We start from the raw sequence: 226,594 nt of genomic DNA, 5'->3' as shown, positions 1-226,594 counted from the left end.
GACGAACACGCGGGTGCCGTTGGAGCAGACCTGGCCTGTCGAATAGAAATTGCCGAGCATGGCACCGCCGATGGCGTTCTCGAGATCGGCATCGTCGAAAACGATCAGCGGCGACTTGCCGCCGAGTTCCATCGTGGCGTGCTTCATAAGGGAACCAGTCAGCGCCAGCACCTTCTTGCCGGTCGGCACCGAGCCGGTCAGCGAGACCTTGGCGACCACCTCGTGCGAAGCCAGCGCGCCGCCGACATCGCCGTAACCTTGCACGACGTTGAACAATCCGTCCGGCAAGCCGGCTTCCGTGTAGATTTCGGCAAGTGCCAGGGCGGAGAGCGGCGTGTTCTCCGACGGCTTGAATACCATGGCATTGCCCATGGCTAGCGCCGGGGCAGATTTCCAACCCGCACCCTGGATCGGATAGTTCCAGGCGCCGATGCCGACGCAGACGCCGAGCGCCTCGCGCCGCGTGTATGCGAAGGGACCGCCGAGATCGACATAGTCGCCGGTGTAGCTCGCTACCGCGCCGCCGAAATATTCCAGCGCGTCCGCGGCAGACGCCGGATCGGCCACCAACGTCTCCTGGATTGCCTTGCCGGTATCCAGCGTTTCGATGCGGGCAAGCTCGGCGTTGCGGGCGCGCAGGATGTCGGCAGCACGGCGCAGGATGCGACCGCGCTCCACCGGCTTCAGCCGTGCCCAGGCCGGTTGCGCGGCGCGTGCTGCCTCGATGGCCAGTTCGACGATGTTGGGCGTTGCCGAATGCAGCGTGGCGATGGTTTCGCCGGTCGCCGGATAGATCACCGGCAGCGGCGCGCCCTGTTCGTCGTCGACGAAGCGGCCGTTGATGTAGTGCGATGCCTTGGGCTGCGCGCGCATGGGATCTCCGAATTCTGTGGCCCGCCGAATGCGACGGCCAATGATGCTCTATCTGTCCGAGACCTGCCAGCGCGGATTGATCCAGGGTTCCTGGTTCGAGGGCGCGAGCGGTGTGCGGCCGAGAATATGGTCGGCGGCCTTCTCACCGGTCATGATCGACGGCGCGTTGAGATTGCCGTTGGTGACGCGCGGGAAAATCGAGGAATCGGCGACACGCAGACCGTCGACACCGATCACCCGGCATTCCGGATCGACCACGGCATGGAGATCATCGGTGCGGCCGATGCGGCAGGTGCCGCAGGGATGATACGCGCTCTCGGCATGCGCGCGAATGAACGCATCCAGTTCATCGTCGCTCTGCACATGGCTGCCCGGCGAGATTTCCTGGCCGCGGAACGGATCGAAGGCAGCCTGTCCGAAGATCTCGCGGGTAAGACGGATGCAGTGACGAAAATCCTGCCAGTCGTCGGCATGCGACATGTAGTTGAAGCGGATCATCGGCTTGGCATTGGGATCATGCGAGCGCAGCGTGATGGAGCCGCGCGACTTCGACCGCATCGGTCCGACATGCGCCTGGAAGCCGTGCGACTTCGCGACCGCCTTGCCGTCATAACGCACAGCCGCCGGGATGAAGTGATACTGGATGTCGGGATAGTCGACACCCGGCGCCGAGCGTACGAAGGCCGCGGCTTCGAAGTGGTTGGTGGCACCCAGCCCGCTTTTGAAGAACAGCCATCGCGCCCCGATCAGTGCCTTGGAGAAAGGGTTGAGGATCGAGTTCAGAGTGATCGGCTGGGTCGCTTCCTGCTGGATATAGAGCTCCATGTGGTCCTGCAGATTCTGGCCGACGCCGGGTCGATCGGCGACGACCGGAATGCCGTGTTCGGCCAGGTGTCGGGCAGGGCCGATGCCGGACAGCATCAGGATCTTGGGCGAATTGATGGAGGATGCTGCGACGATCACCTCACGCCGCGCTTTAACGACCTGAATCTGTTTGCGAGCTTCGATCTCGACGCCGACGGCACGTTGATTCTCGATGAGCACACGCCGAGCGAAGCCTTTGACGAGACTCACATTTTGCCGTTTCAGCGCTGGCTTCAGATAGGCATTCGCTGCCGACCAGCGCTGGCCGTTGCGGATGGTCTGCTCCATCGGCCCAAAGCCTTCCTGCTTGGCGCCGTTGTAGTCGTCGGTCAGTTCGAAGCCGGCCTGGCGGCCCGCTTCGATGAAGGCGGCATAGAGCGGGTTCGTGCGGGCGCCGCGCTGCACATGCAGCGGTCCACCCTTGCCGCGCCAGCCATCTTCCCCGCCATGGCTGTCCTCCATGCGTTTGAAGTAAGGCAGCACGTCGGCGTAGCTCCAGCCCGTCGCGCCTTGCTCAGACCAGTGGTCGAAGTCGCGCGCATGGCCACGCACATAGACCATGCCGTTGATCGAGGACGAGCCGCCGATCACCTTGCCGCGCGGCGTGGCGAGGATACGCCCGCCGAGATGTGGCTCCGGCTCGGAGGTGAAACCCCAGTCGTAGAGCGGCATGTTGAGGGGGATCGACAGCGCCGATGGCATCTGGATGAGCGGGCCGGCATCAGAGCCGCCATACTCGATGACGATCACCGAATGCTTGCCGTCCTCCGACAGGCGGTAGGCCATGGCCGAACCGGCCGAGCCGGAGCCGATGATGACGAAATCCGCTTCAAGCATTTTCCATATGCGCCATGAAATCGGCGAGCGAGATGTTGCCGCCAGTTGCGATTACGAGCACGGTCTTGCCTGCGACATCTATGCCGCTATCGACCAGAGCTGCCAGCGATGCCGCGCCTGAAGGCTCAAGCACCAGTTTCAACCGCTCGAAAGCGGTCTTCATTGCCCGCCGCACGGCAGCGTCGTTCACCGTGATGCCTTCAGCACCCGCCGTCTTCAGCGCAGCAAAGGGGGCGATGCCGGGTGCCCGCGCCATCAGCCCGTCGCAGATCGAGCTTGGGCCGAGCGGCATTGTTTCGATCGCGCCATGCGCGAGCGACGAGCCCATGCCGTTGAAGCCCTCTGGCTCCACGGCAAGTATCCGGGTTCGGGGCGAGAGATAATGGAAGGCCAGAGAGATGCCTCCGATCAGGCCACCGCCTCCGACCTGGCAAAAAAGAAGATCAGCTGCAGCGCCGCGGGCAGCCAACTGATCGAGCGCCTCCAGTCCTGCGCCAGCCTGCCCGGCGACGATCTCCGGATCATCGAAGGGGTGCAGCAGCGCCAGGCCCTCCGTCGCGGCGATCTCGCGGGCCTTTGCCGCCGCCACTTCCTCTCGGGCTCGGTTGCCATGATCGGTCAGGACTACACGCGCACCATAGCCTGCAGTCGCTTCGCGTTTGGCCGCCGGTGCATCGATCGGCATGACGATGGTCACGGGAATGCCGAGTGCCTGACCCGCCGCTGCCAGCCCTTGCGCAAAATTGCCGGAGGAATAGGCGACGACGCCCTCCCTGGCTTCTTCGGGCGACAGCTGCTTCAACCGCCAATAAGCACCACGCACCTTGAAGGAGCCTGCCCATTGCAGCGATTCCGGTTTGACGAAGACGCGCGCGGCGCCGGTCTGGCGGGCAAGTGCCGCCGATTCCAGCAGCGGCGTCCTCTGTGTCGCCTTTGCCGTTTCGGCATAGGCGCGCTGGATGTGGTCGAGAGACGGAACAGGGGGCTCAATCATCACTCACCCCTTGGAAAGCGTTTGTCGGCCTCAAGCGTGTCGAGGTTCATGTGGTTGCGCATATAGCGCTCGGAGGCTTTCTGCAGCGGCTGGAATTCCCATGGATAGTAGGCGCCGTTGCGCAGTGCCGGGTAGATCACCCAGCGCCTTGCCTGGCTTTCGCGCACGGCAGCGTCGAATGCGCCCATGTCCCAGCGCAACCGTACCTTTTCCATGAGTGCTGCCGCGATCGCTGCGTGATCGGGGTCGCTGGCCAGATTGACGCGTTCGCGCGGATCCTGTTCCAGGTCGAACAATTGCGGCGGGTCGATCTCGCAATGCACGAATTTGTAGCGGCCTTCGCGGATCGCCACCATCGGTGCATAGGAGCCCTCCGCGGCGTATTCCATCAGCACCGGCTCGCTGCGCCCGCCGCCCTGCAGCAGCGGCACCAGCGATTGTCCGTCGGTCCAAGGCTGGATGGCGCCGATGTCGATGCCGGCAAGGTCGCACAGCGTCGGGCAAAGGTCGAGGTTCGAAACCGGCACGTCGATGCGGGCAGGGCGAATGTCCTTGCCCGCGATCATCAAAGGCACACGCGCCGAGCCTTCGTAGAAGCACATCTTGAACCACAGGCCGCGTTCGCCAAGCATGTCGCCGTGGTCGGATGCGAAAACGACAAGGGTGTCGTCGGCCATGCGGGTGCGATCGAGCACGGAGAGCAGCTCGCCGACCTTGTCGTCGAGATAGGAGATGTTGGCGAAGTAGCCTTGCCGGGCGCGGCGGATATGCTCGGGGGTGATCGAAAAGCTGTCGTAGTCGCTGGCCTTGTAGAGCCGCTGCGAATGTGGGTCCTGCTTGTCGTATGGGATGAAGCCGGTTTCCGGCTCGAGCGCCGGGCAGTCCTCATAGAGGTCCCAATATTGGCGCCGTGCGACATAAGGATCGTGTGGGTGCGTGAAGGAGACGGTCAGGCACCAGGGGCGGCGCTGTGCGTCGTCTGATATCCGGGCGAAGTCGTAGAGTTTCTGCTGGGCGTGGAAGGCGACTTCGTCGTCATACTCCATCTGGTTGGTGATCTCGGCGACGCCTGCACCGGTCACGGAGCCCAGATTGTGGTACCACCAGTCGATGCGCTCGCCGGGCTTGCGGTAATCCGGCGTCCAGCCGAAATCGGCCGGGTAGATGTCGGTGGTCAGGCGCTCCTCGAAGCCGTGCAATTGGTCTGGTCCGACGAAATGCATCTTGCCCGACAGCACGGTGTGATAGCCGGCTGCACGCAAATGGTGCGCGAATGTCGGGATGGAGGAGGGGAATTCGGCGGCATTGTCGTAGACGCCGTTGCGCGAGGGCAGTTGCCCGCTCATGAAGGCCGCACGTCCCGGCGCGCACAGAGGTGAGGCGGTGTAGTTGTTGCGGAACCGCGCCGAGCGTGCGGCAAACGCCTTCAGGTTCGGCGCGTGCAGGAAGTCCGCCGGCCCGTCCGGAAACAATGTTCCGGTGAGCTGGTCGACCATGACGATCAGGATGTTGGGCGTTTTTGTCATCGAACCTGTGCCAGCTTGGCGTCGATATAGTCCTCCACCAGCGCACCGGCACTGAGGGGGTTGGGTAGTCCATCGCGCAGCGCGCGGCGGATGTAGAGCCCGTCTATCATGGCGGCGATCGCTTCGGCCATGCGCGCGGCCTCCTCGCGTGGCACCAGCGGCGAAAGCCCGCTCATCAGGTTGGAATGCAGCCGGCGCGCATAGATGCGCAGCAGCCGTCTCAGCGAGAGCGAGTTTTGCGCCTCGACATAGAAGGCAAGCCAGGCATGCACGGTCTCCTCGCGGAACTGGCCGGCGTTGAAGTTCACGCCGACAATTGCTGACAGCCGTTCGCGTGGCGTGCCGGCCTTGTTGAGCGCCGCGATCGTGTCGGCGCCGAGATCGGTCAAAAGATGTCGCATCGTGGCCAGCAGCAGCTCTTCCTTCGGCCCGAAATAGTGATGGGCGAGTGCGGAGGAGACGCCCGCACGGTCAGCGATTTCCGACATGGTGACGTTGAGGGACCCACGCTCGCCGATCGCGGAGATCGTGGCGTCGATCAGCGCCTTGCGGCGCAGCGGTTCCATTCCGATTTTCGGCATTTCAGCTTCTCCCGTCAGGCAAGTTATTTTTTATTGACTCGTCAATCAATAAAAATCCCGCCATGTATTTTGGTCATTGCGACGCGAGGCGAGGGGACTGCTGTTCCGCAAGGCGACCCTCGCAACTCTTCGTGACTGGCCCATATGTTCAGGATTGAACAGTTACCGTGCCGGGCCTAATGTGCTAGGAAAGGCAAGGCCAATTTGGAGAAACTCCCATGACGGCAAGCATTGTCGGTTGGGCGCATTCGCGCTTCGGCAAGCTGGAGGGCGAGACGCTCGAAGGCATGATCACCAAGGTTGCTTCGGAGGCACTCGAGCATGCTGGCATCGGACCAGACGATGTCGACGAAATCGTGCTTGGCCATTTCAATGCCGGTTTCTCGGCGCAGGACTTTACCGCCAGCCTCGTTCTCCAGGCCGATGACCGGTTGCGCTTCAAGCCTGCCACCCGTGTTGAGAATGCCTGCGCCACCGGCTCGGCTGCGGTTCGCCAGGGCATCCGCGCCATCGACGCCAATGCCGCCCGTATCGTTCTGGTGGTTGGTGCGGAACAGATGACGACGACGCCTGGCCCCGAGATCGGCAAGAACCTGCTCAAGGCCTCCTATCTGCCGGAAGATGGCGATACGCCGGCCGGCTTCGCCGGCGTTTTCGGCAAGATCGCCCAGGCCTACTTCCAGCGCTATGGCGATCAGTCCGATGCATTGGCGATGATCGCTGCCAAAAACCACAAGAACGGCGTCGACAATCCGTATGCGCAGATGCGCAAGGATTTCGGCTTCGATTTCTGCCGCCAGGAAAGCGAGAAGAATCCGTTCGTCGCCGGCCCGCTGAAGCGCACCGACTGCTCGCTAGTTTCGGACGGCGCCGCTGCCCTGGTGCTCGCCGATACCGACACCGCGCTCAGGATGCGCCGTGCCATCACCTTCCGCGCCAATGAGCATGTGCAGGATTTCCTGCCGATGTCGAAGCGCGACATCCTCGCCTTCGAAGGCTGCGAGCAAGCCTGGGAACGCGCGTTGAAGAAGGCTGGGGTTACACTCGGCGATCTCTCCTTCGTCGAGACGCATGACTGCTTCACCATCGCCGAACTGATCGAATACGAGGCAATGGGCTTGGCCAAGCCGGGCGAGGGCGCAAAGCTGGCCCTCGAGGGCTACACTGCCAAGGACGGCAAACTGCCGATCAACCCTTCAGGTGGTCTCAAGGCCAAGGGCCATCCGATCGGCGCCACCGGCGTGTCAATGCATGTGCTGACCGCCATGCAGCTTGCTGGAGAGGCTGGCGGCATCCAGGTGAAGGACGCCAAACTCGGCGGCATCTTCAATATGGGCGGCGCCGCCGTCGCCAATTACGTCTCGATCCTCGACCGTATCCGCTGAGCAATTCCCGGAAAGCGCGTGGCGCTTTTCCATTGGCGGGGTGTCAGACAAACAGAGAAGCCGCCGTTTCACTGAAACGGCGGCTTCTCTGTTTGTCTCGATATTCGAATGCCGGATCATGCCCGGGCAGGCGCGTCCTCGGGTAGGATCATGGTCTGGGGCACGCTGGCATTGCCGCGTGCCAGGAAATAGTAGACCACCGAAGTCGCCACCAGGGCGACGATCCAGGAGATGTCGGCACCACCGAGCATCACCGCGATCGGCCCTTCATAGAGCGCCTGGTTCAGAAACGGGATCTGCACCACCACGCCAAAGAGATAGCAGCCGAGTGCGACCCAGTTGTAGGCACCGTAACGACCCGACGCATCGTAGAGCGCGGGAATATCGACCTTCTCCTTCGAGATCAGGTAGTAGTCGACTAGGTTGATGGCGCTCCAGGGCACGAAGACGGCGAGCAGCAGCAGCACGAAATTCTTGAACGATGACAGGAAGTTCGAACTGGCGAAGATGGCGATCGCCACCGACACCGCCACGAAGGCAATGATGTAGGCAATGCGCGTCGCCTGCGAAATGCGATCCTGCCGGGTGAAGGCACTGACCGTGGTCAGCATCGTCATCGAGCCGCCATAGGCATTCAGACAGTTGACTGTGAGTTTGTTGGTGACGATGACGATATAGGTCAGCAGTGCCGCTAACCCGGCGCCGGCGAGGTCGCCCATGAAACCGACCTGATTCTGCAGGAACTTTCCGCCGAGAGCTGCCACGATGACGCCAAAACTCATGGCGATCTGTGCGCCGATCGCAGAGCCGAGAAGCGTCGACCAGAAGGTCGTTCTCGCCGGCGTTGCTGTCGGCAGATAGCGCGAATAATCAGCGACATAGGGTGCGAAGGTCATCTGCCAGCCGGCGGCGAGCGCGATGGTGAGCAGGAAGGTCGCAACGCTGAAAGGCTTCTGCCCGAAGGCCTCGGCCACATTGTATTGCGAGAAGAGCTGTACAGCGAGATAGCCGAAGCCAAGGATGCCGACCACCGTCGCTATGCGGCCGATGATATGGATAAGCTTGTAGCCAATCACCGCGACGATGACGGTGATGAGACCGAAGACCAGCATGCCGAAGGCTGGCGCCTCTACACCGAACATCAGGTTGATCGCCTGGCCGGACAGAACCGTGCCTGTGGCCGCAAAGCCGAGATACATCAACACAGTAAGGATCAGCGGAAGTGCCGCGCCCTTTACGCCGAACTGCGCCCGGCTGGAGATCATCTGCGGCAGGCCCAGGCGCGGACCTTGCGCCGAATGCAGCGCCATCACTGCGCCGCCGAGCAGATTGCCGATGGCGAGGCCGATAATCGCGGTCAGTGCCTCCGCGCCGAAAACGATGGACAAAGCACCGTCGACCACGGCCGTGATCTGCAGGTTCGCGCCGAACCATAGAGTGAACTGGTTGAAGGACGAACCGTGCCGCTCTCCTTCCGGAATCCGGTCGATCGTGCGCCGCTCGGCCACGCCGGTTGATGCCGCTGCCATGCTTTCCTCCTCCCGAGAGTCGGTCTGAAATCCACTTGAAGTGGGGATATGTATATACATAGCGGGGCGGGTGGTGAGTCAAGAGTGAGCGCTCTGGTTGTGTTTTCCCCGCCATTTATCAGGAGCGGACCGCTCCATCCGGCTCGCTGAACTGAAATATCCGTTTCAATCGAAAGGCTTGCGCGGTTTTCGCCTTGCAGTCTCTGGTATCGGCCTGTCGGCTTGGGCATAGCCGAGGGTAGGCCTCAGAGAGCTTGCCATGAGGCCAAAAGCTTGCCAGTTGCGCGAGACGCGTCAAGCCGCTACCCGTTCGATGCGAAATCGAAGCGAGGATCCCATGGCCAATCCGGTTCTGGTCGAGGTGCTGCGCGGTGCCGTGGTGGAAAGCGCCCATCGAGGCGCGGTCGCTGTGGTGGACGGGGACGGCAAGACGGTACTGAACATCGGCAACACTGCCCATCCGGTCTTTCCGCGTTCGGCAGTCAAGGCGATCCAGGCGCTGCCACTGGTCGAGAGCGGCGCGGCCGACGCCTATGGTTTCGGTAACCGTGAACTTGCGCTGGCTTGTTCGTCCCATTCCGGCGAACCCGAGCATGTCGAGCTCACTGCCGCCATGCTCGCAAAGGTTGGCCTCGATGCCAGCGCTTTGGAATGCGGCTCGCACTGGCCTTCCAATCACCATGCCACTGTCCAACTCGCCCGTGCCGGCGGCGAACCCAATCCTCTCCACAACAATTGCTCAGGCAAGCACGCCGGCTTCATCTGCACATGTTGCCATTCCAGCATCGACCACCGCGGCTATGTGGCGGCAAACCACCGCATGCAGGAGATGATCAGGGAGGCAATGGAGGCGGTGACTGGCGCTGCCCACAGCACCTCCCATTGTGGCACCGATGGCTGTTCGATCCCGACCTATGCGGTGCCGCTGCGCAGCTTCGCGGCAGGTTTCGCCAAAATGGCGACTGGCAACAGCCTTGGGCCAGAGCGCGCCAAGGCTGCGAAGCAGTTGATCGAGGCCTGTATGGCCGAGCCGTTCCTGGTTGCCGGTACCGATCGCCTCGATACACGGTTGATGCGGGCGGCACCTGGACGCATCTTCGTCAAGGTCGGCGCAGAAGGCGTATTCTGTGCGGCCTTGCCGGAACTTGGGCTTGGCATTGCCCTGAAATGTGATGATGGCGCCGAACGCGCCGCCGGCGTGATGATTGCTGCCGTGCTGGCGAAACTCCTGCAGGCCGATGCCGAACTGGCGGTGAAGCTGGTCGAATTCGCCAACCCGCCGGTGGAAAGCCGCCTGGGTGCCCGGGTCGGCCTCCTGCGCCCGACCGCCGCGCTGGTTTGACGCTTGAGGGTTTCCGTTTTTCGCGGAAACGCTCTAACTTTCTGTTTTTACGCAATTCCGGACGGAAAACCGTTACACACTTTTCCTGGAATTGCTCTAGCTCACCCGGTTCCGTTCCACGGTGAGATGCTCGTAGCCGGCATTGCCGATTTCAGCGAGGTCGGCCGTTACCGGCTCCGCCCAGCGCTTGCCGATGATGGCGCCATGGAGCAGGTCCTGCAGCACATTGTCGGCGATGATCGTCGGCCCTGCGCCGTCGACGACGCTTACCGCAATGCCAATGCCGGCCTTGCGCACGACATTGCTGGTCGCAATCACATTGCGCAGGTACGGCCCCCAGCCGAGTTGCATTCCGCATTGCGGCGCGTTTTCCACCACATTGCCGGTCACCGTGGTGTCAGCCTCCACGCCGATGCCGATACCGAAACCACCGACTTCCGCGGGATACGGGCCGGTGGTGGAAAGATTGCGCACGATATTGCCGCTGCAGGTCGCCATGCGCCCGCCCTCGTTGAAATTGACGATCGCAATGCCGTTGGCCGCGCCATCGATGACATTGTTGGCGATCGCAGCCCCTTCGAAGGCGAATTCGGAATAGAGTGCCGTCTCACCGGAGCGCAGGCAACTGTTGCCGGTGATCTGCACGTTGGAACCTGAATTGGCGCGGATCGCCGAAAAGGCGCAGTCGCTGACGATGTTGTTGGAGATCAGGACACCACCGGCGCGGAATACATTGATGCCGTTACCGTTCTGGCCAGTACCGCCATTGCGGGCGCCAATACGGGTGATGCGATTTCCGCTGACCATGGTGCTGTCTTCACCGATCTGCCAGCGGTGCACCAGGATGCCGCCATTGCCGCAGTCGTCGATGGCATTGGCGCTGATTGAAAGACCGGCGGCATCGACCGACCAGATGCCGGCGTCCGCAGCGCCCGTGACGGTACAGCGTTCGATGCGGCCCGCCGCACGCTGCAGCGCAATGCCGTTCTTGGAGGCGGCGTTCACTTGGCAGTCGTCGATCACCAAGGCCTTCACGGAGCGAAGGTCGAGAAGGCCGGACACGCCCTCGCCGAGATATTGCTTGGCGCCATCGAACATCAGGCCGGAAAACGCGATGTGATCGGCATTCTCGCCCCGAATGAAAGCCCCGCCGCCGCCATGGATCAGGCGGGTAGCGCCAGCAATGCCGGCGAGCCGCACGCGTGGCGGCAAAACGAGCTCGGAAACGATGTAAGTGCCTGGCGGCAGCAAGATTGGCTGATTGCCATCGCTGGCTGTCTTCAGCATTTTGGCGAAGGCTTTGCTCTGATCATCGGTAGCGCCCGGCCGCACGCCAAAATCGGCTGGATCGATCCCGCCAGCCTTGGACGCGACCTGCTTGGCAGTAGCCTGCTTGGCCGCCCTCGCTGGATCAATTATCAGGCCAAGCCCTGCAGCTCCGGCGGCAAGGCCGAGGAGGTGGCGTCTGTTCAGCATTGGCACGATTCCCTGTTTTCCGGATCATCGAGCACGAACCGTGCCATGTCGAAATAGCACTTGCTAGCTGGGGCGTCTGTAACGGGGAGACGCGGCGCTCGCCTTGTCCGGCCACGTGATCAAGCTTGTTAAGCTGGCTAGCTGGCCCTAAATTCTCTTTATGAGCAGAGCTTTCACGCGCGAAGAAGACAGCGAAAACGCCATTGCCGGCATCGGTGAGCGGCCGGTCAGCCCGCATCGCAACCTGGTGACCGTCGAAGGCTTGGCGATGATCGACGCCGAAGTGGCGTCCCTGCGAGCGGCATTGGCCAATGCCGAAGCGGCAAGCGACCGCGAGCGCATCGCGCTGGTTTCGCGTGACCTGCGCTATTGGAACGCCCGGCGTGAAAGCGCGGAGCTATCCGTTCCCGGGCCGGATGGCGGCGTCGTGCGTTTCGGCATGAGCGTGACGTTGGAAGACGAGGCGGGCAAACAGGTGACATGGAAGATCGTTGGCGAGGACGAGGCCGACCCCGCCAAGGGCTCGATCTCGCATGTCTCGCCCATGGCGCTGGCCCTGTTCGGCAAGAGCATTGGCGATACGGCAGCGGTCAATGGCCGCGAGTGGGAAGTGGTCGGGCTGCAATAACCGATCGTTGAAACCCTGGACCGAGTACGCGGCGGGGTTTTAATCGAGCAGCCTATCCACCAGCCGTTCCGCCGCTTCCGGGATTACTGTTCCCGGCGGGAAGATTTCGGCGGCACCGGCTTTCAGAACGGCTTCGAAATCCTGCGGCGGGATGACGCCGCCGGCGACGATCAGCATGTCTTCGCGGCCGAGCTTCTTCAGTACCGCCTTGAGCTCTGGGACCAGCGTGAGGTGACCGGCGGCGAGCGAGGAGACGCCGACGATGTGGACGTCGTTCTCCACCGCAAGCTTGCCGATCTCCTCCGGCGTCTGGAACATGGCGCCGACAGTCACGTCGAAGCCCAGGTCTGCAAACGCCGTGCCGATCACCTTCTGGCCGCGATCGTGGCCGTCCTGGCCGAGCTTGGCGACCAGGATGCGCGGCTTGGCGCCGTGCTTCTTCTCGAAGGCGGCGATCTTTTCCTGCAGCCGATCGACTTCAGGATTTTCGCCGAGCGCGGCGCGATAGACGCCGGAAATCATCTGCACGGAAGCAACATGGCGCCCGAAGGCCTTTTCCAGTGCCAGCGAGATTTCGCCGACGGTCGCTTTGGCGCGAGCCGCGCGAATGGCGAATTCTAGAAGGTTTCCGTCGCCCTGCGCAGCCTTCGCCAGCTCATCCAGCGCTGTCTCGACAGCGGCGACCTCGCGCGTGCCTTTCAATTGCTGCAGTTTCGACAATTGCCTTGCCCGCACTTCGGCATTGTCGATCTTCAGCACGTCCACCTCGATGTCGCGCTCGGGGCGGAAGGCGTTGACGCCGACCAGCACCTGCTCGCCGGAGTCGATACGGGCCTGCGTGCGTGCCGCTGCTTCTTCGATGCGCAGCTTCGGAATGCCCTTTTCGAGCGCTGCCGCCATGCCGCCCAGCTTTTCGACTTCCTCGATATGGGCGCGGGCGCGGGCCGCAAGCTCATGCGTCAGCCGCTCGACATAGGCCGAGCCACCCCAAGGGTCGATGATGCGGGTGGTGCCGCTTTCCTTCTGCAGGATGATCTGGGTGTTGCGGGCGATGCGCGCCGAATGGTCTGTCGGCAGGGCCAGCGCCTCGTCGAAGGAATTGGTGTGCAGGGACTGGGTATGGCCTTGGGTGGCCGCCATCGCCTCGATCATCGTGCGCACGATGTTGTTGTAGGGATCCTGCGCTGTCAGGGACCAGCCGGATGTCTGGCTGTGAGTGCGCAGCGACAGCGAGCGCGGGTCCCTCGGCGCGAAGTTCTTTTCAATGAGTTCGGCCCACAGCAGGCGCGCGGCACGCAGCTTGGCGACTTCCATGAAGAAATTCATGCCGATCGCCCAGAAGAAGGAGAGCCGCGGTGCGAATTTGTCGATGTCGAGACCGGCGGCGACACCGGCACGCACATATTCGATGCCGTCGGCGATCGTATAGGCGAGTTCCAGGTCGGCGGTCGCGCCGGCTTCCTGCATGTGGTAGCCGGAGATCGAGATCGAGTTGAACTTCGGCATGTTGCGAGACGTGTAGGAGAAGATGTCCGACACGATCCGCATGGAGGGTTTCGGCGGGTAGATATAGGTGTTGCGCACCATGAACTCTTTCAGAATGTCGTTCTGAATGGTTCCGGCGAGGTCTTTCTGCGCAACGCCCTGTTCTTCGGCGGCGACGATGTAAAGCGCCAGGATCGGCAGCACTGCGCCGTTCATGGTCATCGAGACGGTCATCTCGCCAAGCGGGATGCCGTCGAAGAGCTGGCGCATGTCGAGAATGGAATCGATCGCGACGCCCGCCATGCCGACATCGCCGGCGACGCGCGGATGGTCGCTGTCGTAGCCGCGATGGGTGGCGAGGTCGAAGGCGATGGAAAGGCCTTTCTGGCCGGCGGCAAGGTTGCGGCGGTAGAAGGCGTTGGATTCTTCCGCCGTCGAGAAACCGGCATACTGCCGGATCGTCCAGGGTTGCTGGACATACATGGTCGGGTAGGGGCCGCGCAGGAACGGCGCCAGGCCCGGATAGGTATCGAGATCGTCGAGCTCGTTGAGGTCGGCCTGTCCGTATTGACGTTTGACCGCGATGCCTTCGGGCGTTTCCCAGATACCATCGGGCGCGCCGGATGGCGTACGCGGCGCCATCCAGGCCATCTTGCTGAAATCTGGGATCAAGCCGTGCCTCCGGCCACCAGGTCGTCACGAACCGGCGGCAGCGCTTCGCAGAATACGGTTCCGTCGGTCGGCGCGATACGCGGCGTGGCGTCGAGCGTCTCCACCGGCCGTTCGGTCTTCGACGGGTGCAACGTCGTGCCGACGATGGCGCGTTCGCCGCGGTGATAGGCTTCGGCGCGGGCTTTGCGAGCGGCGACGATGCGGCCCTGGATATGGCCGTCCTTCAGGCTGGAAAGCACACCGCCTTCTTTTTCGATCTGCTGGAATTCCTTCCAGGCCGCCTCACACAGGCTGTCGGTGAGTGCTTCGATGCCACCTGAGCCAAAGGCCGGATCACCGACATGGTCGAGATGGCTCTCGCGTGCGACGACGAGCTGCGTGTTGCGGGCAACGCGGCGCGCGAAGGCGGCCGGCAGGCCGTGCGCAATGGTATGCGGCAAGATCGAGATCGAATCGGCACCACCGACGGCGGCCGCGAAACAGGCGATGGTCGAACGCAGGATGTTGGTTTCCGGGTCGAGCGCCGTCACCATCCGGTAAGAGGTTTCGGCGTGTACGCTTGCCGGCGCCGGCTGGATGGAGCTTGCTTCCAGCACACGCGTCCACAACCGCCTGAGTGCCCTGATCTTGGCGATCGACAGGAACTGGTCCTGGTCGACGGAAAGCGCGAAGCCGATATGCGGTGCGGCGTAGATCAGCGCCTGCCGCGCCTCCTCGAACAGCCGCAGGTAAGACACTGCCGAAGCCAGCATGATGCCGAGTTCCTGCGCTTCGGTGGCACCGGAATTGTGGAACACGCGGCCATCGGCCTCGAGCAGCACGCCAGGCACATCCATGGCGAAGAAATGTGCAAGCGACTGCGGCATCGAGGCCTGCAGCGCCTCGATCGACATGCGCAGTCGTCCGGTGCCGGCGAAAATCGCAGCAGGGTCGATGCCGAAGGAGAGGTTGAGTCTGGCGGGGTCGACACGACGCTTGGCCAGAAACGCGGTCAGCCAGTCGGCCATCGCCCGGCTCGCCGGGTGCACATCGACGCGCAGATAGGTCTGGTCGAGCGGCACGCCTTCCAGCACGCGCTCGATCGTGTCGGGTGCATAAGGCAAGCCATATCCGAATGAGTTTGGAGCGCCCTCGAATACCAGTGACAGGCCCGTTGCGCCTTGTGCGATGTCCTCGGCGACCTGCAGGCGGGCTCGCTCGACATCGGGATCGTCGACGCGCTGCGAGATGATCCAGGGCTTCAGCGGATTGGTGCGCAGGCTGTGCTCGCGGCCGGCCGCTCGCCCGTAAAGCGGGTCGATGCGGATTCCGTCATCGGTTTGCGAAACCAGCTTCTCCTCGAAGGAGGCACCGGCCAGGGCCTTTTCGGCCAGCGCCAGCCAGCGCTGCCGCTGCGGATTGTCGGGTTCGCTCGGTTCATCGACGGCTTTGCTGCCCATTACCTGTCCTCGTCTGCCGGCCGCATCAGCCACTTTCAAATCACTCTAAAGTCCATTGTCGCGCATCGCAATGTCGCAACGAGGTCACTAACGTCTTTGAATTTGATGGTCGCGTTACTATACCTGCGATGGGACGGGTTTGTGACGATTTGCACAGCGGCTTTGCGGAGACGAGACATGGCTGACGAGACGAGTATCTTCCTGGGCGCCAGCCGCAAGCCGGACGATAGTTACCAGGAGCCGGAAAGCTTGCTGTTGCGCTACGGCAACCGCCATGGGCTGGTCACCGGAGCCACCGGCACCGGCAAGACGGTGACACTGCAGATCATGGCTGAAGGTTTCTCCAATGCTGGCGTGCCGGTGTTCTGCGCCGACATCAAGGGCGACCTTTCCGGCATTGCGGCTGTGGGCGAGGCCAAGGACTTCCTGGTCAAGCGTGCCAAGGACGTGAAACTCGACCCATACGAATTCCAGGAATTCCCGGTCATCTTCTGGGATCTTTTCGGCGAGCAGGGTCACCCCATACGCGCTACGGTGTCCGAAATGGGCCCGTTGCTCCTGTCGCGGCTGATGAATCTCTCCGAAGCGCAGGAGGGCGTGATGAACATCGCCTTCCGTATCGCGGACGAAGAGGGCTTGCTGCTTCTCGACATGAAGGACCTGCAGGCACTGCTCGCCAACATCGCCGAGCGTGCCAGCGAGATCGCCGCGCGCTTCGGCAACGTCACCAAGCTGTCGGTCGGCGCCATCCAGCGCTCGCTGCTCATCCTGGAGCAGCAGGGCGGTGCCAATTTCTTCGGCGAGCCGGCGCTGCGCATCGCCGACATCATGCGCACCACGCGCGACGGCCGCGGCGCTGTCAACGTGCTTGCCGCTGACAAGCTGATGGGCAATCCGCGCCTCTACGCAACCTTCCTGCTCTGGCTGATGTCGGAACTGTTCGAGCAGCTTCCCGAAATCGGCGATCCCGACAAACCTAAGCTCGTCTTCTTCTTCGACGAAGCGCATCTCCTGTTCGACGATGCGCCGAAGGCGCTGATCGACCGCGTCGAGCAGGTGGTGCGGTTGATCCGCTCCAAGGGCGTCGGTGTCTACTTCGTCACCCAGAACCCGCTGGATGTGCCGGAGACGGTACTTGCCCAGCTTGGCAACCGCGTACAGCATGCGCTGCGCGCCTATACGCCGCGCGAGCAGAAAGCAGTGAAGACGGCGGCCGAGACCTTCCGCCCCAATCCCGATTTCGACTGCGCCAAGGCGATCACCCAGCTCGGTACCGGCGAGGCGTTGGTCTCGACGCTTGAGGAAAAGGGTGCGCCGTCGATGGTTCAGCGCACGCTGATCCGCCCGCCGTCCTCCAGACTTGGCCCGATCACCGCAGACGAGCGCCGCAGGCTGATCGCCGAAAGCCCTGTCGCCGGTCAATATGACGAAACGGTCGACCGGGAATCCGCCTTCGAAATGCTGCAGAAGAAGGCAGCCGAGGCACAGGCCCCGCAAAGCGAGGGCTCCGGCTGGACATTGCCGGATTTCGGTGGCGGTAGCCGTCAACCCTCCGGCAGACAGCGTGCCCCACGGCCGTCGAACCGCCAGACCGTCACGGAAGCCGCGATCAAGTCGGTGGTGCGTTCGGTCGGCTCTTCGCTCGGCCGCGCCATCGTGCGCGGGATTCTCGGCAGTTTCTCGCGGCGGTGATCCGTCTGAACCATGAGACGAAAAAGCCGCCGTCCCGTCAGGATGGCGGCTTTTTCAAAGACTATTCCAAATCGCGTTGAATAGAGCGTCCTGGAATTGCTCTAGAACCACGAACGCCCGGCAGGGCCGATCAGGCGCGCTTCTGGCACGCCTTCATCGATCGGAATGCCCTGTTCGTCGGGGGCCGTCGGCGCAACCGGCCGGCCAGCCACGTCGGTGACGATCACCGTGGCCCCATTCTTGACGCGGTCGTAGAGGTCGATGACATCCTGGTTCATCAGGCGCACGCAACCCGAGGAAACAGACTTGCCGATGGAACTCCATTCCGGCGAGCCGTGCAGACGGTAAAGCGTGTCTTCGCCATTCTGGAACAGATAGAGCGCGCGCGCGCCAAGCGGGTTCTTCAGGCCGGGCGGCATGCCGCCATTGTCGGCACTGAATTTCCTCAGTTCCGGCTGGCGCTTGATCATTTCTTCAGGCGGCGTCCATTTCGGCCATTTGCGCTTCCACTGCATGACCGCGGCGCCCGACCAAGCAAAGCCGGCGCGGCCGAGACCGACGCCGTAGCGCAGCGCGCGACCGCCCGGCAACACGAAGTAGAGGAAGTGGGTGGAGGTTTCGACCACGACGGTGCCCGGCTTCTCCCCGGTCGGGTCGGGGACCACCTGACGCAGGAATTGCTGGTCGATCTTGCGGTAGGGGATGGCCGGGATCTCGTAATTCTCGTCCACCACCGGACCGTACATGATCGCATAGTCCGGCAGTATCGGATCCGGCGGGGGAGGAGGCGCGACCGGCGTGACGGGCGGCGGTTCCTGGGAAACGGTGGTGCAGGCTGCAAGCGCCATCGACGCGGCGCCGACCAGGGCGGTGTTCAAAAAACCGCGACGAGTCATCGAGAGAGCGGGTGGCGTCTTGATCATGATGGCCTTGGAATAGTTCGATATGTCGAAGAAAGCGTGAACGGGCGAAAGCCCGCATGGTTGCTTCCTTTTGAGTTGGCGCGATAGGCGTTTCTGAATCGGGCGGCAAGGTGGACAAAAAGAGGCGAGGCGATGACGGGTGCGCAACTGTTGCCGATCGGCAACGCCATTTTAGGGCGTTTCGGGGGGCTGCAAGTGGATTCGCAACAGTTCCGAACGCGCCATGGCGTGCATGGCCTGAAATCCGCCCTTCTCCCGGTCCTTCCGATCACATCTGCGTGACGATGCAGGTAACCGCTTGGCAGCCACTCCTGTGCTGGCCTTACCAAATCCGACCGATGCCGGTTGACTGGGCCGTTGCCATGCGCCCAATCTCCGCAGCCTTATTGCGGCAAGAAATGGAACATGACGATGACTTTGGCGGCAGCAGCGCTTTCAACCACATGGACCTTCGTCGATGGTGACTGGCATGAGGGCAATGTGGCGCTTGTCGGTCCACGCAGTCATGTGTTCTGGCTGGCATCCAGCGTGTTCGACGGTGCGCGCTGGTTCGAAGGGGTTGCGCCCGATCTCGATCGTCATGCTGCCCGGGTCAACGCATCGGCCATTTCGCTCGGCCTGAAGCCAATGAAAACGCCGGAAGAAATCATCGGGCTCACCTGGGACGGTTTGAAGAAGTTCGACGGCAAGACCGCCGTCTACATCCGGCCGATGTATTGGGCCGAACATGGCGGTTACATGGGCGTGCCTGCAGATCCGGAATCGACGCGGTTCTGCCTGTGTCTTTATGAAGCACCGATGCTGCCGCCTGCCGGGTTTTCGATAGGCGTGTCGTCTTTCAGGCGTCCGTCGCTGGAAACCATGCCGACGGATGCCAAGGCGGGCTGCCTCTACCCCAACAATGGCCGCTCCATCCTGGAGGCCAAGGCGCGCGGCTTCGACAATGCGTTGGTTCTGGATATGCTTGGCAATGTCGCCGAGACTGGCTCGTCCAATGTTTTCATGGTCAAGGATGGCCATATCTACACGCCTGCCGCCAACGGCACTTTCCTTTCGGGCATCACGCGGGCACGCACCATCAGGCTGCTGGCCGACTATGGCTTCCGCACCACCGAAAAGACGCTGACGGTGAAGGATTTCCGCGAGGCGGACGAGATTTTCTCGACGGGGAACCACTCGAAAGTGGTGCCGATCACTCGCATCGAGGATCGTGACCTGCAGCCGGGTCCGGTCGCCAAGAAGGCGCGCGAGCTTTATTGGGACTGGGCCCATTCGACACCGGTGAATTGAGAGCCCATGCGCGTCGCGATCTTGCAGATCCGCTCCTTGCGCATCAGGGCTTCGATTTTGCGCATGTCGTTATCGCAAAACCGCTACACAGTTTGGCGCGACATGCTTTAGAAGATGGCCGGCGCTCCGTTTTTCGGAGTTGTCGCTGCCCGATCCAACCCTATCTTACTTCGGTATCGACACTGATTTTTTGCCACAAGGGAGTTTATCCATGGCCTTCGAATTGCCCGCCCTGCCTTACGATTATGAGGCACTTCAGCCCTTCATGTCGAAGGAGACGCTGGAATATCATCACGACAAGCACCACAAGGCCTATGTCGACAACGGCAACAAGCTGGCCGCAGAGGCCGGTCTCGACAATCTGTCGCTCGAAGAAGTGGTAAAGCAGTCGTTCGGCAAGAATGCCGGTCTCTTCAACAATGCGGCCCAGCATTACAACCACGTCCACTTCTGGAAGTGGATGAAGAAGGGCGGTGGCGGTAACAAGCTGCCCGGCGCGCTGCAGAAGGCTGTCGACAGCGATCTCGGCGGCTACGACAAGTTCAAGGCAGACTTCATTGCCGCCGGCACCACGCAGTTCGGCTCCGGCTGGGCCTGGGTTTCGGTCAAGAACGGCAAGCTCGAGATTTCCAAGACCCCGAACGGCGAAAACCCGCTGGTGCATGGCGCGACCCCGATCCTCGGCGTCGACGTGTGGGAGCACTCCTACTACATCGACTATCGCAACGCCCGCCCGAAATATCTCGAGGCGTTTGTCGACAGCCTGATCAACTGGGATTACGTGCTGGAACTCTACGAAAAGGCCTGAGACAGCCCTTTTTCTTCGGAAAAGCCCTGCTTCGGTGGGGCTTTTTCTTTTTGAAATCAGTGTATTTGAGCTGTTCCTTGCAGAGGCGCGAGCCCGTTCACCGGAAGTTCAGGACGCCGGTGGTGGATATTCGGGAATTTTTACGCCACCTTGGCCGTTGTCCGCAGGCATATGCCTCACTCTTCAATCACGGAGCCCACGGAATGAGAAAGCTAGTCCTCGCCATCTCAATGCTCGCCTTCGCTGGTTCGGCAGCATTTGCCGACCCGATCGCCGACCGCGAGGCCTCGATGAAGGAGCGCGGTAAGATCGTCGGCGGTCTTTCCAAGGTCATCAAGGGCGAGGCGGCTTTTGACGCCGCTGCGGTACTGGAGCAGTTGAAGGCGCTTGAAGCCAATGCCGACAAGTTCGACGTGGCCGCGCTGTTTCCAGCCGGCAGCGATCAGGGCAAGACCGAGGCTTCACCGAAGATCTGGGAAGACATGGCCGGCTTCAAGGCCGCCGAAGACAAGTATCTGGGCGACGTGAAGGCCGCTGTTGCGGCGGCGCCCGCCACTGTCGACGCGCTGAAGGAAAGCTTCGGCAAGGTGGCGGCCAATTGCGGCGCCTGCCACAAGGCCTATCGTCTGAAGAAGAGCTGAGGAAGCATCGGTGTTGGGAAAGATAGCCAGCGCTGTCGTGGCGCTGGCTGCCATCGTGGCAGGCACCGGCTGGTGGCTATCCGAACCGGTTCGATTGACGGCCGGCGATGTGTTGGAACTTGGCCCGGGCGACGCCACGCGCGGCCAGCGCATCTTCTATGCCGGCGGCTGCACCTCCTGCCATGCCCGGCCGAAGGCGGAAGGCGACGCCAGGCTGGAACTTGTCGGCGGGCTCGAACTGAAAACCGAATTCGGCACCTTCGTTGCGCCGAACATCTCGCAGGACAGGGCCGACGGCATCGGCGACTGGTCGATGGAAGACTTTGCCAACGCGATGATGCGCGGCGTCTCGCCGGCGGGTGAGCATCTGTATCCGGCCTTTCCTTATACGTCTTACGCTCGCATGAAGTTGTCGGACGTAGCCGATCTCTATGCCTTCCTGAAAACCTTGCCGGCGGTGCCGGGCAAAGCGGCTGCCCCGTCGCTCTCCTTCCCCTTCAATATCCGGCGCGGCATCGGATTGTGGAAGCAGCTTTATCTGGACAGCAGCCCGGTGGTTGCGCTTGCCACCGACGCGCCGGCTGACGTTCTCGCCGGACGCTATCTGGTCGAGGGACCCGGCCACTGCGGCGAATGTCACACCCCGCGCGACATGTTTGGGGGGGTGAAGAAGGGTGAATGGCTGGCCGGCGCAAAAGCGGCCGAAGGTGACGGCATCGTACCGAATATCACCGGTGGCGAAGGCGGCATCGGCGACTGGTCGGCAGCCGATATCGCCAACTATCTCGAAACCGGTTTCACGCCGGAATTCGATTCCGCCGGCGGCGCCATGGCCGACGTGCAACAGAATATGGCGCAGCTCACACCCGAAGACCGCGCGGCGATCGCCGCCTATCTCAAGGCGATCCCGGCGCATAAGGACGGATACCGCGCGACGAAACCGCAGGGTTAGAAGCCTTCGACGGCGCTCCCGAGGAAGAAGTTCGCGCCAGCAGTTGCCCCGCCATTATGCGCCGGCGGGGCAAGGCAAGGTTTCATCCGCGCGGCTGCAGTAGCGCCAGGACCGCCGTTACCGCTGCGAGAATGGCGGTAAGGGTCAAAGGCGCCGATGCGCCGTAAGTGTCCACGATATAGCCGCCGACAACCGCGCCGGTGGTGATGGCGACCTGAAAGGAGACGACCATCAGGCTGCCGGAGGCCTCCAGCGCGTCGGGCGCCGCGCGCGACAGATTGGTTGGCAATACGACCGGCGCCATGCCGAAGGCGAAGCCCCAAAGCGTGACGAAACCGAAGGCGATGCCGATATGCGCGCCCCATAACACCAGCACGAGCGCGGCGAGCCCCATCAGGATCGAGGTGGTAACCAGAGCCATGCGGATATTGGCGTCCGCCATGCGCCCGCCGGCAACGTTGCCGACCACGGCGGCGATGCCAAATCCGAGCAGCGCCAGTGCGATCGGGCCCGTGCCGAGCAGTGTCACCTTTTCAAGAAACGGGCGCACATAGACCGAACCCGCGAAATGCCCGGTCATCAGCACGAGGATGGCCAGCATGCCGAACTGGATGCCGCGCCGGCGCGTCAGCCGAAGCACGTCGGCCAGGCTGTTGCTCGCGGCCGCCGGCAAGGTCGGCAGGCTGATGAACTGCAGCAGCATGGCAAGCGCGGCGAGCGCCGCCGTCATCGCCATGGCGACACGCCAACCCAGCCAGTCGCTGATCAGCGCGCCGAGCGACGGCGCTGCGATGGTGGCCAGCGAGACGCCGAGGGTGACGATGGCCATGCCCCGGCCAGTCGCGTTAGCGCCAACCAGCCGCGCCACGACCGCGACCGACAGCGCCCAGAAGGCGCTGATCGAGATGCCCAGCCCGGCGCGACCCAGCAGCAGCAGCCAGAAGTCCGTTGCCAGAGCCGAAAGAATGTTGGAGCCGATCGCCAGTGCGCTGAGGCCAATCAGCACCGTCTTGCGGTTCAATTTGCCGATGAGAACGTTGCTCAGCAGCGCCGCCACGGCGCCCACCGAGGCGGTGGCGGTGACGACCTGCCCGGCCGTTCCCTCGCTGATACCCAGATCGCGCGCCATTGGTGTCAAAAGGCCCGCCGGCAGGAATTCAGCCGATACCAGCGCGAAGCTGGTGGCGGCCATCGACAGAACTGCAAGCCAAGTCGTGGCGCTCCAGGACGTTTCGTCCGACGCGTCCGGTTCGTTATCTATCGCGGCGCGATCAAGCGATAGGGTAGTGTCCGTCATATGAAGGTCTCCAAGGTTTGGAGATCTTCATAAACACGCTTTATAGGATGATCTGTATCTTAAAATCCGAATTCCATGTCCATTCGTCCGGAAATTGTGCGTCGCACAACGCCAGGCGAGACGTTGGTAATGCGTTTGAACGCGCGCGCGAAGGAGGCTTCCGACTCATAGCCCAAGCGGGTAGCGACTTCGGCGACCGAAAGATCGCCCTGTCCTAGCAGTTCCTTCGCGAGCTGCATGCGCAGGCGAGCCAGATAGTGCGCCGCGCCTTCGCCGAGGATGGCGCTGAAGCGCTCCGCGAAAACCGAGCGCGATTGGCCAGCCAGGCCCGCGAGACTTTCCAGGGTCCAGTTATGGCCGGGGTCGCGGTGCATCGCCACAAGCACTCGTCCGATATGGGGGTCGCGAATGGCGGCGAGCCAACCGGTGGTCGAGCTGTCATGGCATTTGACCCAGCAGCGTATCAGCCGGGCGGTAAGCAGGTCGGCCATGCGCGACAATATGGTGGCGCCGCCCATCTTGGGGTGGCATGCCTCCTGTGCCATGGCCTCCAGCAAGGGACTGACGATCGGGTCGTTGGCGGCCACGTCGCAGCCTTTGATAATAACGGGCATCAGGCTGATCAGCGGGTGCAGGGCATAGGCTCCCAACGCCATCGAGCCACAAAACAACACGCTGGCGGCACCTTCGCCCTGCTGCACCACTTCACAGACATTGCCGCCATGTTTGGTTACCTCGCAACTCGTCATGCAGTCGCCAGTAACTTCCGGCGAACTGGCCAGGCGGTGCTCGACGCCTTGTGGCAGCAGCACGAGATCGCCCGCGCGTAATTCCTGCCAGCCCTTGGCCTCGGTGTGTACCCAGCACGGCCCGTCGCTGACAAAGTGAAATCGCAGCAAAGGTTGCTGGGGAAAGGTGATGCTCCATGGATGGCGGAGCTCGCAACGGCCGTAGCTGACGCCGCTCAGCCGAAAATCCTGGAGGATTTGGCTGAGCGCGTCTGTCGGGACAGGTGGCGGCGACGATTTGGACGAATAGTGAAGCATTTAGCTATTCTATGTGCCGGCCGTCCGAGTGGCAAGTCGGCTGCTACGCGATCTGCTTGCCCGTTACCTTCAGCGCGAACGCGTAGTTCAGCGCGACCTCCTCCAGCCGGGAGAAGCGGCCCGAGGCGCCCGCATGCCCCGACTCCATGTTGATCTTGAATAGAACCGGATGGTCGCCGCTTTTCAGTTCACGCAGCTTCGCCGCCCACTTCGCCGGCTCCCAATAGGTCACGCGTGGGTCGGTAAGGCCGGCGACGGCTAGGATCGGCGGATAGTCCAAACTGCCGACCTTGTCATAGGGTGAATAGGCCGCGATTGTCTTGTAGTCCGCTTCCGAAGCAATCGGATTGCCCCATTCCGGCCATTCAGGCGGCGTCAGCGGCAAGGTCTCGTCGAGCATGGTGGTCAAAACATCGACGAACGGCACTTCGGCGATGATGCCGCCGAAAGCCTCCGGTGCCATATTCGCGATCGCCCCCATCAACATGCCGCCGGCGGAACCGCCCTGCGCCACGATGCGATCGTGGCTGGTATAGCGTTCGGCTGCCAGATGCCGGGCGACGGCGATGAAGTCCTTGAAGGTGTTCATCTTGTTGGCGCGCTTGCCATCCTCGTACCAGGCGTAGCCCTTGTCTTTGCCGCCGCGGATATGGGCAATCGCATAGACGAAGCCGCGATCGACCAGCGACAGGCAGTTGGTGTTGAACGAAGCCGGGATGGTGATGCCGTAGGAGCCGTAGCCGTAAAGCAGGCAGGGCGCCGAGCCGTCGATTGCGGTGTCGCGATGGTGTATCAGCGACACCGGAACCAGTTCGCCGTCATGCGAAGGCGCCATCAGCCGACGTGTGACGTAGTGGCTGGCGTCATGCCCGGACGGTACTTCCTGGGTTTTCAGAAGCGTGCGCTGCCTTGTGCGCATGTCGTAGTCGAACACCTGTGCCGGCGTCGTCATCGACGAATAGGAAAACCGCATCACGTCGGTGTCATATTCATAGGAGCCCGACAGACCGAGTGAGAAGGCTTCTTCGGCGAAGGAAATCAGATGTTCCTCGCCGCTTGCCCGTTCGCGCACGACGATGCGCGGCAGCCCGTCCTTGCGTTCCAGCCGTACCAGATAATCTTTGAAGCCGACGACGGAGAGGATCAGCCGCCCCGGTTCGTGCGGGACGACTTCCTTCCAGTTCGTCCTGACGGGGTCATGCGCGGGGGCGGCCATGATCTTGAAATCCTTGGCGCCGTCGGCATTGGTCAGGATGAAGAAGACATCGCCGCCTTCCTCCAGATCGTATTGCAGCCCGATTTCACGAGCGGCCACCAGCTTCGGTTCCGCAGTCGGATCGTTGGCGGGCAGCAGCCTGTATTCCGATGTCTCGTGATCGTTGATGCCGATCATGATCCATTCATTGCTGCGCGTTCCGCCGACATTCATGAAGAAACCAGGATCCTGTTCTTCATAGACAAGCCGATCTTCTTGTCCGTCGCTGCCGATTGCATGGTAGAAAGTCTTGGAAGGGCGATGGTTGGCATCCAGCCTTGTATAGAAGAAGCCGCTATTGTCCTTTGACCAGACGCCGCCACCGCCGGTATCCGCGATACGATCGGCAAGGTCCTTGCCCGTGGCGATGTCGCGTACAAGCAGTGTGTGGAATTCCGAGCCCTTGTCGTCGAAGGACCAGAGCAACTTCTCGTGATCCGACGAGTGGTCGACGCCGCCGAGGCGGAAATAGGCCTTGCCCTCGGCTTCCAGATCGCCATCGAGCAGGATCTGCTGTTCGCCGCCGTCTCTCGGCATCCGGAAATAGCGCGGTTGCTCGCCGCCGAGCTTGAAGGAGGAGCCGTAGGCGAATGGCCCGTCCTTCATCGGCACGGAGGAATCGTCTTCCTTGATGCGCCCTTTCATCTCGGCAAACAGCACCTTCTGCAGCTGCGCCGTGTCCGCCATCAGCGTTGACTGATAGGTGTTCTCGGCCTCCAGATGGGTCCGGATCTCGGGCGCGAGTACCGACGGATCCTTGAAAACCTCCTGCCAGTTGTCCGCTCTCAACCAGGCGTAATCGTCTGTTCGGGTAATGCCGTGGTGGGTATCGGAACGGGGCTGTTTTTTCGCCCGCGGTGCCTCGGCCGATGGGAAGATCGCTTTTCGGGTCATCCGTGTCTCATGCTGTGGAATCCAAGTTTGACTGAACACGCTGGCTGCCTTCCGTTCAAGGGGGCGCGCGCTTTGATCCGCGATGGTGGCGTAGGGCGCTGTTGCGGCCAAGGGCGTCAGGCTGTCCAAGAACCTTTCGGGCAACACTTTGGAAATAGTTCAAGAAATTCTGCAGGAGTGTCGTTGATTAGGCCTAAGGGAGAATGGGAAATGTGTACGTAGTACGAAAAATATCCATTCGTCCAAGAATATTTGATTGATTAGTATTAATATAGTCAGCGGATGAATTGACTTACTTGCCCATGAAGTCCATTAAGGCTGCGTGACACGACTCATGGGCGCGCCCTGTGGAGAATCGTGCGACGCCCTCTGAAGAATGGGCAAGACTTAACTCTCGTTGGGACCAGAACGATATGGATATTGCCGAAACGCCCCCTAGAAATAGCGATATGCTGATCGAACTTACCGCGGACGTCGTTGCCGCCTATGTCAGCAACAATCCTGTTCCTGTTGGTGAACTGCCTAATCTGATCGCCGATGTTCACGCTGCCCTGGGCAGGGTGGGAGGAACGGTGGAACAGCCGCCTGCCGACAAGCAGAAGCCGGCCGTCAATCCAAAGCGTTCGGTCCATGACGAGTACATTGTTTGCCTCGAGGACGGCAAGAAGTTCAAGTCGCTCAAGCGCCATCTGATGACCCATTATGGGCTCACTCCGGACCAATACCGTGAGAAGTGGGGCCTGGATGCCAGCTATCCGATGGTGGCGCCGAACTATGCGGCCGCCCGTTCGCAGCTTGCCAAGAAGATGGGCTTGGGCCGCAAGCGCAAGGGTCGCTGAAGTACATCCGAAGTATCCTGGTATACTTCGAAGCGGTATTTTCGAACGGCGCCTTTGGGCGCCGTTTGTTTTTGTTTGTTCTCTCCTCGCGCAAGCGCTCAATTCGCCTGCAGTCCGCTTTCTGCAGGACTTTTAGACCGGGATTGCGCGATCCGAGGGAATGTTCAGGCAACCTGTGTCAGTGCCGCTTCGGCGTCATGCTTGATGCGCTTGACCATCGACCGCAGACCGTTGGCGCGCTGCGGCGAAAGGTGTTCGTCCAGCCCCAGCGCTTTCAGCGTGGCCTCAGCGTCGGTCCTGACGATTTCGCTGGAGGGGCGGCCCGAAAACAGCGCCAGCATGATTGCGACCAGTCCGCGCACGATGTGCGCGTCGGAATCACCCTGGAACGTCAGGACTGGGTCCGCACCGCCGCTGCGTTCGGTTGTCAGCCAGACCTGGCTGACACAGCCCGGCACCTTGTTGGCGGGCACGCGCGCACTTTCGGGGAATTCGGCCAGGGATTCGCCCAGTTCGATAACGTAACGATAGCGGTCCTCCCACTCGTCGAGCAGGGAGAAGTCGTCGCGGATGGCGTCGATCGTCGTGGTCATGTTGGCGATATAGTCACGACACCCAAAACAGTCACGGAAAAAAGAAAAACCGCAGGTGCCGAGAGGGAGGCGCCTGCGGTGATGCCGATGGTCGGCAAGGGAATTTTGGAGACCGGGCGTATCGTGATCAGCTGTTCGGATCGGGGCGGGCCGACGGCGTCGGGATCACGCTCCCCGTAATGGTGGTTCGGTCAGTGGCGGGAACGGTCTCGGCTGGTCGCGCTACCTGCTCGGCAGGCTGCTCATCGAGCATATCGGCGGCGATACGGGCGGTTTCCTTGGCGCGTACGCCGATGGTGTGCATGGCGGCTTTGCCGGTTTCGCAGACGTCGGGTTTGCGCTCGCACATGCCGGCAAGGTCGCCGACGGCGTCGCGCGCGGCCAGCAATGCCTGGATGGGATTGACGCTCTCGCGACCCTGTTCATCCGAACCGATGCTGAAAGGCAATACGAGCAGTACCAGTGAGAACCAGAAAGCGGCTCTGAGCAGGAAGAACATGATGTGACCCTCTCTCGTTGCGACCGGATCGTGCATCCCTGTGCCGCGATCTCGTTTGTTGAGATCGATCCTGACACAGCCACACAAAGGACGGCTTGCAGCCTAACCGAGAATTTTCTTCAAATTTTAGACGATCGGGTAAGGAATGATTTTTGATTTGGGCAGCACCAAATTGAGAGCGTTTCCGTTAGGGTGGTAGTAACCACCTAACTGTCTGTCTTTACTTGTCTTTTTTGGCGTCATTCCCAAGTGGTGCGAAAATAGCCATGCGACCGGCAAACTGACCCGGCTAACCGCGTGTTTACCATGACCGCAATCGGCTGGGCACGACGGCTGCTCGATGCCGATATTCGCCGTCGAGATGTCGTCGTCAGGCTCCGTTTTATTCATTCCTTAAACGCTGGATGCGAGTTTCGAACCAACCAAAAGTGATCTGCAAAGCAGACAGTCGAGAGTGCGTTGCGTTGAATTCGATTGCGACCCGATACGTTGACTTGCCCGACGCCGTGGCCACTGGCTGCGAGCGCCTCGTGCACACGTCCGTCATCGACCCCGTGGCGCGCCGTATGCAACGTCGCTTCATCGGTCTCATGCTTGCGGCACCTTTCCTGGCGGCGAGCATGGCGGTGGTTCTGGTCACGGCAAGGCTAGGCGCCGGCGTGACCGTGGCCACCATCTTTGCGATCTTCGGTTTTTCCTGGTTCATGGCGCTGTTGGTTGCCGCCACCGGACGGCTCATGCCGTCGGCGGGTGTTGCACTCGCCGCCGCATCCATTGGCTTGGCGGGTTTGATCGCAGCAGGCGGCGGGCTTGCCTCGCCGCTGGTCGTGCTGGCGCTGGCCCTTCCGGCGGAAGCCTTTTTCGTTGGCGGCAAGCGCCGCGCAGCCGGCTTCGGCATCATTGCGGCCCTTGCCGCAATCGCCCTTCAGTTTGCGCTGATGCCGTTGTTGCCGGCGGCAGCGCCGGCAGCCTGGCATTGGCTGTTTCCGATCGCCTGGGCGCTCACCTTGTTGCCGCTCGCCCGTGGGCTTGGTCAGGCTCTGGCCTCTCGTGAGACGGTGCAAGAGCAGGTGCGCCTCGAAGATATTATCGACGCCGTCGTGTTGCGCATGGGCCAGAACGGAGAGGTGCTGGAGGCGTCTTCCCAGTCGCGGGCCATGCTGAAGCTTGCACCGGAACTGCTTTCGGGCACCGGATTGTTCGATCGCGTTCATCTGGCCGATCGCGTTGTCTATCTGTCGGCGTTGGCGGATATGCGCGAAGGTGCGGTGTTGCGCCGAGTTGAACTGCGCATGCGTTTGCCGAAGGGCGACGCCGCTGATGTCGGCGCCAACCATAGGCCGTTCCTCCTGGAGCTGATGCGCGCAGGCGATGACATTGTCGCGCTGTTGCGTGTCAATGACGAGACCGTCGACCTGAAGGAAGCGCTCGATGCCGCGCGGGAATCCGCAGCCGGTGCCGATGTCGCCAAGGGCCGTTTCCTGGCTGCCGTCAGTCACGAGCTGCGCACGCCGCTCAATGCCATCATTGGCTTTTCCGATATGCTGCTCAATGAGATATTTGGCGGCTTCAAGGATCCGCGCCAGAAGGAATATGTCGAGCTGGTGCGCGATTCCGGCCAGCATCTTCTGGCAGTGGTCACCTCGATCCTGGATGTCTCGCGCATCGAATCGGGCGCCTATTCGGCGCAGCCGGAACCTTTCCGCTTCGTCGATGCCGTCGAGATGTGCCAGTCGATGATGCGCATCCAGGCCGAGACCAAGCATATCAAGTTGACCACGCAGATCCCGGTCGACGCCGGAGAGATCAATGCAGATCGCCGCGCCGTGCAGCAGATCCTGATCAACCTGACTTCGAACGCCATCAAGTTCACGCCGGATGGCGGTGCCGTGTCGATCGGTGCGCGCCGGCTTGGTTCGCGGCTGCATTTCTGGGTGAGCGATACCGGCATCGGCATCGCCGAAGCCGACCTCTGCAATCTCGGCAAGCCGTTCATGCAGATCCAGAACGACTATACTCGACGCTTCGAAGGCACAGGGCTTGGCCTGTCCTTGGTGAAGGGGCTGGTCAGTCTGCACGACGGCACGATGTCGATCGAGAGTGCGCCAGGTGAGGGCACCAAGGTGACGATCAGCCTGCCTGTGGATGGTCCGAAGGGCAGTGCGGCCAAGCCAACGGTTCTGCCGCTTTCGCAGCCCAGGAACGAAAAGGAGGCCGGCCTTGGCCCGCTCCGCAAGACAGCCTAAGAAGGGCGCGCGATCCAAGCAGCGCCCCGGGATGCTGCAGGCTGGAACCGCGGCGCTGGGTGAGGCTATCGCCAACAATCCCGTACTGGTCGGCGGCTCGACGGCCTTCCTGGTGACGCTGTTCTACGTCTCGGCCAATGCGCTCTGGTATCAGCCCGGCCTGCACGCCGGTGCCTTTTTCGCCACACGCAGCTACCAGCATTTTCCGGTGCCCACGCAGGTGGAGCCGGAAACGACGATCAACATCGAGCGCCCCGAACCACAGGCGTCCGCCGGGCAGGACACGACATCTCCGGCCGCGGTCGTAGCCAAGAGCGACCCGATCGTGCAGCGCGTACAGAGTGTTTTGAAAGACATCGGCTACTACGATGGCACGCTCGATGGACTGACCGGACCTGCGACGCGCAAGGCGATCGAGGCCTATCGACAGAAGATGGGGTTACCCGTTTCCGGCAACATCGACGAGGCACTGCTCGACCAACTCGGCATTGCATCCACCACCGCGTCCGTGGTGCCGCAGCCGGCGCCGCGCAGCGAGGTGAGCGGTGCCGTAGCCAGGCAGCCTGCTACGAACGCCGCGCAGGATCAGCAGAAACTCAACGCTCGCATCGTGAAGATCCAGGCCGGCCTGCGGGCCTTCGGCAACAACGACATCAAGACGGACGGCGTCATTGGTGGACGTACAAAATCCGCCATCCGCGAGTTCCAGGCGCTTTTCGGCCTACCCGAAACCGGCGAGCCGGACGAGGCGGTGTATGCCAAGATGCGCGAGATTGGCCTGACGAACTGACGTCTTCCCCGCTGGACAGCGGCGTGTGCCCTGCTACAGCAATCAATTCATGACCAGCTTCAAACAATATGGTCTCCGGTGCGGAGACCGAACATGCGCGTAACCACCGACCTTTGGGTATCGGCGCTTGTGCGCCGGGTTTTCTCCTCGACTGGCTTCGCTGCGGTCATCCAGCGCGGGGCGACGGAGGCCGGCGCTGTCTTTGTGCTGACCCGCGATCGGTTCGGCGAGGTGACGCTGTTCGGTCCGGCCCCACAAACCAGTTATGACGAAGCCAGGCCGGACGAGCGCTTGTTCGGCAGGCTCGAAACGACTCTCGATGAAGGGGTCGTCAACACCAGACTGGAACGGGAGCGAAAATTCGATCCCGACATCTGGGTGGTCGAGGTCGAGCCAGGATCGGTACCGATCGAAGACTTGATCGCAATCAGGACTTCTTGAGATTCTTGCCGAATTTCGGCTGCGCAACGACGGGCTTGTCGGAATTTGCCGTCGTCTGCCGCGCATCGCGCAGGCCGGGCGACATGGCGTCAAGTTGCCATTGGCTGAGCTGGTTGCGCGCTGCATCGATCGGCAACAGCCGGTATCGATCGAGAAAAAGGCGGATCGCCTGTGGGTGCGGGAACTGTTGCGGGAAGACGGCAACGGCGATCAGAAACGCATGGTCCTCGCCAAGCTCGAGCACCTTCAATGCCGAAAGCAGTCGCGCATAGTCACTGGTCACGACAATCGAATGAGCGGTGGCGAAGTCGATCCGCAGCGCATCGGCCAAGGCAGTTTGGAAAAAAACCAGATTTCCGCTTAGCGCGGTCTCGCGCAGTTTCGAATAAGGGGTCGTATCTCGCGCTGCGGCTGACGCCCCCATCATAGCGCGCAGCCGGTGGCGAACATCCTCGGCGGCCTCACCGGGCTTCGGCTTGGCGTGTTCCATTGTCTCGTCGACGGCAGTGCGTGTCACCGCCAGCTTCGGCCTCTCCAACGCGCGGATCAGATGGGCGATGGCCGGATTGAGGTCCTTGCGGCGACCGATCGCCCGGGCGTGCGGGAGACCGTGTCGGCTGATCAACGCGATGAGGTCGACATCACTGAGTACGGCCGAACGGATCAGAAGGGGTGCCGCAACGTCGACCGTGCTTTCGGCCAGACGCAGTACCAATTGCCGCGGTGCATATTCGGTTTCGGACAGCGCCGCAGCACCGAAGCGCAGCGCCTCGTCGGGGACATCGTCGAAAAGAGGCAGGGCGAGATCTTCCAGCTGTGCGATTTCGCGCCGTGAAGGACGCGGCAGCGAGCAGAACGCCGAAATCGCGGCGCGAAACAGCCGTTCGGCCTTTCGCGTTTCGGTCCGCATAGCGATTTGCCGGAAATCGGAAGAAGACACGGGTTACGCCTGTACAATTCACACGAGCCGCCTTCGTTTCTGCCGGAACCGCTCCGGGCGGAGAAACGCGCGAACAATCTTCAAATTAGCCGCGATCCGTTAGCGCTACGTTAACCCTCTGAGAGCCTAATCACAGAAGGAGGCGTTGCGTTTGTGCTCTGGGTAAACCTGAGAGGATACGCGAACCATGGGACAGGTCCTGTCTTTTACGCCGCGGAATGCGGCACCGAACAGACTTCCACGCAATGCTGATACGGCGGCTGCCGTGATCATCTTTCCGGGAGTCCGCTATGAGCGGCCGCAGGAAGCAATGCCGGTTGTCGCGAGCATCGAAGCCGGTTCGCAAGGCACGCCGTCACCCAAGCCGCGTCACTGAGCGGGGGAGTCTTTCGGATCAGAATTGCTGCAGATCGCAGGAGCTCTGGCTAAGGAATTTCGTCACGGCCGGCCGCCAGCTTTCGTCAGGTACGAATGCACGCAGTACGACGATGCCTTCCTCGATGGGGGCCTCGACGAAAATCGACCCTTCGAACCCATCCGGCAATGCCTTGCGCATTTCGATCATCTGCGCTGGCGTGAGCACAACCGCATCCATCTGCCCGTTGGTCGCGCTGCGGTCGTTGAAACTGTAGATGTTGTGGCCGTTGCGGTCATAGACCGAAACCGACCAGAACGGCAGCGCACCAGGCGCGGTCACCTGAACCATGCCGTCGGCAAGGTCGAAGCGACAGGCGGCAGCGGCAAACAGCGGATCGATCGACTTGATTGGGGCAGGGCTGCCGGGCTCGGCATCGAGCCGGGTCATGGTATAGAAATCCGCCTTCATCGACAGGTTCGACCATGCGTCGCGCTCGGAAAACTCCGGCACCAACAGAAGCACGACGATATGGACGATGGCGGCGCCGATCAGCCCGATGACGATGGCGTGGAGAAGCTTACCCATTGCAGCCAACCTTGACGATGACCGGCAACTTGATGTCGGAAAGCCCGGTCGAGGCAGCAATCGGCGTGTCGTAGAAATTCAGCACGAAACGCAGCGGTCCCGTGCCGTTGACCGGCAGCCAGTTGCCGGGGGCGGCGTTCGGAGCCACCGTGATGACGGCTGAATTGTCGGCCTGGCGCAGAATCTCGTACGAGTGCAAGGCTGCTTGATGCGGTCGGCCCGATGCAATTGGATCGAGTGCCTGGTCTGCAACATGCAATGTCCAGAAGCGTGCGGTCGGAGTGCCACCTTCGATCGTGTAGCTGCAGTTACGCCGCAGTCCCTCACCGCTGGAATCGGCTTCGGCGATGAACGACAGGCCTTCGGCGCGGCCAAGGGTCAGCGCGCCTTGGCGTGCGACACGCGCCTGCGAATAGGGATCGGCGTCCAGCGTGCCGATGTCAGGGAAGGCTGTCCATGGTCCAATACGGATGGCGCCGCCGCCGCTCTGGGCATCGAGCGTATACCAGACGCTGCCACCACCGAGTCCGATGGCGATGGCGAGTGCCAACAGCGTCAACGATGCGTTCTTCAGCATGAAGGCTCGTCAGGGCAAGGGTTCATGGCGGCGTAACGGCGGGGAGAGGGCCGGGCGGGTTGCGGAACAGGCGTCACAGCGCCGAGAGCTTTTCAGGCGTGGTGGATGGAACAAGCGCAGGGGCGCCCTCGAAGGTTTTGGAGAGCGTGCGCAGCGTCTGCGTGGTGCGGCTGGAGAGCACTGGCGGGCGTTCCGCTGCGATCCTTGCCTCGTCTTCCGCCGCCTGCTTCTTCTGTGCTTCCTCGGCTTTCGCCGCCACTGTCTTGTCGACGAAAGGTTGGTCGATTCCGGGGATCGGCTTCAGGTCGATGTTCTGGTGGGCGTACACCATCATCCGCTGCCAGATCATCGCCGGCAGTGTACCACCGGTCATGTCGTTGGTGGGGCGGAAGTCGTCATTGCCCAGCCATACGGCCGCCGTGTAGTTGCCGGTGAAACCGACATACCAGGCGTCCCGGTAGCTCTGCGTGGTGCCGGTCTTGCCTCCCGACACGATGTTGGGCAGCGCAGCACGGCGTGCCGTGCCAATGACGGGCACCTGGGTCAGCATCGCGTTCATCGAGCGAAGCGCCTGTTCCGACAGCACACGGCGAGGTGCCGGAGCATCCTTGGCCCAGTCGTATACGACTTCGCCGGTATGGGTGACGAGCTGGGTAATGCCGTGGCGGGTTCCGACATAGCCGTTCTGGGCAAAGACCGAATAGCCGGTCGCCTGATCCATCACCGTCATGCCCGAGGTGCCGAGCACCATGGTCTTGTGCGATTCCAGCGGCGATTCAACGCCCATCTCCTCGGCCATCTTCTTGATCGGAGGGATCGACAGCGAGTCCTTGGCAAGCCTGACCGGCACGGTGTTGATTGACCTCACGAAGGCGTTGAGCAACGTGATCTTGCCGCCGAAACTGCCGCTGTAGTTCTTTGGCGACCAGTTGCCCCAGCTGATCGGTCCGCTCGAGACGACTGACTCCGGCGTGAAGCCGTGTTCCATGGCAGTCGCGTAGACATAAGGTTTAAAGGACGACCCGGTCTGGCGCAGCGCCTTGGTGGCACGATTGAACTGGCTGGCGCCGTAGTCGCGTCCCCCGACGATGGCGCGCACCGAGCCGTTGGTCTCGATGATCACCACTGCGCCTTCGGTGACACGGTATTCCTTACCGTACTGGCGCAGATGGAACTCGACCGATTCTTCGGCTGCATCCTGGATGTTGGCGTCGAACGTGGTATGCGCAACCAGCGAATGCGTGCCTTTCGGCGCGATCTTCTTGACCTCGTCGAAGGCCCAGTCGAGGAAGTAATCCGGGCTCTTGCGCTCGCCGCGGTCGACGACATTGGCCGGGTGCAGCCTGGCCTGCAGAACCTGGCCTTCCGACATGAAGCCGCTGTCGACCATATTGTTGAGCACGACATTGGCGCGGGCGCGCGCCGCCGGCAGGTTGATGTGCGGCGCATATTTGGTCGGCGCCTTGAACAGGCCGGCGAGCATCGCTGCTTCCGCCAGCGTCAGATCCTTTACGCTCTTGCCGAAATAGAAGTCCGCCGCCGCCTCGATGCCGAAAGTGCCGCCGCCCATATAGGAGCGGTCGAGATAGAGCTGCAGGATCTCCTTCTTGGAAAGGTTGGCTTCGAGCCATAATGAAAGGAAGGCTTCCTTGACCTTGCGTTCCAGCGTGCGCTCGTTGGTCAGGAACAGGTTCTTGGCCAATTGCTGGGTGATGGAGGAACCGCCCTGCACGACCGAATTGGCTCGCACGTTTTCCGTCAGCGCGCGCGCCAGCCCGAGGAAATCGATGCCGTAGTGGTCGAAGAAGCGGCGGTCCTCCGTGGAGAGCACAGCCTTGATGACATGATCGGGCATCTGGTCGACCGGCACGGAGTCGCGCTGGATGATGCCGCGCTGGCCGATCTCGTTACCGTAACGGTCGAGGAAGGTCACAGCGAAATCGCCCTGTGCACGCCAGTTGCCCGATGTTTCCTGAAACGCGGGCAGGGCAAGCGCGAGCAGCGCGACGGAGGCGCCGGCACCAAGCGTAAAGCCCTCCGACAGAGCCTCGATCAGCCAGCGCCGCCAGCCCGTGACCTTGAAGTGACGAAAGAAGATGGTCGCCGCTTCCCAGAACTCGCCTGCGCGATAGCGCAGTTTGTAGAGGCTGGAGTCCAGCCAGGCATCGAGCGACAGGAACCAGGCTGCGATCGGTCCTCTTTTCTTACGCGGTTCCTGGGGGATGTTCATCGAGGCCGGTTACACGCTTGCGATGGGTTGCGCCGTAGCGCCAGTATACTCGTTTGCCGCGCAATCAGGAAACGCGGCCGGCTCCATTTCGGTTGCCGAGCCGACTATTCGTCGATTGCAGCGGCACTGGCAAGGGCCTCGCCATTGGATGCGCGAATGGTGAAGAGACGGTAAAGGGGCAGCATTGTCCATGACGCGGATAGGAGCGGTCACGCTGTATCGCGCCCGGGCGTCTCCTTGCCCAATAAGCCGCAACTGGCGATAAGGGCGGCATGACAGCATCTCCAGACAGCCAGCCGGATCATCCTCTGCCGCATTTCGAATGGCGTGGCGTTTTCGCGAATGGCGAGTTGAACGTGTTGCATGCCGAATGTTTCGAACATGCGGTGTTCCACGATGATTGGTGGGCGCAGGTCAGCCGCTTCAGTCTGGGCTGGGTGACGATGCGGGTCTCGGGGCGAGGCGCGGGCGAACTTGTCGGCTTCGTCAACGTCGCCTGGGATGGCGGGGTGCATGCCTTTCTGCTCGATACCATGGTGCGTCCGGCACATCGCCGCCGCGGCCACGCATCGGAACTGGTGCAGGTCGCTGTCGACAATGCCAGGGCCGCGCGCTGTGAATGGTTGCACGTCGATTTCGACCCGCATCTGCGCGACTTCTACTTCCATGCCTGCGGGTTCAAGCCGACCGACGCCGGGTTGATTCAGCTGCGGTAGCGACCTGCTTATCCGGCGCCGAGCCCATCGACATAGGTCATGCCGGAATTGGCGATCAGCGAGCCACCGTCCACCGCATAGACCGCGCCGTTGACGAAGGAGGCCGCCGGCGACAGCAGGAAGGCGATAACCTCCGCAGCTTCCATTGAGGAGCCGGCGCGCCGCTGCGGAACATGTTCGCTGACCTTGGCGTAGGCTGCTTCCAGATCGGTGCCGATTGGCAAGGCGCGCATTTCCTCATCGGCCATCTCGCTGCGGATCCAGCCGGGTGCCACGACATTGGCGCGTAGGCCATAGCGCGCATATTCATAGGCGAGGCATTTGATGAACTGGCTGATGCCAGCCTTGGCTGCCGAGTAGGCCGAGATGCCAGGGCCGGTCTGTACCGCGCCCACCGAACTCACTGCAACCACGGCACCGCGACTCGCCAGAAGATGCGGCAGCGCGACCTGGGTCATGACGAAAGGCGCCGTCAGATTGACCGCGATCTGCCGCTCCCAATCCGCGATGGGCAGCTCGTCAATCGATGCGGACAGGATGATGCCGGCATTGAGGACAAGGCCGTCCAGACGCCCATGACGGTCGACGGTTTGCGTCACCAAGTTGCGCACGGCGTCGTGGTCGGTGACATCCATGGCAATGGAGTCCGCTCCGGTACGCGCCGCGACCGCGTCGAGGGCATCCTTGCGACGTCCGCAGATGACGACGCGATGGGAGTTCGCAAGCCGTTCAGCGACGGCGGCGCCGATGCCGCTGCCACCACCGGTGACGATCACCACGGGCTTGCCATTGTCAGCCTGCATGGCCTCCTCCTTTTCGAATGCGGATCAGCCTAGCAGGCCGCCTGGCGCAATCCTGTCGTCCTCAAGGATGATCCGGATCCCGAGATCGTATCTTGGCCTTTGGTTCAGAGGGCGGTTTGCGTTGGTGCAGTTGTTTGGAAGGCGGCGTTCGAAATGCCGGCAGACCGATCGGGCGTCAGACCAGAAGTCGTAAGCGGTTGGGCAGGTCCTGTTGCCGTCTCCGGCGATGGGATCAAGGGCAAGGCCAGGAAAAAACCTGAAAATTGTGAGGGAACCAAAGCAGCCTGCGGCTGTTACTGCGCGGGTTCCAAGGGGGGAAGCAGATCAGGAGACAGTTATGAACACTCACGTCACCGACCGTTTGGCCGTCGATGGCGATACGATGTTTGAACTTTTCTCCGACAAATGGACCCTCATCGTCCTGAGGCAGATCTACCTCGACGGAGGTGCGGCGCGATTCAATGCGCTCAAGCGTCAGGTGAAAGGCATCAGCCAGAAAACCTTGACGCAGTCCTTGCGGCGGCTTGAGCGCAACGGGCTCGTCAATCGTCACCTCGTCGACACCACGCCGCCCGGCGTTGAATACAGCCTCACCGCACTGGGCAATTCTCTGAAATTGCCCCTCAGCGTGCTGCGCGATTGGTCCGAAAACAACGCGCACGCGATCCATCACGCGCAGCAGATTTTCGATCAGAAGCAGTCCAAAGCATCCAGATCCATGGTCGCCTGACCGATTGTGTCTTCATTGCAACATGAATGAGGCACTATTGGCGTGGATCGATGCCGTCGTTTCTGGTATGAAAATTGATACTATTCCATGAAAATTTCTCGACATTGCAAATTTTACAGCAGAATCAGTGGTTTGAGTTTTTGCAGTATCCATTTGTATACTTGCATATAATTTAGAATGTTACAGACCGGTAACATTTTTGTTATCGAAGTCGTCGCCACAAATTATGCATAGTCCGGCCCGTTCGGATCGGGAACTTCCGGCGGCGTTTTTGCTCGCGACTGGGGGAACTTGACGGTCCTAAGCACGAACAGGGGATATCAGTGAAAATCCACACCCTTCTTCTCGGCTCGGCAGCGGCTTTGATTGCCGTTTCCGGCGCTCGCGCCGCCGACGCCGTCGTCGTCGCAGAGCCGGAACCGGCAGAATACGTCAAGATCTGCGACGTCTACGGCGCCGGCTATTTCTACATTCCAGGCACCGAGACCTGTCTGCGTATCGGCGGCTACGTCCGTTACGATGCCGGCTTCGGTGATATTGGCTCCTTCGACGGCGCCAAGACCCGCGATCGTCTCGACGGCGATGAGCAGGACACCTGGCAGAAAAACGCTCGTCTGGCCCTGCGTACCTGGACCGGCCAGGAAACCGAGCTCGGTACATTGAAGACGTTTACCGAGACCCGCTTCAACTTCGGCAACCGCGATGGCAGCGGCGAAGCCGGCAACAAAGGCGACATCCAGCTGAAGTGGGCCTGGATCCAGCTCGGCGGCCTGCGCGTCGGTAAGGACGAGTCGGCCTATGACACCTTCTCGGGCTATGCCGCCAACGTCATCCAGGATACGCTGGTTCCTTACGGCGAGTTCGATACCAACCTGATCAGCTACACCTTCGACGGCGGCAACGGTTTCTCGGCACTCGTCTCGCTGGAGCAGGGTTCGGGCAGCTACGATACCTACGTCAAGGACGGTGATGGCAACTGGGTCTTTACCGACGACAATGACCAGACGATCGACAGCTACGTTCCGAACGTCGTGCTCGGCGCCAAGTATACCCAGGGCTGGGGCGGCATTTCCGGTGTCGTCGCTTACAACAGCTCTTGGGAAGAGTGGGCCGGCAAGATTCGCTTGGATGTGAACGCCACCGACCAGATCTCGCTGTTCATCATGGGCGGCTACGGTACCGACGACAATATCTACCGCAGCTTCTACAAGCCATGGGGCGGCAACTGGGCCGTCTGGGGCGGCGGCACCTACAAGTTCAGCGAGAAGACCTCTTTGAACGCCCAGGTGTCGTATGACGAAGGCGAGACCCTCGGCGTCGCCGTCAACGTCGCGCACCAGCTGGTTCCAGGCTTCACTGTCACGGCCGAAGTTGACTACGTCAACGAAGGCAAGTTCGGCGATGCCGACTATCGCGGCAGCTGGTCCGGTGCCGACAAGGACAGCAGCGTCGGCGGCATCCTTCGCTTCCAGCGCGACTTCTAGGATTTTTCTCCTTTAGCGGGTGCCGGCTTGACCTCCAGTCATTCGCTCTTTTTATCGAGGTGAAGGTTTCACCGAAGATTGGCCCGGCCTCTGGTCGGGCCAATCTTTTTTGGCGAGATTACGGTCCCGAATTGCGGATCTGCCGTGCTGGCTCCAGCCTTTGGTCCAGAATCTCCCTTTGCGTTGACGTTACGTCAATCGTGATTGCCGCTTCCATTCCTTGATGGCGATATGTGCCCGTCGCTCGGTTGATCGACAGATCAAAGGAGGACTGAGCGCGTTTTCATGAGAGTGGAGGAGACACTATGGAACGTGCAAACAGGAGTTTGGTCGGGGCGATGTGCGGCATCGCTCTGGCCATGAGCGCGGCTGCCGCGGCGGCGGCCGAGAAGCCCCGCGCCCGCGATCTCGGCATTCCGTTCGAGGGAACACCGGGGCCGAACAACGCCATCACCGACGTGCCGGGCGTCGCGGTCGGCTATTCGACGATCATCGAGGGCGAAGGCAAGATCGAGGTGGGAAAAGGGCCGGTGCGTACCGGTGTCACCGCGATTCTGCCGCGTGGCAAGGCGTTCGGGCCATCCTTCGCCGGCTGGTATTCGCTGAACGGCAATGGCGAGATGACCGGAACGACCTGGATCGAGGAAAGTGGTTTCCTCGAAGGCCCGGTGATGATCACCAACACGCATAGCGTTGGTGTCGTGCGCGACTCGGTGATTTCTTGGGAAGCCGAGAACAATCTCGTCGGTCCGCATTTCCGCGATCTCTACTGGCGGCTGCCCGTGGTGGCCGAGACCTGGGACGGCATCTTGAACGACATCAATGGCATGCATGTGAAGAAGGAGCATGTGTATGCCGCGTTGGACACGGCAAAATCCGGTCCGATTGCCGAAGGCAATGTCGGCGGCGGCACCGGCATGAACCTTTTCAACTTCAAGGGCGGCACGGGCACGGCCTCTCGCAAGTTGTCGGCCGAGGATGGCGGCTACAATGTCGGTGTGCTCGTCCAGGGTAATTTCGGTTCGCGCGCAGACCTCACCATTGCCGGTGTTCCGGTGGGCAAGGAGATCACCGACCTGATGCCGGACGTGTCATGGAAACGTGAGGAGGCGGGTTCGATCATCGTTGTGGTGGCCACCGACGCGCCGCTGCTGCCGCATCAATTGAAGCGTCTCGCCCGGCGCGTGCCACTCGGCATCGCCAAGACCGGCGGCTATGGCGGCAACGGCAGTGGCGACATCTTCATCACGTTCTCGACCGCCAATCCCGAGGCTTTCAACCAGGAGAAGAACACGACGGTCGAGATGGTCTCCAACGACAAGATGAATCCACTCTTCCATGCTACTGCCGACGCCACGGAAGAGGCGATCATCAATGCCATGGTGGCGGCCGAGACCATGAAGGGGCGCGACGATAACGTCTCCTTCGCCATCCCGCATGACCGTCTGCAGGACGCGCTGAAGAAGTACAATCGGCTGGAGAAATAAGGTTGTCTGAAGGGGCCGGCCCGTGCAGGGTCGGCCGGCTTCATCGGGGTCAATTCCCTCAGCGACTTACGTCTGCGACGCCGTGATGCGCTTGTGCACGCCGTCCAGGCTCGCGTTGAAAGTCTCGAACAGCCCGGCATTGGTCAGTTCGCGCAGGATCTGCTCGTTGATGCCACCACGTGTGGCATATTCCTGCGACAGACGGACGAAATCGGCTTCAGGCGCGGTGTCCGGTGCGTTCGCCAGCGCCTTGAAAAGGGCCCCGATGTAGTCGCGCCCCCTGGCTTCGCCGACGCCCTGGCCACGCAGCCAGGCATGGATCGTATCCAGATATTTGAAATAACTGGCATAGGTTGCCGTCACGACGCTGAGCGCATCGAATTCCCGTGCATCCTCGACCTCGACCGCCTTGCCCAGCTTGCCGAAGAAAGCCGCGACCTCGGGATCGGGTGGGCAGATGATGGTGGCGCCTTGCCTGAGCGCAATCATCGGCATGGGCAGCGCCTTGGTCAGCCTGTGTGCCGGCGCAACCAGTTTGCCAATCTCCTGCAGGGAAAGCGTCGCGATCAGGCTGACGATGTGATGGTCCGGTCTGAAGCGCAGCGACGCGATCACTTCATGCGCGATCTGCGGACGAACGGCCAGCATCACTGTGTCACTGCCGTCGAGCACTGCCTGATTGTCGGGCGCCACCCGCACATCCTCGAACCGAGAGGCGAGACCCGACGCGATCTCCTCGTTGCGAGGCGACAGAAGGACCGACACCGCATTGTCGGCGAACGATTTCAACCCGGTGACGATCGCTGCGGTAAGCGCGCCCGTGCCGATGAAGCCAAGTTTCATGTCATGCTCTGTACAGCTGGTTAGGATCGAGTCGTCGACGACCATAGTCGCGGCAGCCATGCGGGCAAGGGTTCAAAGCTTGGCTTTGTCGGCGCTGCTCACAGCGATGGACAGACAGCCCCTGACGCTCTGGCTGGAGCGCATCCGGTCTGGCAGAGGCCATCGAAGGCAGATACGCTGTCGTCGATGATGAAAAAAGGACAGCCTCGTCGGACGGTAGGAGAGCGGGGAGCGATGGGCACGAGCCTTGCCGCCGAGCTGCAGAAGGCACTATTCGACCTGCTGAAGGGCGATACCCAGCTGACGGCGGCGTTGGGTGGGGCGAACATTTTCGAGCAGGTGCCGGCCAATGTCATCTTTCCATATCTCACCTGCGGCCGCACCAGCATCTACGACTGGAGCACAGCCACCGAGAGCGCTTCGGAGCAGTTGCTCACGCTGCATGTCTGGTCGAAAGCCAAGAGCAAGCAGGAGACGCAGGCGATCCTGCGGCTGATCCGGCAACGGCTGGATGCCGGGTCGTTGGCGCTGGGAAGCCATCATCCGGTCAACCTCCGCTTTGAATTCTCCGAAATCCGCTACGACGACGATCTCTCCGTCCATCACGGCCTCGTCCGCTATCGCGCGATGATCGAGGATGCTGCCTGAATCCATTCGCAAGACCTTGAATCGTATTCTTAGCACCATCCGCAAGGACATGCGGATGGCCGTCTATCCTGTTGTTTTTCCGTGGATCTCGCCGGATGCATAGACCTGTCGGCATTTGCCGGTGCATCGCCACAATGAAGCGGGGCGTCGCCCTGCTTCATGCTTTTTTGGAGGGCGGTTGTCGGCTATGGATCGGATCGGTTAAGGTCGCGCGGTTCGGTGGAACACAAGACATTGCGGCCGGTGTTCATTTCGTGTTCAGCCCCGGTGCGCTAAGAAGGCGCCATGAACAGGTTCCGCTTCCTTCTCCGGTCTTTTGTGCTGGCGCTTGGCGTCGGCGGACTGCTGATTGTTCCGCCGGCAAGCGCGCTGCCGATCTCGTCTCCTGCCTATACCAAGCAGGTCGTGACAGTTGCCGCTGACTGCTATGCGATCGGCCAGGAAGTCGCCGCCCAGAACGGCGGCACGCTCGCCAAGGCTTCGTCCGCCACCCGCGGCGGGCAGGCGGTCTGTGTGATCGTCGTGCTCGTGCCGGGCAAGGATGGTGAACGCCCGCGACGGGCCGAGATGGTTGTTCCGGCAGGCTGAGCAGTCATTTTCTGCGACCCGGAATCGGCTTATATCCACACAATCGAACAGAACGACACGAGGCAGGATGCGCGTACTGGTGGTCGAGGATGACAAGGAACTGAATCGGCAACTTGCCGAATCGCTTGTCGATGCCGGTTACGTGGTCGATCGCGCCTATGATGGCGAGGAGGGGCACTATCTCGGCGACACGGAGCCCTATGACGCCGTCGTGCTCGACATCGGCCTGCCGCAGATGGATGGCATCAGCGTTGTCGAGCGCTGGCGCCGCGACGGCCGCAAGATGCCCGTGCTCATGCTGACGGCGCGCGATCGCTGGAGTGACAAGGTTTCCGGCATCGACGCCGGCGCCGATGATTATGTGACCAAGCCTTTCCACATCGAAGAAGTGCTGGCGCGTGTGCGCGCTCTTATCCGTCGCGCAGCCGGGCACGCCTCTTCCGAGTTGAGCTGCGGACCGTTGCGTCTGGACACCAAGGCCTCCAAGGCGGACGTCGACGGGGTGCCTCTGAAACTCACTTCGCATGAGTTCCGCCTGCTTGCTTATCTGATGCATCACATGGGCGAGGTGGTGTCGCGCACCGAACTGGTCGAGCATCTGTATGATCAGGATTTCGACCGCGATTCCAACACGATCGAAGTTTTTGTCGGCCGGCTGCGCAAGAAGATGGGCGTCGACATGATCGAAACCGTGCGCGGCATGGGCTACCGCATGCGTGAACCGGAGGCCTGAGGCGGAACCGCTTGCCACCACCAAACGGACGAGGAAAAGGGCGCCGTTGCGTTTTTGGCTGCGCTCGCTGACGTTTCGTGTCGTTGCCTTCTCCTCGATCTGGGCCGTATTGACGCTGGTGGTCATCTTCACGCTGATCACCACGCTCTACCGTCAGGCCAGCGAGCGTGGTTTCGACAGCCTGCTCTCGGCACATCTGTTCAACCTGATCGGCTCTGTCGGTATTTCCGACAAGGGCGTGCTGATAGGCGCGCCGGACCTCGGTGACCTGCGTTTCTCCGAGCCGTATTCGGGCTGGTACTGGTCGGTCGAACCGGCCTCGGAAGGCGTTAGCGGTCATCTGCGCTCATCGTCGATGATGGCGCAAACTCTGCCTTCGCCAAGCATCAGCGAAGTGCCGTTCAACTCCAGCTTCCAGCGCAGCTATTCGACACGAGGATTGAAGGACGAGAGACTGCAGGTCTTCGAGAGCGAATTCGTGCTCGATGCGAAGAACCACATTGCCCGCTTCAGGGTGATGGGCAACAAGAGCGAGCTGGAGGAAGAAATCCGTTCCTTCCAGGGGCGCCTGCTCACCTATCTGTCGTTGTTCGGCGCCGGCATGATCGCCATCAATGCCATTGCCATCCTGCTCGGCCTGCAGCCACTGCGGCGTGTTCGAGCTGCGCTCGCCATGGTGCGCGAGGGAACGGCGCAGCGGCTTGGGGGTAATTTCCCCTCCGAAATCGAGCCGCTCGCCAACGAGACGAATGCGCTGATCGAGAACAACAAGCGTATTGTCGAGCGTTCGCGCACCCAGGTCGGTAATCTCGCCCACTCGCTGAAGACGCCGCTTGCCGTGCTCCTGAACGAGGGACGGGCACTGGGTGGCTCAAAGGGCCAGCTGATCACCGACCAGGCAGCGTCAATGCAAAAGCAGGTCGAACATTATCTGCAGCGTGCGCGCATCGCTGCCCAGCGCGATAGCGTCGTCTATCGCACGCCGGTGGCGCCGTTGGCCGAGCGCATGGTGCGTGTGATGCAGAAGCTCAATCCCAAGGTTTCGCTTTCGCTTTCTTTGCCCTCGGAGCCCATCATCTTTGCCGGTGAGCGTGAGGATCTCGAGGAGATCATGGGCAATCTGCTCGAAAACGCGATGAAATGGGCGCGTAGTGGTGCCAAGGTCACCGTGAGACCATTTGTTGCGGCTGGCGACGGCGGAGATCATTTCGAGATCTTGATAGAAGACGATGGTCCGGGCATCCCGGAAGACAAGGCGCGCGAGGCCCTGCAGCGTGGCAAGCGCCTGGACGAAACCAAGCCTGGGACAGGGTTGGGGCTGGCCATCGTGGCCGACTTGATCAAGGAGTATGGAGGTACGCTGGCGTTGGAGCGCTCGTCACTTGGCGGACTGAAGGCGATCGTGCGCCTGCGCAGTGTGCAGTGAAGAACGTCTCATAAGGGTGGCACGTGGCCCAATTTCAGCCCAATATCGGAGCTATCGCCGCGGTTGTCGCCGATTGCGCGGCGAAGAGGGGAATTTTGACAGCATGACGATTCGCATGGGCCTCGTTGCCGGAATGCTGGCATTGGCCGGCTGTACCACGACCGGGTCAAATGGTGGACCTGATATCGCACCGAAGTCCGGCCAGGATAGTGCCTCGGTTGCCCCTACCGTGCTTTCGGAGATGGGGGGCGGTCTGATCAGCGGCAATATCGGGGCGAACTTGAGCTCGACTGAAAAGCGCAAGGCACTTGAGGCTGAATACAAGGCGCTGGAATATACGGCCAGTGGCCAGACCGTGACCTGGAAGGGTGAACAGTCCAGCCGTTATGGCGAGGTTGTCGCAGCGCAGCCTTATCGCGTCGGTTCGCAGGACTGCCGCCAGTATCGCCACACCGTCTATTCCGGCGGTGCCGGTCAGATCGCGCGTGGCACCGCCTGCCGCAACGCCGACGGAAGCTGGACACCGCTGACCTAACCGGCCGTCACCGGCAAACCTCCTGTTGCTGTCGTCGGGCATTTGCGCTCGATCAAAGTATCTTGGCCGCAATTCTGTCAAAGCGTCGCAGGACGCTTGTGTTGGCAGGATGAAGCGGGACCGCTATTGGAAGTTCCATGCTGTTTTGGGTCATAGCCGCGGTGCTGACGCTGGGTGCGAGCCTGGCTGTGCTGTTGCCCCTCGCCGGGGGCGCGCGCGAACGGGATTCACAAAACGCGCATGATCTCGAAGTCTATCGTGACCAGCTCGGCGAAATCGATCGTGATCTGGAGCGTGGGCTTATCCAGCCGGCCGAGGCCGAGCAGGCACGCGCTGAAATCGGTCGCCGCATTTTGCGCCTCGGCAGCAACGAAAACACGGCACAGGCTTCCGGCTCGGGGTCGAAAGTCGTTCGTGGCTTGTCTGTCATTGCTGTGCTGGCCGTGCCGCTTTTGAGCTGGGGTATCTATGCGCGTCTCGGTTCGCCCGACCTGCCGTCTCAGCCTTTGGCGGAGCGCCTTGCGAAAAACCCCGCAGACAGTTCGGTTGACGAACTGGTGGCGAGAGCGGAAGCGCATCTGGTCAAAAACCCCGCCGATGGCCGAGGCTGGGATGTTTTGGCCCCGATCTATCTGCGCATCGGCCGGTTCGGCGATGCCGTTACCGCCTACCGCAACGCCATCCGGCTCGAAGGAGCGAGCGCAGCCCGTCAGACGGGTTTGGGCGAGGCAATGGTCAATGGTGCCGGTGGCGTCGTTTCCGCCGAAGCACAGGCGGCATTCGAAGCGGCGTTAAAGCTCGAACCGAACGACCCGAAAGCAAGTTTCTATCTCGCGCTGGCGTTTTCGCAGGAAGGGCGCAAGCCGGAAGCGGTTGCAACGCTTCAGAAATTGCAGGCGACGTTGCCTGTGGATTCACCCTGGAGCAAGGCAGTGGAACAGGCGCTTGCAAGCGTGGGCGCCAATCCGGCTCCATCCGCGAGTGGTCCGTCGCAGGACGATGTCGCTGCGGCATCGTCGCTGTCCGATGAGCAGCGCGGCGCCATGATCGAGACGATGGTTGCCAGCCTCGATGAGAAGCTGAAACAGAACCCGCGCGACACGGAAGGATGGATGCGCCTCATTCGTTCTTATGCCGTGCTCGGCAAGACCGACGAAGCGCGTGCCGCGCTCCGGCGCGGCATCGCGGTTTTCGGCGCCGATAGCGCGGAGGCCAAGCAGTTCACGGCGTTTGCCGGCACACTCGGCCTCGCGGCAACGGAGTAGGTGATGACGCGCAAGCAGAAGCGGCTGTCGGTGATCGTGGCGGGGCTGGGCTTCCTGGCGCTGGCCGCGGGACTAACCTTCTACGCGCTCGGTCAGAAGGCCTCGTATTTCTATATGCCTGGCGATCTTGCCGCCGCCAATCTGGCGCCGGGCCAGCGCATCCGGCTCGGCGGGCTGGTGGAAAAAGGCACGATCGTGCGCGGCCAGGGCACGACGGTTTCTTTCGCCGTGACCGACACGCACGACGCGGTCAAGGTGACCTACACAGGCATCCTGCCGGATCTGTTTCGTGAGGAGCAGGGTGTCATCACCGAAGGTTCATTTGGCTCGGACGGGGTTTTCGTGGCCGATAGCGTGCTGGCCAAGCATGACGAACGCTACATGCCCAAGGAAGTCGCCGACGGGTTGAAGGCCAAGGGCGTGTGGCAGGAAACACAAGTTAAATAGCGAGCATCGCCATGGTTGAGATCGGTCATTTCGCCCTGGTTCTGGCTTTCGCGCTGGCACTGATCCAGACCATCGTGCCGCTGGTCGGCGCCCGCCTCGGCAACGACCGCATGATGGCCGTGGCAGCCCCGACAGCCATCACCGGCTTTGCGCTCACCGCGCTTTCCTTCGCGGCCCTGATGGCCGCCTATGCCGGCTCCGACTTCTCGGTCGTCAATGTCTGGGAGAATTCGCACTCGCTGCAGCCGATGATCTACAAGATCACCGGAACCTGGGGCAATCACGAAGGCTCCATGCTCTTGTGGGTGCTGATCCTGGCCTTCTTCGGCGCTCTGGTCGCAGCGTTCGGCGCCAATCTGCCGGCCAGCCTCAAGGCCAATGTGCTGGCGGTGCAGGGATCGATCGGCGTCGCGTTCTTCCTGTTCATCCTGTCGACGTCCAACCCCTTTACCCGGTTGATCCCCGCTCCGGTCGAAGGGCGCGACCTCAACCCGATCCTGCAGGATCTTGGGTTGGCGGTGCATCCGCCGCTGCTCTATCTCGGTTACGTCGGCTTCTCCATCTGCTTCTCCTTCTCGGTCGCCGCCCTGATCGACGGCCGTATCGATGCCGCCTGGGCACGCTGGGTTCGGCCCTGGACGCTGGTTGCCTGGATCTTCCTCACCGGTGGTATCGCAATGGGCTCCTACTGGGCCTATTACGAGCTCGGCTGGGGCGGCTTCTGGTTCTGGGACCCGGTCGAGAACGCCTCCTTCATGCCCTGGCTGGCCGGTACAGCGCTGCTGCACTCCGCCATCGTCATGGAAAAGCGCTCTGCGCTGAAGATTTGGACGCTGCTGCTCGCCATCCTCACCTTCTCGCTGTCGCTGCTGGGTACTTTCCTGGTGCGGTCCGGCGTGCTGACCTCTGTCCATGCCTTTGCCACCGACCCGTCGCGGGGTGTCTTCATTCTGTGCATCCTGCTCTTTTTCATCGGCGGCTCGCTGGCGCTGTTTGCGCTGCGCGCGTCCTCTCTGACGGCAGGCGGTCTGTTTCAGCCGATTTCGCGCGAAGGCGCGCTTGTGCTCAACAACCTCTTCCTGACCACCGCGACGGCAACCGTACTGGTCGGAACGCTCTATCCGCTCGCCCTGGAAGCATTGACGGGAGACAAGATTTCAGTTGGTGAGCCGTTCTTCAATCTGACGTTCGGCCCGCTGATGGTGCCGCTTTTGCTGCTGGTGCCGTTCGGACCGCTGCTGGCCTGGAAGCGTGGCGATCTGTTCGCTGCCGCCCAGCGCCTTATGGCGGCTTTCGGGGCCGCTTTGCTGGCGGCGATGGTCACGCTCTTCCTCGTCGACGGCGGTTCCGTCCTTGCTGCTTTCGGCACCGGCCTTGCCGTCTGGCTGATCATTGGTGCCGCCACCGACCTTGCCATGAAATCGGGTTTCAGCTCTGTGGCGTTCCCGGTCATGCTGCGCCGCTTCATCGGATTGCCTCGTTCCGTCTTTGGAACCGCGCTTGCCCATGCCGGCCTCGGCGTAACCCTGATCGGCATGGTCGGCACGCTGAACTTCGGTGAGGAACATATCCTGACCATGAAGCCGCAGCAGACGGTCGAGGTCGCCGGCCGGACTGTGCGGTTCGATGGAATTCAGCCGATGAAGGGGCCGAATTTCAACGAGGATCGCGCCCACTTCCAACTGATCAATGCTGGCGGCCAGGTGACGGGTACGATCAATTCGTCCAAGCGCTTTTATCCTGCTCGTCAGATGCCGACCACCGAGGCTGGCATCAAGACGATCGGTTTCAGCCAGCTTTACATCGCGCTGGGTGATGAATCTGCCGACGGCTCGGTCGTTGCGCGCATCTGGTGGAAGCCGCTGGTGACGCTGATCTGGCTGGGTGGCCTGGTCATGATGGTCGGCGGCACAATATCGCTTGCCGACCGGCGCCTGCGCGTCGGTGCGCCGGCCAAACGCAAGAGCAAACCCGCCGCAGTGGCTGGCGCCTCATGAAGACGCGCCGTTTTCTTGCTGGCTTGCTGCTGGGAATGGCCCTGCTGACGTCGGGCAGCGCGTTTGCCGTAAAGCCGGATGAGATGTTGTCCGATCCGGCGCTCGAGGCCCGGGCACGTTCGCTGTCGGCCGGCCTGCGCTGCATGGTCTGCCAGAACCAGTCGATCGACGAATCCGATGCCGACCTGGCACGCGACCTGCGTGTCCTGGTGCGCGATCGCTTGAAAGCCGGCGACAGCGACAAACAGGTCATCGACTATGTCGTCTCGCGCTATGGCGAGTTCGTGCTTTTGAAACCGCGTTTCGAATGGCGCACTGCTTTGCTCTGGGGCGCGCCAGTGCTGCTGCTCTTGGTCGGTGGGGTCTTCATGCTGCGGGCGACGCGTCGGCCGAAACCGTTGGAAACGGCCGGGTTGAGCGCGGACGAAAAGGCCAAACTCGACGCGATTTTGAAGCGCGACTGAGCGCATTTTCGCGCATCTGGCCAACATTACCAAAGTTTCATCTCCCGGAAATGAAGCGGTAATGTCGTCTTCTCTATCTGTTGTCTCGAAGGATGCCGCTTGAGCGTCCAATTCTAGAGGACAACGGATCGATGATCACTACCCCCACTTCCTCCCGCACCCGTTCACGCCTTGCCGCTGCCGCCGCTTCGCTGGCGATCGCCGGCGCCATCGGCTTCGGCGCGGTGACCACGAGCCCGGCCCCCGTTTTGGCCGAGGCCGTCAATGTGCAGGCCCCGCAGGTTCCGGGTTTCGCCGATCTCGTCGAGAAAGTCTCGCCGGCCGTTGTTTCGGTTCAGGTCAAGTCCAAGGTCCAGCCGGCTTCCGACGAAGGCGGCCTTCCGTTCGACGCTCCCGACTTCTTCCAGGACAACCCACAGCTCAAGCGCTTCTTCAAGGAGTTCCGTGGCGGCCCCAACGGTCAGCGCTTCCAGCATCGTGAAAACCGCAACCGGGAGCCGCGTCCGGTGGCGCAAGGTTCCGGCTTCTTCATCTCCGAGGACGGCTACATCGTCACCAACAACCATGTTGTCGACGGCGGTACCGCCTTCACCGTCGTCATGACGGACGGCAAGGAGTTCGACGCCAAGCTGGTCGGCACCGATCAGCGCACCGACCTGGCGGTGCTCAAGGTCGACGCCAAGGACCAGAAGTTCACCTATGTCGAGTTCGCTGACGATTCCAAGGTTCGGGTCGGTGATTGGGTCGTTGCCGTCGGCAATCCTTTCGGCCTGGGCGGCACCGTTACCTCCGGCATCGTCTCGGCCCGTGGCCGCGACATCGGTGCCGGCCCCTATGACGATTTCATCCAGATCGACGCTCCGGTGAACCGCGGCAATTCCGGCGGCCCGACCTTCAATCAGAGCGGTCAGGTGGTTGGCATCAACACTGCGATCTTCTCGCCTTCGGGCGGCAGCGTGGGCATCGCCTTCGACATTCCCGCCTCCACCGCCAAGCAGGTCGTGGAAGTGCTGATGAAGGGCGGCTCGATCGAGCGCGGCTGGCTCGGTGTCGAAATCCAGCCGGTTACGGCTGATATCGCTGAATCGCTTGGCCTGAAGGCTGAAAAGGGCGCGCTGGTTTCCGGTGCTCAGGACGACAGCCCTGCCAAGAAGGCCGGTATCGTTGCTGGCGACGTCATCACCCAGGTCGACGGCAAGGATGTCGCGACCACCAAGGAACTGGCTCGCCTGATCGGCGCCTACCAGCCGGGCAAGTCGGTTGATGTCACCGTCTGGCGTGGCGGCAAGGCAGAGACCGTCAAGGTCGATCTCGGCAAGCTTCCGAACGGCGACAAGGTAGCGTCAGCTGGCAAGCCGTCCGAACCGTCGGGCGCCAACTCGCTGGCTGATCTTGGCTTGACCGTCACCAAGTCCGAGGATGGCAAGGGGGTGGTCGTGACCGATGTCGATCCCGATAGCGATGCCGCCGACCGCGGTATCCAGCCGGGCGATATCATCACCGCTGTCAACGCCCAGGAAGTGGCCGGAGCTTCGGACATCTCCAGTGCGATGAAGGAAGCCCAGAAAGCTGGCCGCAAGCAGGTGCTGGTGCAGATCAGTCGCGAAGACACCAACCGCTTCGTGACGCTGCCGGTCGCCAAGGGCTGATCGATCCGGAAAATATTGCTTCCGAAACGGTGGTGTCGCACCCCCGGATCGCCGCGAAGGAAGCATGGTCGGCGTGTCAGTCAGTAGTGTCCGACCTCCGCGGCAGCGGGGCTCTTGTCCCGCTGCCGCAAAATTACAGGGTGTCCAGAGATGTCTGCCGCAACGGCTTCGGAAATTGCGTATAACGGCTCCATGAAGATTCTGCTCATCGAAGACGATCGGGAAGCCGCCGACTATCTGGAAAAGGCCTTCACCGAAGCTGGCCATACTGCCCATGTCGCCGGTGACGGCGAAACCGGTTTTGCCCTGGCCGACAGCGGCGACTACGACGTCATGGTCGTCGACCGCATGTTGCCGCGCCGCGACGGACTTTCAGTGATCGCATCCCTTCGCTCGCGCGGAAACACCACGCCGGTTCTCATACTTTCCGCACTCGGTGAAGTGGATGATCGCGTTACTGGCCTGCGCGCAGGGGGCGACGACTATCTGACCAAGCCTTACGCCTTCTCCGAACTCCTGGCACGTGTCGAGGTGCTGAACCGCCGCGCCGGCGTGAAGGAGAGCGAGACGGTTTACAGAAGTGGCGATCTTGAACTCGATCGGCTGTCCCATTCGGTCAAGCGGGCAGGCAGGGAAATCGTGCTTCAGCCGAGGGAATTTCGCCTGCTCGAATATCTGATGCGTCATGCCGGCCAGGTGGTGACGCGCACGATGCTGCTCGAGAACGTGTGGGATTATCATTTCGATCCGCAGACCAATGTCATCGACGTCCATGTGTCGCGGCTGCGCGGAAAGATCGAGAAGGGCTTCGACAAACCGATCCTGCATACCATCCGCGGCGCTGGCTATATGCTGAAGAGCGGTGGTTAGTCCTCAATGGCTCTAACCATGCCAGCCATCATGAAGACGACGGCGGCGCGCCTTTCCGCCCTGTATCTTCTGCTGTTCGCGATCTGCGCGGTCCTGCTGGTCTTCTACATGACCTCGCTGTCGGCGCGCATGCTGACGGCGCAGACGCAGGAGACAATCAACGAGGAGGTGGCCGATCTGGCCCGCTCGTACCAGCGCGGCGGCCTACCGTTCCTCGTGCGCACCATGGAGCGGCGTTCGCGTGCGCCTGGCGCCAATCTCTATATGATCGCTGACCCGAACGGCGAAGTTCTGGCTGGCAACGTCCAGAGCATCGAGCCCGGCGTGATCGCCCGCGAAGGCTGGACGGAAATCCCGTTCTCCTATGAGCGCTACGGCGAGAGCGGCGGCGAGCAGGCACGGGGCGCGACCGACAGCGGCAAGCCTTCCGCGCAGGGACAGACACCGGCCCAGATAAGACGCAACAAGGGCCATGACGCCATAGCGCTTGTCGTGCGGCTGCCGAACCAGATGATCCTGCTGGTCGGTCGCGATCTCGGCGAGCCGGAACGGTTCCGCAGCGTCGTGCGCAGGGCGCTCACCCTGACGCTCGGCATGATGGGTTTGGGTGCGCTGCTGATCTGGTTCCTGGTCGGCCGCACGGCGTTGAAGCGTATCGACAATGTGTCGGAGGCGAGCAGCCGCATCATGGGCGGCGATTTATCGGGCCGGCTCCCTGTCACCGGAGCAGGCGACGAATTCGACCGCCTCTCGGAAAACCTCAACGCCATGCTTGCGCGCATCGCCACCTTGAACGAGGGCTTGAAGCAGGTTTCCGACAACATCGCCCACGATCTCAAGACGCCGCTGACGAGACTGCGCAATCGCGCCGAGGCGGTACTGTCGGGCAAGCACAGTGCTGCCGACTACAAGGCGGCCCTCGAAGGCACGATCGCCGAATCCGACCAACTGATCAAAACCTTCAACGCCATCCTGATGATTTCGCGACTGGAGGCTGGATACTCATCCGAGAACACGACCCAGGTCGATCTCGCCGCGACGGTGCGTGATGTCGTCGAACTTTATGAACCGGTCGCCGAGGAAGCCGGCGTGGGCCTGGAGGCCGATGTCGCCGAGCCCTATCTGATCGAAGGCAATCGCGAACTGGTCGGGCAGGCGCTTTCCAACATCGTCGACAACGCCATCAAATACTCGACCGACGCGACCTCGAAGCCGGCGGTCAAGGTTTCGCTCGAGCGCGTTGCCGGCAAGATCAAGCTGACCGTTGCCGACAACGGCCAGGGTATTCCGGACGATGCCGACCGTGCGCGCGTCACGGAACGTTTCGTACGGCTGGAAAAGAGCCGCTCGCAGCCGGGTTCCGGGCTTGGACTCAGTCTCGCCAAGGCAATCATGAAATTCCACAAGGGCACCCTTGATCTGCAACCTGCCGATCCTGGACTATGCGTCGTCATGAGCTTTCCGGAGCGGGAAGCTTCGTAGGGGAGAAACGGATGACGGCAAGTGCTGCGGCAGAGCGGGACAAGGTGGATTGGCGGCTGGAGCTGAAAACCAGACTCGCGCCACTCGACGCTGGGCATGCGCGTGAGGAACTCGCCGACATCGCCGCAGCGGCCAAGGAGGATGAGTTACCGCGTCTGGCGAAATTCCTTGCCGGCAAGGGAGCAGCGCAGGATTTCCTGGCTGCCGTCTTCGATCTGTCTCCGTTCCTGCGTGATCTGGCTCGGCGCCGCCCGCAGATACTCGATGCGCTGTTCGGGAAAACGGTCGAACAACGGCTTGCCGCAATCACCGAAGCCATGGGGGCTGCGGCGCGCGCCGAAAACGTCTCCGAACAGAGTTTGATGATGGAGTTGCGCCGTCTGAAGGCAGAGGCGCATTTCCTGATCGCTGTGGACGATCTGGGCGGTGTGGCCGAGACGGTACTGACCGTGCGCCGGCTTTCCGATCTCGCCGATGCTTCGATCCGCGCAGCTGTCGATTTTCTGCTGCGCGATGCTCATGGACAAGGCAAGCTGAAGCTGGTCGATCCCGAGAACCCGACGCTGAAATCCGGCTGGGTCCTGCTTGGCATGGGCAAGCTCGGCGCCCATGAGCTCAACTTCTCGTCCGACATCGATCTGGTCGTCTTCTTCGATCCAGAAGCGCCGGCGGTGATCGATCCACTGGACGGCACCGAATTGTTCTCGCGGCTGACCCGCCGCTTGGTCCGTATCCTGCAGGATCGTACCGAGCACGGCTACGTCTTCCGCACCGACCTCAGGCTGCGGCCCGATCCGGGATCGACGCCGCTGGCTATCCCGGTGGAAGCCGCACTGACCTACTACGAGGGCAGGGGACAGAATTGGGAGCGTGCCGCGATGATCAAGGCCCGGCCCGTGGCCGGCGATATCGCGGCAGGCGAAGCGTTCCTGAAGGAACTCCAGCCCTATGTCTGGCGCAAATACATGGACTATGCGGCGATCGCCGACGTCCATTCGATCAAACGCCAGATCCATGCCCACAAAGGTCACGGCGAAGTGGCTGTCAAAGGCCACAACGTCAAGCTCGGCCGCGGCGGCATCCGCGAGATCGAGTTCTTCGTCCAGACCCAGCAACTGATCGCTGGTGGCCGGTTTCCGGAATTGCGCGGGCGCGAGACGGTGCCGATGCTGGGCGAACTCGCCGAACGCAGCTGGATCACCACCGAGGCACGCGACGTTCTCGCCAATCAATACTGGTTCCTGCGCCGCGTTGAGCACGCCATCCAAATGGTGGCGGACGAGCAGACCCACATGCTGCCGGAAGATGATGAGGGACTGGAGCGTATCGCCCATATGCTGGGCTATAAGGATGCCGGGACGTTCGCTGCGACCTTCCGCGCAGCCCTGCAGCAGGTGGAGGGCCATTATGCGGCCCTTTTCGAGGCGGCGCCCGAACTGTCGGCCGGCGTCGGCAACCTTGTCTTCACCGGCGACGTCGACGATCCCGATACATTGCAGACTTTGCATCAGCTGGGCTTCCAGCGGCCGAGCGATATATGCCGCGTCATCCGCACCTGGCATTTTGGCCGCTATCGCGTGACGCGGTCGGCCGAGGCGCGCGAACGTCTCACCGAACTTACGCCGGCATTGCTGGAGGCCTTCGGCAAGACGCGCCGCGCCGACGAGGCGTTGATGCGCTTCGATGAGTTCCTGTCCGGTCTGCCGGCGGGCATCCAGCTGTTTTCGCTGCTGCAATCCAACCCTGGGCTGCTTCGCCTAATGGCGACCATCATGGGTGCGGCGCCCCGGCTGGCGGCGATCATCACCCGCCGTCCGCATGTGTTCGACGGTTTGCTTGACCCGGCCTTGCTGACTGAATTGCCGAACCGCGCTTACCTCTCGGCGCGTCTGGCGGCCTTCATCGATGGCGATCGTCCCTATGAGGATGTGCTCGACCGGCTGCGCATCTTCGCGGCCGAGCAGAAGTTTCTCATCGGCGTGCGCCTGCTTGCTGGCTCCATCGATGCAACCCGCGCCGGCAGGGCTTTCTCCGATCTTGCCGACCTCACCATCGGTGCCGCATTGCAGGCAGTGATGGACGAGTTCGCTCAGCGTCATGGCCGCGTGCCTGGCGGCAGGGTGACGCTTCTGGGCATGGGCAAGCTCGGTAGCCGGGAGTTGACCGCTGGTTCCGATGTCGACCTGATCCTTCTCTACGACCATGACGAACAGGCGGAAGAGTCCGACGGCGAGAAGCCGCTGGCGCCGTCGCATTATTTCGCACGCCTCACGCAGCGCCTGATTGCCGCCGTTTCGGCGCCGACTGCCGAAGGCGTGCTCTACGAGCTTGATCTGCGGCTGCGCCCGTCCGGCAACAAGGGGCCGGTGGCGACCCATGTCGATGCCTTCCGCAAGTACCAGCGCCAGGAGGCCTGGACCTGGGAGCAGATGGCCCTGACACGGGCAAGGGCGGTTGCCGGTGACGAGGCGCTTTGCGCCGAGATCGAGGCGGAAGTGGGCACCATCCTCGCGCAGCCGCGCGATCGCGCCAAAGTGGCAGCCGAGGCCGTCGAAATGCGCAAGCTGATCGAGCAGGAAAAGCCGCCACATGACCTGTGGGATATCAAGCTCGTTCCTGGTGGCCTGATCGACCTGGAATTCGTCGCCCAGGTTGCGACCATCACCGGCCAGCTCGAAGGCGATGCGCGCACGCCCGGCACCGCCCAGACGCTGGCGCGGCTAGCGTCCAGCTTCGCCGATCCGGAAGTGAAACAGGAGCTTAACGACGCATATTCGCTCTATTTGGCGGTCACCCAGATGATCAGGCTATGCCTGACCAGCACGTTCGAACGCGATGACGTGCCGCCTGGGCTGGTCGATCTTCTTTTGGCAGCAACCGATCTGCCGGATTTCACGGTGCTGGAAGCGCACCTCAAAGAGACGTCGCGAAAGGTCAGGAAAGACTTCGACCTTTTGCTGCGTGGGAAACGTTCGTGAGGAACTGACGCCTCAGAGCCGTTTCCGAAGCATCGGGGGTGACGATGCAACAGGAGAAACCGATGAAAAAGTCGACGAAACTTGCCTTCGCATTTGCGACCCTTGCCGGCCTTGTTGGAACCACCGCCTATGCCGAACAGAACAAGGGCGGCGACATGCGTGACGGCACGCGCTGGCGTCTTCAGAAGGCCCTGAAGGATTCTGACGGCGGCATCACCTTCGATCAATTCTCGGAGGCGATGAATCCGGAGTTGAAAAAATCCTTGCCGACAATGGTGGCAAGGTCACCGTCGAACAGCTTGCCGCAGCGCTTGAAAAGGCGCGTTTTGAGCGCAGGGCCAAGCGCATGATCGAACGCTACGACAGCAAGGGCGAGGGTGTGCTCACCCAGGAGGACGTCACCGCGCACCAGAAGAAGATGTTCGCGCTGTTCGACAAGAACAATGACGGCAAGATCGAAAAAGCCGAATTGCCGAAGCGCGGCGGTCGCGACCATCGCCAGAGCGAGGTTGAGTGATCTTCGCTGAAGATTGCCCGGCGGCGGTTGCCGCCGGGTGTTCTCCGTTTTCTCGCATGATGCTTATCCGAAAAGCCTGCAGCTTTTGCTTTGCTGCCCTTTCGGGGGGCGGCTTAGGCCGCCGCCCGAACCGGTTGCGGAGCTTTCCGAAGGGGGATGCGCACCGACACGATGGTGCCAGCCCCTTCCGTGGAGCGAATTTTCAGCGCGCCGCCATGCAGTTCGGCCAGGGAGCGTGAAATGGCGAGCCCAAGGCCCGAGCCGGTGTGGTTCTTCGAGAACTGGTTCTGCACCTGTTCGAATGGGCGACCGAGCTTGCCCAGCGCTGTCTTTGGAATGCCGCAGCCGTTGTCCTCGATAGTCAGCGTCAACGCACCTGACGCATTGCGCGCCTTCACCACGATATGCCCACCCTGGCCGGTGAACTTGACCGCGTTGGAAAGCAGGTTGATGACGATCTGCTTGATGGCGCGCCGGTCGGCAACCAGCGACAGGCTGTCGGCGATGCGCGTTTCCACGGTGATCGCCTTCTGAGCGGCCTGGAGCGAGACCACTCGCACCGTCTCGGAGATCAGCGGACCGAGATCGATCTGCTCCCGTTCGATCGAGAACTGGCCGGCCTCGATCTTCGACATGTCGAGAATGTCGTTGATGACGCCAAGCAGGTACTTGCCCGATGAATTGATATCGGTGGCATATTCTTCATAGCGCCCCGAGCCCAGCGGCCCGAACAGCGCCTGTTCCATCAATTCCGAGAAGCCGATGATCGCGTTGAGCGGCGTGCGCAGTTCATGCGACATATTGGCCAGGAATTCCGATTTCGCCTGGTTGGCGGCCTCTGCGCGGTCCTTTTCGCGGATATATTTGCGGTTCAGCTCTACCAGTTCGCGCGTGCGCTCTTCTTCCGCACGCCGGGCGAGACTGAGATCGTGGATGGTCGCCATCAGGCGCCGCTCGCTGTCCATGAGCTTGTCCTGATGCTGCTTGATCTGTGTGATGTCGGAACCCACCGACACTGTGCCGCCGTCGCGTGTCTTCAGTTCGTTCACCTGCAGCCAGCGGCCGTCGCCCAGCTGGCGCTCGATGGTGATGCCGCCATTCGGGCCATTGGCGTTGGCCAGCCGCCGCTCGGATGCGAGGGCCAGCATGCGCTCTTCGATCTCGGTGCGCGGTGTTCCAGGCATGACGCTGCGGTCGGAGAGACCGTTGTCGTGCTGGAACTTGGAATTGCACATTACCAGCCGCTCCGACGTGTCCCACAGCACGAAGGATTCGTTGATGTTCTCGATTGCCGTGCGCAGCCTGAGATCCGCGGCTTCGGAACGCAAGACCAGGTGCCGTTGCTCGGTCACGTCGACGGCGATACCGATGAGCTGGATTTCCGGGGCGTCCGGATCCATCACCTGCGCTCTGGCGCGCATCCACACCCACTGTCCGTTGGCATGGCGCATGCGGAAGACCTGGTCGATCTGGTCGATCTCGCGCGCTACGATGCGCTCGGCCAGTTCGAACAGATTGCCGTCCTCGGGATGGATGATCTCGTCGACTTCGCCAAAGGAGAGCATGGTCTCGCAAGGCTCGTAGCCCAGCATGTCGTACATGGAACGCGACCAGTACATCTTGCCGCGGACCATGTCCCAGTCCCAGAGGCCGCAGCGGCCCCTGACCAGCGCCATATCGATGCGCTGCAGGGAATCCCCCAGGATGCGGTCGGCGCTTTTGGCGCGCGTCACCTGGCAGAAATAGGCGTAGAGCACGATCAGCAGCACGCCTGCCGTGAGCACGAAGAGCGTCACGTTCAGCGAAACGGCCTTGCGCCACTCCAGGAACACCGCCTCCTGCGGAACGAGAACGGCGGCAGCACCTTTGCCGTCAGGCCTGAGGTCGACGGCGGCATACCATTCGGCATCGCCGACCCGCACGTCGAGCACGCCGGCGCGTTCGCCGAACAGGAACAGCGGCTGACCACCGGAAATGACGCTGTCGAGCGCCTGGCCCTGCCAGCGTGTCGATTTCGGCGAAACCGCCAGAACCTTGAAGTCCCGGTCGGTCACGGCAAGGATATGATCCGCGTTGAGCGAACCTTGGCGCACCGCATCTTCGAGCAGTTCCTGCGGATCGGTGGCGGGCGCGGCAGCGCCTGCCTTGGCGAGTTCACCGGCGGAAAGGGTGAGAATTGTCTTGGCGTTGCGTTCGATATCGTCGTGCCAGCTCATCATCGACAGGAAGCGCAGGCAGGCCACGACGATCAGGAAAAGGATGATCAGGGAAGGGATCAGCCGGCGCAGCACCGGTTCGGCGGCCAGCAGCTTGCCGTAGGCGGGACCGGCGATCAGCCGAGCATTGCCGATCAAGGCACTGCTGCGGCGCGGTCTGCTGCGCCACTCAAAAGCTACCCGTCCGGGCGCGCGCAACGCGTCCGCCTTGGCCATGCAATGGCTCTCCCCGAAATTTTCCCCGATGATGATCCGGCAACACCGTACTTCCGAATCGCCATTAAAGAATCAAAGGTGATTCGCCTTGTCCAGTGGGGGAGCGAAAAAAGATTGAAGATTCAGTAAATCGGCCGACGTTTTGAGCGCCGGCCCCCGATTTCGACCTTCAGCTAGGCCAGCGTGCGCTCAACGATGTCTTTCAGGTCGGCTGAAAGCTTTTCCTGTTTGAGGATCGACACCAGCGCCTCTCGTGCCTTGCCCTGCCGTACGGGTTCCAGCGAGCGCCATGACCGCATCGCTGTGGCAAGCCTTGCGGCAACCTGCGGGTTGCGCTTTTCGACCTCGAGGACGATGTCGGCGAAGAAACGATAGCTTTCCCCATCGGCACGGTGGAAGCCGGTCTGGTTGGCGCCTGCAAAGGTTCCGATCAGCGCGCGTACGCGATTTGGATTGCCGATCGAAAAGGCCGGGTGTCTGGTCAGCGTTCGGACCGTCTCCAATGCGCGCGGTCCCGGCACGCCAGCCTGGATGATGAACCATTTATCCATCACCAATGCATCGTTCGAATACTGTTTCTCGAACTGTTTCAAGGCCTTGTCGGCCTGGGCGGAATCAGTATGACGGTGAGCGAGAACGGCAAGGGCCGCTGCCCTGTCCGTCATGTTGGTGGCGTGGTCGAAGTGATCGGCGGCAAGGTCGGCGCCGCCAGGCAGCAGCGCAAGGTAGTCAAGCAGAACGTTGCGCAACGCGCGCCGGCCGGCACCGTCCGCATCGGGCCGGAACGGCCCGCTGTCGCGCAACTCTTCGTAAAGATGCCTGAAGCCCTGTTCGTTGGCCGCGGCTATGGTGCGGGCGCATGCATGACGCGCCTCCAGGATGGCATCGGGGTCGATCCCCTTACCGATCTCGCGCGCGATATCGGCTTCGCCCGGCAAGGTCAGCGCCAGCGCCCGGAACGCCGGCTCCAGCGATGTATCCGCGGCTATGCGCCCGGCCACGGCACTGAGATGGTCGCCGAATTCCGGCTGCTTGCCACCAAGGATATTGCGAAAAGCGGCGACGAGAGCGTCGGTGAGCAGTGTGTTGAAGGCCTGCCAGCGCGAGAACGCATCGCTGTCGTTGCCTGCGAGGAAGATCAGGTCTTCCGCCTTCTGTTCCAGCGAAAGCGTGATCGGGGCGGAGAAGCCGCGGTTCAGCGAAAGCGCAGGCCGCTCGGCGATGCCGGTGAAACGCACCGACTGGTGCCGCTTGCGCAGGTGGATGACACCGTCCTCGACTGTTGCGCCTTCGGCGCTGCTGTACGGCAGATCCCTGCCGTCGGCTCCAACAAGGCCGAACGCCAGCGGGATGTGCATCAGCCGCTTGCGGCTCTCAGACGGCGTCGGAGCAAGCGACTGCTCGATCTCGAGGGTGAACGTGCGCGCGTTCTGATCGTAACTGGAACCCACCGTCACATGCGGTGTGCCGGCCTGATGATACCACAGCGCGAATTGGGAGAGGTCGCGGCCTGACACGTCCTCGAACACTTTCAGGAAATCATCGATGGTGGCAGCCTCGCCATCATGGCGCTCGAAATAGAGGTCCATCCCGGCACGAAAGGTGTCCGCGCCCAGAATGGTGCGGATCATGCGTACCACTTCCGAGCCCTTTTCGTAGACGGTCGCGGTGTAGAAGTTGTTGATCTCGCGATAGCGGCGCGGCCTCACCGGATGCGCCAGCGGCCCCTGGTCTTCAGGGAACTGGTGGGCGCGCAGCGTGCGCACCTCGGCGATGCGCTTGACAGGGCGTGAACGCTGATCGGCCGAGAACTCATGGTCGCGATAAACCGTCAGCCCTTCCTTCAGACAGAGCTGGAACCAGTCGCGGCAAGTGATTCTGTTTCCTGTCCAATTGTGAAAGTATTCATGCGCGATGATCGCTTCGATATTGGCGAAATCGGCATCGGTCGCAGTCTGCTCGTCGGCCAGAACATATTTGTCGTTGAAGATGTTGAGGCCCTTGTTCTCCATCGCGCCCATGTTGAAATCGGACACGGCAACGATGTTGAAGACTTCGAGATCGTATTCGCGGCCGAACTTCTCTTCGTCCCATTTCATCGAGCGCTTCAATGCGTCCATCGCATAGCCCGCAAGCGCTTCCTTGCCGTGCTCCACATAGATGCCGAGATCGACCTTGCGTCCCGACATGGTGGTGAATTCATCGGCCACCCTGCCGAGGCTGCCGGCGACAAGAGCGAACAGGTAACTCGGTTTCGGGAAGGGATCGTGCCAGACGGCGAAATGCTTGCCGCCGGCGAGATCACCATGTTCGATAGGGTTGCCGTTGGAAAGTAAAAGCGGCGCCTCGGCGCGGTCTGCCTCGATGCGCACGATATAGACCGACAGGATGTCGGGCCGGTCCAGGAAATAGGTGATGCGGCGAAAGCCCTCTGCCTCGCATTGCGTGCAGTAGACGCCGCTTGAGCGGTAGAGGCCCATCAGCGTGCTGTTCGTCGACGGGTTCACATCCGTTTCGATGGTCAGCCGGAAGGGCTTGGCGGGTGGCGCGAAGATGGTCAGTTGGTCCGGTGTCGCGGCATAATCATCCGTGCCAAGCACCTTGCCATCGATCGAAACGCCGACGAGCTTGAGTCCGTCGCCATCCAGCACAAGGGCCGCTCCCGCAGCCACGCCTTGCCTGCGTTCCATGGTAAGCGTGGCGGTAACTCGGGTCGCATCCGTGGAGAGCAAGAAGGTCAGCTCGGTCTTTGGGATCAGATAGTCGCTGGGACGATAATCTTCGAGCCTGAAGACCTGGCCGGTGTCTGTGCGCATCCGTCGATTTTTCCTGATGATTTCGGCGTAGCCAGCATCCGCTGGGGCAATATAAAAGAGGTTGCGGCTCTTTACACGAAACCGTCCCTCGACAAAACTACCGGCACGCTTATCTCCTGGCTCTTCCAGCCTTCTCCGATCCCCTATGAGGTTGCCATGACTGTCGTCACCCCCAGATTCGGGATGGGCGCTTCGGTTCGTCGGGTCGAGGACAATGCCTTCATCCTTCGCGATTTGCGATCGAGCGTTACACCGGCGCGCATCCGGTGGGCGATGCGGGACGCCGACATGCAGTGACGTCAAATACATCTTCCGTCCAGCCGCGCACGCTGTTCGGCATCACCCTGAAGATCCTGTCGGTTTCGGTGTTCGTGGCAATGTCATCGCTGATCAAGGCGGCTGGCGAACTGCCTGCCGGCCAGATCGTCTTCTACCGTTCCTTCTTCGCCATCTTCCCGATCCTGGTCTTCCTCGGTTTCCGGCGCGAATTGCGCACGGCCTTTTCCACCAAACGTCCACTTAATCACGTTGCGCGTGGCGTGGTGGGTGTCTGCGCCATGGGTTTCGGCTTTTTCGCCTTGACGCGCCTGCCCCTGCCGGAAGCGATCACGCTCAACTATGCGCAGCCCCTGCTGGTGGTGGTGTTCAGCGCCATCTTCCTGCGGGAGACCATCCGCATCTACCGCTGGGGCGCGGTCGTCGTCGGCCTCATCGGCGTTGTCATCATTTCCTGGCCTACGCTCACCTTGCTGCGTTCCGGTGCCGCGCTTGGCGACCAGGAAGTGCTGGGTGTGATTGCCGCTTTCATCGCGGCGGGGATCTCGGCGGTTGCCATGCTTCTGGTGCGAAGCCTTGTGCACAGCGAACGCACGGCAACCATCGTTTTGTGGTTCTCGCTGACAGCCAGTATTCTGGCGCTGCTGACCATTCCGTTCGGCTGGCAGGCGCTGGCGACCAGACAGATCGTGCTGCTTATCCTGGCCGGCTTCTGCGGTGGGCTGGGGCAGATCCTGATGACTTCGGCCTATCGCCATGCCGAAGCTTCGGTCGTGGCGCCGTTCGAATACACCTCGATGCTGCTCAGCATCGTCGTCGGTTATCTCGCCTTTGGCGATGTGCCGACACTGCATATGCTGGTGGGCGGTGCGATCGTGGTCGCCGCCGGCCTTTTCATCATCTGGCGCGAGCGGCAACTGGGTCTCGAGCGTGCGGCAGCGCAGAAGGCCTCGCAACCACCCGGCTGATCAGGCTTGCCCTGCCGCCTTCGCCCGCTCCAGCGCGAGACGGCTCAAGGCCTGCCGTGTTTCTTCGTCAGCGGGAAAGAAGGTTTCGATCGCCAGTTCCGAAAGCGTCACGTCGAGCGGCGTGCCGAACACCGTGGTCGTACTGATGAAAGACAGCACCGTGTCGCCAAGCCGCAGACGCAAGGGATGGACGATTGCATTGGTCTCCAGCCTGGCCGGCCGTGTACTCGAATGGACGGGGTAGGCGCGCAGTTCCTCCTCGAGCGCTTCGAGGACTGGGTCGGCCGAGGCCTCGATCTGCTGTTTCAGCCGTTCCAGAAGATGTGCGCGCCATTCGGCCAGATTGGCGATGTTTGGGGCGACGCCCTTGGGATGCAGGCTGAGCCGCAGCACATTCACCGGTGCTTGCAGCAGGGACGGGTCACTGACGCCCGCGAGCATCGGGGCAAGGGCGTCGTTGGCGGCGACGAGATTCCAGTGTCGGTCTACGGCCAGCGCAGGAAAGGGCTCATGTCCCTTCAGCACGAGTTTCACGGCGTCCATTGCCGGCGCGAGATCGGGATCGGTCAGCGAGCGTTCGCCAAAGGAAGGCGCGAAACCGGCGGCGAGCAGGATCTGGTTGCGCTGCCTCAGCGGCACCGACAGCTGTTCGGAGAGCCGCAGCACCATGTCGCGCGATGGCATGGCGCGGCCACTCTCGACAAAACTCAGGTGCCGCTGCGAGATTTCGGCTTCCATGGCGAGATCGAGCTGGCTCATGCGTCGGCGTGTGCGCCATTCGCGGATGAGAGAACCGGCGGAAGTCTGGGTCGTGTTCATGGAAATCCTGCTTGTCGAACGAGCGGCGGCTGCCTGTGCGCTTTCGCCTTGGAGGCGATGCGGTTCGGGATGGCTGCAAATCTATGACTTGCGAAAATTCATTTCCATTACCTGACGCGTAATCGCCGCTGCCGAACCAGCCTGTCAATCTCCACTCATCAGATGCCGGACGGTCCGCAGCATCGTGAGACAGGAGAAAGACCATGCAGATTTCCGTTTCCCCGTTCCTTCGCAATGTGCTGCTGCTCGACGCGCTGGCGAGCGGTGCGACTGCGATCATCCTGCTTGGCGGTGCCCATATGCTGAGCCCGCTGCTGGATATTCCCCAAGACCTGCTGTTCTGGGCAGGTGCTGTGCTTGTTCCTTTCGTCTTGATGGTGCTCGCGGTTTCGCGCCGGCCGACCGTGTCGCGCACCATGTTGGTCGAAATCATCGCCATCAATGCATTGTGGGTCGTCGCCAGTTTCGGCCTGTTGGTCTCCGGTGTTGTCTCGCCGAACCTGCTCGGTATTGCTTTCGTCAGCGCTCAAGCCATCGCCGTGGCCCTGTTCGCCGAACTGCAATATGTCGGCCTGCGTCGCCAGGTGGCTTGAGAAAAGGCGCATGCCTGAGCGATTTGAGCAGCTCATCTGCCCGGGATCGTGACAATCCCGGGCAGATCGTGGTTCACGAGAGCGAGCGCAGTTTCATCTTCACCTCGACGAAATCGCGCCAGGCCAGCCGCTTGTGCGCCGGGGTGCGCAGCAGATAGGCCGGGTGCAAGGTCGGCATCGCCGGAATTGCCGCGCCGCTTGCCGTCGTATGGGCTCGCCAGTTGCCACGCAGTCTGAGGATGCCTTCGGTGGTGTTGAGCAGTGTCTTTGCCGAAGGGCCGCCGAGATTGACCAGGACCTTCGGATTGACCAGCTCGATCTGCCGTTCAATGAACGGCCGGCAGATTTCCGTCTCGTGCGGGGTTGGTGTGCGGTTGCCCGGCGGACGCCAAGGGATGACGTTGGCAATGTAAGCAGAGGTTCGGTCGAGGCCGATCGCTGCCAGCATGCGGTCGAGCAATCGCCCCGAGCGGCCGACGAAAGGCAATCCCTCCAGATCCTCATCGCGGCCGGGAGCTTCGCCGACCAGCATCAGGGCTGCGTTCGGATTGCCATCGGCGAAGACGAGGCTCTTGGCTGTAAACTTCAGGTTGCAGCCGTCGAAGCCGGCCATGGCTTCACGCAACTCATCCAGGTTGGAAGCCCGGGTGGCGAGCTGGCGCGCGAGCTGCACCTGCGCTTCGTCAGGTACCGCGGCGGCGGCCGGAACACGCTGGGCGGGAGGCGGAGCGGCCGGGTTGTTTTCCGCAAAAGCCGGCGCACCCGCAGACTGATTGCGACGATCCGGGGAGGAGGACGGCTGTTCGGGAGCGGAAGCCGCCCGCGCGGGGCTGCGGATTTGCGCCGCCTCGGCGAAGCGGTCCACCGGCTCTTCGGTCAGGGCTTCGTCAACACCAGCTTCCATATAGAAGGCCAGCAGCTCATGCAGCTCCGGCGTGTTTTGAGGCGAGGGGGCATTCATGGCCGCACCATCTTCCGGCGGGCGCCGTTTTGCAAGCTCAGCTGGAAGGGATGCGCGGATCCTGCATCAGATAGAAGGTCCAGCGCGGGGTATAGTCGGTGATAAGAAATTCGAATTCTGCCGTTTCCCGTGCATCGACCTTGCCTTTGGTGAACAGCAGCCGATCGTAGGGTTCGAAATTGCGGTCGAAAGTCGCGAAATTCGAGGACGCTATATTTTCGGGCGTCTTGTTGCGCTGGTCGAAGGAGAGACCGTCGCCGAACACGCTCGGCTGGTCGAGGACTTCCTGCAGTTCGAACTGGAACTCCACCCAGGGATGGCCGCTGCTGTTGAGCGTGTTGATGCGCATGTAGATGATGCCGCTGGCATAGTCGCCCGTGCTGTCGAAGGGCTGGATCGGCTTGATCGTGCGGATTGTCAGGGTCACCGGCGTCGCTGAACTGAGTTCCTCGTCAATGACGATCGGATCCTTGCGCGTGCCCTTGCCGGAAACGCCCCTGATGCGGAAGCCGCCGAGTTCGTCGGAAAAGGAATAAGCTCCGCTTTCCCAAACCTTTTGTTTCTTTTGAGCCTGGCCTGGAGAGACTAACAGGAGAAAACCGAGGACAGCCGCCGGCCACAGCAGGCCTGAAGCGGAACAGAGGCGCGATGTTGCTAAGCCGGCTGGCCCATGAATGCGCATGAACAGGACTATGACCGATATCCGGTGTCTCGAAAAGCGTCAGTTTTCAGGCATATCGCGTAATTGACGTTTACGTGAACGTAAAATATTCTGGAAAACGTGACGGCTTCGCCTGTGGCGAATGCGGTGCCGTCGTTCTGTGCCGGTTTCGCGTCGCGGAATGATGCGCTATGGAGCGCATGAGCCAGCAATATGCCGGAACGGCAAGCCAGTGCGGAGGGACCTGATGAGCGAGATCGAACGCGAGAGCATGGAATTCGACGTGGTGATCGTCGGCGCCGGGCCGGCGGGGCTCGCCGCGGCGATCAGGCTCAAGCAGGTCAATCCGGATCTTTCCGTCGTGGTGCTGGAGAAAGGCGGCGAAGCAGGCGCCCACATCCTGTCCGGCGCGGTCGTCGATCCGATCGGCATAGACCGTCTTCTGCCCGGCTGGCGCGAGGACGGGGATCATCCCTTCAAGACAGAGGTCACGGCGGACCATTTCCTTGTGCTGGGACCCGCCGGTTCGTTCCGGTTGCCGAATATTCTCATGCCGCCGCTGATGAACAATCATGGCAACTACATCGTTTCACTGGGCAATGTCTGCCGCTGGCTGGCTGGCAAGGCAGAGGCCCTGGGCGTGGAAATCTATCCCGGCTTCGCTGCTGCCGGCCTTCTCTACAATGAGGCAGGCGCGGTCACCGGTGTCTACACCGGGGACATGGGGGTGGAGAAAGACGGGTCGCACGGGCCGAACTTCGCGGCAGGTATGGCCCTGATGGGCAAATATGTGCTGATCGGCGAGGGCGCACGCGGTTCGCTCGCCAAACAGCTCATTGCCAAATACCAGCTTGATGCTCGCCGCGAGCCGGCCAAGTTCGGCATCGGTCTCAAGGAACTGTGGCAAGTCAAACCGGAGAACCACAAGCTGGGCCTCGTCCAGCATTCCTTCGGCTGGCCACTCGACATGAAGACCGGCGGCGGTTCTTTCCTCTATCATCTCGAGGACAACCAGGTGGCGGTCGGTTTCGTCGTCCACCTCAACTACAAGAACCCGTATCTGTCGCCCTTTGAGGAATTCCAGCGCTTCAAGACGCATCCGGCCATCGCGCCGACCTTTGCCGGCGCCAAGCGTCTCGGCTACGGCGCCCGCGCCATTACCGAGGGCGGCTGGCAGTCGGTGCCGAAGATGTCCTTCCCGGGCGGTGTGTTGATGGGCTGTGCCGCCGGCCTCGTCAACGTGCCGCGCATCAAGGGTTCGCACAACGCCGTGCTGTCCGGCATGCTCGCCGCCGAGCATGCCGCGGAAGCCATTGCCGCCGGTCGCGCCAATGACGAACTCGCTTCCTATGAGGAAGCCTGGCGCGGCAGCGACATCGGCAAGGACCTCAAAAAGGTACGCAACGTCAAGCCGTTGTGGTCGCGTTTTGGCACCATCGTCGGCGTCGGCCTTGGTGGTCTCGACATGTGGCTGAACACGCTGTTCGGTTTTTCGCCCTTCGGCACGCTCAAGCACGGCAAGACCGATGCCGCTTCGCTCGAGCCGGCATCGAAACATCAGAAGATCGTTTATCCGAAGCCCGATGGCGTTCTGACCTTCGATCGCCTCTCTTCGGTCTTCCTGTCCGGCACCAACCACGAAGAGGACCAGCCGGTCCACCTTCAGGTCAAGGATGCGACATTGCAGGTGAGCTCGGAACATGACATCTTCGGCGGCCCGTCGACGCGTTACTGTCCGGCTGGTGTCTACGAATGGGTGGACGCCGAAGGCAACGCCGCGGCTGATCCATCAGCCAAGGATGTGCGCTTCGTCATCAACGCGCAGAACTGCGTGCACTGCAAGACCTGCGACATCAAGGACCCGAACCAGAATATCAATTGGGTACCGCCGCAGGGTGGCGAGGGCCCGGTCTACCAGAACATGTAGTTTCGAGAGTAAGGCGCTAAAAGGAACCTAAGCGCCTTAATTCGACCGCAAGGCAGCTTTTATCATCCTGTGCTCGCACCCCAAGAGTAATAAACTGGGCGAGCCGGGAGGGTATTGATGCGCCGGTCCATTTTCTGCAGTCTCGCCGTGCTGGCGGTAGTTGGCACGCTGCCAGGCATCGCAATGGCCGGTTCCAAGGTCGTCACCCACATCCGCACCTATGATATCGAAGGCGAGAGTGGCAAGGCGCTGATCGAAGCCATGGACAAGAGTGGTCCCAAGCACGGTTTTTTGACGCGCGCGATTGCGCAGACTTCCTACACTGTCGAGTGGGACTTCGACCTCAAGGCCAAGGCGGATGTCTGCCATCTCAGGGCCGCCAGCGCGACGCTGGACATGACCTATATGTATCCGCGCGTGACGACGCCCATGTCGCCGGCATTGCGCAAGCGTTGGCAGCGGTTCTTCGCTGGCGTACGGGCGCATGAGCAGACGCATGGCCGCATCGCCAGGCAGGGGATCGCCGCGGGTGAACGCGCCGTTGCAAGTCTTGCCGTTGCCAACGACCCACACTGCATCAAGACGCAGCGTGAAGCGCAGCGCCGGGTCGATGCGATCTACGATGAATACGAGGCCAAGCAGGTCGTCTTTGACCAGCGTGAACATCGCGAAGGCGGTCGTGTGGAAGCCCTGGTCGCCAAACTCGTCAAAGATCGCTGAGGCCGACGGCTTCCGCCTTCATTTCCACTTTGATCGTAGCCTTTCCGCCTTCTATGGTGCGCGCGCAAAACCGCATCATGGCCAGAGGACGGCATGACTTCAAAGACTGGGCTTGGCATACTGACGCTGACGGCATGTGCGGCAGCGCTTCTGGTGGTCGCGCCCGCTGCCGCCAAGACGATCGAGCAGGAGAAACCCTACGCCGTCACCGGCACAACCGGTGCCGAACTCTACGCGTCGATCGGCCAGAACGGGCCACAGGTGGGAAGGAGTGGTGGCCGTGTCATCGCGCACACCTTCTTCAAGCTCACATGGAGACGAAACTACGTGCCGGAAAATGGCGGCTGTACGCTGAAGTCGGCAACGCCAACGCTCATCATCACCTACACGCTGCCCAAACCGGCAAACCCATTGCCGCCAGTGGTGCAGAAACGCTGGGATATCTTCATCGAAGGTCTTCGTCGCCACGAGAAGGTACATGGCGAGCACATCAAGGCGATGCTGGCGCGTATCGAACAGACCACCATCGGCGTGTCCGTGTCCAACGATCCCGGTTGCCAGAAGATCCGCCGGGAAATCCAGAAACCGCTTTCCGACGCTTCAATCGCGCAGCGCCAGGAAAGCCGCGATTTCGACCGCATCGAGATGGGTTCAGGCGGAGCGATCCAGCGGCTCATCCTCGAATTGGTGAACGGTGACTGACGTTGCTTGCCGGCTGGTGCAATTCCAAGAAGAGCGTTTCCGCGTTTCCGTTAAAAACGGAAACGCTCTGGTGCAGGTTGTCTACTGAAACGCCGTTTCCGAGAAGGAGCGCAGCTTGCGCGAATGCAGCCGCTCCATCGGCATTTCAGCCAGCTTCTGCATGGCGCGGATACCGATGGTGAGATGCTGCGACACCTGCCGTTTGTAGAATTCGGTTGCCATACCTGGAAGTTTCAACTCGCCATGCAACGGCTTGTCCGAAACGCACAGCAGCGTGCCGTAAGGCACCCGGAAGCGGAAGCCGTTGGCCGCGATGGTCGCCGATTCCATATCGAGCGCGATCGCGCGCGATTGTGATAGCCGCTGCACAGGGCCGCGCTGGTCGCGCAGTTCCCAGTTGCGGTTGTCGATGGTGGCGACCGTGCCGGTACGCATCACCCGCTTGAGATCGTAACCGGCAAGTCCCGTCACCTCGGCCACTGCCTCCTCAAGCGCCACCTGCACCTCCGCAAGCGCCGGCACCGGCACCCATACAGGCAGGTCGTCGTCCAACACGTGGTCTTCGCGAACATAGGCATGCGCGAGCACATAATCGCCCAGCGCCTGCGTGTTGCGCAGGCCGGCGCAATGGCCAAGCATCAGCCATGCATGCGGACGCAGCACCGCGACATGGTCGGTGATCGTCTTGGCGTTGGAGGGGCCGACGCCGATATTGACCATGGTGATGCCGCCGTGGTCGCCGCGCTTCAGATGGTAGGCAGGCATCTGCGGCAGGCGCGGTGGCGCTACACCTTCGCTTGCCGTCGTTGCGCCGGGTTTCGTCACCACATTGCCCGGCTCGACGAATTCCGTGTAGCCCTCGCCGCCCTTCGCCATCAGATCGCGCGCCATCGCGCAGAACTCGTCGATGTAGAACTGGTAGTTGGTGAACAGCACGAAGTTCTGGAAATGCTGGGGGCTTGTCGCCGTGTAGTGCGTCAGCCGGTGCAGCGAATAGTCGATGCGTTGCGCGGTGAACGGCGCCAGCGGTCGCGGGTCACCCAGCGCTACCTCGAAGGTGCCGTTGGCGATCTGGTCATCGGTTCCGTCGAGATCCGGCACGTCGAACAGGTCGCGGATCGGGCGGCGGATGCGCTCGGCTGCCGCACTGTCGACATAGGTTCCTTCGAGAAAGGCGAAATGCACCGGGATCGGCGTCTCCGATTCCGAAACGATCACGGGTACGCCATGGTTGCGCATGATCAGCCGGAGCTGTTCTGTCAGATAGCTTTGGAAAAGATCCGGTCGGGTGATCGTGGTCGAGAACTGGCCGGGGGTGGGCATGTGCCCATAGGCCTGGCGCGAGTCCACCTGGGTGAAGGAATTGGTGACGACGCTCACCTCGGGATAGAAGGCGCGGTACCGTTTGTCGTTATCGCCGCCGGCGGCCAGCGCCGAGAAGGAATCGCGCAGGAACTTGGTGTTGCGTTCATACAGCCTATGCAGCGCCTCGACGGCCTTGCCCGCATCGTCGAAGGATTGCCGAGCATAGGGCTCCGGCATGACCACGGTTTCGATGGCTTGTGGGTAGATTCGGTTTTCCATGACCCATTATAGAGATGGAAAATGACAGTTGGGAGGGGCAGCCTCGCCAAGTCGGATTTGTATCTGCTTTTTTAGATGTGGTTGAAAGTTCTGCACTTCAACGCATGGCCCCGAAAATCGGCTTCGATTTTCGGAAAGGATCATACGCCAGATCAAACTGACGGAGCGTCCTTTATGCGTCCCGATGGACGCACGGCACTCTAACCGCGCTGCAGGCTCACCAGCAGCACCAGCCCGAGCCCCTTCTTCTGGAGTGCCGGTGCTTCGATGGTGGAGCCGGCATTGGTGCGCATCGTCGGCACAGCCAGGACTGGAGCCGCCAGAAGCATAAGGATCAGCGTCGCGCGCGGCAGAAGCTTCAAGGCGGCGAGGGCGTTTTGGGCAAACGAGGTCATGGCGGTTTTCGTGTTGTTGTCGGTCAATCGGCTGCAAATGAACTGGAGCAGGCGATGCCGCATCGCAGGCCTGCCAGGTCCCAATCGCCACCTGGACGCCTGTGTTCGGCGACCAGGATCGCGAAACCCATGCCGAACAGCGCCGTCAGCAGGCAGACGATGGTGAAGCGGCGCGCGAACATCTGGGTGTCTCTCCTTCAATGCTGGGGAGAATGCCCGAACGCGGCTGAACCCCTTCTGAGGTTGCCGTTCATCCACTGTTCAAAATGATTGACGGGAACTGGGACGTTGCGTCTCTTTCTTCCGCGGAAGGGGAGAGGCACCGCAATCGACAGCATTAAAAAAGGCGCTTCCGGATCCGGAAACGCCTTGCTGTCATCCGCTTACAGGCGGGCTACAGTTTGGTCCAGGTCTGGCTCTTGCAGATCAGGCCGCCCAACACGCAACCGCTCATCTTCAGAGAGCTGCCGGAGAGCGAAGCCTTGCCGTTGTAGGTCTTGTCGGTTTCCGGGTCGGTGATGGTGCCGGCATATTTGCCGTCGCCGGCTGCCTTGAAGGAACCGATCGTCTTGCCGGCATGCTTGCCGGTCTTCAGAGTGATCGAGAACGAGCCGCTGCCCGAGATCGCGGCGGTCGCGCCGGATGCGGTCTTCCAGTTACCTTCGATCGGATCGGCGAGCGCCACACCCGACATGATCAATGTGGCAGCGAGTGCCAGGCTCACTTTGCGAAACATCGAGTTCCTCCTCCCTTTGCGCTTCAACTGGACACAGGGTCCAGCCTCTCCATCCCTTACGCCTGGTGAAGCTAATCCAGTCCCTGACAAAACAAAAGCCGTGCCGCTGGGGAAGGAAAGGGGGTTTCTTTCATCTCCGGAAGGCCGTCTGAACCCACGATTTTGAATCCTTACCAAAATGGAAGCTTCGCCGTGGTTAGCGAAACCTTGTTTTCGCATCCGCGAATTTTCATCGAATTTGAGCGGAAACCCAGCAATTGCGCTCTTCCTATCCTTAACGGTTTCTCACGTTTACTTCTTGTTTTAGCTTTGTTTTCCTCAAATTAAGCAAGCCGTTTAACGACGGATTCAAGCGTCCCCGGCATCCTTCGAAGCATCGGAAGAGCGCACGTCCACACCAAGAAACGGACGGCGGCTTTCAGGAGCAAACAGGGTCAGACAAGGGGATTTCAAATGGCACGTTTCGAGATGCTTGAAGCAGGGATCGGCATGATGGGCGCAACCGCGCAGGCCGACATTCTCTTCGAACTGGGCATGATGTACGCGACCGGCCGCGATTGCGAGACCGACGTCATCGCTGCTCATAAATGGTTCAACATTGCGGCCATCAAAGGTTCGCTGCGCGCTGCGGAATGGCGCTCGGAACTCTCATCCGCCATGTCCAAGGGCGAGATCGCACAAGCGCTGCGCGATGCGCGTGATTGGATGACGACGCACTGATTTCCGTTCCCAAAAAGGACGGCAACACCGCTCCAACGGTGATCATAAGTGAGAGAAGGCGGCCGGCAAACCAGGTCGTCCGGACAACAGGGAAGATGACGTCTCCAGCGTTAAGCGGAGAGTGGTCAACGAGAAAAACCGCGACCGGTCGTGACAAGACCGGCGCGGTTTTCGCTTTCGAAGGACGATGCGCTGGACCGAATTGACCATACATTGCTGTATGGAGGTCTTGACGAAGAGGTGGTTTTTCTCTCATTCCAACCATGCGCCGCCAGACGGAGCGCGACAAATGGGAGAGTCGAATTGAAAACACCAAAATTACTGGGCGCAGCCCTGTTCGCCGCGGCGCTCAGCGCGTCGGCGGCTTATGCCGAAGATATCTCCATTGCGGTGGTCGGTCCCATGACGGGACAACTCGCCACGATCGGTGATCAGTTCAAGCAGGGCGCGCAAGCCGCCGTCGAGGCGATCAACGCCGCGGGTGGCGTGGAGGGGCGTCAGATCAAGCTGGATGTCGAAGATGACCAGTGTGACCCCAAGCAGGCGGTTTCGGTAGCCAACCGTATTGTCGGTAACGGCGTCAAGTTCATCGACGGGCACGCATGCTCAGGCTCGAGCATTCCGGCCTCCGCCGTCTATGCGGAAGCTGGTGCGCTGATGATGAGCCCTGCCTCCTCCAACCCGATCATGACCGACGACGCAGCCAAGAAGGGCTGGTCGACGATCATGCGTCTCTATACTCGTGACGATGCGCAGGGCGCTTTCGTCGGTCCCTGGATCGCGAAGAAATACGCGGGCAAGAATGTTGTCGTTCTGCATGACAAGAGCGCCTACGGCCAGGGTGTCGCCGATGCGGTGAAGCAGACCATGAACGAGGGCGGCTTGAAGGAAGTCCTCTATGAAGGCATCAACGCGGGTGAGAAGGACTATTCGGCGCTCGTCACCAAGCTGAAGGAACTGAAGGCCGACGTCGTTTATTTCGGCGGCTATCATCCGGAAGCCGGTCTGATCCTGCGACAAGCCTCTGAGCAGAGTTTCAAGTTCCAGCTCATCATGCCGGATTCGATCGCCAGTCCGGAATTTTGGCAGGTTGCCGGCCCGGCCGGCGAGGGCACGATGTTCGTGTTCCCGTCCGATCCACAGGCGCGGCCGGAAGCCAAGGACGCCATTGAGAAGATCAAGGCCAAGGGCTTCGTGCCGGAAGGCTTCACGCTGTTCTCCTACGCCACGATCCAGGCTTTCGCCGAGGGCATCAAGCGTGCGGGTAGCGATGATCCTGCCAAGGTTGCCGCTGCACTGAAGGACGGTAAGCCGATCAGCACCGTCGTGGGCGAGGTGATCTTCGACGAGAAGGGCGACCTGAAGAACGCCAAGTATGACATCAATCAGTGGCATGACGGCAAATACGCGCCGATCAAGCTGGACTGATCTCGGGCAAGTTCATAACCAGAAGAGATGGCCGGGCTCGCCCTGGCCATTTCCGACTTCAAACGGTTCGCAACTAGACCGGCGCGATTTTTCACGTTTCATCAGATGAATTGATCTTTGCATTAACCGGACGCATGCAATGCCGTCCGGATGGACTTGACGAACTGCAAATTTTTGCGCCCATTGCACGCAAGCGCAGCCGGGAGGGCTTGCGCAAAGCAATGGGAGGGTTCGAGTTGAAAACAACAAAATTCCTGGGCGCAGCCCTGTTCGCCACGGCGCTCGGCGCCTCGGCGGCCTACGCCGAAGACATTTCCATCGCGGTGGTTGGCCCGATGACCGGCCAGCTCGCTCCGATCGGTGATCAGTTCAAGCAGGGCGCCAATGCCGCTGCCGCAGCGATCAACGAAAAGGGCGGCATCGGCGGCAAGAAGATCAAGATCGTCGTCGAGGACGACGCTTGCGATCCCAAGCAGGCCGTTTCGGTCGCCAACCGTATCGCGGCTGCCGGCATCAAGTTCGTCGATGGCCACGCCTGTTCCGGCTCCACCATCCCGGCGTCCGCCGTCTATGCCGAGAATGGCATTGTCATGATCACGCCGGCTTCATCCAATCCGGAGCTGACGGAAGCCGCCTTCAAGAAGGGCTGGCCGACGATCCTGCGCCTCTACATCCGTGACGATGCGGGCGGCAACTTCGTCGGTCCGTGGATCGCCAAGAAATACGCCGGCAAGAATGTCGTGCTGCTGCACGACAAGAGCGCCTATGGCCAGGGCGCGGCGGATGCGGTGAAGAAGACCATGAATGAGGGCGGCCTCAAGGAAATCGCCTACGAAGGTATCAACGCCGGTGAGAAGGACTATTCGGCGCTGGTCACCAAGCTCAAGGAACTGAAAGCCGATGTCGTCTATTTCGGCGGCTATCACCCGGAAGGTGGTTTGATCAAGCGTCAGGCCAAGGAACAGAACTTCGATTTCCAGTTGATTATGCCGGACAGCCTTTCCAATCCGGAGTTCTGGCAGATCGCCGGTCCGGCCGGCGAGGGCACGATGTTCGTGTTCCCGTCCGACCCGCAGGCGAAACCTGAGGCCAAGGAAGCCGTGGAGAAGATCAAGGCCGGCGGCTTCTCGCCGGAGGGCTTCACCCTGTTCTCCTATGGCGTCATCCAGGCAGTTGCCCAAGGTATCGAGCGCGCCGGTTCCGATGACCCGGCCAAGGTGGCCGCGGCTCTGAAGGACGGCAAGCCGATCAGCACCGTGGTTGGCGAAATCACCCTGGATGAGAAGGGTGACATCAAGGATCCGAAGTTCGACATCAACCAATGGCACGACGGCAAATACGCGCCGATCAAGCTGGACTGATTGTCGGTAGGCAGAAAGCTGACAAAGGAATGGCCGGGTTCGTCCCGGCCATTCTGTTTTTCAAGAGCCCTTTCGCCTTAACCCGCCAACATACGTTTAGTTATTGCGACGTTCCCAATCGCTGCGCAGCAACGTCGTTACATGTTCGATTGTTTGCCTTCCGTCAGCCATGCAGCGGCTGGTAACCTCGGCTACGCGCCGATATCCCAATTTGCGCTGCATCGCCCAGGAATTTTCGTTGCCGTCGAAAAAACCATTTACCAGCTTCGTCAGGCCTAGTTCGCGAAAAGCAAAGCGGATTTTCGCCTCAAACGCTTCACGACCATAGCCGTGTCCTTGATGGTTGTCGGCGATCCAAATCCCTCCACCAGCCGTCCCGGCTTGCCAGTCGATTTTGTTGAGACTGACACCTCCGATCACCAGTCGGCTCGGTCTAAGTTCAATCGCAAACTCATACGCAGCCGGCCGATCGCTTGAGTTCGAAATCTCTCGACATCTCCTGACCCAATTTTCCGCGTGTGACGCCGTGTAGGGATGAGGGACGAATGCCAGCCACTTTGCGAGCTTGAGGTCGTTCAAGCCCTGAGTGAGTTGTTCGATGTCTTCCTCGGCCCAAGGTCTGAGAGTAAGGCGCGAAGTTTCGATTTTGGCGTCCCGCACGTTGTCGCTCGCTAGCTCGCTGCCGGCTTCCTGCCTGATCCAAATTGCCTCAAGGTGCCTATGGCTGCGCGCTTATGATACTATAACCTGGTCAGGTATCCGCCTCCACGAAACGGACGAGGATGGTGCCGTCAGTCACCTGCGCACCCTCCGCGGCGATCTCGGCGATCGTGCCATCGTGCGGCGCCGCGATGGTATGTTCCATCTTCATGGCTTCGAGGATCAGCAGCGGTTGTCCTTTGACCACGACTTCACCGGGGCCCGAACGCACCACCTTGACCAGTCCTGGCATGGGCGCGCGCAGACTTCCTGCACCCGCACCGGCATCGTCGGCCTTTGCGAGTGGGTCCGGCACGCCGAAACTGTAGCCGGTGGCGCCGGAGAAGACAGTTACATGGTCGGGCCAGCGGGCAAGCCGTTTGCCGCCGCCGGCGCGCAGCGAATGGACGCCGTGGTCGGTCGCGACATCGAAACCACCGTCGGCGCGGGCGGTAACCCGGGCCATGATGACGTGCTCGCCTGACTTGAGCGCGATGTTTCTGGCACCGGCATGGAAATGGGCGTAGCCGACCAGAGATGACCATGGATCGGACGGATCGCGATGTTCCGCGACATTGGCGGCCGCCAGTGCCGCCGTTGCGATCACCTCGTCGCCCGGGGCGGGGACTGCGGTCAGCGCATCCTGCTTGCGGCCGATCAGGCCGGTGTCGACATCGCCTGCGGCAAAGTCCGCATCTGCGGCGAGGGCGGCAAGAAAGGCGGTGTTGGTAACCGAACCGGCGATTTCCGTATCGGCCAGCGCCGCCTCCAGTGCCGAAAGTGCGGCAGCGCGGTTATTTCCATGCACGACGAGCTTGGCGATCATCGGATCGTAATAGGGTGAAATGGCATCACCCTCGCGGACGCCTGTTTCGATCCGCATGGCGGACCCAGCCGGTGCGGTTTCGGGGAAGCGCAGATGGTGCAACGTACCGATGGCTGGCAGGAAACCGTTCGTGGCATCCTCCGCGTAGAGTCTTGCCTCGAAGGCATGACCGGAAAGCGTGATCCCGTCCTGGGCCTTCGGCAGTTTTTCGCCGGAGGCGACACGCAGTTGCCACTCGACCAGATCGATGCCGGTGACCATTTCCGTCACCGGATGTTCCACCTGCAGGCGCGTGTTCATTTCCATGAACCAGAAGCGGTCGGCCTTGAGGCCCTGCGAAGCGTCGACGATGAACTCGATGGTGCCGGCGCCGGAATATTTGATTGCCTTCGCCGCTTTCACCGCCGCTTCGGTCATCGCCTTGCGCAAGGCGGGCGTCATGCCGGGGGCAGGGGCCTCCTCGATGACTTTCTGATGGCGTCGCTGTGCCGAGCAGTCACGCTCGAACAGATGCACGGCGTTGCCGAAATTGTCTCCGAACACCTGCACCTCGATGTGGCGCGGCTTGTCGACGTATTTTTCCACCAGCACGCGGTCGTCACCGAAGGCGGCCTTGGCCTCGCGGCGGGCGCCGGAAAGGGCCTCCGAGAAGTCATCAGGGTCGTCGACGCGGCGCATACCCTTGCCGCCGCCGCCGGCGCGCGCCTTGATCAACACCGGATAGCCGATCTCGCGCGCCTTGGTGGTGAGCAGCACGATGTCCTGCGCCTCGCCGTGATAGCCAGGCACCACGGGAACGCCGGCTTTCTCCATCAGCCGCTTGGCGGCGTCCTTGAGACCCATGGCCCGGATCGAGTCGGCCGACGGGCCGATGAAGACCAGGCCGGCGGCGGTCACCTGATCGACGAAATCCGGGTTTTCCGAAAGGAAGCCGTAGCCGGGGTGAATAGCTTCGGCACCCGTCTGTTTGGCCGCGGCAATGATGCGATCGCCCCTGAGATAGCTTTCGCCGACCGGAGAGGCACCGATATGCACCGCTTCGTCGGCCATGGCGACATGAAGCGAGGCTGCGTCCGCATCCGAATAGACGGCCACTGTGGTCACCCCCAGCCGGCGCGCCGTGCGGATGACACGGCATGCGATTTCACCGCGGTTGGCGATCAGAATCTTTGAGAACATCAGGGCCTCCAATGGCGAAAGGCGGCTCAAACGCCCTTCGCGAACTCCAACAGCAGCGAATTGAACTCCCGCGGCCTTTGCAGGAAAGGTGCATGCTGTGCACCCGCCATGCGCACGATCCTTCGCGACCACAGCGCGGCGTAAGAAAGACCGTCGAAATAGTCGGACTGGATGAAGACGTCATCGCGGCCGTTGACGATGGCGAGCGGCGTCTCGTTGGTTTTGACGATTTCGCGCTCGTCCAGCGCTTTGCCCGACATGATCGAGCCGAACATGATCTCGCGCGCACGGCCATCCGTGCGCTTGCACATGGCAAGCAGATGCGGATCGACATGTCCGTCCACCGCAGAGGTGTGGGTGGCGTAGGCCAGAGCGTCGGCGTCCGTGAAGTCGCGCTTGCCGGTCAGGTTCTCGGCATTCGGATCGATGTTGAACCCGGCCATCAGACTTTCGACGTCTGCCTTCACCGGCGGGGTGCCGCTGATCATGAGGCCCTTGGCGGCAAAGCCGCGTCCGAGCATTTCCAATGCGATATGGCCGCCCAGCGACCAGCCGAAGATGACGGGCTCGTGCAGCCCGAGCTTGTCAGCGACGACCTCAGCGACTTCGGCATAGCCGCCGAACGTATAGGTGCGGTTCGGGTCGCGCGCGTCTTCCGAGGCGCCGTGGCCGGGCAGATCGAAGGCGATCAGGCGGTGGCCGGTAAATTCAGGTGCCTCGAACTGCCTGGAAAACACTTCCTTGCAGCTCGAATTGCCATGAATGAATAGAATGGCCGAGCCCTCCGCGCGCGATTGTGCGAAGGCGATCTTCGCGAAATCCGTCTCGACGAAACCTGTTTCGGTCATAGCCATTCCTGCTTGTTCTTCTTCATTGCCGCATGTCCGCGTCTATTTCGGTGTGATCACCACCGACGAAGCCGAGCGTTCGAACGGGCCATGGAAAACGGCCTCGATATTGTTGCCGTCCGGGTCGAACAGGAAAGCGGCGTAGTAGCCTGGATGATAGCTGCGCTCGCCTGGCCCGCCATTGTCCTTGCCGCCGGCGGCAAGGCCGGCTTCGTAGAATTTCGCCACTGTCTCGCGATCGGGCACCTGGAAGGCGAGATGCACCCGTGACGTCTGCCCGCTGGCGGCGTCGATCCACAATTCGTCGGCCGAAAAGAACGTGTCGCCTTCATGGATGGAATCGGAACGGCCGATTGCGCCGAGCACGGCGCGATAGAAGCGCTTTGTCGCCTCCAGGTCGGCTGCTCGAAGGTGGATATGGTCGATCAGGCGGCCACGATGGAATTGCATGGTCTTCTCCGATGATTGGCTATTGGAGGGCACAAAGTGTCGGAAGAACCCAGCGCCGACCACCCCATTCGCGGCAGCGGCGGAACCGCAGGGCTGGCGTCATGTGCCAGCCCTGCGGGATCGAGGCATGGATTATTTGGAGGCTGCGATCTCGCAACGGCCACCGTTTCTGACCTTGTAATGTTCGCGTGTCCGCACGCAGGATTCCAAAGCCTTTGCTTCGGCTGCTTCCTGAGACTTCGCGTTGAGCGAGGTGCCGCAGATGATGTACAAATCCACGACCCGCGAATAAGGCGTGGTTGCATAGGCGGAATGACCGCCAGCTGCCACATAGCCCTTCCAGGCCTTTGTGCAAGGATCCTTCGCGTTGCCTGACATTGTCGGCGGGAAGCGTTTGTCGCCCTCGCTCCCGGTCAAGGAGCCTGCATTTGTTATATTTGGTGCCGCAGCAAGAAGCATGCAAGCAAGGACGGATATATTCAAAGTTCGAAGATGTCGCAATTTTATCCCCATGAGCCCAGTGTGGAACATGGGAAGCAGTAGATGAAATTTCTGACGTCGGCCAACTGAATTCTTGGAATCCTTCGCCGATGCCCGCGCGTTTCGGTGATGTACAAGATGAAAGCACGGGATCACATCCTGAACACGCCGAATTTCGTGTCGTCGATGGGTGCGTTGAGCGCTGCCGAGAGCGAAAGTGCCAGCACTTCGCGCGATCTTGCCGGATCGATGATGCCGTCGTCCCAGAGCCTCGCGGACGAGTAGAGCGGGTGACCCTCGCGCTCGTATTTCTCCAGCGTCGGACGCTTGAATTCGGCCTCTTCCTTGGCTGACCAGGTGCCGCCCTTGCGTTCGATGTTCTCGCGCCGCACCAGCGCCAGCACCATCGCCGCCTGCTCGCCGCCCATCACCGAAATGCGCGCGTTCGGCCACATCCACAGGAAGCGGGGCGAGTAGGCGCGGCCGCACATGCCGTAGTTGCCGGCGCCGAAAGAGCCGCCGATGATCATCGTCACCTTGGGCACCTGTGCGGTTGCCACCGCCGTCACCAGCTTGGCGCCGTCCTTGGCGATACCGCCCGCTTCGTATTTCTTGCCGACCATGAAGCCGGTGATGTTCTGCAGGAACACCAACGGGATTTTGCGCTGGCAGCACAGTTCGATGAAATGCGCGCCCTTCACGGCACTTTCGGAAAACAGCACGCCGTTGTTGGCGATGATGCCGACCGGCATGCCGTGGATGTGGGCAAAACCGGTCACCAGCGTGGTGCCGTAATTCTGCTTGAATTCATCCAGCTCCGAACCGTCGACGATGCGCGCGATCACTTCGCGTACGTCATAGGGCTGGCGCAGATCCGCCGGCACGATGCCATGGATCTCGCGCGGATCGTGGAGCGGTGCCACAGAGGCACGAAGATCGAGCCCGATCTCTTTCTTGCGGTTGAGATTGCGCACGATGCGGCGACAGATCGCCAGCGCATGCTCGTCGTCCAGGGCGTAGTGGTCGGCCACGCCGCTTTCGCGTGTGTGCAGGTCGGCGCCGCCGAGCTCTTCTGCGCTGACGTCCTCGCCGGTTGCCGCCTTTACCAGCGGCGGGCCGCCAAGGAAGATGGTCGCCTGCTTGCGCACCATGATCGATTCATCAGCCATTGCCGGTACATAGGCGCCGCCCGCAGTGCACGAGCCCATGACGCAGGCGATCTGGGGAATGCCGGCCGCGCTCATATTGGCCTGGTTGTAGAAGATGCGGCCGAAATGCTCGCGGTCGGGAAAGACTTCGTCCTGGTTGGGCAGGTTGGCGCCGCCGGAATCGACCAGATAGACGCAGGGCAGTTTGTTCTGCAGCGCGATTTCCTGCGCCCGCAGATGCTTCTTCACGGTCAGCGGATAGTAGGTGCCGCCTTTGACTGTGGCGTCATTGACCACCACCATCACCTCACGGCCCTCGACGCGGCCGATGCCGGCGATCATGCCGGCAGCCGAAATCGCATCGTCATACATGTCCCAGGCCGCGAATTGGCCGATCTCAAGGAAGGGCGAGCCCGTATCCAGCAACTGGGCCAGCCGGCCGCGCGGTAGCAGCTTGCCGCGCGCGGTGTGGCGCGCGCGTGCCTCTTCCGAGCCGCCGCGCTGTACCAGGGCCGCCTTGTCCGAAATATCGGCAACCAGCGACTGCATGCGTTCTGCATTGGTGCGGAAGCTTTCGGAGGAGGTGGAGATGGAAGACTGGATGACCGGCATATTTCCTCCTCACGCGCTCTTGCGGTGGTGTTGGTTTGGATGTATCAGCCACGCCCCGCATGCGGCTAGCCCCTCGGCGCCGCGGATGACACTGAGATGGAGGCGACGATGAAAGGCAGAATTCTGCTTTCCTGCGAACGTCGGCCTCGGGCGAGCGACAACGCCGCCTGAGGGCGGCGACTTTTTTGTCTGGAACATCAGCAAGTTTGAGGAGCGGCGCGCTGCGCCGCCTGTGTCGTCATGTATGTGCGGTTCGTTACGCCGTTCATCCATCCGCAGAGCCGGGTGGAGACCGGCTTCTTTCGGGCGTCCTGGTATCTCTATCGGAACGGCGCGCCGGACTGGATTCTGCGAGAGCTCGACGGCGAGTTCGACTGGTTCAACGAGCATCTGCCGATCCCGGGCCGGGTGGCGCGGCATTTCAAGCGGCGCAACTCGATCTGGGGCGTGTGCTGGTTCAGTCACGACGCACGCGAGATGATCGCCCGGGCGCACTACTGCGCCTGGTTGATCGAGGAGGGTGGGTTGCCCGTGCGCTCGATCCAGGTTGGCCGTCATCGTGAAGTGCTCTGGCGCGACGCGCATCAGGTGGTGGTGAAGCCGACGCAGGAAATGCCGCGCGGTTTCTATTGAAGCGGTGGGGAGCCGAGTGCTCTCCGCCGACGTCACCGGCTTGTCCAAAGGGTCCGTTGCCTGAATGCAACAAGACATTATCCCATTGTAAATAAAAACCATTTCGTTCTTGTGTGAATTCCGTGAGCAGCATAGAGAGCTGCCCCGTTCAACCGAAAGGAGACCTGTCCATGACTGCAAGACCGAGTTCGACACATTCCGTGCCGGCGCTCGATCTGCGTCCGGCTGACAGAGTTTCATTGAGGATGAACGACCATGGCCAAGTCCATGATCAAGCGCCGGCGCGAGGCCGAGCGCGAACGTGTAGACCATTATGAAGCGACGCTGCGGCGTGCGCAGCGCGCGCCAAGGCCTGCCCCTGATTTCGCGCGCGCTCTGAGGGATGCTGCGCGTGGTTTCACTGGCGTCTTGGCCCGCGAACCCGATGCATGGCGCCCCAAGCTGAAGACGCGTGATCCCGCGCGCTTGCGGTTGGCTGCGGCACGTCACCTGTTTGCACGTTACCCGGTATCCAACGCGCTTGAAGAAGTTTGGCTCGACGGCTCCGGCCTCGATGCCGACGAGATCGCGCTGCGCCGGCGCTGGTATGTGGTTGCGGCGCGCGGGCGCTCGCTGTGGAAGGAAGAGGCAAAGGGGTGGCTTTCGCGCAAGGAAGTCCACTGGTTCCTCAATTCGCCCGGCGACCTCGGCTTCGACGAGGCGATCTGGCTGGCCGTCGCTCGCTCCTACACCGAGGATATCGGTGTGGCGCTGCGCATTGGCCGCTCCAAGATCGCACGCACACCGCGAGCGGGCTTTGCCTTCTGGCGGGAGGTCACGCGTTTCTTCTGTGCCAATCCGGCAACCATCGCGGAAATTGACGATCTCTGCGACTATCTTGCCGCGCGGCACGAGCGGGAACCCGATTACAGCGTTGTCGGTCGCACGCTCGCTTCGCTGCGCCGCCAGATGCTCGAATGGCATCGCGATCTCGAAGCGGTTGCTCGGATTGAGGCAGCCCGTCGGCAAGCCTTCCGGGCCAAGGGCGGCGAGGACGAAGGGCGCTGGGCCGGCTCGCCGCTCGACGATTGGATCTGGAAACCGACTGCGGGAGAGGCGAGGGTGCGCAAGGAGCAGTTTGCGGTGACGCAACTGGTTACCGCGGACGAGCTTGTGGCCGAATCCCGCGCCATGCACCATTGCGTGTCCAGCTACGCACAGAAGTGCGTTTCCGGTCAGGCGTCGATCTGGTCGTTGCGTCGAAGCGCGGCAGGCAACGTGAAACGCCTGCTGACGATCGAACTCAACCGCCAGAATCGGGCGGTGCAGATACGCGGTTTCGGCAACCGGCTGGCCAGCGCTGAAGAACTTCAGGTACTCGGCCGGTGGGCGAAAGCGATGGGTGTCGTGCTGCCGGAGCATTGAAAGACAGTCCGCGCGACAGAAATGTCGCGCGGTCCTCCTTATACCGCTTCAGCCATCATTTCGCGACCGATCAGCCAGCGGCGGATCTCGCTGGTGCCGGCGCCAATCTCGTAGAGCTTGGCGTCGCGCAGCAATCTGCCGGTCGAATAGTCGTTGATATAGCCGTTGCCGCCCAGCAATTGGATGGCGTCAAGCGCCATCAGGGTCGCCTTCTCCGCAGCGAACAGGATGCAGCCGGCGGCATCCTTGCGGGTGGTCTCCTTGCGGTCGCAGGCTGCGGCGACCGCATACACATAGGCACGACAGGCATTCATCGTCGTATACATGTCTGCCAGCTTGCCCTGGACGAGCTGGAAGGAGCCGATCGGCTGGCCGAACTGCTTGCGTTCGTGCACATAGGGCATGACCACATCCATACAGGCAGCCATGATGCCGAGCGGACCGCCGGCAAGCACAGTGCGCTCGTAATCGAGGCCGGACATCAGCACTTCTACGCCGCGTCCTTCTTCATGGAGCACGTTTTCGAACGGTACCTCTACGTCTTCAAATACCAGTTCGCCGGTGTTGGACCCGCGCATGCCAAGCTTGTCGAGCTTCTGCGCTACCGAGAAACCCTTGGAGCTGCGCTCGATGATGAAGGCGGTGATGCCGCGCGAGTTCCGGTCCGGGTCGGTCTTGGCATAGACCACCATGGTTTCGGCGTCGGGGCCGTTGGTGATCCACATCTTGGTGCCGTTCAGCACATAGCGGTCGTTCTTCTTTTCGGCGCGCAGGCGTAGCGACACCACGTCGGAGCCGGAACCGGGTTCCGACATGGCGAGCGCGCCGACATGCTCACCAGAGCAGAGCTGGGGCAGGTACTTTTCCTTCTGTGCGGGTGTTGCCCAGCGGTTGATCTGGTTGACGCAAAGATTGGAGTGCGCGCCGTAGGAAAGGCCGACCGATGCCGAGGCGCGGCTGATTTCCTCCATCGCCACCACATGCGCCAGATAGCCCATGCCCGAGCCGCCATAATCCGGGTCGGCGGTCATCCCCAATAGGCCGAGTGCGCCGAGTTCAGGCCACAGATGCGGCGGAAACTCGTTGCTCGTATCGATCTCAGCCGCCAGCGGCGCGATCTTGTCCTGGGCAAAACGCTGCGTGAGATCGCGCAGAGCCTCGATATCCTCACTGAGCCCGAAATTAAGCGTGTGCGTGTACATGCCTTTGCTCCCCAGCAGGCTGTGGTGCGCCGACGAGGCGCATGGTCATGGCTAGATAGGTTTGTGTGACGCCATCGATGGACAGGCGTTCGCCGGGCCGATACCAGACGATGACACCGGTCATCATCTGGATCAGCGCCATGGCGGTGAGACCGATATCGTCGACGGCAAAGACGTTTGCATCGGCGCCGTCGCGCAGGATGGTACGCAATTCCTTCTCGTAAATCGTGCGCAGTTTCAGGATACGGGTCAGCCGCTCCGGCGCGAGACTGCGCAGCTCCATATTGGAGACATGTGTCGAGGAACGGCGATCGATGTGGAAGGCGATGTGGTTTTCGACATAGGCGGCAAGCCGGATCACTGGATCCGCCATGATCGGACGTGCCGCTTCCCACGCAGCCAGCAGCCCTGTCATATGATCCTGCAACAAGGTGTAGAGCAGGTCTTCCTTGGTCGGGAAATAGCGATAGAGCGCAGCCGCCTGTACGCCCACCTCCGCAGCCAGCTGGCGCATGGAAACCGCCTCGTAGCCGTGTCGCGCGATCAGCACCAGCGCCGCCTCGCGGATCGCCGCTTCCGTCCGTTCGCCATCCGAACCTGTCGTTCTGGCCATCATCTTCTCCGATGGCTTCAAGAATAAAACGAACGTTCAATTAATTCAAGGCGCGTATCAAATAACATGGCTGAATTGGACGAAAGATCAATCGATCCGTTCGATTGGCGGAGGCGGAAGGCCGCTCGCCATCGGCAGTTCAGGTTGGCGAGGCTACGCTTCCTGGCGCTCAGCTTTGTCCTGATTTGTCTGCCTTGGAGGCTTGCCCAAGATGCGTCGCACGCCGGCCCTGGAGAAGGGCTGCGCAATCTGGCCGAAGAAGCTCTTGTCGATCGTGCCGCTGATGCCGATGTCGGTCGATGAGGGGCGGGCGGGATTGTGATAGGTGCCGAACACCTGATCCCAGATGACGATGTTTTCGCAATAATTGGTGTTGCCTTCGCGCAAGTCGCGCGAGTGGTGCCAGCGGTGGATGCAAGGGGTGGTGAAGATTCGATCGAGCAGGCCTGTGCGCATGTCGATGTTGCAATGGGTCAAGAGACCTATGAACACCGACGCCGCGCCGAGCCACAGGAACACTGGCAGCGGCGCGCCGAGCAGATAAAGCGGCAATTGTCCGAGCAGCATCTTGATCAGCGAATCGACGAAGTGGAAGCGCCCCGTGTTGAGCACCCAAAGCCGCTCGACGCTGTGATGCAGCGCGTGGAACCGCCACAACAGCAGGCGTTCATGGCTGAGCCGATGCGCGAAATAGAGCCCGAACTCGGCGATGACCAGGCCAAGAACCGCTTGAACGAACATCGGAGCCTGGCTCGGCCACAGCGAATAGGAATGCTGCAGCGCCGGCTGCGCAATCGTCGCGAACAGCATCGGAAACGAGGTGGTTACCGCCGCCGCGATCTGGGTCAGCCCCTTGGTAACCAACGTGTGCGCGACATTGTTGAAGGTCTCGCCGTCGGGCTCCAGCCAACTTCGTTCATAAGGCATGATGCGTTCAAAAAAAGCGATGACGGCGATGGTCGCAAGGTAGACGATGTTGAACCAGAAAATGGGGTGGCCACTTTCGAAAGCGAAATGGTTGCCGACCATACTGGCTATGAAAATCAGCGGCCACAGCGTGACGGACAAAAACCTGTAAAGCACGCTTTCACGGTTGAAGCGAAACGCCTGCATGCAGTCTCTTCCGGTCCGTTGGCTTAATGGAGGCGCACTATGCCCCGACAGATTGCGTCAGCCTTGCATCTTATTGCGATTCGACAACGAAAATTTCAGCGGGCGCTTAACTAGCCCATCATCCACAATTGACTTTCGTGTGCAGGCAGCTTTATCGGCCCTGCTTCGATGACGGATTGCCGTCTGTGGTAACTTCCAAGCCTACGAGGCTGTGATTCCGCATGCTTGTCCGTCTCACCATGATCTGTTGCGGGGCGACCGCTGTCAGCCGGCGCGGTTTTTTTCCCGCTGATGAGCCACTTGAGGACAAGGCGTTTGAGGGCATTTCAGCGTTGGCCGGGAGTTTGGATGCGGCCGACCGCATCTGGACAAGCCCTGCTGCGCGCGCCCGGCAGACTGCGGAAGCTTTAGATTTGCAGGCGGCAGACACGCCTGCGTTGCGCGATCAGGATTTTGGCTTCTGGGCTGGTAGAACTTTCGACGATGTCCAACGCACCCAGCCGGAAGCGGCGCGCGGCTGGCTGGTTGATCCCGGAGCGGCGCCATCGAATGGCGAGAGTTTTCACGACGTTGCCGCTCGGGTGGCCGGCCTGTTCGACAGGCTGATGGCTCGACCCGGCCATACGATCGCGGTTACCCATCCAGCCGTGGTTCGCGCGGCGCTTCTGCATGTTCTGAAGGCACCGCTCGCCGGATTCCGGTTCATCGATGTGGAGCCCCTCAGCTTAGCCGACTTCCGCAGCGACGGGACCCGTTGGGTGCTGCGGGCAACTGGCATAACGGCGCCGAAAGCCCAACGTCGCTAGAGCAATCCTAGGAAAAATGTGTAACGGTTTTCCGCCCGGAATTGCGTAAAAACAAAGAGTTAGAGTGTTTCAGCGTTTCCGTGAAAAACGGAAACGCTCCAGATATCGGCCCTTCCTCGCCCGATTGCCGAGGCAGACGGATCAATTACCTTTCGCCGCAGCAATGGCGCCGGGCAGTTCTTCCGCGAGAATGTCGAGCTCGTGATCGAGACCGACACTGATGCGGATGCAGCGATCCAGCCCGGGTGCCATCGGTTTGCGGATGAAGACGTCACGCGACAGCAGCGATTGCAGGATTTTGCCCGCAAAGACGCCGTCGCTGCCGCAATCGACGGTGACGAAATTGGTCGCCGAGGGCAGGGGAGTGAGCCCATTGTCGCGTGCGATCGTCGCGATCCGCTGACGTCCCGCTTCGACCTTGGCTACCACCTCCCGCAGCCATGCTTGATCGGCCAGCGCCACGACTCCCGCCTCCTGCGCCATGCGGCTCACCCCATAGTGGTTGCGGATCTTTTCGAAGTCGCTGATCACTTGCTTTTCGCCAAAGGCATAACCCAGCCGGATGCCGGCCAGGCCATAAGCCTTGGAGAAGGTGCGCATGCGGATAAGATTCGGCCGCGTCACGTCGATTGCAGGTAAGGCGGACGCTGGCCCTAATTCGCCATAAGCTTCGTCCAAGACCAGCATGGTGGTTTCCGGCAGGGCTTCGACGAATCGGTTGATTTCATCCGTTTCCCACCAGCTTCCCATCGGATTATCGGGGTTGGAAAGATAGACCAGCGGCGCGTTCTCGCGTTTTGCCGAGGTGAGCAGGCCGTCGAGGCTTTCGCGGTCATTTTCATAGGGCACAGTCACCAGCCGGCCGCCAGCACCGGCAACGTGAAAATTGAAGGTCGGATAGGCCCCGAGTGAGGTCACCACCGGGTCGTTTGGCCCAACATACATGCGGGTGAGCAGACCGAGCAGGCCATCGATGCCTTCGCCGACCACGACATTGTCGGCGGAGATGCCGAGATGAGCCGCCGCCGCCTGCCTCAGATCATAATTGTCCGGGTCGCAATACATCCACATGTCGCCGGCGATGGCCTGCATGCGCTCAACGACACGCGGGGAGGGACCGAAACTGCTTTCATTGGCGCCAAGACGGGCGCGGAACGGCTTGCCGCGGTCACGTTCCTGCGCCTCCGGGCCGACGAACGGCACCGTAGCCGGCAGCGCTGCGACAATCGGTGAAAGCGGTGGGTATTTTGGCATGGAGAAGCCCCGGATTGCGTTCCGGTTCTGGCTACAGTGATGGGTAGAGGCATGCAAGCATTGAGATGGGCGAAGACAAACCGGTCAGTATGTCCGGTATGATTCCGTGGTCGATCAGCCTCTTTCCCGAAGCCATTCGCCGCTGGACAAAAAGAAAAAACCCGGCGGTTGCCCGCCGGGTTCTGGAAAGTCGGAAGAGACTTTCTCTTAGAAGTCGCGCTGGAAGCGGATCAGGCCGCCGACGCTGCTCTTGTCGGTAGCGCCAGTCCAGCTACCGAGGAAGTCTGCGTCATTGCGCTTGCCTTCGTTGAGGTAGTCGACTTCGGCCGTGACGGTGAAGCCCGGAACCAGCTGGTGAGCGACGTTGACCGCAACACCGAGGTTTTCCTGCTCGTCATACGACACCTGGGCGTTCAAAGAGGTCTTCTCCGTGAACTTGTAGGTGCCGCCACCCCAGATAGCCCAGTTGCCGCCCCATGGCTTGTAGAAGGTACGAGCAGCGTTGTCGTCCGTACCATAACCACCCATGACGAACAGCGAGATCTGGTCGGTCGCGTTCACGTCCAAGCGAACCTTGCCGGCCCACTCTTCCCAAGCGCTGTTGTAAGCGACGACACCGGTGATGCCGCCCCAGCCCTGGGTGTACTTGGCGCCGAGCACAACGTTCGGAACTGCGCTGTCGATGGTGTTGTTCACCACGCCCGGAACCCAGTTGCCAGCACCATCGTCAACGAAGGTGTTGTACTCGCCCGAGCCCTGTTCGAGCGACACGATCGCCGAGAAGCCGTTGCCGGCGTCGAAGGTGTAGCTGATCAGGTTGGTGTCGAATTCGCCGTAAGGAACCAGCGTATCCTGGATGACGTTGCCGGCATAACCGGTGAAGGTGTCGTAAGCCGACTCGTCCTTACCGACGCGCAGGCCGCCGAGCTGGATCCAGGCGAAGTTCAGCGAAACACCGCTGTTTTCAGCCAGGTCACCCGAGCCGTTGCCGAAATTGAAGCGGGTCTCGGTGTAGGTCTTCAGGGTGCCGAGTTCGGTTTCCTGACCGGTCCAGGTCTTCAGCGTGAAGCGGGCGTTCTTACGCCAGGTGTCCTGCTCCTCGCCGTTGAGACGGTCGATGGCGCGGGCGCCGTCGAAGGAACCGACATCACCGAAGCCGGCGTCGTAACGGATGTAACCGCCGATGCGCAGGCAGGTCTCGGTGCCTGGGATGTAGAAGTAGCCGGCGCCGTAGACGTCGCAGATCTTGACGTATTCAGCGGGTTCCGGCTCGGCGACGACGACTGCGTCGGCGGCGCGCGCACCGGAAACTGCGAGCAGAGCCGCAGCCGAGCCGAGGAGAAGGCTCTTAATGTTCATTTTCTGACCTCCAGTCAGAATCGAACACTGTTTTTGAAGGAATTGAGGCAGATTCCCTTCAAGTATCTGTTATTGCATTTGTTTTTGGAATTATACGATTGCTGCGCAGTGATGGAAAAACGCCCATCGGTGCAAAACTGACGGCAAATGTGCGTCACCAACGCCCGCTGGAGGCGGCCGCGAAATGAGGAAATAAAGGGAAACTGGCGGGCCGCGACCGATAGTGATGAGCACTACGCATACGCTATAGCACTCTAATGCCGCTTGGCGGCGCAATTGACCTGCGCGGCCGACCGCCCCTTAAGCGGCTATCTGATCGGAAAGCGCTTCAAATTCCCATTGCGGATTTGGTCGCAAAGGCGACAATGATCAACGCCACGATGACGAGGCCGAACACGACCGGTCTCGGCAACGATGACGTGGCTGAGGTCGATGTGGCGCGCCGTGATAGAACGAGCGTGGCGGCGGCCAAGGCCACGCCCAGGCCTGTACCGATCCATTCCAGCGTCGCCAGGAGTGTCGACATTGGGTCGGGCGGCACGGGAAAAATGCGGCCGAGATCGAGCACGTAGACGCCGACGAAGGCGAGGCCGGCCAGTGCGGACCAGCCATATCCTCTGCCTGCTTTCGTGACGGTATAGGCGAGTACAAGGCTGCCTAAGCCAAGCACCGTTAAAAACACATTGAATGCGCCCAGCACGATGGAGGGATAGGCGCTGAAATCTCGTGTTTCAACGAATCCCCCGGGAACCATAAGCGCCAAATTCAAGGCTGATGCGACCAAAAGCGTGGTGATGACGAGGCGGGAGGTTGGCATTGGACTAATCCTTGGATGATTTGGAAGCCTGCGCCAACGCGTCGCCGCCATCGCTTGGCGCGAGCATGGCGATGAACAGGCTGAACACGCGGTGGTTGAGGGCAAGGACATCGTGCGGGCGGAGTTCTTGCGCGTTCAGGGCAAACCAGCGGTCGGCTTCACGCGCCACCGCGAAAGCCATGTTGATTAGCAAGGCGAGCGGCAGGTCCTTGCGGATAGCGCCGATCGTTTGTCCTGCCTCGATCAGTTGCTGAAACCGAGCATGAAGAGCTTCGAGCAGGTCTGTGGTGGCGGCCTGTGCCGCCGTTTCCCGGTAGATTCCACGTCCCAATTTAGCCAAGCGTTCGTTCTGCTTGAGGATCGCCGTCACATTGCCAAAGAGCGCGGCAGTCTGTCGCCAGTAATCAGCAACGGACTCTGGCTGAACCGGCTTTGCGTCGATCAAGCGGGAAAGATCGGTGATGGCGCGCTCAATAACGGCGCGATAGAGTTCGCCCTTGTCCGCGAAATAATAATAGGCTTGCCCCTTGCTGAGCGCGGCACGCGTTAGAATTCGGTTCATCGATGCGCCCTCGAACCCGAACGCTCTGAATTCCTCTTCTGCCACATCGAGCCAGGCGGCGCGCTGGTGATCGGGAAGTTGCCGCAGTCGCACACGTGCCTGAAGTCGCTGATCCAAGTGATGATCCGTAATACCAATCATATTCGCCCAAACATGTTTAGACCGCTGGTCTAAATATGTCCAGCCTGCAACAGCGGGCGGGTCATTCGAGCAGTGGATCGTGTCTGCTTGCCCCGGATTTGGCCATAAAGGATCAGTTCAGCAAACAGGCGGGTGCAACGAAATGAACGGCAAACGGCGGCAATTAGGTTGCTGTAGCGCACAATTTCGCACGATGGCGTAAAAGCGAAATAATGGCGAGCCGCGACCGATAGTGATGAGCACTACGTTTGCGCCATAGCACTATGACTTGGCGAGGCCTGCCTCTCCACCAAGGCGGGCTTTGCGACTTATCAGGTTCAAGCCGGTTAGGCCGAATTCGGTGCCAATCAATCATCATAGCCGATTCCCGCCGCGCAAGCCGAGATTCGTTAACTGATCCTGCCGACTCACAAAGACTTGGGATGGGCACTTACGCTTTCGTCATATGCCTAGCGACGTGATCAATTGCCATATCGAGCGCGATCTCCAACGGGCGACTTGAATGGGTCGTTTTGGCGAGGAGAAGCCCGCCCTGGATCGCGCTTAGGACGGCGACCGCCAACTCATATGGGTCGGCCGAGGCAGCTAGCTCGCCGCGTTCGCGCATCTTGGTGAGACCTTGCTCGATGCGATCACGCCACATCGCAAAACTATCTGCTAGGCATTTTCGTGCTGGCTCGAAGCCGTTGGCGAGTTCACTAGCGAGGGTTCCCAATGGACATCCCTTGCCGTGCGCGGCCTTGTTGAGCCGGACGATGGCATTGCGCCATAACTTCAGGGCAGGTAACGAATCCAGCGCCTCCAGATGGGGCGTCTGCGCTTCGAAAACGCGCTCAGTCTGCCGGGCGATCACCTCAAGGACCAGTGCGTCCTTGTCGGCGAAGTAATGATAGAGTTGTGACTTGCTCACGCTGCTTGCGGCCATCACGTCGTCCAGGCTCGTCCGGTCCACGCCGTGGGCGTAAATCAGATCGGCTGCGGCGTCGACGATGCGCGACCGAGTCGCCGCCCCACGGGCGGTAAGAGATCGAGGTTCGGATTTCTGGTTTGGCAGCATGCTGAAACGTTACATCGATTGGACTTGACAGTCCAGTCGTGCGCCGCATGAAGTGGACCAAGAAGTCCAGTTTTTGGAGTCCACGATGACGCGTTTGCAAAATGGGCAAACCTTTCCGGCTCTCGATGTCTCCGCGGTCGGCGGAGGGACGATAAGCATCCCACTATCCCTCTCAGGGTCGTACGGTGTTGTCCTGATCTATCGCGGGGCGTGGTGCCCCTATTGCCAGGCCCAACTCGCGGGGTTTCAGCGCGCGAGCGAGAAGCTCGCCGAAACCGGCATCAAGGTTGTGGCGCTGTCTGTCGACGACGAGGCGACGACGATCGGCACGATCGAAAAGTTCAAGCTGAACTTCCCGGTGGGGCATAGTGCCGATGCGGACCAAGTCGCGGCAGAGACTGGCGCATACACCAACGAAACACCGCGCTATCTCCAGACGACAGGATTCTTGCTGGCCCCTGACGGAAAGATTCTCAACGCCGTCTATTCTAGCGGCCCGATCGGTAGGCTGGTCGCCGAGGACGTCATCGGAATGGTCAACTATATTAAGTCCAAGGTCTGAGTCTTGGACGGTTATCCAATCCCCAAAGCACGATGGCTGCAGTGTGATGACAGCGAGATTTGCCTCGCATTCATTTCGAGGACGGATAGTGCGCCTGCCTGATGGCTTCAATGTGAAGCTGCTTGATCCCGCCGTGAATGGCGGAGATTACCAACGCAAGATACGCTCTCCGGCGAGTGCGCCAAGGCCGGCAAGTAGGCCTATCGCGATTGGGTACCAGGTGACAACGAACAGCGGCGAATCGTCTATGCATTGGGCGGCGTAGAAGGTGGCGGCGATGCCGCCCGCAAGCAGCCCGGCGACGGCTCCCGCCAGGCGCGGACACGTGGGCGCGCCGTGGCGGAGCACTGCGAGGAAGACGACAAGCGGTCCCGCCCCGATCAGCGGGATGAAGGTGAGGCACACGAGGCTGTTGGTGCCCACAAGCCGTGTCCCCCACAGCGTTGGCGGCACGAGGACAAGCTCGACCGCGACCGCTGCAAGGAGCATGGCCGGTGCCGCGATGAGATAGACCATCGTATGACGCCAGTCACTGCCTGGGCGCGACAGCGCCCGCGCGGCACCGAAGGCTGCCGTAGCAAGCGCCATCGTGACGGCGAATTTGAAAAGAAAGCGCGGGGTCTCGGCCGCCTCCGCGATGTCCGGCCGCGGCCCGAGGGTGATGAAGAAGACAACGCCGGCAAGCAGGGTGGCGAACACGGCGGCCGTCCACCAGAGACCGGCAAGCGACGGTCCCGGCTTACGGATGTCGGCGACGAGCGCCTCGACGAGCTTGTTCGTATCCATTTCAGTCGCGCTCGGACCTCTTGCCGAAATGTCTTGCAATCGCAGCAAGGCCGCGATGCAGGGCGACCCTGACCGCCCCTTCGCTCATACCAAGGTCCCTCGCCGCGTCGCCGATGGAGTGCCCGTCAACACAGATGACCGCGACGACGGAGCGCTGGTTTGGCGAAAGCATTGCAAGCGCCCGCTCCACTTCCCAGCTCGCAAGCGTCTCGACCTCAGGCGCGGCCATGCTCTGTGCGATCTCATCGATGTCGATCTCCACATGCCGGCCGCGGCGGCGAAAAGCATCGATCAGCTTGTAGCGGGCAATGGCATAGAGCCAGGGCATGACCGGTGAGTCCGCGCGCCAGCTGTGCCGCTTCAGGTGAATTGCAAGCAGTGTTTCCTGCACAATATCCTCTGGGTTCAAGCTGCCATCAACGATCCGCCGCGCGGCAAAGGCGCGAACGAGCTTCGCTGCCTGCCGGAGAAACACATCATAGGCTCGTGCATCCCCTTCAATTGCGGCGCGCAACAGCCCGGCAAGGTTATTCTCCTGCTTGTTGTTCAAACCTTCCGCCTCTTTGGGATTCGCTCCAGATCTCCACTTTGTTACATCCAGCGCAGAATAGACATGTGTCCAATCTGCTCGTTCGCCAATCCTTCACGAATTCGTGTTCACCGCGCGCAGTAACACGCCGCCGCTTGCTGCCGAATTCGCTCACGTGCGTCGCCACAGGGACGCATGAGAGAGAAACAAATCGGAGATAAAGCCATGTCTGTCAAAGCCACCGTCAACGCAGCTGTTCTTGCCACTGCCGTGGCCACGGCACTTTCCTCCTTCGCGGTCGCCGGGCCGCTGACGGAGGCGGAGGGCAAGGCCGCCACCGCTGCCGGCAAGGAGAAGTGTTACGGCGTTGCGCTGAAGGCCCAGAACGACTGCGCCGCCGGCCCCGGCACCACCTGCCAGGGCACCTCGACCGTCGATTTCCAGGGCAATGCCTGGAAGTTCGTAGCCGGCGGAACCTGCGAGTCGATCGAACTGCCGAACGGCAAGCATGGCTCGCTGAAACCGATCGAATCCTAACACGAAACTGCGGCAAGTCACCGGAAAGGGAGAGCTGCCATGAACGCCAACCTCAACCGCGTCGCAGCGTCCGCGGCACGTACTCTCCGCTTTCCGGTGCACCCGGTCGCCGGGCTTGCGGGCACAAGCTTCAAGCACGAGCATTTGCCGGCCATCCTTGCCGATGGCAAACCAACGGGCTTTTTCGAGATCCACGCCGAGAATCATATGGGCGCAGGCGGCCAGCCTCATCGAGCGCTGGAAACGATCCGGCGCGACAATCCCGTCTCGCTGCACGGGGTGTGTATGTCGCTCGGGGCACCGCAACCGCTCGACAAAGCTCATCTCGAACGCTTTCAGAGCCTCGTCGAGCGCTACGAACCGGCGCTCGTGTCCGAACATCTGGCCTGGTCAACGCACGAAACGGCCTATTACAACGATCTCCTGCCATTGCCCTACACCGAAGCCACGCTTGCCCGCGTATGCGAGCACATCGACGAGGTGCAGGAGACGATCGGTCGCCCGATGTTGCTCGAGAATCCGTCGACCTATGTCATCTTTCGCGAATCGACCATGAACGAAACCGAATTCATCCGTGCCGTGGCCCAACGCACCGGATGCGGCCTGCTGCTCGACATCAACAATGTCTTCGTCTCAGCGACCAATCACGGCTTTTCGGCGCTCGAATATCTGTCGGATTTCGCTCTTTCGCGCGTCGGGGAAATCCACCTCGCCGGCCATGCCGAGCAGGCAGACGACGAGGGTGACCTCCTGCTCATCGACAGCCACGACGGGCCGGTCGCGGATGCCGTATGGAAACTTTTCGAGATCGTGATCGGGAAATGCGGTCCGATCCCGACCCTCATCGAATGGGACAGCAACATTCCCGACTGGCCGATTCTGAAAGCCGAGGCGAGCGCCGCCCAGGCCATCCTCGACCGTCACCAGGCCGTCTCTTTGCCGGACCAGAGCCATGCTGCTTGAGTATCTGCCTCGTGACCGGGCGCAGGATCGGACATCCTATGCGGCGGCGTTCTCGGCGGCGCTGATAAATCCGGATCGAGATACGCCGGCAATTGTCGCGGGTCCGAACGGCAAGGCCGCCGTCCAGCGCTACAACGTTTACCGCAACAACGTCACCGTCAGCCTGATTGATGCCTTAGCGGCGGTCTTTCCGGCCGTCGAGCGCATCACAGGCGTGGAATTCTTTCGCGCGATGGCTCGCTTTCATATCCGCGAGACACCGCCCAGCTCGCCACTGCTGTTCGAGTATGGTCGGGATTTTCCGGCCTTCATCGAACATTACGAATACGCGCGGGCGATGCCTTGGCTCGCCGACACGGCGCGCATCGAACGGGTCTGGCTGGACGCCTACCATGCAGCCGACGCCGAGCCGCTTCCGGCGGAGGCCCTCGCCTCCGTCCCGCCCGAGAGGCTGGGGGAGATCACATTCACGCCCCACCCGGCGACGCGGATCGTTCGGTCGCACTATGCAGCCGTGACCATCTTCGCGGCTAACCGTGGCACGGAGCCCGTCGGGAAAATCGACGCCGCTATCGCCGAGGATGCGTTGATCACACGACCCGATCTCGACGTCGTCGTGCGCCGGCTTCCCGCCGGCGGAGCGTCTTTCCTGGAGCAGTTGATCACGGGTGAGCCGCTGGGAGCAGCCGCCGTGGCCGCTCAGGCGATGCATCCCGACTTCGACCTCCCGCTCAACCTGAAGGGGATGATCGAGGCAGGCACATTCACCGCCATCAAGATTGGAGAACCATCGTGACGATGGCTACGGACAACAGTGCCGCCACCGACGGTAAGGTCAAACGTGTGACCGACCTCGTGGGGAGAGGAATCGCCGTCGTTCGGACGATTGCGCAGCCGTCCCTTGTCCAGTTTGTGATGCGTCTGGCGTTGGCCGTGCCGTTCTGGAAGTCCGGGATCCTGAAATGGGATGGCTTCCTGCAGCTCAACGATACCGCGATCTATCTCTTCAGCGATGAGTTCAAGCTGCATCTGCCGGGCGGCCCCTATTCCTTCCCGGCGCCGGCAGTGATGGCGTTCCTGTCAGGGTCAGGGGAAATCGTCTTTCCAATTCTTCTGGTTCTCGGCTTGGCGACTCGCTTCGCCGCACTCGGGCTGCTCCTGATGACCATCGTCGTCGAGCTAACCGTACCCGATGGCTGGCCGATCCATCTCACCTGGGCCGCGATGGCGCTCGGCATCATGGCGTGGGGACCCGGGCGGCTTTCCATCGACAACTGGATTGCTCGGATCGGAAAAGGCCATGGCACCACCTGAAGAACATTCTGCGGCAACGAAGCGCGAAGCGCCACCAGCCAATCGGAGGTAAGCATGATGAGACGAATGACGGGATACGGCCTGCCCGCCGCAGCCATGGCCATGCTCGCGCTTTCAGTGACGACGTCATATGCCGAGGAAACAGGGCGGCTGACCGTCGTCGAGCTCTTCACCAGCCAGGGCTGCTCGTCCTGTCCTCCGGCCAACGCCAATCTGATCAAGCTGAGGGATCGGCAAGGCGTATTGGCGCTGTCGTTCGGCGTCACCTATTGGGACTATCTCGGCTGGAAGGACGTTTTCGCGCGTGAGGAGTTCACGGAGCGCCAGGTCGCCTACGAGGCGCCTCTTGGCAACAGGGGTCCGTTCACGCCGCAGATCGTCGTGAACGGAAGCGAGGATACGGTCGGCAATCGGCTCTCGGACATCGAGAACCTGATCGGCAGGGCGCGGACAGACGGGCCGCCTGTGTCTCTGGCCGACGGAGCGGTGCACATCGGCTCCAGCAGCACACCCGGGCGCTGGGCCGATATTTGGTTGGTGCGCTACCAGCCGGGAGTCATCGAGGTGCCAGTGGTACGGGGCGAGAATACCGGCCGCACGTTACCGCATGCCAATGTCGTGAAAAGTCTGACGAGACTGGGTCACTGGACGGGTAAGGCGACGACACTCGCCTTGCCGGCTGCCCAGTCCGGCCTGAGGACTGCCATCTTGGTGCAGGCTGCCGACGGGGGTCCCATCCTTGCGGCGGTCACCGACTGACCGACTGACCCAAAGGGATCGCTACTTGGGACACATCGGAAGAGTGCGCGCGATGGCGGGCGGCGCTGCGATATATAGGTCTCCGCGCCGCCCGCCATCGCTCACGCCCCATCGGACTGGTCCTGTGCGGTGGTGGGATTCGTGCTGGCGCGCTCAGCCTCAAACGCCTGCTTCCCTTTCGCGGTCCAGAGCGCCAACGCCTTCTCGCGCTCGTCGCTTTTGAGCTTGTCGGCCGCCCAGAGCAGCGCCCCATAGATGACGGCGCGGTCGTCGCCGGTCAGGTCCACGATCCCGGCCTTAACGACGAGACCGCCGAGTTCGATCAGATGCCGGGTACGTTTGCGGCGCTCGACCTGCCATGTCCGCATGTCATGCCGCGCCCGTGCCGCTTGATGCCGATTGCGTGCCGCCCGGTTGCGACGGAGCGCCGCCAGCGTCGCGGTCAGACGGTGATGCAGTTCGCCGCGACCGGCCCTGAAAGAACGCGGCCCCGCGTTTCGCCCATGCCTCCCTCTTTCCGGCATCCCTGGTTTCGGCCATCACGATCAGCGCCCCCGCCAGTTCGTCGGCGCCGAGGGCGTCGGCGCCGGTCGAAATGACCAGCTCGCCAAGCTGTTGCACCTTTCGGGCCTTCAGGTCTCGCGCCTTGTCTTCGAGCGACTTCAGTTCCGCGTCGAAGTCCCGTGGCTTGCGCATTGTCATCTCCATAAGCTGTTGATGGGGCGATGATAGTTGAGCGCCTGCCGCAATGCTGTAAGGTCGCCGGGACGGGCTGGAACCGCGCGGACTGTCCCGAGAAATTAGTTTCGAGGGCGCGCTTATACGTCGTTCCGACGTGCGCTTGCGGGCAGTATCTGGTTGGTCGCCATGGCGATCTACCATTTCTCCGTTCAGGTCATCGGACGCGCGGCGGGCCGCAGCGCGGTCGCTGCCGCCGCCTATCGCTCGGCCTCGCGGCTGCGCGACGACCGGCTGGGCCGCGATCAGGACTTTTCCGCCAAGCGCGATGTCGTCCATTCCGAGGTCATGCTGCCGGAGAACGCGCCGGAGGCATGGTCCGACCGCGAGCGGCTCTGGAATGATGTTGAAGTCTTCGAGAAAAGAAAAGATGCGCAGCTTTGCCGCGAGGTGGAGTTCGCCATTCCGCGCGAGATGACACAGGCGCAGGGCGTCGAACTGGCCCGCGACTTCGTGCAGTCCGAGTTTGTGGATCAGGGCATGATCGCCGACCTCAATGTGCATTGGGATATGGGCGCGGACGGCCAGCCCAAGCCCCATGCCCATGTCATGCTGACCATGCGCTCGGTGGACGAAAACGGCTTTGGCCCGAAGGTGCGGGACTGGAACCGCACCGAGCTGGTCGAGCGTTGGCGCGAACGATGGGCCGATCATGTCAACGAGCGCCTTGCCGAACTCGAAATCGACGCCCGGATCGACCACCGCAGCCTTGAGGCGCAGGGCGTCGCGCTGGAGCCGCAATCAAAGATCGGCGCGCCCGCGCAGCGCATGGAAGCCGCCGGGCATGAGGCCGACCGCGCCGAGGATCACCGGCGTATCGCACGCGAGAACGGCGCGCGAATCATCGCCGATCCATCTTCCGCCCTGGACGCGATCACGCAGCAGCAATCCACCTTCACGCGGCGTGACATGGCGATGTTCGCGCACCGGCACAGCGACGTGATCGACCAGTTCAACGAGGTGATGGGCGCGATGCGCAGCGCGCCCGATCTTGTCGAACTTGGCAAGGACGATGCCGGGCAGGACCGCTTCACCACCCGCGACATGATCGAGGCCGAACGGCGCATGCACGGCGCGGCCGAACTGATGGCCGAACGGGAACGCCATGAGGTGAACGACAGGGACAGACTCGACGCCCTTGCACGTGCTGAACAGCGCGGCCTTGTCCTCTCCCGCGAGCAGGCCGATGCCTTGGCGTACGTCACGGACGGACGCGATCTTGGCATTGTCGTCGGCTATGCCGGGACGGGAAAGAGCGCGATGCTGGGGGTGGCGCGCGAGGCTTGGGAGGCGGCGGGCTACGAGGTCCGGGGCGTGGCGCTGTCCGGCATCGCCGCGGAAAATCTCGAAGGCGGATCGGGCATAACGTCCCGCACCATCGCCAGCATGGAGCATGGTTGGGCGCAGGGCCACGACCTTCTCACATCCCGCGATGTGCTTGTCATCGACGAGGCGGGCATGGTCGGCACGCGGCAGTTGGAGCGCGTGCTGTCCCATGCCGCCGAGGCAGGCGCGAAAGTCGTCCTGGTCGGCGATCCGCAGCAGTTGCAGTCCATCGAGGCGGGTGCGGCGTTCCGCTCGATCCATGAGCGTCACGGCGGCGCGGAAATCAGCGAGGTGCGCCGCCAGCGCGAGGACTGGCAGCGCGACGCGACGCGCGATCTGGCGACCGGCCGAACCGGCGATGCGATCCACGCCTACGACAAGCATGGCATGGTCCATGCCGCCGCAACACGCGAGCAGGCGCGCGGCGAGTTGATCGACCGCTGGAACCGCGACCGGCAGGCACACCCCGACGCCAGCCGCATCATCCTCACCCACACCAATGCCGAGGTGCGGGAGTTGAACGAGGCGGCCCGCCAGAAAATGCGTGACGCAGGTGAACTTGGCGCGGATGTGCATGTCGCCGCCGAACGCGGTGTGCGGACCTTCGCGCCCGGCGACCGCGTGATGTTCCTGCAAAACGAGCGCGGGCTTGGCGTGAGGAACGGCACGCTCGGGACCATCGAGCAGGTCAGCCCGCAATCCATGGCCGTGCGCACCGACGATGGCCGCGATGTCGCGTTCGACCTGAAGGACTACAACAAGATCGACCACGGCTATGCCGCCACGATCCACAAGGCGCAGGGCATGACCGTGGACCGCGCCCATGTCCTGGCGACGCCGGGCATGGACGGCCACTGCAGCTATGTCGCCCTGTCGCGCCACCGCGACGGCATGGACCTGCATTACGGCCGCGACGACTTCGCCAATCAGGACAAGCTCATCAATGTCTTGTCGCGCGACCGGGCCAAGGACATGGCGAGCGACTACGAACCCGCCCGCGACTACGCCGAGCGGCGCGGCATCACCTTCCGCGAGCGGATGGAGCGGGTTGTCGAGATCGTCCGCCAGGTTCCCGAAAAGGTGCGCGGCATCTTCGACGGCCTGCGCCTGCCCGCCGAGGGTGGACAGATGCCGGAAAGGAAAGTGGCGGAAGACCCGGAGGCGGCGTTGCGCCGCGCCCGTGGCCGGGCGCTCGTCCGTCATGCGCGCGCCGTCGATGCGATATTCGCCGCGCAGGACCAGGGCGGCAAGGCCAGCCCCGATCAGATCAGGGAATTGCAGGAGGCGCGCCAGCGATTCGAGGAGCTGCGCCCCTACGGCTCGCATGACGCCGAAGCCGCCTACAAGAAAAACCCGGAGCTTGCGGCGGAGGCGGCGTCCGGCGACGCCCAGCGCGCAATCCGCGCCCCGCAACTGGAAACCGAGTTGCGCACCGATCCCGGCCTGCGCGCCGACCGTTTCGTGGAACGGTGGCAAAATCTCCACAGGGCCAGCGACGAACGGTATGCGGCGGGCGACTATTCCGGTCACAGGGCCGCGCGGGCGGAGATGGGGAACATGGCCCACAGCCTGGAACGCGACCCGCAGATGGAATCCCTTCTGGCGGGCCGCAAACGCGAACTCGGCATCTCATTCGATTCGGGGATGGGCATCGGCCGCGACCTTACCCTTACGTTCGGGCTTGGCCGGGGTCGGGGTCTCGGGCTGTAGAACCATCCTATTTACCGCCGCCTCTTCGCCACAGCCCTACGACGCCTAACTATCTATTGCACAACAACAAATCCTTGCCTTTGCCTGTCCTGGCAGTTCCCAGAAACAGCCAGCAGGAGGCATCACGGCCATGCGCCAGCCAGACCGTATCATCCGCCTGAACACCGTTCTCGACCGCACCGGCCTGTCCCGGTCGACCATCTATCGCAAGATCGCCGAGGGCACGTTCCCCGCCCAGATCAGGATCAGCGTCAACGGCGCGGGCTGGAAGGAATCCGACATCAACCGATGGGTCGCCAACCCCGTAACGTGGCGGCCCGGAAGCGGGCGCGACCTCGATGGCGTCTGATCGCGGGGCGTTGTCCCGCGCCCGGCGCGTCAGGCCGCCCACGGCATCCGAGCAGCTTGAGGCACTATTGGGCTGTCCGTGGCCGTTCCCTGGCAGACCGCCCAGGCATGACCTGTCCACCTGGACCGTTACCGACGACTGGCCGCGCCCCGTTCCGGTCACGCAGGCCGAGATCGAGGTGTTCGAGCAATGGTTCGGAGACCTGTTCGATGACCTGTTCGGCCCCGAGGGCTGACACCTCGGAGATTTGAAATCGGCGTTGAAATCCGCCCTTTAATAGATTACATGTAGTCACATATAGCTACAAATGGAGGGCGCAACATGCTGACCATCAACCTCAGAGACGCCAAGGCTGGTTTTTCCAGCCTCGTTGATGAAGCCGTCAAAGGAGAGATCGTGACCATCACCCGTCATGGCAAGCCTGTCGCGGCCCTGGTCTCGGTCGAGGCGGCGGAGATCGCGCGCAAGGCGCTCGAACGCAAACGGGCGGGTCTTGTCAGCTATCTCAGGACGTTCCCAGGCGGAGAGTTCACGCGGAACCGCAAGCCATCGCGGGATGTCGAGCTTTGAGCGGTTTTCTTCTCGACACCAACGTCGTCTCCATGCTGGCGCCGTCGAAGTCGGAAGCATCCGCCGACTTCCTCACTTGGCTGGATCGCATGGACGGCGACGGCCGGTTATTCTTGTCGGTTGTCTCCATTCATGAAATCGAGAAGGGGATCGCGCTCCTTGACCACAAGGGAGCGACGGCGAAGGCCGCGAGCCTGAAAGCATGGCTCAGTGGCCTTGTCTCCACATATGATGACAAGATCATTGGCTTCGACGCGCAGGCCGCCGCAATCGGCGGGCGGCTGGAAGCGAAGGCGCTTGCGGCCGGTCACGACCCCGGCATGGCTGATGCCGTGATTGCCGGTACCGCCGCAGCGCATGAACTCGCCGTTGTCACCCGCAACACGAAGCATTTCCTGCCGTTCGGTGTCGCCGTATTGTCGCCTGACGAGGCTGCTGCCCAAGGAGGCCCGGCATGAGCGCTTCCTCTTCCGCAATTCTGCTACGCGCCGCCCTTTACCTGCGCGTCTCGACGGCACGGCAGGCCGAGCACGATGTTTCCATCCCTGACCAGAAGCGGCAGGGCGAAGCCTATTGCGCCTCGCGCGGCTATCAGCTTGTCGAGACCTATGTGGAGCCAGGCGCTTCGGCGACCAACGACCGCAGACCCGAGTTCCAGCGCATGATCGAGGCGGGCACCAGTAAGCCAGCGCCGTTCGACGTGGTGATCGTCCACTCGTTCAGCCGCTTCTTCCGCGACGCCTTTGATATGGAGTTTTACGTCAGGAAGCTGGCGAAGAACGGCGTCAAGTTGCTGTCGATCACGCAGGAGATCGGTGACGATCCGGTGCATCAGATGATGCGGCAGATCATGGCGCTGTTCGACGAATACCAGTCGAAGGAAAACGCCAAGCACGTTATGCGGGCATTGAAGGAAAACGCGCGGCAAGGCTTCTGGAACGGTTCGCTGCCGCCCATCGGCTATCGTGTCGTCGCGGCCGAGCAGCGCGGCGCGAAAACCAAGAAGAAGCTGGAGATCGACCCGCTCCATGCCGAGACCGTGCGGCTGATCTATCGCCTCGCGCTGGAAGGCGACGGCACGACCGGCCAGATGGGCGTCAAGAACATCGTCTCCTATCTCAACAGCCGCCGCATCTTCACCCGCGACGGCGGGCGCTGGGGCATCGGCCAGGTCCACCGCATCCTCACCCGCCGCACCTATGTCGGCGAGCATGAGTTCAACAAGCGGTCCAAGACCAAGGAACTGAAGCCGGTCAGCGAGATCGTGACCGTTCCGGTCCCGCCGATCATCGACCGCGAAACGTTCGACGCGGTGCAAGCATTGCTCAAGGCCCGCAACCCCAAGGTCATGCCATCCGCCGTCATCAGTGGCCCGACCATGCTGACCGGCCTGATCCATTGCGCCAAGTGCGGCGGAGCCATGACCATCCGCACCGGCAAGGGCGGGCGTTACCGCTACTATGCTTGCTCCATGAAAGCCCGGCAGGGGCCGACCGCCTGTGAGGGCATGGCTGTGCCGATGGACAAGCTGGACGATCTTGTCGCCAGCCACCTCGAAGACCAGCTTCTCCAGCCCGAGCGGCTGGAAACCATCCTCGCCAGCGTTCTTGACCGGCGTCAGGAGCAATCCGAACGTCGCCGCGAGCACATCGCGGAACTCACCAAGCGCGCCGCCGAATCGGAACTGCGTCTCAAGCGCCTCTACGACGCCATCGAGGCCGGCGTGGCCGACATCGACGATCCTGCCCTCAAGGATCGCATCGACGGCCTCAAGGCCATCAGGGACCAGGCCAAGACCGACGCCGAGCGTGCCCAGGCCATGCTCGACAACGCCGGCGCCAAGGCCATCACCCCGCAGATGGTCCGCACCTTCGCCCAGAGCGCCCGTCAGCGCATCCGTCTCGAAGGCGGCGGCTACCGCCGCGATCACCTGCGCGCGCTTGCCCAGCGCGTCGAAGTCGCGGACGGCGAGGTTCGGATCATGGGATCGAAGTCCCGGCTGCTACAGGCGCTCGCCGGAAAAGCTGGCGTAAACTCAGTGCCCACTCAGGGACTGAAGTGGCGGAGAGGATGGGATTCGAACCCACGAGACCCTTTTGAGGTCTACTCCCTTAGCAGGGGAGCGCCTTCGACCACTCGGCCACCTCTCCGTTGCGGCGCTGGATAAAGAAAAGGGTCGGCACAATCAATAAGCCAACGCATATCAGGCCATAAAAAAGACGACGCCTGAGAAAGAGACCCGCGTGCAGGTCACCCGTGCTGCGTGATTCTGCGCAAATTCGGCAGAAATCCTCATTCGCAAGGGCCGATCAAAGCCTGATGGTTAACGAGAGCTTTCGACCATGGGCAAAATCGTGTCATTTGTGCAACAACGCTATCCGATAGCGCCCGGGCACCGCTTTTGCCTGTACGTTCCTTGTTGAACCGGACAGCCCGATGGGTAATGTCGACATCGAAGAAGCGGCGCGCAGCGCATCTTTTTCAGTAAGGGGATGGGGCAGGGAACGCTGTCCTTCAGCAAAAAATACCCAGACCCGTTTTTAAACTTTTGACTGGAGGTCAGAAAATGAACATTAAGAGCCTTCTCCTCGGCTCGGCTGCGGCTCTGCTCGCAGTTTCCGGTGCGCGCGCCGCCGACGCAGTCGTCGTCGCCGAGCCGGAACCCGCCGAATACGTCAAGATCTGCGACGTCTACGGCGCTGGCTACTTCTACATCCCGGGCACCGAGACCTGCCTGCGCGTCGGCGGTTACATCCGTTACGATGCCAGCTTCGGTGATCAGGGTTCGTTCGACGGCGCCCGCACCACGGATCGCCTCAATGGCGACTCGCAGAATACCTGGAAGAAGCTCGGCCGCTTCGCGCTGAAGACCTGGACCGGCCAGGAAACCGAACTCGGCACCCTGAAGACCTACACCGAGACCCGCTTTGACTACGGCAACGGTGATACTGGTGTCGCTGGCAACCGCGGCGTCACGCTGAACTTCGCCTGGATCCAGCTCGGTGGTCTCCGCGTCGGTAAGGACGAGTCGGCCTTCAACACCTTCTCGGGCTACGCCGGCAACGTCATCCAGGATACGCTGGTTCCTTACGGTGATTTCGACACCAACCTGATCAGCTACACCTTCGACGCCGGCAACGGCTTCTCGGCGATCGTCTCGTTGGAACAGGGCAATGGCCTCAACACCATCGACAGCTACGTCCCGCACGTGGTTGGTGGTGTGAAGTATACCGCTGGTTGGGGTTCGATCGTCGGCGTCGCGGCTTACAACAGCACCTACGAGGAATGGGCCGGCAAGGTTCGCCTCGATGTGAAGGCGACCGACCAGATCGACCTGTGGGTGATGGCCGGCTATGGCTCGGACGACAACATCGGCCGCAACTTCTACAAGCAGTGGGGCGGAAGCTGGGCTGTTTGGGGTGGTGGTACCTACAAGTTCAACGAGAAGACCTCGTTCAACCTGCAGGTCTCCTATGACGACTGGGAAGAATTCGGTCTGGCCGCGAACATCGCGCACCAGCTGGTCCCGGGCTTCACCGTCACGGCTGAAGTTGATTGGGCTCACGTCACCAAGTTTGGCCCGAGCTGGACCGACGTTCCGGCCGGCAAGGCAAACGCTATCGGCGGTATCATCCGCTTCCAGCGCGACTTCTAAGAGATGTCGTCTCTTTAAGTGTCTATCGAACCCGGGCGTCCTGCGCCCGGGTTCTTTTGTTTAGCGTCGGGCTTGGGAAACGAAAAGAAACAGGGGGTGGAACGGTAACTGAAGCGATTTTCTGGACGGTCTCGAAGGGATTCCGGCAACACCGGAATGAGTCGTCTACGAATTGCTCTCTTGAAAGGACGTCTTCTTGTGGGTATGCCTTGGCGCATCCACAGGGGGGTGTGGCAAAAAGATGTCTCAAGACGCGCTGCAGGAGAGCATGCTCTCCGATCGATTCGCTGCATTTACGTCTCAGAATATCCGGATCAAATACAACACCGGAAATATCAGGGAAGTAAAATCCTATCGCATCAGTGAACTGTTCTCGCTCTATCGCGACATATTGTGGGACGATGGGCGGCACAAATACAATGTCAGCTCGTTCATTGGCGAGATAGACGAGATTTTGCTTGGAGAGCGCTTTAGTGCGTTCGATCAAAGCACCCTGGACAACCTGATCGGTACCTTGCGCCAACGCGGCAACAGCAACGCAACCATCAATCGCAAGATGGCTGCACTGAGTAAATTGCTGCGCAAGGCTCATAAGATGGGGGATATCCACAGCCTGCCCGAGTTCCGCCGCCAGAAGGAGCGTGCGGGGCGAATCCGTTTCCTCGAAAAGGATGAGGAAGCGCGGCTTTTTGCGGCCATTCGCAGCCGCAGCGAAGACGCCTACAGGCTCTCTGTTTTCCTGGTCGATACCGGCTGTCGTCTCGGTGAGGCCCTGGGGCTGATCTGGAATGACCTGCAGCCGACGCGGGTGAGCTTCTGGATCACCAAGTCTGGGCGTAGTCGTACCATTCCTCTGACGCTGCGTGCCCGGGAGGCCGCCGTTTTCTCAGGTGAGGGGCGGCGCCCGAAAGGTCCGTTCGCCATGCTGAACCAGCCGCAATTCCGTCAGATCTGGAACGAGGCGAAATTGGAGGTCGGTCTTGGTGCCGATGACCAGGTGGTGCCGCATATTCTGCGCCATACCTGTGCTTCCCGCCTTGTTCAGGGTGGTATCGACATCCGCCGCGTGCAGATGTGGCTTGGTCATCAAACCTTGCAGATGACGATGCGCTACGCTCATCTGGCGACCAATGATCTCGACAGCTGCGTCGTCGTCTTGGAAACGCGGCCGATGGAAGATGCCAGGGGAGCGAGCTTGTCGCCCCTTGATGACGTTTCAGGGAAGCAGCGCAAGCCGCGCGCAAGAAAGAAGCCCGCGGTAGCCGAGGTGGGCGACAAGAAGCGGGCTTGAAGCTCCGGACTTTAGATGTGCGGTCAAGCGGTCCGTGGACCCTATGAGATCATTGACGGCAGGCTAATGTCCTGCCGTTTGGTCTATGAAATCGGCAATTGCCTTGGGCAGATTACCGGTCTCCAGAAGCGGAGCGTGGCCTTGTCCATGAACGGTCACGGTCCGTAGTCTTGAATGTCGGCGTGCCATCTCATTCATAGTCGCCTCCGACAGCAACCTCGAGTTGCTGCCTCGAATCGCCAGAATCGGCACATTGCCGAGCGCCTCGAACTGAGGCCAAAGGGTTGGCAGCGGTTTCGACAGATCGACGCCAGCCAATGTCTCCACCAGCCTCGGGTCGAAATCCGGCACGAGTTTGCCGTCTTCCTCGCGATAGATGGCGGCGACCATGCGCTGCCAGTCGGCGGCATTCAGTGCGGGAAAGTCCTGGCCGTGGGCCGCCCTCTGCGCTTCGACAGCTTCCCCTATATTCTGCGGCTTTGGCGCTTTTCCGAGATAGGATTTGATGTGCGCCAGTCCCGCGATTTCCAGTGCGGGACCAACATCGTTGAGCACGATCGCTTTCAGGATCGTGGGTCTCAAGACACCTAACACGTGGACGATCAGGCCGCCGCGCGAAGTGCCTATGAAGGCCGCTTCCTTGATGTCCAATTGATCGAGACCGGCGAGAATGTCGTTGGCCTCGACGCCCACCGTGTAGTTGCTCAGGTTCGGATCATAGGCGGATTGCCCGCGTCCGCGATAATCGAAGGAGACAACTCTGCGTTGCGTCTTGGCTTCTATGGATAGATAGAGCGCCAACTTATGAAAATCCCGCGCATTTCGCGTTAGGCCCGGCAGACAGACGACCGGCAGCGCGTCCTGATTCTGTTCGCCATAGATCCTGGCGTGCAGTTTCAATCCGTCGGGGGAAGAGTAGAAAAAATCCGAAAAGCTTGCCGTCACACTCGCCGCCTTTGCCTTCGTCGTCTTTCCGAAGGGCTACAGGTGGCGGAACGAGACGTCAAATAGGGTCGTTGTCGAATGAAGTCAGACAACTTCTCGGGAGAATAGGACGAACCTGGCAACTGCTCACTTCCGGCCGTTGACGAGGTCGCCGACAATGTCGAATTCACCCGAGATCCGAATTTTGTAGACCTCGTAATTCTCCATCACACGCTGGACGTAACTTCTTGTTTCCGCATAAGGGATCCGTTCGATCCAGTCGACGACCGTGTCGATGTCCTTGCCACGCGGATCGCCGTAGCGCTTGATCCATTGGTCGGCGCGACGCGGTCCGGCGTTGTAACCAGCGAAGGTCAACACATAGGAGCCGTCATAGCGGTCGAGCTGTTGGCCGAGGAAGGTTGCGCCCAATGTGGCGTTGTAGCCTGGGTCGGTGGTCAGCTTGGCTTGCGAGAATGCCATACCAGCCTTTTTCGCGAGCTGTTCAGCGGTGCCCGGCATCAACTGCAGCAGGCCGAGTGCGCCAGCCCGGGATATGGCGCTGACATTGAATTCGCTTTCCTGGCGTGCAATCGCATAAGCCAATGCCTTGCCGGAACCGGAAATATTCGCGTTTTCCGGAATGACGCCGATCGGGTGTGACAGTGCTCCGACATTGACGCCGTTGGCCGCTGCGATCTTGCCGATTCTCAAAGCGAGGTAGTGATTGCCCTGCTTTTCGGCCATGTCGGCAAGCAAGGCCACCTCGCCGGGACTGGTCAGCTGACCGGCCAGATCGACATAGAGCGTATTCGCATAGCGCTCATACCCGGCTTCCTGCAGGCGGCCGATTGCGGAAACCGCTTCCCGTTTCGAAAAACTCTGCCGGTCGACGTCGCTGGGTTGCGGAGAGGCGATGTTCAGCGTGCGGCTGCCAACACGCTCGCCGGCCAATTGGCCGTAGAAGGTCGTGCCGAATGCCGAGGCCTTGGTGAAATACTCTTTGGAATCGCCTGGTCCACCGGCTTCGGCGGCACGGCCAAGCCAATAGTAGGCACGCGAAAGCGAAAGGCTGCCCTGAGCCAGATTGGCAATACGGGAGAAATGTTCAGCGGCCTTGGCAGGATCGTTCAAGCCGCGCAGGGCGTACCAGCCGGCATGGAATTCGGCGTCAGCGGCGTTGGTCGGGCTTTCCGCCACGTGTGCCGCGACGATCCGGTAGGCTGTCTTCATGTCTCCCTTGTCGACCAGCTCGCGCGAAAGCACCCGCCGCTCGATCCACCAGGCATCCGGGTCGACGAGCGCTGCGCGGTCGCTTGGCGCTTTCTGGATCAAGGCCGCGGCGTCGGCGAATTTCTTGCGCTTGCGCAGATATTCGGCCTCGGCGAACAAATAGCCTGCGGAGCGCTGTTCCGTTGGAACGGCAGCCAGCAGTTTCGGCGTGTTCTTGTCGCCCTGCGATGCTGCCGCCCAGGCATCGGCCAGTTCCTTCGCGCCTGCCAGCATGGCGACGCGCTGTGCCGAGCCAACCCTGTCGGCATAGAACATGCGCTCCATGCGATAACGATGATCCGCCGGGGGAATGATCGGGCCGAATTCGTTGATGATGGCTGTTTCGTCTTTCGCTTCCAGTTTTTCAGTGCGCCAGAATGGGGAAAGCACGGATTGCGCCGCCTTCACATCGCCCATGGCCACATAGGCACGGGAGAGCATGATTATACCCTCGGCCGTCTGTGGCTGGCTGCCGTCGAAAGCTTTGATGACGATGTCTGCGGCTGGATTCTCGCGCGCCAGCGCACGTTCACTGTTCCTGCGCAGCGTTGCCATGCCTGGCCAACCCGGCAGCAGTTCGGAAGCTGCAGCGATTTCGCCGGATGGCACCTTGTCGCCGCCATAGAGCGCGATCGCCCAGGCCAGGATGTGATGGTCGAGCGAAGAAGCGGGCAGGCTGTCGCGGGCTGTGCGCGCACCGTCGAAATTCTTGGCGGCAAGCGCGTCCAGCCCGATCTTCAACTGCATTGGGTTGAAAGCCGGCAAGTCCTGCTTGTTCGGCACGGGGAACATGGGTAGCGCCTCAGACAGCCGCTTCTCGATGCCGCTGCCAATGGCGATCGCCGGCGCCAGCACCACGACCGCGCCAAAGATAGCAAAACGATAGAGCCGCCTGGTCATGATTCCGGTCTGTTCAAAGGTGTCGGCGCGCTACAGATAGGTTGGTGTTGTGAAAAGCCCAGCGGTTGGTTGCGCAACACCGATAAAAGAAAGGTTATCGGTTCGGTTTCCTTTGCCGTCTTCCGCGCCGGCTCTACTTGCTCCAGAACAGTGTCGAGACTATGGTGCCCGGCCTTTCGATGGGCTAGAGCCGGTTTGGATCGGCCCGGGTCGATCGACACCTGAAAAAGAAGCTTGGAAACCGCTGGGTTCCGTGGAGTTTGAAGATATGCTGAGAGGCTCGCTGACCGCGCTCGTGACACCGTTCGAAAAGAGCGGGCGCTTCGACGAGAAAGCCTTTCGCGCGCTCGTTGCCTGGCAGATAGAGGAAGGCACCACCGGGTTGGTTCCGGTTGGCACCACAGGTGAGTCGCCGACGCTGTCGCATGAAGAGCATCGCCACGTCGTGAAGACCTGCATCGAGGTCGCCGGCGGGCGCGTGCCCGTTGTGGCGGGCGCTGGTTCCAACAATACGGAAGAAGCGGTCGGACTGGTGCAGTTTGCCGAGCAGGTCGGTGCCGACGCCGCTCTGGTGGTGACGCCTTATTACAACAGGCCGACCCAGCGCGGGCTCTATCAGCACTTCGCCACCGTCGCCAAGGCAACGAAGCTGCCGATCATCATCTACAACATTCCGCCGCGTTCGGTGATCGACATGATGCCGGAAACGATGGGGCAGTTGGCCAATGATTTCAAAAACATCGTTGGCGTGAAGGATGCCACCGGCAAGATCGAGCGCGTGTCTGAACAGCGGGCCGCCTGCGGCAAGGATTTCATCCAGCTTTCTGGTGAGGATGCGACCGCGCTGGGCTTCAACGCGCATGGCGGTGTTGGCTGTATTTCGGTCACCTCCAATGTTGCGCCGCGCCTGTGCGCCGAATTCCAGGAGGCTACATTGGCCAACGACAAGGAGCGTGCCTTGGATCTGCAGGATCGTCTGTTGCCGCTGCACAAGGCGATCTTCGTCGAGCCGGGGGTCTCCGGTGCCAAATACGCGCTTTCGCGGCTCGGCCGTATCGAAAACGTGGTGCGCTCGCCGCTGATGACGGTGGAAGAAAGCACCGCTGCCAAGATCGATGCTGCGATGAAGTTCGCGGGTCTGTTGAACTAGCTGTTACGGCTCTAGAGCGTTTCCGTTTTTCACGGAAATGCAGAAACGCTCTAACTCTTTGTTTTTGCGCAATTCCGGACGGAAACCGTTACGCACTTTTCCTGGAGTTGCTCTTGCGGAATTCGGCCCGCAGCGCCATTTGATGGCTTCTTTTCCGATACGCCCAGGATGGTAATGCCATCGGGGCATCGACAGTTGAATGAAATAGAATGCCATGAACCAGGTGAAGAAGGCCGATCCCAATAACAAGGTCGCCGCGGAAAACCGCAAGGCGCGCTTTTCCTATGAAGTGCTCGACACGGTCGAGACGGGCTTGGTGCTGACCGGCACCGAGGTGAAGTCGTTGCGCCAGGGCCAGGCCAATATCCAGGAATCCTATGCTTCGGTGGAGGATGGCGGCATCTGGCTGATCAATTCCTATCTGCCGGAATATCTGCAGGGCAACCGCTTCAACCACGAGCCGCGCCGTCGCCGCAAACTGCTGCTCAACAAGCGCGAGATCGCCAAACTGGGGCAGGGCGTTGCCCGCGATGGCATGACGCTGGTGCCGCTCAAGATCTATTTCAACGACAAGGGTAGGGCGAAGCTCCTGCTGGGGTTGGCGCGCGGCAAGAAGCTGCACGACAAACGCGAGACGGAAAAACAGCGCGACTGGGCACGTGAAAAGGGCAGGCTGCTGAAGGAACGGGGATGAAGGACAGCGCCAGTCCCGTCGGCTACGAGCTGTTCATGCATCATGGCTAACAAGACAGTGCGGTTGCTGCGCGTTGTTGTTGTCGCCCTGACCGCCGCAGGCGTCCTGGCTGCCATTGGATTCTGGTATTTCAGAGCCTTTTCCCCGGACCGGCAAAGATATCCGGTACGTGGGGTCGACGTCTCCCATCATCAGGGAAAGATCGACTGGAGACGTGTCGCCGCTGATGACGTGGCCTTCGCCGTGATAAAGGCGACGGAAGGTGGCGATCATGTCGACGATGCCTTCGCAACCAATCTCAGCGAGGCCCGCGCCGCTGGCCTTGCCGTGGGTGCCTATCATTTCTTCACGTTCTGTCGTCCCGGAGCCGATCAGGCGCGGAATTTCCTTTCTGTGGTGCCTCGCGACCAGCCAATGCTGCCGCCGGTCGTGGATATCGAGTTTGGTGGCAATTGCCCGCGTCGCCCGACACCGGAAGAACTGCGCACGGAACTCAACGCTTTCCTGGAATTGGTGGAAGCGCAATTCGGCAAGCCGGCCATCGTCTATCTGATTGGCGAAGCCGTCGATCTCTATGAAACCGTCATACCGGCGCGGGAACGCTGGGTGCGGTCACTTGTGCTTCATCCAGGCAATGAGAACTGGGTATACTGGCAATACCATAACCGTGGCCATGTCGATGGCATCGAAGGTGCCGTCGATCTCAACGTCCTGCAGGGGACGCCAGCCAGATTGATCGAGCTGACGCGGTAGCCAGCCGGTTCTATTTTTCGAGGAAATTGGCGATATCTCCAAACACCTTCACGAACATGTCCGTCGTCAGCACGCCAGTGTTGGTGTTGTAGCGCGAGCAATGATAGCTGGAGAACAGCTGAATCTTGCCTGCATCATAGCTGGCGCCGTGCTTGAACGGGAATGCGGCAACGCGCTGTCCGAGCGCTCGAACGGTCGATTGGTGCGCAATCGCCCCCAGCGTCAGGATTGCACGCAGATTCGGAAAACGCGCTATCGTCGGGACCAGGAAAGCCCGGCAGGTTGCAATCTCCGGACCGGTTGGTTTGTTCTCCGGCGGCACACAGCGCACGGCGTTGACGATGGCCGTGTCGATCAGCTCCAGGCTGTCGTCCGGCCGTGCCTCGAAGCGCCCACGCGCGAAACCATGGGCAATCAGCGTTGAATAGAGCAGGTCGCCGGCATAGTCGCCGGTGAAGGGGCGTCCAGTGCGGTTGGCACCGCGCAGGCCGGGCGCCAGACCTACAATCAGTAGACGTACGCTATCTTCGCGATCCGACGGGGCACTCGCAGGCAAGAATGCCGGAACGGGGCCGTTGAACCAGCTAGGCTCGCGTTGCCGCCAGCCTGCGATGAAATCATGCAGGCGTGGACAAAGTGGACAATCGTGACTTGGTTCGGCGGAGGCGGGCATGCCTGGGTGCTACCATCTGCCGGCCCCCATCATCAATACTGGTCGTCATCTTCTTCCTCCTGAGCGGCCGTCGGCTCAGGCCGCCGGGCCGGCCGGTCGGTCGGATCGCGGCCAACCTCGTTCTTCAAGGTCATCAGGTCGATGAAATGGTCGGCCTGACGGCGAAGGTCGTCGGAGATCATCGGCGGTTGCGAGGCCATGGTCGAGACGATGGAGACCTTGCGGCCACGTCGCTGCAAGGCTTCCACCAGGGTGCGGAAATCGCCATCACCGGAAAAGAGGACGTAGTGGTCGACGACATCGGCAAGTTCCAGCGCGTCCACCGTCAATTCTATGTCCATATTGCCCTTGATCTTGCGGCGACCGGCGGCATCGGTGAATTCCTTGGCCGGCTTGGTCACGACCTTGAAACCGTTATAGTCGAGCCAGTCGATCAGGGGGCGGATCGAGGAATATTCCTGATCCTCGACCAGCGCAGTGTAATAATAAGCGCGCAGGAGGTAGCCGCGCTTCTGGAAACTGGCCAGAAGTTTGCGGTAGTCGATGTCGAAGCCGAGAGAACGGGAAGTTGCATAAAGATTGGCGCCGTCGATGAAAAGAGCGATCTTTTCGCGTGGGTCGAACATGGCAATATCCTTCTTGAAAATAGGCAATGCGATAAGTACGTCTGGCAAGGCTTCTTAAGAAAACCGCCAAGCCCTTATTCTTTCGGAAATAACGCCGGGATGATGGCATTCCAAGAGTGGGCGGAGATCGAGCAAGAAATTGTGATCGTCAGCAGGCCGGTGAAGGTGCTTGAGACGCGCCGTGCTTGTATTCCGGGCCGGTTCGGGCTATGGAGCCCGCCGGATTTCCAATAGATCAAGAGCATGAAAGGGGCATCGAATGGCCCGCGTAACCGTTGAAGATTGCATCGACAAGGTCGACAACCGCTTCGAGCTGGTGCTGTTGGCCGGTCACCGCGCCCGTCAGATCAGCCAGGGTGCGATGATCACCGTGCCGCGTGACAATGACAAGAACCCCGTCGTGGCGCTGCGCGAGATCGCTGATGAGACGCTCTCGCCGGGCGACCTCAAGGAAGACCTGATCCATTCGCTGCAGAAGCATGTCGAGGTCGATGAGCCGGAAGCACCGGAAGCCGAGGCGATCACCGATCAGACCGGAACCGCTGTTGCGGCCGATGCCGACGAGCCGGAAGAGAGCATCACTTTCGACCGCATGTCGGAAGAGGATCTGCTGGCTGGTATCGAAGGCCTGGTGGCTCCGGAAAAGAACGACGATTATTGATAGCCGACGGGGCTTAAGCCCTTTCGCGCCATAGTTTTCGTGGCTATTTGTGACATGCGTCGCCTGCTTGGCGGCGCATGATTCATTTCAGCGTTGCGAGAATCCGCCCATGATGCGTCAGTATGAGCTTGTCGAGCGCGTCCAGCGCTACAAGCCGGACGTCAACGAGGCGCTGCTCAACAAGGCCTACGTTTACGCCATGCAAAAGCATGGCCACCAGAAACGTGCCTCTGGTGATCCTTATTTCTCGCACCCGCTCGAAGTCGCCGCCATCCTCACCGACATGCATCTGGACGAGGCGACCATTGCGGTTGCGCTGCTCCACGACACGATCGAGGACACCACGGCCACGCGCGCCGAGATCGACGAGTTGTTCGGTCCTGACATGGGCAAGCTGGTCGAAGGGCTGACCAAACTCAAGAAGCTCGATCTCGTCTCCAAGAAAGCCGAACAGGCGGAAAACCTGCGCAAGCTTCTGCTGGCGATTTCGGAGGATGTGCGCGTCCTTCTCGTCAAGCTGGCAGATCGCCTGCATAACATGCGCACCCTCGACCATATGCGCGATGACAAGCGCCTGCGCATCGCCGAGGAGACGATGGAAATCTATGCGCCGCTGGCCGGGCGCATGGGCATGCAAGGCATGCGCGAGGAGCTGGAGGAGATCGCCTTCCGCTACATCAATCCGGAGGCCTACCGCACGGTGACGGCGCGTCTTGCCGAAATCTCGGAACGCAACAAGGGAGTGCTTGCCGAGATCGAGCAGGCGCTTTCGGCCTTGTTCGAGAAGCACGCCATCAAGGCCAGCGTCAAAAGCCGTCAGAAGAAGCCGTGGTCGGTTTTCCGAAAAATGGAAGCCAAAGCGCTCTCCTTCGAACAACTGTCCGACATTTTCGGCTTCCGTGTCGTCGTCGACACGGTCGAGGACTGTTATCGGGCTTTGGGCCTCATCCATACGACATGGTCGATGGTGCCCGGCCGCTTCAAGGATTACATCTCGACACCGAAGCAGAATGACTACCGCTCGATTCACACCACCATCGTCGGCCCTTCGCGCCAGCGCGTCGAACTGCAGATCCGCACGCGTGAAATGAACAAGATCGCCGAATACGGCGTCGCCGCCCATTCGATCTACAAGGACGCCGGTGGCAAGGCTAACGGGGCCACGCACACCATCTCCAAGGAAACCAACGCCTATGCCTGGCTGCGTCGCACCATCGAGCAGTTGGCCGAGGGCGACAATCCAGAAGATTTCCTGGAGAACACCAAGCTGGAACTGTTCCAGGACCAGGTGTTCTGTTTTACCCCAAAGGGCATGCTGATCGCGCTACCGCGCGGCGCCACGCCCATCGACTTCGCCTATGCCGTTCATACCGATGTCGGTGACACTTGCGTCGGCGCCAAGGTCAACGGCCGTGTCATGCCGCTGATGACTGAGTTGAAGAACGGTGACGAGGTCGAGATCATCCGCTCGAAGGCGCAGGTGCCGCCGGCAGCCTGGGAATCCATCGTCGTCACCGGCAAGGCGCGCGCCGCCATCCGCCGCGCCACCAAGAACGCCATTCGCAAGCAATATTCAGGTCTAGGCCTGCGTATCCTCGAACGCGCTTTCGAACGTAGCGGTAAAACCTTCTCGAAGGAAAACCTGAAGCCGGTGCTGCACCGGCTGGCGCGCAAGGATATTGAGGACGTGCTGGCTGCTGTCGGTCGCGGCGAACTGGCCTCGGCGGATGTCCTGAAGGCCGTGTTCCCCGACTACAAGGATGAACGCGTCACGGTCACCCCGCCGAAGCAGCGCGAGGAAGGCTGGTCGCGTATCCGCAATGCCGCCGGCATGCTGTTCCAGATGCCAGGCAGAGCCGCGCGCCGTGACAAGACGCAGCCGAAGGACGATGCGGCAGTACCGATCCGTGGCGTGCGCGGCGATCTGCCGGTGCGCTTCGCGCCTGAAGGCGCGGTTCCCGGGGACCGTATCGTCGGCATCATCCAGCCCGGCTCCGGCATCACCATCTATCCGATCCAGTCGCCATCGCTGACGGCCTTCGATGACCAGCCGGAGCGGTGGATCGACGTGCGTTGGGATATCGATGAGAACAACCGCGAGCGTTTTCCGGCACGCGTTTCCGTGACGGCCATCAATGCGCCAGGTTCGCTTGCCGATATCGCACAAGTGGTGGCGTCGAACGATGCCAACATCCATACGCTGTCGATGGTGCGCACGGCCCCCGACTTCACCGAAATGCTGATCGATCTGGAAGTCTGGGATCTGAAGCACTTGAACAGGCTGCTGTCGCAGCTCAAGGAAAACTCGAGCGTCAGCGATGCGCGGCGCGTCAATGGATGATTGGAACAGCAAGGCATGAACACGGCTGAAGTGCTCGATATCTTTCGCTCGGCGGGCGCAGTGCTCGAAGGACATTTTATCCTCACCTCCGGCCTGCGCAGCCCTACTTTCCTGCAGAAGGCACGCGTGTTCATGCATGCGGACAAGACGGAACGCTTGTGCAGGGCGCTGGCGGAAAAGATCCGTGCCGAGGTGAGGGCGCCGATCGACTATGTCGTCGGCCCTGCGGTCGGCGGCCTGATCCCGGCCTATGAGACTTCGCGTCATCTTGGCGTGCCGGCGATCTGGGTCGAGCGCGAGCAAGGCGTGTTCAGATTGCGCCGTTTCGAGATCGAGAAGGGCGCGCGTGTCGTCATTGTGGAAGACATCGTCACCACGGGCCTGTCGATCCGCGAGACGATCGATTGTCTGCACGATCTCGGCGCTGAAGTGTTGGCGGCGGCCTGCATCATCGACCGTTCGGCCGGCAAAACCGACGTTGGCGTGCCGCTGATTGCCCTCGCGCAATACGAGGTTCCAGCGTATCCTGCCGATCAGTTGCCGCCCGAGCTGGCCGCCATTCCGCCGGTGAAGCCGGGCAGCCGTACGCTCTGAATGGCCTGGGTGGGTTTGGCCTGATCGACATGTTGTTCAAGCGCAGAAAAGCGGAAAGTTTCGGTGAACGCCTGCGAGTCTGGCTTTGGCCGCGCCGCTCGTTGCCGCGTTCGCTGCGCTACTACGCCAAGCGCGTCGTACGGTTGAAGGCAACGCCGCACGCCGTAGCCGCCGGGGTGGCGGCAGGTGTGTTCGCATCTTTCTTCCCGCTCGGCCTGCACTTCGTCGTTGCCGCAGCCGTATGCTGGCTGGTCGCGGGCAATCTGGTGGCCGCGGCCATCGGTACCGCGCTCGGGAACCCGCTGACCATGCCGTTCTTGTGGGGGGCTTCCTGGGAGACCGGCAAACTGATCCTACACGAGCACCTGCCTCACAAAGGGGTGCCGCAACACCTCGGCGCCATGATGGAGCATTTGAGCCTGTCGCAGTTATGGGAGCCGGTGCTGAAGCCGATGACGATCGGTGCGGTTCCGCTTGGTCTTCTGACTGGATGTGTCGCCTATGGGCTTACGCGGTGGGGTATGACGGCGTTTCGGGAGCGCCGGCGTCGGCGGCTCGCCGAAAGGGCGGCGCGTAACCATGCGCCCGGCTCCGATGCACTGGGTTCGGCGACACGATGATTATCGGCATTGGCTCTGATCTGATCGACATCCGCCGGATCGAGAAGTCGCTTGAGCGGCACGGTGAGCGTTTCATCAGGCGGGTCTACACAGATGTAGAACAGGCCCGCTCGGAGGGTCGCAGGACCCGCGCCGCCTCTTACGCCAAGCGGTTCGCCGCCAAGGAAGCCTGCGCAAAGGCGCTCGGTACCGGTATCGCGCAAGGTGTCTACTGGCGTGACATGGGCGTCGCCAATCTGCCCAGTGGCAAGCCGACCATGGTTTTGACCGGCGGCGCTGCCGTGCACCTTGGAAAACTGCTGCCGGCAGGGCATCAGGCGTTGGTCCACTTGACCATCACCGACGACTATCCGCTTGCTCAAGCCTTTGTGATTATTGAGGCGCTGCCGGTCGTAGAAGCGCCACAGTGATGGACACTGAAGGTTATTGGCGTTGCCCGGCAGACAGCGACCCCGTATATGAACCGGCGGGACAGCGTATCGGTCCGAAATCGGAATCGATTTTCGGCAGGCACGATGCGCGGATACAAACTGTTAGAACGTCCTTTGTGCGTCCCAGTGGATGCGCGGCGTTCTAGTGAGGATGAGATGAGCGTGGCTGATAAACCCGAGAAGAAAAGCGGCGGACTTGGCGAGACCGTGAGCGTTATCGTGCAAGCTCTGCTTCTGGCGCTTGTCATTCGCACTTTGTTCTTCCAGCCATTTTCGATCCCGTCTGGTTCAATGCGGCCAACACTGCTGGAAGGCGACTATCTCTTCGTTACCAAATGGGCCTATGGCTATTCGCGCTACTCGTTGCCGTTCGGGCCGAACCTGTTCTCGGGCCGCATCTGGGGTTCGGAACCAAACCGCGGTGACGTGGCCGTCTTCAAGTTCCCGCCGGATCCATCCGTCGACTACATCAAGCGTGTTGTCGGTCTGCCAGGCGACAAGATCCAGATGAAGGGCGGCCAGCTCTTCATCAACGGCGTCGGTGTGCCGCGTACCAAGGTTGGCCAGATCGACAACCCAGATATCACCGAGCAGAACAGGCCTGTCGACGTCTACCGTGAGACGCTGCCGAATGGCGTGAGTTACGACACGCTCGATCTGACGCCAAACGGCATTGGCGATGACACGCGCGAGTTCATCGTGCCGGAAGGTCACTATTTCATGATGGGTGACAACCGCGACAATTCCAGCGACAGCCGCTTCAGCGTCGGTTATGTGCCCGCGGACAATCTCGTCGGCCGCGCCAACATCATCTTCTTCTCGATCGCTGGTGGCGCCAGCCCGCTCGAGATCTGGAAGTGGCCGTCCGAGATGCGCCCGTCGCGTCTCCTCACATTCGTTCACTAGCCGATGACCGCGCCCAAGCGGTTGACTCCCGAGGCGCTGGCCGCCGTTCTGGAAAGCCGAACCGGTCACAGTTTCCGCGATCCGCAGCGTCTGCAGCGCGCGCTGACCCATGCCAGTGCGCGCGGCAGCCATGCAGGGGTCGACTATGAACGCTTCGAATTTCTCGGCGATCGGGTGCTTGGCCTCGCTGTCGCGGATATGCTTCTGGCTGATTTCCCGAACGCGCCGGAAGGCGAGCTTTCGGTGCGGCTGAATGCATTGGTCAACGCCGAAACACTGGCACAGATCGCCGATGAGATCGGATTGGCAGATTTGATCCGCGCGGGCAGCGAAGTGCGCAACCTGGCCGAACGCAAGCGGGTCAACCTGCGTGCCGATGCGCTGGAATCGCTGATCGCCGTCATCTATCTCGACGACGGTCTCGACGCTGCCAAGCGTTTTATCCATACCTACTGGAAGCCGCGCGCCAAGGCGGTTGGCGCTGCAAGGCGGGACCCGAAGACCGAGCTGCAGGAATGGGCGCATCAGGCAGCCGCTGCTACCCCGGAATACCGGATCGACAGCCGGCAAGGGCCGGATCATGACCCGCTCTTCACCGTAACTGTCAGCGTTGCTTCCAAGGAACCGGCTAGCGGGACCGGCCGCTCCAAACGTGAAGCAGAACAGGCTGCCGCTACGGCACTGCTGCTGCGGGAAGGGGTGTGGGCCGCCGAAGGAGACAATGTGCGATGACGGCTGATATGAGCGGAGAGAAAACGCGCTCTGGTTTTGTCGCGCTGATCGGTGCGCCCAATGCCGGCAAGTCGACGCTGATCAATCAACTTGTCGGCACCAAAGTGTCTATCGTTACCCACAAAGTCCAGACAACCCGCGCCCTCGTACGCGGTATTGCCACTCATGGAACCGCACAGATCGTGCTGGTCGACACGCCCGGCATCTTCAAGCCGAAGCGGCGGCTTGATACCGCGATGGTCACTACCGCCTGGGGGGGAGCCAAGGATGCGAATCTGGTTCTGGTGCTGATCGACGCCGAACGCGGCATCAGGGGGGACGCCGACGTCATCCTCGACAAGCTGGCCGATGTGCGCCAGCCGAAGGTACTGGTGTTGAACAAGGTCGACCGCGTGAAACCCGAGACGCTGCTGACATTGACGAAAGCCGCCAACGAACGGGTTGCGTTCGAGCGCACCTTCATGGTTTCGGCGCTGACCGGGTCCGGCTGCAAGGACCTGCTCGATTATCTGGCGGAGGTTTTGCCGGCTGGCCCCTGGTTTTACCCGGAAGATCAGATTTCCGACCTGCCGATGCGCCAGCTCGCCGCCGAGATCACGCGCGAGAAACTCTACCTGCGCTTGCATCAGGAATTGCCCTATTCCTCCCACGTGGAAACCGAAAAATGGGAGGAGAAGAAGGATGGTTCGGTGCGCATCGAACAGGTGATCTATGTCGAACGCGACAGCCAGAAGAAGATCGTTCTCGGCCACAAGGGCGAGACCATCCGCGCGATCGGCGAGGCCGCACGCAAGGAAATCGGCGAGATCCTCGAGCAGAAGACGCATCTCTTCCTGTTCGTGAAAGTACGCGAAAACTGGGGCGATGATCCCGAACGCTACCGCGAGATGGGGTTGGATTTTCCGCATTGATCGGGTCTGTCCGCCCGTCGCGCATCTGTCATATGTCGCAAATATAGCCGTCAGCGTCCCGGTGCCGGCCATCGTGCCCGGGGCGATGGCGGATTGATGCGAATGAATGAATTGACCAGCGCGACGAGTGGTGCCGCACGATCCGAATTGGAACGTCTTGCAGCGGCCGAGCTTGAACGTGTCTTGCGCAACAGCGCTGGCGCGGTCGGCGAGGAGGCTGTCCGCCCGGCTGCGGTGGTTGGCGGCAGCATAGCCGCGGCCATCGTCAATCTCGCGCCGCGCCAACGCCGTGTGCTTGGGCCGGCGTTGAAGGATCCTTCGAAGCTTGCAGCAAAAATAATCAAGCTCTTGCTCGTGGACGCCGCTCAGACGCTGGAAACGGCTGTATCGGTGCCCGGTTTCGATTCGACAGCATCTCCAACCGAATCCGATTTTGGGCTTTCAGCGCAGCGCAATGGCCTGGCTTCCGTCCTGATCGAAGAATGGGCCGGGCAGGTGGCTGGTTCGACCCATCTTGAGGAGGCGCTGCGTATTCCGCGCTCGACCTTGCACCGCTGGCAGCGGCGTGGCGAGGTAATCGCATTGCGCACGGGCGGCAGGAAACATGTTTTCCCGCTTGCCCAGTTTGTTGATGGCCGGCCGGTGTCCGGGATTCGTGAAGTGCTCGCGCTGATCGGTCATCCGAGAGCGACCTGGTCATGGCTCGTGCGGGCGACATCGGAGTTCGACGGCGAGGCCCCGATCGCACTGCTGGTCAAGGATCGCGCGCAAGATGTCATCCGTGCTGCCGAAGCCTTTTCTGCGAGGGTGGACAAACCTGTCCAAGCCGGCTGACCGCAGATTTTTCAGCGTTTCGATCCACTGATTTTTGTTAGCCGCATAAATTGTCATCGGCAAACAATCGAACTTTTATGACAGTTTTCTGTCGATGTGTCGTTTGTGCCAAAACTCGTTTAAAATCAATGATTTAGTGGCAAATATACAACAAGCCGGAGTCAAGTTCTCCTCCTTGGTATTGTGCGCTGCAATATTCGTTGAAAGCGAAAATGCGATGCGTATTGTCCCGGCCGAAAGGGGTGCTCAGGCGTCGTCTTTCAAGTGGCGGTTGGTGGCAATGGCCCTCAGCCAGAAATCTGAAAACATATTTTTGAAATTGACTGGAGAGGTCAAAAATGAACATCAAGAGCCTCCTTCTCGGCTCGGCTGCGGCTCTGCTCGCAGTTTCCGGCGCTCGCGCCGCCGACGCTGTTGTGGTCGCCGAGCCAGAACCCGCTGAATACGTCAAGATCTGCGACGTCTACGGTGCCGGCTATTTCTATATCCCGGGCACCGAGACCTGCCTGCGCGTTGGCGGTTACATCCGCTACGATGCCGGCTTCGGCGACCGTGGCTCGCTCGATGGCTCGACGGCCACCGACCGTCTCGACGGCGACCAGCAAGATACCTACTACAAGAACGCGCGTTTCGCGCTCAGGACCTGGACCGGCCAGGAAACCGAGCTCGGCACCCTAAAGACCTTCACCGAAACCCGTTTCCAGTTCGGCAACACCAACACCAACGGTGACGCCGTGAACAAGTCGGTTTCGCTGAACTTCGCCTGGATCCAGCTCGGTGGTCTGCGCGTTGGTAAGGACGAAACGGCATTCGATTCGTTCATCGGCTACGCCGGCAACGTCATCCAGGACACGCTGATTCCCTACGGTGGCAAGGACACCAACCTGATCAGCTACACCTTCGAGGCCGGCAACGGTTTCTCGGCGATCGTGTCGCTGGAACAGGGTTCGGGCAGCTATTCGCGTGTTAGGCGCGTGGGTGACACCTGGCTTGCGGACAACAACACCATCGACAGCTACGTCCCGCATGTGGTTGGCGGTCTGAAGTACAAGGGCGACTGGGGTTCGATCACCGGCGTCGCCGCCTACAACAGCGCCTACGAAGAATGGGCCGGCAAGGTCCGCCTCGACGTGAACGCGACCAGCGAACTCACTCTCTTCGTCATGGCTGGTTATGGCTCCGACGACAACATCGATCGCAACCAGTACAAGCCTTGGGGCGGCAACTGGGCTGTCTGGGGCGGCGGCACCTACAAGTTCGACTCCAAGACCAAGTTCAACGCTCAGGTCTCGTATGACGATAACCGTACTCTCGCTCTCGCAGCCAACGTTGCTTACGAGATCGTTCCGGGCTTCGTGATCACGCCTGAAGTGAACTTCGTTCACGAGGGCAGGTTCGGCAAGGCTGACTATCTCGGCAGCTGGACCCGCGCCGACTCGAAGAACAGCGTCGGCGGTATCGTCCGCTTCCAGCGCAACTTCTAATCGACCTCCAGTCGATTTCTGCGGTCCGCGGCATTCGCCGCGGGCCGTTTGTTTTGATGTGAGGCCTCATGGGGCGTCCGCCTCCTTCTTGATTTCGCGGCCGAAGCCGTCAAATCTCCCGCCATGGAATGGCGCGACGAGGGAATCATACTCGGCACCCGCAAGCATGGCGAAACCAGCGCCATCCTCGAGGTGATGACGCGCGCGCATGGCCGGCATCTCGGCTTGGTGCGCGGCGGTCGCGCGCGCAAGATGCAGCCGGTGCTGCAGGCAGGCAACCGGGTCGACCTGATCTGGCACGCCCGGCTCGACGAGCATCTCGGAACCTTTCAGGTTGAAGCCATCGAAATGAATGCCGCGCGGCTGATGGACAGCGCTGTCGCCGTCTACGGCCTGCAGCTGTTGGCGGCGAATCTCCGGCTTCTGCCGGAGCGCGATCCGCACGATGCGCTCTATGAAACGCTTTCGCTCATCATAGCGCATCTGGAGGATGCCGAGGTTGCCGGAGGGCTGGTTGCGCGATTTGAACTCATGATTCTTGATGAACTGGGTTTCGGTCTCGACCTTTCCGAATGTGCCGCGACCGGAACGAAAGAGAACCTGGCCTATGTCTCGCCGAAGTCGGGCAGGGCGGTTTCGCGTGAAGCTGGTGCGCCCTGGCACGACAAGATGCTGGCGCTACCCACTTTTCTGCAGCGTGGCGCCGGGCTGAACGCGGATCTTGTCGCGGTTGAGCAGGCCTTCCGCCTGACCTCTTTCTTTTTCGCCCGCCATGTCTACGAACCGCGTGGTGTCGAACCGCCCGATGCCCGCTCCGGCTTCATTGCCGCTTTGCGGAAGCATCACGCTGTTCATGGCACCTCCAAGGGAGATACCGCCGCATGAGTGCCGTTGAACTCTATCCCGGCCGGATTTCGCCCATGGGCGTTGGCACCATTCCGCATGCCGACATGCTGACCCATACGGGGCTTGAGCTGCTGCGTCGTGTCATCGACGGCCGCTATCCAGCGCCGCCTATGGCCTACCAACTGAGTTTTGCCCTTACCGAGGCGGAGGAGGGGCGCGTCGTCTTTCGCGGCATGCCCAACGAAAAGCACCTCAACCCGATGGGTGGGGTCCATGGCGGCTGGGCGGCGACCTTGCTCGATTCGGCGCTCGGCTGCGTGGTACAGACTTTGCTTGCCAAAGGCGAGGCTTACGCGACGGCGGAATTCAAGGTCAATCTCATGCGCCCGATCACGCCGAACACCGGCGAGGTGGTATGCGAGGGCAAGATCATGCACAAGGGCCGCACATTGGCCGTATCGGAAGCGACCATGAAGGACAGCGCCGGCAGGCTGCTGGCCTTCGGTACCGAGACCTGTTCGATCTTTTCGGTGGCCAATCTGGCTGCCCGATAGGCGTATTCGAGCGACAGGATAACGCGGCCTCAGGGGGATGCCACGGTGGATATTTTCAGCATTGTCGGTTTTGTCGTGTTGCTTGTCATCGTGGCTCGCCAGCGTTCACAGCTTGCCAGGATTGAACGCGAGCTCGGTAAGCTGCGCAAGCTGGTTGTGCCGGGGGATGCAGAATCTGCGTTGAAATCGGCCGAGGCGCTTGCGGCTGAGCCATCGCCATTGACCTCGAGTGAGGCTTTGCTCGAGGGCAGGCCGGACGGTGGTCCTCAGACCTCCGAACCGGAAGATGTGCAGGAAAATGCGGCATCTGGTCCGTGGGGAAGCCCAGCTGCAATTCGGGATGAGGAAACGGTTTCCGAGCCGACGAGAGAAGACGGCGCCGCGAACCCGGAAGAACAGACGAAGAAACCGGACATCGAAACTGCGCTCGGCACACGCTGGGCAGTATGGGTCGGTGGCGTCGCACTCGCCTTGGGCGGCCTTTTTCTGGTGCGTTACAGCATCGAGGCGGGCATATTCGGGCCGGGTGTGCGGCTCGCCATGGCGGCGATCCTTGGCCTTGTTCTGACTGGTGCCGGCGAATTCATCCGCCGTACCGGCTTCAAGGTGCCAACAGAAGGTGCCGCCGGTGCCTATATCCCGGCGATCCTGACCGCCGCTGGCGCCTTCACATTGTTCGGTACCGTTTATGCCGCGCATGGCATCTATGGCTTCATCGGCCCTGCGATGGCTTTTACATTGCTTGGGCTGATCGGTATCGCGACAATTGCAGCCGCGCTCGTGCATGGCCAGGCTCTTGCCGGCGTCGGGCTGCTTGGCGCCCTGGCAACGCCGATGCTCGTCGCCTCCCAATCGCCCAATCCATGGGCTCTGTTCGGCTATCTGGCGATCGTTCTCGCTGCGACTGGCTTCATTGCGCGCATCCGGAGATGGTCGCTGCTGATGGCGGCTGCCTTTGCCGGTGTCGGTTTGTGGATCGTGCTCTACATGGTCGAGGCGCCAATGCCTGGCTTCGGCGTCCTTGTCTTTATCAACCTCATTGTATTGGCCGTTCTTGGCCTTGTCTGGCTCGGCAACGAACCAGGTCCGGCTGAGATACGAGTGGGCTTCGATCTGACTTCGATCGCTCCAGCGATCTTCGTAGCGGTGGCAACGTTGCTGTTGTTCGCCGAGCCTCGTTTCGCCGACATTGGTGGCGCCTGGCCGGCAGCCGCTATCGTCGCGGCGATGATCGGCACAGCTTTGTTTCGACCGCGGGCCTTGCCTGTTCTTTATGGTGCCGCCCTGGCGACTGTCTTTGCCTATCTCAAGGTCACGCCATTGGCCGAGATGTCCATCGATCTTTCAGGTTATGCGACGATCGACACCGTGCCCGTAACCGTCGGGGCCGACGCTGCGATGATCCGTATTGGCGTCGTGCTTGGTCTGCTATTCTTGGGTGCGGGCCTGTGGAGCGCCAGGCGGCATATCGCATCAAGCCTCGCCCAGTCGGCCTCCTGGGCGGCATGGGCTGCGGTCGTACCCCTTGTGATCGTGCTGGCGCTTTGGGTGACCTTCGGCGATATCGATCGGGACTTCGTCTACGCGGCAGTCACTTTGCTGTTGCTTGCCGTTCTGGTGGCTGGCGGTGAATGGATCGCGCGGGCCGAAGAGCCTCCACTCACGGGTGGTTTGGCTGTTTCCTTTGCACTGGCAGGGGCAGGGCTCGCTGCCATTCTGATGCTGCACATGGCCTTCGGCTCGGGCCTGACCACCGTTCTGTTGGGCGCAGCGGCCGTCGTGCCAGCCTTGGCCACACGTTGGCGCAGCTATCCTGTTCTTGGTTGGCTCGCGGCTGGTGCGGTCGTGGCCGTTCTTGCCCGCATCGCCTTCGATCCGACCATCGTCGGTGCGGAGTTTCTGTCCCGGACCCCAGTCTTCAACTGGCTGTTGCCTGGTTATGGCGTGCCGGCAGTCGCATTCGGGTTTGCCGCGTGGCAACTGGCGCGCACCACCAATGGCCGTCCACGCCTTGTGATGGAAGCCGGAGCGGCACTGTTTGCCTTGCTTGGCGTCGCCATGCTGGTGCGTCATGCCATGCATGGCGGCGTCATCGACGACGGACATGTCTCGCTCGCCGAGCAGGCGATCTACACGCTGATAACGCTCGGCGCCGGCGCCATCCTGATCAGCATCGACATGCGCTCACCGAGTTCGGTTCTGCGCTATGGCTCACTGATTGCAGGCGTCGTGTCGGCGCTTACCATCGTCAGCCAGCATTTCATCATCCTCAACCCGCTGTTCACCGACGAATCGACCGGCCGGATTCCGGTGTTCAACCTGCTTTTCCTGGCCTATCTGCTGCCGGCCGCCGCTGCAGGGGCATTGGCTTATTATGCGCGCGGCAAGCGCCCGAAGTGGTATTCCGCCATGCTTGCCTTGATGGGGGCTTTGCTTGCCTTCGCCTTTGCGACCCTGTCGGTGCGACGGTTCTTCAAGGGCGAGTTCATCGGCCTGTGGAGCGGCATGGAGCAGGTCGAGACCTACAGCTATTCTGCGCTGTGGTTGTTGCTCGGCGTGGTGCTGCTGGTGGTCGGCGTTCGCTTCAGCTCGTATGTGCTGCGCATCGCTTCTGCGGCGTTGATCGCGATCGCCGTGCTGAAGGTCTTCCTGTTCGACATGTCGGAACTCGAAGGTGTGCTGCGTGCGCTCTCCTTCATCGGCCTTGGCGCCGTGCTCATCGGCATTGGCCTGTTCTACCAGCGGCTGCTGTCGCGTGCGCCGAGACAGGGTTAACCGGATTCAGAAATGCTTAAGGAATCTTACTGAAAGGTTACCCATAAATATTTGTTTTCGCTAAATTTTGCGCAATGTTGACGTAATCCATGGCGGCCATTGTGCCCATGCAACCAGCACGCTGGTGCACGGGGCCCGGCCGGCGGATTGCTTCCCCAGTCGCCGACCGGCCGTAAGCCCCGTCAACGGGCTGCGGAGCTAAATGCTCCGCAGCTCATTCATTTTCGGAGCTAAACATCATGTCCAAGCGAAATCTGTTTCTCGTCATGTTCGCTGGCCTTGCACCTTTCGCCATGCCGGTCATGGCGGCCGATTTCGTATCGGACCGGGCCTATTCGGACCCGGCCTACAATTGGTCGGGCAGCTATGTCGGCGGCCAGTTGGGTACGTCATCCTCGGGCTTTCCCAACCCGTTCTCCAGCAAGAGCGGCTGGCAGTTCGGTGGCCAGCTTGGCACCAACCTCCAGAGTGGTGCGTTCGTCTACGGTGCAGAACTTGACGGCTCTTACTCCAAGGGAACCAAGCACAGGCTGGACGATGGTGCCGAGCTGAAGCGCACCTGGACCGGTGCTGCCAAGGTTCGCGCCGGCGTCTCCTTCGACAAGACGCTGGTCTATGGCACCGCCGGCTATTCAATGACCAAGGTCAAGCCGGGCGGCACCGTCGCTTCGGGAGACAAGTGGGAAGGTGGCTACCTGCTCGGCGGTGGTATCGAGCAAGCATTTGCCGGCAACATCTCGGCCAAGGTCGAATACAACTATGTGAACTATGGTGACGTCGACTACACGTTGCGCAATGGCTCCAAGCGCTCGGACGATCTGAAGAGCCACACCGTCAAGATGGGGGTCAATTACCGCTTCTGATATCGCCTGACATTCGGTCTCTTCAACGCCGCTGGCTCCACGGGCCGGCGGCGTCATTTTTTGCAATCCTCGCAATTGGCTCGGGAATAATCCCTAAGTTGGCTTCGTTCTGCTCTTGAAGGCAACAAGCGGGTATGGCGCGGCTTGCGCTAGCCGGCGAAGGCGCGTTCAATCGCCGGGGCAACGGGAAAGATTGGCGAACCGCCACCCATGGACGACAGGAAGGCTGCGATCCTCGGCGAGATCCCGCGCTTGCGCCGCTACGCGCGTGCGCTTCTGCGCGATCGCGATTCCGCGGACGACCTTGTCCAGGATTGTCTCGAGCGTGCTCTGGCCAGGCTGGATAACTGGCAAACCGGCGAAAGCCCGAGGAAATGGCTGTTCACGATCATGCACCACCTTTTCATCGACCAGATGCGCAAGGTGAGCCGCCGCGGCGAAATGGCGATGCTGCCATTGGATGGCGATGAGGCGCTGGCGGTTCCTTCGGTCCAGGTCGAAAACATTGCCTCACGGGAAATCCTCGACGCCTTGCAGGCGATCGCTCCCGAGCGTCGGGCGGCGATCGTGACCGTTGCCATCGAAGGCTTCTCTTATGCCGAGGCGGCCAATATTCTGGGTATCCCCGCAGGCACGCTGATGTCACGGATTTCGCGCGGCCGGGAGGATTTGCGGGCTCTGCTCGATGACCGTGCGCGACGCCGTTCGCTGAAAGTGGTCGAGAAATGACCGCGCGCGACTTCACCGAACGGGACATCCATCTGGCACTCGACGGCGAGCTGCCCGACGAGGAGCGCGCCGCTTTCGAGGCGTGGCTCGAGGCCAACCCTGAGATGAAGGCCAGGAACAACCGTTTCGGCACGGATCGGGAAGCACTGCGCCTCGCCTTGGCAGATGCCCTTGATGAGCCGGTTCCGGCGCGTTTCACCAAGTTGGTTGTCGGCGATCCCGGCACGCGAATGCTGCAACGTTCCCGCTGGTGGCAGGCTGCTGCGGCTGCGGTTCTATTGGCGACAGGCGCTGCCGGCGGTTACGTCGCCGGGACGCGCGGCATTGGCACGGAAGATGCTGTGGCGGACCGGTTCGCCGAGGAAGCCGTTGCAGCCTACGTCGTCTATGCAGCCGAGAAGCGTCATGCTGTCGAGGTGCCGGCCGCGGACGGGGAACATATGCGCAGTTGGTTGTCGGCGCGGATTGGGCTGCGGCTGGTAACGCCGGATCTGACCGCTGACGGCTTCCAGCTGGTCGGAGGTAGATTGCTGCCGGCCGGCACGGGCAAGGCGGCGATGCTGCTCTACGAGGATGCCGAGGGCAACCGCATCTCGCTCTTCGTGACCTCGGAATCGGGCAGCTATGCCAAGGGTACCTATGCCGAAAGGAATGGTCCAACGGCTGTGTACTGGCTCGACAAGGGCTATGGCTGCGCTGTTGTCGGCGCGTTGCCGCAGGAACGGCTCGCGATCGTGGCCCGCAATGCCTATCGCCAGTTGATCGAAGGCGCTGAAAGCAAGGTCTGAGCGAGCCCGCCAACACGTCCGGATCTATTGGCAGATCAGAGGATCGCGCTCCGCTCGCATTTGTTCCCCGACAGCTCCGGCCATATTGGCGGCAATGGGCATGCAGGCCAGCGCGCAGAGGACGGCGAGCACCAGATTCAACTGATTTCGAAAATAGTAGCCGTTCATTGCTGCACCGGCGCCGTAGATGAGCAGGGTGGGGATCGCGAACAGAAAAACCGAGATCGGCCCGTCACAATCGAGTGCATCCACCCCCCAGGCTTTGTATTCGTTCGCCGGCGCCGTCACAGCAGCCAATGCACCTGGAATGGCGGCAACCAGAACGGCAATGCCGAACCAGCCGAGCCATTTCGGCCAGGGGCGGGAGTGTCGACCACAGCTGATCATGGCCTTTGGTTGCACAGCTGCAGCCGGCAGCAAAGTCCGGTCTAGATTTTCCTGTTTGGCATGCTGAGCGCTCGAGCGCATACCTGCTCTGGATGGTCGGCCGAATTCCGCTTTCGGCGCGAGCCGCATCCAGAAAAAGGAAGTATTCGACGTCTTGGCAAGCAGGTCGAATCGGTCACAATTCAGCCGAAATCGAAGCGCGAAACGCTGGCCATGCGTCGGCTTTCCCGTCGGCGTGATCGACGTTTCGATAGGCTCCTTTCCTGCCACGTACTGAGGTTTTTCAAGCCTTCATGCCTGCCGAAGTCCGCACGGCCCGCACCTCCGACGTCGATGTTCTCGCCGCCATCGAAAACGCCGTCTTTGCAACTGACCGGATATCGCGCCGATCCTTCCGCCAGTTCATCGAACGCGAAACCGCCGAGACGCTGATCGCTGAAAGCGATGGCAAGATCGCAGGCTATGCGATCATCCTGTTTCGCAAGGGCAGCCGCGTGGCACGGCTCTATTCGCTGGCTACCGACCCTGGTTTCGGCGGGTTAGGCATCGGTCGCCTGCTGCTGGAAGCAGCGGAGGACACCGCCTTCGAGCACGATCGTATGATGCTGCGTCTGGAAGTGCGCGAGGACAATTCGCGCGCCATCCGCATCTATGAACAAGCGGGTTATCGCAAGATCGGTCGTGAAAGCGACTACTATGAGGATGGCGCGGCGGCGTTGCGCTACGAAAAGATGCTGCGTGGCCATGTGCAGGTGGCAACTTCCGTGCCGTTTTACGAGCAGACCTGCGATTTCACCTGTGGTCCTTGCTGTCTGATGATGACGATGGCGCATTTCGACACCGGATTTCGGCCCGATCCGGTCATGGAAGTGCGGTTGTGGCGGGAAGCAACCACTGTCTTCATGATGTCTGGTCCCGGTGGCTGTGAGCCGTTCGGGTTGGCGGTGGCGGCTTACGAATACGGGCTTTCAGCCGAGATTTTTGTCTCGTTCGACGGGCCGCTGTTCCTGCAGTCGGTGCGCAGCGCCGAGAAGCGCCGGGTCATGGAATTGGCGCAGATCGATTTCCAGCGCCGTGCCAGGGAATACGGCATTCCGGTGCAGTACAGTGCCTTTTCCATCGACGATGTCCGCGCGGCGATCGCTGCCGGCAGGTTGGTCGTGGTCCTGATCAGCGGCTTCCTGATGTTCGGCAAGAAGGTCCCTCACTGGGTTCTGGCCATTGGCGACGACGGCGACCATATCCTCATCCACGACCCATGGGTCGAAGACGAGCGGGAAGAAACGCAGGCGGATGCCGCCAACATTCCGGTGCCTTACGACATCTTCATTTCCATGGCGCAGTTCGGTCGCGACGGACTGCGCGCCGCCATCATACTTGGAGCGCGCGAGAAACAATGACCTGGGTCATCCTCACCGGCAGGCAGAACGATCTCGACCAGGTGGCGACACCGCACAAGGTCATCACCAACCGGGACTATCTAGCCCATCCGGCCCTGTTCCGCGGCCAGCGCCCGAAGGTCATCAACCTTTCCAACCGCTATGACTACCAGAGCCGCGGCTACTACGCCTCGCTGCTGGCGAGCTCGCGCGGCCACAAGGTTATCCCGACCGTCGAGACGATGATCGATCTCTCCGAGCGCAAGCTCTATGAGCATGCGCTGCCGGAGCTGGAACTGGCATTGAACAAGTGCCGCAAGGATCTCGGCGGCGCCTTCCCGGCCAAGGTACACATCTTCTTCGGCATCGGTCCCGGCAAGGCCTGGGATCGTTTTGCCAAGCTCCTGTTCGATTGGTTCCGGGCGCCGGCACTGGAGGTGGCGGTAACCGACGCGGGCGAGTGGGCGACGATCCGCAAGATAGGCTTCTACCCGTTGGCACGTATGACGGAAGAGGAGGAAAAACGCTTCCTTGAATGCCTCGATGTCTACACCGGCCGCGAATGGCGCGACAGCAAGGCACGCACTCCGGCACGCTACACTTTCGCAACGCTCGTCGATCCGCATGAGCAGCTGCCGCCCTCGGCGATCTCTTCGCTGCGCTATTGGGCCCGCATCGCCGAAAAGATGGGCGTGGAGGTCGAGCCGATCACAAAGAAAGATCTGGCCAAGGTCGCCAACTACGACGCGCTGTTCATCCGCGAGACCACGTCGATTTCTAATCACACCTACCGCTTCGCGCGCCGTGCCCAGCAGGAGGGCATGCCGGTGATCGACGATCCTCTGTCGATGATCCGCTGCACCAACAAGGTCTATCTGAACGAGTTGATGGCTTTCAACGACGTGCCGGTGCCGCCCACCGTGATGATCGCCGGCCCGTCTGACCTGGAAGTGGCTGCCGACACGCTTGGTTTTCCGCTGGTCCTCAAAATACCCGACAGCGCGTTCTCGCGTGGCGTCAAGAAATGCAAGGATTTCGGTGAGTTGAAGAAGCTGGCGACGGACTGGCTGGAGGATTCCGACCTGCTCGTCGCGCAGAAGTTCATCCCGACCGACTATGACTGGCGTATTGGCGTGCTGGGCGGCGAGCCGCTGTTTGCCGTGCAGTATCTGATGGCCAAGCAGCACTGGCAGATCGTCAATCACGACCGCGCCGGCAAGCCCGACGAGGGTGGTTTCAAGACCTTTACCCTGAAGGATGCACCGGCACATGCGGTGCAGACGGCAGTGAAGGCCGCTCGGTGTATCGGTGATGGCCTCTATGGCGTCGACTTGAAAGAAACCAAGGATGGGGTCTTCGTCATCGAGGTCAACGACAACCCGAATCTCGACCATGGCTGCGAAGACACCGGCGAGAAAGACGAGGTCTGGGTGCGGCTGACACAATGGTTCCTCGACAGCCTTGAGCGGCAAGGGCGCTAGGCGGTTTCTGTTCGTGCCCGGTGGTCGGCGTCGAAGCGCTCGCGTGCGGCATCGAGATCACTCGAATGACGCTCCGCCCAGCGGTCAAGCGTGATCAGCGCTTCGCTGAGCGAGTTGCCGAGAGCGCTTAGCCTGTATTCGACATGCGGCGGCACGGTTTGCATGTCCTGCCGGATCACCAGTCCGTTGCGTTCCAGGTCCTTTAGCGTCTGCGTCAGCATCTTCTGCGAAATACCACCGATTTTCCTCAGCAGCGCGCTGTTGCGCATCGGCCCTCTGGATAAAGCCGGCAAGATCAGCATCGCCCATTTCGAGGCGATCAGTTCCAGCGCATCCCGCGCGGAACAGGCAGAATCATAAACATTTGGCGCAGCCATTAAAAACCTATAGGCACCAAAAGGTGCGTAATTGCTCTTTGGTTCCTATTAACACACATGAGCTCGCATCTGAATATCAAAGGAGGGCCGGAATGGCTTGGTTGCTGCTTCTTGTAGCGAGCGTCATCGAAATCGCGATGGGGGTTTCGCTGAAATATGCCGAGGGCTGGACGCGGTTCTGGCCGAGTGTCGGCGGCATTTTCTTCGCGCTGCTCAGCGTCTTCGTCCTGACTTTCGCCATGCGCCACCTGCCGGCAGGCACTGCTTACGCTGTGTGGACAGGTATCGGTGCGGTTGGCATCGCGACCCTCGGCATGGTGCTGTTCGGCGATCCGGCCACACCACTCAGAGTCGGTTGTATCGCGCTTATCATTGTCGGCGTGGTCGGCTTGCGCTTCGTGGAAGGCTGAATCTAGAGCGTTTCCGTTTTTCACGGAAACGCGGAAACGCTCTAACTTTTTGTTTTTTCGCAATTCCGGACGGAAAACCGTTGCACACTTTTTCCTGGAATTGCCCTACCGCAAATCGGCTTCGATCTTGTGGAAGCGGGCCATGAACGCCTTTTCCACCTGTCGCGCTGGCTTGGGCGTGAGGTCGAACTGGTCGGTGGAAAATCCGCGGGGGCGGCCGAAGAACTCCGCTGCCTCCGCCAACCCAAAGCCGGCCAGCGTTGTCGCCTCGAAATAGGCGGCGATCTGGTCGGCGCGCTTGATATCCTTCTTCAGGCCCTGACCTATCGAAGCCGGCAATCCGTAGCGCAGATGAATGGCATGCTGCAGCCGTTCCTCGCAGGTTTTGTAGCCGCCGCCCACCACGGATTTGAACGGCGAGATCATGTCGCCGATGACATATTCAGGCGCATCGTGCAGCAACGCCGTCAGTTGTGCAGCCGGTGGCGCTGACGGAACGATGGTGCGGAAAATCTCTTCGACCAGCAGTGAGTGTTGAGCCACCGAAAAGGCATGATCCCCGGAGGTCTGGCCATTCCAGCGCGCGACGCGGGCAAGGCCATGCGCGATATCGCCGATCTCGATGTCGAGTGGGGAAGGGTCGAGCAGGTCGAGCCTTCGTCCCGACAGCATGCGCTGCCAGGCTCGCGGCGGCGCGCCGATACGGTCCGCCATCAGGCGTCTTCCGCGCTGGCGGCCTCAGGGAAGGTGAAGCGTGCCCAACCGGGAATGGAGAGCGATACGGCGACACCGCCAGCGCTGATTTCCTGGCTGGCGTCCATCGCCGCCTTGACGCGGTCGATACGGGCAATGGCCAGGCCGCGTGTGCCTGACACTGAGCCGAGCGTACCGACGGGGCGGCCGCCGACCGTCAACTCCGTGCCCGAGGCGGGCAGGGCACCGGCAGCCTCCACCAGCAGCACGCGTCGGCGAGCTGTACCGCGATGTTGCATGCGCGAAACCACTTCCTGGCCAATGAAGCAGCCTTTCTTGAAGCCGATGCCGTCCAATTGGTCGAGCAGCACATCATGCGGAAAGGCGTCGTTCAGCGCGTAGTCCGGACCGCTTTCGGCCACACCCTGTGAAAGGCGGAAGGCATCCCAGTCAGCCAGCGTGGCATCTGCGGCGGGCAATGGCGTTTCGTAGAAGCGGATCACGGGAAGGTTGAAGCGGCGGTCGTATACGCCGGTGCTTGAATCATTTTGCGAAGCGGTTGAATCAGCCTGCCACGAAACGGCAACAACGTCCTGTTCCTGCTTGGAAATATCGACCTTGGCGCGCAGCCGGTAGAACATCAGCCGCTTGATGAAATCGTCGGCGATATCGGCGCGGCATTCCAGCCGAAAGGCATCTTCGCCGACGCGGGAGACCAGGAAATCGAACAGGATCTTGCCTTGCGGCGCCAGCAGCGCGCCCGGTTTGGCTTCGCCTTGACCAAGCACGTCGAGATCGACGGTCAGGATATTTTGCAGGAAGTGTTCGGCTTCAAGGCCGGAAACGGAGACAAGGGCGCGGTCAGCGAGAAGGGTTGTCGGCATGGGCCTGATCTTGCATTTCGAAGAGCCATTACGTAAGCCGCAGGCAATTCCCACACAAGGGCCGGAGCGGATGGCAGTGACCTATGACCTCATCCTCAAGGGCGGCATTGTCGTCAATCATGATGGCATCGGCCAGCGCGACATTGGCGTGAATGGCGGCAGGATCGCCGCAATCGGCGACCTTGCTGCCGCTTCCGCGGGGAAGACCGTTGATTGCAGTGGCCTGCATGTGCTGCCGGGGGTTGTCGACAGCCAGGTTCACTTCCGTGAACCGGGCCTCGAGCACAAGGAAGATCTCGAGACCGGTTCCCGTGCTGCGGTTCTGGGTGGCGTGACCGCCGTCTTCGAAATGCCCAACACCAATCCACTGACCACCAGTGAGGCTACGCTCGTCGACAAGGTCAGGCGAGCCACGGGACGCATGCATTGCGACTTCGCCTTCTGGGTCGGCGGTACGCGCGACAATGCCGGCGACGTTGCCGAACTGGAGCGGTTACCGGGCGCTGCCGGCATCAAGGTGTTCATGGGCTCGTCCACCGGCGATTTGCTGGTTGAGGACGACGAAGGCGTAGCCTCCATCCTGCGCAATACGCGCCGCCGCGCGGCGTTCCACTCGGAAGACGAATTTCGCCTACGCGAGCGCCTCGGCATGCGAATCGAGAACGATCCGTCTTCGCACCCGATATGGCGCGACGAAATCGCGGCCCTCCAGTGTACGGAGCGCCTCGTGCGGATCGCCCGCCAGACCCGCGCGCGCATCCATGTTCTTCACATCTCTACCGCGGAAGAGATCGCTTTCCTCGAACAGCACAAGGATGTCGCCACCTGCGAGGCGACACCGCACCATCTGACGATGAGTTCGGATGATTATGCACGCCTTGGCACCCTTCTGCAGATGAATCCGCCGGTGCGCGCCGCGCGCCACCGCGACGGCATCTGGCACGGCATAAGCCAAGGGGTTGTCGATGTACTGGGCTCCGATCATGCGCCGCATACGTTGGCCGAGAAGGCAAAACCCTATCCGGCCTCGCCGTCAGGTATGACCGGCGTGCAAACGCTGGTTCCGATCATGCTGGATCACGTCAATGCCGGCCGGCTCACCTTGGAGCGCTTCGTCGATCTCTCCAGCCACGGCCCGAACCGCATCTTCGGCATGGCGCGCAAGGGGCGCATAGCCGCCGGCTACGATGCCGATTTCACGGTCGTGGACATGAAGCGACGCGAAACCATCACCAACGCCCAGGCGGGCTCGCGCGCCGGCTGGACGCCTTACGACGGCAGGGAAGTCACCGGCTGGCCGGTAGGCACGATCATTCGGGGCACCCGCGTCATGTGGGAAGGCGAGATTGTCACGCCGTCGCAGGGCAGGACGGTCGAATTCTCGGAAGCTGTTGTCGCCTAGCTGTGTTTGGCGGGACCGTTCGTCTCGTCTTCTGGCTGTATCGTCACCGCGTCTCGCGATGAGTGTTACCGCAGTCGCTGCGGTTACAGAGGGGAGGCTTTGCTCAATCGCCTGCCACGAAGAAGGTCCAGCGGCCCTGCGGGGTGATCCCCACCCGATAGAAGATGTAGGTGCCGTACTGCTTCATGTCCTCATAGTCGCCGGCGGTGACGATCTTGAAGAGCTCCACCCGCTGCTTGGCATCGAGCTTGGCCAACGGATAGGCGAAGAAATAAGGCCAGACGTAAAGTTCCTGCGGCGTGCCTGGGTCCAGTTGCACATAACCCGCGTCCAGAACTTCCTGCAGGATAGCCAGGATTTCCTGGCCCTCGGTGTCGCCAGACAAACCTTTGAGGAAGGCGATCGAGTCGCCCTCGATGTCGGTCAGCGAAAGCTGCGTGAGCGAATCGCCGGTACCGATCAGCGGGCGAAGCTTCTCAATGTCGCCGGTCTTGCAGGCCTCGATGATCAGTTCGCGCATGCGCCGTACCGGTTCCGGCAGTTTCGCGAGATCGTACTGCACAGGTGGCAACGACGCAGTGGGATCGATCTGGGGCCGGGCGAGATTACCACTGCCTTCTCCGGGCTTGGCAGGTTCGACCTGCTCGGGCTCGTCCTGCCCCGGTGGTGTTGTCTTTTGGGCTGGCGGAACGGTCTGGATCGGATCCGGCAACGGCACGACACCGGGTTTTGGTGCCTCGGGTCCCATCTGCTGACGTTTGCCGGGGACCTGAACGTCATCGCGTCTGATTTCGCTGAGCGCGAGGGCTGGCCGAGATGTCGTCAGCAGGATCGAAGGGATCGCAAACGTCAGCGCGAGGAAACCAGCGCCGAACGCCAGGCCACGGGGTCTGTCGAAGGACGAAAATTTCACCGGCCGCCTCTCCATGCTGCCGGGCAAGGCCCGGTCGGTATGCCGCCGCGCGGCGGAAAGGCTATTCCGCCGGTCGGCGCCGGGCGTCGGTTCAGTGCCGCACTTGGTCGGGTTCGAACACCCCAGCAATCACCTTTTCACGCATCCTGTCGAGCAGGGCAAGGGCTGCGGTTTCGCCATTGGCGCGCAGCATCTCGCAAAAGGCGGTTTCCAGTGCTGCCTCCGCGATGATATCCGGCTCGATACCCGCAGAAAGCCCTTCGGCCCATGCTTCGCTATGGCTTTCGACTGCGGTCAGGCGCTTTTCTTCCCTGACGAGGGCATCGATATCGCTGGCTGTGTGTCCCATACGCAACTACCACCCTTATTCAAGCGGCGACCCTTCAAATGAGGATCAAACTTGACCCGTCCCTTTAATGTCCCATTAAGGTTCCTACCACAGGACTTTGGTGCTGTGCTGCCACAATGGTGAAAAAGTTAACAGCTCGCTAATTGCCGTAGCGCGACGCGATGTCGCGCGAGAGCTTCTCGCCCTCTTTCATGTATCGGCTGATGGCCTCACTGGCCGAAGACGTGCACTGTGTGTAGGTGCTGCCGAACGAACGGTAGCCCCTGTTGAATGCTGCGATGAAGCGCGCCCGCCGTTCCGGATCGGGATTTTCGGAATCCAGAAGCTTCTGCATCTCATCTCGCCACTGGTCTCCCTTTTCGCCGCAGAGGTTGCGCAGGAAATGCAGGGATCCCAAAACCTCCGCCAGCCGCATCAGCCCAGGCTCGAACGGCGCTTCGGCAGCCGCGGCTGGTTGCGCCGGAGCGGTCACAAATAGGGCGATGCCAAGCAAGAGAGGGAGGAATGGGCGGATCATAAGCCTTTGTGAAGAAACAATTTGTCTGCTGCAAGGCGTTCTTGAGCTTAGCCCAACGGCTTTTTCTCCGGCTGCAGCAGGTCCCTGGCAACGGAAAAGACGGAACCGGCCAGCGGCATCGCTTCCATCTCGGCAAGAGTATAGAAGGCGGCCGTTTCGGCATCATCGTCGGCCCTGGCTTCGCCTCCGATATAGCGGGCGCCGAACACCGTCAGACGATAATCGACCGGGTGGCCTTCGGCGGAACCGTCGATGAATATTTCGATCAGCGGGCGAAGATCGGCAGCCTCGAGGCCGGTCTCTTCAAGAAGCTCCCGTTCCGCTGCTGCTTCCAGGCTTTCGCCGGCCTCTACCTTGCCGCCAGGAAAGGCATAGACTCCCTTCGAAGGCGGCCTGGCCCGCTTCACCAGAAGCACCGTGTCGCCATGGACGACCGCCACGGAAACCGACGGTATGGTTTGCCTGTGGGTCATTTCTCCGCGTCTTCCGATGTTTGCCAGACCGCGCGATGGCTGTGGATCGCGCTTCCAAACCGAGCTTTAGCGGTTGCGGCGACGCGCTTCCACCACCACTTTCGGGGCCAGACAGAAATGAGATGCGCCATGTGCGGACGTTTTGCCCTGACCGCGACGCCGGACCAGACCACGACCTTCCTGGGGTTGGATGATATCGAGCCCTTTCCGGCGCGCTATAACATCGCGCCCACGCAACCCATCACGATGGTGCTTTCCGGTGCTCCGAAGGCGCCCGGTTCGAACCGTTCCGACCGCACTTCCATGCTGGTCCGCTGGGGGCTGATACCGACCTGGGTCAAGGACACGCGTCAGTTTCCGCTTCTCATCAACGCGCGCTCCGAAAGCGCGGCTGAGAAAGCCTCCTTTCGTACCGCTATGCGCCATCGCCGCACCCTGGTGCCGGCCAGCGGTTTTTATGAATGGCGGCAGACCGGTAACAGGAAAGGACAGGCTTATTGGGTGAGGCCGAAAAACGGCGGCATCGTCGCCTTTGCCGGGCTCATGGAGACCTATGCGGAACCTGGCGGCTCGGAGATGGATACCGGCGCCATCATGACCACGACCGCAAATGCCGACATCGCCCATATCCACGACCGCATGCCGGTCGTGATCCATCCTGAGGATTTTTCGCGCTGGCTGGATTGCCGAGGCCGGGAGCCACGGGATGTCGCCGATCTCCTGCGCCCGGTCGAGGAGGGGTTCTTCGAGGCGATCCCGGTTTCGGACCTCGTCAACAAGGTCGCCAATTCGGGTCCGGAAATCCAGGAGAGGTTTGCCGTGTCGGCTGAGGACGTCACGGCCGGGCAAAAGCCGGCCAAACCGGGGCGCAAGAAACCCGGTGGCGACGATACCGAACAGATGTCGCTATTCTAGTCTCTCGCGCCGAGCGAGCATCGCTCGTCAGCGGCGGTCTGCGCCCACAGACTGTTTGTTCAGGCCGCGCGTGGCGAAGTTATCTTGTGCGCGGGCTTTTTCTTCTTAGCCGTGTGGAGCAAGGCCGCCACGATCGCCGCCGGGCCGATTGCCCGATATTGGCTGGCGAGTGTCGGTTGCTTCGCTCGACTGGCTTCCTGCTTGCTGCGTGGCATTTCGACTTCCCCAAGGTCAAGGTCACTGGAAGGCGCTGCATTTGATGGCCGATTCCGACCAAATCGTGGCGTTTTCCACGTGAGCCGACGAATATTATAGCACTGAACGCACATACTTAAGAAAATGTTTCTTCGAGCCCTTTGCTGTCGCCAAAGCGACTTGCGGGCGAAAGTTGCGACTTGACGGCAACACGGGCGAGCGCGATAAAGCCGCCCATGAGAACGTCTTTCGCCATTTGTGGCATCTGCATTATTGGCTAGCGCTCGCGCTGGTCTGGACGTTTTCGCCTCAATTTTCTCTCTGAGTGGACAACGCCCCGGCCAGCAGGCTGGGGTTGGATTGTGCGCGAAAATGCGCTGCGGCCGGATCGGTCGGGAAGGGGATGAATGTCTGAGGGCTCGAAGGGCTTGCGCCTCTACAATACGTTGAACAGGGCGAAGGAGGATTTTGTCCCCATCGATCCCGCCAATGTGCGCATGTATGTCTGCGGCCCGACCGTCTACGACTTCGCCCACATCGGCAATGCCCGACCGGTGATCGTCTTTGATGTCCTGTTCAGGCTGCTTCGCCATGTCTATGGCGCCGAGCACGTCACCTATGTGCGTAACATCACCGACCTCGATGACAAGATCAACGCACGCGCCTTGCGCGATTTCGGCAACGATATCGCTTCAGGGAAGCTGTCGCTCAACGAAGCGATCCGGCGGGTAACCGAGAAGACCGCGGACCAGTTCCACAAGGACGTCGCTACGCTCGGCTGCCTTGCGCCGACATATGAGCCGCGTGCCACCGAATTCGTGGAGCCGCGTTCGGACGGCAGGACCGATATGATCGGACTGATCCACCAACTGATCGATCGCGGTCACGCGTATGAGGCGGAAGGCGAGGTGCTGTTCGATACTGCGTCCATGCCGGACTATGGCGAACTGTCCAAGCGCCCGCTGGACGAGCAACAGGCCGGCGCCCGCGTCGCCGTCGACGCGCACAAGAAGAACCCCGGCGATTTCGTCCTGTGGAAGTTGTCATCGGCGGAAGAGCCCGGCTGGCGCAGTCCGTGGGGCAGGGGACGGCCCGGCTGGCATATCGAATGCTCGGCCATGAGCGCGGCCTATCTCGGCGAAATCTTCGACATCCACGGCGGCGGGTTGGATCTCATTTTCCCGCACCACGAAAACGAGATCGCGCAATCGCGCTGCGCTCACGGCACCGACGTGATGGCCAAGGTGTGGATGCACAACGGTTTCCTGCAGGTCGAAGGACAGAAGATGTCCAAGAGCCTGGGCAATTTCTACTCGATCAACGAACTCCTGGAGACGGAGACGTTCGGCGGCCGCAAATGGCCGGGCGAGGTGCTGCGCCTTGCCATGCTGATGACGCACTATCGCGAGCCGATCGATTTTTCGGTTCGCAAGCTGGAAGAGTCCGAGAACACCCTGCGCAAATGGAAGCGTGCGGCCGATCTGGCGGCCGGCGAGGCAGGCGACGTTCCGCAAGCCGTTATCGAGGCACTGGCGGATGACCTCGGTACGTATCAGGCCTTTCAGGTGCTGACGCAGCTCGCGGCGGATGCTGCCGAAGGAAACGCCGCCGCGGCAAGCCTGAAGGCGGCGTTGCAATTCCTTGGGTTCAGTCTTGCGACTGCGGTCATTGACGAGCAGGCTGTTTCGAAGACCATTGCAGAGCGCCTAGCTTTCATCGCAGCCAAGAACTGGGCCGAAGCAGACCGCATCCGTGATGCATTGCTCGTGCAGGGTATCCAGTTGAAGGATGGAAAGGATCCTGTGACGGGCGAGCGGGTGACCACCTGGGAGGTGAAGAGATGATCGACCATACCGGCATTTCCGTCGTCGATTTCGAAGTGGCGAAGACGTTCTACGACAAGGTGATGGCGCCACTTGGCGCTTCGCTGCTCTATATGGTGCCGGAACAGTACACGGGTGGCGCCAAGGTTGGTGGATATGGCCGCGACCGGCCGGTGTTCTGGCTGCATGAGACGACCACACCGGCGCCCGGCCGCCACTATGCCTTCACCGCCGGCAGCCGTGCCGCTGTCGATGCCTTCCACCAGGCCGCACTCCTGGCGGGCGGCAAGGACAATGGAGCTCCAGGACTGCGCTCGCACTATCACGAGCACTATTATGCCGCCTTCGCTTTCGATCCCGACGGCAACAACATCGAAGCCGTTTGCCATAGGCCCGCGTGATGAGCCTCGACAACAAACCCACTTATACCGGCGGATGTCAGTGTGGCGCAGTACGTTTTCGCGTCGAGGGCGTGCTTGGCGAAGCCTCGATCTGCCATTGTCGCATGTGCCAGAAAGCGAGCGGCAATTTCTACCAGCCGCTGGTTTCCGTCGGCGGTGCCAGCTTGACGTGGACGCGCGTCGAGCCGAAGCTTTTCCAGTCCTCCAGTTTCGCCAAGCGCGGCTTTTGCCCGGAATGTGGTACGCCACTGACTTTTGAGGCTCCCGATGGCATCGCGCTGGCGATCGCGGCCTTCGATCACCCGGAAGAAATTCCGCCGACGATCCAGTGGGGAATCGAGGCGAAGCTGCCTTACGTCGATGCCATTCCCTCGTTGCCCGGCGGGGCAACGGAAGACGATCCTGTTTCGGTGCCATTCATCACCTCGATGGTGAACTACCAGCATCCTGATCACGACACCGCAACCTGGCCCCCGGAGGACAGATCATGACCGATGCCATCAGAACCGGCGGCTGCCAGTGCGGGGCAGTGCGATTCCGCATACGCGGTGAGCTAGGGCGCGCCTCCATCTGCCATTGCCGCATGTGCCAGAAGCAGTTCGGCTCGTTCTTCGGTGCATTCGTCACCGTGCCTTCGGCAGGTGTCGAATGGGTGCATGAGGAGCCGAGCTATTTCCAGTCTTCCGTCAACATCGCACGCGGCTTCTGCAGCCGTTGCGGCACGCCGATGACCTACAAGAGCCCAGATGGGCTGGAGATTTCGATCGGCAGCTTCGACGACCGTTCCGATCTCGCGCCGAAACATCAGGTCAACTACGCCTCGCGGTTGCCTTGGGTCGAGAAGATCTTCGAAGCGCCAGTCCACCAGAACCCTGACTATTATGCCCGGCAGGAGCACGTCATCTCCTTCCAGCATCCCGATCGCGAAACCGAAAACTGGCCTGAGAAGGGGCTGAAACTGTGAGTTTGGAATTGCGTACGCTTTATCCTGAGATCGAACCGTTCGAGACCGGCACGCTGGATGTGGGCGACGGCCATCAGGTCTATTGGGAAAGGGTAGGTACCAAGGGCGCCAAGCCTGCCGTCTTCCTGCATGGCGGGCCTGGCGGCACGATTTCACCGAACCATCGGCGTCTGTTCGATCCGAAGCTCTACGACGTGATCCTGTTCGATCAGCGCGGCTGCGGCAAATCCACGCCCAACGCGTCGCTTGAGGCGAACACGACCTGGCATCTGGTCGACGACATCGAGCGGCTGCGCGAGATGGCCGGCTTCGACAAATGGCTGGTCTTCGGTGGATCCTGGGGATCGACGCTGTCGCTGGCCTATGCCGAAACGCATCCTGATCGCGTCAGCGAACTCGTGGTGCGCGGCATTTACACGCTCACCCGTGCCGAGCTCGAGTGGTACTACCAGTTCGGGGTCTCGGAAATGTTCCCGGACAAGTGGGAGCGGTTTCTCGCGCCGATCCCTGAAGAAGAGCGCGGCGACATGATGGCGGCCTACCGCAAGCGGCTGGTGGGCAGCGACCGCCAGAAACAGGTCGAGGCGGCCAAAGCCTGGTCTATCTGGGAGGGTGAGACCATCACGCTCCTGCCTGAACCGGCGACCAGCGACCCATTCGCACAGGATGACTATGCAATCGCGTTCGCCCGCATCGAGAACCACTATTTCGTCCATGCCGGCTGGCTGGAGGAGGGGCAGCTTCTACGTGATGCCTACAAGCTGAAGGATATCCCCGGCACCATCATCCATGGCCGCTACGACATGCCGTGCCCAGCGAAATATGCCTGGTTGCTGCACAAGGCCTGGCCGAAAGCCGATTTCCACCTCATCGAAGGTGCCGGACATGCATATTCGGAGCCGGGCATCCTCGACAGCCTGATCCGGGCAACGGACAAATACGTCGGTAAATGACCATGCAACGCGACCGCCTCTACCTCTTCGACACGACGTTGCGCGACGGCCAGCAGACGCCGGGCATCGATTTTTCGGTGGAGGACAAGATTGCGATCGCGGGCTTGCTGGACGAATTCGGCGTGGACTACGTCGAGGGTGGCTATCCCGGCGCCAACCCGACCGACACCGAATTCTTCACAAAAAAACGCACGGCGCGCTCGAAGTTCGTTGCCTTCGGCATGACCAAACGTGCCGGCGTCTCGACTTCCAACGATCCGGGCCTGGCCGCGCTGGTGCAGGCGCGCTCGGATGTCATCTGTTTTGTGGCCAAAAGCTGGGACTATCACGTCCGTGTCGCGCTGGGCTGCACCAACGAGGAGAATCTCGAGGCGATCCGGGCTTCCGTGGCGGCGGCGGTTGCCGCCGGCAGGGAGGCGATGGTCGACTGCGAGCATTTCTTCGATGGCTTCAAGGCCAATCCGGAATATGCCTTGGCCTGCGCCAGGTCGGCCTATGAGGCGGGGGCGCGCTGGGTGGTGCTGTGCGATACCAATGGTGGCACCCAGCCATCCGAAATTCGCGCGATCGTCGAAAAGGTGATCGCCGCCGGCATCCCGGGCCATCATCTGGGAATCCACGCCCATGACGATACTGGGCAGGCCGTGGCCAATTCGCTCGCTGCCGTTGAGGCAGGGGTGCGACAGATCCAGGGCACGTTGAACGGCATCGGCGAGCGCTGTGGCAACGCCAATCTCGTGACGCTGATCCCCACCCTGATGTTGAAGCCGGCCTATCGCGACCGTTTCGAGACCGGCATCTCGCCGGAGCAACTGGCCGGCATTTCACGCCTTTCCCGCGCTTTCGACGAGTTGCTGAACCGGGCGCCCGAGCCACAGTCGCCCTATGTCGGCTCGTCTGCCTTCGCTACCAAGGCTGGAATTCATGCTTCGGCTCTGATCAAGGAGCCGCAGACTTATGAACATGTACCACCGGAAGCCGTTGGCAACCGTCGCCGTGTCATGGTCTCCGATCAGGGTGGCAAGGCCAATTTCCTCGCCGAGTTGAAGCGGCGCGGCATTGAGGTGCCGAAAGACGACGCGCGACTCGACGCGCTCATCGCCGTTGTGAAGGAACGTGAGGCAGAAGGTTACGCTTACGAGGGCGCCGATGCCTCGTTTGAATTGTTGGCGCGCAAGATGCTGTCCGGCCTGCCGGAGTTCTTCGCCGTAACTTCGTTTCGCTGCATGGTCGAGCGACGGTTCGATGCCAACGGCCAGTTGAAGACCGTCTCTGAAGCCATCGTGAAGGTCATGGTGGACAATGAGGAGAAGATGTCGGTGGCCGAAGGCCACGGTCCGGTCAATGCGCTGGATCTCGCGCTGCGCAAGGATCTTGGCAAATATCAGAACGAGATCGCCGACCTCGAGCTCGCGGACTTCAAGGTGCGTATCCTCAACGGTGGTACCGAGGCGATCACCCGCGTGCTGATCGAATCGCACGATTCCACCGGCGCGCGCTGGTGGACTGTGGGCGTGTCGGAAAACATCATCGATGCCTCGTTCCAGGCTCTGATGGACTCCATCATTTACAAACTGATGAAGAACCGTGAGATGGCGGGACTGGTCGCGGCGGAATAGGGATGTCGACGTCCGCATACCCTTCGCCGGAGCGACACGCGATCTCGCGCAATCCATCAGCGAAAGTCCATGATGCATCAGAATTAGTTGATGGTCTTGGCGCGGTCGCTGGCGCATAGGTTTGGGCCATGACCACCCAGACTGTACCAATGAATGTGGATTCTGGTGCGCGCCGCGGTTTTATCCTGGCCCTGTGCGCTTATCTTTTATGGGGGCTTTTGCCCTTCTACATGAAGGCAGTGGCGCATCTGCCGCTGGCTGAAGTCGTCGCGCACCGCATCATCTGGTCGGTGCCGATCGCGGCCGCCGTGCTGATCTGGCTCGGCCGTACAGCCGATTTCAAGGCGGCGCTGCGTTCGCCGCGGATGCTGGCGATGGCGGCGCTGACGGCGACGCTGATCACAATCAACTGGAGCATCTACGTCTGGGCGATTGCCGTCGACCGTACTGTCGAGACAGCTCTGGGCTATTACATCAACCCACTCGTCAACGTTCTGGTCGGCGCGCTGCTGCTTGGTGAGCGCTTGAACCGGCTTCAGATCGCGGCGGTGGCGCTGGCGGCAATTGCGGTGATTGTGCTCACCGTCGAAGGCGGCACGCTGCCCTGGGTTTCACTGGCGCTGGCCTTCTCGTTTGCAGCCTACGGATTCTTCCGCAAGACACTGCCTATTGGTCCCAGCCAGGGATTTCTCCTGGAGGTGCTGATCCTCTCCATCCCGGCCCTTGCTTACGTCATTTGGCTGGCGCTGAAGGGGGAGGGGAATTTCGCGGCTGGCAATACGACGGACACGTTGCTGTTTATGGGCAGCGGCATCGTCACCGCCGTCCCGCTGCTGCTTTTTGCCTTCGGCGCCAAACTTCTGCGCCTCTCCACCATCGGCATCATGCAGTACATCGCGCCGACGATCGTGTTCCTGATCGCCGTCTTCATCTTCGGCGAGCCGTTCGACACGACGAAAGCCGTTGCTTTCGGCCTCATCTGGGCAGCTCTGGCAATCTACACATGGTCCATGCTGGCCGCGAGCCGGCGCGGCTGAGCAGGCCGCCGGCCCTCACATCTTGTCGATGACGGAAGTGATGCCGCTGGTTGGCGCATCGACGGCAGCACCCGTGGCAAGGATGGTAGCGACGATTTTCTCGGGGTCTTCCACCACCAGGGGCCTCACATTGTGGGCCGTATGGATGAAGCCCTCAGACGCCATGTGATCGATCAATGCCAGCATCGGATCCCAGAAACCCTTGATGTTGGCGAACACGATCGGCTTGCGATGATGGCCGAGCTGCGCCCAGGTCATGATCTCGACGATCTCCTCGACTGTGCCGATGCCACCCGGCAATGCCACGAAGGCGTCAGATTCCTCGAACATCCTGTGTTTGCGCTGATGCATGTTTTCGGTGACGACCAGCTCATGCAGCCGGTCAAGCGCGCTTTCCGTCGCTTCCCTCGTCATGAGGAAGCGCGGGATGATGCCCATGACCTTGCCGCCCGAGCGTATGGTGCCTTCGGCGACCGCGCCCATGATACCCTTGGTGCCGCCGCCATAAACCAGGCGCAGGCCCGAGCGGGCAAGGGAATGGCCGAGCTGTCGTCCGGCTTCGAGATAGACGCCATCGCGGCCGGGCGATGAGCCGCAATAAACACAGACGGATCGAATCGTGTTCATGGATGGATTGGTGATGCTGTATGCGAGCTCGGTCAAGCCTTCAGACGGGCTTTTTCTTGTCGGGTCTTCGAAAAGCAGCTAGACCAACTGTAGGTGGCTAAGGGGGCGGAGAGGATATGACAACAGCGCTTGTCAGGACATTGCTATTTGCGGGAGGCGGAGCAGCGGCGGTGGCCGGTGTGGCCTATGTTTCCGGTGCGCTCGACCCCTATCTGAAAGCCACCCCGCCCGCACAGGTCGCCACTGTGCCATCAGTCGCACCGGCAGCACAGAAGCCCGCCCAGCAGCAGGCCGCCGTGACACCGGCGCCCGACAAGCCGGCCGAACCCGCGCCCGCAGCAACCGGTCCGATCGCGCCCACCTTCGACGTGGTGCGCGCCGAAGGTGACGGCTCCGTCGTCGTTGCCGGCAAGGCGGCCCCGAATGCCAAGATTGACGTCATGCAAGGTACAACTGTCCTCGGGTCTACGGTGGCAGGACCTGACGGGGACTTCGCGATTGTGCTGGACAATCCGCTGGAGCCTGGAAACTACCAGCTGCAGCTGCGTTCGACCTCTTCCTCCAACAATGTCGTTCCGTCCGCGCAGACGGCCGTGGTGGCGATCCCTGAAAAACCGGATGGGCAGGTCCTTGCGTTGGTTGAGGAACCCGGCAAGGCGGCAACATTGCTCTCAGTGCCGAAGGCTGAAGAAAAGGTTGAACCCGAGGCGCAGCAAGCGGCTTCCGCCGAGCCGAAGGCAACGGCCTCCGCGGCCCAGCCGGCTGAACCGACAGCCCAGGCCGCACCGGGTGCGCCAAAGGTCGCGGTCGGAGCCGTCGAGATCGATGGCGGCAAGATCTTTGTCGCCGGCACCGCTGATCCAGGCCGCAAAGTGCGTGCCTACGCCAACGAAATCCTGCTCGGCGAGGCCGTGACATCCGAAAAGGGACAATTCCTGGTCGAAGCGACCCGCGATCTGCCGGTCGGCGAGTACACCGTTCGGGTCGATCTGTTGGATGCCGATGGTGTCAAGGTGATCGCCCGTGCGGCAGTGCCGTTCCAGCGCGAACCCGGTGAAGCTCTTGCCGCTGTCGCTCCATCTGCTTCCGATGCCAGGTCGCCGGCGCCTCAGCAGGACACTGCATCCGCCGACAAGGCTGCGACCACCGTCGCGCCGAAGCTGGAGCAGGTCGATCACGCCGTCATCATTCGTCGCGGCGACTCGCTGTGGCGCATCTCGCGCCGGGTTTACGGACATGGCATGCGTTATTCGACCATTTATCTCGCCAACCAGCAGCAGATCCGCAACCCGGACCGCATCTGGCCGGGCCAGGTCTTCAAGGTGCCGCAGAAGTCGAAGGAAGGCGAAACCGCCGACATGAAGACACTGGGCGACCAGGCAACCGTCGCCGAATAGAATTCGATTCGCCCATTCGGCTAGGTTGCGCAAAATTGGTTCATCGTTTATCGACGATGAACCATGGAATCTTCACTTGAACTGACGTGTGGGGCAGGCCACCCAATAGACACGCGCGCAGTCGCGACAAAGTTTGCCGCGCTATCTCATCCTGCGCGCATTGAAATCCTGAGGCGCCTGTCCGCCAGCCACTCCTGTTGCTGCGGCGAGGTCGTAGAGCATCTCGATCTCGCGCAGTCGACGGTTTCACAGCATTTGAAGATCCTCGTCGAGGCAGGTCTGGTCCGCTTCACGCCCGACCGGCAGCGTTCGCGCTACGAGGTCGATCACAAGGCGCTGGCTGGTGTTTCCGCATCCCTCGCAGTGCTGGTCGAAGCCTGTTGCCGCTCAGCCAAACCGATTTCATAAGGCAAGAACAGTGGCCGAAAAGACCGTTTCCGCCGCCGACACCGGCACTACTTTCCAGACGCTGCGCAATCTGTGGCCCTACATGTACCCTGCCGACCGGCCCGATCTGCGTTGGCGCGTCACCTGGGCAACACTGCTCCTGGTGGTTGCCAAGCTCGTACTGGTCGCCGGTCCTTATTTCTTCAAATGGGCGACCGACGCCCTTGCCGGCACCGGGCAGTATCATCCACCTCTGCCGGAAATCCTGCTCGCGCCGATTGCGCTGGTCATTGCCTATAATTTCCTTCGTCTCGTGCAGCTCGGTTTCAATCAGTTGCGCGATGCGCTGTTTGCCCGGGTTGGCCAGCACGCCGTGCGCCAGCTCGCCTTCCGTACCTTCGTGCACATGCACCAGCTGTCGTTGCGTTTTCATCTGGAGCGTCGCACCGGCGGGCTGTCGCGCATCATCGAACGCGGTACGAAGGGCATCGAAACCATCGTGCGCTTCATCATGCTCAACACGGCGCCGACTGTGCTCGAGTTCGCGCTGACGGCCGGCATCTTCGCCTTTACCTATGGTTGGAAATATGTCGCCGTTGTTGCGGTTACCGTCGCGTTCTACGTCTGGTTCACGGTAAGAGCCAGCGACTGGCGGATCGGCATTCGCCGCGACATGAACGACAGCGATACCGACGCCAATACCAAGGCAATCGATTCCCTGCTCAATTTCGAGACGGTCAAATATTTCGGCAACGAGGCCATGGAGGCGCGGCGCTTCGACCGCTCGATGGCACGCTATGAGACCGCCGCCACCCGTATCTGGACCTCGCTCGGCTGGCTGAACTTCGGCCAGGGCGTCATCTACGGCCTCGGCACCACCGTGGTCATGTGCATGTCGGCCTATGAGGTGATGAACAAGACCCAGACCATCGGCGACTTCGTGTTCATAAACGCCATGTTGATGCAGCTCTCCGTGCCGCTCAATTTCATCGGCTTCATCTATCGCGAAATCCGCCAGGGCCTGACCGACATCGAGCACATGTTCGACCTTCTCGGCGTCAAGCAGGAGGTGGTCGACAAACCGGATGCCAAGCCGCTGGCGGTGGATGCCGGTCGCGTCGAATTCCGCGACGTGCATTTCTCCTACGACCCCAATCGCAAGATCCTGAAGGGCATCAGTTTCGAGGTTCCGGCCGGCAAGACGGTCGCCATTGTCGGGCCGTCAGGCGCTGGCAAGTCGACGATTTCGCGGCTGTTGTTCCGCTTCTACGACGTGCAGTCCGGCGCGGTGCTGATCGACGGACAGAATGTGCGCGACGTCACACAGGAAAGCTTGCGCTCAGCCATCGGCATGGTGCCGCAGGACACCGTGCTCTTCAACGATACCGTCGCCTACAACATCCGTTACGGTCGCATGGACGCCGATGAGGGAGAGGTTCGCCGGGCAGCTGAACTGGCCCAGATCGGTCCTTTCATCGAACGCCTGCCGGAAGGCTATGCCACCATGGTCGGCGAACGCGGCCTGAAACTATCGGGCGGCGAAAAGCAGCGCGTGGCGATCGCCCGCACCATCCTCAAGGCGCCGCCGATTCTGATCCTCGACGAGGCGACGTCCGCGCTGGACAGCCACACCGAGCAGGAAATCCAGGCGGCACTCGATCTGGTCTCGAAGGACCGCACCACGATCGTCATCGCGCACCGGCTCTCCACCGTCATTTCGGCGGACGAGATCATCGTGCTCAAGGATGGCCAGATCGCTGAGCGCGGCACGCATGGTGACCTGCTCCGGCAGCATGGCCTCTACGCATCGATGTGGGATCGCCAACGCGAGGCTACGGAAGCGGAAGAACGCCTGCGCATTGCGCGTGAAACGGATGACCTTGGCGTCGTGGTGCGCAGACGCACTGAAGAGGTGTCGTAGACGGCCTGTATCTGCGCTATACCTGCCGCCGGCCAAGGCCGTGCGTCCAGGGCAGGGGATGCGCGCCACCGTGAAACCGGGGGAACCGATGCTTTATGCCATTCTCGCCTACCATGCCGCTGGCGTGGTCGAATCCTGGACGCCAGAAGAAGACGCCGCCGTCATGGCGAAGCTTGCCAATGTTCGCGAAAGGTTGCTCGCGGAAGGCAAGTTGGGTCCTGCTGCGCGCCTGAGCCCGACCGAGGGTGCCTTCACGTTGCGTGGGCAGGGTGCTGGAATGGTCATCGACGGGCCATTTGCCGAGACCAAGGAGCAGCTGCTTGGCTTCTACATTGTCGATTGCGCGAACCGCGAGGAAGCGGTCGAAGCCGCGCGCAATCTCAGGCAGGCCAACCCGACCGCCATCTACGAGATCAGACCTATCCCGGTCTATCTGCCAGGTGTGGCGTTTCCGGTCACTGAGGAGAAAGAAAGCTAAGTTATAACAGTCCCTTAGGCCGGTTTGCGTGAGTGCGTCGAGGTCGTTCGCGGCCCACTTGCCGCGACCAGACCAGGCAGCGCGGCTTTGGCGCGTTGCGATGGCAGGCGCTTTCCGGTAGAGAGGCGCATCCGAAACGGAGCCGCCCCCAGCCCGATGAACCTTGTCGACACGGTCAAGAACGCGTTCGTTCCGATTCACCGCGAAGGCTATCCGTTCATTGCGGGTTTTGCCGCGGCAACGCTGCTGCTTGGCTATTTTTCTTCAACGCTGTTCTGGATCGGCCTGATCCTCACCGCCTGGTGCGCCTATTTTTACCGCGATCCGGAGCGGGTGACGCCAGTCGACGATCGCCTGGTCGTCAGCCCTGCCGATGGTGTCGTGTCGGCTGTGGGACCCGCGATACCTCCGCGCGAACTTGGGCTCGGCACAACCGAAATGACGCGCATCTCGGTGTTCATGAATGTGTTCTCCTGCCACGTGAACCGCGCTCCAGTACGCGGCCGCATCACGCGCATCGAGCATAGGCCGGGAAAATTCCTCAATGCCGAGCTTGACAAGGCGAGCCAGGAAAACGAGCGCAACGGTCTCGTCATCGAAAGTCCGAACGGCTCGGTGGCTGCGGTGCAGATTGCCGGCCTGGTGGCGCGGCGCATCGTCTGCTGGGCGGACGCCGGTGGTACGCTGGCGATTGGCGAGCGTTTCGGCTTGATCCGGTTCGGCTCGCGTGTCGATGTCTTCCTGCCCGCCAATGCCGCGCCCCGTGTCGCTGTCGGCCAGACGGCGGTTGCCGGCGAGACCATCATTGCCGAGTTCGGCGGCCCGCAGGCGGCGCCGCTTGTGCGCATCTCGTAGGGACGGCGCGATGGGCGCTCCCTTCAAGAAATTCGAGGCGCACGGTCACGGCGGGCCGCGCATCACCGAGATCCCGCTGCGCATGGTTCTGCCGAACCTTGTGACCGTTCTGGCGATCTGTGCCGGCCTCTCCGGCATCCGCTTCGCCTTCGAGAACCGCTTCGAGACGGCGGTGGTCATGGTGCTGATCGCAGCGTTCCTCGACGGCATAGACGGCCGTCTGGCGCGGTTGCTGAAGGCGACGTCGAAATTCGGCGCGCAGATGGATTCGCTGGCCGACATCGTCAATTTTGGCGTCGCGCCGGCGCTGGTCCTCTACGCCTATCTCCTCGACAGGGCCGGCTCGCCGGGTTGGATTGCCGCGCTCCTGTTTGCCATTGCCTGCGGCATGCGTCTGGCACGCTTCAACGTGCTCGATGAGCAGACCGACCGCCCCGGTTGGCAGGCCGACTATTTTGTGGGCGTGCCGGCGCCGGCGGGCGCCGTGCTGGTCCTGTTGCCGCTTTATCTGTCCTTCCTCGGCATGCAGCCGACACGGACGATCGCATTCGCCGGCGTCGCCTTCACCGTGCTGATCGCTTTCCTTCTGGTCAGCCGATTGCCTGTCTACTCCGGCAAGAGCCTCAAGATCCCCGGTGACCGCGTGCTGCCTGTGATCCTTGCTGTTGTGCTCTACGTGCTGCTTCTGGTCAGCTACCCATGGCATACGCTGACCGCTTCGGTGGCAGCCTACCTCATCTTCTTGCCCTTCAGCGTTCGGGCTTATTCGCGCCGTGCCAAGAAGGAAGGCGAAGCGGTGTTGCCGCCGGATGTCGATCACAAGGGGATCGACGGCGAAGGCTGATCGCTCGGCGGTCCCTATCTGTTGACGAAGTTAGGCGGCAAGGCCCAACTGCTCCATTGCCAGCTTTCGCGCCGCGACATAGTCGGTCTTGCCGGAGCCCAGGACCGGCAGCGCGGCCACCTTGATGATATCCTGCGGCATCGCCAGCTCGGCGGCGCCTTTTTCCTTGTTGAGTTTGCGCAGTTCTTCGAGCTCAGCGCTGTTGGCCGTGGTCACCAGCACGACGCGCTCGCCTCGCCGCTTATCGGGGACGGCCACCACGGCATGATGGTCCTCCGGCCACAGCGATTGAACCAGCATTTCGATCGCGCCGAGCGACACCATCTCTCCGGCGATCTTGGCGAAGCGCTTGGCGCGGCCCCGAATTGCGATGAAACCATCGCGGTCGACGGATACGATGTCACCGGTATCGTGCCAGCCTTCGAGCGGCCGCAACTCACCCGGCCGGTCCTCGGTCATGTAGCCCATCATCATATTGGGGCCGTCCAGCCAGAGCCTGCCGCCATCCTTGGTGCCTTCGACAGGTTCGAGCCGCATGCGGATCGCGGGCAGCAACCTGCCAACGGTGCCTTCGCGATTGTGAATGGCGGTATTGACCGCCACCACGGGCGCAGCTTCCGTCAGCCCGAAACCCTCGATGATTTCGGCCTGGAAGCGCTCGCGGTAGATGCGTCGTGTTTCCGGCTTCACCGGTTCCGCACCCGCCACGATGAAGCGCAGGCTCGAAAAATCACCTTCGCTGGCGTTGCGCGCATAGTTGGCCAGGAAGGTATCTGTACCGAACATGATGCTCGGTCGCGCCTTGCGGGCCATTTCGGGAATGAGCTTGTAGTGCAGTGGCGAGGGATAGAGAAACGCCTTCACCCCGGTCAGCAGCGGCAGGATGGTGCCGCCGGTCAGGCCGAAGGAATGGAATGCCGGCAGCACGTTGAAGAGTGTGTCCTTCGGCGAAATCGTGATGCGTGCCTCCGCCTGCATGGCGTTGGCCAGCAGATTGCGGTTGGAGAGCACCGCGGCCTTCGGAGTGCCCTCTGATCCGGAAGTGAAGAGGATGACGGCCGGTTTGTCCGCATCCTGGGCCTGCAATGGCCGGCGCCAGAACAAGCCGGCAGCCAGTTTCTCGAATGCCGAGGTGTTTTCCTGGATGTCTTCCAGCCAAAGCAGTCGCGCTCCACCCTCCTCGGCGGCCATGACGACATCGGATAACGCAGCCTTCTCGACGAAGGCACGGGAGGAGATCACCGTGCGGATCACTGCGGTTCGCACGCCGGAGGTCACATTGGCGGGACCTGCGGTGTGGTTGATCATCGCCGCCACCCGATTCGCCGACCACAGCCCAAGCAGCGCGGTCGCCAGGCCGGTTGAGTTCGGCAGGAGAAGGCCTACGGCTTCGCCCGGTGCCGTGCATGCTTCCACCCGATGACCCAGGACGCGTGCGCCGGCGAAAAGGTTGCGATAGCCGAGAGCGCCGTCGACGTCTTCGACGATCGGATGCGAAGCGCCGAAGCGGTCGGAAGCATCGCGGATCGACTGGAACAGGCTGCGGCTGAGGTCGGTGGCGCCGAAACGCGCCTCCGCGGCGTAGTCGAACAGCGCATTGCCACGATTTCTGGCGGGCTCCCCATCGCGTGCGGCCAGTTCATCGAGCGTCAGTGGGGGCAGTACGCTGACCGAAAGCTTTGGAAGCAGCTTGCGCGGCGCTTGATCCGCTGGCGTCAGCGACGTCGGCAGCCAGCGCGCGCCGCCGACGAAGATCGGCACGATGCGGGCATCCGCCTGCAAGGCGATACGGGAGACCGCGCGGTACAGCCGGAAGGATTTCACCTCCGGTTCTATGGCGTCCGGGAAATAGACGGCGAGGCGCCCGCGCCCCTTCAGGACACGCACCAGCCGTCGGCTGACGAAAACGTGTTCGGCGTTGAAGGCGATGGTGCGGGCCAGTTCTCGCCAGGGTTCCAGCCAGAATGAACGTGCGGAGGCTTCATCGAGAATATGCAGCGTGTCTTCCGGCAGCAACGACAGCATCAGTGCCGGGTCGAGCTTCGATTGGTGGACGATCGCGTAAATGACCGGCGCCTCGGCGCCGCGGGCGATCTTGAGCTTATGATCGGCCACGCGGTAGGCGAGCTTGAAAGGCGTGTAGAGAAACGCCTGTGCGAAGCTGAGGCCGAGGCGAAATTTCTCGATGGCTGCAATCAACAGCCAGGCAATCGCAACAGCGGCGAACAAGCCAACGCCGAGGATCATACCGCGTCACTCCCAATGCTATTCAGGGTGTCGCACGCCCGCATGGACGCTCCGTGCCATGTGTCGAAGCTTGCCGATCACACCGGGCAGAACCTAGCGGAAGTCCTGCCAAGGTCAATGAGGCACAGCAGATGACACGGAGCAAGAAAAAGCCGACCTGGAGGTCGGCTGGAGGGGACGGGCCGAGGGGTTGGGGGACTAGAGCATGGCCCGCACCCAAATAATGCTTGGGCTCTATGATGGTTCCATGACAGCGTGATTATTTTGCCGCCTGAGCTGTGGAAATTTCCGTCTTGCGCCGGGTGGTGAGCCAGTCGTTCAGGCCATGCGAGAGCACTGCCGTGAGCACCACGGCACCGCCAAGCAAGCTGGCGGCCGGCGGTGCTTCTGCCAGGAAAAGCCATGCGAACAGCACAGCGGCTGGAATTTCGGTAGCACCAAGCAGCGCTGATTCCGGGGCAGGAATCAGCCGGCTGCCTTCTGTCCACAGCACCGAGGCGAGGGCGAATGAGGTGCCGAAAACGGCAAGGAGAACGGCATCCTGACCGGTGATCGCCAGCGGGTCGCTGACGAACCACCCGAAGATGAACAAAAGCAGTGATGAGATCGCTCCGGCCCATACCACCGGTGTGTCGCGGAAAGCGCGGACCATGATAATGTAGAGTGCACTGCCGATCGTCATCAACAGCGCCAGCCCATCGCCGAACAGATTGCCGGAACCGAGGCCGGAATGCACCATAGTGGCAACGCCAACGAGCGAAAGGATAGCGGCAGCCGCCGTGGGCAATCGGAACAGCTCGCGCACCAGGGCCCAGGCGAGCAGAGCGGTCACGAAAGGGGCCGTCGCATAGATCACCGCCACATTGGCGACATAGGTGAATTTGAAAGCCGCGATGAAGGCGATGCTGGCGGCGGCGCCTTCAACGGCCAGCAGCCAGCCGCGCCAGCCAAGCCGTAGATTGGGGCGCTGGCCGATCCTGGCTGGTCGCCAGCACACATAGGCGCCAATCAATAAGAAGCCGACCAGTCCGCGCCAGCAGGTTACGGTCAATGCATCGGCCGAAATCGATTTGGTGAGTGCGCCGGTGAGGCCGAACACGACTGCCGAGGCGGACACCAGCAGTATGCCCAATGCCCTGTTTCTTTCGGCTTCATTGGTATGCGCCATAGGTCCCTCCCGCGAGATCACAATAGCGCTAGGCTCCTGACAACACTCTGACAGGAATCGGCAGTCTCAGGCTGCGGGTTTGCGGAAGCGCTCGCTGGCGACGATGACAAGACCGGCAAGCACGATGATAGCTGCTCCGACAAACACGGCGTCACGCGGCACGTCGCCCCAGATCAGGAACCCAAGCGCGAAGGCCCAGAGCAAGGCGGTGTATTCGAACGGGGCGATGATGGAGATCGGCGCTCGCTTCATGCCCTCGAACAGGAAGTACTGACCGAGCCCGCCGAGGGCGCCGACGGCGATCATCAGCAGAAGCTCCTGCCAGCCCGGTGTCTGCCAGGTCCAAAACAATGGAATTCCGGCTATCGCCAGGAAGAACCCGTTGTTGAGAACGAGCTGCACGGTGGTGCGCTCCTGCGAGGCGACCTTGCTGAGGAGCACGATGGACAGACCCCAGAAGCATGCCGCCGCCAAGACCAGCAAAACGGGTAGCGAGAAGCCGAGGCTGGCGGGATCACAGGCAACGAAGACACCGCCGAATCCCATCAGGACGGCAGCCCAACGCAGCAGCGGGACTTTTTCTCCCAGGATCACGATCGAAAGCGCTGTCACGATGATCGGTGCAGCGAAATAGATGGTGGTGAGTTCAGCGAGCTGCAGGTCTTTCGCGGCTGTATAGTAGCAAAGCCATGCCGCCAGGATGAGGAAGCTGCGCAGCAGCATGGATTTGAGGATCGGTGAGCGCGCTGAATCGGCGATCAGTTGACGGCCACCGATAGCAAGGCAGCCGACGAGGATCGTGGCACTGCGGATGAACAGGATCTGCCAGACCGTGGCAGTCGTCACCAGCAGTTTGATCGACGCGTCCTGCAGCGAAAACAGCAGATAAGCCAGGCTGGTCAGTAGGATGCCCGCCAGCACTTTTTCGCGCGTATCGGAGAGAACGACGTCTGTCATTTTGGGCTCGGCTATGGAATGCACGGCCGAACCCGAATCGTCACTGTTTCAGGCCCCTCCGCAACCGTCAGGTTACACGAGAGGCTGCCTTGGCGCTGCTGAGCCAGACAAATGCTTGCGTTGGCGCAGTTTTGCGCCGCAGCGCGGGGTTTTACTGAGCGGGTGCGGCTGGCTGCTGTTGCTGCTGCTCGGCACCAGGCTCGTCGTCACCCATATCGGCATAAGGCGAGGCGCTCGGCACGCACTGGACTGTCCAGCCGGTTGGCGCAGGCTGCTGCTTCTGGAATTCGGTGATAGCCGCCGCGCACTGCTCGCGATTGTCGAAGGTGCTGGGCAGCACAACCATGCCGCCTTGCGGGCCGGCAACGACGAGATACCAGACCAGGGCAACGGTCGATGACATGGAAAGTCCTCACTTTGGGATTGGGAATGAATGAGTTGGCGGAACCTAGCAAGTCTTGGCTGCACGCGAAAGCGTGCCCATGACACATAGCCCCGAAAGCTGAATCAACCTTCGGGGCCGACTGCCTTCAAAAGTGAAGACAGCAACCGAACTTGGATCCAAGTGTGGCTTGGATCCCGACCGTTGCCGCGGATTCTCTCATTCGGCTGCGAAACAATAAAACAGGCCGTCGCCGCCAGTGCCTTTGAGCGCATCCTGGCTGCAGCCGCCACGCGAGCCGTGGGATGAGTTCCATGATTTGGCCGCCGCCGAATCATCCAGACCGGTGCGGTCGGAATGGCCCATGAGGGCAACGCCATCCGCGCCGCTCAGTGTCCAGTCGCCGCAGGTCTTGTCGGCAGCCTTGGTGCCGTCCGGGTTCGAGCCGGTCAGGATATCGTGGCGGTTCGGCTTGTCGCCGCGTCCGTTGATGACCTCGCCCTTCTCGTTGAGCGCCGTCTGCTTGGTGAGATTGTTCTTGTCGCCATGCAGGGACGCGACATCATCGGCGATCTTCTCGCCCTTGGCGTTGACCCAAGGGCCCTTGCCGATACGGTCGCGCGCGTCGGTATCCTTGGTCGACAGATAGGCATGCCAGGTCTTGCCGATCACGCCCGCCGCCTCGGCCAGTTTGCCGCAATGGGCGTCCGCGCCGGCCAGCCCGCCGAGATCGGCGCCCTTGCCGGAACCGACGCTGGTGACGAAGAAACTCATCGTCTTGTCTTGTGCGTAGGCCGTCCCTGCAGCGAGCAGGGCTGCGGTCATGGACAAGAAAAGCAGTTTGCGCATGATATTCCTCCCGGTTGGACGCCCTCACCGAGAGCAACGATACCGGCGAAAGGATTCATCCCGCAACCGTGGCTTTGTTTGGCCTCAGACCGGCATCTGGTACGACACCCAGCGGTTGGGCTTGGCCTGGAAGATCATGCCGGTTTCGGTGATCGACGGGCTGGCCAGCGGCACGATACGCGCCGCGATCTCGGAAGGGTGGGGCAACGTATCGGGGTTTTCGCCGGGCACGGCCTGCGCGCGCATGGCGGTGCGGGTCGCACCTGGATCGACGATGTTGACGCGCAGCGGTGAATTGCGGGTCTCATCCGCCCAGGAACGGCCCATTGCTTCAACCGCAGCTTTGGACGCGGCGTAGGGGCCCCAGAAGGCACGTGCCGAGTGTGCTGCCCCGGAGGAGAGCAGGATGACCCGGCCGGCATCGGAAAGCCTGAGCAACGGGTCAACCGAGCGGATCAGGCGCCATGTCGAGGTGACATTGACGTTGATCACCTTCTCGAAGGTCTTGGCCTCGACATGGCCGATCGGAGCAATCACGCCGAGAATGCCGGCATTGGCGACCAGGATATCAAGCTTGCCCCAGCGTTCATGGATCGCGCCGCCCAGCCGGTCGATGCCGGCCATGTCGGCGAGATCGAGCGGCACCAGCGTCGCTTCGCCCTTGCCAGTCCTGGTGTGCTCCGCCTTGATCTCGTCATCCAGTTCCTCAAGTCCGCCAACGGTGCGCGCCACGGCGATGACATGGGCACCAGCAGCCGCCATCTGCTTGGCGATGAAATAGCCGATGCCGCGCGAAGCGCCGGTGACGACTGCGAGGCGGCCGGTGAGGTCTGGAGTAGCGGTCATGCGGTCATCCAATATGACGAAAACGGTCAGCGCGACCAGATAGGACGAAATCCGCGCGAACGAAACCCCGCAGGCCGTTGCGGGCGGTCGCTTCGACGAATGGTCGCAGGAGTTTTGGATGACGATGTCGGGAAAGCCGTTGCTCTACCGTCCTTGGGAATGAAACCCGGATCCAAAGGAGGGAACAATGGGTCGAACTGTCGCAATTCTCGTCGCAAGACTGATCTTCGCCGGTGCCTTTGCCATGGCTGCAACCTTCAAGTTTGCGGGAATGGCCGATACGGCTGCTTATATCGCGGCCGCGGGTTTTCCGGTTCCACTGCTTCTGGCCTGGTTGGCCGCTATCTTCGAAGTCGGCCTGGTGCTGGCCTTTCTGACCGGCGCCTTCTTTTCCGAGGCAGCCCTGCTGGCGGCTGCCTACGTGATCTTCCTGGCCATCTCTTTCCATGGCCCGTCGCGCTGGCAGGCCAACCAAGCCGAGTTCGGCTTCTTCGTCGACCATTTCACCTTCTTCGCCGGGCTTCTGTTCGCCGCGGTCCATGGACCGGGCGAGCGATTGGCAGCGCAGGTTGGGCTTTTGTGGAAAGATCGGATTGCTTCCGCGGGCTGACGCGGAAGCAGGGTGTCCGGTTTACTGTCCGCCGCTCGCCAGCAGCGACAACGTGCGCACATTGTCGGCGCCTTCATGGTCGAGCAGGCGTGTCGGATATTGCCCGGTGAAACAGGCATCGCAGAACTGCGGCTGCTCGTCATTGCGGGTGGCCTCGCCGACGGCGCGGTAGAGTCCCTCGATGGTGAGGAAGCCGAGCGTGTCGACGCGGATGAATTCCGCCATCTCCTCGACCGACATGCGGGAAGCGAGCAGCTTCGACTTTTCCGGGGTATCGACGCCGTAGAAACAGGACGCACGCGTCGGTGGCGAAGCGATGCGCATGTGCACTTCCTTGGCGCCGGCATCCCGCACCATCTGCACGATCTTCTGCGAAGTGGTACCGCGTACGATCGAATCGTCGACCAGCACCACGCGCTTGCCCTCGATCATGCGGCGGTTGGCGTTGTGCTTCAGCTTGACGCCCATGTGGCGAATGGAATCGCCCGGCGAAATGAAGGTGCGGCCGACATAATGATTGCGGATGATGCCAAGTTCGAACGGAATACCGGCTTCCTGGGAAAAGCCGATCGCTGCTGGCGTCCCGGAATCCGGCACCGGCACGACGATGTCGGCTCCTACTGGATTTTCCCGGGCAAGCTCGGCGCCGATACGTTTTCTCACATCATAGACATTGCGGCCTTCGACCGAGGAGTCCGGGCGGGCAAAATAGACATATTCGAAGATGCAGAAGCGGGTCTTCTGCGGCTCGAACGGGAAATGGCTCTCGATCCCCTTGGTGGTGATCACGACCATCTCGCCGGGCTTGATATCGCGGACGAAGCGGGCGCCGATGATGTCGAGGGCGCAGGTCTCGGAAGCCAGGATCCAGGCACCGTCGAGATCGCCCAACACCAGCGGGCGGATGCCCAGCGGGTCGCGCACGCCGATCAACTTCTTCGAAGTCAGCGCCACCAGCGAGAAGGCGCCCTCCAGTTGGCGGATGGCCTCGATGAAGCGCGAATTGATGTCGCGTTCCTTGGAAGTGGCGACGAGATGCAGGATCGTCTCGGTATCGGAGGTCGAGGAAAAGATCGAACCCTGCTTCTGCAAGGTGCGCTGCACGGTCAGCGCGTTGGTGATGTTGCCGTTGTGGGCGATGGCAAGGCCGCCGGTGGAAAGTTCGGCGAAGAAGGGCTGCACATTACGCAAACCAGCGCCGCCGGTGGTGGCATAGCGCGTGTGGCCAATGGCGCGATTGCCCTGCAGCCGGTCGATCACAGACTGTTTGGTGAAGGTGTCGCCAATCAGGCCGACATGCCGTTCGACATGGAACTGACTGCCATCATAGGAGACGATGCCTGCAGCCTCCTGGCCGCGATGCTGCAGGGCATGAAGTCCAAGTGTGACGATGGCGGCCGCATCCTGGCGGCCAAAAATACCGAAGACACCACATTCGTCGTGGAAGTGGTCATCTGCCTCGGCGCAAAGCACGTCGTTTGCGTCTGCCATGCCGGAAGCCTCTTGCCCGCTAAAACCGCGATATAAGGCCATGACGCCGCGAAAGCAATGTGCTCACGCGGCGTTTCACACGATCGTCAGTTGTTCGTAGCCGGCGCATTGCCACCGGCGGGCGGCTGGTCGGCCGGGGCCTCGTCGTCCGGTGCTGGCGCTTCGTTGTTTTCAGGCGCCGTGCCTTCAGGGGCCGGAGCCTGCGTGCCGGGCGCTTCGCCGGCTGCGGGCGGCGTTGCAGTGCCACCTTCAGGCGCTACGCCACTCTTGTTGAGTTGCTTGAGGATCGTCTTTTCCGGATCTTCCGGCAGCACGCTTTCAATGTACTTGCCGATCGATTCCAGTAATGGACGCGACTTCGATTCGGCAACCCAGTTCGGCGCCTTGTCGCCAGCCAACCAGTTGAAGAACATTAGGCCAACCGCAACGACCAGAATGCCGCGTGCGGCACCGTAGAGGAAGCCCAGCGTGCGATCGAGCGCGCCGACCCTGGAATCGATGATCCAGTCGGCGATCTTCATGGTTATGATCGACACGATGATCAGCGCGATGATGAAGACGATGCCGGCGGCAGCGCCCATCGCGATCTTTTCATTGTCGATATAGGGCTGAACGTAGGGAATGACCGGCTTGTAGAACAGATAGGCTGCAACCGCCGCTGCCGCCCAAGATGCGATCGACAGCACCTCGCGAGAGAAGCCTCGCACCATGGCGAGCATTGCGGAAATTAGGGTGAAGCCGGCGAGAATCCCGTCCAGAAGCGTAATCGGCATGTCCTGCGCCTACTCCATATGCCCTGTCATTAGAGCGCCGCGCGTCCGAATGAATGCGCAAAGGACGCTCTAACTCTTCTAAGCTACGCATCATGCTTTCCGAAAACCGAAACTGATTTTCGGGCCGATGCGCTAGTCCTCGGCGGCGCGGCTGCGGCGGGTGCCGGCAATGCGCGCCACGAGATCTGCGAGCTCGGTAGGCTGGAAAGCGCCGGCGCCTATTCCCCCGGCAATTTCCTCGCTGCCCACAGGCAGGACTGCGCTTCCGAAGCCCAGCTTTTCAGCTTCCTTGAGACGCTGTTGCGCATGTGCAACCGGCCTCACGGCGCCAGAAAGGCTGATTTCGCCGAAATAGACGCAATCGGCGGGAAGGGCAAGACCGGTGAGCGAGGACACGAGCGCCGCGGCCACCGCGAGGTCTGCGGCTGGCTCCGAAATGCGGTAGCCGCCGGCGACGTTCAGGTAGACATCGTGCTGACCGAAACGGACGCCGCAATGCGCTTCCAGAACGGCCAGGATCATCGACAGCCGCGCGCCGTCCCAGCCGACGACGGCACGGCGCGGCGTGCCGAGAGAAGAGGGCGCGACGAGAGCCTGGATTTCGACCAGCACGGGTCGAGTGCCTTCCATTCCAGCGAAAACCGCGGCGCCGGGCGACTTTGCGTGCCTTTCGCCGAGGAAAAGTTCGGAAGGGTTGGCGACTTCCCGCAACCCCTTGTCCGACATTTCGAACACGCCGATCTCGTCGGTTGGACCGAAGCGATTCTTCACCGTGCGCAGGATGCGGAAGTGGTGGCCGCCTTCGCCTTCGAAATAGAGAACGGCGTCGACCATGTGCTCGACGACACGCGGTCCTGCGATCTGGCCTTCCTTGGTGACGTGCCCGACGAGCACCACCGCAGCACCTGTGGATTTCGCATAGCGGATCATCGCCTGGGCGGCGGCACGCACCTGCGTGACGGTTCCCGGTGCCGAATCGGCCAAGTCCGTCCACAAGGTCTGGATCGAATCGATGATGACGAGATCGGGCCGTTTGCCGTCGGCGATGGTGGCCAGGATATCCTCGACATTGGTCTCGGCGGCGAGTTCCACCGGTGCCGAGGCGGCACCCAGCCGCTGCGCGCGCAGCCGGATCTGCGCGACGGCTTCTTCGCCCGACACATAGACGATGCGATGGCCCTGGCGGGCGAGCGCTGCCGCCGCCTGGGTAAGGAGCGTCGATTTGCCAATGCCCGGATCGCCTCCGACCAGCAGCGCCGAGCCGCGCACGAAGCCGCCGCCGGTAGCACGGTCCAGCTCACCGATGCCGGAGGCAATGCGCGGCGCATCCTCGATGTCGCCCGACAACGTCGTCAGCACCACGGCGCGGCCCTTGCGGGCGCTCTTCAGCGATGCAGGTCCCGAGCCGATGCCGCCGGCGGTGCCTTCCTCGATCAACGTGTTCCATTCGCCGCAGGCATCGCATTTGCCCGCCCAGCGCTGGTGCACGGTACCGCAGTTCTGGCAGATGAACTGAACGCGCGATTTAGCCATGAATATTGAACAGGGATGCCGAGACGCGGATCAAGAGGTTACTCGAACCTCTCGGGCAGCTGATGCTCCTCCGCGAGGTCGGAGAAGCGGGTGTATTGGCCCTCGAATGCAAGCTCGACCGTGCCGGTGGGGCCGTGACGCTGCTTGGCGATGATGAGTTCTGCCTTGCCTTTCACCTTGTCGAATTTGATCCGCCAGTCCTCATATTCCGGCGTGCCTTCCTCGGGCTGCTTGTTCTGCAGGTAATATTCGTCGCGATAGACGAAAAGCACCACGTCCGCGTCCTGCTCGATCGAGCCCGATTCGCGAAGGTCCGACAGCTGCGGGCGTTTGTCGTCGCGGCTTTCGACCTGACGCGACAACTGCGACAGTGCGATGATGGGAACGTTGAGTTCCTTGGCCAGCGCCTTCAGGCCGGTGGTGATTTCGGTGATTTCCTGCACGCGGTTCTGCGATGACTTGGCACTGCCCTGCATCAGCTGCACGTAGTCGATGACGATGACTTCCAGGCCGCGCTGACGTTTCAGGCGTCGCGCACGCGCGGCAAGCTGGGCGATCGAGATGCCGCCGGTGGCGTCGATGAAGAGCGGGATCTTCTGCATGGTCTGTGCGCAGGCGACCAGCTTTTCGAAGTCGGACTCGGTGATCTCGCCGCGGCGGATCTTCGACGACGAGATTTCGGTCTGCTCCGAGATGATACGGGTCGCCAGCTGTTCCGACGACATTTCCAGCGAGAAGAAGCCGACCACCCCGCCATTGGCGGCCTTGTACGACCCGTCGGCCTGCTGCGCCGGCTGGTAGGCCTCGGCGATGTTGAAGGCGATGTTGGTGACCAGCGAGGTCTTGCCCATGGCTGGGCGGCCGGCAAGGATGATCAGGTCGGAGGGCTGCAGGCCGCCGAGTTTGCGGTCGACGTCGCGCAGGCCGGTGGAGATGCCGGACAAATGGCCGTCGCGCATATAGGCGGCATTGGCCATGTCGACCGCAGTTTTGACGGCATCGGTAAAGGCCTCGAAGCCACCATCGTAGCGGCCGGTCTCGGCCAGCTCGAACAGGCGCCGCTCGGCGTCCTCGATCTGCTCGGCCGGAGACATGTCGACGGGCGCGTCATAGGCGATGTTGACCATGTCCTCGCCGACGGTGATCAGCGCGCGGCGGGTGGCCAGATCATAGATGGCACGGCCGTAGTCGGAGGCGTTGATGACGGTTACGGCTTCGGCGGCGAGTCTGGCGAGATATTGCGCCACGGTCATGTCGCCGACTTTTTCGTCCGCCGGCAGGAAGGTCTTGACAGTCACCGGAGTGGCCATCTTGCCCATGCGGATCAACTCCGCCGACACCTCGAAGATCTTGCGATGCAGCGGCTCGTAGAAATGCGCGGATTTGAGGAAATCGGAGACGCGGTAGAAGGCGTCGTTATTGACGAGGATGGCGCCAAGCAGAGCCTGTTCGGCCTCGATGTTGTTTGGGGCTTCGCGATAGAGCGGTGTTTCCGCCGTGCCGAACTTGAGAGCTGCCTCTGCCATGGTATCCCCAACTTATTCCGTCGTGTCGTTAGCAGAAGGATCGCGGCCGCGGTTCGTCCAGATGCCCAGAACGACCAAACATGCCCGTGATTCACAGAACGGCTTCATCGTCCACAGGACGATATTCCAGCGCCCCGAATCCGATTGACTCGATGGGGTATAAAGCCTAACCGAACAACAGGAACATATCAAGAACCCTCGGTGTGGTCAGGCAGATTCGAGGTCGAGAGCATCGCCCCAGTCCAGGCGGCGCGCCACTTTGAAGGCTTCGCCGTCGCGCTTCGTGAGAAGCCTCTCGCTCGCCACGCCGTCGGGCTGGCACAATTTCAGCGCGACTTTGCCCGAGCCGGCTTTCGGCGGCGCCAGCACACGCGCATGACGCGCGGTTTGCGGCGTGCGCGACGCTGCCAGATAGATGAATTTCTCGTCTTCCCAAGGCACATCCGCCTCCTTGGCCAGCCGGTGCAGGCGCGAGCGGGCGACACGCCGTGAAAAATGGCACCAGTCCGGAGAGACCAGCGGGCAGGGCGCATGATGTGGGCAGGGAGCGGCGACAAAGCCGCCGAGGGCGATCAGCTTTGCTCTTGCATCGAGAATGCGCCGCCAGCCAGCAGGCGTGCCCGGTTCGACGACGAGCAGCGTGTCGGCGGTAAGTTGCCAGAGGCGCTCGATCAGCCGGGACAATGATGTCGGCGCGATTTCGTCCATGACATAGGCCATGGTGACGAGGTCGGCAGCCGGCATGTCGGCCAGGTCGATGTTGACGTCGCCTGCCTGCCAGCGGATTTGCGGCGGCGTGTTCATGTTGGCTGCAAGCGTCTGTCCCACCTTTCGAGCCGCATTGCTGGCTTCCAGCAACGTCGCAGAATCGATTGATGGCCACAGATCGGCCGCGGCCCATAGCACCGTTCCCGGGCCTGCGCCGATGTCGAGCATCGTCCTTGGGGCGAAATCCGGCTGCGTGTCGGCGAGTACCCCAAGGCTGGTACGGACCGCGGCATAGGTAGCGGGCAGCCGGGTGGCGAGATAGGCCCTGGCGGCGATGTCGTCGCCCATATGCAGACGTCCGTCGCGCACCTCCGCGCGATAGCGGTCGGAAAGCGTCCGGGAGGCCTGTTTCAAGGTTGCCAGCGGCAACTTGTCCAGCAATTGCTCGACGGCTTGTCGCAGTTCTGCGGGCAGTTCCATGCTCAGACGCTCCTCGGCGCGAACAGGATGACCGATGCTCCCGCCACGCAGATGGCGGCGCCAACGATATCCCATCGGTCAGGTCGAACGCCTTCGGCCAGCCACAGCCAGAGCAGGGATGCGGCAATGTAGATGCCGCCATAGGCCGCATAGGCGCGTCCGGCGGCATCGGTGGGCGCCAGCGCCAGCAGCCAGGCGAAGGCGATCAACGAGGCAAGGCCGGGCAGCAGCCACAGCGGCGATTTCTCTAGTCGCCACCAGGCCCAGAACGAAAAACAGCCGGCAATTTCGGCCACAGCCGCAACGACAAAGAGGAGGATGTTCATCCTCCTCTCTTAGTCCATCTCGATAGCCGTGGCATCAGCCCGGTAAGATGCCAGGCAGGGAAATGCTTGCGCCTATTCCTTCACCTTGCGGCGCCGTGGCGGCTTGGCGAACAGCGGCTTCTGCGGTGCATCGCGCACTTCGAGTGCTTTTTCGCATTTGCCGATGTAGTCGCGCGTCACCGGCAGCACGTCGTTCTTGTGCGCGAGCTGGATCTGGAACACCACGAGATCCTGCCAGCGGAAGGAAGCTTCGGAGCCGGACAGGTAGAACTCCCACATGCGGCAGAATCGCTCGTCATAGATCGCCTTGACCTTGTCGCGGTTGGCGAGGAAGCGCTCGCGCCAATGCTTCAACGTGTCGGCATAGTGCAGCCTCAGAATCTCGACGTCGGTGACAGCCAGGCCTGAGCGCTCGATGTGCGGCATGACCTCCGAAAGTGCGGGGATATAGCCGCCCGGGAAGATATGCTTGCGGATGAAGGCGTTGGTGGTGGTGGCGGGGCCGGTCCGGCCAATCGTGTGCAGGAGCATCACGCCGTCCGGCTTGAGCAGTTTCGCAGTCTTGTCGAAGAAGGTCTTGTAGTGGTTGATACCGACATGTTCGAACATGCCGACCGACACGATGCGGTCGAAGCGCTCGGACAGGTCACGATAGTCGCGCAGCTCGAAATGGACATGCCGGTCGAGGCCCTGGGCATGGGCTCGATCTGTTGAAACCTGATGCTGCTCGGTGGAAAGCGTCACACCGAGCACATCCGCTTCGAAGGCCTCGGCAATGTAGAGGCCGAGCCCGCCCCATCCGGAACCGATGTCGAGCACGGTCTGTCCCGGCCGCACCTTCAGTTTGGCGGCGATGTGCCGTTTCTTGGCAAGCTGCGCTTCTTCCAGTGTCATGTCTGGCCGCTCGAAATAGGCGCACGAATACTGCATGTCCTCGTCGAGGAAGAGTTTGTAGAGATCACCCGACAGGTCGTAGTGGTGCGCGACGTTCCGACGCGACTGTCGGGCGTTGTTGAGCTGCTGCAGCGGGCGGACGGTCAGCCTTGCTGAATTGAGCAACTTGCCCCAGGTCGATTCGATCCAGGAAATTCCGGTGTTCTGGTAGACAAGGTGCAGGAAGGACAGCACGTCGCCTTCAACGAAGTCGAGTTCCTCTTCCATGAAGGCTTCGGGAATGGCCAAGGAAGGATGCAGTGTGATGGCGCGTTCGGCGTGGCGCGTATGGATGACCATATGCACTTTTGGGCCGGTGCCGTCGCCAAAGGTCCGGGTTGCCCCATTGGGCCCGGTGATGGCCAGATTGCCTCTGCGGACAACGCGTTCGGCAATGCGTTCCAGAATAACATTCATGATGTGCCCTCAAAGAACGATAGTGACAGCACTGCTGTCCAATCCTTCAAAAAAGGCGGACGCGTCGAAAAGTTCCGATTGGCATAAAAAAACCGGGCACCAGGCCCGGTTTTTTGATCCAGCGACGAGGCTGGCTTTATGACAGATCGCTAATGCATCGGCCCAAAGATCGTAATCGATTGCTCGGACCGATGCGTGCGGTTCAAAAAGTGTTGGAATGTCCTGTGCGCGTCCGAATGGATGCGCGACGCTCCAATGATCAGGCGTTTTCTTCGTCGCCTTCGAACTCCGCATTCGGATCGAAGAAGCTGTCCGGACGGGCGTTCTCATTGATGTCGTCGCCATAGATGGCTTCGGCGGTGGTGAGCGTCTCGCCCTTGGACTGACGCTCGGCTTCTTCGGACGAACGCGCGATGTTGAGCGTCACGGTGACTTCGACTTCCGGGTGCAATGCGATCGCCACATTGGTCAGACCGATGGTCTTGATCGGGTGGTTCAGCTCAACCTGGTTGCGGCCAACGGTGAAGCCTTCAGCGGTCAGCAGATCAGCGATATCGCGGGTCGAGACCGAACCGTAAAGCTGACCGGTTTCGCCAGCCGAACGCACGATGATGAAGCTCTTGCCGTCGAGCTTGTCGGCGACCTGCTGGGCTTCGGACTTGCGCTCGAGGTTGCGGGCTTCCAACTGGGCGCGCTGACCTTCGAACTTCTTCTTGTTGGCTTCGTTGGCGCGCAGCGCCTTGCCCTGCGGCAGCAGGAAGTTACGGGCGAAGCCGTCCTTGACCTTGACGGTATCACCCATCTGGCCGAGGCGGGAAATGCGTTCGAGAAGAATGACTTCCATTGTTTTCTCCATCTGCGTCGCAATCGACGCCGTTCGGGAGACAGTCAGGAAGAGAAGGGTGCCCAGCACCGGTTTCGCTGTCCTGCCTGTCGAGGCAGTTAGGGCTTGTTGGCCCAACTCGGGATTTTAGAGCCCCCGGCTGTGCCCATCACTGCCGGGGAAAACCCGCAGGCGTTGCCGCCCGCGGGAAAGCTGTTTAGCGGACCACGTAGGGCAGCAGGCCGAGGAAGCGGGCGCGCTTGATCGCCTGGGCGAGTTCGCGCTGCTTCTTCTGGCTGACGGCGGTGATGCGCGACGGCACGATCTTGCCGCGCTCGGAAATGTAGCGCTGCAGCAGACGCACGTCCTTGTAGTCGATCTTCGGGGCGTTGGCGCCGGAGAACGGGCAGGTCTTGCGGCGACGATGGAACGGGCGCCGGGTCGGGATCTGGTTGATGTCGACCATTATTCTGCACCCCCTTCAAAGCTGCGCTGCGGACGCGGGCCACGATCGCCGCGGTCGCCGAACGAACGCGGACCACGATCGCCGCGGTCACGGTCGCCGAAGCCACCACGCTCGGAACGCTCTTCGCGCTTCTGCATCATTGCCGAAGCGCCTTCCTCGTGCTTCTCGACCTTGATGGTCAGGAAGCGAAGGACGTCTTCCGACAGACCCATCTGGCGCTCCATTTCGCTGAGCGCTGCCGGCGGGCAGGTCAGGTCCATAAGCGTGTAGTATGCCTTCCGGTTCTTCTTGACCCGGTAGGTGAGGGACTTCAGTCCCCAGTTCTCGACCCGGCCAACCGAGCCGCCGCCAGCGGAGATGACGCCCTTGAAACGTTCAATGAGCTCATCGACCTGCTGCTGCGACAGATCCTGCCGGGCAAGGAACACATGTTCGTAAAGAGCCATTTGTCTTGCCTTTCTTCGTTTCTCTGTCGGTTCCCGGCGGCTAAAGCCTCTGCAACTTCTCTAGATCCGCAAAGCGGAGAAGAAAGGAGCATGACGAGACGGTCGAGAGCGGAGACACGGGAGGCGGAAGCGTTCTCGCTCCACACGGCGGTTCCACAAGAAACCTCCGGCCCTCCGTTCAGCCCCCAGCTGGGACCGGCAGATTGCGCGCGTCTATACAGGAATTTGGCTGGAACACAACCCTGACAGGCTGGGCAGCGGCAATCCGTCACCGAAATCACCCCTCTTGGGAATTGGAAGATCCAAGATCATGATCATTGCGACCCGCGTCTTGGCACCTCATATTCCGCCGTCCCAATAACCGGAGACGATCATGTCTTTCCAGGCCTATCTCGATACGATCAAGAACAAGACGGACCAAGGGTCGGACGACCTGATGCGTCTGGCCGATGCCAAGGGCTTTTCGGAAGGCGGAAAGCTCAAGCCTGGCGTCAAGGCGGGACAGATCATCGAATGGCTGAAGACGGACTATGATCTCGGTCATGGCCACTCCATGGCCGTCTATGCCCTGTTGACCGGCAAGAAGAAACCCGGCGACTGACGAGCAGCTACTGGGCTGTGCTTGGCGGGAGCGGGCGAGGCAGCCTTGCCAAATGGCGATGCGCGACTGCTGGAATAGCGGCGAGCCGAAGTTGGACGTTGTACGGGCTATACGAATGAGCCACCAGGGCCGTTTCGCCTCGAAACATGGAGCCCCTCATGACCAGCCCCAGGAAAGATCACGACCATTGGTCCGATGTCGCCTCCGAGTGGATCGAATGGGCCCGCGCGCCCAACCATGACGCGTTCTGGGCCTACCGGCCGGCCTTGCGCGAATTCATCGGCAAAGGCGCTGGCGACGCGCTGGAGGTCGGCTGCGGCGAGGGACGCGTTTCGCGATTGCTCAGGGAATGCGGGTATCGTGTGACTGCGACGGATACAGTCGAAGCTTTTGTCGCTGCCGCAAGGGAGGCCGATTCAGCTGACCGCTACGAGGTCGCACCTGCCACGGCTCTGCCGTTCGAGCCAGCCAGCTTCGATTTCGTCATGGCCTACAACATGCTGATGGATGTCGACGATGTGCCTGCGGCGGTGAAGGAAATGCGGCGCGTGCTGCGTCCATCCGGCACGCTGTTTGTCTCGATCGTGCACCCGTTTGCCGATCGCGGCCGTTTCGACCGCGAGCGCCCGGATACGCCTTTCGTGGTCGATGGCACTTATTTCGGCCGCGAGCATTTCGAAGGCGCGGAGGAACGGGACGGCTTGCGCATGCGCTTTGCCGGCTGGTCGCAGCCGCTGCAGAATTATATGGCGGCGCTCGAAAGGGGCGGGCTGGCAGTCACGTCGCTTGTGGAACCTGCGCCTGATGCCGGGCCGCAATGGGCTGCCTTGCGCGACTGGGACCGTATTCCATTGTTCCTGTGGCTGAAGGCGCGACCGCTGGCCGGCTAAGACGCATCAGCCTCGGCCTGATTTCAGGACGAGGCGCCCGATCGCAAGCAGGATATAGGCGCCGAAGAACAGCGAAAGCGCGCCGCCGAATCCCCATGGGCCGAAGGCATCCATGCCCAGGCCTATGGCCTGCGGTCCGAGCACCATCCCGACGCCGTAGCACAGCACGAACGCGGCATTGGCGGAAGCAAGCTCATGTCCTGAAAGCTGCGAGCCAAGGTGTGCGAGGCCAACCGTATAGAGTGCCGCCACCACACCGCCCCATACGAACAGAAGCCCTGCCATGAGGTGCCAGTTCGAGGCCAGGTGGGGCATGACCAGCGTGCCGATCAACCCAACCGTGGCGCAGGCGAGCAGCAGATAGCGACGGTCACCGACGCGGTCGCTGACCATGCCGATCGGGATCTGCAACAGCACGTTGCCAAGGCCGATCATGGTGAGCAGCAACGCAGCGTCCGCCTCCGAGTAACCGATACGGCTGCCGTAGACTGGGAACAGCGCGAAGCCACCGGTCTCCACTGCGCCGAATACCAGCACCGCGGCAGTCGCGGTCGGCACGAGCCAGATGTAGCGCAGGAAGCCGCTGGTTTCCTCGCCTTCGGGACGGATAGGCGGGCTTTCCTTGCGGGCGGCAAGAACCGGTATGGCCGCCACCGCAACCAGCACGATGATGACGCCGAAGGGCAGGAATCCGGCGCTGCCTATCCGCGAAAACAGCCATGGCCCGGCGGCGAAACCCAGCGAAAGCACGGTAGCATAGATGCCGAGCACCAGACCACGCCGGTGTGGCGGTGCCGAGGTGCTGATCCAGAATTCGGACAGGATGAAAAGCACCGTCAACGCGATATGAAGCACGATACGCAACGGAAACCACATCCAGAAGGAAGGTGCGAAGTGGAAACCGACAAAGGCCAACGCTCCGGCCGCGATCATGATCAGCATCGCCCAGGCGACCCCTAGCCGCGTGGCGATCGGCGTCGCCAAAGGTGCGCCTGCGATCGAAGCGAGGCCGGCAACCGCCGTGTTCAGGCCGATCATCGAGGCTGAATGGCCACGCGATTCCAGGATGACGCTGAGCAGCGGCATGCCGAGGCCGATGGCGATGCCCACGACGCTGATCGAGGAAACGGCCGCGATCATGGGCAGCCAATGTACGCGCTCCTCGTCCTGCGCCATGGTTTCGTCCGTCATGCCAACCTGTTTTTATGGATTTCGTCTTAAAGAACGTCGCGCACGAAGCGGTTGTGAAGCATCCGATAGAACGGGACCGCTCCGCCGGGCCGTAGCAGGGGATCGTCGCTGAGCCGCTTTTCCAGTTCGTCCAGGATCGTTCGTGTAATTGTTGGAATGTCGGCCTTCCTGGCCTCGGCCAGCGGCAGCCAGACCAGTTCTTCGAGCTCGTTGGTCGGACCATTCGGCAGCGCGACCGCTACATCGTCGCGCCAGGCGGCGAGGAACCGGGTATCGAATCGACGCACACGTCCGGGTGGAGTGATCGCGCGGGCAATGAAACGCACGGCTTCCAGTGAGGGCTGCACGTCATGTTCTACGAACCCCTGCCAGTCGCGCTTGCCGGTGACGAGGGGACCCTTGTGGCCGATCAGCAGGCCAGCTTCCTCATAGGTTTCACGGATGGCCGACAGAGCAATGGCGCGAGCCCGGGTCGGGCCGGTGCGCCCGGCTCGAGCCGTCAGTTTAGCCTCGTCCTCGGGGTGAAGACCGGTCGCGACTGGAACACGGCTGTCGGCAGGATCGGTGCGGCCGCCGGGGAAGACGAACTTGCCGGGCATGAAAGCGTGGGCCGCATGGCGGCGGCCCATCAGCACACGAAAATCGCCGCCTTTGCGGTCGAGCAGAATGAGTGTCGCCGCATCGCGCGGACGTTTCGGCCCGTCGCCGAGTGTAACCTCGTTGCGCTCGGCCTTGTCGACTTCCGCCTTGGTCATCCCTTGCATGTGACCGACCTAGCGGAAACTCATGTCAAATTAAAGAGGTGGTCTGGGCTGGTGCGTTGCACCAGCCGAAAGGTCAAATCTCGGGATGACCTTCGATGTGGTCGACCTCGCCGCCGAAACCATGCATGTAGTAGGCCCATTGCAGGCCGATCACGGCGCCTTTGATCGGCTGCAAAAGCGCCAGCGACATGATGATGGTGAGCGGCGCCCAGATCGCCAGATGCTGCCACATGGAAAGCGTTGAGGTCGCCTCCACGCCCATGAAACCGCCGAGGATGACGTGGCCGACGATGACGATCACCAGATAGGCCGGCAGGTCGTCGGCGCGGTGATGGTGGAATTCCTCGCCGCAGGCCTCGCAATGGTCGAAGGTCTTGGTGAAGGCGCGGAACAGCTTGCCTTCTCCGCAGTTCGGGCAGCGGCACAGGAAGCCCCGCTTCATTGCCGGCCACAGCGGGCGGGTTGCCCTGCTGGACGACTGCTGCTCGCCGCCGAAAACCTGCTGTTGCATCATCGTCTCCTGCCGCGCGGTCCAGAACGCGATTGCGAGGCTCGGGCGCGGCCCTTTGCCTTGTGAAACGACCGTTTCGAGCCGGGCAGCGGTTTCGGTGCGCTCAGCATTTCGAAGCGCATCGCGCCGGCCAGCGGCGCCACTTCGACAAGGCGGACTTCGACACGATCCGCAAGCTGATAGCCCTTGCCGCTGCGTTCTCCGAAAAGCGAACGCGCCGTTTCATCGAATATATAATAATCGTCACCCAAGGATGACACCGGGATAAAGCCATCTGCGCCAAATTGTGGCAATTGGACAAAAAGTCCTGCCTTGGTGACACCGGAGATGCGCGCGTCGAATCGGTCGTCGACACGCTCGGCCAGATAGGCGGCGATGAGGCGGTCGACAGTCTCGCGTTCAGCGGCCATGGCGCGGCGCTCTGCCGTCGAAATCAGTGCGCCGGTTTCAGCCAGCCGTTCTTCCTCGCCACGTGTCAATCGGTCCGATCCCAGGGCGAGCGCCGCAATCAACCCACGATGCACGATCAGGTCGGCATAACGGCGGATGGGGGAGGTGAAATGCGCATAACGGCGCAGGTTCAACCCGAAATGGCCGATATTGTCGGGATTGTATTCGGCCTGGCTCTGTGAGCGCAGCACCACCTCATTGACCAGCGCTTCGTTGTCGGCGCCGCGCACGCGTTCGAGGATGGAGTTGAACTGGCTCGGGCGCATCTGCGCGCCACGCGTCAGTGACAGGCCAAGCGTCTGCAGGAACTCGCGCAGAGATTCCTGCTTGGCAAGCGTCGGGCCATCGTGGATGCGATAAATCAACGGCTGCTTCTTCGCTTCGAGCGTTTCGGCAGCAGCGACGTTCGCCTGGATCATGAATTCTTCGATCAGCTTGTGCGCGTCGAGCCGTTCCGGAACGATGACACGGTCGACCGTGCCGTCCTCTTTCAGCAGGATCTTGCGCTCCGGCAGGTCGAGTTCCAGCGGCTGGCGGGCATCGCGGCCGCGCTTCAGCACGGCATAAGCATCCCATAGCGGTTTCAGCACGCTGTCGAGGAGGGGGCCGGTCTTGTCGTCCGGCACACCGTCGATGGCGGCCTGCGCCTGCGGATAGGCGAGCTTGGCGGCCGACTTCATCATCACACGGTGAAAGCTGTGCCGGATCTTCCGTCCTTCCGCGGAAAAGGTCATGCGTGTCGCGATAGCAGGACGATCCTCGCCTTCGCGCAGCGAACAGAGATTGTTCGAGATGCGTTCGGGCAGCATCGGCACGACCCGGTCCGGGAAATAGACCGAATTGCCGCGTTTCAGAGCCTCGCGGTCGAGCGCGGAATTCGGCCGCACATAAGCGGCGACATCGGCGATGGCCACCGTCACCACCACGCCGCCGGGATTGGCCTCGTCAGGGTCCGGCACCGCATAGACCGCGTCGTCATGATCCTTGGCGTCAGCCGGGTCGATGGTCAGCAACGGCAGGTCGCGCCAATCTTCGCGCCCCTGCAGCGCCACCGGCTTCAAGGCCTCCGCTTCGGCCAGAACGTCGGAAGGGAAGATATGCGGGATGTCATGCGCGTGGATGGCGATCATGGAGACCGCCTTTTCGCTGGTCAGCGAGCCCAATACCGCCAGCACCTTGGCGCGTGGCAGGCCATAGCGGCCGGAGCGCGAAGGCTCGACTTCCACCAAGTCGCCGTTCTTCGCGCCATTCTGGAATTCCTTGTCGACGATGAGCTCCGGCTGCCGCCGCTCCACCGGCTCGATGCGGAAGGTGCCGTCCTTCATGACACGGAAGACGCCGAGCACTGCATCCTTGCGTTTCTCGAACACCTTCATGATCCGCGCCGTATAGGCCGGGCCGGTTGGATCGTCGGTCGGGAAAGTCTTGGCAAGCACCCGGTCGCCAATGCCGGCCACGGGGCCGCCGCGTGAGACGCGGATCGAAACCAGCGGCGGCTCACCATTGCCCTGCTGCTCGGCGGGCCGGCCGAGAAGACCGCCTTCGTCGTCGCGTCCGATCACGTCGAGCACGGTGACATGGGGCAGAGCGCCCGGGCGAATGTGGCGCTTGCGCGACTTTTCCAGCAAGCCTTCATCCTGGAGGTCGCGCAGCAGGTCCTTCAGCCAAGCACGGTCATCGCCGCGCAAGGCAAAAGCCTTGGCGATCTCGCGCTTGCCTGAGCGATCGGGATTTTCGGCGATGTAGCGCAGGATTTCGTCGCGCGAGGGGCGATACTGGTCGCGTGTTCCCCGGCGGGTATCGGCAGCGCGGGGATCGCCATGGCTTCGTCCGGAGATCCTGCGCGCCAATGCCCTATCCCTTCTTCTTGCCGCGGAACGGCTTCTTGCCGCCTCCGCCCTTGGCTTCCTTCTCGGCGATCAGCGCGACCGCCTCGTCCAGCGTCACCGTCTGCGGATCCTTGCCCTTGGGCAGGGTCGCGTTGATCTTGCCGAAATTGACATAGGCGCCGTAGCGGCCGTCGCGAACGGTGATCTTGCCGCCGCCGGCGGGATGCTCACCGAGATCCTTGAGCGCCGCCGGCGTTCCGCCATTGCGACCGCCTGGACCCTTCGACTGTTTTTCCGCCAGCACCGAGACGGCGCGGTTGAGGCCGATCGTGAATACGTCCTCGATGCTTTCGACATTGGCGTAGGTGCCGTCGTGCAGTACGAACGGACCGTAGCGGCCAAGGCCGGCCGAAATCATCTTGCCGGTTTCCGGATGCTGGCCGACATCGCGCGGCAACGACAACAGCGCCAGCGCCTTCTCATGGTCGATCGTTGCCGCGGTCCAACCCTTGGGCAGGCTGGAACGCTTGGCCTCTTTGCCTTCGCCGCGCTGCACATAGGGGCCGAAACGCCCGGAGCGTAGCGTAATCTCCTCTGCCGTATACGGATCCTTGCCGAGCAGCTTGGTGCCATCCTCGACCCCACCGTTTTCGCCATTGCCGTTCTGGCCGTCGAGCTGACGCGTGTAGCCGCACTCGGGATAATTCGAGCAACCGACGAAGGCGCCGAACTTGCCGAGCTTCAGCGACAGGTTGCCGCTACCGCACTTCGGACAGATGCGCGGATTGGAGCCGTCCTCGCGCTCGGGGAAGACCAGCGGCGCCAGTTCTTCGTTGAGTGCGTCGAGCACATCGGTGACGCGCAGCTCCTTGATGCCGTCGACAGCACCGGAGAAATCCTTCCAGAAGTCGCGCAGCACGTCCTTCCAGGCGAGCTTGCCGTCGGAAATTTCGTCCAGCTTCTCCTCGAGCGACGCGGTGAAGTCATACTCCACATAATGCTCGAAGAAGCCTTCCATGAAGGCGGTGACCAACCGCCCCTTGGATTGCGGCATCAGCTTGCGGTTCTCGATCTTGATGTAGTCTCGATCTTCCAGCGTCTTCAGCGTCGCGACATAGGTCGAGGGCCGGCCGATGCCGAGCTCTTCCATCTTCTTGATGAACGAGGCTTCGGAGTAGCGCGGAGGCGGCTCGGTCGTGTGCTGCGTGGCGTTGATCTGTTCGCGCTTCAGCGTCTCCTCGGCGCGGATTTCGGGCAGGCGGCGGTTTTCCTCGTCCTCCGAATCCTCGTCCTTCTGGTCAGTGTAGGCAGCGATGAAGCCATCGAAGCGGGTAACGGAGCCGACGGCACGCAGGCCGGCGATCTTCGAGCCATTGCGGGCTTCGATCTCCACCGTGGTGCGCTCGATCTCGGCCGGCTGCATCTGACTCGCGATCGCCCGCTTCCAGATGACCTCGTAAAGCCGCGCCTGGTCGGCATCGAGATATTTACGCATCTCGGCCGGCGTGCGGTTGAAGTCGGTCGGACGGATGGCCTCGTGCGCTTCCTGCGCATTCTTGGCCTTGGTCGTGTAGTGGCGGGGTTTTTCCGGCAGATACTTGGCGCCGAATTCCTTGACGATGGCGTCGCGGGCCGCCGAAATCGCCTCGGGCGCCATCTGCACGCCATCGGTACGCATGTAGGTGATGAGGCCGGCGGTCTCGCCGCCGATGTCCATGCCTTCGTAGAGGCGTTGGGCAACCTGCATCGTGCGCTGGGCCGAGAAGCCGAGGCGCGACGACGCGGCCTGCTGCAGTGTCGACGTGGTAAACGGCGGTCCGGGATTGCGCTTGGTCGGCTTGGCTTCCACCGACAACGCCCGGAAGGACGCGCCCTCCAGCATCGCCTTGATGTCGTCGGCCATGCCTTGCGAGGAAATGTCGAGTTTCTGCAGCTTCTTGCCGTCATAGGCCGTCAGCCTCGCCTCGAAGCTCTCGCTGCGCGGCGTGCCGAGGATGGCTGCGATCTGCCAGTATTCCTCGCGCACGAAGCGCTCGATCTCGGCCTCGCGGTCGCAGACGAAACGCAGCGCCACCGACTGCACGCGACCGGCCGAGCGAGCACCCGGCAGTTTGCGCCACAGCACCGGCGACAAGGTGAAGCCGACCAGGTAGTCCAGAGCACGGCGCGCCAGATAGGCATCCACCAGCGGCGGATCGATCTCGCGTGGGTTGGCGATGGCATCGAGCACCGCCTGTTTGGTGATGGAGTTGAAGGCGACGCGCTTGACCGGCTTGTCCTTCAGCACCTTCTTCTGCTTCAGCACTTCCAGCACGTGCCAGGCGATGGCTTCGCCTTCGCGATCCGGGTCGGTTGCGAGAATCAGTCCGTCTGCGTCCTTCACGGCCTTGGCGATGTCGGTCAGCCGCTTGGCTGAAGACGTGTCGACCGACCAGGACATGGAAAAATCCTCGTCGGGCTTCACCGAGCCGTCCTTGGCCGGCAGATCGCGGACATGGCCGAAGGAGGCCAGAACCTTGTAGTTCCGACCGAGATATTTGTTGATACTTTTAACCTTGTTCGGCGACTCGACGACGACGATGTCCATGAGCGGCTGCGTTCCCGTGCGGCGCCAACCAGAAAGCGGGGCGCCGGAAGCTGAAAAATCCGCCCGTCAAATGGCCGTGCTTTTCAGCCCGGTCAAGAGGTTGCCGCAAATTGGATGCCTTAAGCCGGGCGCAACTCATGCATTTGAAGACGATATTCTACGGCGTGAGGTGTTTGTGGTACGGTGCTGTAGGCGCATGATTTTGGTCATGCCATCGCAGACCTGGAAGAAGCCTGGTGCCGCGAGAACAAGAACTGCAACAGGAACTGTTGTCTATTTCGAAGCCCGTGGTCCGATCCCGCCGAAAAGGGTTGCAGCTTCAGCGCCGGACAGGACCAGGACATCGTATGGGACGCCCGGAATCCGTCCTCTCCGAAATTCCCCGCCTCACAATTTCGTCACCGGCGACCAAGCCGTTCTGCGCTGACTTGCCACATAATGGTGATTGGAGACCGTGCCTCGCCAAGGCTATATCCTGCAGCGCAACGGACGGAGCATCAAAAAATGGCATTGGATGTCGGCTATGTCAGCGCGATCGGGGCAGGGGCTATTTCCTTCCTGTCGCCATGCGTGCTTCCGCTCGTGCCACCCTATCTGTGCTACATGGCCGGCGTTTCCGTTGAGGATTTCCGTGGCAATGCGAGTGTTGCCGCCAAGGCGGGCGCGCGCGGAGCTTTGATCGCGGCCTCCATTGCCTTCGTTCTTGGCTTCTCTACCGTCTTTGTTGCATTGGGTGCCGGCGCTTCGACCATCGGCCGGCTGCTGCGCGTCTACCAGGAACCGCTGGCGATGATCGCCGGCGCGCTCATCATCCTGATGGGGCTGAATTTCCTGGGTATCCTGCGCATCCCGCTTCTGTCGCGGGAGGCGCGTTTCCAGTCGCAAGGTAAGCCCGCCAGCGCGCTTGCCGCCTACGTCATGGGCCTGGCCTTCGCCTTTGGCTGGACGCCCTGCATCGGCCCGGTGCTCGGGCCGATCCTGACGTTGGCAGGCGGGCGCGAGACTGTGAGCGAGGGCGCCTTGCTGCTTGCTGCTTATTCGCTCGGCCTTGGCATTCCGTTCCTGATCGCGGCTCTTTTCTCCGGCGCTTTCATGCGCTTCTTGAGCAAATTCCGCGTTCATCTCGGCCGCGTCGAGAAGGTGATCGGTGCGCTGTTGGTTGTTGCCGGTGTCTTTTTCCTGACAGGTGGCGTGCAGGTCATGGCCTATTGGCTGCTCGAAAATTTCCCTGCGCTCGGACGACTTGGATAACAAGCCCGGAATTTAACCATATTGGTACCATAACGCGCCGATGCTAGAACGCCTTCGTCTTTCCCGCATCGGTAGCTGCTCATGACATCCAGAACCTGTCTGTCCATCATCCTCGCCGCCGGCGAAGGCACGCGCATGAAAAGCGCGCTGCCGAAAGTCCTGCATCGGATTGCCGGTCTGCCGATGGTGGCGCATGTGGTGAAGGCTGCCGAAATCGCTGGTGCGACGGATGTTGCCTTGGTCATCGGCCATGGCGCCGACGAGATGCGCAAGGCGGCCGAAAAGTTCGCACCGCACGCCGGAACGTTCGTGCAGGAGCAGCGCCTGGGCACGGCGCATGCCGTGCTGGCTGCACGCGATGCCATGGCCAAGGGGTATGACGACATCCTCGTCATGTTTGGCGATACGCCGCTGATCGACGCCGCTGCTCTCGGCGCGGCGCGAGCCAAGCTTGCGGAGGGAGCCGCCGTCGTGGTCATCGGCTTCCGCCCGCCTAGCCCGGCAGGCTATGGCCGGCTCATCGAAAAGGGCGGCAAGCTCACCGCGATCCGCGAGGAAAAGGATTGCACCGACGAGGAGCGCAAGATCGGTTTCTGCAATGCCGGCATGATGGCAGTCTCCGGCAAGTATGCGCTTGATCTGCTGGACGGTGTCGGAAACGCCAATGCCAAGGGAGAGTACTATCTGACCGATATCGTCGAGATCGCAAACGCCAGGGGGCTGGAGGTTGTCGCAACCGAGGCAGGGTACGAGAACGCGCTCGGCATCAACAACCGCGCCGAGCTCGCCGAGGCCGAGGCCATCTGGCAGAAGCGCCGGCGCCGTGAGGCCATGCTTTCCGGCGTTACGCTGATCGCACCGGAGACAGTCTATTTCTCGTATGACACTGAAGTCGGCCAAGATACGGTGGTCGAACCCAATGTCTTCTTCGGTCCCGGTGTGAAGATCGCCGATGGCGTAAAAATCCACGCCTTCAGCCACCTGGAAGGCGCTACCATTGCAGCCAATGCCGATATCGGCCCTTATGCTCGTCTAAGGCCAGGCTCCGACCTCGCGGCCAAGGCCAAGGTCGGCAACTTCGTCGAGGTCAAGAACGCCAGGATCGAGGCCGGTGCCAAGGTCAACCATCTGACCTATATCGGCGACGCGCGCATCGGCGCTGGCGCCAACATCGGTGCTGGTACCATCACCTGCAATTATGACGGCTACTCGAAATTCTTCACCGATATCGGCGCAGGTGCTTTCGTAGGCTCCAACTCGTCGCTGGTGGCGCCGATCAAGCTTGGCGATGGCGCCTACATCGCTTCGGGAAGTGTCATCACCGAAGATGTCCCGGAAGATGCTTTGGCTTTCGGTCGTGCACGCCAGAAAACCTTGCCTGGAAAAGGCAAGGAACTGCGCGAGCGGCGCGCTTCTGCTGCCAAGAAATAGAAAGTTCTTCTACTGGACTTGATGGAAAGCCTGTCATACGAGGCGCCGGACGGGTCTAAGTCAAAAGACTGGACGAAACGCAATGTGATTGTCGTGGGTGGCAGCGGTCGACTAAACAGCGGCCGGGTGATCGCCAAGAGGAATCGGGGCTGCTTTTATGTGCGGAATTGTTGGAATTGTCGGCCATTCGCCGGTTGCGCCGCTGATCGTCGATGCGCTGAAGCGGCTGGAATACCGCGGCTACGATTCAGCGGGCGTCGCCACGATCGAACATGGCGAGCTGTCGCGCCGCCGCGCCGAGGGCAAGCTGGTCAATCTGGAGCGCCGGCTGCAGGCAGAGCCGCTCGATGGCACAATCGGCATCGGCCACACCCGCTGGGCTACGCACGGCGTCCCCAACGAAACCAACGCGCATCCGCATTTCTCCAATGGCGTCGCGATCGTCCACAACGGCATCATCGAGAATTTTGCCGAGCTGCGCACCGAGCTTTCGGCTGACGGCTATGAGTTCTCCTCGCAGACCGACACCGAGGTGGTCGCTCATCTGGTTTCGCGCGAAATGGCGCGCGGCGCCAAGCCGGTGGAGGCCGCTCACAACGCACTGAAGCGCCTTGAGGGCGCTTTCGCACTCGCCATCATGTTCAAGGGTGACGAAGACCTGATCGTCGGCGCCCGCAACGGCCCGCCGCTCGCCGTCGGCCATGGCGAGGGCGAGATGTATCTGGGTTCGGATGCCATCGCGCTGGCTCCGTTCACCAATTCCATCACCTATCTCGAAGATGGCGATTGGGCGGTGGTGCGTCGCAACGAGATCACCATCTTCGACATGGATGGCAAGAAGGTAGAGCGCAAACGCCAGCAGTCGATCGGCACCTCGTTCCTGGTCGACAAGGGCAATCACCGCCACTTCATGCATAAGGAAATCCACGAGCAGCCGGAAGTCATCTCCCACACGCTCGGAAACTATATCGATTTCACCAACGGCAAGGCCAAGACGCTGGAGTTGCCTTGGGATTTCGCCAAGATCGATCGTATCGCGATCTCGGCCTGCGGCACCGCCTATCTCGCGGGTCTGGTCGGCAAATACTGGTTCGAGCGTCTCGCGCGCTTGCCGGTGGACATCGATATTGCCTCGGAATTCCGCTACCGCGAAATGCCGCTGTCAAAGAACAGCGCCGCACTCTTCATTTCCCAATCGGGCGAGACCGCCGACACGCTGGCCTCGCTGCGCTACTGCCGCAAGGAAGGCGTGCCGATCGGCGTCGTCGTCAATGTGCGTGAATCGACCATGGCGCGCGAAGCCGATGTCGTGCTGCCGATCCTGGCGGGACCGGAGATCGGTGTCGCCTCGACCAAGGCTTTCACCTGCCAGCTTTCCGTGATGGCCGCACTTGCCGTGCGCGCCGGCGTTGCTCGTGGCCATATCTCGCCCGATGACGAGGCGAGACTGGTCAAGCAGCTTGCCGAGGCACCGCGTCTGGCCAGCCAGGTCATCAAGCTGGAGGAGCAGATCGAGAAGGTCTCGCGCGATCTCGCCCATCACCGTGACGTACTTTATCTCGGTCGGGACACCAATTTCCCACTGGCGCTCGAGGGTGCGCTGAAGCTCAAGGAATTGTCCTACATCCACGCCGAAGGTTATGCGGCTGGCGAGCTCAAGCATGGGCCGATCGCACTGATCGACGAAAACATGCCTGTCGTCGTCATCGCGCCGCACGACCGTATCTTCGAGAAGACCGTCTCGAACATGCAGGAAGTGGCCGCACGAGGTGGCAAGATCATCTTGATCACCGACAAGAAAGGTGCCGAGAAGTCTACCGTGAAGACCATCGATACCATCGTGCTGCCGGACGTTCCGGAGATCATTGCGCCGATCCTCTACGCGCTGCCCGTCCAGATGCTGGCCTATTTCACGGCCGTGTTCATGGGCACCGACGTTGACCAGCCGCGCAACCTGGCCAAATCTGTCACGGTGGAGTGACAGGCGGACTGTCGCGATAGAGCATGATCCCAAAAAGTGGGAACCGGTTTTCGGAAAAGATCATGCTCCAATCGAAAGTCAGATTGTCGCCCATTCGTGTTGATGCTCTAAGGTAGGTGCGGCGCACAATCTTAGGGCTTGGAATGTCGGATACACCCAAAACGTCAGCGATAACCCGGCTGAGGAACTATTTCCTCGCCGGTTTTGTCGTCTGCGCACCTTTGGCGATCACCGCTTATATTGCTTGGTCTTTCATCGGCTGGGTCGATTCCTGGGTCAAACCTTATATTCCGTGGCGCTACAATCCCGACACCTATCTACCGTTTCCGGTTCCCGGTTTTGGTCTCATCGTGGCGCTGGTGCTGATCACGTTGATCGGCTTCCTTGCCGCCAACATCGTCGGTCGCGCCATCGTCACCTTTGGCGAACGCCTGCTCGGGCGTATGCCGCTGGTGCGCGGCATCTACGGTTCGCTGAAGCAGATCTTCGAGACCGTTCTTTCGAACAAGAGCGAGATGTTCCGGCAGGTGGGGTTGGTCGAATATCCGCGCAAGGATGTCTGGTCGCTGGTCTTCGTCGCCGGCGAAAAGCACACCGAAATCAACGAGAAGCTCGATGTCGAGGGCGATCCGCTGATGGGCGTGTTCATGCCGTGTACGCCGAACCCGACCACCGGCTTTCTGATGTATGTCCGCAAATCCGAGATCGTCATGCTGGATATGACCATCGAGGAGGGCGCCCGTCTCATCGTCTCGGCCGGCCTTGTCGCGCCAGATCCCAGGAAAAAGGTCAAGGGACCGGATGGCGGGCTTATCGATCTCGGCAATCCGCCTGCCGGTACCTTGCCTCAGCCGGCTCGCAAGAGCCGTACCGCCTCGTCACGCCCAAACAAATAAAGCAGCAGCCTCAGCGCCTCGCCACGTTCGCCCTGCAGTTCCGGATCGCGCGAAAGGATCAGTCTGGCATCGTCGCGCGCGGCCTCCAGCAGATCGGCATGAGCGTCGATGCGCGCCACCTGGAAACCCGGCGTGCCTGACTGACGCGTGCCGAGAAGCTCGCCTTCGCCGCGCAGCTTCAAATCCTCTTCGGCGATGACGAAGCCATCCTCCGTCTCGCGCATCACCGAAAGCCTGCGCTTCGCCGTCTCGCCGAGCGGATCCTTGTAGAGCAGCACGCAGCTCGACGGTTTCGAGCCGCGCCCGACGCGGCCGCGCAACTGGTGCAACTGGGCGAGGCCGAAGCGTTCGGCATGCTCGATCACGATGATGGTGGCGTCCGGCACGTCGACACCCACCTCGATGACCGTGGTGGCAATCAGCACACGTGTCTCGCCATCCTTGAAGGCACGCATGGCCTCGTCTTTCTCGACGCCTTTCATGCGGCCATGCACCAGCCCGATCCGGTCGCCGAACACCGGTTTGAGCGAGGCAAAACGATCCTCCGCCGACATCAGCTTGATCTCTTCCGATTCTTCCACCAGCGGGCATATCCAGTAGATCTTCTGGCCTTCCGCCACTGCGTCGCGGATACGGCCGACCAGTTCCTCCAGTCGTTCCAGCGGCAAGGTAACGGTGCGGATCGGCTGCCGTCCTGCCGGCTTTTCGGTGAGCTTCGACACGTCCATGTCGCCGAAGGCGGTCAGCACCAGCGTGCGCGGGATCGGCGTCGCCGTCATCACCAGCATATCGGGTGCGTCACCCTTGGCGGTGATGGCGAGCCGTTGGTGCACGCCGAAACGATGCTGTTCGTCGATCACTGCGAAGACCAGGTTCTTGAACGACACGGTTTCCTGGAACAGCGCATGTGTGCCCACGACGATGTCGATCGAACCGTCGGCCAGTCCGGCCAGCGTATCCGCTCGCTCGCGACCCTTTTCGCGGCCAGTTAGGATAGCGGTTGTGAGCCCCGCTTTCTCGGCAAGCGGCGCAATCGTGGCAAGATGCTGGCGCGCCAGGATTTCGGTTGGCGCCATCAGCGCTGCCTGGCCGCCTGCCTCGACCGCGCGCGCCATGGCCAGCAGTGCCACCACCGTTTTGCCGGAGCCGACATCGCCCTGCAGCAGCCGCAGCATGCGCTCCGGTATTTCGAGATCGGCGAGGATTTCGGCGAGCGCGGTTTCCTGCGAACCTGTCAGCGAATACGGCAGCGCCGCTCGCAACCGCTCGATGATTGCGCCGTCGCCGCTCAGCGGTCGGCCCGACAGCTTGCGGATGCGCGCTCGCACGAGCGCGAGCGACACCTGGCCAGCAAGGAATTCATCATAGGCGAGCCTGCGCCAGGAAGCATTTTCGGGTTGGGCGTCGAGCGGGCTTTCCGGATTGTGCACCCTGCCGAGCGCCGCCGCGAAGGATGGGAAGGTATGACGCCGCATGAACGTGGCGTCCTGCCATTCCAAGAGTGCGGGCACACGCCCCAGTGCCTGGCCGATGGCACGGCGCAGCACTTTCGAGGACAGGCCGGCGGTGAGAGGATAGACCGGCTCGACCAGCGGAAGGTTGCCTGCTTCACTTGCCAGCGCGATATGGTCGGGGTGCACCATGCTCGGCCGGCCGTTGAACCATTCCATGCGGCCGGACACCACCACCTGCTCGCCTTCGGGCATTGCTTTTTCAAGATAGCTGGCGTGAGCATGGAAGAAAGTCAGTGTGATTTCACCGGTATCGTCATGGGCGTAGACCCGGTAAGGCACCGATCTGTTGCCGCGTGGCGGTGGCTGGTGACGGTCGATGCGCACCTCCAGCGTAACGATCGCACCTTCCGCCGCATAAGCGATGCCTGGCCGGTTGCGCCGATCGATAACCGAATTGGGCAATACGAACAGAAGATCGCCGACGCGCGCTTCCCGGTCGCCGAGATCGACCGGCAACACCCGCTCGATCAGCGCAGCGACTTTCGATCCGACGCCGGCGAGCGTGGTGATGGGCGAGAACAGCGGATCGAGCAGGGAAGGGCGCATCCTGTCAGCTTATGGCCTGATCAGACTGTTGCAAGGCTGACACCGCCGGCTATCCACGCTATATGCGCCCTGCAAGTGAGGGATGCCGCCGCCATGACCGTAACGACACAATCGAACGCAAGGCTGGCGAACGCAAGATTGGCGAACAATGAGCTGGATCCGCACCGCAAGAAACTCCTGTTCCGCTCCTGGCATCGTGGCATGCGCGAGATGGATCTCATTCTTGGCAACTTCGCGGAGCGCGAGATCGGCGGCTTGACCGCCGACGAGATCGACCAATATGAAAGGCTCCTCGAAATCCCCGACACGGTGCTGATGCCCTGGCTGACCGGTGGCGAGCCGGTTCCCGGTGACATCGGCTTGCCGATCCTGCAAAAAATCCTGGCGTCGCGCCAAACGCTCGAATTCTGAAACGACAATGAGTCTGATTCCCAAAATCGGCCTGCCCAAGGGCCGCGTCGCCTCCTATATCGTCGATGGCGTTGCCGACGGCTTCGAAGCCTTCGCGTTGGTGCGGGCGGCAAGTGAAATCGCGGCGGATGGACCGTTGCTGTTCGTCGCTCGGGACGGCCAACGCCTGCCGGCCATCGTCGAGGCGCTTGCCTTTGCCGCGCCTGGCTTGCCCGTGTTGGAGCTGCCAGCCTGGGACTGCTTGCCCTATGACCGCGTTTCGCCGGGCTCCGATGCAGCCGCCCGGCGATTGGATGCGCTGGCGGCGATGATCGCCCTGGCCAGGAAGCCGCACCGCGCCATCGTGCTGACCACCGTCAATGCGCTGTTGCAGCGCATGCCGCCTGCTGAATTGCTGGAAGGTCAGACTTTCCATGCCAGACCCGGCAACCAGGTCGACATGAACAAGCTGATTTCGCGGCTCGAGAATTCCGCCTTCGAGCGCGTGCCGACGGTGCGCGATGTCGGTGAATTCGCCGTACGCGGTGGCATCCTCGATCTCTATGCTCCCGGCTGGAGCGAGGGCCTGCGCCTCGACTTCTTCGGCGATACGCTAGAATCGATACGCAGCTTCGATGTCGCCAGCCAGCGCACCACCGGCCAGCGCAAGTCGATGACGCTGCAGGCGATGAGCGAAGTGGCATTGACTGCCGAAGCCATCAGCCGGTTCCGCCGCTCCTATATCGAGGCTTTCGGCGCGCCGTCGCGAGACGATGGGCTTTATGCGGCAGTCTCCGAAGGGCGCCGCTTTGCCGGTATGGAACACTGGCTGCCATTCTTCTACGAGCGGCTGGAAACGGTGTTCGATTATCTGCCGGACGCGCCGGTGGTGTTCGATCACCTTGCGCATGAGGCGCTGACCGAACGGCACGATCTCATCCTCGATCACTACGAGGCGCGGCGCAAACAAGCCGATGCCGCACTCAAGGATGCAGTGCCTTACAAGCCGGTGGCTCCAGCACTGATGTATTTGACGCCCGACGATGTGAAGGCGGCAACTGGAGCGCGTGAGCAGATCGAACTCACGCCCTTTGATGCGCCGGACGCCGGCGGCCGCAAGGTTTTTCACGCCGGCTCACGCGCCGGCCGCTCCTTCGCCGAAGAACGCGCCGACCCCAATGCCAATGTTTTTGACGTGGCGGTGAAACACATCGCCGAGGAGCGTGCCGCCAAGCGCCGCGTCATCGTTGCCGGTTGGACCGAAGGCTCGCTCGATCGGCTCGGTCAGATTCTGGCTGAACACCATCTCGGCAACATCAAGCAAGTCGCGTCGCTGGCAGAGGCGGAAAAGCTGTCGCCGGGCGAGGCTGGTCTTGCTGTGCTACCCTTGGAAACCGGCTTCGAGACCGACACTCTGGTTGTCGTCGCCGAACAGGACATTCTGGGTGACCGGCTGGTGCGCCGCTCCAAGCGCAAGAAGCGGGCCGCCGATTTCATTGCCGAGGCCGCCTCGCTGTCGCATGGCGACATCGTCGTCCATGCCGATCACGGCATCGGCCGCTTCGTCGGCCTGAAAACCATCGAGGCCGCAGGCGCACCGCACGATTGCCTGGAAATTCGCTATGCTGGCGACGACCGGCTCTTCCTGCCTGTCGAAAACATCGAGCTTTTGTCCCGCTACGGTTCGGATTCGGCGGAAGCCACGCTCGACAAGCTGGGCGGCGGAGCCTGGCAGGCGCGTAAGGCGCGGCTGAAGCGCCGCCTGCTCGACATGGCCGGCCAGTTGATCCGCATCGCCGCCGAGCGCCAGATGCGGGCCGCGCCGAGCATGGTGCCGGCAGACGGGCTCTATGGCGAATTCGCCGCGCGTTTCCCCTACGAGGAGACCGACGACCAGCAGTCGGCGATCGACGCGGTCACTGACGATCTTTCCGCCGGCCGGCCGATGGACCGCCTGATCTGTGGCGACGTCGGCTTCGGCAAGACCGAAGTGGCACTGCGTGCCGCCTTCATCGCAGCCATGGAAGGTTTCCAGGTGGCTGTGGTGGTGCCGACCACACTTCTGTCGCGCCAGCATTTCAAGACTTTCTCACAGCGCTTCTCAGGTCTGCCGATCCGCGTGCGTCAGGCCTCCCGGCTTGTCGGCGCCAAGGAGCTGGCCGAAACCAAGAAGGGTGTCGCCGACGGTACGGTCGACATCGTCGTCGGTACCCATGCGCTGCTGGGTTCCTCCATCTCCTTCAAGAGCCTTGGTCTGTTAATCATCGACGAGGAGCAGCATTTCGGCGTCAAGCACAAGGAGCGGCTGAAGGAACTGAAGAGCGACGTGCATGTGCTGACGCTGTCGGCGACGCCGATCCCGCGCACGTTGCAACTGGCTCTGACGGGCGTGCGCGAGCTGTCGCTGATAGCCACGCCGCCGGTGGACCGCATGGCTGTGCGCACTTTCATTTCACCGTTCGATCCGCTGGTCATCCGCGAGACACTGCTGCGTGAGCGTTATCGTGGCGGCCATTCATTCTATGTCGTGCCGCGTATCTCGGATCTCTCCGAGATCCACGATTTCCTCAAGGCCGAGGTACCGGAGCTCAAAGTGGCCGTGGCTCATGGCCAGATGCCGCCGGGCGAACTCGACGATATCATGAACGCCTTCTATGACGGCCAGTACGACGTGCTGCTCTCCACCACGATCGTGGAGTCCGGTCTCGATATTCCGACTGCCAACACGTTGATCGTGCACCGCGCCGACATGTTCGGTCTCGCCCAGCTCTATCAGCTGCGTGGCCGCGTCGGCCGTTCTAAGGTGCGCGCCTATGCGCTGTTTTCGCTGCCGGCGAACAAGAAGCTCACCGACACGGCCGACCGTCGCCTCAAGGTGCTGCAGTCGCTCGATACGTTGGGGGCAGGATTCCAGCTCGCCAGCCACGACCTCGACATCCGAGGCGCCGGCAATCTGCTTGGCGAGGAGCAGTCAGGCCACATCAAGGAAGTCGGTTTCGAACTCTACCAGCAGATGTTGGAGGAGGCGGTTGCGGAAGTGAAGGACTCCGGCGAGGTGGCCGATACCGGCTGGTCGCCACAGATCACTGTCGGCACTGCCGTCATGATCCCCGAAGGCTACGTACCGGACCTGCAGCTCAGGCTCGCTCTTTATAGGCGCCTTGGCGATCTGGAGACGACCGAGGAGATCGACGCCTTCGGCGCCGAATTGATCGATCGCTTCGGCCCGCTGCCGGAAGAGGTGAAGCACCTGTTGAAAATCGTCTTCATCAAGGCGCTGTGTCGCAAGGCCAATGTCGAGAAGCTCGACGCCGGTCCGAAGGGTGTCGTCATCCAGTTCCGCAAGAAGGAATTCGCCAATCCCGTGGGGCTGGTCAAGTTCATCGGCGAGCAGGGCTCGTTGGCCAAGATCAGGCCGGATCAAAGCGTGGTCTTTATCCGCGACTGGCCGACTGCAGAGAAGCGCTTGGCGGGAGCGGCAGTTGTCATAACGCAGCTTGCGAAATTGGTGGCGTAGCTTCGAAGCTAAACCACCTTTTCCAGTTCACCGCGTGCCTTGGCTTCGGCAATCTGGCGGATCGCATCGGCGAGCGTTTCCGTATCCTGCGCGCCCATTACCGCATAACGCCCTTCGATCAGGAAGCACGGCACACCGGTGATGCCCATGCGCGAGGCAGTCGCGATCTCGGCGCGCACCGCTTCGGCGTCCGCATCGGTCGGCAGCAGTGTTTCGACGATGGCGATGTCCATGCCAGCTTCGCGCGCTGCCTCGATCAACACATCTGGATCCCCTGTGTTCTCGCCACGCTCGAAGTAGGCGCCGAACAATCGCTCGACCAACTTATTCTGGACGGCGACGCCGGCCGTTCCCGCCCAGCGGATGACGCGGTGCGCGTTCAGCGTATTGGGCGCCACTTTGATGGCGTCAAAGTCGAAGGAAATGCCTTCCACCGCGCCCAGCGAGACCAGGTTGGCATGGATCTGCTTCAAGCGGTCGCCGTCGCCGAACTTGGCCTGCATGTAGGCCTTGCGGTCCTTGCCTTCCGGCGGGATGGTCGGGTCGAGCTGAAACGGCCGCCAGCGCACCTCGACGCTCACATCCTTCAGGCTTTCGATCGCATGCTGCAACCGCTTCTGGCCAAGGAAGCACCAAGGGCAGACGACATCCGACACCACGTCGATGCTCAGGGTATCGCTCATCGCTTCATCCTTTCGCGGTATAGAAATTCCAGGAAAAGTGCGTTTCGGTTTTCTGTCCGGGATTGCGTAACAAAGAACTAGAGCGTTTCCTCGTTTCCGAGAAAATTGGAAACGCTCCAGGGTCAGTTCGGTTTGCGCCACCATACCGGCAACTGGTAGCCGAACAGCGGCGTTACCTTGGGATGCTCCAGATATTTCCAGTAGGCGACCCACTGATCGGGGTTGTACTGCATCGGCACCATATAGTTGCCCGAGATCAGCAGCCTGTCGAGCACGCGCACCGCGGCAACGAAATCTTCCTTGGTGCGCGCGTTGAGCATCGCATTGATCGCGGAATCCACCGCGGGTTCGGCGACGCCGGCCAGATTGAACGAGCCGTCGACCTTCGCCGCTTCCGATCCCCAGCGGAACCGCTGTTCGATGCCGGGCGACAGAGAATTGTTGAAGCCGCTGGCGCCGATCAGGACGTCGAAATCGTAGCGTTGCTTGCGTGACTGGATCTGGTCGCCGTCGAGCGAACGGATCGAGACGGCGATGCCGATCTTGCCCAGCGTGCGCTGGTAGAGCGAAGCGAGGCGTTCTTCGTCCTGAGAAGAGGTGAGGATTTCGAAAGCGAAAGGTTCACCTTGCGGGTCGAGCATCTGACCATTTTCAATATGGTAGCCTTGGCCCTTCAAGATCTCGAACGCCGTCTTGAGCACCTTGCGGTCTTGGCCGCTGCCGTCCGTGACCGGTGGCAGCCAGGTGCCGTCCATGACATCGGCAGGCACACGACCGGGATAAGGTGCCAAAAGCTCCTTTTCCTTGTCGCCAGCGGGATGGCCGAGCGCCGAAAGTTCCGAATCCTGCCAGAAGCTCTTCAGGCGTGCGTAGCGGTTGTTGAAAAGGTTCTTGTTGGCCCATTCGAAGTCGTAGAGCATGCCGAGGGCGTGGCGCACCTCGACATTCGCGAATTTCGGCAGGCGGGTGTTGAACAGGAAGCCAGTGACAACCGGTGGAATGCCGCTCTTGAACGTTTCTGCCACGACTTCGCCCCGCTTGAAGGCGGGAAAATCCATGTCGCGCTCGCGTTTGACTGGGTCGGTCTCCATATTGACGGCGCAGATTCCCTTTTTGAACGCTTCAAGCTGGGCGTTGGAATTGAGGAAATATTCGATCGTGATGCGATCGAAATTGTCGAAGCCCCGTTTGGAGGGGGTATCCTTGCCCCAATAATCCGGATTGCGCTTGAAGATGATGCGTTGGCCGGGAACCACCTTGTCGACCGTATACGGGCCCGAACCGATCAACGGCTTCAAGGTCGTCCTGTCGAACGTGTCCTTGTCGAAGGCATGTTTCGGGATGATCGGCGTCATCGCGATGATCAGCGGGAATTCGCGGTCCGACAGCTCGTTGAAGGTGAAGCGAACGCTGCGCTCGCCGGTCTTTTCAAGCTTCTCCACCCGCTTCATGCGATCCGAATAGGGCGGACGACCCTTTTCGGTGAAGACGTCATAGGTGAACAGCACGTCTTCCGGAGTTACTGGCTGCCCGTCCGACCATTTGGCCTTGGGGTCGATGTGAAACTCGATCCATTTGCGCTCCGGGTCCATGTCGACGCTGTCGGCAAGCAGGCCATAAAGACCGAAGGGCTCGTCAAAATTGCGCTGCATCAGCGGTTCGAAGACGAGGTTGCCGTAGATAGTGTCGATCATTCCGCGCGCCGTCGTGCGCAAACTCTTGATGATGAACGGGTTGAGATTATCGAAGGACCCGACCACACAATAGGTTATGTTTCCACCCTTCGGGGCGTCAGGGTTCGCGTAGGGAAAATGCGTGAAGCCGGCTGGCAATTTCGGCTCGTCCTGCATGGCGATGCCGTGCTTAGGCTCAGCCAAGGCCGATGGGCTGCTAGCCAGGAGAAGCGCGGCGGTCAGCCAGTAAAACGAGCGGCTCATGCCGTATCCTCGAACGGAATGTGTGATTCGAGACGCAACCTAGCATGAGCTGTGGCCGTACCGTGGCCATAGTCAAGAAATGCCGCGATTGGACTGGATTCAGGAACAATGCCAGTGTAACACGCCGGGCGAAGTCATTCTGTTGCCTCATTTGGGCAAGAGGTAGCACGCCAAGGTCTGAAGGCCGCTACGGGGATCAAGGTAGAGGAAGTTCATCATATGAAGAGCCTGAACAGCATAGCTCATCGTCTTTCGCTCATGGCCGCTGGCGTTGTCGGCATCCTGGGTGCAGGCGTTCCGGCTGCTTCTGCTCAGCAGCAGATCCCGCAGGGTTGGTTCAAGGCCTGCACCAAGCAGGAAGACGTCGACATCTGCAACGTGCAGAACATCCAGACCGCAGGCAACGGCCAGTTGCTCACCGGCGTCAGCCTGATCGACCTGCGCGGCAAGGTGAACCGCAAGGTCTTCCAGGTCACAGTGCCGACCGGCCGCCTGGTTCCTCCCGGCATTGGCCTGCAGGTCGACAACGGCAAGCCGCAGAAGCTCGACTATGTCATCTGCTTCCCTGACCGCTGCGTTGCCGAGGTGCCGCTGACCGATCAGCTCGTCACCTCCTTCAAGAAGGGCCAGCAGATCACGCTGACCTCGATCAACTTCCAGAACCAGCCGAACCCGATCAAGATTCCGCTGACTGGCTTCGGCACCGCTTTCGACGGCCCGGCCATGCAGCAGTCGGATCTGGAGGATCGCCAGAAGAAGCTGCAGGAGTTCGTCAACAAGAACAATCAGGACTTCTCCAAGAAGCTCAAGGAAGAGCAGGAGAAGGCCAAGACGGCGCAGTAATTGCCTCATCCGCTTGGCGGACTTGGCATGATGCATTCGAAGAACCCCGGCTCAGGCCGGGGTTTTTTATTGGGCAGGATGATCACCATGCGAGGTAGCGTTCATTCCTCATCGCTCGGCCACGAAGAGCGCTTATTCTCACCCGGCCATGGCGATGGGAGGAACAGCAATGAAGCGCGAAATGGTTCTGACGGCCTTGACTATGACCAATCTCCTTTTGCTGGCCGGGCTCGTGCTCGGCCGGGTGCTGCCGGCGGTTGCGCAAGGCGAGCCGCGCATCTTGCGAGGCAGCGGACTGGAGATCGTGGATGGTGAAGGGCGGTTGCGCGCTACCATCACCATCCAGCCTCCAGGCGACGGTGTGACCGAGACGGCCTTGCTGCGGTTGATGCAGCCCAACGGCCAGCCTGCGGTGAAGATGGGTGCGTCCCTGACCGGTGCCGGACTGAGCTTTGTCGGCGGCGACGACCAAAGTTACGTCATCCTTGACGCGGACGGGGCTGAAACCAGACTCAGGATGGTGGAACCCGGTGGTCGAGAGCGTCTCATCACGCCCTAGCGCATCGGCCTGAAAATCGGAATCGATTTCGGAAAGCACGATGCGTGGATTCAAAGTGTTAGAGCGTCCTTTGCGCGTCCGAAGGGCCGCGCGGCGCTCTGATCGTTGTCCTTTGCAAGCCGGCTTCGTTCACGCCGCCGTCATGCCGGACCGCTATGAGCGGCGCCGACTGATCCGGCACGGAGCGATTCTCAATGCGGATGGCACGGCTCGGCGCGGCACTGGCCGCGATGCTGACGATGACGCTCGGTGTTGCCGCGGCGCAAGATCGTACGGCACTCATCCTCGACCGTCTGCAGCACGCCAATCAATGGCGCGATCATGTCATGGTCGTCGCCCATCGCGCCGGTGGCCTGCAAGGCGCCAAATCTCGCTTCCCGGAGAATTCGCTTGCTGCGGTCGAGGATGCGATTGCGGCCGGCGCGGAGATGATCGAGGCCGATGTGCGCCGTTCCAAGGATGGCGCCCTCATCGTCATGCATGATAGCTGGCTCGACCGAACCACAACTTGCAAAGGCGAGGCTGCCGAGCGCACGTTGGTGGAACTCAGAAGCTGTCGGCTGGTGGTCGAGGCTGGTCGCATCCAAACAAGTGAAACCGTCTCGACGCTCGCCGAATTGCTCGCTGTCACCCGCGGCCGCATCCTGGTCAATGTCGACAACAAGCTTGGCACCGAGGCGCTGCCGGGGATCATCGCCGAGGCGAAGGCGCTTGGCATGGCCGAGCAGGTTGTGGTGAAGGAGAACATCTGGAACGACGCCCGCATCACAGAAGTGGGAGCCGCGCTGAAGGCGGCGGGCAGAGGCTTTCAGTTCATGCCGATTATCGCCGACGATGCTGTCCGCGATGCGGCTTTCGTCGAGAAGGTTGCCCGTACCTTCAATTCCCATGCGATGGAACTGATCAATTGGCGCAATGGCGCTGAAACGCTGACCGAAACTGGCGGCGCGCTGTTTTCGACCCGCATGCGCGCAGCCGCCGTGCGCGGCGGCTGGCATCTGTGGGCGAACACCTATGCCATCCTCAACAAGCCGGGTGGGTTCCTCGCCGGCGGCCGTGGCGATGAACTGGCCGTTGCTGCTGGCATGCCCGCTGAAAGCTGGGGCTTCTGGGCCGAACGCGGCGCCACCATCATCCAGACCGACGAGCCCCGCGCCGCGATCGAGTGGCTGGCTGCCAAGGGTTATCGCGTACCTTACGGCGAAAGGCGGCCCGAAGTGCCGACAACGACGGCCAGCATCAATTGACCAGTTAGGTCCACGAGGCGGCACTGCTCCGGTTATTGTCGACAAAAGCAAAAAAGGCCGCCCGGAGGCGGCCTTTCGATTTCGATCCCGCGAAACGCTTAGCGCTTCGAGAATTGGAAGCTGCGGCGGGCCTTGGCCTTGCCGTACTTCTTGCGCTCGACGGTACGGCTGTCGCGGGTCAGGAAGCCACCCTTCTTGAGCACGGAGCGCAGCGCCGGCTCGTAGTAGGTAAGTGCCTTCGAAATGCCGTGACGCACCGCACCGGCCTGGCCGGAGAGACCACCGCCGGTAACCGTGGCGACGATGTCGTACTGGCCGGCGCGGTTGGCCGCGATGATCGGCTGGTTGAGGATCATCTGCAGGACCGGACGCGCGAAGTAAGCGCCGAATTCCTTGTCGTTGACGGTGATCTTGCCGGAGCCGGGCTTCACCCAGACGCGGGCGATTGCGTCCTTGCGCTTGCCGGTGGCATAGGCGCGGCCCGACTTGTCGAGTTTCTGGACATGGACCGGAGCGGCCGGCTGCGCGGTCTGCGCGACCGAACCGAGTTCTGCGAGCGAGGAAAGCTCAGCCATAATCAAGCCCTCTTGTTCTTGGCGTTCAGCGCGCCGACGTCGAGCGTCACAGGCTGCTGGGCGGTGTGCGGATGCTCGGCGCCTGCATAGACGCGGAGATTCTTCATCTGGCGACGGCCGAGCGGACCGCGCGGGATCATGCGTTCAACGGCCTTCTCGAGGACGCGCTCGGGAAAGCGGCCTTCGAGCAGCTGGCGCGCAGTGCGCTCCTTGATGCCGCCGGGGTGACCGGTGTGCCAGTAGTAGACCTTGTCGGTGTACTTCTTGCCGGTGAGAACGACCTTGTCGGCATTAATGATGATGACATTGTCACCGTCGTCGACATGGGGCGTGAAGGTGGGCTTGTTCTTGCCGCGGAGGATGTTGGCGACGAGCGATGCCAGACGGCCGACGACGAGACCCTCGGCGTCGATCAGCACCCACTTCTTCACCACGTCCGCAGGCTTCTGCGAAAAGGTTGCCATGGTTACATGCTTTCGTTTCGGACCTTCAGAAGAAGGCGTTTCTTGTTGCTTTCATTGCCGGCCGGCCTCGGCCCGCCGCCAATAACAAAACGGCGGCCTTTGCGGGCCGCTGCTTTGCGTGGGCTTATAGGAGAGAGGATGGATGTCGTCAAGCGATGAAAGGTGGAGTTCTCCGTGAAAATTCATTAAAAAACAATAGCTTATGCAAAAGGTATTATTTTACCACATTCCTGTGGACTGGATCAGCGGCATTTTGCGCCATTTGGGGTCACCAGGTTCTCTGCGCGAAGCCTCCGCGATTGGCGTGTTCTTGACCGCAATCACCACTTGGATATTGGCCTATGTCCAGGCAGCGTAACAAATAGCGGCTTTGAAGGCCGGAGCATTTTTGCCCGGCCTTCAAATGCGTGTCTCACTCAATTCCAGGCAGCGCCCGCCACCTGACGCACGCTGGCGTTCAGCCGGTTCCACACATTGATCTGCGCGATCTGCAGGAGCAGCCCGGATATGGCCTTTTCGTCGTAGTATTTGGCGGCTTCGTTCCAGACATTATCCGGCACAGCGTCCGAACGATCGGCAATGCGCGTAACGGCCTCGGTCAAAGCGAGTGCTGCTCGCTCGGCGTCGTTGAAGAACGGCGTGTCGCGCCAGGCCGCAACCGCGAAGATGCGGCGGTCGGTCTCGCCAGCCTTCTTCAATTCCTGCGCATGCATGTCCACGCAAACGCTGCAGCCGTTGATCTGGCTGGCACGCAGATGGACCAGCTTGGTGGTGACCTCGGAAAGGCCGCTCTTTTCCGTGGCCTTGTTGAGCGCGGTCAGCGCCTGCATTGCCTCCGGAATAACAAAGACGGGGTTTTTCATTCTCGCCTGCATGGCTTTCATCTCCGTGTTAGATCGGGTTCACGACGATTCCGGCGCCTGTTGGTCACATCGGCCGGATTTCGTTCGTCATCGGCTTGACGCACGGCAGACAGGGAATGTGACCGATGGACGAAAAAAAGATTCTGGCAGGCCAGTTCGAGGCGAACCGCGGTCACCTGAGCGCCGTCGCCTTCCGCATGCTCGGTTCCCGATCGGAGGCCGAGGACGCCGTTCAGGAAGCATGGCTGCGACTGAACCGGACCGACGTTGGTGATGTCGAGAACCTCGGCGGTTGGCTGAGAACGGTGGTGGCGCGTATCTGCCTGGACATGCTGCGCTCGCGCAAATTGCGTCGTGAAGAACCTATGGGGGATGTCGAGCCCGGCCTGCCGTCCGACGCCGAAACCGTCTCCTATGATCCGGAATATCAGATCGCCATGGCAGATTCCGTCGGACTGGCGATGTTGGTCGTCCTGGAGACACTTGGCCCTGCCGAGCGGGTCGCGTTCGTGTTGCACGACATGTTCGATCTGCCCTTCGACGACATTGCGCCAATCGTCGGACGCACGACCGATGCAACGCGCAAGCTTGCGAGCCGTGCACGCCAGCGTGTGCAGGGTACCCCTGTCTCTCCGGAGGCAGATCGGGCCCGCCAGCGTAGGGTGGTCGAAGCCTTCATTGCGGCTTCGCGCGATGGCAATTTCGAAGCGCTGCTTTCCATCCTCGATCCCGACGTCGTGTTCCGGGCCGATGAAGCGGCGATGCGGCTGGGTTCGGAGGCAGAACTGCGTGGGCCGGAGGCGGTTGCAGGCCACTTCAAGGGCCGTGCGCACGGCGCGAAACCGGCTACGCTCGACGGCGCCCTCGGTGTCCTGGTGGAAGCTGGCGGCAAGACGCTGCTGGTTCTGCGTGTGACGCTGAAGGGCGATCGTATCATTGGCATCGAAGCCGTGGCAGATCGCGAAAGCCTCGCCGATTTGAAAGTGGCGGTTCTCGACTGACCGCGATCAGCGCCTGGGCGGGATCGAATAAGTGCCGGTTGCCTGCGCGACGGTGTGGCCCGTCGCGCCGGCGATGATATCGATGTCGTAGACCATCAGGCTTTTGCCCAGTTTCAAAATGCGGCAGTGGCCGAGAATTGGGCCTGCTTCGGCCTTGCGCATGAAATTGATGTTGAGATTGGTGGTGACGGATAGCGCATCCGGTCCGGCATGAGAAAGCACGCACACATAGCCGCCGATGTCGGCCAGCGTGAACAGGCAAGGGCCGGATATCGTACCGCCGGGGCGTAGGTGCCTCTCGTCCGCATTGAGGCGAACTATGCAGCCACCGGGAAAAATGTCGATGGCTTCATAGGCCAGATAATCGTTGTTGAGCTGTGGGTAGACGGATCTCAACAGTACGTTGGCTTCGTCGGCTGTCAGCACCGGCTCGAGATCGTCCTGCATCGGCATGGCATGGTCCGTTCGCTGTCGTGGTGCTTCGGCTTTCGCCTTGCGCCTGTTATGGTCCCGTAGGTCAGAAAGCATGCTCGTAGCCTTTCCTTCAATCGGCAGCGTGCTAGTTCTTTTGTTCCATAGAGAACGAACCCGACGGCTGGATCGTCGGGCAGCGGAGATCAAAACGTGGCCGAAATCCTCGCCATCAAGACCGAACCCGTCGGACCGGTGCTGGCCGAACAGGCCAACGGCATTGCCCGCATCACGCTCGCCAGCCCGCCTGCCAATGCCCTGTCGCTGGCGGTCATGGCAGCCTTGCAGGCTGAATTCGACCGGCTGCGCGAAGACCGCTCAGTGCGCGTCATAGTGCTTGCCGCATCTGGCAAGGTGTTCTGCGCCGGACACGACCTCAAGGAACTCACCGCGCATCGCAATGAGGGCGACCGGGGCAGGGCCTTTTTCGAAAAGACCTTCGCCGCGTGCTCCGCTCTTATGCAGGCCATTGTACGGCATCCCAAGCCCGTGATCGCGGTGGTTGACGGGCTCGCGACAGCCGCGGGCCTGCAACTTGTCGCTAGCTGTGACCTGGCGATCGCTTCGCACGAGGCGACATTCTGCACGCCGGGCGTCAACATCGGCCTGTTCTGCTCGACACCGATGGTGGCGCTGTCGCGCAATGTCTCGCGCAAGCAGGCCATGGAAATGCTTTTGACCGGCGAGACCATCGATGCCGCGACTGCCAAGGAATTCGGCCTGATCAACCGCATCGTGCCGCGCGAATACCTGAATCAGGTCGTGACCAAATACGCGCAAACCATTGCTTCCAAATCGCCTTTGACGATCCGAACCGGTAAGGAGGCCTTCTACGCGCAGGCTGAAATGGGGCTTTCTGATGCCTATGACTACGCTGGGCGTGTGATGGTGGAGAACATGCTGGCGCGCGACGCCGAGGAAGGCATCGGCGCCTTCATCGGCAAGCGGCAGCCGGAATGGAAAGGCGAGTGATGCGGCCATTTGGCCATGTCGCTTACATCGAAACTCCGGGCATTTTTAGCGTATGAGCCAGGGCCTCGTTCTCGACATACAGCCCAACACCGTCTGGCACGTCGAGGAGGCCTGTCGTCAGGCTTGGCCCGCGGCGGTGGAACAAGTCGCCGACGGCTGGTTGCTGCGCCGGTCCGGCGGTGGCATCCGCCGGACCAATTCTGCCAATCCGCTGGCAGGAGAGCGCCATTGCAATGCAGCTCTCATCGACAGGATCGAAACGTTCTATCGCGATTTCCGCCAGGTGCCGGTCTTCCGTCTCACCGATTTCACACGCGAGATTTCGGCCGAACTTGACCGGCGCGGCTACACCACACAGGCAAATACGCTGACGTTGCTGGCTTTGTTGGCGGCCCGACCGCCCCTTTATTCCGAAGGCACTGTCGTGACGACCGAACCAACCGAGAACTGGTTCGACCTGCGCGACCGTCTGGCGAAGGATCCGTTGATCTTCCGAGACATGGTGGCCGCGATCGGCATGCCCAAGGCCTTTGCCTCCTTACGCGCTGGCGGGCGTACAGCCTCGATCGCCTATGGTGTGCTCTGCCACGGCATGCTGGTGGTGGAATCCGTCGCTACCCATCCGGATCATCGTGGCAAGGGGCTGGCCAGACGCACGGTCGGAGCGCTGATGAATTGGGCGCGCGATGCAGGCGCCGACAAGGCCTGCCTGCAGGTTGTGGCCGACAACCATCCAGCCCTTGCTGTTTACCGGGCTTTGGGCTTCAACACCGAGCTCTACAGCTATCATTATCGTTTCGCACCGGATGCCGCATGAACCACGACGCCTACGACAATGCCTATATCGCCGGCATCCTGAATTCAGTGAAGACCATCGCCATCGTTGGTGCCTCCGCCAATGACGTCCGGCCGAGCTGGTTCGTGCTTAAATACATGCTTGCCAAAGGCTTTTCGGTGTTTCCGATCAATCCGGGCCAGGCCGGCAAGGAAATTCTCGGCCGCATGACCTATGCCAGGCTGGCCGACATTCCTGAGCCGATCGATATGGTCGACATCTTCCGCGCGCCGGCCGCTGTGCCGGGCATCGTCGACGAGGCTTTGGCGCTCGATCCGTTGCCCAAGGTGATCTGGATGCAGCTCGGCGTGCGCCATGACGACGCGGCAGCGAAGGCGGAGGCCGCGGGTATCAAGGTGGTGATGAACCGCTGCCCCAAGATCGAATATGGCCGTCTCTCCGGTGAGATCGGCTGGAACGGCGTCAATTCCGGCGTGCTTTCCTCCAAAAAACCCATCATGCGCCAAGGTTTCCAGAGTTTTGGGGTTCGCCAGAAGTAGCGAGCAACAATTTTCCACGTTTTTGCCGAAACTCTGGCTGTGGGTTTGAAAAATTGCGCCCGGCAGGCAAAATCTTCTTTGCATTCGACGCGCGGCTCGCCCAAGAATGCCCGGCGATTTTTGGACGATTTGAGGAGGTTTTCGATGAGCCAGCGCGCACCCGGTTTCAACACGCTCGCGGTTCACGCCGGCGCCAAACCCGATCCGGCCACGGGCGCTCGCGCTACGCCGATCTATCAAACCACGTCCTACGTCTTCGACGATGCCGACCATGCTGCCTCGCTGTTCGGCCTGAAGGCGTTCGGCAACATCTACACCCGTATCATGAACCCTACCCAGGCGGTGCTGGAAGAGCGCGTCGCTGCACTTGAGGGCGGTACGGCCGCGCTGGCCGTGGCGTCGGGCCATGCCGCGCAGCTTCTCGTCGCGCACACGCTGCTGAAATCCGGCGAAAACTTCGTCGCCGCACGCCGGCTCTACGGCGGCTCGATCAATCAGTTCGGCCATGCTTTCAAGAACTTCGGCTGGGAGGTACGCTGGGGCGACACCAACGATATCTCGACCTTCGAGAAGCAGATCGACGAAAACACCAAGTTCATCTTCGCCGAGAGCCTGGCGAATCCGAACGGTGAATTCGTCGACATCGAAAAGCTGGGCGATATTGCCCGCAAGCACGGTATTCCGCTCGTCGTCGACAACACGCTGGCCACACCCTATCTGGTGCGCCCGATCGAGCATGGCGCGGACATCGTCGTACACTCATTGACCAAGTTCATCGGCGGTCACGGCAACTCCATCGGCGGCGTCATCGTCGATGGCGGCACCTTCGACTGGTCGAAATCCGGCAAATATCCGATGCTGTCCGAGCCTCGCCCCGAATATGGCGGCATGGTGCTGCACGAGACCTTTGGCAACTTCGCCTTTGCCATTGCAACCCGGGTGCTCGGCCTGCGTGATTTCGGTCCGGCGATCTCGCCTTTCAATGCCTTTCTGATCCTGACCGGTCTGGAGACGCTGCCGCTGCGCATGCAGCGCCACTGCGACAATGCTGCGACCGTGGCTGCTTGGCTCGCGAACCATCCGAAAGTGTCGTGGGTGTCCTATCCCGGCCTGCCGACCGACAAGAACAATGCATTGCACAAGAAGTACTCGCCGCTGGGCGCGGGAGCGGCTTTCACCTTCGGTCTCAAGGGCGGCTATGACGCCGGCGTGAAATTCGTCGAGGCGCTGGAGCTGTTTTCGCATCTCGCCAACATCGGCGATACCAAGTCGCTGGTCATCCATCCGGCTTCGACGACGCATCGCCAGCTTTCCGACGAACAGAAGGTGGCGGCTGGGGCGGGGCCGGACACCGTGCGTCTCTCGGTCGGCATCGAGGACGTCAACGATATCGTTGCGGATCTCGAACAGGCGCTCGCCAAAATCTGATCGGCATGGCACAGAAGGCTCCGGATCAGACCGGAGCCTTTTCATGAGCGAGCCGAAATTCCTCACCGTTTCCCTTGATGGCATGGAGCCGGAGCATGGCGCGCCGGCACCGGATCGTCTGGTTTCGGGCGATCCGAAATTCCGCACCTGGAACGCCGAGGAACGCGACGGCATCCTCTACGCGGGCATCTGGGAATCGACGCCAGGCAAATGGCGCATCGCCTATGACGAATGGGAGTTCTGCCACATCCTTGCTGGCGTCTCCGTGATCATGGAAGAGGGCGGTGAGGCGCGCACGGTGCGTGCCGGCGACAGTTTCGTGCTCAGGCCCGGCTTCAAGGGAAGCTGGGAAGTGCTTGAAACGACTCGCAAGGAATACGTCATCAAGCTCTGACGCCATCACCTATCCCGGCACTCGGCCGGACAGCCTGAAGAAAGTGTGCGAGGTGACCAGAACGTCGGGGTTCGCCAGATGGGTCTCAAGCGCGGCCATGTCTGTTTCGAGGTCATCCTGTGCGACGAAGCCTTGGTCGATCATCTTGTCGCGCACGTTGTTGATGAATTCGTGGAGCATTGGCCGGCGGTCGTGTCCGGGCGGATAGACATGGTAGACGGCATCGACGTCTATGTTGGTGAGGCCCGCTTCGCGGAACAGGCGATGCGAGCGACGACCAATGAACAGATCGATGCCTTGCGCTTCTGAATAAGCGATGTAGGCATTCAGCAGCCGCTCCCAGGCTGGTAGCGGCGGATCGCAGAAATGGGCGACGAAATCCGCCTCGAAGCTGGCGATCCAGCCGCCCGGCCGCACCAGCGCTACCATCTCGCGTACGATGCGATGCGGCTCCGGCACATTGACCAGGACCAGTCGCATATGCGCGCCGTCAAACGAGCCGCGTTCCAATCCCGTGTCGTAGGCATTGCCCTCACGTACTTCGACTTGCGGGAGCGCATGATCGGCCACGAAGCGGCGCGCCATATCGACGAAATGCGGGCTGCGCTCGAGACCGAGTACCGAACCAGTCACACCGACCCGCTTGCCGAGGAGGTGAAGCACGCCACCCGGGCCGCAGCCGAGATCGATCACCCGCTCACCTAGCTTGATGCCGACGCGTTCGAGATGCGCGTCGGAATCCGGCGCCAGGTTGGCGATCTGCCGCTTCAGCCTTGCTTGCTCTGCCGGACCACGGCCGAGCAGATACTTGTCCTGCCGCATGGTGCACGCTCTCCCTCATCGAGACGTACGATGCGAAACAATGCCTGCTAAAAGCGCAGAATAGCACGGAACGGCAGCCCTGGCGTGAGCAACTTCACACAGTGCCTATGCGAGGAGGGTTCAGGTGCGAACGCTGAGTTTCTCCAACCCGTGGAAGTGGTAGGTGTCGCGAAATTGTGGCTCCTCGGCGAACCGCAGCATCGGCAGGCGCTCGAACAGCGTCTTCAACGAGACCTGCAGTTCCAGTCTGGCCAATGGCGCTCCGATGCAGAAATGGATGCCGGCACCGAAGGAGACATTCTTCTGGTCGCCGCGCTGTGGATCAAAGGCGCCGGGCCCCGCATAGGCGGCAGGGTCGCGATTGGCCATGCCGAGCAAAAGGCCGATCTGCTCGTTCGGCTTTATGATCACTCCCGGTACAACCTCGATCTCCTGATAGGCGTAGCGGGTGAACATGTGCAGCGGTGCGTCGTAGCGCAGGCATTCCTCGACAGTTGCAGCGGTCGCCTCCGGCGACGTGAAGAAGCGGCGGGGATCACCGCCCTGGACCAGGATCGAGCGCACGGCGTTACCGGTCTGGTGCACGGTTGCCTCATGGCCGGCATTGAGCAGCAGAATGGTTGAGGAAATCAGTTCGTCTTCCGTCAGTTTCTGGCCGTCTTCCTGGGCAGAGATCAGCAGCGACAGCAGATCGTCGCCTGGCTGCTTGCGCCGTTCGGCGACGTAGCCACGCAAGAAATCGGCGAATTCGCGTGCCGCTCGGTTGGCCGTATCCTCGGTCTCGCGGGTGCGGCCGTGCATGTACATGGCGACCATCTGGTGCGACCAGGCGAGCAATTGCGGCCCCATCTCCACTGGCACGCCGAGCATCTCGGCGATGATGGTGATCGGCAGCGGCGCGGCATAGGAGGGCAAAAGGTCCACCGGTTCGCCGGACTCGAAACGATCGATCAGTTCGTTCGCGAGCGCTTCCACGCGTGGCCGCAGCCGCTCCACCTGGCGCGAGACGAAGGCACGGTTGACCAGCGTGCGCAGCCTTGTGTGCACTGGCGGCTCCAACTCCAGCATGGAGTTGGCTTCAATGGTGTCGAAGGCGGTCAAATGGCTGCGATCCTGGTCGAGGCCACGGCTGTCTGGAATGCCGGCAGGGTTCTGACGGCCGAAGCGGCGGTCGCGCAGCAGGCCGTTGACCGTGTCGTAGCCGCCTACGCACCAGAAGCCGAATTCCTTCCAGAAAAAGGCCGGGCTGTTGGCGTGCAGCCAGGCATAGGCATCATAAGGATCCTGTACAAACGCCGGCTCGTGCGGGTCGAGGCTGACATGGCGGCTGGCCCGGTCGAATGAGAGATAGGCTGGCTTGGTCGGCATAAGTCTGTCTCAGCTTGCAAAGGAAAGGCACAGTATCGGATCACCGCCGGCCTCAATGCGTCGCCAGTTCACGAAGGCCGCGCTTTCGCACAAGGCAACGAGCAAATCCGGTTGGCTGCGTTTGAGCGCCTCAGCCTGCTCCAACTGAATGACGACGATGCCGCCTTTTTCCACATGGATGGTCGAAAGGCCAGCATCTGGTTCGTCCAGATGCGACATGCAATCGATCCAGGCATCCCAGTTGCGGCCGTAAAAATCTGGGAAGCCAAAGGTTTCGGCAAAAAGACCGTGCAAATCGGTGATTTCGGAACAGTCGATGCGGACAAGACGATGTTGCAAGAAACGCCCCGGGGTTGTGAACTGATATTACCTTCCCGCATGAGAGGACTGTTGCCAATATGAACGTCATCGTCGTCGGCGCCGGCATTGCCGGCCTCTCCACAGCATGGTCGCTGATCAAGGCCGGGCACAGCGTCATCCTTATGGAACAAGGGCCTATTCCTAATCCGTTGGCTGCTTCGGGAGATCATCATCGCATCATTCGTCGCGCCTATCGTGCGGACACAGGTTATGGCCAACTGATCAGCGAGGCCTACGCCGCCTGGGAAGAATTGTGGAGCGACGTCGGCGAAGACCATCTCGATCATCGCGGTTTCCTGTGTGTCTCGCGTGAACCGGGCGACGAGGCGGAAGAATATCGGGAAGGCATGGAGGCTGGCGGCTGGCCGATCGAACTTCTGACGCCCGACGCTGCGGTTGAGCGCTGGCCCTTCCTGAAAGCCGGCACCTTTCGTTATGCCTATTTTTCACCGGACGGTGGCGCGCTGCATTGCCGCAAGATCGCGGCGGGGCTGGCGAAGTGGCTGCGTGCGCACGGCGCTGATGTGTGCGAAAATTCCAAGGTGGTCGCGGTGGACGCCGAAGCCGGACGGGTGACGCTCGCCAATGGCGAGAACCTGCATGCAGACCGCGTGATCGTCACCGCCGGAGCCTGGGTTCTGAAGCTGTTTCCGGAACTGGGCGATGAGTTGAAGACTTATCGCACCGCGCTCGCTTATGTGGAACCGCCTGCCGACCTTCGAGCTGCCTGGGAAGCCGCGCCCATCATCCTCGATGTCGGCGGCAAGACCGACGGCTACATGATTCCGCCGACGCGCGGTGCCGGTATGAAGTTCGGCTCGGGTCTGCACAAGGTGCCGACCGACGATGCTGACCGGAACCGGGTGCCGATACCGGGGGAGGGCGAACAGATCCGCGATCGGTTTTCGCCGCCGATCGCCCGCACCAAGGAATACCGGGTCACCGACGTCGTGACCTGCGCCTACACCTTCACCGCCGACGAGAAATTCCTGGCGCGCGAAAAAGGCAAATGCCTGATTGTTTCGGCCTGTTCCGGTCACGGCTACAAGTTCGGTGCAGCAGTTGGCCGGCGCGTCGCCCGTGCGGTGGGCGATGGCGACATCGGAGCGCTGAAGCGCTGGCTAAGAGCTGAACAAATGTGAACATTACTTTGCGGCCTGCCTTTCTCGCGCCTGCAACCGTTGGATGGGCGCTGGTCGGCGCAGCGGCGCACGAGTGGTAATCGACAACAAGCCGGACCAACGGCCCGGCTGTATGTCGATCAGCATTCTTCCCGCTCTTGGCGTCAGGCGAGAAGGTACCTCGCACCGTCCCGCTGTTTAAGTGGGATTCATGGCTGCGAAGGTTGCTTCGTAGAGGCCATCGCGTTCGGCCCACCGCCGCGCGCGGTCGCGTTCGACCAGCACTTCACCTCTGGGATGCTCCTCCTGTTCCAGCAGATGCATCACCTCCGAGACATAGACATCGACGGGCGTGGCGCGCGGATCGGTTGCTTGCCGGGCGCCCGTAAGTTGCGTTTGCACATAGGGCGGCGCGAGTTCGAGCACTTCCACAGGCACATTGCGGAGCTGATGCCGCAGCGATTGCAACCAGGAGTGCAGGAATGCCTTGCTGGCACAATAGGCAGGGAAGTCGGCCCGAGGCACGAAGGCAAGGTTCGAACTGGTAGCTACGATCGTCGCGTTGGTTTGCCCCTTCAACGTCGGCAGCAGCGCCGCTGTCACACGCAAGATGCCCAGGATGTTGGTCTCGATGATCGCCTCGGCATCTGAGGCATCCCAGTTGTCGGCGGTCATATCTTCCGCACGCGAAATGCCGGCATTGGCGATGAGCATGTTGAGGTCGGGGAAATAGGCCCGGATGTCAGTGGTGAGGCGAGAGAGCGAAGCTTGGTCGGTGACATCGAGCGACATGCCGAACAAATCAGGCCGGCCTGCCGTGATTTCATCAAGCAGCGACTGCCGCCGCCCTGTGATGATGACGCGGTTGCCGCGCGTGTGGAAAGCCTCGGCCAACGCGCGGCCGATACCGCTGGTGCCGCCGGTGACGGGGATTGTGTTGCCAGTCATTTTCATGGGTTTTGCCTTTCAGGTGCTCGTTGAGAAAGGCGGACGGGGGCCTGGCTGTGAGCGGCAGGACAGCATGCATCCTGGCAAGAGCGCGCTTGCCAAGGCAGTGTGTCGAGCGGACCAGCAGCCGCTGAGCAGGAAAAATGGACATACCGTTGCGCCTTCGTGATCGAGATCTCCCAGCCGGGACCTTCTCGATAAGGCGCGTTGGATGACGGTAACGCCTACGGCAGAGCTGTACAGGCGACTGCAGGTAGACGGCTACCGCAGCCGTCCTTGACCGTCAAGCGCGGGTGCGGGCCTACGATTGTTCGCCGATGCCCTCGACGACGATACGGATAAGTCGGCGCACCTGACTGTGATCGAACGCGTCTCCCGCAAGGGAGTTCAGCATCGCCTGGCCATAGATCCCAAGCAGGACCAGCGCCATGTAGTTTGCTCCCTCGTCCTTGCGGACAAGGCCCTGCTGCTGTCCAAGAGCAAGAATATCCCGGACGAGCCCCTGAAAAGAGGGGCGTTCGGACGGTGGCTCCAGGGACGGTCGTAGGGAAGGCGCAAGCGCCAGGCGTGCCAGTGATGGATTGGTCATGCACCAGTCCGCGCTGTCCGTCAGAACCTGCTCCAGCAATTCGGTGACGTTCATGTTGCGCGTCATCAGCTCGCGGTAGCCGGCATCGTTGGCCTCTACGCGAGCGATGAGGCTGAAGGCGATGTCCTCCTTCGAGCCGAATAGATTGTAGACGGTCTTGCGGGTCAAACCGGCGCGCCCGGCGATATCCTCGACCGAGGTGTTTTCAAACCCAAATTCCCGGAACGCTCTGTCGGCTGCGTCGAGGATCAGATTTCTGGATCGCTCCGTGCGCTTCAAGCTTGGCATTTTTTATACATATGTGTAAATTTACTCATCTGTAAATATTGGTGATGTCGTGGCTTCCATCCTGACGCAGTTCGGGCCTGAAATCTGGCTTGCCGAGGGCCCGACGATAACAGCCACGGCCGGTTTTCACTATCCGACGCGCCAAGCTGTCATTCGTCTGTTCGGGAACCAGCTGTTCATCTGGTCGCCGATTGCCCTTACCGCTGAATTGCATGCCTCGGTCAGCGCATTGGGCGAGGTAGGTTATCTTATCCCACCCAATTCGCTGCATCACCTGTCTCTTGGTGACTGGCAGCGCGCCTTTCCGCAAGCGAAGACTTATGCCCCGCCTGGGTTGCGCGAGAAACGACCTGATATCCTGTTCGACGGTGACCTCGCTGACATCGGCCAGCCAGTCTGGAACACGGATGTGAAGCAAGTCGTCATTGGCGGAAATCTCATCACAACCGAAGTCGTGTTTTTTCACCTGGCGAGCCGTACCGCTCTCTTCTGCGATCTGATCCAGCAATTCAAACCCGGCTGGTTCTCTGGCTGGCGCGCAGTCGTGGCGGGGCTTGATCTGATGATCGGAGCCGAGGCGTCCGTGCCCCGCAAATTTCGGATCGCATTCACGGACAAGCGGGCGGCACGTGCCTCAATTCAGAAAATCCTGGCCTGGCCTGCGGAGAACGTGTTGATGGCTCATGGCGACCCGATAACGCGGGACGGGCAGGCGTTCCTGCGCCGCGCGTTCCGTTGGCTGGTTTGAGCGCGGCCATTCACTTGGCTGCCGACAAGCCGGAGCAAATGCCCCAGCTTGTCGGCAAGCTGCCTATCAGTATTGGCAGTGCCGTGGAATGTGCACGCGGCGCCAGCCGGTCTGACCTTCAGAGACCATCACGCGGCGCGCGACCTGTCGATAGCTCGGCGGTACCTCCAGGACGCGCTCGGATCCTGGCTGGATGACGACCTGCTCGGTCTCGTACCCATATTCCGCAGGGATGACGACGCGGCGGCGGGATTCCGGCTGGATCACGACGGTTTCGGCCACCCTTTCGTAGCGCGGCTTGTATTTGATCTTGCACAGCACGCGGCGGCCGTTGATCCAGCGCCACTCCCAGCCGTAGCCGCCATCTGAGACCTGTATGGTCCGATATCTGGTATCGACCACCGCCGGGATCACTTCATAGCTGACGCGTTCCGGCCGGATCAGCACGGCGCGCTGGCGCGTGCCGTAGATCGGAGGGGTCCTCACCACCCGGCTGTAGCCAGGGCTGACCTGCTCTTCTCCATAGATCGTGTCGTAGACCGGGCGGGTCCGGTACGGTTCGTAGCATTCGACCGCGCGGCCACCCGCCACTGTTTCGGAAGCGGTGCCGAGCATGATCAGCGCGGACACGGCCAGCGAAAGCTGCTTCTTCAACATATGCCACCCCTTTTTACGCGAACTGACGCCGCTCGGTTCAACTCTAGCGGACACTGATGGCCGGAAAAGCGAATTCTTTAAAATTCGTTAACGGGGGATGTGTCGGAAAATGCGCTGACCGGATGGCTAGGCGCTGCGGTCTTGCGCTAGGGTGAGCCGGCATCCTATCTACGGAAACGACCGTCAGTATCGATTCCGCCCATCCGGCGCGGATCTCCCATCCAGGCAAGGGACCATCTATGAAGAGCCCCATCGAAACCTATATGAACCTCGTCCCGATGGTGGTCGAACAGACCAATCGCGGTGAACGAGCCTACGACATCTTCTCGCGCCTCCTGAAGGAGCGCATCATCTTCATCACCGGTCCGGTCGAGGACGGCATGGCGACGCTGGTCTGCGCGCAGCTGCTTTTCCTGGAAGCCGAGAACCCGAAGAAGGAAATCAACCTCTACATCAACTCGCCGGGCGGTGTGGTAACCTCCGGCATGGCGATCTATGACACCATGCAGTTCATCAAGCCGCCCGTCTCGACGCTCTGCATTGGTCAGGCGGCCTCGATGGGTTCGCTGCTGCTCACCGCTGGCCACAAGGACATGCGCTTCGCCACGCCGAACGCCCGCATCATGGTGCACCAGCCTTCCGGCGGCTTCCAGGGCCAGGCTTCGGATATCGAGCGCCACGCCCAGGATATCATCAAGCTGAAGCGCCGCTTGAACGAGGTCTATGTCAAGCATACTGGCAAGGACTACGAGACCATTGAAAAGACGCTGGACCGCGACCATTTCATGACTGCCGACGAGGCCAGGGATTTCGGTCTCATCGACAAGGTCATCGAGAGCCGTGAAGCGGCGGAAACGACCGTAGGCTGATATTGGGCCAAACTAAATTGTCAGTTGTCGGCGCCAGACCACGCTTTTGGTGTGGTTTGCGGCATTTCAGCCACAATTGGCTGTTTCCTCGACGGCGACGATTGCCTACGTTAAGGCTATGTTGATTTTCGGCGGCTTAGCTTTCCGTGGGGCTGCGGGAATCATTGCCACGTTTTCTGATTTGTGTTTCGTACGGAATGCGTTGCAGGAGCCAGACCACTGGCCGGCGCGGATTCCCGCGATAGATAAGTAAGTGTGCCAAACGCCAAACCATCGGCGGGTGCCCATGAAAGGACTGGGACGATGAGTAAGGTCAGCAACAGCGGCGGTGACTCCAAGAACACCCTGTATTGCTCCTTCTGTGGCAAGAGCCAGCACGAGGTGCGCAAGCTGATTGCCGGGCCGACGGTGTTCATCTGCGACGAATGCGTCGAATTGTGCATGGACATCATCCGCGAGGAGAACAAGACCTCGATGGTGAAGTCGCGCGAAGGCGTGCCGACACCGCAGGAAATCCTGAAAGTGCTGGACGACTACGTCATCGGTCAGCCTTACGCCAAGCGCGTGCTGTCGGTGGCTGTCCACAACCACTACAAGCGCCTCGCGCATGCCGGGAAGAACAACGACGTCGAGCTGGCGAAGTCGAATATCCTTTTGATCGGCCCGACCGGTTGCGGCAAGACGTTGCTTGCCCAGACCCTCGCCCGCATCATCGACGTTCCCTTCACCATGGCCGATGCTACGACGCTGACCGAGGCGGGGTATGTCGGCGAGGATGTCGAGAACATCATCCTGAAGCTGCTGCAGTCGGCCGACTACAATGTCGAGCGCGCCCAGCGTGGCATCGTCTACATTGACGAGATCGACAAGATCAGCCGCAAGTCGGACAACCCCTCGATCACCCGCGACGTGTCGGGCGAGGGTGTCCAGCAGGCGCTGCTGAAGATCATGGAAGGCACGGTTGCCTCGGTGCCGCCGCAGGGTGGCCGCAAGCATCCGCAGCAGGAATTCCTGCAGGTCGACACCGCCAACATCCTGTTCATCTGCGGTGGCGCGTTTGCCGGGCTGGACAAGATCATTTCCGACCGTGGCCGCAAGACCTCGATCGGCTTCGGCGCGACGGTGGCCTCGCCGGAAGATCGCCGCACGGGCGATCTGTTCCGCCAGGTCGAGCCTGAGGATTTGCTGAAGTTCGGCCTGATCCCGGAATTCGTCGGTCGTTTGCCGGTGCTGGCAACGCTCGAGGATCTCGACGAACCGGCGCTGATCCAGATCCTGACTGAGCCGAAGAATGCGCTGGTCAAGCAGTATCAGCGCCTGTTCGAGATGGAGAGCGTGGATCTGACCTTCCACGAGAACGCGCTCTCGGCGATCGCCAAACGCGCCATCGAGCGCAAGACCGGCGCACGTGGTCTACGTTCGATCATGGAAGCCATATTGCTCGACACCATGTTCGAGCTGCCGGCTCTCGAAGGCGTCCGCGAAGTTGTGATCTCGGAAGAGGTGGTTTCGGGCAATGCCCGGCCGCTCTACATCTATTCCGAGCAGAAGGAAAAGAAGGGCAACGTCAGCGCCTGATGGGCCTTTTCTAAAGCTTGAAACGGCGCCGTTTGGCGCCGTTTTCCTTTTCTGGATAGAGGGATGGCGGACTATAGGCCCTAGCACTAAAGGCAGGTGCCAAAGGGCCTTGATCTTTGCCTGCACCTTATCCACTTAACCACCGAAGGCTGCGCGCCAATTCTGTGCTGCAAAACTCCCGTCACAATCGGTGGTAGGCGGAATGGTCCGCGGTCGTTAATATGAGATTCGCGATTGGCTAAGGGCGATCGCGAAGGAAAGGTTGGACAATGGCCAAAATATCCAAGGCTACCGGCGACGGCGCCTTTGCGGTTCTCCCGCTTCGCGACATCGTGGTGTTCCCGCATATGATCGTTCCGCTCTTCGTTGGGCGTGAGAAATCGATCAAGGCGCTCGAGGAGGTAATGGGTCAGGAAAAGCAGATCCTGCTTGCCACCCAGATGAATGCCGCCGATGACGATCCCGAGCCCGATGCAATCTACGACATCGGCACGCTCGCCAACGTATTGCAGTTGCTGAAGCTTCCCGACGGCACCGTGAAGGTGCTGGTCGAGGGTGTGGCGCGTGCTAAGATCGTGACCTTCACTGATCGTACCGACTACCATGAGGCTAAGGCCAGCGTTCTGGCCGAGCCGGATGAAGAAGAGGTCGAGGTCGAGGCGCTGGCGCGTTCCGTGGTTTCGGACTTCGAGAACTACGTCAAGCTGAACAAGAAGATCTCACCTGAGGTGGTTGGCGCGGCCAGCCAGATCGACGACTATTCCAAGCTCGCCGACACGGTCGCCTCACATCTTGCCATTAAGATTCCTGAGAAGCAGGAAATGCTCGCCACGCTCTCCGTCAAGGAGCGTCTCGAGAAGGCGATGGGCTTCATGGAGGCCGAGATCTCCGTCCTGCAGGTGGAGAAGCGCATCCGCTCGCGCGTCAAGCGCCAGATGGAGAAGACGCAGCGCGAGTACTACCTCAACGAGCAGATGAAGGCGATCCAGAAGGAGCTTGGCGAGGGTGAGGACGGTCGCGATGAGGCCGCCGAGATCGAAGCGCGCATCAAGAAGACCAAGCTGACCAAGGAAGCCCGGGAAAAGGCTGAGGCGGAGCTCAAGAAGCTGCGCACCATGTCGCCGATGTCTGCGGAAGCCACGGTCGTGCGCAACTATCTGGACTGGATCCTGTCGATTCCGTGGGGCAAGAACTCCAAGGTCAAGCAGGATCTGAATTTCGCGCAGGACGTACTCGATACCGATCACTATGGCCTCGACAAGGTCAAGGACCGTATTGTCGAATACCTGGCCGTGCAGAGCCGTCAGAAGAAGCTGAAGGGGCCGATCCTGTGCCTCGTCGGTCCTCCCGGCGTTGGCAAGACGTCGCTCGGCAAGTCGATCGCCAAGGCGACCGGCCGCGAGTTCATCCGCATGGCGCTCGGCGGCGTGCGTGACGAGGCCGAGATCCGCGGTCATCGCCGCACCTATATCGGCTCGATGCCCGGCAAGGTCATCCAGTCGATGAAGAAGGCGAAGAAGTCCAATCCGCTCTTCTTGCTCGATGAAATCGACAAGATGGGCCAGGATTTCCGTGGCGATCCGTCTTCGGCGCTGCTCGAGGTGCTCGATCCAGAACAGAATGCGACGTTCATGGATCACTATCTGGAGGTCGAATACGATCTCTCGAGCGTGATGTTCGTTACGACGGCCAATACGCTGAACATCCCTGCGCCCTTGATGGACCGCATGGAGATCATCCGTATCGCCGGCTACACCGAAGACGAGAAGGTCGAGATCGCCAAGCGGCACCTGCTGCCGAAGGTCGTGCGGGACCATGCTCTGCAGCCGAAGGAATTCTCGGTTTCCGAGGATGCAATTCGCGCTGTCATCCAGACGTATACCCGTGAGGCGGGCGTGCGTTCGCTTGAGCGCGAGCTGATGAAGCTCGGCCGCAAGGCGGTGACCGAGATCCTGAAGACGAAGAAGAAGTCGGTGAAGATCACCGCCTCCAATCTGTCCGATTATCTCGGTGTCGAGCGCTATCGTTTCGGCCGCGCGGAGTCCGACGACCAGGTTGGTGTTGTTACCGGCTTGGCCTGGACCGAGGTCGGCGGTGAATTGCTGACGGTCGAAGGGGTCATGATGCCCGGCAAGGGCAAGATGACAGTCACCGGCAACCTGCGCGACGTCATGAAGGAATCGATCTCGGCAGCGGCTTCCTATGTCCGCAGCAGGGCGCTGGATTTCGGCGTCGAGCCACCGCTCTTCGACAAGCGCGACATCCACGTGCATCTGCCGGAAGGCGCCACACCGAAAGACGGTCCGTCCGCGGGTGCGGCAATGGCCACAGCCATCGTGTCGATCCTGACCGGTATTCCGGTCCGTGCCGATGTGGCAATGACCGGTGAGATTACCTTGCGTGGCCGCATTCTGCCGATCGGCGGCCTGAAGGAGAAGCTGCTGGCTGCGCTGCGTGGTGGCATCAAGAAGGTGCTGATCCCGGAAGACAACGCCAAGGATCTGGCCGAAATTCCGGACAATGTGAAGAATGGAATGGAGATCATTCCAGTCTCGCGCATTGGCGAAGTGCTGCGGCATGCGCTGGTCCGGATGCCGGAGCCGATCGAGTGGGTCGAGCCGGTCAGCCCGCCGGCTGCAACCGATGTCGACGATGCCGGAAAGTCGCTTGCGCACTAGCATCGACGAAGAGTGCACCGCACAAACGAAAAGCCGGGCCTTGGGTCCGGCTTTTTTGTGAAAAAGCCCGGTTTTCCGGGCTTTTTTCGTTCTTTTGTCGGTCTTTTGGCTTGGTTGTGGGAACACTTCTTTCTAAAGTCCAATCCCTGCCGGATGAGTCGCAAGTTCCGGTTTTCTCATGGAAGGGATTTTTGATGAACAAGAACGAACTGGTGTCCGCTGTCGCCGATGCCGCGAAGATCTCGAAGGGTGACGCGCAGTCGGCGGTGGATGCGGTGTTTGCCGTTATCACCGGCGAGTTGAAGAAGGGTGGCGATGTCCGTCTGGTCGGCTTCGGCAATTTCTCGGTTTCGAAGCGCGCTGCGTCGACCGGCCGCAATCCGCAGACCGGTGCCGAAGTGAAGATCCCGGCCCGCACCGTGCCGAAGTTCTCCGCCGGCAAGGGCCTGAAGGACGCCGTCAACTAAGGCGCGCTGATTGTTCAGAACTGCGAAAAGCCGGGTGTTGAGCCCGGCTTTTTTGTTGGCAATTACCCAGATGGTGGAGCGTTCAGCCAGGGGCTAAAAATACGTCCTTGGTTCGACCTGTCTGGCATGCTGGCGTAGATAGTAACAATAGAAGCCGAACGCAGCGGCGAACCACATGTAAGCCTCGCCGATTGCCAGCCGGTTGTTGGAATTGCTAAGCAGGGTGATGGCGAAGAAAACCAGCGTGGAAATATAGCAGTGCCACGCAGCGGGTTCGATGAGCTTCGTTCTGGCTGCCTGCTGCACCTGTCTTGCCGCCCAACTGAACAGGAATGCATAGAACGCCAATCCAACGATGCCGTAGCGCACGGCAATTTCAAGATAGCCGTTGTGGAAGACGTCGTAGATCTGAGTTTGATAGGTCCTGTTCTGCCATTCCGTAAGCCAGGCGGAACTAGCGCCGAAGACCGGATGATGTCTCCAAATCTCTAGCGCGTTGGACCAGAGCATCAGGCGCTCTTTAGCTGAAGTAGGAGTGAGCTCGCTTTTGATGGCATGATCGAGGGCGTTGCCGACGCCGTTGGTTGTCACATCCGAAATCGACCTTCCGATGAAAGCAACAGTATCCCCTGCGGTCGACGACAGGATGCCGTAGGAGAAGAAAAGACCCACGAGGATCAGAACCAGCACGCCGATGCCTACGAATATATGGTGACGGCTTCCGCGTATCAAAGCCAAAACGACCAACAACAGAAGCGCTGCCGCAAGAGCAAGCCAGACGCCCTTCGAGCGCAGCGCGACAATGTTGACGACGGCAAACACCAATACGGCTGCTGAAAGTAACCAGTAAAAAACTCTATTTCCCGCTTTCAGGTCGCTGCGTTCACCGGTGTAGATCGCAAACTGGATGGCGGACAGAAAGATGAAGCCGGCCGCGATTGCGGCGTGAATAGTATTGTTGAATAGCCAGGGTTTTGGCCACTCACCCTGAAGAACTTGGATATAGCTGGTATCTGCGGCGAGAAACGCAAGACTGGCCACCATGAAGCATGCGGCTACCACTGCTGGCCGCTTGACGTAGGCTAGAAATGCAAACCCCGTGGTCGCGTAGAATGCCGGGAACAGATAGACGCCCTCGGCCGTACCGAGTTGACCACTCGTAAAATAGACCGTCGCCAGGCGTGCAAAGGCGTAAATGGCCCATCCGAAGCAGAGGAAACCGACCCCGCCGATCAGCGGCTTGCCGTATGTCCATAGATCCTTGCCCAGCCAGCGGACGATACCCGCCATGAAAAGGACGATCCCGGCATAGCGGTAGGTGTCGGCTTCCCGCCAAACCGGTGACACGAATGCCAATACGAGAAGTGTCGTCAGTATCTGCCACAGCAAATGCTGTTTGGAGGTTGGATAGTTCGGAGCCTCGCCGTACAGGGGCGGGCGCAGAAAGACATGATGCAAACGTCGAAACTGATCCTTCGTGCGGAAGGAGGCTGTCCCCAGCCGTTTCCACCAAGAGAATCTGGCCCCTTTGTAGCTTCCGGAGGGGCCCGCGATGCTGGAGACGGCACTGCGAGACGTGAAGTTCAATACGTTCTGGCGGGTGGAATAGACTTCGAGGCCGGAATCCCAGAACCGCTCCAGAGCGATGTCCCATGGCAAGGTCATCGTCGCGAGCTTGGAAATCAGCCTTTGCGCGCCTCGCCTTGTCACGAGATAGGCGGCTGCGGAGCCTTGCGGACCATGGAGTGCCCGCCCGATCTCGTCGCCGCACGTAGTTGTGACGGCCCGCACGAACAGCCCGGTTCTGTGGGTAGTGAGCTTGATGGCATCGAAATCCGATACGGCAGCGATGATCGCTTCGATCCGGCGCACTGTGCTCTCATCGAAAGCAACATCATCTTCGATGATCAGCCCGTATGGCTTGTCTTCGTCCAGGAATGCCCGCAGCGCAGTAAGATGGCTCTGGTAGCAGGCATGCTCTGTCGAAAGGATCTCCCGCCCATTCTGCGTCTTGGCAGTAGCGAAGTCGACACCGCTCCAATTCTCAGTCGACAGCGCCCTGCCATCGATCGCCGATACACGGCGCAAGGAAAGTCCAGCGGCGCCGGCATTGCCCGCCAGCTCTTCCCAGCGATCGACTTCGCTGTCGAGATTGATGGCAAAGATGGGAAGGTCCATGCGGCCGTTCTATCATTTCGATTGGAGCAAGCTGTACATGCAGAATCACCCGCTTGGCCAGCGTGGCGATGCTAACATTGACATCCTCAAGATTTGGGAACCGCTAATGCCACCACGCACCTAAGACAAGGGGCTAGATCGCGCTTTTGCCTTTGCGAGGAGAGCAGAGGTGCCTTGGCGGGAGTGCAATCCTGATGGACGAGCGTCTCAAATTCGTTGCGTGGCTCCTGGACGGCGAGAAGATAGCGATGCTGTGCCGGGGGGCGGCATTTCGCGCAAGACCGGCTACAAGTAGCGGAAGGGATTGACCGATCGTTCGCCAAGGCCTTACCGGCACGCCAATCAACTTCCTTTCCAAATCGAGACGCTACCGAATTGAAGCGCGCCGAAGATCAGGGAGCGGCTAGCATGGCTCTATCCAGATGTTCATTGTCCGGCGACCTCGACGGTGCATGCCTGGTCAAGCGCCGTCAGCGGCGGCGCAACAGACTCCGCTATCCCACGCCACCACGTCCATTGAGTTGTGGTGCGCCGATCACAAGGGCGAGTTCATGCTGGCGGATCGGCGCTATTGCTATCCGCTGACGATCAGCGACTTCGCCAGCCGTTATGTGTTGGCCTGCGAAACGCTGCGCACCACAAGGAGGCCTATGCCTTCACCACTCTTAATGCGCTGTTCAATCTTTCCAGGCTGCCGGTGTGATGGTTGAGGCTTGGCATCGCCATCGAACACATCAGCCTAGCTGTCCGCACTAGACGCTCGATATGGCCCGCGCCGCTTAATGCTACGAGCCGTCGTAGCGCCCTATCAGGGACTGACCAACTCGACTACCCTTTCCACGACAAGGCCATCACTGCCACCACCTGCGGCCGCATCTGCTACAATCGGAAGAACATCACAATCTCAGTCAGGTCTTTCGCCGGCCAAACCGTCGGTATCAAGCAAGTCGATGTCCGGATCTGGCTGGCCAGCTTCATGGGCCACGATCTACGCTATTTAGATGATGACACATGCAGACAGAAACCACTTCAAAACCTTTCAGGCCGAAAGTGTTATCCATGTCTCCGGTACAAACCGTAAGCTATGTGCCTGGAACGAACTGCAAGAAAACATGGTGGGCGATGACGGACTCGAACCGCCGACATCTTCGGTGTAAACGAAGCGCTCTACCAACTGAGCTAATCGCCCTTTCAGGAGCGGACCTTTAAGCAGTTAGCGAACGCTTCGCAAGGCCAAATGCAGAGCCAGGTGCTCTGCTAGCAGGCACATTCACGGGTTTGTCGCTGCGTGTCAAAAAACCTTCGCATGAACTGCAATTAGCGCTCGTGGGTCGCTTGACACTCGACGGCGAACCCCTTATCCAGCCGCCATCGACGTCACGGCTGATCCGCGACGTCAGTGCGCGGGTGTAGCTCAGTCGGTTAGAGTGCCGGCCTGTCACGCCGGAGGTCGCGGGTTCGAGCCCCGTCACTCGCGCCATACTTTTCAATGGGTTAGCTGGTGCCCACAAAACCAGTTTCAACTTTCTTTTCCAGCCAGTTTCAACTTTTTGTAGCCGTTCTGTTCCTTGCCGAGCAGTTTCCGGCCTTTCCGGCGGGCTTCGTCTGCTGCCCGAACCGCTGGCAGATTGTTCTGGTCGATCGAGTTGCCCATCTTCGCAGCGATCGCTTCAACGGATCCTCCGCTGGCATTAGCCTCGACGGCGCCAGATTGGCGTATGTCTATCAATCGGCGCTTTTCATCTGGTCCGAAGACGGTGCAACGCAGGTCCCTCGTGTAGGGCGCTGGGGTGTGGCCGCGACCACCTTTCGGGCCAAGTTTAGAAGCACCAGGTTTGAAACCGTGGCGATTCATCCGGCGCACTATGCACCAAGTGCATCACTTCCGGGCGGCGCTCTTGTGATTGCGGCGAATCGCAGTTGTTTGTCCGGCTTCGCATCAAGTCGATCGCTCGGTCGGTCGAGTGGTTTCAGTTCGGCGGCACTTCGGCGAAAAGCGAGGAGTTGGAGGGGTAAAAAAATATCGGGAGACGGTGGCATTTAAGCCGACAGCCAGGAAGCTGCGCGGGACGCCCTCCCGGACAAGAAAGGTGAACTCGTCACCGAGCTCAAAAGCCCGTTGATTAGCCCCTGATCATGAGGATAGGTGCGTCGTACATTGCAAAAGTGAGACTAGGTAATGCCAACAGCAGGCGCGTAGGTTTCTATAGTGTTCTAGTTACCTTATCCCGCATTTCACTCTTGCGGAGCAACTTCGTCATAAATTTCGCATCGAATGGTACGCGCCTATTCAGTCGGTGTTTCGTTCATCTATGTTCACCTGCCGAGCGATCACGGCCGTACGTGGCTAGGTACCACGCTCTGAGCAGGCATAAGTACCTTGAAGGCGGCCCTATGGAGGGGCGCCTCTATCCTCTTATAGACTACGAAACTTAGGAGCATGGTGAACGCAACCCCCCCCCATCTCCAAAGTTCAACCGGGACTCCTAACCGATACCCTACTATGGACAAGAATATGAAAATCACGGCGTGAACGATATATAAAGAATAGGACGCTTCTCCGACTTGGACCAGCAGGGCAGGGAAGTGGAAACCTGCGCTCTCCAGGGAGACGCACGCAGAAATGAGGGCCATAAAGCCGAGAGCAAGAAGCGCATCATAGACATACATGTTGGTCGCAATGACATTTGAGCCGATCAGCGCAGCCAGCGACATGGCGGCGGCAGAGGAAATCAGGAGGTATCGCGGTCGATATCTGGTGAGATAGTAAGACAGAATTCCGGTGGCAAAATATATCTGATAACGCGAAAAAATGTGAAAATCCCATCCGCTAAGGTGCATTCCAGCTACAAACAGCAAGAACAACACGACAGGAAGGAATCTTATGCTCGCTATCGTCACGAACACTCCGGAGATCAGGTAAAAAAGAACTTCGTGCTCAAGGGACCAGCCTGGTGACAAGAGGGGGTATTGATCCATCGGGAAGATAAGGAAACTTCCCATAACTCCCCAAAACCCGAGGGAAGAGACCTCATTGTCAAATATCGGCGTGAAAAACCAGATGAAAATGATTGTGAGGTTGGTAAGGAAATAGATCGGGTAAATCTTAGCGATCCTCCGAACGACAAAATCTTTCATGCTGAAATTGGCGTCTCTTATTACAACATGACATATTACGAAGCCGGAAATGCAAAAGAAGAAGTTAACACCAAGGTAGCCGTAATCGCTGAGCAGCGGAACGTGCAGAATATCATCGCTTTTCCAAGACACGATCCAATGCGAATGAAAGATCAGCACCGCCAAAACGGCGATACCCCTTAGTGCCTGAATGGATTGGAATCTAATTTTACCCTGCATAGGCACACGCTAAGAAATAGAGTTATGTGAGTAGCGTTCTTGGCGCAAAATTCGTGACGGCGCCAGTGTTCATTCACACAGCAGCCTACCCACAAACTTGCCGTGCCCGCGCCGCGCATAAGGAGTCTATTTAGAATTAGAACTGACGAGGATGCGTATGAACACCAGTCCGTTACTCAACCGTTCAGCAATCTGCAACTTGTGGCCGTCGCTCATAGGCTCGCGCCAAAGTCGCCGTCATCGTGGGGGCAAAGCCTTTCTTGGATCAAATACACAGCGACCAACACCGGATTGTCAAGATTTAGAAAGGACGGTGTTCCGGTTGCACAATATGTTGTAAATGTGTGCATATAGGGAGAAATAGCGAATGAACAGATTTTTGGGGAACTTATTGGCGGGCTTTGGCGTGGTAATCCTAGCTCTGGGGTTCGCTATGAAATTTTCCCTTGCGTCAGCGTATCCGCCAATAAAAACGGACATACGTTGGCCAAATACTGATCTGGGAAAAATCGTTACGGGACTTAAGAAACTGCTCTCTGACAGGCTTCTCGATGATTTATATCTGGGGGCGGATGGTAGATACGTTCTTCTGCCATCGGCCCTTGAAACAAATCCTCAGCAAGGCAAATGGGAAATCTGCAGGTTTGACGACGGGTCGGAGGGCATTTCAATCAATGCTTTAGATCCGGGATGCATTGGCGTGTACGGTGTTGTCGATAGCTCACATGACCAGATTAGCGCTATGGTATTCCTCTACAATGGCGGCAAGAAATCCACTGAATTCCATTCCCTCGGGAAGGGAATGTCATCGGAAGTACGAGTTCTGGCTAACGAGGCGAGCAAGCGAAGCGAGTTCATTGCTGCCGGTATAGAAGCAAAAGACTACGACCGTCTCTTGGCGGTTTATGAAAATTACATGTCTGTTAAATCATGCAAGAATGTAGAATTGTTCTTCACGGATGCGGATCTGCAGAAACTTGAGAGCATCGCCAGGGATCTAGAAGCAAAAGTTCATAACGAGACGTTGGAGAAACAGGTATGGGAAATAGCCAATAATAAGGCAGGATTTACTTCTGAGCAGGCTAAGACTGATCCTTCCGATGTCTCTGAGTTGTGTACAAAGACATTGAAAGAATACAGGAACATCGTAGGTAGATCGGTTAAATTGCTGCTGGAAAAGCCATTCTAGTTTGAAATTATAACTAGCTAAGAACCAGGGTGCGAAATTACTCGGATTTCCTTGCGTGTCCACTCGGCCATCGATCCTGGTTCAAAGTGCTTCCTGGCGATTCAATGCCAGACTTAGATATCGAAACGCGTGGTGCAAGTTACCGTGGCAGCTGCAATCGGTCGTTCAATTTTCCCCATGTCTCAGTTCAACACTCCTGTCTCTGCTCTGATCATCTGCAATAACGAAGTCGACATGATTGCCGACTGCCTGCGGAGCGTCGACTTCTGTGCCGAGATCGTGGTGGTGGATTCTGGTTCGACCGACGGCACGCTGGAATGCATCGCGGACTACGTCGCGAAAGGCTATCCGATCCGCCTGTTCCACAACGACTGGCCGGGCTTCGCCAGGCAGCGGCTTTTTGCGCTACAACAGGCCACGCAGCCTTGGTGCTTGTGCATCGAGGCAGATGAGCGCGCCGACGCTGAGCTGAGGCAATCCATCATCGAAATTACAAGTTCGGGCAGAAACAATACCGATGGTTGGTTCGTCCGCCGTCGCGACTACCTGAAAGGTTACGGCTACGCCCACCGCTGGGTGGCACACAATCGCATCTTCCGCTTCTTTCGCCGCGACAAGGCGACAATGGACATTGCTCAACGCGTCCACGAGTCCTTCAGAGTGCCTGGCCGCACCGCTCTGATCGAAAAGGGGATGCTGCTGCACCGGCGCGCGACCTCGCTGACCGAGGATCTGAAGCGCACGAACTCCTATTCGTCGCTCAAGGTCGAAGCTCAGGTCGAGCAGGGCGACAAGCCCAGCATGTCGCGGCTGGTCTTCTCGCCCTGGATCAATTTCCTGAAATTCTATGTCGGCAAGCGCTACTTCCTGTGCGGCCGCTACGGCTACGTCCATTCGGCGATGGTTTTTCTCTATTCCTACGTCACCGAAGCGAAGCTGTTCGAGGCCCGTGA

The 226,594-nt window shown here is 61.1% G+C and carries 216 protein-coding genes, 3 tRNA genes and 1 pseudogene (1 of these 220 cut by a window edge); 121 read left to right on the top strand and 99 right to left on the bottom strand.

The window, feature by feature from the left end:
• The 5 genes in view from betB to betI are tightly spaced (at most 48 nt apart) and all read right to left on the bottom strand, a layout consistent with a single transcriptional unit that may run on beyond the window.
• Positions 1-873, bottom strand: the 5' portion of a protein-coding gene (betB, locus tag AO692_RS04815; protein ID WP_054308900.1) for a betaine-aldehyde dehydrogenase. The gene continues 591 nt to the left of window position 1, outside the view; only the first 873 of its 1,464 coding nucleotides appear in the window; the start codon lies at positions 871-873; its stop codon lies beyond the left edge, outside the window.
• A gap of 48 nt (positions 874-921) precedes the next feature.
• A complete protein-coding gene (gene betA / locus AO692_RS04810) occupies positions 922-2,574 on the bottom strand; it encodes a choline dehydrogenase (protein ID WP_054308899.1) in 1,653 nt (550 codons plus the stop codon).
• Positions 2,567-3,568 carry a pyridoxal-phosphate dependent enzyme gene (locus tag AO692_RS04805; protein ID WP_054308898.1) on the bottom strand — a complete coding sequence of 334 codons (1,002 nt, stop codon included), beginning with the start codon at positions 3,566-3,568 and terminating at the stop codon, positions 2,567-2,569. The genes betA and AO692_RS04805 overlap by 8 nt, the downstream gene beginning before the upstream one ends.
• On the bottom strand, positions 3,568-5,094 hold the full coding sequence (gene betC, locus AO692_RS04800) for a choline-sulfatase (RefSeq protein WP_054308897.1): 1,527 nt from the start codon (positions 5,092-5,094) through the stop codon (positions 3,568-3,570). The genes AO692_RS04805 and betC overlap by 1 nt, the downstream gene beginning before the upstream one ends.
• Positions 5,091-5,675 carry a transcriptional regulator BetI gene (betI, locus tag AO692_RS04795; protein ID WP_054308896.1) on the bottom strand — a complete coding sequence of 195 codons (585 nt, stop codon included), beginning with the start codon at positions 5,673-5,675 and terminating at the stop codon, positions 5,091-5,093. Before betI ends, betC begins: the two co-directional genes overlap by 4 nt.
• 218 nt (positions 5,676-5,893) lie before the next feature.
• On the opposite strand from betI, the gene AO692_RS04790 reads away from it, so the two are divergent.
• The gene (locus tag AO692_RS04790; protein WP_054308895.1) at positions 5,894-7,060 is read left to right on the top strand and encodes an acetyl-CoA acetyltransferase; all 1,167 of its coding nucleotides are present in this window, start codon (positions 5,894-5,896) and stop codon (positions 7,058-7,060) included.
• Between the two features lie 116 nt (positions 7,061-7,176).
• Here the strand turns inward: AO692_RS04790 and AO692_RS04785 are convergent, their stop codons facing one another.
• Positions 7,177-8,589 carry a cytosine permease gene (locus tag AO692_RS04785; RefSeq protein ID WP_054308894.1) on the bottom strand — a complete coding sequence of 471 codons (1,413 nt, stop codon included), beginning with the start codon at positions 8,587-8,589 and terminating at the stop codon, positions 7,177-7,179.
• Positions 8,590-8,926: 337 nt separating this feature from the next.
• Between AO692_RS04785 and AO692_RS04780 the strand changes: the two genes are divergently transcribed.
• Positions 8,927-9,931 carry an asparaginase gene (locus AO692_RS04780; protein ID WP_054308893.1) on the top strand — a complete coding sequence of 335 codons (1,005 nt, stop codon included), beginning with the start codon at positions 8,927-8,929 and terminating at the stop codon, positions 9,929-9,931.
• A 96-nt stretch (positions 9,932-10,027) separates the two neighbouring features.
• On the opposite strand, the gene AO692_RS04775 is transcribed toward AO692_RS04780, so the two are convergent.
• Positions 10,028-11,407: a TIGR03808 family TAT-translocated repetitive protein gene (locus tag AO692_RS04775; RefSeq protein ID WP_054308892.1), complete on the bottom strand. Its 1,380-nt coding sequence runs from the start codon at positions 11,405-11,407 to the stop codon at positions 10,028-10,030.
• 160 nt (positions 11,408-11,567) lie between these two features.
• On the opposite strand from AO692_RS04775, the gene greA reads away from it, so the two are divergent.
• A complete protein-coding gene (gene greA / locus AO692_RS04770; protein WP_054308891.1) occupies positions 11,568-12,035 on the top strand; it encodes a transcription elongation factor GreA in 468 nt (155 codons plus the stop codon).
• Between the two features lie 39 nt (positions 12,036-12,074).
• Here the strand turns inward: greA and scpA are convergent, their stop codons facing one another.
• Together scpA and AO692_RS04760 are read right to left on the bottom strand one after the other, a co-directional pair.
• Positions 12,075-14,192: a methylmalonyl-CoA mutase gene (gene scpA / locus AO692_RS04765; RefSeq protein ID WP_054308890.1), complete on the bottom strand. Its 2,118-nt coding sequence runs from the start codon at positions 14,190-14,192 to the stop codon at positions 12,075-12,077.
• The gene (locus AO692_RS04760; RefSeq protein ID WP_054308889.1) at positions 14,189-15,631 is read right to left on the bottom strand and encodes a methylmalonyl-CoA mutase subunit beta; all 1,443 of its coding nucleotides are present in this window, start codon (positions 15,629-15,631) and stop codon (positions 14,189-14,191) included. The genes scpA and AO692_RS04760 overlap by 4 nt, the downstream gene beginning before the upstream one ends.
• A 177-nt stretch (positions 15,632-15,808) precedes the next feature.
• On the opposite strand from AO692_RS04760, the gene AO692_RS04755 reads away from it, so the two are divergent.
• Positions 15,809-17,323: a helicase HerA-like C-terminal domain-containing protein gene (locus AO692_RS04755; protein WP_054308888.1), complete on the top strand. Its 1,515-nt coding sequence runs from the start codon at positions 15,809-15,811 to the stop codon at positions 17,321-17,323.
• Positions 17,324-17,424: 101 nt separating this feature from the next.
• Here the strand turns inward: AO692_RS04755 and AO692_RS04750 are convergent, their stop codons facing one another.
• Positions 17,425-18,246, bottom strand: coding sequence for a L,D-transpeptidase (locus AO692_RS04750; protein WP_054308887.1), 822 nt, complete (start codon positions 18,244-18,246; stop codon positions 17,425-17,427).
• A 411-nt stretch (positions 18,247-18,657) separates the two neighbouring features.
• Here AO692_RS04750 and AO692_RS04745 point away from each other — a divergent pair, with 411 nt between their 5' ends.
• The 4 genes from AO692_RS04745 (at position 18,658) to AO692_RS04730 (ending at position 21,937) form a co-directional block, all read left to right on the top strand.
• Positions 18,658-19,536 carry a branched-chain amino acid aminotransferase gene (locus AO692_RS04745; RefSeq protein ID WP_054308886.1) on the top strand — a complete coding sequence of 293 codons (879 nt, stop codon included), beginning with the start codon at positions 18,658-18,660 and terminating at the stop codon, positions 19,534-19,536.
• Positions 19,537-19,747: 211 nt separating this feature from the next.
• Entirely contained in the window at positions 19,748-20,344 is a 597-nt protein-coding gene (locus tag AO692_RS04740) for a superoxide dismutase (protein WP_054308885.1), read from the top strand.
• 203 nt (positions 20,345-20,547) lie between these two features.
• Positions 20,548-20,985: a cytochrome c gene (locus tag AO692_RS04735; protein WP_054308884.1), complete on the top strand. Its 438-nt coding sequence runs from the start codon at positions 20,548-20,550 to the stop codon at positions 20,983-20,985.
• Between the two features lie 10 nt (positions 20,986-20,995).
• Positions 20,996-21,937, top strand: a complete 942-nt coding sequence (locus AO692_RS04730) for a cytochrome c (protein WP_054308883.1) — start codon at positions 20,996-20,998, stop codon at positions 21,935-21,937.
• An 82-nt stretch (positions 21,938-22,019) separates the two neighbouring features.
• Here AO692_RS04730 and AO692_RS04725 read toward each other — a convergent pair whose 3' ends face one another.
• The 3 genes from AO692_RS04725 to AO692_RS04715 are packed head-to-tail and all read right to left on the bottom strand — an operon-like array spanning position 22,020 to position 26,429.
• A complete protein-coding gene (locus AO692_RS04725; protein ID WP_054308882.1) occupies positions 22,020-23,234 on the bottom strand; it encodes an MFS transporter in 1,215 nt (404 codons plus the stop codon).
• Between the two features lie 59 nt (positions 23,235-23,293).
• Positions 23,294-24,280: an AraC family transcriptional regulator gene (locus tag AO692_RS04720; RefSeq protein ID WP_054308881.1), complete on the bottom strand. Its 987-nt coding sequence runs from the start codon at positions 24,278-24,280 to the stop codon at positions 23,294-23,296.
• Positions 24,281-24,323: 43 nt separating this feature from the next.
• Positions 24,324-26,429: a S9 family peptidase gene (locus AO692_RS04715; RefSeq protein ID WP_054308880.1), complete on the bottom strand. Its 2,106-nt coding sequence runs from the start codon at positions 26,427-26,429 to the stop codon at positions 24,324-24,326.
• Between the two features lie 413 nt (positions 26,430-26,842).
• Here AO692_RS04715 and AO692_RS04710 point away from each other — a divergent pair, with 413 nt between their 5' ends.
• On the top strand, positions 26,843-27,268 hold the full coding sequence (locus tag AO692_RS04710; protein WP_054308879.1) for a MucR family transcriptional regulator: 426 nt from the start codon (positions 26,843-26,845) through the stop codon (positions 27,266-27,268).
• 164 nt (positions 27,269-27,432) lie between these two features.
• Here the strand turns inward: AO692_RS04710 and AO692_RS04705 are convergent, their stop codons facing one another.
• Together AO692_RS04705 and AO692_RS04700 are read right to left on the bottom strand one after the other, a co-directional pair.
• The gene (locus tag AO692_RS04705) at positions 27,433-27,861 is read right to left on the bottom strand and encodes a SufE family protein (RefSeq protein ID WP_054308878.1); all 429 of its coding nucleotides are present in this window, start codon (positions 27,859-27,861) and stop codon (positions 27,433-27,435) included.
• 127 nt (positions 27,862-27,988) lie between these two features.
• Complete coding sequence (locus AO692_RS04700; RefSeq protein ID WP_054309441.1) at positions 27,989-28,360, bottom strand: DUF5330 domain-containing protein; 372 nt, start codon at positions 28,358-28,360, stop codon at positions 27,989-27,991.
• A 566-nt stretch (positions 28,361-28,926) separates the two neighbouring features.
• Here AO692_RS04700 and AO692_RS04695 point away from each other — a divergent pair.
• From AO692_RS04695 to AO692_RS04685, 3 genes are all read left to right on the top strand, one after another.
• Positions 28,927-30,606 (top strand): HAMP domain-containing sensor histidine kinase, encoded by a 1,680-nt coding sequence (locus AO692_RS04695; RefSeq protein WP_054309440.1) that lies wholly within the window; start codon positions 28,927-28,929, stop codon positions 30,604-30,606.
• Positions 30,581-31,396, top strand: coding sequence for a peptidoglycan-binding protein (locus AO692_RS04690; RefSeq protein WP_054308877.1), 816 nt, complete (start codon positions 30,581-30,583; stop codon positions 31,394-31,396). Before AO692_RS04695 ends, AO692_RS04690 begins: the two co-directional genes overlap by 26 nt.
• A gap of 93 nt (positions 31,397-31,489) precedes the next feature.
• Entirely contained in the window at positions 31,490-31,837 is a 348-nt protein-coding gene (locus tag AO692_RS04685) for a DUF1491 family protein (RefSeq protein ID WP_054308876.1), read from the top strand.
• On the opposite strand, the gene AO692_RS04680 is transcribed toward AO692_RS04685, so the two are convergent.
• The 4 genes from AO692_RS04680 to AO692_RS04660 form a co-directional block, all read right to left on the bottom strand.
• Positions 31,824-32,777, bottom strand: a complete 954-nt coding sequence (locus AO692_RS04680; RefSeq protein WP_054308875.1) for a hypothetical protein — start codon at positions 32,775-32,777, stop codon at positions 31,824-31,826. The genes AO692_RS04685 and AO692_RS04680 overlap by 14 nt on opposite strands.
• 394 nt (positions 32,778-33,171) lie before the next feature.
• Positions 33,172-33,720 carry a DUF1254 domain-containing protein gene (locus tag AO692_RS04670; protein WP_054308873.1) on the bottom strand — a complete coding sequence of 183 codons (549 nt, stop codon included), beginning with the start codon at positions 33,718-33,720 and terminating at the stop codon, positions 33,172-33,174.
• Complete coding sequence (locus tag AO692_RS04665; RefSeq protein WP_054308872.1) at positions 33,713-34,297, bottom strand: DUF1214 domain-containing protein; 585 nt, start codon at positions 34,295-34,297, stop codon at positions 33,713-33,715. Before AO692_RS04665 ends, AO692_RS04670 begins: the two co-directional genes overlap by 8 nt.
• Positions 34,298-34,370: 73 nt before the next feature.
• Entirely contained in the window at positions 34,371-36,527 is a 2,157-nt protein-coding gene (locus tag AO692_RS04660; protein WP_054308871.1) for a PBP1A family penicillin-binding protein, read from the bottom strand.
• Positions 36,528-36,799: 272 nt separating this feature from the next.
• On the opposite strand from AO692_RS04660, the gene AO692_RS04655 reads away from it, so the two are divergent.
• Positions 36,800-37,243 carry a GNAT family N-acetyltransferase gene (locus AO692_RS04655; protein ID WP_054308870.1) on the top strand — a complete coding sequence of 148 codons (444 nt, stop codon included), beginning with the start codon at positions 36,800-36,802 and terminating at the stop codon, positions 37,241-37,243.
• An 8-nt stretch (positions 37,244-37,251) separates the two neighbouring features.
• Here the strand turns inward: AO692_RS04655 and AO692_RS04650 are convergent, their stop codons facing one another.
• Positions 37,252-38,046: an SDR family oxidoreductase gene (locus AO692_RS04650; RefSeq protein ID WP_054308869.1), complete on the bottom strand. Its 795-nt coding sequence runs from the start codon at positions 38,044-38,046 to the stop codon at positions 37,252-37,254.
• A gap of 337 nt (positions 38,047-38,383) precedes the next feature.
• Between AO692_RS04650 and AO692_RS04645 the strand changes: the two genes are divergently transcribed.
• The 3 genes from AO692_RS04645 to AO692_RS04635 all read left to right on the top strand — a co-directional run bounded on the left by AO692_RS04645 (position 38,384) and on the right by AO692_RS04635 (position 41,747).
• Positions 38,384-38,776, top strand: coding sequence for a helix-turn-helix domain-containing protein (locus AO692_RS04645; protein ID WP_054308868.1), 393 nt, complete (start codon positions 38,384-38,386; stop codon positions 38,774-38,776).
• A gap of 323 nt (positions 38,777-39,099) precedes the next feature.
• A complete protein-coding gene (locus tag AO692_RS04640) occupies positions 39,100-40,260 on the top strand; it encodes a porin (protein WP_054308867.1) in 1,161 nt (386 codons plus the stop codon).
• A 305-nt stretch (positions 40,261-40,565) separates the two neighbouring features.
• Positions 40,566-41,747, top strand: a complete 1,182-nt coding sequence (locus AO692_RS04635) for a P1 family peptidase (protein WP_082407211.1) — start codon at positions 40,566-40,568, stop codon at positions 41,745-41,747.
• Between the two features lie 66 nt (positions 41,748-41,813).
• Here the strand turns inward: AO692_RS04635 and AO692_RS04630 are convergent, their stop codons facing one another.
• A complete protein-coding gene (locus AO692_RS04630; protein WP_054309438.1) occupies positions 41,814-42,590 on the bottom strand; it encodes a pyrroline-5-carboxylate reductase in 777 nt (258 codons plus the stop codon).
• 234 nt (positions 42,591-42,824) lie between these two features.
• Between AO692_RS04630 and AO692_RS04625 the strand changes: the two genes are divergently transcribed.
• The 15 genes from AO692_RS04625 to AO692_RS33620 all read left to right on the top strand — a co-directional run bounded on the left by AO692_RS04625 (position 42,825) and on the right by AO692_RS33620 (position 58,189).
• The gene (locus tag AO692_RS04625) at positions 42,825-43,238 is read left to right on the top strand and encodes a DUF3168 domain-containing protein (protein WP_054308866.1); all 414 of its coding nucleotides are present in this window, start codon (positions 42,825-42,827) and stop codon (positions 43,236-43,238) included.
• A gap of 285 nt (positions 43,239-43,523) precedes the next feature.
• The gene (locus tag AO692_RS04620) at positions 43,524-43,826 is read left to right on the top strand and encodes a hypothetical protein (protein WP_054308865.1); all 303 of its coding nucleotides are present in this window, start codon (positions 43,524-43,526) and stop codon (positions 43,824-43,826) included.
• 67 nt (positions 43,827-43,893) lie between these two features.
• Entirely contained in the window at positions 43,894-44,559 is a 666-nt protein-coding gene (locus tag AO692_RS04615; protein WP_054308864.1) for a response regulator transcription factor, read from the top strand.
• 46 nt (positions 44,560-44,605) lie between these two features.
• The gene (locus AO692_RS04610) at positions 44,606-45,985 is read left to right on the top strand and encodes an ATP-binding protein (protein WP_244483254.1); all 1,380 of its coding nucleotides are present in this window, start codon (positions 44,606-44,608) and stop codon (positions 45,983-45,985) included.
• A gap of 103 nt (positions 45,986-46,088) precedes the next feature.
• Positions 46,089-46,520: a hypothetical protein gene (locus AO692_RS04605; protein WP_054308862.1), complete on the top strand. Its 432-nt coding sequence runs from the start codon at positions 46,089-46,091 to the stop codon at positions 46,518-46,520.
• 137 nt (positions 46,521-46,657) lie between these two features.
• On the top strand, positions 46,658-47,785 hold the full coding sequence (ccmI, locus tag AO692_RS04600) for a c-type cytochrome biogenesis protein CcmI (RefSeq protein WP_054308861.1): 1,128 nt from the start codon (positions 46,658-46,660) through the stop codon (positions 47,783-47,785).
• 3 nt (positions 47,786-47,788) lie between these two features.
• Positions 47,789-48,232 carry a cytochrome c maturation protein CcmE gene (gene ccmE, locus AO692_RS04595; protein ID WP_054308860.1) on the top strand — a complete coding sequence of 148 codons (444 nt, stop codon included), beginning with the start codon at positions 47,789-47,791 and terminating at the stop codon, positions 48,230-48,232.
• 11 nt (positions 48,233-48,243) lie between these two features.
• Positions 48,244-50,229 (top strand): heme lyase CcmF/NrfE family subunit, encoded by a 1,986-nt coding sequence (locus AO692_RS04590; protein WP_054308859.1) that lies wholly within the window; start codon positions 48,244-48,246, stop codon positions 50,227-50,229.
• Positions 50,226-50,693, top strand: a complete 468-nt coding sequence (locus AO692_RS04585) for a cytochrome c-type biogenesis protein (RefSeq protein WP_054308858.1) — start codon at positions 50,226-50,228, stop codon at positions 50,691-50,693. The genes AO692_RS04590 and AO692_RS04585 overlap by 4 nt, the downstream gene beginning before the upstream one ends.
• Before the next feature lie 131 nt (positions 50,694-50,824).
• Positions 50,825-52,342 carry a Do family serine endopeptidase gene (locus tag AO692_RS04580; RefSeq protein WP_054308857.1) on the top strand — a complete coding sequence of 506 codons (1,518 nt, stop codon included), beginning with the start codon at positions 50,825-50,827 and terminating at the stop codon, positions 52,340-52,342.
• Positions 52,343-52,534: 192 nt separating this feature from the next.
• The gene (locus AO692_RS04575; RefSeq protein ID WP_054308856.1) at positions 52,535-53,212 is read left to right on the top strand and encodes a response regulator transcription factor; all 678 of its coding nucleotides are present in this window, start codon (positions 52,535-52,537) and stop codon (positions 53,210-53,212) included.
• A 6-nt stretch (positions 53,213-53,218) separates the two neighbouring features.
• Positions 53,219-54,694: a HAMP domain-containing sensor histidine kinase gene (locus AO692_RS04570; protein ID WP_054308855.1), complete on the top strand. Its 1,476-nt coding sequence runs from the start codon at positions 53,219-53,221 to the stop codon at positions 54,692-54,694.
• A gap of 11 nt (positions 54,695-54,705) precedes the next feature.
• Complete coding sequence (locus tag AO692_RS04565) at positions 54,706-57,672, top strand: bifunctional [glutamine synthetase] adenylyltransferase/[glutamine synthetase]-adenylyl-L-tyrosine phosphorylase (RefSeq protein ID WP_054308854.1); 2,967 nt, start codon at positions 54,706-54,708, stop codon at positions 57,670-57,672.
• Between the two features lie 62 nt (positions 57,673-57,734).
• Positions 57,735-58,022, top strand: coding sequence for a hypothetical protein (locus AO692_RS33625; RefSeq protein ID WP_244483253.1), 288 nt, complete (start codon positions 57,735-57,737; stop codon positions 58,020-58,022).
• Positions 58,019-58,189, top strand: a complete 171-nt coding sequence (locus AO692_RS33620; RefSeq protein WP_244483252.1) for an EF-hand domain-containing protein — start codon at positions 58,019-58,021, stop codon at positions 58,187-58,189. The genes AO692_RS33625 and AO692_RS33620 overlap by 4 nt, the downstream gene beginning before the upstream one ends.
• A 113-nt stretch (positions 58,190-58,302) precedes the next feature.
• Here the strand turns inward: AO692_RS33620 and AO692_RS04555 are convergent, their stop codons facing one another.
• The gene (locus AO692_RS04555) at positions 58,303-60,621 is read right to left on the bottom strand and encodes an ATP-binding protein (protein ID WP_054308853.1); all 2,319 of its coding nucleotides are present in this window, start codon (positions 60,619-60,621) and stop codon (positions 58,303-58,305) included.
• A 173-nt stretch (positions 60,622-60,794) separates the two neighbouring features.
• The gene (gene pepN, locus AO692_RS04550; RefSeq protein WP_054308852.1) at positions 60,795-63,437 is read right to left on the bottom strand and encodes an aminopeptidase N; all 2,643 of its coding nucleotides are present in this window, start codon (positions 63,435-63,437) and stop codon (positions 60,795-60,797) included.
• A 156-nt stretch (positions 63,438-63,593) separates the two neighbouring features.
• On the opposite strand from pepN, the gene AO692_RS33085 reads away from it, so the two are divergent.
• Positions 63,594-63,734 carry a hypothetical protein gene (locus tag AO692_RS33085; protein WP_161808040.1) on the top strand — a complete coding sequence of 47 codons (141 nt, stop codon included), beginning with the start codon at positions 63,594-63,596 and terminating at the stop codon, positions 63,732-63,734.
• Positions 63,731-64,681, top strand: coding sequence for a DMT family transporter (locus AO692_RS04545; RefSeq protein WP_244483251.1), 951 nt, complete (start codon positions 63,731-63,733; stop codon positions 64,679-64,681). Before AO692_RS33085 ends, AO692_RS04545 begins: the two co-directional genes overlap by 4 nt.
• Here AO692_RS04545 and AO692_RS04540 read toward each other — a convergent pair whose 3' ends face one another.
• Positions 64,682-65,500 carry a helix-turn-helix transcriptional regulator gene (locus AO692_RS04540; protein ID WP_054308850.1) on the bottom strand — a complete coding sequence of 273 codons (819 nt, stop codon included), beginning with the start codon at positions 65,498-65,500 and terminating at the stop codon, positions 64,682-64,684.
• Between the two features lie 203 nt (positions 65,501-65,703).
• Here AO692_RS04540 and AO692_RS04535 point away from each other — a divergent pair, with 203 nt between their 5' ends.
• Positions 65,704-66,093, top strand: a complete 390-nt coding sequence (locus tag AO692_RS04535; protein WP_054308849.1) for a hypothetical protein — start codon at positions 65,704-65,706, stop codon at positions 66,091-66,093.
• A gap of 73 nt (positions 66,094-66,166) precedes the next feature.
• Here AO692_RS04535 and AO692_RS04530 read toward each other — a convergent pair whose 3' ends face one another.
• Positions 66,167-67,054 (bottom strand): uracil-DNA glycosylase, encoded by an 888-nt coding sequence (locus AO692_RS04530; RefSeq protein ID WP_054308848.1) that lies wholly within the window; start codon positions 67,052-67,054, stop codon positions 66,167-66,169.
• 37 nt (positions 67,055-67,091) lie between these two features.
• On the bottom strand, positions 67,092-67,736 hold the full coding sequence (locus AO692_RS04525; RefSeq protein ID WP_054308847.1) for a hypothetical protein: 645 nt from the start codon (positions 67,734-67,736) through the stop codon (positions 67,092-67,094).
• Positions 67,737-67,962: 226 nt separating this feature from the next.
• Here AO692_RS04525 and AO692_RS04520 point away from each other — a divergent pair, with 226 nt between their 5' ends.
• The 3 genes from AO692_RS04520 (at position 67,963) to AO692_RS04510 (ending at position 71,064) form a co-directional block, all read left to right on the top strand.
• Complete coding sequence (locus tag AO692_RS04520; protein WP_054308846.1) at positions 67,963-69,642, top strand: electron transfer flavoprotein-ubiquinone oxidoreductase; 1,680 nt, start codon at positions 67,963-67,965, stop codon at positions 69,640-69,642.
• Positions 69,643-69,759: 117 nt separating this feature from the next.
• Positions 69,760-70,362 carry a DUF922 domain-containing protein gene (locus AO692_RS04515; protein ID WP_054308845.1) on the top strand — a complete coding sequence of 201 codons (603 nt, stop codon included), beginning with the start codon at positions 69,760-69,762 and terminating at the stop codon, positions 70,360-70,362.
• Between the two features lie 93 nt (positions 70,363-70,455).
• Positions 70,456-71,064, top strand: a complete 609-nt coding sequence (locus AO692_RS04510) for a DUF922 domain-containing protein (RefSeq protein ID WP_054308844.1) — start codon at positions 70,456-70,458, stop codon at positions 71,062-71,064.
• 81 nt (positions 71,065-71,145) lie between these two features.
• On the opposite strand, the gene AO692_RS04505 is transcribed toward AO692_RS04510, so the two are convergent.
• The 4 genes from AO692_RS04505 to AO692_RS04495 all read right to left on the bottom strand — a co-directional run bounded on the left by AO692_RS04505 (position 71,146) and on the right by AO692_RS04495 (position 73,779).
• Entirely contained in the window at positions 71,146-72,648 is a 1,503-nt protein-coding gene (locus AO692_RS04505; RefSeq protein ID WP_054308843.1) for an AMP nucleosidase, read from the bottom strand.
• A gap of 200 nt (positions 72,649-72,848) precedes the next feature.
• Complete coding sequence (locus AO692_RS04500; protein WP_054309437.1) at positions 72,849-73,043, bottom strand: hypothetical protein; 195 nt, start codon at positions 73,041-73,043, stop codon at positions 72,849-72,851.
• Positions 73,044-73,066: 23 nt separating this feature from the next.
• Complete coding sequence (locus AO692_RS33355) at positions 73,067-73,225, bottom strand: hypothetical protein (RefSeq protein ID WP_162839654.1); 159 nt, start codon at positions 73,223-73,225, stop codon at positions 73,067-73,069.
• A gap of 212 nt (positions 73,226-73,437) precedes the next feature.
• Positions 73,438-73,779: a DUF2147 domain-containing protein gene (locus tag AO692_RS04495; protein ID WP_054308842.1), complete on the bottom strand. Its 342-nt coding sequence runs from the start codon at positions 73,777-73,779 to the stop codon at positions 73,438-73,440.
• A gap of 453 nt (positions 73,780-74,232) precedes the next feature.
• Between AO692_RS04495 and AO692_RS04490 the strand changes: the two genes are divergently transcribed.
• The 3 genes from AO692_RS04490 (at position 74,233) to AO692_RS04480 (ending at position 77,288) form a co-directional block, all read left to right on the top strand.
• Positions 74,233-74,499, top strand: a complete 267-nt coding sequence (locus tag AO692_RS04490) for a sel1 repeat family protein (RefSeq protein ID WP_054308841.1) — start codon at positions 74,233-74,235, stop codon at positions 74,497-74,499.
• A 303-nt stretch (positions 74,500-74,802) separates the two neighbouring features.
• Positions 74,803-75,927 carry a branched-chain amino acid ABC transporter substrate-binding protein gene (locus AO692_RS04485; protein WP_054308840.1) on the top strand — a complete coding sequence of 375 codons (1,125 nt, stop codon included), beginning with the start codon at positions 74,803-74,805 and terminating at the stop codon, positions 75,925-75,927.
• A gap of 236 nt (positions 75,928-76,163) precedes the next feature.
• A complete protein-coding gene (locus AO692_RS04480) occupies positions 76,164-77,288 on the top strand; it encodes an ABC transporter substrate-binding protein (protein WP_244483250.1) in 1,125 nt (374 codons plus the stop codon).
• A gap of 96 nt (positions 77,289-77,384) precedes the next feature.
• Here the strand turns inward: AO692_RS04480 and AO692_RS32140 are convergent, their stop codons facing one another.
• From AO692_RS32140 to AO692_RS04450, 5 genes are all read right to left on the bottom strand, one after another.
• On the bottom strand, positions 77,385-77,948 hold the full coding sequence (locus tag AO692_RS32140; RefSeq protein WP_161808039.1) for a GNAT family N-acetyltransferase: 564 nt from the start codon (positions 77,946-77,948) through the stop codon (positions 77,385-77,387).
• Between the two features lie 91 nt (positions 77,949-78,039).
• Positions 78,040-79,992 carry an acetyl/propionyl/methylcrotonyl-CoA carboxylase subunit alpha gene (locus tag AO692_RS04470; protein WP_054308838.1) on the bottom strand — a complete coding sequence of 651 codons (1,953 nt, stop codon included), beginning with the start codon at positions 79,990-79,992 and terminating at the stop codon, positions 78,040-78,042.
• A 26-nt stretch (positions 79,993-80,018) separates the two neighbouring features.
• Entirely contained in the window at positions 80,019-80,840 is an 822-nt protein-coding gene (locus tag AO692_RS04465) for an alpha/beta hydrolase (protein WP_054308837.1), read from the bottom strand.
• A 42-nt stretch (positions 80,841-80,882) separates the two neighbouring features.
• A complete protein-coding gene (locus AO692_RS04460) occupies positions 80,883-81,290 on the bottom strand; it encodes a VOC family protein (protein ID WP_054308836.1) in 408 nt (135 codons plus the stop codon).
• A 632-nt stretch (positions 81,291-81,922) separates the two neighbouring features.
• Entirely contained in the window at positions 81,923-83,530 is a 1,608-nt protein-coding gene (locus tag AO692_RS04450; RefSeq protein ID WP_054308835.1) for a carboxyl transferase domain-containing protein, read from the bottom strand.
• A gap of 240 nt (positions 83,531-83,770) precedes the next feature.
• Between AO692_RS04450 and AO692_RS04445 the strand changes: the two genes are divergently transcribed.
• Both AO692_RS04445 and AO692_RS04440 read left to right on the top strand, forming a co-directional pair.
• The gene (locus AO692_RS04445; protein WP_054308834.1) at positions 83,771-84,163 is read left to right on the top strand and encodes a hypothetical protein; all 393 of its coding nucleotides are present in this window, start codon (positions 83,771-83,773) and stop codon (positions 84,161-84,163) included.
• Positions 84,164-84,418: 255 nt separating this feature from the next.
• On the top strand, positions 84,419-85,567 hold the full coding sequence (locus tag AO692_RS04440) for a PcfJ domain-containing protein (RefSeq protein ID WP_054308833.1): 1,149 nt from the start codon (positions 84,419-84,421) through the stop codon (positions 85,565-85,567).
• A gap of 38 nt (positions 85,568-85,605) precedes the next feature.
• Here AO692_RS04440 and AO692_RS04435 read toward each other — a convergent pair whose 3' ends face one another.
• From AO692_RS04435 to AO692_RS04425, 3 genes are all read right to left on the bottom strand, one after another.
• Positions 85,606-86,769 (bottom strand): isovaleryl-CoA dehydrogenase, encoded by a 1,164-nt coding sequence (locus AO692_RS04435; RefSeq protein WP_054308832.1) that lies wholly within the window; start codon positions 86,767-86,769, stop codon positions 85,606-85,608.
• Positions 86,750-87,382, bottom strand: a complete 633-nt coding sequence (locus tag AO692_RS04430; protein WP_054308831.1) for a TetR/AcrR family transcriptional regulator — start codon at positions 87,380-87,382, stop codon at positions 86,750-86,752. Before AO692_RS04430 ends, AO692_RS04435 begins: the two co-directional genes overlap by 20 nt.
• Positions 87,383-87,535: 153 nt before the next feature.
• Entirely contained in the window at positions 87,536-88,495 is a 960-nt protein-coding gene (locus AO692_RS04425; RefSeq protein ID WP_054308830.1) for a sterol desaturase family protein, read from the bottom strand.
• Between the two features lie 221 nt (positions 88,496-88,716).
• Between AO692_RS04425 and AO692_RS04420 the strand changes: the two genes are divergently transcribed.
• On the top strand, positions 88,717-89,301 hold the full coding sequence (locus AO692_RS04420) for a histidine phosphatase family protein (RefSeq protein WP_054308829.1): 585 nt from the start codon (positions 88,717-88,719) through the stop codon (positions 89,299-89,301).
• 141 nt (positions 89,302-89,442) lie between these two features.
• Here AO692_RS04420 and AO692_RS04415 read toward each other — a convergent pair whose 3' ends face one another.
• From AO692_RS04415 to AO692_RS04395, 5 genes are all read right to left on the bottom strand, one after another.
• Positions 89,443-90,555: a pyridoxal phosphate-dependent aminotransferase gene (locus AO692_RS04415; RefSeq protein WP_054308828.1), complete on the bottom strand. Its 1,113-nt coding sequence runs from the start codon at positions 90,553-90,555 to the stop codon at positions 89,443-89,445.
• Between the two features lie 207 nt (positions 90,556-90,762).
• A complete protein-coding gene (locus AO692_RS04410) occupies positions 90,763-91,914 on the bottom strand; it encodes a porin (protein WP_054308827.1) in 1,152 nt (383 codons plus the stop codon).
• 328 nt (positions 91,915-92,242) lie between these two features.
• On the bottom strand, positions 92,243-92,731 hold the full coding sequence (locus tag AO692_RS04405; protein ID WP_054308826.1) for a hypothetical protein: 489 nt from the start codon (positions 92,729-92,731) through the stop codon (positions 92,243-92,245).
• 4 nt (positions 92,732-92,735) lie between these two features.
• Entirely contained in the window at positions 92,736-93,410 is a 675-nt protein-coding gene (locus AO692_RS04400) for a TetR/AcrR family transcriptional regulator (RefSeq protein WP_054308825.1), read from the bottom strand.
• 454 nt (positions 93,411-93,864) lie between these two features.
• Complete coding sequence (locus AO692_RS04395) at positions 93,865-94,491, bottom strand: TetR/AcrR family transcriptional regulator (RefSeq protein WP_054308824.1); 627 nt, start codon at positions 94,489-94,491, stop codon at positions 93,865-93,867.
• Positions 94,492-94,576: 85 nt separating this feature from the next.
• On the opposite strand from AO692_RS04395, the gene AO692_RS04390 reads away from it, so the two are divergent.
• Positions 94,577-95,053 (top strand): peroxiredoxin family protein, encoded by a 477-nt coding sequence (locus tag AO692_RS04390; RefSeq protein ID WP_054308823.1) that lies wholly within the window; start codon positions 94,577-94,579, stop codon positions 95,051-95,053.
• Between the two features lie 147 nt (positions 95,054-95,200).
• Here AO692_RS04390 and AO692_RS04385 read toward each other — a convergent pair whose 3' ends face one another.
• Both AO692_RS04385 and AO692_RS04380 read right to left on the bottom strand, forming a co-directional pair.
• Entirely contained in the window at positions 95,201-95,839 is a 639-nt protein-coding gene (locus AO692_RS04385; RefSeq protein WP_054308822.1) for an NrsF family protein, read from the bottom strand.
• A gap of 1 nt (position 95,840) precedes the next feature.
• Positions 95,841-96,389 carry a sigma-70 family RNA polymerase sigma factor gene (locus AO692_RS04380; protein WP_054308821.1) on the bottom strand — a complete coding sequence of 183 codons (549 nt, stop codon included), beginning with the start codon at positions 96,387-96,389 and terminating at the stop codon, positions 95,841-95,843.
• Positions 96,390-96,593: 204 nt separating this feature from the next.
• On the opposite strand from AO692_RS04380, the gene AO692_RS04375 reads away from it, so the two are divergent.
• The 5 genes from AO692_RS04375 to AO692_RS04355 all read left to right on the top strand — a co-directional run bounded on the left by AO692_RS04375 (position 96,594) and on the right by AO692_RS04355 (position 99,941).
• Positions 96,594-96,905 carry a DUF2282 domain-containing protein gene (locus AO692_RS04375; protein ID WP_054308820.1) on the top strand — a complete coding sequence of 104 codons (312 nt, stop codon included), beginning with the start codon at positions 96,594-96,596 and terminating at the stop codon, positions 96,903-96,905.
• Positions 96,906-96,944: 39 nt separating this feature from the next.
• On the top strand, positions 96,945-97,868 hold the full coding sequence (locus tag AO692_RS04370) for a DUF692 domain-containing protein (protein ID WP_082407207.1): 924 nt from the start codon (positions 96,945-96,947) through the stop codon (positions 97,866-97,868).
• Positions 97,858-98,664 (top strand): DNA-binding domain-containing protein, encoded by an 807-nt coding sequence (locus AO692_RS04365; protein ID WP_054308819.1) that lies wholly within the window; start codon positions 97,858-97,860, stop codon positions 98,662-98,664. Before AO692_RS04370 ends, AO692_RS04365 begins: the two co-directional genes overlap by 11 nt.
• 2 nt (positions 98,665-98,666) lie before the next feature.
• The gene (locus AO692_RS04360) at positions 98,667-99,182 is read left to right on the top strand and encodes a DoxX family protein (protein WP_054308818.1); all 516 of its coding nucleotides are present in this window, start codon (positions 98,667-98,669) and stop codon (positions 99,180-99,182) included.
• 96 nt (positions 99,183-99,278) lie between these two features.
• Positions 99,279-99,941, top strand: coding sequence for a DUF1223 domain-containing protein (locus tag AO692_RS04355; protein ID WP_244483280.1), 663 nt, complete (start codon positions 99,279-99,281; stop codon positions 99,939-99,941).
• A 101-nt stretch (positions 99,942-100,042) separates the two neighbouring features.
• On the opposite strand, the gene AO692_RS04350 is transcribed toward AO692_RS04355, so the two are convergent.
• The gene (locus AO692_RS04350; RefSeq protein WP_054308816.1) at positions 100,043-100,309 is read right to left on the bottom strand and encodes a conjugal transfer protein TraD; all 267 of its coding nucleotides are present in this window, start codon (positions 100,307-100,309) and stop codon (positions 100,043-100,045) included.
• 1 nt (position 100,310) lies between these two features.
• Positions 100,311-100,637, bottom strand: a complete 327-nt coding sequence (locus tag AO692_RS04345) for a conjugal transfer protein TraD (RefSeq protein WP_200911706.1) — start codon at positions 100,635-100,637, stop codon at positions 100,311-100,313.
• Positions 100,638-100,808: 171 nt separating this feature from the next.
• Here AO692_RS04345 and traA point away from each other — a divergent pair, with 171 nt between their 5' ends.
• The 6 genes and pseudogenes from traA to AO692_RS32135 all read left to right on the top strand — a co-directional run.
• A complete protein-coding gene (gene traA, locus AO692_RS04340) occupies positions 100,809-103,715 on the top strand; it encodes a Ti-type conjugative transfer relaxase TraA (protein ID WP_054309433.1) in 2,907 nt (968 codons plus the stop codon).
• A 130-nt stretch (positions 103,716-103,845) separates the two neighbouring features.
• Positions 103,846-104,064, top strand: coding sequence for an AlpA family phage regulatory protein (locus AO692_RS04335; RefSeq protein ID WP_054308814.1), 219 nt, complete (start codon positions 103,846-103,848; stop codon positions 104,062-104,064).
• Positions 104,054-104,299 (top strand): hypothetical protein, encoded by a 246-nt coding sequence (locus AO692_RS04330; RefSeq protein ID WP_054308813.1) that lies wholly within the window; start codon positions 104,054-104,056, stop codon positions 104,297-104,299. The genes AO692_RS04335 and AO692_RS04330 overlap by 11 nt, the downstream gene beginning before the upstream one ends.
• A gap of 86 nt (positions 104,300-104,385) precedes the next feature.
• On the top strand, positions 104,386-104,634 hold the full coding sequence (locus AO692_RS04325; protein WP_054308812.1) for a type II toxin-antitoxin system Phd/YefM family antitoxin: 249 nt from the start codon (positions 104,386-104,388) through the stop codon (positions 104,632-104,634).
• The gene (locus AO692_RS04320; protein ID WP_054308811.1) at positions 104,631-105,092 is read left to right on the top strand and encodes a type II toxin-antitoxin system VapC family toxin; all 462 of its coding nucleotides are present in this window, start codon (positions 104,631-104,633) and stop codon (positions 105,090-105,092) included. Before AO692_RS04325 ends, AO692_RS04320 begins: the two co-directional genes overlap by 4 nt.
• Positions 105,089-106,723: pseudogene (locus AO692_RS32135) on the top strand (recombinase family protein); the annotation flags it as partial. The gene AO692_RS04320 and the pseudogene AO692_RS32135, both read left to right, overlap by 4 nt.
• Here AO692_RS32135 and AO692_RS04310 read toward each other — a convergent pair.
• Positions 106,694-106,784 (bottom strand) — tRNA-Ser (locus AO692_RS04310). The pseudogene AO692_RS32135 and the gene AO692_RS04310 overlap by 30 nt on opposite strands.
• 416 nt (positions 106,785-107,200) lie before the next feature.
• Between AO692_RS04310 and AO692_RS04305 the strand changes: the two genes are divergently transcribed.
• Positions 107,201-108,289, top strand: a complete 1,089-nt coding sequence (locus AO692_RS04305) for a porin (RefSeq protein ID WP_054308809.1) — start codon at positions 107,201-107,203, stop codon at positions 108,287-108,289.
• A 241-nt stretch (positions 108,290-108,530) separates the two neighbouring features.
• A complete protein-coding gene (locus tag AO692_RS04300) occupies positions 108,531-109,580 on the top strand; it encodes a site-specific integrase (RefSeq protein WP_054308808.1) in 1,050 nt (349 codons plus the stop codon).
• 63 nt (positions 109,581-109,643) lie between these two features.
• Here the strand turns inward: AO692_RS04300 and AO692_RS04295 are convergent, their stop codons facing one another.
• Positions 109,644-110,525: an alpha/beta hydrolase gene (locus tag AO692_RS04295; protein ID WP_054308807.1), complete on the bottom strand. Its 882-nt coding sequence runs from the start codon at positions 110,523-110,525 to the stop codon at positions 109,644-109,646.
• Positions 110,526-110,651: 126 nt separating this feature from the next.
• Positions 110,652-112,676 carry a lytic transglycosylase domain-containing protein gene (locus AO692_RS04290; protein WP_152979713.1) on the bottom strand — a complete coding sequence of 675 codons (2,025 nt, stop codon included), beginning with the start codon at positions 112,674-112,676 and terminating at the stop codon, positions 110,652-110,654.
• A gap of 268 nt (positions 112,677-112,944) precedes the next feature.
• Here AO692_RS04290 and dapA point away from each other — a divergent pair, with 268 nt between their 5' ends.
• From dapA to AO692_RS04275, 3 genes are all read left to right on the top strand, one after another.
• Positions 112,945-113,826 (top strand): 4-hydroxy-tetrahydrodipicolinate synthase, encoded by an 882-nt coding sequence (dapA, locus tag AO692_RS04285; protein ID WP_054308805.1) that lies wholly within the window; start codon positions 112,945-112,947, stop codon positions 113,824-113,826.
• A gap of 214 nt (positions 113,827-114,040) precedes the next feature.
• Positions 114,041-114,520 carry an SsrA-binding protein SmpB gene (gene smpB / locus AO692_RS04280; protein ID WP_054308804.1) on the top strand — a complete coding sequence of 160 codons (480 nt, stop codon included), beginning with the start codon at positions 114,041-114,043 and terminating at the stop codon, positions 114,518-114,520.
• Positions 114,521-114,562: 42 nt separating this feature from the next.
• The gene (locus AO692_RS04275) at positions 114,563-115,273 is read left to right on the top strand and encodes a GH25 family lysozyme (protein WP_054308803.1); all 711 of its coding nucleotides are present in this window, start codon (positions 114,563-114,565) and stop codon (positions 115,271-115,273) included.
• 10 nt (positions 115,274-115,283) lie between these two features.
• Here AO692_RS04275 and AO692_RS04270 read toward each other — a convergent pair whose 3' ends face one another.
• Both AO692_RS04270 and AO692_RS04265 read right to left on the bottom strand, forming a co-directional pair.
• Positions 115,284-115,946 (bottom strand): uracil-DNA glycosylase, encoded by a 663-nt coding sequence (locus AO692_RS04270; RefSeq protein WP_054308802.1) that lies wholly within the window; start codon positions 115,944-115,946, stop codon positions 115,284-115,286.
• A 32-nt stretch (positions 115,947-115,978) separates the two neighbouring features.
• Positions 115,979-116,572 carry an NYN domain-containing protein gene (locus AO692_RS04265; RefSeq protein WP_054308801.1) on the bottom strand — a complete coding sequence of 198 codons (594 nt, stop codon included), beginning with the start codon at positions 116,570-116,572 and terminating at the stop codon, positions 115,979-115,981.
• Positions 116,573-116,831: 259 nt separating this feature from the next.
• On the opposite strand from AO692_RS04265, the gene rpoZ reads away from it, so the two are divergent.
• The 16 genes from rpoZ (at position 116,832) to AO692_RS04185 (ending at position 132,641) form a co-directional block, all read left to right on the top strand.
• Positions 116,832-117,233, top strand: coding sequence for a DNA-directed RNA polymerase subunit omega (gene rpoZ / locus AO692_RS04260; RefSeq protein WP_054308800.1), 402 nt, complete (start codon positions 116,832-116,834; stop codon positions 117,231-117,233).
• 109 nt (positions 117,234-117,342) lie between these two features.
• A complete protein-coding gene (locus AO692_RS04255) occupies positions 117,343-119,574 on the top strand; it encodes a bifunctional (p)ppGpp synthetase/guanosine-3',5'-bis(diphosphate) 3'-pyrophosphohydrolase (protein WP_054308799.1) in 2,232 nt (743 codons plus the stop codon).
• A 15-nt stretch (positions 119,575-119,589) separates the two neighbouring features.
• Entirely contained in the window at positions 119,590-120,168 is a 579-nt protein-coding gene (gene pyrE / locus AO692_RS04250; RefSeq protein ID WP_054308798.1) for an orotate phosphoribosyltransferase, read from the top strand.
• A gap of 29 nt (positions 120,169-120,197) precedes the next feature.
• The gene (locus tag AO692_RS04245) at positions 120,198-120,788 is read left to right on the top strand and encodes a DUF2062 domain-containing protein (protein WP_054308797.1); all 591 of its coding nucleotides are present in this window, start codon (positions 120,198-120,200) and stop codon (positions 120,786-120,788) included.
• Entirely contained in the window at positions 120,785-121,198 is a 414-nt protein-coding gene (acpS, locus tag AO692_RS04240) for a holo-ACP synthase (RefSeq protein WP_054308796.1), read from the top strand. The genes AO692_RS04245 and acpS overlap by 4 nt, the downstream gene beginning before the upstream one ends.
• A gap of 177 nt (positions 121,199-121,375) precedes the next feature.
• Positions 121,376-122,125: a signal peptidase I gene (gene lepB, locus AO692_RS04235; protein WP_054308795.1), complete on the top strand. Its 750-nt coding sequence runs from the start codon at positions 121,376-121,378 to the stop codon at positions 122,123-122,125.
• Between the two features lie 3 nt (positions 122,126-122,128).
• The gene (rnc, locus tag AO692_RS04230; protein ID WP_054308794.1) at positions 122,129-122,857 is read left to right on the top strand and encodes a ribonuclease III; all 729 of its coding nucleotides are present in this window, start codon (positions 122,129-122,131) and stop codon (positions 122,855-122,857) included.
• A complete protein-coding gene (era, locus tag AO692_RS04225; protein ID WP_054308793.1) occupies positions 122,854-123,768 on the top strand; it encodes a GTPase Era in 915 nt (304 codons plus the stop codon). Before rnc ends, era begins: the two co-directional genes overlap by 4 nt.
• Before the next feature lie 102 nt (positions 123,769-123,870).
• Positions 123,871-124,602, top strand: coding sequence for a hypothetical protein (locus tag AO692_RS04220; RefSeq protein WP_054308792.1), 732 nt, complete (start codon positions 123,871-123,873; stop codon positions 124,600-124,602).
• A 338-nt stretch (positions 124,603-124,940) separates the two neighbouring features.
• A complete protein-coding gene (locus tag AO692_RS04215) occupies positions 124,941-126,086 on the top strand; it encodes a porin (protein WP_054308791.1) in 1,146 nt (381 codons plus the stop codon).
• Positions 126,087-126,209: 123 nt separating this feature from the next.
• On the top strand, positions 126,210-126,971 hold the full coding sequence (recO, locus tag AO692_RS04210; protein ID WP_054308790.1) for a DNA repair protein RecO: 762 nt from the start codon (positions 126,210-126,212) through the stop codon (positions 126,969-126,971).
• Positions 126,968-127,486 carry a PaaI family thioesterase gene (locus AO692_RS04205; protein ID WP_054308789.1) on the top strand — a complete coding sequence of 173 codons (519 nt, stop codon included), beginning with the start codon at positions 126,968-126,970 and terminating at the stop codon, positions 127,484-127,486. The genes recO and AO692_RS04205 overlap by 4 nt, the downstream gene beginning before the upstream one ends.
• A gap of 45 nt (positions 127,487-127,531) precedes the next feature.
• Complete coding sequence (locus tag AO692_RS04200; protein WP_054308788.1) at positions 127,532-130,261, top strand: DUF2339 domain-containing protein; 2,730 nt, start codon at positions 127,532-127,534, stop codon at positions 130,259-130,261.
• Positions 130,262-130,500: 239 nt separating this feature from the next.
• Positions 130,501-131,124, top strand: coding sequence for an outer membrane protein (locus AO692_RS04195; RefSeq protein WP_054308787.1), 624 nt, complete (start codon positions 130,501-130,503; stop codon positions 131,122-131,124).
• A 210-nt stretch (positions 131,125-131,334) separates the two neighbouring features.
• A complete protein-coding gene (locus tag AO692_RS04190) occupies positions 131,335-131,853 on the top strand; it encodes an RNA polymerase sigma factor (RefSeq protein WP_054308786.1) in 519 nt (172 codons plus the stop codon).
• Positions 131,850-132,641 (top strand): anti-sigma factor, encoded by a 792-nt coding sequence (locus AO692_RS04185; protein ID WP_054308785.1) that lies wholly within the window; start codon positions 131,850-131,852, stop codon positions 132,639-132,641. The genes AO692_RS04190 and AO692_RS04185 overlap by 4 nt, the downstream gene beginning before the upstream one ends.
• A gap of 24 nt (positions 132,642-132,665) precedes the next feature.
• On the opposite strand, the gene AO692_RS04180 is transcribed toward AO692_RS04185, so the two are convergent.
• Complete coding sequence (locus AO692_RS04180) at positions 132,666-133,298, bottom strand: hypothetical protein (RefSeq protein ID WP_054308784.1); 633 nt, start codon at positions 133,296-133,298, stop codon at positions 132,666-132,668.
• Between the two features lie 23 nt (positions 133,299-133,321).
• On the opposite strand from AO692_RS04180, the gene AO692_RS04175 reads away from it, so the two are divergent.
• Complete coding sequence (locus tag AO692_RS04175; protein WP_054308783.1) at positions 133,322-134,428, top strand: peptidase C39 family protein; 1,107 nt, start codon at positions 133,322-133,324, stop codon at positions 134,426-134,428.
• On the top strand, positions 134,425-135,888 hold the full coding sequence (locus AO692_RS04170) for a RimK family protein (protein ID WP_054308782.1): 1,464 nt from the start codon (positions 134,425-134,427) through the stop codon (positions 135,886-135,888). Before AO692_RS04175 ends, AO692_RS04170 begins: the two co-directional genes overlap by 4 nt.
• Here AO692_RS04170 and AO692_RS04165 read toward each other — a convergent pair.
• Entirely contained in the window at positions 135,885-136,265 is a 381-nt protein-coding gene (locus AO692_RS04165; RefSeq protein ID WP_054308781.1) for a helix-turn-helix domain-containing protein, read from the bottom strand. The two genes, AO692_RS04170 and AO692_RS04165, sit on opposite strands and share 4 nt — an antisense overlap.
• A gap of 92 nt (positions 136,266-136,357) precedes the next feature.
• Here AO692_RS04165 and AO692_RS04160 point away from each other — a divergent pair, with 92 nt between their 5' ends.
• Positions 136,358-136,675: a multidrug efflux SMR transporter gene (locus tag AO692_RS04160; protein WP_054308780.1), complete on the top strand. Its 318-nt coding sequence runs from the start codon at positions 136,358-136,360 to the stop codon at positions 136,673-136,675.
• 105 nt (positions 136,676-136,780) lie between these two features.
• Here AO692_RS04160 and AO692_RS04155 read toward each other — a convergent pair whose 3' ends face one another.
• Together AO692_RS04155 and AO692_RS04150 are read right to left on the bottom strand one after the other, a co-directional pair.
• Positions 136,781-137,392 carry an HD family hydrolase gene (locus tag AO692_RS04155; RefSeq protein ID WP_054308779.1) on the bottom strand — a complete coding sequence of 204 codons (612 nt, stop codon included), beginning with the start codon at positions 137,390-137,392 and terminating at the stop codon, positions 136,781-136,783.
• Entirely contained in the window at positions 137,389-138,252 is an 864-nt protein-coding gene (locus AO692_RS04150) for a folate-binding protein YgfZ (protein ID WP_054308778.1), read from the bottom strand. The genes AO692_RS04155 and AO692_RS04150 overlap by 4 nt, the downstream gene beginning before the upstream one ends.
• 70 nt (positions 138,253-138,322) lie before the next feature.
• Here AO692_RS04150 and AO692_RS04145 point away from each other — a divergent pair, with 70 nt between their 5' ends.
• On the top strand, positions 138,323-139,654 hold the full coding sequence (locus AO692_RS04145; RefSeq protein WP_054309432.1) for a dihydroorotase: 1,332 nt from the start codon (positions 138,323-138,325) through the stop codon (positions 139,652-139,654).
• 103 nt (positions 139,655-139,757) lie between these two features.
• On the opposite strand, the gene AO692_RS04140 is transcribed toward AO692_RS04145, so the two are convergent.
• From AO692_RS04140 to AO692_RS04125, 4 genes are all read right to left on the bottom strand, one after another.
• Positions 139,758-140,507 (bottom strand): hypothetical protein, encoded by a 750-nt coding sequence (locus tag AO692_RS04140; protein ID WP_244483279.1) that lies wholly within the window; start codon positions 140,505-140,507, stop codon positions 139,758-139,760.
• 151 nt (positions 140,508-140,658) lie between these two features.
• On the bottom strand, positions 140,659-140,916 hold the full coding sequence (locus AO692_RS04135) for a hypothetical protein (RefSeq protein ID WP_054308776.1): 258 nt from the start codon (positions 140,914-140,916) through the stop codon (positions 140,659-140,661).
• 139 nt (positions 140,917-141,055) lie between these two features.
• Complete coding sequence (locus tag AO692_RS04130; protein WP_054308775.1) at positions 141,056-141,433, bottom strand: TIGR02301 family protein; 378 nt, start codon at positions 141,431-141,433, stop codon at positions 141,056-141,058.
• Positions 141,434-141,480: 47 nt separating this feature from the next.
• Entirely contained in the window at positions 141,481-141,906 is a 426-nt protein-coding gene (locus AO692_RS04125; RefSeq protein ID WP_054308774.1) for an NUDIX hydrolase, read from the bottom strand.
• Between the two features lie 129 nt (positions 141,907-142,035).
• On the opposite strand from AO692_RS04125, the gene AO692_RS04120 reads away from it, so the two are divergent.
• The 8 genes from AO692_RS04120 (at position 142,036) to rarD (ending at position 149,813) form a co-directional block, all read left to right on the top strand.
• Positions 142,036-142,821 carry an SOS response-associated peptidase gene (locus AO692_RS04120; RefSeq protein WP_054308773.1) on the top strand — a complete coding sequence of 262 codons (786 nt, stop codon included), beginning with the start codon at positions 142,036-142,038 and terminating at the stop codon, positions 142,819-142,821.
• A gap of 602 nt (positions 142,822-143,423) precedes the next feature.
• Complete coding sequence (gene cysS / locus AO692_RS04115; protein ID WP_054308772.1) at positions 143,424-144,860, top strand: cysteine--tRNA ligase; 1,437 nt, start codon at positions 143,424-143,426, stop codon at positions 144,858-144,860.
• On the top strand, positions 144,857-145,240 hold the full coding sequence (locus AO692_RS04110; protein ID WP_054308771.1) for a VOC family protein: 384 nt from the start codon (positions 144,857-144,859) through the stop codon (positions 145,238-145,240). The genes cysS and AO692_RS04110 overlap by 4 nt, the downstream gene beginning before the upstream one ends.
• Positions 145,240-145,731 carry a GFA family protein gene (locus AO692_RS04105; protein WP_054308770.1) on the top strand — a complete coding sequence of 164 codons (492 nt, stop codon included), beginning with the start codon at positions 145,240-145,242 and terminating at the stop codon, positions 145,729-145,731. Before AO692_RS04110 ends, AO692_RS04105 begins: the two co-directional genes overlap by 1 nt.
• Entirely contained in the window at positions 145,728-146,204 is a 477-nt protein-coding gene (locus AO692_RS04100) for a GFA family protein (RefSeq protein WP_054308769.1), read from the top strand. Before AO692_RS04105 ends, AO692_RS04100 begins: the two co-directional genes overlap by 4 nt.
• Positions 146,201-147,157: a prolyl aminopeptidase gene (pip, locus tag AO692_RS04095; RefSeq protein WP_152979710.1), complete on the top strand. Its 957-nt coding sequence runs from the start codon at positions 146,201-146,203 to the stop codon at positions 147,155-147,157. The genes AO692_RS04100 and pip overlap by 4 nt, the downstream gene beginning before the upstream one ends.
• Positions 147,154-148,776 carry a citramalate synthase gene (cimA, locus tag AO692_RS04090; RefSeq protein WP_200911705.1) on the top strand — a complete coding sequence of 541 codons (1,623 nt, stop codon included), beginning with the start codon at positions 147,154-147,156 and terminating at the stop codon, positions 148,774-148,776. Before pip ends, cimA begins: the two co-directional genes overlap by 4 nt.
• Positions 148,777-148,904: 128 nt before the next feature.
• Positions 148,905-149,813: an EamA family transporter RarD gene (gene rarD / locus AO692_RS04085; protein WP_054308767.1), complete on the top strand. Its 909-nt coding sequence runs from the start codon at positions 148,905-148,907 to the stop codon at positions 149,811-149,813.
• Between the two features lie 15 nt (positions 149,814-149,828).
• Here rarD and AO692_RS04080 read toward each other — a convergent pair whose 3' ends face one another.
• Complete coding sequence (locus AO692_RS04080) at positions 149,829-150,440, bottom strand: TIGR00730 family Rossman fold protein (protein WP_054309430.1); 612 nt, start codon at positions 150,438-150,440, stop codon at positions 149,829-149,831.
• A gap of 116 nt (positions 150,441-150,556) precedes the next feature.
• Between AO692_RS04080 and AO692_RS04075 the strand changes: the two genes are divergently transcribed.
• The 6 genes from AO692_RS04075 to pssA all read left to right on the top strand — a co-directional run bounded on the left by AO692_RS04075 (position 150,557) and on the right by pssA (position 156,322).
• Positions 150,557-151,837: an Ig-like domain-containing protein gene (locus AO692_RS04075; protein ID WP_054308766.1), complete on the top strand. Its 1,281-nt coding sequence runs from the start codon at positions 150,557-150,559 to the stop codon at positions 151,835-151,837.
• A 63-nt stretch (positions 151,838-151,900) separates the two neighbouring features.
• Positions 151,901-152,245: a metalloregulator ArsR/SmtB family transcription factor gene (locus AO692_RS04070; protein ID WP_054308765.1), complete on the top strand. Its 345-nt coding sequence runs from the start codon at positions 151,901-151,903 to the stop codon at positions 152,243-152,245.
• 10 nt (positions 152,246-152,255) lie between these two features.
• Complete coding sequence (locus AO692_RS04065; protein WP_054308764.1) at positions 152,256-154,145, top strand: ABC transporter ATP-binding protein/permease; 1,890 nt, start codon at positions 152,256-152,258, stop codon at positions 154,143-154,145.
• Between the two features lie 88 nt (positions 154,146-154,233).
• Positions 154,234-154,623 (top strand): YciI family protein, encoded by a 390-nt coding sequence (locus AO692_RS04060; protein WP_054308763.1) that lies wholly within the window; start codon positions 154,234-154,236, stop codon positions 154,621-154,623.
• A 129-nt stretch (positions 154,624-154,752) separates the two neighbouring features.
• Positions 154,753-155,478, top strand: coding sequence for a phosphatidylserine decarboxylase (locus AO692_RS04055; RefSeq protein WP_280138577.1), 726 nt, complete (start codon positions 154,753-154,755; stop codon positions 155,476-155,478).
• Between the two features lie 10 nt (positions 155,479-155,488).
• Positions 155,489-156,322, top strand: coding sequence for a CDP-diacylglycerol--serine O-phosphatidyltransferase (pssA, locus tag AO692_RS04050; protein WP_054308761.1), 834 nt, complete (start codon positions 155,489-155,491; stop codon positions 156,320-156,322).
• A gap of 30 nt (positions 156,323-156,352) precedes the next feature.
• On the opposite strand, the gene AO692_RS04045 is transcribed toward pssA, so the two are convergent.
• The 6 genes from AO692_RS04045 to AO692_RS04020 form a co-directional block, all read right to left on the bottom strand.
• Entirely contained in the window at positions 156,353-158,569 is a 2,217-nt protein-coding gene (locus AO692_RS04045; RefSeq protein ID WP_054308760.1) for an AMP-binding protein, read from the bottom strand.
• 259 nt (positions 158,570-158,828) lie between these two features.
• The gene (locus AO692_RS04040; protein WP_054308759.1) at positions 158,829-159,737 is read right to left on the bottom strand and encodes a DMT family transporter; all 909 of its coding nucleotides are present in this window, start codon (positions 159,735-159,737) and stop codon (positions 158,829-158,831) included.
• 66 nt (positions 159,738-159,803) lie between these two features.
• A complete protein-coding gene (locus tag AO692_RS04035; RefSeq protein WP_054308758.1) occupies positions 159,804-160,694 on the bottom strand; it encodes a DMT family transporter in 891 nt (296 codons plus the stop codon).
• Positions 160,695-160,845: 151 nt separating this feature from the next.
• Entirely contained in the window at positions 160,846-161,097 is a 252-nt protein-coding gene (locus AO692_RS04030) for a hypothetical protein (protein WP_054308757.1), read from the bottom strand.
• A 198-nt stretch (positions 161,098-161,295) separates the two neighbouring features.
• Positions 161,296-161,925, bottom strand: a complete 630-nt coding sequence (locus tag AO692_RS04025; RefSeq protein ID WP_054308756.1) for a hypothetical protein — start codon at positions 161,923-161,925, stop codon at positions 161,296-161,298.
• A gap of 84 nt (positions 161,926-162,009) precedes the next feature.
• Positions 162,010-162,771 carry an SDR family NAD(P)-dependent oxidoreductase gene (locus tag AO692_RS04020; RefSeq protein WP_054308755.1) on the bottom strand — a complete coding sequence of 254 codons (762 nt, stop codon included), beginning with the start codon at positions 162,769-162,771 and terminating at the stop codon, positions 162,010-162,012.
• Positions 162,772-162,958: 187 nt separating this feature from the next.
• Here AO692_RS04020 and AO692_RS04015 point away from each other — a divergent pair, with 187 nt between their 5' ends.
• On the top strand, positions 162,959-163,381 hold the full coding sequence (locus AO692_RS04015; RefSeq protein WP_054308754.1) for a DoxX family protein: 423 nt from the start codon (positions 162,959-162,961) through the stop codon (positions 163,379-163,381).
• 21 nt (positions 163,382-163,402) lie between these two features.
• Here AO692_RS04015 and purF read toward each other — a convergent pair whose 3' ends face one another.
• From purF to rpsF, 10 genes are all read right to left on the bottom strand, one after another.
• Positions 163,403-164,872, bottom strand: a complete 1,470-nt coding sequence (gene purF / locus AO692_RS04010) for an amidophosphoribosyltransferase (RefSeq protein WP_054308753.1) — start codon at positions 164,870-164,872, stop codon at positions 163,403-163,405.
• 86 nt (positions 164,873-164,958) lie between these two features.
• Positions 164,959-165,645, bottom strand: a complete 687-nt coding sequence (locus AO692_RS04005; protein WP_054308752.1) for a CvpA family protein — start codon at positions 165,643-165,645, stop codon at positions 164,959-164,961.
• 132 nt (positions 165,646-165,777) lie between these two features.
• Complete coding sequence (gene radA, locus AO692_RS04000; protein WP_054308751.1) at positions 165,778-167,178, bottom strand: DNA repair protein RadA; 1,401 nt, start codon at positions 167,176-167,178, stop codon at positions 165,778-165,780.
• Between the two features lie 38 nt (positions 167,179-167,216).
• On the bottom strand, positions 167,217-168,704 hold the full coding sequence (locus AO692_RS03995) for a replicative DNA helicase (protein WP_054308750.1): 1,488 nt from the start codon (positions 168,702-168,704) through the stop codon (positions 167,217-167,219).
• A gap of 207 nt (positions 168,705-168,911) precedes the next feature.
• Positions 168,912-169,892, bottom strand: a complete 981-nt coding sequence (locus AO692_RS03990) for a small ribosomal subunit Rsm22 family protein (protein WP_054308749.1) — start codon at positions 169,890-169,892, stop codon at positions 168,912-168,914.
• Positions 169,893-169,894: 2 nt separating this feature from the next.
• Positions 169,895-170,218, bottom strand: a complete 324-nt coding sequence (locus tag AO692_RS03985) for a YnfA family protein (RefSeq protein ID WP_054308748.1) — start codon at positions 170,216-170,218, stop codon at positions 169,895-169,897.
• 72 nt (positions 170,219-170,290) lie between these two features.
• Positions 170,291-171,568, bottom strand: a complete 1,278-nt coding sequence (locus AO692_RS03980) for a cyclopropane-fatty-acyl-phospholipid synthase family protein (protein WP_054308747.1) — start codon at positions 171,566-171,568, stop codon at positions 170,291-170,293.
• A gap of 259 nt (positions 171,569-171,827) precedes the next feature.
• The gene (gene rplI, locus AO692_RS03975; RefSeq protein WP_054308746.1) at positions 171,828-172,412 is read right to left on the bottom strand and encodes a 50S ribosomal protein L9; all 585 of its coding nucleotides are present in this window, start codon (positions 172,410-172,412) and stop codon (positions 171,828-171,830) included.
• A gap of 196 nt (positions 172,413-172,608) precedes the next feature.
• Positions 172,609-172,857, bottom strand: coding sequence for a 30S ribosomal protein S18 (gene rpsR, locus AO692_RS03970; protein ID WP_024923879.1), 249 nt, complete (start codon positions 172,855-172,857; stop codon positions 172,609-172,611).
• Positions 172,857-173,303 carry a 30S ribosomal protein S6 gene (gene rpsF / locus AO692_RS03965; protein WP_054308745.1) on the bottom strand — a complete coding sequence of 149 codons (447 nt, stop codon included), beginning with the start codon at positions 173,301-173,303 and terminating at the stop codon, positions 172,857-172,859. Before rpsF ends, rpsR begins: the two co-directional genes overlap by 1 nt.
• 373 nt (positions 173,304-173,676) lie before the next feature.
• Here rpsF and AO692_RS03960 point away from each other — a divergent pair, with 373 nt between their 5' ends.
• Both AO692_RS03960 and AO692_RS03955 read left to right on the top strand, forming a co-directional pair.
• Positions 173,677-173,904, top strand: coding sequence for a DUF4287 domain-containing protein (locus tag AO692_RS03960; protein WP_054308744.1), 228 nt, complete (start codon positions 173,677-173,679; stop codon positions 173,902-173,904).
• A 158-nt stretch (positions 173,905-174,062) separates the two neighbouring features.
• A complete protein-coding gene (locus tag AO692_RS03955; protein ID WP_054308743.1) occupies positions 174,063-174,794 on the top strand; it encodes a class I SAM-dependent methyltransferase in 732 nt (243 codons plus the stop codon).
• A gap of 6 nt (positions 174,795-174,800) precedes the next feature.
• Here the strand turns inward: AO692_RS03955 and AO692_RS03950 are convergent, their stop codons facing one another.
• The 5 genes from AO692_RS03950 to topA all read right to left on the bottom strand — a co-directional run bounded on the left by AO692_RS03950 (position 174,801) and on the right by topA (position 182,126).
• Complete coding sequence (locus AO692_RS03950) at positions 174,801-175,985, bottom strand: MFS transporter (RefSeq protein ID WP_054308742.1); 1,185 nt, start codon at positions 175,983-175,985, stop codon at positions 174,801-174,803.
• A 26-nt stretch (positions 175,986-176,011) separates the two neighbouring features.
• Entirely contained in the window at positions 176,012-176,749 is a 738-nt protein-coding gene (locus AO692_RS03945; protein WP_054308741.1) for an NUDIX hydrolase, read from the bottom strand.
• A gap of 73 nt (positions 176,750-176,822) precedes the next feature.
• On the bottom strand, positions 176,823-177,260 hold the full coding sequence (locus tag AO692_RS03940) for a DUF983 domain-containing protein (RefSeq protein ID WP_054308740.1): 438 nt from the start codon (positions 177,258-177,260) through the stop codon (positions 176,823-176,825).
• Positions 177,260-179,560, bottom strand: coding sequence for a ribonuclease R (gene rnr / locus AO692_RS03935; RefSeq protein ID WP_054308739.1), 2,301 nt, complete (start codon positions 179,558-179,560; stop codon positions 177,260-177,262). Before rnr ends, AO692_RS03940 begins: the two co-directional genes overlap by 1 nt.
• A gap of 4 nt (positions 179,561-179,564) precedes the next feature.
• On the bottom strand, positions 179,565-182,126 hold the full coding sequence (gene topA / locus AO692_RS03930) for a type I DNA topoisomerase (protein WP_054308738.1): 2,562 nt from the start codon (positions 182,124-182,126) through the stop codon (positions 179,565-179,567).
• A 504-nt stretch (positions 182,127-182,630) separates the two neighbouring features.
• Here topA and AO692_RS03925 point away from each other — a divergent pair.
• The 4 genes from AO692_RS03925 (at position 182,631) to AO692_RS03910 (ending at position 187,685) form a co-directional block, all read left to right on the top strand.
• The gene (locus AO692_RS03925) at positions 182,631-183,377 is read left to right on the top strand and encodes a cytochrome c biogenesis CcdA family protein (protein WP_054308737.1); all 747 of its coding nucleotides are present in this window, start codon (positions 182,631-182,633) and stop codon (positions 183,375-183,377) included.
• A gap of 81 nt (positions 183,378-183,458) precedes the next feature.
• A complete protein-coding gene (glmU, locus tag AO692_RS03920; RefSeq protein WP_054308736.1) occupies positions 183,459-184,808 on the top strand; it encodes a bifunctional UDP-N-acetylglucosamine diphosphorylase/glucosamine-1-phosphate N-acetyltransferase GlmU in 1,350 nt (449 codons plus the stop codon).
• A gap of 157 nt (positions 184,809-184,965) precedes the next feature.
• Positions 184,966-186,789 carry a glutamine--fructose-6-phosphate transaminase (isomerizing) gene (glmS, locus tag AO692_RS03915; protein WP_054308735.1) on the top strand — a complete coding sequence of 608 codons (1,824 nt, stop codon included), beginning with the start codon at positions 184,966-184,968 and terminating at the stop codon, positions 186,787-186,789.
• A 143-nt stretch (positions 186,790-186,932) separates the two neighbouring features.
• Complete coding sequence (locus AO692_RS03910; protein WP_054308734.1) at positions 186,933-187,685, top strand: DUF502 domain-containing protein; 753 nt, start codon at positions 186,933-186,935, stop codon at positions 187,683-187,685.
• Here the strand turns inward: AO692_RS03910 and recG are convergent.
• Positions 187,637-189,745, bottom strand: coding sequence for an ATP-dependent DNA helicase RecG (recG, locus tag AO692_RS03905; protein ID WP_054308733.1), 2,109 nt, complete (start codon positions 189,743-189,745; stop codon positions 187,637-187,639). The two genes, AO692_RS03910 and recG, sit on opposite strands and share 49 nt — an antisense overlap.
• Before the next feature lie 93 nt (positions 189,746-189,838).
• Between recG and AO692_RS03900 the strand changes: the two genes are divergently transcribed.
• Both AO692_RS03900 and mfd read left to right on the top strand, forming a co-directional pair.
• On the top strand, positions 189,839-190,156 hold the full coding sequence (locus AO692_RS03900; protein ID WP_054308732.1) for a succinate dehydrogenase assembly factor 2: 318 nt from the start codon (positions 189,839-189,841) through the stop codon (positions 190,154-190,156).
• Positions 190,157-190,163: 7 nt separating this feature from the next.
• Complete coding sequence (gene mfd / locus AO692_RS03895) at positions 190,164-193,652, top strand: transcription-repair coupling factor (protein ID WP_054308731.1); 3,489 nt, start codon at positions 190,164-190,166, stop codon at positions 193,650-193,652.
• An 8-nt stretch (positions 193,653-193,660) separates the two neighbouring features.
• On the opposite strand, the gene AO692_RS03890 is transcribed toward mfd, so the two are convergent.
• On the bottom strand, positions 193,661-194,335 hold the full coding sequence (locus AO692_RS03890; RefSeq protein ID WP_054308730.1) for a DsbA family oxidoreductase: 675 nt from the start codon (positions 194,333-194,335) through the stop codon (positions 193,661-193,663).
• 122 nt (positions 194,336-194,457) lie between these two features.
• Positions 194,458-196,272 carry an extracellular solute-binding protein gene (locus AO692_RS03885; protein ID WP_054308729.1) on the bottom strand — a complete coding sequence of 605 codons (1,815 nt, stop codon included), beginning with the start codon at positions 196,270-196,272 and terminating at the stop codon, positions 194,458-194,460.
• 219 nt (positions 196,273-196,491) lie between these two features.
• On the opposite strand from AO692_RS03885, the gene AO692_RS03880 reads away from it, so the two are divergent.
• The 3 genes from AO692_RS03880 (at position 196,492) to AO692_RS03870 (ending at position 198,921) form a co-directional block, all read left to right on the top strand.
• The gene (locus AO692_RS03880) at positions 196,492-197,115 is read left to right on the top strand and encodes an invasion associated locus B family protein (RefSeq protein WP_054308728.1); all 624 of its coding nucleotides are present in this window, start codon (positions 196,492-196,494) and stop codon (positions 197,113-197,115) included.
• A 169-nt stretch (positions 197,116-197,284) separates the two neighbouring features.
• Positions 197,285-197,674 carry a hypothetical protein gene (locus AO692_RS03875; protein WP_054308727.1) on the top strand — a complete coding sequence of 130 codons (390 nt, stop codon included), beginning with the start codon at positions 197,285-197,287 and terminating at the stop codon, positions 197,672-197,674.
• 230 nt (positions 197,675-197,904) lie between these two features.
• The gene (locus tag AO692_RS03870; protein ID WP_244483278.1) at positions 197,905-198,921 is read left to right on the top strand and encodes a glycerophosphodiester phosphodiesterase family protein; all 1,017 of its coding nucleotides are present in this window, start codon (positions 197,905-197,907) and stop codon (positions 198,919-198,921) included.
• Positions 198,922-199,019: 98 nt separating this feature from the next.
• On the opposite strand, the gene rpsI is transcribed toward AO692_RS03870, so the two are convergent.
• The 3 genes from rpsI to AO692_RS03855 all read right to left on the bottom strand — a co-directional run bounded on the left by rpsI (position 199,020) and on the right by AO692_RS03855 (position 200,835).
• Entirely contained in the window at positions 199,020-199,496 is a 477-nt protein-coding gene (gene rpsI / locus AO692_RS03865) for a 30S ribosomal protein S9 (RefSeq protein ID WP_054308725.1), read from the bottom strand.
• Between the two features lie 2 nt (positions 199,497-199,498).
• The gene (gene rplM / locus AO692_RS03860; protein ID WP_054308724.1) at positions 199,499-199,960 is read right to left on the bottom strand and encodes a 50S ribosomal protein L13; all 462 of its coding nucleotides are present in this window, start codon (positions 199,958-199,960) and stop codon (positions 199,499-199,501) included.
• Positions 199,961-200,376: 416 nt separating this feature from the next.
• Positions 200,377-200,835: a carboxymuconolactone decarboxylase family protein gene (locus tag AO692_RS03855; RefSeq protein WP_054308723.1), complete on the bottom strand. Its 459-nt coding sequence runs from the start codon at positions 200,833-200,835 to the stop codon at positions 200,377-200,379.
• Positions 200,836-200,948: 113 nt separating this feature from the next.
• Between AO692_RS03855 and AO692_RS03850 the strand changes: the two genes are divergently transcribed.
• Positions 200,949-201,824, top strand: coding sequence for a sigma-70 family RNA polymerase sigma factor (locus AO692_RS03850; RefSeq protein WP_054308722.1), 876 nt, complete (start codon positions 200,949-200,951; stop codon positions 201,822-201,824).
• Between the two features lie 6 nt (positions 201,825-201,830).
• Here AO692_RS03850 and AO692_RS03845 read toward each other — a convergent pair whose 3' ends face one another.
• Complete coding sequence (locus AO692_RS03845) at positions 201,831-202,277, bottom strand: PaaI family thioesterase (protein ID WP_054309429.1); 447 nt, start codon at positions 202,275-202,277, stop codon at positions 201,831-201,833.
• Positions 202,278-202,448: 171 nt separating this feature from the next.
• On the opposite strand from AO692_RS03845, the gene AO692_RS03840 reads away from it, so the two are divergent.
• The 5 genes from AO692_RS03840 to AO692_RS03820 all read left to right on the top strand — a co-directional run bounded on the left by AO692_RS03840 (position 202,449) and on the right by AO692_RS03820 (position 206,424).
• Positions 202,449-203,267 (top strand): enoyl-CoA hydratase, encoded by an 819-nt coding sequence (locus AO692_RS03840; protein WP_054308721.1) that lies wholly within the window; start codon positions 202,449-202,451, stop codon positions 203,265-203,267.
• Between the two features lie 52 nt (positions 203,268-203,319).
• Entirely contained in the window at positions 203,320-204,084 is a 765-nt protein-coding gene (locus tag AO692_RS03835; RefSeq protein WP_054308720.1) for a GNAT family N-acetyltransferase, read from the top strand.
• The gene (locus tag AO692_RS03830; protein WP_054308719.1) at positions 204,081-204,602 is read left to right on the top strand and encodes a CoA-binding protein; all 522 of its coding nucleotides are present in this window, start codon (positions 204,081-204,083) and stop codon (positions 204,600-204,602) included. Before AO692_RS03835 ends, AO692_RS03830 begins: the two co-directional genes overlap by 4 nt.
• Before the next feature lie 144 nt (positions 204,603-204,746).
• Positions 204,747-206,030 carry an O-acetylhomoserine aminocarboxypropyltransferase gene (locus AO692_RS03825; RefSeq protein ID WP_054308718.1) on the top strand — a complete coding sequence of 428 codons (1,284 nt, stop codon included), beginning with the start codon at positions 204,747-204,749 and terminating at the stop codon, positions 206,028-206,030.
• 43 nt (positions 206,031-206,073) lie between these two features.
• A complete protein-coding gene (locus AO692_RS03820; protein WP_054308717.1) occupies positions 206,074-206,424 on the top strand; it encodes a cupin domain-containing protein in 351 nt (116 codons plus the stop codon).
• Between the two features lie 9 nt (positions 206,425-206,433).
• Here the strand turns inward: AO692_RS03820 and AO692_RS03815 are convergent, their stop codons facing one another.
• The 3 genes from AO692_RS03815 to AO692_RS03805 form a co-directional block, all read right to left on the bottom strand.
• Positions 206,434-207,246, bottom strand: coding sequence for a methyltransferase domain-containing protein (locus tag AO692_RS03815; RefSeq protein ID WP_054308716.1), 813 nt, complete (start codon positions 207,244-207,246; stop codon positions 206,434-206,436).
• A 120-nt stretch (positions 207,247-207,366) separates the two neighbouring features.
• Positions 207,367-208,614: a cytochrome P450 gene (locus AO692_RS03810; protein ID WP_054308715.1), complete on the bottom strand. Its 1,248-nt coding sequence runs from the start codon at positions 208,612-208,614 to the stop codon at positions 207,367-207,369.
• 9 nt (positions 208,615-208,623) lie between these two features.
• A complete protein-coding gene (locus tag AO692_RS03805; RefSeq protein ID WP_244483277.1) occupies positions 208,624-208,908 on the bottom strand; it encodes a barstar family protein in 285 nt (94 codons plus the stop codon).
• Positions 208,909-209,012: 104 nt separating this feature from the next.
• Here AO692_RS03805 and AO692_RS03800 point away from each other — a divergent pair, with 104 nt between their 5' ends.
• Positions 209,013-210,116: an FAD-dependent oxidoreductase gene (locus AO692_RS03800; protein ID WP_054308713.1), complete on the top strand. Its 1,104-nt coding sequence runs from the start codon at positions 209,013-209,015 to the stop codon at positions 210,114-210,116.
• 177 nt (positions 210,117-210,293) lie between these two features.
• Here the strand turns inward: AO692_RS03800 and AO692_RS03795 are convergent, their stop codons facing one another.
• Together AO692_RS03795 and AO692_RS03790 are read right to left on the bottom strand one after the other, a co-directional pair.
• Positions 210,294-211,049 carry an SDR family NAD(P)-dependent oxidoreductase gene (locus tag AO692_RS03795; RefSeq protein ID WP_054308712.1) on the bottom strand — a complete coding sequence of 252 codons (756 nt, stop codon included), beginning with the start codon at positions 211,047-211,049 and terminating at the stop codon, positions 210,294-210,296.
• A 295-nt stretch (positions 211,050-211,344) separates the two neighbouring features.
• Positions 211,345-211,920, bottom strand: coding sequence for a TetR/AcrR family transcriptional regulator (locus AO692_RS03790; protein WP_054308711.1), 576 nt, complete (start codon positions 211,918-211,920; stop codon positions 211,345-211,347).
• A 58-nt stretch (positions 211,921-211,978) separates the two neighbouring features.
• Between AO692_RS03790 and AO692_RS03785 the strand changes: the two genes are divergently transcribed.
• Positions 211,979-212,668, top strand: a complete 690-nt coding sequence (locus tag AO692_RS03785) for a DUF4336 domain-containing protein (RefSeq protein ID WP_054309428.1) — start codon at positions 211,979-211,981, stop codon at positions 212,666-212,668.
• 66 nt (positions 212,669-212,734) lie between these two features.
• Here AO692_RS03785 and AO692_RS03780 read toward each other — a convergent pair whose 3' ends face one another.
• A complete protein-coding gene (locus AO692_RS03780; RefSeq protein WP_054308710.1) occupies positions 212,735-213,325 on the bottom strand; it encodes a hypothetical protein in 591 nt (196 codons plus the stop codon).
• Positions 213,326-213,564: 239 nt separating this feature from the next.
• Between AO692_RS03780 and clpP the strand changes: the two genes are divergently transcribed.
• The 4 genes from clpP (at position 213,565) to hupB (ending at position 218,917) form a co-directional block, all read left to right on the top strand.
• Positions 213,565-214,194 carry an ATP-dependent Clp endopeptidase proteolytic subunit ClpP gene (clpP, locus tag AO692_RS03775; RefSeq protein WP_054308709.1) on the top strand — a complete coding sequence of 210 codons (630 nt, stop codon included), beginning with the start codon at positions 213,565-213,567 and terminating at the stop codon, positions 214,192-214,194.
• Between the two features lie 303 nt (positions 214,195-214,497).
• Positions 214,498-215,772, top strand: coding sequence for an ATP-dependent Clp protease ATP-binding subunit ClpX (gene clpX, locus AO692_RS03770; protein WP_054308708.1), 1,275 nt, complete (start codon positions 214,498-214,500; stop codon positions 215,770-215,772).
• Positions 215,773-216,041: 269 nt separating this feature from the next.
• Positions 216,042-218,450 carry an endopeptidase La gene (lon, locus tag AO692_RS03765; RefSeq protein ID WP_054308707.1) on the top strand — a complete coding sequence of 803 codons (2,409 nt, stop codon included), beginning with the start codon at positions 216,042-216,044 and terminating at the stop codon, positions 218,448-218,450.
• Positions 218,451-218,644: 194 nt separating this feature from the next.
• On the top strand, positions 218,645-218,917 hold the full coding sequence (gene hupB, locus AO692_RS03760) for a DNA-binding protein HupB (RefSeq protein WP_054308706.1): 273 nt from the start codon (positions 218,645-218,647) through the stop codon (positions 218,915-218,917).
• A 93-nt stretch (positions 218,918-219,010) separates the two neighbouring features.
• On the opposite strand, the gene AO692_RS03755 is transcribed toward hupB, so the two are convergent.
• Together AO692_RS03755 and AO692_RS03750 are read right to left on the bottom strand one after the other, a co-directional pair.
• Entirely contained in the window at positions 219,011-221,095 is a 2,085-nt protein-coding gene (locus AO692_RS03755; RefSeq protein WP_054308705.1) for an O-antigen ligase family protein, read from the bottom strand.
• A 1,113-nt stretch (positions 221,096-222,208) separates the two neighbouring features.
• A tRNA-Val gene (locus tag AO692_RS03750) sits at positions 222,209-222,284 on the bottom strand.
• Between the two features lie 214 nt (positions 222,285-222,498).
• On the opposite strand from AO692_RS03750, the gene AO692_RS03745 reads away from it, so the two are divergent.
• Positions 222,499-222,575: transfer RNA gene (locus AO692_RS03745), tRNA-Asp, on the top strand.
• Positions 222,576-222,614: 39 nt separating this feature from the next.
• Here the strand turns inward: AO692_RS03745 and AO692_RS32650 are convergent.
• Both AO692_RS32650 and AO692_RS03735 read right to left on the bottom strand, forming a co-directional pair.
• Positions 222,615-222,950, bottom strand: a complete 336-nt coding sequence (locus AO692_RS32650) for a hypothetical protein (RefSeq protein ID WP_152979709.1) — start codon at positions 222,948-222,950, stop codon at positions 222,615-222,617.
• Between the two features lie 476 nt (positions 222,951-223,426).
• Entirely contained in the window at positions 223,427-224,452 is a 1,026-nt protein-coding gene (locus AO692_RS03735) for an acyltransferase (protein WP_054308703.1), read from the bottom strand.
• A 367-nt stretch (positions 224,453-224,819) separates the two neighbouring features.
• Between AO692_RS03735 and AO692_RS03730 the strand changes: the two genes are divergently transcribed.
• The gene (locus tag AO692_RS03730) at positions 224,820-225,641 is read left to right on the top strand and encodes a hypothetical protein (protein WP_054308702.1); all 822 of its coding nucleotides are present in this window, start codon (positions 224,820-224,822) and stop codon (positions 225,639-225,641) included.
• A gap of 234 nt (positions 225,642-225,875) precedes the next feature.
• Positions 225,876-226,594 (top strand): glycosyltransferase family 2 protein (locus AO692_RS03725; RefSeq protein WP_244483248.1); only part of this gene is annotated, 719 nt, incomplete at its 3' end.

Origin of the sequence: Mesorhizobium sp. 1M-11 (assembly GCF_001303895.1) — a bacterium.
GTDB lineage: Bacteria > Pseudomonadota > Alphaproteobacteria > Rhizobiales > Rhizobiaceae > Mesorhizobium.
The sequence above is the reverse complement of the archived record's forward strand: the minus strand, read 5'-3'. Positions and strand labels throughout refer to the sequence as shown.

What these genes read in the sequence shown, in the direction of transcription:
- AO692_RS33625 (WP_244483253.1), top strand. Translation starts at nt 57,735, where the DNA reads ATGAAAAAGTCGACGAAACTTGCCTTCGCATTTGCGACCCTTGCCGGC.
- AO692_RS04685 (WP_054308876.1), top strand. Translation starts at nt 31,490, where the DNA reads ATGCGCGTAACCACCGACCTTTGGGTATCGGCGCTTGTGCGCCGGGTT.
- AO692_RS04080 (WP_054309430.1), bottom strand. Translation starts at nt 150,440, where the DNA reads ATGAACACGATTCGATCCGTCTGTGTTTATTGCGGCTCATCGCCCGGC.
- AO692_RS03870 (WP_244483278.1), top strand. Translation starts at nt 197,905, where the DNA reads ATGCTGACGATGACGCTCGGTGTTGCCGCGGCGCAAGATCGTACGGCA.
- AO692_RS04135 (WP_054308776.1), bottom strand. Translation starts at nt 140,916, where the DNA reads ATGGGACACACAGCCAGCGATATCGATGCCCTCGTCAGGGAAGAAAAG.
- AO692_RS03850 (WP_054308722.1), top strand. Translation starts at nt 200,949, where the DNA reads ATGGACGAAAAAAAGATTCTGGCAGGCCAGTTCGAGGCGAACCGCGGT.
- AO692_RS04070 (WP_054308765.1), top strand. Translation starts at nt 151,901, where the DNA reads ATGGAATCTTCACTTGAACTGACGTGTGGGGCAGGCCACCCAATAGAC.
- ccmI (WP_054308861.1), top strand. Translation starts at nt 46,658, where the DNA reads ATGCTGTTTTGGGTCATAGCCGCGGTGCTGACGCTGGGTGCGAGCCTG.
- AO692_RS04290 (WP_152979713.1), bottom strand. Translation starts at nt 112,676, where the DNA reads ATGACCAGGCGGCTCTATCGTTTTGCTATCTTTGGCGCGGTCGTGGTG.
- AO692_RS04100 (WP_054308769.1), top strand. Translation starts at nt 145,728, where the DNA reads ATGACCGATGCCATCAGAACCGGCGGCTGCCAGTGCGGGGCAGTGCGA.
- glmU (WP_054308736.1), top strand. Translation starts at nt 183,459, where the DNA reads ATGACATCCAGAACCTGTCTGTCCATCATCCTCGCCGCCGGCGAAGGC.
- AO692_RS04760 (WP_054308889.1), bottom strand. Translation starts at nt 15,631, where the DNA reads ATGGGCAGCAAAGCCGTCGATGAACCGAGCGAACCCGACAATCCGCAG.
- AO692_RS04370 (WP_082407207.1), top strand. Translation starts at nt 96,945, where the DNA reads ATGAACGCCAACCTCAACCGCGTCGCAGCGTCCGCGGCACGTACTCTC.
- AO692_RS04660 (WP_054308871.1), bottom strand. Translation starts at nt 36,527, where the DNA reads ATGAACATCCCCCAGGAACCGCGTAAGAAAAGAGGACCGATCGCAGCC.
- AO692_RS04625 (WP_054308866.1), top strand. Translation starts at nt 42,825, where the DNA reads ATGGGCACGAGCCTTGCCGCCGAGCTGCAGAAGGCACTATTCGACCTG.
- rpoZ (WP_054308800.1), top strand. Translation starts at nt 116,832, where the DNA reads ATGGCCCGCGTAACCGTTGAAGATTGCATCGACAAGGTCGACAACCGC.
- AO692_RS04565 (WP_054308854.1), top strand. Translation starts at nt 54,706, where the DNA reads ATGACGGCAAGTGCTGCGGCAGAGCGGGACAAGGTGGATTGGCGGCTG.
- topA (WP_054308738.1), bottom strand. Translation starts at nt 182,126, where the DNA reads ATGGACATCGTCGTCGTCGAGTCGCCGAACAAGGTTAAAAGTATCAAC.
- AO692_RS04360 (WP_054308818.1), top strand. Translation starts at nt 98,667, where the DNA reads ATGGCTACGGACAACAGTGCCGCCACCGACGGTAAGGTCAAACGTGTG.
- recG (WP_054308733.1), bottom strand. Translation starts at nt 189,745, where the DNA reads ATGCGCCCTTCCCTGCTCGATCCGCTGTTCTCGCCCATCACCACGCTC.
- AO692_RS04500 (WP_054309437.1), bottom strand. Translation starts at nt 73,043, where the DNA reads ATGACCTCGTTTGCCCAAAACGCCCTCGCCGCCTTGAAGCTTCTGCCG.
- AO692_RS04750 (WP_054308887.1), bottom strand. Translation starts at nt 18,246, where the DNA reads ATGATCAAGACGCCACCCGCTCTCTCGATGACTCGTCGCGGTTTTTTG.
- recO (WP_054308790.1), top strand. Translation starts at nt 126,210, where the DNA reads ATGGAATGGCGCGACGAGGGAATCATACTCGGCACCCGCAAGCATGGC.
- AO692_RS04335 (WP_054308814.1), top strand. Translation starts at nt 103,846, where the DNA reads ATGCGCCAGCCAGACCGTATCATCCGCCTGAACACCGTTCTCGACCGC.
- AO692_RS03815 (WP_054308716.1), bottom strand. Translation starts at nt 207,246, where the DNA reads ATGCGGCAGGACAAGTATCTGCTCGGCCGTGGTCCGGCAGAGCAAGCA.
- AO692_RS04205 (WP_054308789.1), top strand. Translation starts at nt 126,968, where the DNA reads ATGAGTGCCGTTGAACTCTATCCCGGCCGGATTTCGCCCATGGGCGTT.
- AO692_RS04535 (WP_054308849.1), top strand. Translation starts at nt 65,704, where the DNA reads ATGCAGATTTCCGTTTCCCCGTTCCTTCGCAATGTGCTGCTGCTCGAC.
- AO692_RS04395 (WP_054308824.1), bottom strand. Translation starts at nt 94,491, where the DNA reads ATGCTGCCAAACCAGAAATCCGAACCTCGATCTCTTACCGCCCGTGGG.
- AO692_RS04405 (WP_054308826.1), bottom strand. Translation starts at nt 92,731, where the DNA reads ATGCCAACCTCCCGCCTCGTCATCACCACGCTTTTGGTCGCATCAGCC.
- ccmE (WP_054308860.1), top strand. Translation starts at nt 47,789, where the DNA reads ATGACGCGCAAGCAGAAGCGGCTGTCGGTGATCGTGGCGGGGCTGGGC.
- AO692_RS04630 (WP_054309438.1), bottom strand. Translation starts at nt 42,590, where the DNA reads ATGAAACTTGGCTTCATCGGCACGGGCGCGCTTACCGCAGCGATCGTC.
- AO692_RS04790 (WP_054308895.1), top strand. Translation starts at nt 5,894, where the DNA reads ATGACGGCAAGCATTGTCGGTTGGGCGCATTCGCGCTTCGGCAAGCTG.
- AO692_RS04505 (WP_054308843.1), bottom strand. Translation starts at nt 72,648, where the DNA reads ATGGAAAACCGAATCTACCCACAAGCCATCGAAACCGTGGTCATGCCG.
- smpB (WP_054308804.1), top strand. Translation starts at nt 114,041, where the DNA reads ATGAACCAGGTGAAGAAGGCCGATCCCAATAACAAGGTCGCCGCGGAA.
- AO692_RS03810 (WP_054308715.1), bottom strand. Translation starts at nt 208,614, where the DNA reads ATGCCGACCAAGCCAGCCTATCTCTCATTCGACCGGGCCAGCCGCCAT.
- traA (WP_054309433.1), top strand. Translation starts at nt 100,809, where the DNA reads ATGGCGATCTACCATTTCTCCGTTCAGGTCATCGGACGCGCGGCGGGC.
- AO692_RS03825 (WP_054308718.1), top strand. Translation starts at nt 204,747, where the DNA reads ATGAGCCAGCGCGCACCCGGTTTCAACACGCTCGCGGTTCACGCCGGC.
- AO692_RS04515 (WP_054308845.1), top strand. Translation starts at nt 69,760, where the DNA reads ATGCGCCGGTCCATTTTCTGCAGTCTCGCCGTGCTGGCGGTAGTTGGC.
- era (WP_054308793.1), top strand. Translation starts at nt 122,854, where the DNA reads ATGACGGCTGATATGAGCGGAGAGAAAACGCGCTCTGGTTTTGTCGCG.
- pepN (WP_054308852.1), bottom strand. Translation starts at nt 63,437, where the DNA reads ATGCGCACAGACACCGGCCAGGTCTTCAGGCTCGAAGATTATCGTCCC.
- AO692_RS03880 (WP_054308728.1), top strand. Translation starts at nt 196,492, where the DNA reads ATGAAGAGCCTGAACAGCATAGCTCATCGTCTTTCGCTCATGGCCGCT.
- AO692_RS04150 (WP_054308778.1), bottom strand. Translation starts at nt 138,252, where the DNA reads ATGCCGACAACCCTTCTCGCTGACCGCGCCCTTGTCTCCGTTTCCGGC.
- rpsF (WP_054308745.1), bottom strand. Translation starts at nt 173,303, where the DNA reads ATGGCTCTTTACGAACATGTGTTCCTTGCCCGGCAGGATCTGTCGCAG.
- AO692_RS03845 (WP_054309429.1), bottom strand. Translation starts at nt 202,277, where the DNA reads ATGCCGATGCAGGACGATCTCGAGCCGGTGCTGACAGCCGACGAAGCC.
- AO692_RS04805 (WP_054308898.1), bottom strand. Translation starts at nt 3,568, where the DNA reads ATGATTGAGCCCCCTGTTCCGTCTCTCGACCACATCCAGCGCGCCTAT.
- AO692_RS04190 (WP_054308786.1), top strand. Translation starts at nt 131,335, where the DNA reads ATGGACGACAGGAAGGCTGCGATCCTCGGCGAGATCCCGCGCTTGCGC.
- AO692_RS03800 (WP_054308713.1), top strand. Translation starts at nt 209,013, where the DNA reads ATGAACGTCATCGTCGTCGGCGCCGGCATTGCCGGCCTCTCCACAGCA.
- AO692_RS04700 (WP_054309441.1), bottom strand. Translation starts at nt 28,360, where the DNA reads ATGTTCTTCCTGCTCAGAGCCGCTTTCTGGTTCTCACTGGTACTGCTC.
- AO692_RS04160 (WP_054308780.1), top strand. Translation starts at nt 136,358, where the DNA reads ATGGCTTGGTTGCTGCTTCTTGTAGCGAGCGTCATCGAAATCGCGATG.
- AO692_RS04425 (WP_054308830.1), bottom strand. Translation starts at nt 88,495, where the DNA reads ATGCAGGCGTTTCGCTTCAACCGTGAAAGCGTGCTTTACAGGTTTTTG.
- AO692_RS33355 (WP_162839654.1), bottom strand. Translation starts at nt 73,225, where the DNA reads ATGTTCGCGCGCCGCTTCACCATCGTCTGCCTGCTGACGGCGCTGTTC.
- AO692_RS04725 (WP_054308882.1), bottom strand. Translation starts at nt 23,234, where the DNA reads ATGACGGACACTACCCTATCGCTTGATCGCGCCGCGATAGATAACGAA.
- AO692_RS04575 (WP_054308856.1), top strand. Translation starts at nt 52,535, where the DNA reads ATGAAGATTCTGCTCATCGAAGACGATCGGGAAGCCGCCGACTATCTG.
- AO692_RS03890 (WP_054308730.1), bottom strand. Translation starts at nt 194,335, where the DNA reads ATGAGCGATACCCTGAGCATCGACGTGGTGTCGGATGTCGTCTGCCCT.
- AO692_RS04015 (WP_054308754.1), top strand. Translation starts at nt 162,959, where the DNA reads ATGGGTCGAACTGTCGCAATTCTCGTCGCAAGACTGATCTTCGCCGGT.
- AO692_RS03830 (WP_054308719.1), top strand. Translation starts at nt 204,081, where the DNA reads ATGAACCACGACGCCTACGACAATGCCTATATCGCCGGCATCCTGAAT.
- AO692_RS03990 (WP_054308749.1), bottom strand. Translation starts at nt 169,892, where the DNA reads ATGGAACTGCCCGCAGAACTGCGACAAGCCGTCGAGCAATTGCTGGAC.
- AO692_RS04030 (WP_054308757.1), bottom strand. Translation starts at nt 161,097, where the DNA reads ATGTCATCGACCGTTGCCCTGGTCTGGTATCTCGTCGTTGCCGGCCCG.
- AO692_RS04410 (WP_054308827.1), bottom strand. Translation starts at nt 91,914, where the DNA reads ATGAACATTAAGAGCCTTCTCCTCGGCTCGGCTGCGGCTCTGCTCGCA.
- dapA (WP_054308805.1), top strand. Translation starts at nt 112,945, where the DNA reads ATGCTGAGAGGCTCGCTGACCGCGCTCGTGACACCGTTCGAAAAGAGC.
- AO692_RS04325 (WP_054308812.1), top strand. Translation starts at nt 104,386, where the DNA reads ATGCTGACCATCAACCTCAGAGACGCCAAGGCTGGTTTTTCCAGCCTC.
- purF (WP_054308753.1), bottom strand. Translation starts at nt 164,872, where the DNA reads ATGGCAGACGCAAACGACGTGCTTTGCGCCGAGGCAGATGACCACTTC.
- AO692_RS04775 (WP_054308892.1), bottom strand. Translation starts at nt 11,407, where the DNA reads ATGCTGAACAGACGCCACCTCCTCGGCCTTGCCGCCGGAGCTGCAGGG.
- AO692_RS04215 (WP_054308791.1), top strand. Translation starts at nt 124,941, where the DNA reads ATGAACATCAAGAGCCTCCTTCTCGGCTCGGCTGCGGCTCTGCTCGCA.
- greA (WP_054308891.1), top strand. Translation starts at nt 11,568, where the DNA reads ATGAGCAGAGCTTTCACGCGCGAAGAAGACAGCGAAAACGCCATTGCC.
- lepB (WP_054308795.1), top strand. Translation starts at nt 121,376, where the DNA reads ATGAGCGTGGCTGATAAACCCGAGAAGAAAAGCGGCGGACTTGGCGAG.
- AO692_RS04270 (WP_054308802.1), bottom strand. Translation starts at nt 115,946, where the DNA reads ATGCCCGCCTCCGCCGAACCAAGTCACGATTGTCCACTTTGTCCACGC.
- rarD (WP_054308767.1), top strand. Translation starts at nt 148,905, where the DNA reads ATGACCACCCAGACTGTACCAATGAATGTGGATTCTGGTGCGCGCCGC.
- AO692_RS04650 (WP_054308869.1), bottom strand. Translation starts at nt 38,046, where the DNA reads ATGCAGGCTGACAATGGCAAGCCCGTGGTGATCGTCACCGGTGGTGGC.
- AO692_RS04740 (WP_054308885.1), top strand. Translation starts at nt 19,748, where the DNA reads ATGGCCTTCGAATTGCCCGCCCTGCCTTACGATTATGAGGCACTTCAG.
- AO692_RS04755 (WP_054308888.1), top strand. Translation starts at nt 15,809, where the DNA reads ATGGCTGACGAGACGAGTATCTTCCTGGGCGCCAGCCGCAAGCCGGAC.
- AO692_RS04020 (WP_054308755.1), bottom strand. Translation starts at nt 162,771, where the DNA reads ATGACCGCTACTCCAGACCTCACCGGCCGCCTCGCAGTCGTCACCGGC.
- AO692_RS04720 (WP_054308881.1), bottom strand. Translation starts at nt 24,280, where the DNA reads ATGCTTCACTATTCGTCCAAATCGTCGCCGCCACCTGTCCCGACAGAC.
- AO692_RS04710 (WP_054308879.1), top strand. Translation starts at nt 26,843, where the DNA reads ATGGATATTGCCGAAACGCCCCCTAGAAATAGCGATATGCTGATCGAA.
- AO692_RS04120 (WP_054308773.1), top strand. Translation starts at nt 142,036, where the DNA reads ATGTGCGGACGTTTTGCCCTGACCGCGACGCCGGACCAGACCACGACC.
- AO692_RS04355 (WP_244483280.1), top strand. Translation starts at nt 99,279, where the DNA reads ATGGCCATGCTCGCGCTTTCAGTGACGACGTCATATGCCGAGGAAACA.
- AO692_RS04125 (WP_054308774.1), bottom strand. Translation starts at nt 141,906, where the DNA reads ATGACCCACAGGCAAACCATACCGTCGGTTTCCGTGGCGGTCGTCCAT.
- AO692_RS04735 (WP_054308884.1), top strand. Translation starts at nt 20,548, where the DNA reads ATGAGAAAGCTAGTCCTCGCCATCTCAATGCTCGCCTTCGCTGGTTCG.
- AO692_RS03755 (WP_054308705.1), bottom strand. Translation starts at nt 221,095, where the DNA reads ATGGACCTTCCCATCTTTGCCATCAATCTCGACAGCGAAGTCGATCGC.
- AO692_RS03855 (WP_054308723.1), bottom strand. Translation starts at nt 200,835, where the DNA reads ATGCAGGCGAGAATGAAAAACCCCGTCTTTGTTATTCCGGAGGCAATG.
- AO692_RS03945 (WP_054308741.1), bottom strand. Translation starts at nt 176,749, where the DNA reads ATGCAAGGGATGACCAAGGCGGAAGTCGACAAGGCCGAGCGCAACGAG.
- AO692_RS03955 (WP_054308743.1), top strand. Translation starts at nt 174,063, where the DNA reads ATGACCAGCCCCAGGAAAGATCACGACCATTGGTCCGATGTCGCCTCC.
- AO692_RS04350 (WP_054308816.1), bottom strand. Translation starts at nt 100,309, where the DNA reads ATGCGGACATGGCAGGTCGAGCGCCGCAAACGTACCCGGCATCTGATC.
- AO692_RS04605 (WP_054308862.1), top strand. Translation starts at nt 46,089, where the DNA reads ATGACGATTCGCATGGGCCTCGTTGCCGGAATGCTGGCATTGGCCGGC.
- AO692_RS04165 (WP_054308781.1), bottom strand. Translation starts at nt 136,265, where the DNA reads ATGGCTGCGCCAAATGTTTATGATTCTGCCTGTTCCGCGCGGGATGCG.
- AO692_RS04385 (WP_054308822.1), bottom strand. Translation starts at nt 95,839, where the DNA reads ATGGATACGAACAAGCTCGTCGAGGCGCTCGTCGCCGACATCCGTAAG.
- AO692_RS04060 (WP_054308763.1), top strand. Translation starts at nt 154,234, where the DNA reads ATGCTTTATGCCATTCTCGCCTACCATGCCGCTGGCGTGGTCGAATCC.
- AO692_RS04705 (WP_054308878.1), bottom strand. Translation starts at nt 27,861, where the DNA reads ATGACCACGACGATCGACGCCATCCGCGACGACTTCTCCCTGCTCGAC.
- AO692_RS04645 (WP_054308868.1), top strand. Translation starts at nt 38,384, where the DNA reads ATGAACACTCACGTCACCGACCGTTTGGCCGTCGATGGCGATACGATG.
- AO692_RS03820 (WP_054308717.1), top strand. Translation starts at nt 206,074, where the DNA reads ATGAGCGAGCCGAAATTCCTCACCGTTTCCCTTGATGGCATGGAGCCG.
- rplI (WP_054308746.1), bottom strand. Translation starts at nt 172,412, where the DNA reads ATGGAAGTCATTCTTCTCGAACGCATTTCCCGCCTCGGCCAGATGGGT.
- clpP (WP_054308709.1), top strand. Translation starts at nt 213,565, where the DNA reads ATGAAGAGCCCCATCGAAACCTATATGAACCTCGTCCCGATGGTGGTC.
- rpsI (WP_054308725.1), bottom strand. Translation starts at nt 199,496, where the DNA reads ATGGCTGAGCTTTCCTCGCTCGCAGAACTCGGTTCGGTCGCGCAGACC.
- AO692_RS04540 (WP_054308850.1), bottom strand. Translation starts at nt 65,500, where the DNA reads ATGAACACGACCCAGACTTCCGCCGGTTCTCTCATCCGCGAATGGCGC.
- AO692_RS04520 (WP_054308846.1), top strand. Translation starts at nt 67,963, where the DNA reads ATGAGCGAGATCGAACGCGAGAGCATGGAATTCGACGTGGTGATCGTC.
- AO692_RS33620 (WP_244483252.1), top strand. Translation starts at nt 58,019, where the DNA reads ATGATCGAACGCTACGACAGCAAGGGCGAGGGTGTGCTCACCCAGGAG.
- AO692_RS04365 (WP_054308819.1), top strand. Translation starts at nt 97,858, where the DNA reads ATGCTGCTTGAGTATCTGCCTCGTGACCGGGCGCAGGATCGGACATCC.
- AO692_RS03940 (WP_054308740.1), bottom strand. Translation starts at nt 177,260, where the DNA reads ATGCAACAGCAGGTTTTCGGCGGCGAGCAGCAGTCGTCCAGCAGGGCA.
- AO692_RS04145 (WP_054309432.1), top strand. Translation starts at nt 138,323, where the DNA reads ATGGCAGTGACCTATGACCTCATCCTCAAGGGCGGCATTGTCGTCAAT.
- betA (WP_054308899.1), bottom strand. Translation starts at nt 2,574, where the DNA reads ATGCTTGAAGCGGATTTCGTCATCATCGGCTCCGGCTCGGCCGGTTCG.
- betC (WP_054308897.1), bottom strand. Translation starts at nt 5,094, where the DNA reads ATGACAAAAACGCCCAACATCCTGATCGTCATGGTCGACCAGCTCACC.
- AO692_RS04615 (WP_054308864.1), top strand. Translation starts at nt 43,894, where the DNA reads ATGCGCGTACTGGTGGTCGAGGATGACAAGGAACTGAATCGGCAACTT.
- AO692_RS04040 (WP_054308759.1), bottom strand. Translation starts at nt 159,737, where the DNA reads ATGGCGCATACCAATGAAGCCGAAAGAAACAGGGCATTGGGCATACTG.
- AO692_RS04570 (WP_054308855.1), top strand. Translation starts at nt 53,219, where the DNA reads ATGGCTCTAACCATGCCAGCCATCATGAAGACGACGGCGGCGCGCCTT.
- AO692_RS32650 (WP_152979709.1), bottom strand. Translation starts at nt 222,950, where the DNA reads ATGAATCGCCACGGTTTCAAACCTGGTGCTTCTAAACTTGGCCCGAAA.
- AO692_RS04670 (WP_054308873.1), bottom strand. Translation starts at nt 33,720, where the DNA reads ATGGGTAAGCTTCTCCACGCCATCGTCATCGGGCTGATCGGCGCCGCC.
- AO692_RS03835 (WP_054308720.1), top strand. Translation starts at nt 203,320, where the DNA reads ATGAGCCAGGGCCTCGTTCTCGACATACAGCCCAACACCGTCTGGCAC.
- AO692_RS03780 (WP_054308710.1), bottom strand. Translation starts at nt 213,325, where the DNA reads ATGTTGAAGAAGCAGCTTTCGCTGGCCGTGTCCGCGCTGATCATGCTC.
- pyrE (WP_054308798.1), top strand. Translation starts at nt 119,590, where the DNA reads ATGAACACGGCTGAAGTGCTCGATATCTTTCGCTCGGCGGGCGCAGTG.
- AO692_RS04635 (WP_082407211.1), top strand. Translation starts at nt 40,566, where the DNA reads ATGGAACGTGCAAACAGGAGTTTGGTCGGGGCGATGTGCGGCATCGCT.
- betI (WP_054308896.1), bottom strand. Translation starts at nt 5,675, where the DNA reads ATGCCGAAAATCGGAATGGAACCGCTGCGCCGCAAGGCGCTGATCGAC.
- AO692_RS04510 (WP_054308844.1), top strand. Translation starts at nt 70,456, where the DNA reads ATGACTTCAAAGACTGGGCTTGGCATACTGACGCTGACGGCATGTGCG.
- AO692_RS03925 (WP_054308737.1), top strand. Translation starts at nt 182,631, where the DNA reads ATGGCATTGGATGTCGGCTATGTCAGCGCGATCGGGGCAGGGGCTATT.
- AO692_RS04490 (WP_054308841.1), top strand. Translation starts at nt 74,233, where the DNA reads ATGGCACGTTTCGAGATGCTTGAAGCAGGGATCGGCATGATGGGCGCA.
- AO692_RS03790 (WP_054308711.1), bottom strand. Translation starts at nt 211,920, where the DNA reads ATGCCAAGCTTGAAGCGCACGGAGCGATCCAGAAATCTGATCCTCGAC.
- AO692_RS04445 (WP_054308834.1), top strand. Translation starts at nt 83,771, where the DNA reads ATGTATGTGCGGTTCGTTACGCCGTTCATCCATCCGCAGAGCCGGGTG.
- AO692_RS03875 (WP_054308727.1), top strand. Translation starts at nt 197,285, where the DNA reads ATGAAGCGCGAAATGGTTCTGACGGCCTTGACTATGACCAATCTCCTT.
- AO692_RS03885 (WP_054308729.1), bottom strand. Translation starts at nt 196,272, where the DNA reads ATGAGCCGCTCGTTTTACTGGCTGACCGCCGCGCTTCTCCTGGCTAGC.
- AO692_RS04415 (WP_054308828.1), bottom strand. Translation starts at nt 90,555, where the DNA reads ATGCCAAAATACCCACCGCTTTCACCGATTGTCGCAGCGCTGCCGGCT.
- AO692_RS04255 (WP_054308799.1), top strand. Translation starts at nt 117,343, where the DNA reads ATGATGCGTCAGTATGAGCTTGTCGAGCGCGTCCAGCGCTACAAGCCG.
- AO692_RS03735 (WP_054308703.1), bottom strand. Translation starts at nt 224,452, where the DNA reads ATGCAGGGTAAAATTAGATTCCAATCCATTCAGGCACTAAGGGGTATC.
- lon (WP_054308707.1), top strand. Translation starts at nt 216,042, where the DNA reads ATGGCCAAAATATCCAAGGCTACCGGCGACGGCGCCTTTGCGGTTCTC.
- AO692_RS33085 (WP_161808040.1), top strand. Translation starts at nt 63,594, where the DNA reads ATGACTGTCGTCACCCCCAGATTCGGGATGGGCGCTTCGGTTCGTCGG.
- rplM (WP_054308724.1), bottom strand. Translation starts at nt 199,960, where the DNA reads ATGGCAACCTTTTCGCAGAAGCCTGCGGACGTGGTGAAGAAGTGGGTG.
- AO692_RS04460 (WP_054308836.1), bottom strand. Translation starts at nt 81,290, where the DNA reads ATGCAATTCCATCGTGGCCGCCTGATCGACCATATCCACCTTCGAGCA.
- AO692_RS04590 (WP_054308859.1), top strand. Translation starts at nt 48,244, where the DNA reads ATGGTTGAGATCGGTCATTTCGCCCTGGTTCTGGCTTTCGCGCTGGCA.
- AO692_RS04345 (WP_200911706.1), bottom strand. Translation starts at nt 100,637, where the DNA reads ATGCGCAAGCCACGGGACTTCGACGCGGAACTGAAGTCGCTCGAAGAC.
- AO692_RS04045 (WP_054308760.1), bottom strand. Translation starts at nt 158,569, where the DNA reads ATGATCCTCGGCGTTGGCTTGTTCGCCGCTGTTGCGATTGCCTGGCTG.
- AO692_RS04470 (WP_054308838.1), bottom strand. Translation starts at nt 79,992, where the DNA reads ATGTTCTCAAAGATTCTGATCGCCAACCGCGGTGAAATCGCATGCCGT.
- AO692_RS04220 (WP_054308792.1), top strand. Translation starts at nt 123,871, where the DNA reads ATGAATGAATTGACCAGCGCGACGAGTGGTGCCGCACGATCCGAATTG.
- AO692_RS04780 (WP_054308893.1), top strand. Translation starts at nt 8,927, where the DNA reads ATGGCCAATCCGGTTCTGGTCGAGGTGCTGCGCGGTGCCGTGGTGGAA.
- AO692_RS04440 (WP_054308833.1), top strand. Translation starts at nt 84,419, where the DNA reads ATGGCCAAGTCCATGATCAAGCGCCGGCGCGAGGCCGAGCGCGAACGT.
- AO692_RS04435 (WP_054308832.1), bottom strand. Translation starts at nt 86,769, where the DNA reads ATGTACACGCACACGCTTAATTTCGGGCTCAGTGAGGATATCGAGGCT.
- AO692_RS04375 (WP_054308820.1), top strand. Translation starts at nt 96,594, where the DNA reads ATGTCTGTCAAAGCCACCGTCAACGCAGCTGTTCTTGCCACTGCCGTG.
- AO692_RS03910 (WP_054308734.1), top strand. Translation starts at nt 186,933, where the DNA reads ATGTCGGATACACCCAAAACGTCAGCGATAACCCGGCTGAGGAACTAT.
- AO692_RS04530 (WP_054308848.1), bottom strand. Translation starts at nt 67,054, where the DNA reads ATGAATGCCCCCTCGCCTCAAAACACGCCGGAGCTGCATGAGCTGCTG.
- AO692_RS04450 (WP_054308835.1), bottom strand. Translation starts at nt 83,530, where the DNA reads ATGCCGGTCATCCAGTCTTCCATCTCCACCTCCTCCGAAAGCTTCCGC.
- AO692_RS04580 (WP_054308857.1), top strand. Translation starts at nt 50,825, where the DNA reads ATGATCACTACCCCCACTTCCTCCCGCACCCGTTCACGCCTTGCCGCT.
- AO692_RS04745 (WP_054308886.1), top strand. Translation starts at nt 18,658, where the DNA reads ATGACTTTGGCGGCAGCAGCGCTTTCAACCACATGGACCTTCGTCGAT.
- AO692_RS04025 (WP_054308756.1), bottom strand. Translation starts at nt 161,925, where the DNA reads ATGCGCAAACTGCTTTTCTTGTCCATGACCGCAGCCCTGCTCGCTGCA.
- hupB (WP_054308706.1), top strand. Translation starts at nt 218,645, where the DNA reads ATGAACAAGAACGAACTGGTGTCCGCTGTCGCCGATGCCGCGAAGATC.
- AO692_RS04275 (WP_054308803.1), top strand. Translation starts at nt 114,563, where the DNA reads ATGGCTAACAAGACAGTGCGGTTGCTGCGCGTTGTTGTTGTCGCCCTG.
- AO692_RS04170 (WP_054308782.1), top strand. Translation starts at nt 134,425, where the DNA reads ATGACCTGGGTCATCCTCACCGGCAGGCAGAACGATCTCGACCAGGTG.
- AO692_RS04585 (WP_054308858.1), top strand. Translation starts at nt 50,226, where the DNA reads ATGAAGACGCGCCGTTTTCTTGCTGGCTTGCTGCTGGGAATGGCCCTG.
- AO692_RS04620 (WP_054308865.1), top strand. Translation starts at nt 43,524, where the DNA reads ATGAACAGGTTCCGCTTCCTTCTCCGGTCTTTTGTGCTGGCGCTTGGC.
- AO692_RS04105 (WP_054308770.1), top strand. Translation starts at nt 145,240, where the DNA reads ATGAGCCTCGACAACAAACCCACTTATACCGGCGGATGTCAGTGTGGC.
- AO692_RS04130 (WP_054308775.1), bottom strand. Translation starts at nt 141,433, where the DNA reads ATGATCCGCCCATTCCTCCCTCTCTTGCTTGGCATCGCCCTATTTGTG.
- AO692_RS04665 (WP_054308872.1), bottom strand. Translation starts at nt 34,297, where the DNA reads ATGCTGAAGAACGCATCGTTGACGCTGTTGGCACTCGCCATCGCCATC.
- AO692_RS04495 (WP_054308842.1), bottom strand. Translation starts at nt 73,779, where the DNA reads ATGTTTCGCAAAGTGAGCCTGGCACTCGCTGCCACATTGATCATGTCG.
- AO692_RS04300 (WP_054308808.1), top strand. Translation starts at nt 108,531, where the DNA reads ATGTCTCAAGACGCGCTGCAGGAGAGCATGCTCTCCGATCGATTCGCT.
- AO692_RS04785 (WP_054308894.1), bottom strand. Translation starts at nt 8,589, where the DNA reads ATGGCAGCGGCATCAACCGGCGTGGCCGAGCGGCGCACGATCGACCGG.
- glmS (WP_054308735.1), top strand. Translation starts at nt 184,966, where the DNA reads ATGTGCGGAATTGTTGGAATTGTCGGCCATTCGCCGGTTGCGCCGCTG.
- AO692_RS04035 (WP_054308758.1), bottom strand. Translation starts at nt 160,694, where the DNA reads ATGACAGACGTCGTTCTCTCCGATACGCGCGAAAAAGTGCTGGCGGGC.
- AO692_RS03960 (WP_054308744.1), top strand. Translation starts at nt 173,677, where the DNA reads ATGTCTTTCCAGGCCTATCTCGATACGATCAAGAACAAGACGGACCAA.
- rpsR (WP_024923879.1), bottom strand. Translation starts at nt 172,857, where the DNA reads ATGGTCGACATCAACCAGATCCCGACCCGGCGCCCGTTCCATCGTCGC.
- AO692_RS03730 (WP_054308702.1), top strand. Translation starts at nt 224,820, where the DNA reads ATGAACAGATTTTTGGGGAACTTATTGGCGGGCTTTGGCGTGGTAATC.
- AO692_RS04185 (WP_054308785.1), top strand. Translation starts at nt 131,850, where the DNA reads ATGACCGCGCGCGACTTCACCGAACGGGACATCCATCTGGCACTCGAC.
- cimA (WP_200911705.1), top strand. Translation starts at nt 147,154, where the DNA reads ATGACCATGCAACGCGACCGCCTCTACCTCTTCGACACGACGTTGCGC.
- AO692_RS04555 (WP_054308853.1), bottom strand. Translation starts at nt 60,621, where the DNA reads ATGGCCAAGGCGGACGCGTTGCGCGCGCCCGGACGGGTAGCTTTTGAG.
- acpS (WP_054308796.1), top strand. Translation starts at nt 120,785, where the DNA reads ATGATTATCGGCATTGGCTCTGATCTGATCGACATCCGCCGGATCGAG.
- AO692_RS04245 (WP_054308797.1), top strand. Translation starts at nt 120,198, where the DNA reads ATGTTGTTCAAGCGCAGAAAAGCGGAAAGTTTCGGTGAACGCCTGCGA.
- AO692_RS04390 (WP_054308823.1), top strand. Translation starts at nt 94,577, where the DNA reads ATGACGCGTTTGCAAAATGGGCAAACCTTTCCGGCTCTCGATGTCTCC.
- radA (WP_054308751.1), bottom strand. Translation starts at nt 167,178, where the DNA reads ATGGCTAAATCGCGCGTTCAGTTCATCTGCCAGAACTGCGGTACCGTG.
- AO692_RS04265 (WP_054308801.1), bottom strand. Translation starts at nt 116,572, where the DNA reads ATGTTCGACCCACGCGAAAAGATCGCTCTTTTCATCGACGGCGCCAAT.
- AO692_RS04175 (WP_054308783.1), top strand. Translation starts at nt 133,322, where the DNA reads ATGCCTGCCGAAGTCCGCACGGCCCGCACCTCCGACGTCGATGTTCTC.
- AO692_RS04430 (WP_054308831.1), bottom strand. Translation starts at nt 87,382, where the DNA reads ATGGCCAGAACGACAGGTTCGGATGGCGAACGGACGGAAGCGGCGATC.
- AO692_RS04330 (WP_054308813.1), top strand. Translation starts at nt 104,054, where the DNA reads ATGGCGTCTGATCGCGGGGCGTTGTCCCGCGCCCGGCGCGTCAGGCCG.
- AO692_RS04110 (WP_054308771.1), top strand. Translation starts at nt 144,857, where the DNA reads ATGATCGACCATACCGGCATTTCCGTCGTCGATTTCGAAGTGGCGAAG.
- AO692_RS04695 (WP_054309440.1), top strand. Translation starts at nt 28,927, where the DNA reads ATGCAACGTCGCTTCATCGGTCTCATGCTTGCGGCACCTTTCCTGGCG.
- AO692_RS03900 (WP_054308732.1), top strand. Translation starts at nt 189,839, where the DNA reads ATGACCGTAACGACACAATCGAACGCAAGGCTGGCGAACGCAAGATTG.
- AO692_RS03995 (WP_054308750.1), bottom strand. Translation starts at nt 168,704, where the DNA reads ATGGCAGAGGCAGCTCTCAAGTTCGGCACGGCGGAAACACCGCTCTAT.
- AO692_RS04005 (WP_054308752.1), bottom strand. Translation starts at nt 165,645, where the DNA reads ATGCCGATTACGCTTCTGGACGGGATTCTCGCCGGCTTCACCCTAATT.
- pssA (WP_054308761.1), top strand. Translation starts at nt 155,489, where the DNA reads ATGGGCGCTCCCTTCAAGAAATTCGAGGCGCACGGTCACGGCGGGCCG.
- AO692_RS04075 (WP_054308766.1), top strand. Translation starts at nt 150,557, where the DNA reads ATGACAACAGCGCTTGTCAGGACATTGCTATTTGCGGGAGGCGGAGCA.
- AO692_RS04655 (WP_054308870.1), top strand. Translation starts at nt 36,800, where the DNA reads ATGACAGCATCTCCAGACAGCCAGCCGGATCATCCTCTGCCGCATTTC.
- AO692_RS03980 (WP_054308747.1), bottom strand. Translation starts at nt 171,568, where the DNA reads ATGAATGTTATTCTGGAACGCATTGCCGAACGCGTTGTCCGCAGAGGC.
- AO692_RS04465 (WP_054308837.1), bottom strand. Translation starts at nt 80,840, where the DNA reads ATGACCGAAACAGGTTTCGTCGAGACGGATTTCGCGAAGATCGCCTTC.
- AO692_RS04420 (WP_054308829.1), top strand. Translation starts at nt 88,717, where the DNA reads ATGCTTGTCCGTCTCACCATGATCTGTTGCGGGGCGACCGCTGTCAGC.
- mfd (WP_054308731.1), top strand. Translation starts at nt 190,164, where the DNA reads ATGAGTCTGATTCCCAAAATCGGCCTGCCCAAGGGCCGCGTCGCCTCC.
- AO692_RS04305 (WP_054308809.1), top strand. Translation starts at nt 107,201, where the DNA reads ATGAACATTAAGAGCCTTCTCCTCGGCTCGGCTGCGGCTCTGCTCGCA.
- AO692_RS03795 (WP_054308712.1), bottom strand. Translation starts at nt 211,049, where the DNA reads ATGAAAATGACTGGCAACACAATCCCCGTCACCGGCGGCACCAGCGGT.
- AO692_RS04195 (WP_054308787.1), top strand. Translation starts at nt 130,501, where the DNA reads ATGTCCAAGCGAAATCTGTTTCTCGTCATGTTCGCTGGCCTTGCACCT.
- AO692_RS04525 (WP_054308847.1), bottom strand. Translation starts at nt 67,736, where the DNA reads ATGCGCATTCATGGGCCAGCCGGCTTAGCAACATCGCGCCTCTGTTCC.
- rnc (WP_054308794.1), top strand. Translation starts at nt 122,129, where the DNA reads ATGACCGCGCCCAAGCGGTTGACTCCCGAGGCGCTGGCCGCCGTTCTG.
- cysS (WP_054308772.1), top strand. Translation starts at nt 143,424, where the DNA reads ATGTCTGAGGGCTCGAAGGGCTTGCGCCTCTACAATACGTTGAACAGG.
- AO692_RS03985 (WP_054308748.1), bottom strand. Translation starts at nt 170,218, where the DNA reads ATGAACATCCTCCTCTTTGTCGTTGCGGCTGTGGCCGAAATTGCCGGC.
- AO692_RS03950 (WP_054308742.1), bottom strand. Translation starts at nt 175,985, where the DNA reads ATGACGGACGAAACCATGGCGCAGGACGAGGAGCGCGTACATTGGCTG.
- clpX (WP_054308708.1), top strand. Translation starts at nt 214,498, where the DNA reads ATGAGTAAGGTCAGCAACAGCGGCGGTGACTCCAAGAACACCCTGTAT.
- AO692_RS04715 (WP_054308880.1), bottom strand. Translation starts at nt 26,429, where the DNA reads ATGACCCGAAAAGCGATCTTCCCATCGGCCGAGGCACCGCGGGCGAAA.